This is a genomic window from Palleronia sp. LCG004 (genome assembly GCF_032931615.1).
Lineage (GTDB): Bacteria > Pseudomonadota > Alphaproteobacteria > Rhodobacterales > Rhodobacteraceae > Palleronia.
Window position 1 is genome coordinate 1,016,049 of sequence record NZ_CP136759.1, and the last position, 228,735, is coordinate 1,244,783.

General features: G+C 62.4%; 209 protein-coding genes, 5 tRNA genes and 2 pseudogenes (2 of these 216 running past the window's edge). 122 read left to right on the forward strand and 94 right to left on the reverse strand.

Features of this window, described 5'->3' with window-relative positions:
* A protein-coding gene (locus RVY76_RS04905; RefSeq protein WP_317376270.1) for a Bug family tripartite tricarboxylate transporter substrate binding protein crosses the window boundary here: on the reverse strand, positions 1–190 show its beginning. It extends 782 nt beyond the left edge of the window; only the first 190 of its 972 coding nucleotides appear in the window; it begins with the start codon at positions 188–190; its stop codon lies off the left edge, out of view.
* 131 nt (positions 191–321) lie between these two features.
* On the opposite strand from RVY76_RS04905, the gene RVY76_RS04910 reads away from it, so the two are divergent.
* Positions 322–1,281: a hydroxymethylglutaryl-CoA lyase gene (locus RVY76_RS04910; RefSeq protein ID WP_317376272.1), complete on the forward strand. Its 960-nt coding sequence runs from the start codon at positions 322–324 to the stop codon at positions 1,279–1,281.
* The gene (locus RVY76_RS04915; RefSeq protein WP_317376273.1) at positions 1,278–2,468 is read left to right on the forward strand and encodes a CoA transferase; all 1,191 of its coding nucleotides are present in this window, start codon (positions 1,278–1,280) and stop codon (positions 2,466–2,468) included. Before RVY76_RS04910 ends, RVY76_RS04915 begins: the two co-directional genes overlap by 4 nt.
* A gap of 60 nt (positions 2,469–2,528) precedes the next feature.
* Here RVY76_RS04915 and RVY76_RS04920 read toward each other — a convergent pair whose 3' ends face one another.
* Genes RVY76_RS04920 through RVY76_RS04930 form a run of 3 tightly spaced genes read right to left on the reverse strand, consistent with a single transcriptional unit; the run spans position 2,529 to position 4,691 of the window.
* A complete protein-coding gene (locus RVY76_RS04920) occupies positions 2,529–3,614 on the reverse strand; it encodes a hypothetical protein (RefSeq protein WP_317376274.1) in 1,086 nt (361 codons plus the stop codon).
* Position 3,615: 1 nt separating this feature from the next.
* Positions 3,616–4,035, reverse strand: coding sequence for a phage holin family protein (locus tag RVY76_RS04925; protein WP_317376275.1), 420 nt, complete (start codon positions 4,033–4,035; stop codon positions 3,616–3,618).
* Positions 4,035–4,691, reverse strand: a complete 657-nt coding sequence (locus tag RVY76_RS04930) for a hypothetical protein (RefSeq protein WP_317376276.1) — start codon at positions 4,689–4,691, stop codon at positions 4,035–4,037. Before RVY76_RS04930 ends, RVY76_RS04925 begins: the two co-directional genes overlap by 1 nt.
* 1,028 nt (positions 4,692–5,719) lie before the next feature.
* Here RVY76_RS04930 and RVY76_RS04935 point away from each other — a divergent pair.
* Both RVY76_RS04935 and RVY76_RS04940 read left to right on the forward strand, forming a co-directional pair.
* Positions 5,720–7,363, forward strand: coding sequence for an RNA-directed DNA polymerase (locus RVY76_RS04935; RefSeq protein WP_317376277.1), 1,644 nt, complete (start codon positions 5,720–5,722; stop codon positions 7,361–7,363).
* Positions 7,360–8,055, forward strand: a complete 696-nt coding sequence (locus RVY76_RS04940) for a hypothetical protein (protein ID WP_317376278.1) — start codon at positions 7,360–7,362, stop codon at positions 8,053–8,055. The genes RVY76_RS04935 and RVY76_RS04940 overlap by 4 nt, the downstream gene beginning before the upstream one ends.
* Before the next feature lie 434 nt (positions 8,056–8,489).
* Here RVY76_RS04940 and RVY76_RS04945 read toward each other — a convergent pair whose 3' ends face one another.
* A complete protein-coding gene (locus RVY76_RS04945; protein ID WP_317376279.1) occupies positions 8,490–9,935 on the reverse strand; it encodes a hypothetical protein in 1,446 nt (481 codons plus the stop codon).
* Between the two features lie 514 nt (positions 9,936–10,449).
* On the opposite strand from RVY76_RS04945, the gene RVY76_RS04950 reads away from it, so the two are divergent.
* The gene (locus RVY76_RS04950) at positions 10,450–11,085 is read left to right on the forward strand and encodes a recombinase family protein (RefSeq protein WP_317376280.1); all 636 of its coding nucleotides are present in this window, start codon (positions 10,450–10,452) and stop codon (positions 11,083–11,085) included.
* A 25-nt stretch (positions 11,086–11,110) separates the two neighbouring features.
* Here the strand turns inward: RVY76_RS04950 and RVY76_RS04955 are convergent, their stop codons facing one another.
* The 3 genes from RVY76_RS04955 to RVY76_RS04965 all read right to left on the reverse strand — a co-directional run bounded on the left by RVY76_RS04955 (position 11,111) and on the right by RVY76_RS04965 (position 13,910).
* Positions 11,111–12,034, reverse strand: a complete 924-nt coding sequence (locus RVY76_RS04955; RefSeq protein WP_317376281.1) for a hypothetical protein — start codon at positions 12,032–12,034, stop codon at positions 11,111–11,113.
* A gap of 217 nt (positions 12,035–12,251) precedes the next feature.
* The gene (locus tag RVY76_RS04960; RefSeq protein WP_317376282.1) at positions 12,252–13,733 is read right to left on the reverse strand and encodes a tyrosine-type recombinase/integrase; all 1,482 of its coding nucleotides are present in this window, start codon (positions 13,731–13,733) and stop codon (positions 12,252–12,254) included.
* Between the two features lie 103 nt (positions 13,734–13,836).
* Positions 13,837–13,910, reverse strand: a tRNA-Cys gene (locus RVY76_RS04965).
* 237 nt (positions 13,911–14,147) lie between these two features.
* On the opposite strand from RVY76_RS04965, the gene RVY76_RS04970 reads away from it, so the two are divergent.
* The 4 genes from RVY76_RS04970 (at position 14,148) to uvrA (ending at position 20,144) form a co-directional block, all read left to right on the forward strand.
* Positions 14,148–15,422: an MFS transporter gene (locus tag RVY76_RS04970; protein ID WP_317376283.1), complete on the forward strand. Its 1,275-nt coding sequence runs from the start codon at positions 14,148–14,150 to the stop codon at positions 15,420–15,422.
* A gap of 43 nt (positions 15,423–15,465) precedes the next feature.
* A complete protein-coding gene (locus tag RVY76_RS04975; protein ID WP_317376284.1) occupies positions 15,466–16,041 on the forward strand; it encodes a DUF924 family protein in 576 nt (191 codons plus the stop codon).
* A 27-nt stretch (positions 16,042–16,068) separates the two neighbouring features.
* On the forward strand, positions 16,069–17,211 hold the full coding sequence (locus RVY76_RS04980) for an MFS transporter (protein WP_317376285.1): 1,143 nt from the start codon (positions 16,069–16,071) through the stop codon (positions 17,209–17,211).
* Positions 17,212–17,285: 74 nt separating this feature from the next.
* Positions 17,286–20,144 carry an excinuclease ABC subunit UvrA gene (uvrA, locus tag RVY76_RS04985; RefSeq protein WP_317376286.1) on the forward strand — a complete coding sequence of 953 codons (2,859 nt, stop codon included), beginning with the start codon at positions 17,286–17,288 and terminating at the stop codon, positions 20,142–20,144.
* A gap of 3 nt (positions 20,145–20,147) precedes the next feature.
* On the opposite strand, the gene xth is transcribed toward uvrA, so the two are convergent.
* Positions 20,148–20,927, reverse strand: coding sequence for an exodeoxyribonuclease III (gene xth / locus RVY76_RS04990; protein ID WP_317376287.1), 780 nt, complete (start codon positions 20,925–20,927; stop codon positions 20,148–20,150).
* A gap of 43 nt (positions 20,928–20,970) precedes the next feature.
* On the reverse strand, positions 20,971–21,294 hold the full coding sequence (locus RVY76_RS04995; protein ID WP_317376288.1) for an iron-sulfur cluster assembly accessory protein: 324 nt from the start codon (positions 21,292–21,294) through the stop codon (positions 20,971–20,973).
* A gap of 75 nt (positions 21,295–21,369) precedes the next feature.
* On the opposite strand from RVY76_RS04995, the gene RVY76_RS05000 reads away from it, so the two are divergent.
* On the forward strand, positions 21,370–22,515 hold the full coding sequence (locus RVY76_RS05000) for a deoxyguanosinetriphosphate triphosphohydrolase (protein WP_317376714.1): 1,146 nt from the start codon (positions 21,370–21,372) through the stop codon (positions 22,513–22,515).
* 64 nt (positions 22,516–22,579) lie between these two features.
* Here RVY76_RS05000 and RVY76_RS05005 read toward each other — a convergent pair whose 3' ends face one another.
* Positions 22,580–24,145, reverse strand: coding sequence for an alpha-amylase family glycosyl hydrolase (locus RVY76_RS05005; protein WP_317376289.1), 1,566 nt, complete (start codon positions 24,143–24,145; stop codon positions 22,580–22,582).
* A gap of 134 nt (positions 24,146–24,279) precedes the next feature.
* Here RVY76_RS05005 and RVY76_RS05010 point away from each other — a divergent pair, with 134 nt between their 5' ends.
* The 6 genes from RVY76_RS05010 to scpB all read left to right on the forward strand — a co-directional run bounded on the left by RVY76_RS05010 (position 24,280) and on the right by scpB (position 31,598).
* Complete coding sequence (locus RVY76_RS05010; protein ID WP_317376290.1) at positions 24,280–26,133, forward strand: sodium:proton antiporter; 1,854 nt, start codon at positions 24,280–24,282, stop codon at positions 26,131–26,133.
* Positions 26,134–26,192: 59 nt separating this feature from the next.
* A complete protein-coding gene (gene argS, locus RVY76_RS05015) occupies positions 26,193–27,911 on the forward strand; it encodes an arginine--tRNA ligase (RefSeq protein ID WP_317376291.1) in 1,719 nt (572 codons plus the stop codon).
* Between the two features lie 215 nt (positions 27,912–28,126).
* The gene (locus tag RVY76_RS05020; RefSeq protein WP_317376292.1) at positions 28,127–29,203 is read left to right on the forward strand and encodes an SPOR domain-containing protein; all 1,077 of its coding nucleotides are present in this window, start codon (positions 28,127–28,129) and stop codon (positions 29,201–29,203) included.
* The gene (locus tag RVY76_RS05025; protein ID WP_317376293.1) at positions 29,200–30,192 is read left to right on the forward strand and encodes a glycoside hydrolase family 3 N-terminal domain-containing protein; all 993 of its coding nucleotides are present in this window, start codon (positions 29,200–29,202) and stop codon (positions 30,190–30,192) included. The genes RVY76_RS05020 and RVY76_RS05025 overlap by 4 nt, the downstream gene beginning before the upstream one ends.
* Positions 30,185–30,964 carry a ScpA family protein gene (locus tag RVY76_RS05030; RefSeq protein WP_317376294.1) on the forward strand — a complete coding sequence of 260 codons (780 nt, stop codon included), beginning with the start codon at positions 30,185–30,187 and terminating at the stop codon, positions 30,962–30,964. Before RVY76_RS05025 ends, RVY76_RS05030 begins: the two co-directional genes overlap by 8 nt.
* Positions 30,957–31,598, forward strand: coding sequence for an SMC-Scp complex subunit ScpB (scpB, locus tag RVY76_RS05035; protein WP_317376295.1), 642 nt, complete (start codon positions 30,957–30,959; stop codon positions 31,596–31,598). Before RVY76_RS05030 ends, scpB begins: the two co-directional genes overlap by 8 nt.
* A 4-nt stretch (positions 31,599–31,602) precedes the next feature.
* Here scpB and RVY76_RS05040 read toward each other — a convergent pair whose 3' ends face one another.
* The 7 genes from RVY76_RS05040 to rpmF form a co-directional block, all read right to left on the reverse strand.
* The gene (locus tag RVY76_RS05040; protein WP_317376296.1) at positions 31,603–32,673 is read right to left on the reverse strand and encodes a 2'-deoxycytidine 5'-triphosphate deaminase; all 1,071 of its coding nucleotides are present in this window, start codon (positions 32,671–32,673) and stop codon (positions 31,603–31,605) included.
* 43 nt (positions 32,674–32,716) lie between these two features.
* Positions 32,717–32,793 (reverse strand) — tRNA-Pro (locus RVY76_RS05045).
* Between the two features lie 67 nt (positions 32,794–32,860).
* Entirely contained in the window at positions 32,861–33,520 is a 660-nt protein-coding gene (locus tag RVY76_RS05050) for a MerR family transcriptional regulator (protein ID WP_317376297.1), read from the reverse strand.
* A 4-nt stretch (positions 33,521–33,524) separates the two neighbouring features.
* Positions 33,525–33,827 carry an integration host factor subunit alpha gene (gene ihfA / locus RVY76_RS05055; RefSeq protein ID WP_317376298.1) on the reverse strand — a complete coding sequence of 101 codons (303 nt, stop codon included), beginning with the start codon at positions 33,825–33,827 and terminating at the stop codon, positions 33,525–33,527.
* Between the two features lie 112 nt (positions 33,828–33,939).
* A complete protein-coding gene (locus tag RVY76_RS05060; protein WP_317376715.1) occupies positions 33,940–34,908 on the reverse strand; it encodes a beta-ketoacyl-ACP synthase III in 969 nt (322 codons plus the stop codon).
* 2 nt (positions 34,909–34,910) lie between these two features.
* Positions 34,911–36,005 (reverse strand): phosphate acyltransferase PlsX, encoded by a 1,095-nt coding sequence (gene plsX, locus RVY76_RS05065; RefSeq protein ID WP_317376299.1) that lies wholly within the window; start codon positions 36,003–36,005, stop codon positions 34,911–34,913.
* Between the two features lie 19 nt (positions 36,006–36,024).
* Complete coding sequence (rpmF, locus tag RVY76_RS05070) at positions 36,025–36,231, reverse strand: 50S ribosomal protein L32 (protein WP_317376300.1); 207 nt, start codon at positions 36,229–36,231, stop codon at positions 36,025–36,027.
* A gap of 236 nt (positions 36,232–36,467) precedes the next feature.
* Between rpmF and RVY76_RS05075 the strand changes: the two genes are divergently transcribed.
* From RVY76_RS05075 to pgi, 6 genes are all read left to right on the forward strand, one after another.
* On the forward strand, positions 36,468–37,121 hold the full coding sequence (locus tag RVY76_RS05075; RefSeq protein ID WP_317376301.1) for a fumarylacetoacetate hydrolase family protein: 654 nt from the start codon (positions 36,468–36,470) through the stop codon (positions 37,119–37,121).
* Between the two features lie 13 nt (positions 37,122–37,134).
* Complete coding sequence (locus RVY76_RS05080; RefSeq protein WP_317376302.1) at positions 37,135–38,139, forward strand: TRAP transporter substrate-binding protein; 1,005 nt, start codon at positions 37,135–37,137, stop codon at positions 38,137–38,139.
* Between the two features lie 164 nt (positions 38,140–38,303).
* On the forward strand, positions 38,304–38,888 hold the full coding sequence (locus RVY76_RS05085; RefSeq protein WP_317376303.1) for an HNH endonuclease: 585 nt from the start codon (positions 38,304–38,306) through the stop codon (positions 38,886–38,888).
* 130 nt (positions 38,889–39,018) lie between these two features.
* A complete protein-coding gene (zwf, locus tag RVY76_RS05090) occupies positions 39,019–40,473 on the forward strand; it encodes a glucose-6-phosphate dehydrogenase (RefSeq protein WP_317376304.1) in 1,455 nt (484 codons plus the stop codon).
* 144 nt (positions 40,474–40,617) lie between these two features.
* Positions 40,618–41,286, forward strand: a complete 669-nt coding sequence (pgl, locus tag RVY76_RS05095; RefSeq protein ID WP_317376305.1) for a 6-phosphogluconolactonase — start codon at positions 40,618–40,620, stop codon at positions 41,284–41,286.
* 5 nt (positions 41,287–41,291) lie between these two features.
* Positions 41,292–42,902 (forward strand): glucose-6-phosphate isomerase, encoded by a 1,611-nt coding sequence (gene pgi / locus RVY76_RS05100; protein WP_317376306.1) that lies wholly within the window; start codon positions 41,292–41,294, stop codon positions 42,900–42,902.
* 62 nt (positions 42,903–42,964) lie between these two features.
* On the opposite strand, the gene tkt is transcribed toward pgi, so the two are convergent.
* Positions 42,965–44,980, reverse strand: coding sequence for a transketolase (gene tkt / locus RVY76_RS05105; protein WP_317376307.1), 2,016 nt, complete (start codon positions 44,978–44,980; stop codon positions 42,965–42,967).
* A gap of 166 nt (positions 44,981–45,146) precedes the next feature.
* Between tkt and RVY76_RS05110 the strand changes: the two genes are divergently transcribed.
* Together RVY76_RS05110 and RVY76_RS05115 are read left to right on the forward strand one after the other, a co-directional pair.
* Positions 45,147–45,689, forward strand: coding sequence for a hypothetical protein (locus tag RVY76_RS05110; protein ID WP_317376308.1), 543 nt, complete (start codon positions 45,147–45,149; stop codon positions 45,687–45,689).
* On the forward strand, positions 45,682–46,098 hold the full coding sequence (locus tag RVY76_RS05115) for a cell division protein ZapA (RefSeq protein ID WP_317376309.1): 417 nt from the start codon (positions 45,682–45,684) through the stop codon (positions 46,096–46,098). The genes RVY76_RS05110 and RVY76_RS05115 overlap by 8 nt, the downstream gene beginning before the upstream one ends.
* Before the next feature lie 63 nt (positions 46,099–46,161).
* On the opposite strand, the gene grxD is transcribed toward RVY76_RS05115, so the two are convergent.
* The 4 genes from grxD to RVY76_RS05135 all read right to left on the reverse strand — a co-directional run bounded on the left by grxD (position 46,162) and on the right by RVY76_RS05135 (position 50,405).
* Positions 46,162–46,521 carry a Grx4 family monothiol glutaredoxin gene (gene grxD, locus RVY76_RS05120; RefSeq protein ID WP_317376310.1) on the reverse strand — a complete coding sequence of 120 codons (360 nt, stop codon included), beginning with the start codon at positions 46,519–46,521 and terminating at the stop codon, positions 46,162–46,164.
* A gap of 258 nt (positions 46,522–46,779) precedes the next feature.
* Positions 46,780–47,013, reverse strand: a complete 234-nt coding sequence (locus RVY76_RS05125) for a BolA/IbaG family iron-sulfur metabolism protein (protein ID WP_317376311.1) — start codon at positions 47,011–47,013, stop codon at positions 46,780–46,782.
* Between the two features lie 63 nt (positions 47,014–47,076).
* Complete coding sequence (purL, locus tag RVY76_RS05130) at positions 47,077–49,239, reverse strand: phosphoribosylformylglycinamidine synthase subunit PurL (RefSeq protein ID WP_317376312.1); 2,163 nt, start codon at positions 49,237–49,239, stop codon at positions 47,077–47,079.
* Positions 49,240–49,502: 263 nt separating this feature from the next.
* A complete protein-coding gene (locus RVY76_RS05135) occupies positions 49,503–50,405 on the reverse strand; it encodes a LysR family transcriptional regulator (RefSeq protein ID WP_317376313.1) in 903 nt (300 codons plus the stop codon).
* A 147-nt stretch (positions 50,406–50,552) separates the two neighbouring features.
* Between RVY76_RS05135 and RVY76_RS05140 the strand changes: the two genes are divergently transcribed.
* The 11 genes from RVY76_RS05140 to RVY76_RS05190 all read left to right on the forward strand — a co-directional run bounded on the left by RVY76_RS05140 (position 50,553) and on the right by RVY76_RS05190 (position 61,640).
* On the forward strand, positions 50,553–53,969 hold the full coding sequence (locus tag RVY76_RS05140; protein ID WP_317376314.1) for an indolepyruvate ferredoxin oxidoreductase family protein: 3,417 nt from the start codon (positions 50,553–50,555) through the stop codon (positions 53,967–53,969).
* Positions 53,970–54,050: 81 nt separating this feature from the next.
* Positions 54,051–54,863, forward strand: a complete 813-nt coding sequence (locus RVY76_RS05145; RefSeq protein WP_317376315.1) for a glutamate racemase — start codon at positions 54,051–54,053, stop codon at positions 54,861–54,863.
* A gap of 20 nt (positions 54,864–54,883) precedes the next feature.
* Complete coding sequence (gene argC, locus RVY76_RS05150) at positions 54,884–55,912, forward strand: N-acetyl-gamma-glutamyl-phosphate reductase (protein ID WP_317376316.1); 1,029 nt, start codon at positions 54,884–54,886, stop codon at positions 55,910–55,912.
* 13 nt (positions 55,913–55,925) lie between these two features.
* The gene (ccmE, locus tag RVY76_RS05155) at positions 55,926–56,384 is read left to right on the forward strand and encodes a cytochrome c maturation protein CcmE (RefSeq protein WP_317376317.1); all 459 of its coding nucleotides are present in this window, start codon (positions 55,926–55,928) and stop codon (positions 56,382–56,384) included.
* Positions 56,385–56,428: 44 nt separating this feature from the next.
* The gene (locus RVY76_RS05160) at positions 56,429–57,040 is read left to right on the forward strand and encodes a holin-associated N-acetylmuramidase (RefSeq protein WP_317376318.1); all 612 of its coding nucleotides are present in this window, start codon (positions 56,429–56,431) and stop codon (positions 57,038–57,040) included.
* On the forward strand, positions 57,031–57,567 hold the full coding sequence (locus RVY76_RS05165) for a holin family protein (RefSeq protein ID WP_317376319.1): 537 nt from the start codon (positions 57,031–57,033) through the stop codon (positions 57,565–57,567). Before RVY76_RS05160 ends, RVY76_RS05165 begins: the two co-directional genes overlap by 10 nt.
* On the forward strand, positions 57,557–57,754 hold the full coding sequence (locus tag RVY76_RS05170; protein WP_317376320.1) for a hypothetical protein: 198 nt from the start codon (positions 57,557–57,559) through the stop codon (positions 57,752–57,754). Before RVY76_RS05165 ends, RVY76_RS05170 begins: the two co-directional genes overlap by 11 nt.
* A gap of 112 nt (positions 57,755–57,866) precedes the next feature.
* Positions 57,867–58,289, forward strand: coding sequence for a hypothetical protein (locus RVY76_RS05175; protein ID WP_317376321.1), 423 nt, complete (start codon positions 57,867–57,869; stop codon positions 58,287–58,289).
* A gap of 79 nt (positions 58,290–58,368) precedes the next feature.
* Positions 58,369–60,345 (forward strand): heme lyase CcmF/NrfE family subunit, encoded by a 1,977-nt coding sequence (locus RVY76_RS05180; RefSeq protein ID WP_317376322.1) that lies wholly within the window; start codon positions 58,369–58,371, stop codon positions 60,343–60,345.
* Positions 60,345–60,791, forward strand: a complete 447-nt coding sequence (locus RVY76_RS05185; RefSeq protein WP_317376716.1) for a cytochrome c-type biogenesis protein — start codon at positions 60,345–60,347, stop codon at positions 60,789–60,791. Before RVY76_RS05180 ends, RVY76_RS05185 begins: the two co-directional genes overlap by 1 nt.
* A 72-nt stretch (positions 60,792–60,863) precedes the next feature.
* Positions 60,864–61,640 carry an enoyl-CoA hydratase-related protein gene (locus RVY76_RS05190; protein ID WP_317376323.1) on the forward strand — a complete coding sequence of 259 codons (777 nt, stop codon included), beginning with the start codon at positions 60,864–60,866 and terminating at the stop codon, positions 61,638–61,640.
* 6 nt (positions 61,641–61,646) lie between these two features.
* Here RVY76_RS05190 and RVY76_RS05195 read toward each other — a convergent pair whose 3' ends face one another.
* Positions 61,647–62,423 carry a transglutaminase family protein gene (locus RVY76_RS05195; protein ID WP_317376324.1) on the reverse strand — a complete coding sequence of 259 codons (777 nt, stop codon included), beginning with the start codon at positions 62,421–62,423 and terminating at the stop codon, positions 61,647–61,649.
* 131 nt (positions 62,424–62,554) lie between these two features.
* Between RVY76_RS05195 and RVY76_RS05200 the strand changes: the two genes are divergently transcribed.
* The 7 genes from RVY76_RS05200 (at position 62,555) to RVY76_RS05230 (ending at position 70,053) form a co-directional block, all read left to right on the forward strand.
* Entirely contained in the window at positions 62,555–63,661 is a 1,107-nt protein-coding gene (locus tag RVY76_RS05200; RefSeq protein WP_317376325.1) for an alkene reductase, read from the forward strand.
* Positions 63,662–63,734: 73 nt separating this feature from the next.
* Positions 63,735–64,163 carry an RbsD/FucU family protein gene (locus RVY76_RS05205; RefSeq protein WP_317376326.1) on the forward strand — a complete coding sequence of 143 codons (429 nt, stop codon included), beginning with the start codon at positions 63,735–63,737 and terminating at the stop codon, positions 64,161–64,163.
* A 220-nt stretch (positions 64,164–64,383) separates the two neighbouring features.
* Complete coding sequence (locus RVY76_RS05210; protein ID WP_317376327.1) at positions 64,384–65,886, forward strand: sugar ABC transporter ATP-binding protein; 1,503 nt, start codon at positions 64,384–64,386, stop codon at positions 65,884–65,886.
* Positions 65,886–66,941 carry an ABC transporter permease gene (locus RVY76_RS05215; RefSeq protein WP_317376328.1) on the forward strand — a complete coding sequence of 352 codons (1,056 nt, stop codon included), beginning with the start codon at positions 65,886–65,888 and terminating at the stop codon, positions 66,939–66,941. The genes RVY76_RS05210 and RVY76_RS05215 overlap by 1 nt, the downstream gene beginning before the upstream one ends.
* 54 nt (positions 66,942–66,995) lie before the next feature.
* On the forward strand, positions 66,996–67,946 hold the full coding sequence (locus tag RVY76_RS05220) for an ABC transporter substrate-binding protein (RefSeq protein ID WP_317376329.1): 951 nt from the start codon (positions 66,996–66,998) through the stop codon (positions 67,944–67,946).
* Between the two features lie 68 nt (positions 67,947–68,014).
* Positions 68,015–69,289: an L-fuconate dehydratase gene (locus tag RVY76_RS05225; RefSeq protein WP_317376330.1), complete on the forward strand. Its 1,275-nt coding sequence runs from the start codon at positions 68,015–68,017 to the stop codon at positions 69,287–69,289.
* A complete protein-coding gene (locus RVY76_RS05230) occupies positions 69,289–70,053 on the forward strand; it encodes an SDR family oxidoreductase (RefSeq protein ID WP_317376331.1) in 765 nt (254 codons plus the stop codon). The genes RVY76_RS05225 and RVY76_RS05230 overlap by 1 nt, the downstream gene beginning before the upstream one ends.
* On the opposite strand, the gene RVY76_RS05235 is transcribed toward RVY76_RS05230, so the two are convergent.
* From RVY76_RS05235 to RVY76_RS05245, 3 genes are read right to left on the reverse strand one after another with little or no spacing between them, the layout of a single operon-like run.
* Entirely contained in the window at positions 70,050–70,850 is an 801-nt protein-coding gene (locus RVY76_RS05235) for a metal ABC transporter permease (RefSeq protein ID WP_317376332.1), read from the reverse strand. The two genes, RVY76_RS05230 and RVY76_RS05235, sit on opposite strands and share 4 nt — an antisense overlap.
* Positions 70,850–71,611: a metal ABC transporter ATP-binding protein gene (locus tag RVY76_RS05240; protein ID WP_317376333.1), complete on the reverse strand. Its 762-nt coding sequence runs from the start codon at positions 71,609–71,611 to the stop codon at positions 70,850–70,852. The genes RVY76_RS05235 and RVY76_RS05240 overlap by 1 nt, the downstream gene beginning before the upstream one ends.
* On the reverse strand, positions 71,608–72,087 hold the full coding sequence (locus tag RVY76_RS05245) for a transcriptional repressor (protein ID WP_317376334.1): 480 nt from the start codon (positions 72,085–72,087) through the stop codon (positions 71,608–71,610). The genes RVY76_RS05240 and RVY76_RS05245 overlap by 4 nt, the downstream gene beginning before the upstream one ends.
* Positions 72,088–72,173: 86 nt before the next feature.
* Between RVY76_RS05245 and RVY76_RS05250 the strand changes: the two genes are divergently transcribed.
* The 5 genes from RVY76_RS05250 to RVY76_RS05270 all read left to right on the forward strand — a co-directional run bounded on the left by RVY76_RS05250 (position 72,174) and on the right by RVY76_RS05270 (position 75,745).
* Complete coding sequence (locus RVY76_RS05250) at positions 72,174–73,190, forward strand: zinc ABC transporter substrate-binding protein (RefSeq protein ID WP_317376335.1); 1,017 nt, start codon at positions 72,174–72,176, stop codon at positions 73,188–73,190.
* Between the two features lie 112 nt (positions 73,191–73,302).
* Positions 73,303–73,926 (forward strand): DUF1007 family protein, encoded by a 624-nt coding sequence (locus RVY76_RS05255; protein WP_317376336.1) that lies wholly within the window; start codon positions 73,303–73,305, stop codon positions 73,924–73,926.
* On the forward strand, positions 73,908–74,777 hold the full coding sequence (locus RVY76_RS05260) for a hypothetical protein (protein WP_317376338.1): 870 nt from the start codon (positions 73,908–73,910) through the stop codon (positions 74,775–74,777). The genes RVY76_RS05255 and RVY76_RS05260 overlap by 19 nt, the downstream gene beginning before the upstream one ends.
* A 64-nt stretch (positions 74,778–74,841) precedes the next feature.
* On the forward strand, positions 74,842–75,606 hold the full coding sequence (locus RVY76_RS05265) for an ion channel (protein ID WP_317376340.1): 765 nt from the start codon (positions 74,842–74,844) through the stop codon (positions 75,604–75,606).
* A gap of 63 nt (positions 75,607–75,669) precedes the next feature.
* Positions 75,670–75,745, forward strand: a tRNA-Thr gene (locus tag RVY76_RS05270).
* A gap of 125 nt (positions 75,746–75,870) precedes the next feature.
* Here RVY76_RS05270 and RVY76_RS05275 read toward each other — a convergent pair.
* Entirely contained in the window at positions 75,871–76,803 is a 933-nt protein-coding gene (locus tag RVY76_RS05275; RefSeq protein WP_317373939.1) for an IS5 family transposase, read from the reverse strand.
* A 270-nt stretch (positions 76,804–77,073) separates the two neighbouring features.
* Between RVY76_RS05275 and RVY76_RS05280 the strand changes: the two genes are divergently transcribed.
* Positions 77,074–78,027, forward strand: a complete 954-nt coding sequence (locus RVY76_RS05280) for a LysR family transcriptional regulator (RefSeq protein WP_317376341.1) — start codon at positions 77,074–77,076, stop codon at positions 78,025–78,027.
* 260 nt (positions 78,028–78,287) lie between these two features.
* Positions 78,288–78,383, forward strand: a pseudogene (locus RVY76_RS18675) (nucleoside hydrolase); the annotation flags it as partial.
* Between the two features lie 129 nt (positions 78,384–78,512).
* Here RVY76_RS18675 and RVY76_RS05290 read toward each other — a convergent pair.
* From RVY76_RS05290 to RVY76_RS05305, 4 genes are all read right to left on the reverse strand, one after another.
* Positions 78,513–79,187 carry a DUF1028 domain-containing protein gene (locus RVY76_RS05290; protein WP_317376342.1) on the reverse strand — a complete coding sequence of 225 codons (675 nt, stop codon included), beginning with the start codon at positions 79,185–79,187 and terminating at the stop codon, positions 78,513–78,515.
* Between the two features lie 12 nt (positions 79,188–79,199).
* The gene (locus RVY76_RS05295; RefSeq protein WP_317376343.1) at positions 79,200–79,628 is read right to left on the reverse strand and encodes a RidA family protein; all 429 of its coding nucleotides are present in this window, start codon (positions 79,626–79,628) and stop codon (positions 79,200–79,202) included.
* Between the two features lie 63 nt (positions 79,629–79,691).
* Positions 79,692–80,987 (reverse strand): NAD(P)/FAD-dependent oxidoreductase, encoded by a 1,296-nt coding sequence (locus RVY76_RS05300; protein WP_317376344.1) that lies wholly within the window; start codon positions 80,985–80,987, stop codon positions 79,692–79,694.
* Positions 80,988–81,257: 270 nt separating this feature from the next.
* Complete coding sequence (locus RVY76_RS05305; RefSeq protein ID WP_317376345.1) at positions 81,258–82,220, reverse strand: DMT family transporter; 963 nt, start codon at positions 82,218–82,220, stop codon at positions 81,258–81,260.
* 111 nt (positions 82,221–82,331) lie between these two features.
* On the opposite strand from RVY76_RS05305, the gene RVY76_RS05310 reads away from it, so the two are divergent.
* Positions 82,332–83,243, forward strand: a complete 912-nt coding sequence (locus RVY76_RS05310) for a LysR substrate-binding domain-containing protein (RefSeq protein WP_317376346.1) — start codon at positions 82,332–82,334, stop codon at positions 83,241–83,243.
* A 134-nt stretch (positions 83,244–83,377) separates the two neighbouring features.
* Here RVY76_RS05310 and RVY76_RS05315 read toward each other — a convergent pair whose 3' ends face one another.
* Positions 83,378–83,902: a DUF421 domain-containing protein gene (locus RVY76_RS05315; protein WP_317376347.1), complete on the reverse strand. Its 525-nt coding sequence runs from the start codon at positions 83,900–83,902 to the stop codon at positions 83,378–83,380.
* A 193-nt stretch (positions 83,903–84,095) separates the two neighbouring features.
* Positions 84,096–86,372, reverse strand: a complete 2,277-nt coding sequence (locus RVY76_RS05320; protein WP_317376348.1) for a CehA/McbA family metallohydrolase — start codon at positions 86,370–86,372, stop codon at positions 84,096–84,098.
* Positions 86,373–86,839: 467 nt separating this feature from the next.
* Between RVY76_RS05320 and RVY76_RS05325 the strand changes: the two genes are divergently transcribed.
* Positions 86,840–88,834, forward strand: coding sequence for an MFS transporter (locus tag RVY76_RS05325; RefSeq protein ID WP_317376349.1), 1,995 nt, complete (start codon positions 86,840–86,842; stop codon positions 88,832–88,834).
* Positions 88,835–89,260: 426 nt separating this feature from the next.
* A complete protein-coding gene (locus tag RVY76_RS05330; protein ID WP_317376350.1) occupies positions 89,261–89,692 on the forward strand; it encodes a hypothetical protein in 432 nt (143 codons plus the stop codon).
* On the opposite strand, the gene RVY76_RS05335 is transcribed toward RVY76_RS05330, so the two are convergent.
* The 6 genes from RVY76_RS05335 to RVY76_RS05365 form a co-directional block, all read right to left on the reverse strand.
* Entirely contained in the window at positions 89,689–90,285 is a 597-nt protein-coding gene (locus tag RVY76_RS05335) for a nucleotidyltransferase family protein (RefSeq protein WP_317376351.1), read from the reverse strand. The two genes, RVY76_RS05330 and RVY76_RS05335, sit on opposite strands and share 4 nt — an antisense overlap.
* A 7-nt stretch (positions 90,286–90,292) precedes the next feature.
* On the reverse strand, positions 90,293–91,585 hold the full coding sequence (locus tag RVY76_RS05340) for a branched-chain amino acid ABC transporter permease (protein ID WP_317376352.1): 1,293 nt from the start codon (positions 91,583–91,585) through the stop codon (positions 90,293–90,295).
* Positions 91,582–92,592, reverse strand: coding sequence for a branched-chain amino acid ABC transporter permease (locus RVY76_RS05345; RefSeq protein ID WP_317376717.1), 1,011 nt, complete (start codon positions 92,590–92,592; stop codon positions 91,582–91,584). Before RVY76_RS05345 ends, RVY76_RS05340 begins: the two co-directional genes overlap by 4 nt.
* Positions 92,593–92,668: 76 nt before the next feature.
* Complete coding sequence (locus RVY76_RS05350; RefSeq protein WP_317376718.1) at positions 92,669–93,412, reverse strand: ABC transporter ATP-binding protein; 744 nt, start codon at positions 93,410–93,412, stop codon at positions 92,669–92,671.
* Entirely contained in the window at positions 93,409–94,185 is a 777-nt protein-coding gene (locus RVY76_RS05360) for an ABC transporter ATP-binding protein (protein WP_410796011.1), read from the reverse strand. Before RVY76_RS05360 ends, RVY76_RS05350 begins: the two co-directional genes overlap by 4 nt.
* Positions 94,186–94,292: 107 nt before the next feature.
* Positions 94,293–95,483: an ABC transporter substrate-binding protein gene (locus RVY76_RS05365; protein WP_317376353.1), complete on the reverse strand. Its 1,191-nt coding sequence runs from the start codon at positions 95,481–95,483 to the stop codon at positions 94,293–94,295.
* A 167-nt stretch (positions 95,484–95,650) separates the two neighbouring features.
* Here RVY76_RS05365 and RVY76_RS05370 point away from each other — a divergent pair, with 167 nt between their 5' ends.
* Positions 95,651–97,021, forward strand: a complete 1,371-nt coding sequence (locus tag RVY76_RS05370) for a class II 3-deoxy-7-phosphoheptulonate synthase (protein WP_317376354.1) — start codon at positions 95,651–95,653, stop codon at positions 97,019–97,021.
* Positions 97,022–97,124: 103 nt separating this feature from the next.
* Here RVY76_RS05370 and RVY76_RS05375 read toward each other — a convergent pair whose 3' ends face one another.
* Positions 97,125–97,811, reverse strand: a complete 687-nt coding sequence (locus RVY76_RS05375) for a PAS domain-containing protein (RefSeq protein ID WP_317376355.1) — start codon at positions 97,809–97,811, stop codon at positions 97,125–97,127.
* Positions 97,812–97,949: 138 nt separating this feature from the next.
* On the opposite strand from RVY76_RS05375, the gene RVY76_RS05380 reads away from it, so the two are divergent.
* The 12 genes from RVY76_RS05380 (at position 97,950) to RVY76_RS05435 (ending at position 109,638) form a co-directional block, all read left to right on the forward strand.
* The gene (locus RVY76_RS05380; RefSeq protein ID WP_317376356.1) at positions 97,950–98,843 is read left to right on the forward strand and encodes a YicC/YloC family endoribonuclease; all 894 of its coding nucleotides are present in this window, start codon (positions 97,950–97,952) and stop codon (positions 98,841–98,843) included.
* A 4-nt stretch (positions 98,844–98,847) separates the two neighbouring features.
* The gene (gmk, locus tag RVY76_RS05385) at positions 98,848–99,498 is read left to right on the forward strand and encodes a guanylate kinase (protein ID WP_317376357.1); all 651 of its coding nucleotides are present in this window, start codon (positions 98,848–98,850) and stop codon (positions 99,496–99,498) included.
* The gene (locus tag RVY76_RS05390; protein WP_317376358.1) at positions 99,495–100,031 is read left to right on the forward strand and encodes a gamma carbonic anhydrase family protein; all 537 of its coding nucleotides are present in this window, start codon (positions 99,495–99,497) and stop codon (positions 100,029–100,031) included. The genes gmk and RVY76_RS05390 overlap by 4 nt, the downstream gene beginning before the upstream one ends.
* On the forward strand, positions 100,028–101,206 hold the full coding sequence (locus RVY76_RS05395) for a trans-sulfuration enzyme family protein (RefSeq protein WP_317376359.1): 1,179 nt from the start codon (positions 100,028–100,030) through the stop codon (positions 101,204–101,206). The genes RVY76_RS05390 and RVY76_RS05395 overlap by 4 nt, the downstream gene beginning before the upstream one ends.
* The gene (locus tag RVY76_RS05400) at positions 101,203–102,231 is read left to right on the forward strand and encodes an ATP-binding protein (protein ID WP_317376360.1); all 1,029 of its coding nucleotides are present in this window, start codon (positions 101,203–101,205) and stop codon (positions 102,229–102,231) included. Before RVY76_RS05395 ends, RVY76_RS05400 begins: the two co-directional genes overlap by 4 nt.
* A 119-nt stretch (positions 102,232–102,350) precedes the next feature.
* The gene (locus tag RVY76_RS05405; protein ID WP_317376361.1) at positions 102,351–103,397 is read left to right on the forward strand and encodes a substrate-binding domain-containing protein; all 1,047 of its coding nucleotides are present in this window, start codon (positions 102,351–102,353) and stop codon (positions 103,395–103,397) included.
* A gap of 89 nt (positions 103,398–103,486) precedes the next feature.
* A complete protein-coding gene (gene pstC / locus RVY76_RS05410) occupies positions 103,487–104,950 on the forward strand; it encodes a phosphate ABC transporter permease subunit PstC (protein WP_317376362.1) in 1,464 nt (487 codons plus the stop codon).
* Positions 104,947–106,299 carry a phosphate ABC transporter permease PstA gene (gene pstA / locus RVY76_RS05415; protein WP_317376363.1) on the forward strand — a complete coding sequence of 451 codons (1,353 nt, stop codon included), beginning with the start codon at positions 104,947–104,949 and terminating at the stop codon, positions 106,297–106,299. The genes pstC and pstA overlap by 4 nt, the downstream gene beginning before the upstream one ends.
* Positions 106,300–106,311: 12 nt before the next feature.
* Positions 106,312–107,112 (forward strand): phosphate ABC transporter ATP-binding protein PstB, encoded by an 801-nt coding sequence (gene pstB / locus RVY76_RS05420; RefSeq protein WP_317376364.1) that lies wholly within the window; start codon positions 106,312–106,314, stop codon positions 107,110–107,112.
* 10 nt (positions 107,113–107,122) lie between these two features.
* Positions 107,123–107,836 (forward strand): phosphate signaling complex protein PhoU, encoded by a 714-nt coding sequence (gene phoU / locus RVY76_RS05425; protein ID WP_317376365.1) that lies wholly within the window; start codon positions 107,123–107,125, stop codon positions 107,834–107,836.
* Between the two features lie 4 nt (positions 107,837–107,840).
* The gene (phoB, locus tag RVY76_RS05430) at positions 107,841–108,524 is read left to right on the forward strand and encodes a phosphate regulon transcriptional regulator PhoB (RefSeq protein ID WP_317376366.1); all 684 of its coding nucleotides are present in this window, start codon (positions 107,841–107,843) and stop codon (positions 108,522–108,524) included.
* Between the two features lie 37 nt (positions 108,525–108,561).
* Positions 108,562–109,638: an AI-2E family transporter gene (locus RVY76_RS05435; protein WP_317376367.1), complete on the forward strand. Its 1,077-nt coding sequence runs from the start codon at positions 108,562–108,564 to the stop codon at positions 109,636–109,638.
* 137 nt (positions 109,639–109,775) lie between these two features.
* On the opposite strand, the gene tsf is transcribed toward RVY76_RS05435, so the two are convergent.
* Both tsf and rpsB read right to left on the reverse strand, forming a co-directional pair.
* Positions 109,776–110,651 (reverse strand): translation elongation factor Ts, encoded by an 876-nt coding sequence (gene tsf / locus RVY76_RS05440; RefSeq protein ID WP_317376368.1) that lies wholly within the window; start codon positions 110,649–110,651, stop codon positions 109,776–109,778.
* Positions 110,652–110,751: 100 nt separating this feature from the next.
* Complete coding sequence (gene rpsB / locus RVY76_RS05445) at positions 110,752–111,621, reverse strand: 30S ribosomal protein S2 (protein WP_317376369.1); 870 nt, start codon at positions 111,619–111,621, stop codon at positions 110,752–110,754.
* 229 nt (positions 111,622–111,850) lie between these two features.
* Between rpsB and RVY76_RS05450 the strand changes: the two genes are divergently transcribed.
* Genes RVY76_RS05450 through RVY76_RS05460 form a run of 3 tightly spaced genes read left to right on the forward strand, consistent with a single transcriptional unit; the run spans position 111,851 to position 114,432 of the window.
* Positions 111,851–112,738, forward strand: a complete 888-nt coding sequence (locus RVY76_RS05450) for a PfkB family carbohydrate kinase (RefSeq protein WP_317376370.1) — start codon at positions 111,851–111,853, stop codon at positions 112,736–112,738.
* Positions 112,735–113,682 (forward strand): pseudouridine-5'-phosphate glycosidase, encoded by a 948-nt coding sequence (locus RVY76_RS05455; RefSeq protein WP_317376371.1) that lies wholly within the window; start codon positions 112,735–112,737, stop codon positions 113,680–113,682. The genes RVY76_RS05450 and RVY76_RS05455 overlap by 4 nt, the downstream gene beginning before the upstream one ends.
* 51 nt (positions 113,683–113,733) lie before the next feature.
* Positions 113,734–114,432: a DUF502 domain-containing protein gene (locus RVY76_RS05460; RefSeq protein WP_317376719.1), complete on the forward strand. Its 699-nt coding sequence runs from the start codon at positions 113,734–113,736 to the stop codon at positions 114,430–114,432.
* Here RVY76_RS05460 and RVY76_RS05465 read toward each other — a convergent pair whose 3' ends face one another.
* Positions 114,433–115,467, reverse strand: a complete 1,035-nt coding sequence (locus tag RVY76_RS05465; RefSeq protein WP_317376372.1) for a patatin-like phospholipase family protein — start codon at positions 115,465–115,467, stop codon at positions 114,433–114,435. It abuts the gene before it with no gap.
* Between the two features lie 7 nt (positions 115,468–115,474).
* Positions 115,475–116,248, reverse strand: coding sequence for a 3-hydroxybutyrate dehydrogenase (locus RVY76_RS05470; RefSeq protein ID WP_317376373.1), 774 nt, complete (start codon positions 116,246–116,248; stop codon positions 115,475–115,477).
* Positions 116,249–116,585: 337 nt separating this feature from the next.
* Here RVY76_RS05470 and RVY76_RS05475 point away from each other — a divergent pair, with 337 nt between their 5' ends.
* The 5 genes from RVY76_RS05475 (at position 116,586) to RVY76_RS05495 (ending at position 121,283) form a co-directional block, all read left to right on the forward strand.
* Positions 116,586–118,397 (forward strand): extracellular solute-binding protein, encoded by a 1,812-nt coding sequence (locus RVY76_RS05475; protein WP_317376374.1) that lies wholly within the window; start codon positions 116,586–116,588, stop codon positions 118,395–118,397.
* A 68-nt stretch (positions 118,398–118,465) separates the two neighbouring features.
* On the forward strand, positions 118,466–118,813 hold the full coding sequence (locus RVY76_RS05480) for a hypothetical protein (RefSeq protein ID WP_317376375.1): 348 nt from the start codon (positions 118,466–118,468) through the stop codon (positions 118,811–118,813).
* A gap of 31 nt (positions 118,814–118,844) precedes the next feature.
* A complete protein-coding gene (locus RVY76_RS05485; protein ID WP_317376376.1) occupies positions 118,845–119,492 on the forward strand; it encodes a DsbA family oxidoreductase in 648 nt (215 codons plus the stop codon).
* 22 nt (positions 119,493–119,514) lie between these two features.
* Complete coding sequence (locus RVY76_RS05490) at positions 119,515–120,054, forward strand: methyltransferase family protein (RefSeq protein WP_317376377.1); 540 nt, start codon at positions 119,515–119,517, stop codon at positions 120,052–120,054.
* Positions 120,054–121,283 carry a multidrug effflux MFS transporter gene (locus RVY76_RS05495; RefSeq protein ID WP_317376378.1) on the forward strand — a complete coding sequence of 410 codons (1,230 nt, stop codon included), beginning with the start codon at positions 120,054–120,056 and terminating at the stop codon, positions 121,281–121,283. The genes RVY76_RS05490 and RVY76_RS05495 overlap by 1 nt, the downstream gene beginning before the upstream one ends.
* 10 nt (positions 121,284–121,293) lie before the next feature.
* Here RVY76_RS05495 and mfd read toward each other — a convergent pair whose 3' ends face one another.
* Positions 121,294–124,764, reverse strand: a complete 3,471-nt coding sequence (gene mfd / locus RVY76_RS05500) for a transcription-repair coupling factor (RefSeq protein ID WP_317376379.1) — start codon at positions 124,762–124,764, stop codon at positions 121,294–121,296.
* A gap of 247 nt (positions 124,765–125,011) precedes the next feature.
* Between mfd and RVY76_RS05505 the strand changes: the two genes are divergently transcribed.
* From RVY76_RS05505 to RVY76_RS05525, 5 genes are all read left to right on the forward strand, one after another.
* Positions 125,012–126,181, forward strand: a complete 1,170-nt coding sequence (locus RVY76_RS05505; protein ID WP_317376380.1) for a type III PLP-dependent enzyme — start codon at positions 125,012–125,014, stop codon at positions 126,179–126,181.
* Positions 126,182–126,292: 111 nt separating this feature from the next.
* A tRNA-Leu gene (locus tag RVY76_RS05510) sits at positions 126,293–126,378 on the forward strand.
* 35 nt (positions 126,379–126,413) lie between these two features.
* Positions 126,414–126,854, forward strand: a complete 441-nt coding sequence (locus RVY76_RS05515) for an NUDIX hydrolase (RefSeq protein WP_317376381.1) — start codon at positions 126,414–126,416, stop codon at positions 126,852–126,854.
* Positions 126,855–126,905: 51 nt separating this feature from the next.
* A complete protein-coding gene (locus RVY76_RS05520; RefSeq protein ID WP_317376382.1) occupies positions 126,906–127,484 on the forward strand; it encodes a YqaA family protein in 579 nt (192 codons plus the stop codon).
* Entirely contained in the window at positions 127,484–127,948 is a 465-nt protein-coding gene (locus RVY76_RS05525; protein ID WP_317376383.1) for a disulfide bond formation protein B, read from the forward strand. The genes RVY76_RS05520 and RVY76_RS05525 overlap by 1 nt, the downstream gene beginning before the upstream one ends.
* Here the strand turns inward: RVY76_RS05525 and RVY76_RS05530 are convergent.
* From RVY76_RS05530 to RVY76_RS05585, 12 genes are all read right to left on the reverse strand, one after another.
* On the reverse strand, positions 127,945–128,235 hold the full coding sequence (locus RVY76_RS05530; protein ID WP_317376384.1) for a DUF1330 domain-containing protein: 291 nt from the start codon (positions 128,233–128,235) through the stop codon (positions 127,945–127,947). The genes RVY76_RS05525 and RVY76_RS05530 overlap by 4 nt on opposite strands.
* Position 128,236: 1 nt before the next feature.
* A complete protein-coding gene (gene alaS, locus RVY76_RS05535; RefSeq protein ID WP_317376385.1) occupies positions 128,237–130,894 on the reverse strand; it encodes an alanine--tRNA ligase in 2,658 nt (885 codons plus the stop codon).
* Between the two features lie 102 nt (positions 130,895–130,996).
* Positions 130,997–132,079, reverse strand: coding sequence for a recombinase RecA (gene recA / locus RVY76_RS05540; protein ID WP_317376386.1), 1,083 nt, complete (start codon positions 132,077–132,079; stop codon positions 130,997–130,999).
* Positions 132,080–132,226: 147 nt separating this feature from the next.
* The gene (locus RVY76_RS05545; RefSeq protein ID WP_317376387.1) at positions 132,227–134,506 is read right to left on the reverse strand and encodes an ATP-binding protein; all 2,280 of its coding nucleotides are present in this window, start codon (positions 134,504–134,506) and stop codon (positions 132,227–132,229) included.
* A gap of 104 nt (positions 134,507–134,610) precedes the next feature.
* Positions 134,611–135,801 carry an RsmB/NOP family class I SAM-dependent RNA methyltransferase gene (locus tag RVY76_RS05550; protein ID WP_317376388.1) on the reverse strand — a complete coding sequence of 397 codons (1,191 nt, stop codon included), beginning with the start codon at positions 135,799–135,801 and terminating at the stop codon, positions 134,611–134,613.
* Between the two features lie 12 nt (positions 135,802–135,813).
* The gene (guaB, locus tag RVY76_RS05555; RefSeq protein ID WP_317376389.1) at positions 135,814–137,262 is read right to left on the reverse strand and encodes an IMP dehydrogenase; all 1,449 of its coding nucleotides are present in this window, start codon (positions 137,260–137,262) and stop codon (positions 135,814–135,816) included.
* A 36-nt stretch (positions 137,263–137,298) separates the two neighbouring features.
* A complete protein-coding gene (locus tag RVY76_RS05560; RefSeq protein ID WP_317376390.1) occupies positions 137,299–138,195 on the reverse strand; it encodes a GNAT family N-acetyltransferase in 897 nt (298 codons plus the stop codon).
* A 43-nt stretch (positions 138,196–138,238) separates the two neighbouring features.
* Positions 138,239–139,351, reverse strand: coding sequence for a sn-glycerol-3-phosphate ABC transporter ATP-binding protein UgpC (locus RVY76_RS05565; protein WP_317376391.1), 1,113 nt, complete (start codon positions 139,349–139,351; stop codon positions 138,239–138,241).
* A 13-nt stretch (positions 139,352–139,364) separates the two neighbouring features.
* Positions 139,365–141,023: an alpha-glucosidase family protein gene (locus RVY76_RS05570; protein ID WP_317376392.1), complete on the reverse strand. Its 1,659-nt coding sequence runs from the start codon at positions 141,021–141,023 to the stop codon at positions 139,365–139,367.
* A 3-nt stretch (positions 141,024–141,026) separates the two neighbouring features.
* Positions 141,027–142,178: a carbohydrate ABC transporter permease gene (locus RVY76_RS05575; RefSeq protein ID WP_317376393.1), complete on the reverse strand. Its 1,152-nt coding sequence runs from the start codon at positions 142,176–142,178 to the stop codon at positions 141,027–141,029.
* Position 142,179: 1 nt separating this feature from the next.
* Positions 142,180–143,160, reverse strand: a complete 981-nt coding sequence (locus RVY76_RS05580; protein ID WP_317376394.1) for a sugar ABC transporter permease — start codon at positions 143,158–143,160, stop codon at positions 142,180–142,182.
* 207 nt (positions 143,161–143,367) lie between these two features.
* The gene (locus tag RVY76_RS05585) at positions 143,368–144,714 is read right to left on the reverse strand and encodes an ABC transporter substrate-binding protein (RefSeq protein WP_317376395.1); all 1,347 of its coding nucleotides are present in this window, start codon (positions 144,712–144,714) and stop codon (positions 143,368–143,370) included.
* Positions 144,715–145,053: 339 nt separating this feature from the next.
* On the opposite strand from RVY76_RS05585, the gene RVY76_RS05590 reads away from it, so the two are divergent.
* Together RVY76_RS05590 and RVY76_RS05595 are read left to right on the forward strand one after the other, a co-directional pair.
* Positions 145,054–146,379 carry a GH1 family beta-glucosidase gene (locus RVY76_RS05590; protein WP_317376396.1) on the forward strand — a complete coding sequence of 442 codons (1,326 nt, stop codon included), beginning with the start codon at positions 145,054–145,056 and terminating at the stop codon, positions 146,377–146,379.
* A 15-nt stretch (positions 146,380–146,394) separates the two neighbouring features.
* Positions 146,395–147,369, forward strand: coding sequence for an ROK family protein (locus RVY76_RS05595; RefSeq protein WP_317376397.1), 975 nt, complete (start codon positions 146,395–146,397; stop codon positions 147,367–147,369).
* 4 nt (positions 147,370–147,373) lie between these two features.
* Here RVY76_RS05595 and RVY76_RS05600 read toward each other — a convergent pair whose 3' ends face one another.
* The gene (locus RVY76_RS05600; protein WP_317376398.1) at positions 147,374–148,978 is read right to left on the reverse strand and encodes an AMP-binding protein; all 1,605 of its coding nucleotides are present in this window, start codon (positions 148,976–148,978) and stop codon (positions 147,374–147,376) included.
* Positions 148,979–148,981: 3 nt separating this feature from the next.
* Positions 148,982–149,476, reverse strand: a complete 495-nt coding sequence (locus tag RVY76_RS05605) for a hypothetical protein (RefSeq protein ID WP_317376400.1) — start codon at positions 149,474–149,476, stop codon at positions 148,982–148,984.
* Positions 149,477–149,561: 85 nt separating this feature from the next.
* Between RVY76_RS05605 and moaA the strand changes: the two genes are divergently transcribed.
* The 3 genes and pseudogenes from moaA to RVY76_RS05620 all read left to right on the forward strand — a co-directional run bounded on the left by moaA (position 149,562) and on the right by RVY76_RS05620 (position 152,857).
* On the forward strand, positions 149,562–150,566 hold the full coding sequence (moaA, locus tag RVY76_RS05610) for a GTP 3',8-cyclase MoaA (protein WP_317376401.1): 1,005 nt from the start codon (positions 149,562–149,564) through the stop codon (positions 150,564–150,566).
* Between the two features lie 86 nt (positions 150,567–150,652).
* Positions 150,653–151,192, forward strand: a pseudogene (locus RVY76_RS05615) (3-deoxy-D-manno-octulosonic acid transferase); the annotation flags it as partial.
* 576 nt (positions 151,193–151,768) lie between these two features.
* Positions 151,769–152,857 carry a glycosyltransferase family 4 protein gene (locus RVY76_RS05620; protein ID WP_317376720.1) on the forward strand — a complete coding sequence of 363 codons (1,089 nt, stop codon included), beginning with the start codon at positions 151,769–151,771 and terminating at the stop codon, positions 152,855–152,857.
* A 3-nt stretch (positions 152,858–152,860) separates the two neighbouring features.
* Here RVY76_RS05620 and RVY76_RS05625 read toward each other — a convergent pair whose 3' ends face one another.
* The 6 genes from RVY76_RS05625 to aceE all read right to left on the reverse strand — a co-directional run bounded on the left by RVY76_RS05625 (position 152,861) and on the right by aceE (position 161,975).
* On the reverse strand, positions 152,861–154,021 hold the full coding sequence (locus RVY76_RS05625) for a M20 aminoacylase family protein (RefSeq protein WP_317376402.1): 1,161 nt from the start codon (positions 154,019–154,021) through the stop codon (positions 152,861–152,863).
* A 61-nt stretch (positions 154,022–154,082) separates the two neighbouring features.
* Positions 154,083–155,441: an FAD-binding oxidoreductase gene (locus tag RVY76_RS05630; protein ID WP_317376403.1), complete on the reverse strand. Its 1,359-nt coding sequence runs from the start codon at positions 155,439–155,441 to the stop codon at positions 154,083–154,085.
* A gap of 108 nt (positions 155,442–155,549) precedes the next feature.
* Positions 155,550–156,044 carry a phasin family protein gene (locus RVY76_RS05635; RefSeq protein ID WP_317376404.1) on the reverse strand — a complete coding sequence of 165 codons (495 nt, stop codon included), beginning with the start codon at positions 156,042–156,044 and terminating at the stop codon, positions 155,550–155,552.
* A gap of 115 nt (positions 156,045–156,159) precedes the next feature.
* Positions 156,160–157,941 (reverse strand): dihydrolipoyl dehydrogenase, encoded by a 1,782-nt coding sequence (gene lpdA / locus RVY76_RS05640; RefSeq protein WP_317376405.1) that lies wholly within the window; start codon positions 157,939–157,941, stop codon positions 156,160–156,162.
* 13 nt (positions 157,942–157,954) lie between these two features.
* Positions 157,955–159,289: a 2-oxo acid dehydrogenase subunit E2 gene (locus tag RVY76_RS05645; protein WP_317376406.1), complete on the reverse strand. Its 1,335-nt coding sequence runs from the start codon at positions 159,287–159,289 to the stop codon at positions 157,955–157,957.
* A 31-nt stretch (positions 159,290–159,320) separates the two neighbouring features.
* Entirely contained in the window at positions 159,321–161,975 is a 2,655-nt protein-coding gene (aceE, locus tag RVY76_RS05650; RefSeq protein ID WP_317376721.1) for a pyruvate dehydrogenase (acetyl-transferring), homodimeric type, read from the reverse strand.
* Between the two features lie 338 nt (positions 161,976–162,313).
* On the opposite strand from aceE, the gene hisB reads away from it, so the two are divergent.
* Both hisB and hisH read left to right on the forward strand, forming a co-directional pair.
* A complete protein-coding gene (gene hisB, locus RVY76_RS05655) occupies positions 162,314–162,901 on the forward strand; it encodes an imidazoleglycerol-phosphate dehydratase HisB (RefSeq protein WP_317376407.1) in 588 nt (195 codons plus the stop codon).
* A gap of 4 nt (positions 162,902–162,905) precedes the next feature.
* Entirely contained in the window at positions 162,906–163,550 is a 645-nt protein-coding gene (gene hisH, locus RVY76_RS05660) for an imidazole glycerol phosphate synthase subunit HisH (protein WP_317376408.1), read from the forward strand.
* Positions 163,551–163,554: 4 nt separating this feature from the next.
* Here hisH and RVY76_RS05665 read toward each other — a convergent pair whose 3' ends face one another.
* Both RVY76_RS05665 and RVY76_RS05670 read right to left on the reverse strand, forming a co-directional pair.
* Positions 163,555–163,803, reverse strand: coding sequence for a hypothetical protein (locus tag RVY76_RS05665; RefSeq protein ID WP_317376409.1), 249 nt, complete (start codon positions 163,801–163,803; stop codon positions 163,555–163,557).
* Positions 163,804–163,847: 44 nt separating this feature from the next.
* On the reverse strand, positions 163,848–164,654 hold the full coding sequence (locus RVY76_RS05670) for an alpha/beta hydrolase (RefSeq protein WP_317376410.1): 807 nt from the start codon (positions 164,652–164,654) through the stop codon (positions 163,848–163,850).
* A gap of 162 nt (positions 164,655–164,816) precedes the next feature.
* Here RVY76_RS05670 and hisA point away from each other — a divergent pair, with 162 nt between their 5' ends.
* Positions 164,817–165,536 carry a 1-(5-phosphoribosyl)-5-[(5-phosphoribosylamino)methylideneamino]imidazole-4-carboxamide isomerase gene (gene hisA, locus RVY76_RS05675; protein ID WP_317376411.1) on the forward strand — a complete coding sequence of 240 codons (720 nt, stop codon included), beginning with the start codon at positions 164,817–164,819 and terminating at the stop codon, positions 165,534–165,536.
* Positions 165,537–165,543: 7 nt separating this feature from the next.
* On the opposite strand, the gene RVY76_RS05680 is transcribed toward hisA, so the two are convergent.
* On the reverse strand, positions 165,544–165,987 hold the full coding sequence (locus RVY76_RS05680) for a DUF302 domain-containing protein (protein ID WP_317376412.1): 444 nt from the start codon (positions 165,985–165,987) through the stop codon (positions 165,544–165,546).
* A 93-nt stretch (positions 165,988–166,080) separates the two neighbouring features.
* Between RVY76_RS05680 and hisF the strand changes: the two genes are divergently transcribed.
* The 4 genes from hisF to RVY76_RS05700 all read left to right on the forward strand — a co-directional run bounded on the left by hisF (position 166,081) and on the right by RVY76_RS05700 (position 168,854).
* Entirely contained in the window at positions 166,081–166,842 is a 762-nt protein-coding gene (gene hisF / locus RVY76_RS05685) for an imidazole glycerol phosphate synthase subunit HisF (RefSeq protein ID WP_317376413.1), read from the forward strand.
* Positions 166,839–167,147: a phosphoribosyl-ATP diphosphatase gene (locus RVY76_RS05690; RefSeq protein ID WP_317376414.1), complete on the forward strand. Its 309-nt coding sequence runs from the start codon at positions 166,839–166,841 to the stop codon at positions 167,145–167,147. Before hisF ends, RVY76_RS05690 begins: the two co-directional genes overlap by 4 nt.
* Before the next feature lie 139 nt (positions 167,148–167,286).
* Positions 167,287–168,201 (forward strand): dihydrodipicolinate synthase family protein, encoded by a 915-nt coding sequence (locus tag RVY76_RS05695; protein ID WP_317376415.1) that lies wholly within the window; start codon positions 167,287–167,289, stop codon positions 168,199–168,201.
* A gap of 14 nt (positions 168,202–168,215) precedes the next feature.
* Positions 168,216–168,854, forward strand: a complete 639-nt coding sequence (locus RVY76_RS05700; RefSeq protein WP_317376416.1) for a GntR family transcriptional regulator — start codon at positions 168,216–168,218, stop codon at positions 168,852–168,854.
* Here RVY76_RS05700 and RVY76_RS05705 read toward each other — a convergent pair.
* Both RVY76_RS05705 and rlmB read right to left on the reverse strand, forming a co-directional pair.
* Complete coding sequence (locus RVY76_RS05705; RefSeq protein WP_317376417.1) at positions 168,851–169,264, reverse strand: CoA-binding protein; 414 nt, start codon at positions 169,262–169,264, stop codon at positions 168,851–168,853. The genes RVY76_RS05700 and RVY76_RS05705 overlap by 4 nt on opposite strands.
* Before the next feature lie 160 nt (positions 169,265–169,424).
* Positions 169,425–170,213, reverse strand: coding sequence for a 23S rRNA (guanosine(2251)-2'-O)-methyltransferase RlmB (gene rlmB, locus RVY76_RS05710; RefSeq protein WP_317376418.1), 789 nt, complete (start codon positions 170,211–170,213; stop codon positions 169,425–169,427).
* Between the two features lie 86 nt (positions 170,214–170,299).
* Between rlmB and RVY76_RS05715 the strand changes: the two genes are divergently transcribed.
* Positions 170,300–170,383: transfer RNA gene (locus RVY76_RS05715), tRNA-Tyr, on the forward strand.
* Between the two features lie 13 nt (positions 170,384–170,396).
* On the opposite strand, the gene RVY76_RS05720 is transcribed toward RVY76_RS05715, so the two are convergent.
* Complete coding sequence (locus RVY76_RS05720; protein WP_317376419.1) at positions 170,397–170,810, reverse strand: VOC family protein; 414 nt, start codon at positions 170,808–170,810, stop codon at positions 170,397–170,399.
* Between the two features lie 77 nt (positions 170,811–170,887).
* Here RVY76_RS05720 and RVY76_RS05725 point away from each other — a divergent pair, with 77 nt between their 5' ends.
* The gene (locus tag RVY76_RS05725; protein ID WP_317376420.1) at positions 170,888–172,177 is read left to right on the forward strand and encodes an O-acetylhomoserine aminocarboxypropyltransferase/cysteine synthase family protein; all 1,290 of its coding nucleotides are present in this window, start codon (positions 170,888–170,890) and stop codon (positions 172,175–172,177) included.
* Between the two features lie 39 nt (positions 172,178–172,216).
* On the opposite strand, the gene RVY76_RS05730 is transcribed toward RVY76_RS05725, so the two are convergent.
* Positions 172,217–172,936, reverse strand: a complete 720-nt coding sequence (locus tag RVY76_RS05730) for an SIMPL domain-containing protein (protein ID WP_317376421.1) — start codon at positions 172,934–172,936, stop codon at positions 172,217–172,219.
* A 151-nt stretch (positions 172,937–173,087) separates the two neighbouring features.
* On the opposite strand from RVY76_RS05730, the gene RVY76_RS05735 reads away from it, so the two are divergent.
* Both RVY76_RS05735 and RVY76_RS05740 read left to right on the forward strand, forming a co-directional pair.
* A complete protein-coding gene (locus RVY76_RS05735; RefSeq protein WP_317376422.1) occupies positions 173,088–175,574 on the forward strand; it encodes a hypothetical protein in 2,487 nt (828 codons plus the stop codon).
* A 108-nt stretch (positions 175,575–175,682) separates the two neighbouring features.
* Entirely contained in the window at positions 175,683–177,632 is a 1,950-nt protein-coding gene (locus tag RVY76_RS05740; protein ID WP_317376423.1) for a cation:proton antiporter, read from the forward strand.
* Positions 177,633–177,711: 79 nt separating this feature from the next.
* Here the strand turns inward: RVY76_RS05740 and RVY76_RS05745 are convergent, their stop codons facing one another.
* From RVY76_RS05745 to RVY76_RS05770, 6 genes are all read right to left on the reverse strand, one after another.
* Positions 177,712–178,230, reverse strand: coding sequence for a CarD family transcriptional regulator (locus RVY76_RS05745; RefSeq protein WP_317376424.1), 519 nt, complete (start codon positions 178,228–178,230; stop codon positions 177,712–177,714).
* 196 nt (positions 178,231–178,426) lie between these two features.
* The gene (fdxA, locus tag RVY76_RS05750) at positions 178,427–178,762 is read right to left on the reverse strand and encodes a ferredoxin FdxA (RefSeq protein ID WP_317376425.1); all 336 of its coding nucleotides are present in this window, start codon (positions 178,760–178,762) and stop codon (positions 178,427–178,429) included.
* A gap of 72 nt (positions 178,763–178,834) precedes the next feature.
* Complete coding sequence (locus tag RVY76_RS05755) at positions 178,835–179,194, reverse strand: RNA-binding S4 domain-containing protein (RefSeq protein WP_317376426.1); 360 nt, start codon at positions 179,192–179,194, stop codon at positions 178,835–178,837.
* A 3-nt stretch (positions 179,195–179,197) separates the two neighbouring features.
* Positions 179,198–182,179 (reverse strand): helicase-related protein, encoded by a 2,982-nt coding sequence (locus RVY76_RS05760; protein ID WP_317376722.1) that lies wholly within the window; start codon positions 182,177–182,179, stop codon positions 179,198–179,200.
* 89 nt (positions 182,180–182,268) lie between these two features.
* Positions 182,269–183,012, reverse strand: a complete 744-nt coding sequence (locus RVY76_RS05765) for a putative porin (protein WP_317376427.1) — start codon at positions 183,010–183,012, stop codon at positions 182,269–182,271.
* Between the two features lie 154 nt (positions 183,013–183,166).
* Positions 183,167–183,706, reverse strand: coding sequence for a tetratricopeptide repeat protein (locus tag RVY76_RS05770; protein WP_317376428.1), 540 nt, complete (start codon positions 183,704–183,706; stop codon positions 183,167–183,169).
* An 87-nt stretch (positions 183,707–183,793) separates the two neighbouring features.
* Between RVY76_RS05770 and RVY76_RS05775 the strand changes: the two genes are divergently transcribed.
* Together RVY76_RS05775 and RVY76_RS05780 are read left to right on the forward strand one after the other, a co-directional pair.
* Complete coding sequence (locus RVY76_RS05775; protein ID WP_317376429.1) at positions 183,794–184,078, forward strand: SCP2 sterol-binding domain-containing protein; 285 nt, start codon at positions 183,794–183,796, stop codon at positions 184,076–184,078.
* Positions 184,079–184,082: 4 nt separating this feature from the next.
* Positions 184,083–185,030, forward strand: coding sequence for an alpha/beta hydrolase (locus tag RVY76_RS05780; protein ID WP_317376430.1), 948 nt, complete (start codon positions 184,083–184,085; stop codon positions 185,028–185,030).
* Here the strand turns inward: RVY76_RS05780 and RVY76_RS05785 are convergent.
* On the reverse strand, positions 185,027–185,743 hold the full coding sequence (locus RVY76_RS05785) for a proteasome-type protease (protein ID WP_317376431.1): 717 nt from the start codon (positions 185,741–185,743) through the stop codon (positions 185,027–185,029). The two genes, RVY76_RS05780 and RVY76_RS05785, sit on opposite strands and share 4 nt — an antisense overlap.
* Before the next feature lie 629 nt (positions 185,744–186,372).
* Here RVY76_RS05785 and RVY76_RS05790 point away from each other — a divergent pair.
* Genes RVY76_RS05790 through RVY76_RS05800 form a run of 3 tightly spaced genes read left to right on the forward strand, consistent with a single transcriptional unit; the run spans position 186,373 to position 189,319 of the window.
* A complete protein-coding gene (locus RVY76_RS05790) occupies positions 186,373–186,864 on the forward strand; it encodes a CDP-alcohol phosphatidyltransferase family protein (protein WP_317376432.1) in 492 nt (163 codons plus the stop codon).
* The gene (locus RVY76_RS05795) at positions 186,861–187,772 is read left to right on the forward strand and encodes a lysylphosphatidylglycerol synthase transmembrane domain-containing protein (RefSeq protein ID WP_317376433.1); all 912 of its coding nucleotides are present in this window, start codon (positions 186,861–186,863) and stop codon (positions 187,770–187,772) included. Before RVY76_RS05790 ends, RVY76_RS05795 begins: the two co-directional genes overlap by 4 nt.
* Before the next feature lie 2 nt (positions 187,773–187,774).
* On the forward strand, positions 187,775–189,319 hold the full coding sequence (locus tag RVY76_RS05800; protein ID WP_317376434.1) for a sulfatase: 1,545 nt from the start codon (positions 187,775–187,777) through the stop codon (positions 189,317–189,319).
* A 404-nt stretch (positions 189,320–189,723) separates the two neighbouring features.
* Here the strand turns inward: RVY76_RS05800 and RVY76_RS05805 are convergent, their stop codons facing one another.
* Complete coding sequence (locus RVY76_RS05805; protein ID WP_317376435.1) at positions 189,724–190,308, reverse strand: YceI family protein; 585 nt, start codon at positions 190,306–190,308, stop codon at positions 189,724–189,726.
* A 141-nt stretch (positions 190,309–190,449) separates the two neighbouring features.
* On the opposite strand from RVY76_RS05805, the gene RVY76_RS05810 reads away from it, so the two are divergent.
* Both RVY76_RS05810 and RVY76_RS05815 read left to right on the forward strand, forming a co-directional pair.
* Positions 190,450–191,532 carry an efflux RND transporter periplasmic adaptor subunit gene (locus RVY76_RS05810; RefSeq protein ID WP_317376436.1) on the forward strand — a complete coding sequence of 361 codons (1,083 nt, stop codon included), beginning with the start codon at positions 190,450–190,452 and terminating at the stop codon, positions 191,530–191,532.
* Positions 191,529–194,600, forward strand: a complete 3,072-nt coding sequence (locus RVY76_RS05815; protein WP_317376437.1) for an efflux RND transporter permease subunit — start codon at positions 191,529–191,531, stop codon at positions 194,598–194,600. Before RVY76_RS05810 ends, RVY76_RS05815 begins: the two co-directional genes overlap by 4 nt.
* A 36-nt stretch (positions 194,601–194,636) precedes the next feature.
* Here RVY76_RS05815 and RVY76_RS05820 read toward each other — a convergent pair whose 3' ends face one another.
* From RVY76_RS05820 to RVY76_RS05845, 6 genes are all read right to left on the reverse strand, one after another.
* Positions 194,637–195,587: an ABC transporter substrate-binding protein gene (locus RVY76_RS05820; RefSeq protein ID WP_317376438.1), complete on the reverse strand. Its 951-nt coding sequence runs from the start codon at positions 195,585–195,587 to the stop codon at positions 194,637–194,639.
* Between the two features lie 31 nt (positions 195,588–195,618).
* Positions 195,619–196,614 carry an ABC transporter permease gene (locus RVY76_RS05825; RefSeq protein WP_317376439.1) on the reverse strand — a complete coding sequence of 332 codons (996 nt, stop codon included), beginning with the start codon at positions 196,612–196,614 and terminating at the stop codon, positions 195,619–195,621.
* Complete coding sequence (locus RVY76_RS05830) at positions 196,614–198,122, reverse strand: sugar ABC transporter ATP-binding protein (RefSeq protein ID WP_317376440.1); 1,509 nt, start codon at positions 198,120–198,122, stop codon at positions 196,614–196,616. Before RVY76_RS05830 ends, RVY76_RS05825 begins: the two co-directional genes overlap by 1 nt.
* Complete coding sequence (locus RVY76_RS05835; protein WP_317376441.1) at positions 198,119–199,261, reverse strand: Gfo/Idh/MocA family oxidoreductase; 1,143 nt, start codon at positions 199,259–199,261, stop codon at positions 198,119–198,121. The genes RVY76_RS05830 and RVY76_RS05835 overlap by 4 nt, the downstream gene beginning before the upstream one ends.
* A complete protein-coding gene (locus RVY76_RS05840; RefSeq protein ID WP_317376442.1) occupies positions 199,261–200,316 on the reverse strand; it encodes a sugar phosphate isomerase/epimerase in 1,056 nt (351 codons plus the stop codon). Before RVY76_RS05840 ends, RVY76_RS05835 begins: the two co-directional genes overlap by 1 nt.
* A 205-nt stretch (positions 200,317–200,521) precedes the next feature.
* Entirely contained in the window at positions 200,522–200,983 is a 462-nt protein-coding gene (locus RVY76_RS05845; RefSeq protein WP_317376443.1) for an Lrp/AsnC family transcriptional regulator, read from the reverse strand.
* A gap of 139 nt (positions 200,984–201,122) precedes the next feature.
* On the opposite strand from RVY76_RS05845, the gene cysG reads away from it, so the two are divergent.
* The 6 genes from cysG to RVY76_RS05875 all read left to right on the forward strand — a co-directional run bounded on the left by cysG (position 201,123) and on the right by RVY76_RS05875 (position 206,653).
* Positions 201,123–202,529 (forward strand): siroheme synthase CysG, encoded by a 1,407-nt coding sequence (gene cysG, locus RVY76_RS05850; protein WP_317376444.1) that lies wholly within the window; start codon positions 201,123–201,125, stop codon positions 202,527–202,529.
* On the forward strand, positions 202,526–202,825 hold the full coding sequence (locus RVY76_RS05855; protein WP_317376445.1) for a DUF2849 domain-containing protein: 300 nt from the start codon (positions 202,526–202,528) through the stop codon (positions 202,823–202,825). The genes cysG and RVY76_RS05855 overlap by 4 nt, the downstream gene beginning before the upstream one ends.
* A gap of 68 nt (positions 202,826–202,893) precedes the next feature.
* Positions 202,894–204,561, forward strand: a complete 1,668-nt coding sequence (locus RVY76_RS05860) for a nitrite/sulfite reductase (RefSeq protein WP_317376446.1) — start codon at positions 202,894–202,896, stop codon at positions 204,559–204,561.
* A complete protein-coding gene (locus tag RVY76_RS05865; protein ID WP_317376447.1) occupies positions 204,551–205,288 on the forward strand; it encodes a phosphoadenylyl-sulfate reductase in 738 nt (245 codons plus the stop codon). Before RVY76_RS05860 ends, RVY76_RS05865 begins: the two co-directional genes overlap by 11 nt.
* A 66-nt stretch (positions 205,289–205,354) precedes the next feature.
* The gene (locus RVY76_RS05870) at positions 205,355–205,765 is read left to right on the forward strand and encodes a DUF934 domain-containing protein (RefSeq protein ID WP_317376448.1); all 411 of its coding nucleotides are present in this window, start codon (positions 205,355–205,357) and stop codon (positions 205,763–205,765) included.
* 66 nt (positions 205,766–205,831) lie between these two features.
* The gene (locus RVY76_RS05875; protein ID WP_317376449.1) at positions 205,832–206,653 is read left to right on the forward strand and encodes a ferredoxin--NADP reductase; all 822 of its coding nucleotides are present in this window, start codon (positions 205,832–205,834) and stop codon (positions 206,651–206,653) included.
* Between the two features lie 132 nt (positions 206,654–206,785).
* Here RVY76_RS05875 and RVY76_RS05880 read toward each other — a convergent pair whose 3' ends face one another.
* Positions 206,786–207,085 (reverse strand): hypothetical protein, encoded by a 300-nt coding sequence (locus RVY76_RS05880; RefSeq protein WP_317376450.1) that lies wholly within the window; start codon positions 207,083–207,085, stop codon positions 206,786–206,788.
* 170 nt (positions 207,086–207,255) lie between these two features.
* Between RVY76_RS05880 and infC the strand changes: the two genes are divergently transcribed.
* Together infC and RVY76_RS05890 are read left to right on the forward strand one after the other, a co-directional pair.
* Positions 207,256–207,798: a translation initiation factor IF-3 gene (gene infC, locus RVY76_RS05885; RefSeq protein WP_410796021.1), complete on the forward strand. Its 543-nt coding sequence runs from the start codon at positions 207,256–207,258 to the stop codon at positions 207,796–207,798.
* A 63-nt stretch (positions 207,799–207,861) separates the two neighbouring features.
* Positions 207,862–208,953, forward strand: a complete 1,092-nt coding sequence (locus RVY76_RS05890) for an endonuclease/exonuclease/phosphatase family protein (protein ID WP_317376452.1) — start codon at positions 207,862–207,864, stop codon at positions 208,951–208,953.
* 4 nt (positions 208,954–208,957) lie between these two features.
* Here RVY76_RS05890 and RVY76_RS05895 read toward each other — a convergent pair whose 3' ends face one another.
* The 3 genes from RVY76_RS05895 to RVY76_RS05905 form a co-directional block, all read right to left on the reverse strand.
* Positions 208,958–209,947, reverse strand: coding sequence for a molybdopterin-binding protein (locus RVY76_RS05895; RefSeq protein WP_317376453.1), 990 nt, complete (start codon positions 209,945–209,947; stop codon positions 208,958–208,960).
* On the reverse strand, positions 209,947–210,921 hold the full coding sequence (locus RVY76_RS05900) for an XdhC family protein (RefSeq protein ID WP_317376454.1): 975 nt from the start codon (positions 210,919–210,921) through the stop codon (positions 209,947–209,949). Before RVY76_RS05900 ends, RVY76_RS05895 begins: the two co-directional genes overlap by 1 nt.
* Before the next feature lie 94 nt (positions 210,922–211,015).
* Positions 211,016–213,214, reverse strand: a complete 2,199-nt coding sequence (locus tag RVY76_RS05905; protein ID WP_317376455.1) for an OmpA family protein — start codon at positions 213,212–213,214, stop codon at positions 211,016–211,018.
* A 138-nt stretch (positions 213,215–213,352) separates the two neighbouring features.
* Between RVY76_RS05905 and pyrC the strand changes: the two genes are divergently transcribed.
* The 7 genes from pyrC (at position 213,353) to RVY76_RS05940 (ending at position 220,963) form a co-directional block, all read left to right on the forward strand.
* Positions 213,353–214,390: a dihydroorotase gene (gene pyrC / locus RVY76_RS05910; RefSeq protein ID WP_317376457.1), complete on the forward strand. Its 1,038-nt coding sequence runs from the start codon at positions 213,353–213,355 to the stop codon at positions 214,388–214,390.
* A 189-nt stretch (positions 214,391–214,579) separates the two neighbouring features.
* Positions 214,580–215,260 carry an orotate phosphoribosyltransferase gene (locus RVY76_RS05915; protein ID WP_317376458.1) on the forward strand — a complete coding sequence of 227 codons (681 nt, stop codon included), beginning with the start codon at positions 214,580–214,582 and terminating at the stop codon, positions 215,258–215,260.
* Positions 215,261–215,409: 149 nt separating this feature from the next.
* Positions 215,410–216,906 (forward strand): replicative DNA helicase, encoded by a 1,497-nt coding sequence (locus RVY76_RS05920; protein ID WP_317376459.1) that lies wholly within the window; start codon positions 215,410–215,412, stop codon positions 216,904–216,906.
* A gap of 160 nt (positions 216,907–217,066) precedes the next feature.
* Positions 217,067–218,104: an alanine racemase gene (gene alr / locus RVY76_RS05925; RefSeq protein WP_317376461.1), complete on the forward strand. Its 1,038-nt coding sequence runs from the start codon at positions 217,067–217,069 to the stop codon at positions 218,102–218,104.
* A gap of 129 nt (positions 218,105–218,233) precedes the next feature.
* On the forward strand, positions 218,234–218,992 hold the full coding sequence (locus tag RVY76_RS05930) for a DNA repair protein (RefSeq protein WP_317376462.1): 759 nt from the start codon (positions 218,234–218,236) through the stop codon (positions 218,990–218,992).
* 36 nt (positions 218,993–219,028) lie between these two features.
* On the forward strand, positions 219,029–220,396 hold the full coding sequence (radA, locus tag RVY76_RS05935; protein WP_317376463.1) for a DNA repair protein RadA: 1,368 nt from the start codon (positions 219,029–219,031) through the stop codon (positions 220,394–220,396).
* Between the two features lie 12 nt (positions 220,397–220,408).
* The gene (locus tag RVY76_RS05940; protein WP_317376464.1) at positions 220,409–220,963 is read left to right on the forward strand and encodes a CvpA family protein; all 555 of its coding nucleotides are present in this window, start codon (positions 220,409–220,411) and stop codon (positions 220,961–220,963) included.
* On the opposite strand, the gene RVY76_RS05945 is transcribed toward RVY76_RS05940, so the two are convergent.
* Entirely contained in the window at positions 220,960–221,403 is a 444-nt protein-coding gene (locus tag RVY76_RS05945; RefSeq protein WP_317376465.1) for an Lrp/AsnC family transcriptional regulator, read from the reverse strand. The genes RVY76_RS05940 and RVY76_RS05945 overlap by 4 nt on opposite strands.
* An 81-nt stretch (positions 221,404–221,484) precedes the next feature.
* Between RVY76_RS05945 and RVY76_RS05950 the strand changes: the two genes are divergently transcribed.
* From RVY76_RS05950 to RVY76_RS05975, 6 genes are all read left to right on the forward strand, one after another.
* Positions 221,485–222,084 (forward strand): LysE family translocator, encoded by a 600-nt coding sequence (locus RVY76_RS05950; protein WP_317376466.1) that lies wholly within the window; start codon positions 221,485–221,487, stop codon positions 222,082–222,084.
* Between the two features lie 78 nt (positions 222,085–222,162).
* Positions 222,163–223,629 (forward strand): amidophosphoribosyltransferase, encoded by a 1,467-nt coding sequence (gene purF, locus RVY76_RS05955; RefSeq protein ID WP_317376467.1) that lies wholly within the window; start codon positions 222,163–222,165, stop codon positions 223,627–223,629.
* Between the two features lie 47 nt (positions 223,630–223,676).
* Positions 223,677–224,318, forward strand: coding sequence for an SDR family NAD(P)-dependent oxidoreductase (locus RVY76_RS05960; protein ID WP_317376468.1), 642 nt, complete (start codon positions 223,677–223,679; stop codon positions 224,316–224,318).
* A gap of 60 nt (positions 224,319–224,378) precedes the next feature.
* Positions 224,379–225,152, forward strand: coding sequence for a 5'/3'-nucleotidase SurE (gene surE / locus RVY76_RS05965; RefSeq protein WP_317376469.1), 774 nt, complete (start codon positions 224,379–224,381; stop codon positions 225,150–225,152).
* Positions 225,149–225,790: a protein-L-isoaspartate(D-aspartate) O-methyltransferase gene (locus RVY76_RS05970; protein WP_317376470.1), complete on the forward strand. Its 642-nt coding sequence runs from the start codon at positions 225,149–225,151 to the stop codon at positions 225,788–225,790. Before surE ends, RVY76_RS05970 begins: the two co-directional genes overlap by 4 nt.
* 100 nt (positions 225,791–225,890) lie before the next feature.
* On the forward strand, positions 225,891–227,048 hold the full coding sequence (locus RVY76_RS05975; protein WP_317376471.1) for a peptidoglycan DD-metalloendopeptidase family protein: 1,158 nt from the start codon (positions 225,891–225,893) through the stop codon (positions 227,046–227,048).
* On the opposite strand, the gene RVY76_RS05980 is transcribed toward RVY76_RS05975, so the two are convergent.
* Positions 227,049–227,882, reverse strand: coding sequence for an ATP-binding protein (locus tag RVY76_RS05980; protein WP_317376472.1), 834 nt, complete (start codon positions 227,880–227,882; stop codon positions 227,049–227,051).
* A protein-coding gene (tatC, locus tag RVY76_RS05985) for a twin-arginine translocase subunit TatC (protein ID WP_317376473.1) crosses the window boundary here: on the reverse strand, positions 227,879–228,735 show its 3' portion. Its footprint extends 46 nt past the window's final position; only the last 857 of its 903 coding nucleotides appear in the window; the start codon falls outside the window, past its right edge; the stop codon is at positions 227,879–227,881. The genes RVY76_RS05980 and tatC overlap by 4 nt, the downstream gene beginning before the upstream one ends.

A 228,735-nucleotide genomic window follows, 5' to 3' on the forward strand; every position in this document is an offset into this window, starting at 1 on the left:
TGACCTGGACGTTGCCGTCCACCAGGTCGAGATCGGTCAGGATCCGTCCGATCGTGCGGCAGGTAAAGTCCCAGCCGCCGCCCGGTGCGGACGGGGCGATGCATTCCGTCGTCTGTGCCTGCGCCGGGGCAAACGATGCGAGCGCGGATAGCGTCGCACCGGCCAGCACGGCCGTGAACTTCAATTTCATCTGATCCTCCCTTTGATCGTGAAAGCTACCACACAGGAGGTCCACGCGCTTTTCAAGCACGGATACGGATCGTCGGCTTGTAAATCGCCGCGCCCCGCTGGCAGAGTGCGCGCGTTGGAGGAGGAGAAATCATGAACGACGATCACGGCCCGGCCGCGCGCGGGCGACATATTACCATCTGCGAGGTAGGGCCCCGCGACGGTTTCCAGTCCGAGGAACGCTTTATCCCCACCGACGAGAAGATCGCGATCGTCGATGCGATGTTCGCGGCGGGCCTGAGACAGATACAGGTGACATCTTTCGTAAGCCCCCGTGCGGTGCCGCAGCTCGCCGATGCCGAAGAGGTGCTCGCGCGCATTTCACGCCCCGAAGGCGCCTCGGTCTCGGGCCTCGTCGCGAACCGCAAGGGCGCGGAACGTGCCGTCGGGGCAGGCGTCGATTTCGTCCACGGCGTCCTGTCGGCCTCCGAGACGCACAACCGCAAGAACGTGAACCGACCGATCGACGCGTCGCTATCCGAGATGGAGGAAGTTGCGGCCATCCTCGCACAAGGCGGCGTGGCGCTCGAAGGGGGGATCGCCACCGCCTTCGGCTGTCCGTTCGAGGGCGAAGTACCGGCAGAGCAGGTCGGCCGTATCGCCCGCCGGTATCAGGAGATGGGCGCGATGCGCGTCTCGCTCGGCGACACGACCGGAATGGCCACGCCCGTCACGGTCGCCGCCGCGATCTCTGCCATCCGCGATGCCGCACCGGGGCTCGAGATCGGGCTGCACTTCCACAATACCCGCGGCGTGGGGCTCGCCTGCGTGATGACGGGGCTGTCGCTCGGCGTCACGCATTACGATGCCTCGATCGGGGGACTCGGCGGTTGCCCCTTCGCCGCCGGTGCGACCGGCAACATCTGTACCGAGGATCTCGTCTATCTGCTCGAGGAGAGCGGCTATGCGACGGGTGTCGATCTGCAGGCGATCATCGCCGTGGCGGAACGCACGCAGGAGACCTTGGGCCGACCGCTTCCGGGCCAGGTGATGAAGGCCGGACCGCGGCTCAGACGTTACGACCCGGACGCGACCCGGACCGCCGCGGGATGAGCGATCTGCCGCTGTCCGGCGTACGCGTCGTCGATCTCACACGGATTCTTTCGGGTCCGTTCTGTTCCATGCTCCTGGGCGATCTCGGGGCCGATGTCGTCAAGGTCGAACCGCCGGGGCAGGGCGACCCCGTCCGCAAGCAGGGCGAGATCGTCGACGGAATGTCGTGGTATTTCGCGGGCTTCAACCGCAACAAGCGGTCCCTCGCGCTCGACCTGAGGTCCGACGACGGGCGCGAGGTGCTGGCCAAACTGCTCGCCCGGGCCGACATCCTGACCGAGAATTTCCGCCCCGGCGTCCTGTCGGAAATGGGCTTCACGCCCGAACGGCTGTCCGAGATCAATTCCGATCTGATCGTGGTCAGCGTGAACGGCTACGGATCGAGCGGCCCCTACGCCACGCGTCCGGCCTTCGACTTCATCACGCAGGCCATGTCGGGCTTCATGGCGACGAACGGCACGCCCGAGACCGGACCGATCCGTACAGCTCCGCCGATCACGGATCTGGTGGCGGGTCTCTATGCCGCGCTCGGAGCTGTCGCGGCCCTGAGGGGGCGCGAGGCTGGCGGCCCCGCGCAGGCTGTCGAGGCCTCGATGATGATGTCGATGATGTCGATGCTTGCCTATCTGTCGTCGAACGCGCTCGCCAACGGGCGCGACCCGGTGCCGACGGGCAACGATCATCCGATCGCGTCGCCCTACGGGCTGTTCCGCGCGTCCGACGGTCATATCGCCGTCGCCCCCTCGACCGAGGTGATCGTGCGCCGGTTCCTGGGGGCGCTCGACCTGTCGCATCTGCTCGACGATCCGCGATTTTCCGACAATGCCGCCCGGCTCGAGAACCGCGCCGCGCTCAACCGGATGATCGACGAGGTGGTCTCGACCGACGCGCAATCCGTCTGGATCGAGCGTCTGAACGCCGCAGGCGTCCCATGCGGCAGGGTCCAGACCCTGACGGAGGCGTTGTCGGATCCGCAGACCGAGGCTCAGGAAATGGTCCTGCGGGTCGAGCATCCGGGCCACGGAAAGGTCGGGATGACCGGCTTTCCGATCAAGTTCTCGAAGACGCCGCTCAGGCCGCGCCATCCGGCCCCCGATCTCGGGGCGCAGGGGGCCGACGTGCTTCGGGAGGCAGGGATCGACGATGCCACGATCGTCACGCTGCGCGAGGCGGGGATCCTGGGCTAGGCCGGAACGAAAAACGCCCGCTCCGGAGAGCGGGCGTTTCGCGGCGAAACCTGACGAATGTCAGCTATTCGACGGATGGCCGAGATTCTGCTTCTCGGCCTCGTCGCGCGCCGCATCGGCGACGCGCTTTGCCGCGCCTTCTGCCCGATCGACGGCCGCGTCGGCGGCGCTGCCCTCACCATGGCTTTCGCGATCCGCTCGATCCTTGGCGTCGCGCGCGGCCGCGTCGGCGTCTTCGCGGACTTCCTCGCCGACCTCGCGCGCCTCGTCGAGAGCGGCACCCGCGACGCGTTCGAGCTTTTCGCGTTCCTCGGCAAAGACGCGCTCGGCCTCGTCATAGAGGTGGTCGCTCTCTTCTCCGAAATACTCGTCTTCGTAGCGCGTGCGGGGCAGACTGCCCGCGATCGCGGCACCGACGGCGAAGGCCAGAGCCCCCGCGACGAGTGGATGCTCGTCGAAGAAATCGACCGCTCGGTCGGCTCCGCGGCCGATCCCGGCGCTCGCCCGTTCACTGGCGACGATCGCCCGTTCGCGTGCCGCGATGATGCGCTCGCGTGCCTCTTCGCTCATCCTTTCGGTGCCTTCGGAAAGACGGCGTTGCATGTCGGACGACCGGTCGCGAATACGTCCGGCGGCAGATTCCGCACCGTGACGCGCCGACCTCGCGTTGTCCGACACCGACCGCCTGCCGGAACGAACGCCGGCACGAAGGCGCTGACCCGCGCTCGGGCCCCGGTCCGCATCGGTGATCCAGTTCGGACCGCTGCCCTCGGGGACGGGTCCGCGCGGACCGATGGACGCATCGGCATCCGCGCCGTAGGCCGTCTTGCGACCGCCACCGATCGTAGTGTCGTCATCGGCCGCGCGACGGATCGTCTGGTCGATGTGGCTGGCGCTCGGCCCGCGACCGAAGATGAGCCAGCCAAGCCCGATCCCGGCCACGGCGAGCGCGAGCGGATTCTGCTGTGCGGAATGGGAGATCGACCGTCCCCATTCGCCGCCATGTTCGCGGGCATTGTCGGAGATGCTCCGGAAGATCGTTTCGGGCGAGAACGTGTTCTGGAGCGCGACGAGCGTGTTCTGCAGACCTTCGCGGTTTTCGCGCAGTTCCGCCTCGATCTCGTCGGGTGTTCGATGGTCACTCATTTTACAGTGCCTTCTTAACGGCTTCGCCGTCGCGTTCCACGTTCTTCGCGGTGCGCGTCGGAGCGAGCGATGTCAGTTTGAGGTCGTTGACCCCCTTGCGTGCGAGGATCGCCGCGATTGCCGCGAAGACCACGCCGACGAGAAGCGCGGACCAGCCGGCATCGAGGCCGAGTTCGGTGATCCCGACGACGAGCGCGCTTGCCAGCACGTTCAGCGCCACGAGCAGGATCACGACGCCCGCGACGATCATGCCGATCGCGGCCCCCGCCTGCTTGGCATTCTGATCCATTTCGGCACGCAGGAGATTGAGCTCACCGCGCAGCAGCGCGATGACCTGCTGGAGCGCGTCGCCGAGAAGCGTGCCGGTCTGCCGCAACTGGTGACGCGTTCCGTTGGTCTTGGTCGTGTCGGTATCGGACATCACACGTCTCCCGGTGTTCTGGTGGCGTTGGGGGAGGGCATTCCCGTCGAGGGGGTTCCTGTCCCTGGGGTGGTCGTCACCGGCGTCGTCGCGGGGCCAGGCACGGCGCTGCGATCGACCGGCGCGCTCGGGGGCGTGGGGGTCGTCGGCGTTGGGGTCGTTCCGCGGGGACCGCGGTCGTACGATCCGAAATCGTCATGGCTGCCGGACGACCCGTAACCGCCGCGCGGTGCCGAGGCCGACGCCTTCGCGAAGCGCGATACGGCGAAGCCCGCGAGAGCCGCCCCGCCGAGGAAGGCGAGAGGATTGCGGCGTGCGAAATCGCTCGCATCGCCGGCAAGCTGACCGAGATCGCGATCGCGCACGGCATCGGATGCATCGGCAAGCGCGCCTGCGATCTGACCAAAGGATTTTTCCTGCGGCGAGCCGCTGCGCATGTCATCGGCCGCACGCCTGAGCGCATCGGCAAAACCAGAGATTTCCGAGGCAATACCGCTCTTCGCGCGGTCGGCCCGGGAATAAGCCTCTTCCTGAGCGCGTGCGCCCAGGGATTCGGCGGTTGTCTGGGCATCATCGCGAAGTCGTTCGGCGGCGTGCTTCATGTCCTCGCCGGCCTCCCGATCCACGCGACGATTGTCGGGATCATTGTCGTTCATGAGGCTTTTCCTTCGTCAGACGATGAATGTGATGACTGCGAGAACGATGGCCACAAGGCCAACGAGATAGATGAGACTGTTCATGGTTCGGAGCTTCCCGCTGTCGTTTCGATGTACGACCAAAGCTCAAGAGCTTGTGAGGTTCCGTAGAGGTCAACCTTGCACGGCATACGCACGGCACCGATGGCGGTTTCGCGCCCGGTCCGGTCCTTGTGACGAACGACCAGCGGCATCCGGCGCATGGGGTGATGCGCCCGACGGTTGGTTCACGAAATCGAGAGGATTGGAGGCAAGTACCGGAATGCCGTTCCTAAGTCAAAAAATACCGTAAGTATCGGATTCGAACTGTTAATTTTAAGTCGCGAACATACCCATACTGTCCCATGTACTGCCAATAGTAGTGTCGCTGAACGATAAAGGGCGTATCTGGGCTAAGACTTAAGTCCCGTAGGATCAATGCTCATACGTCCGTAAAGCAAAGTAAGCCCAGAGTTCATGATCCATCGAAGACACAGATGTGTATCAGTCTATCCACCGTCACGTCATTCGGCTTCAGTGGAGCAGGCATAATGTTCGTTAGAAGACAGGTAAATCTTAGCGTCATACCGAAGCCGGGTATGCAACCTGAAAAATTTTACCTTCAGAGGCCCAAAGATGCACGCAGCGAAAGTTGACTGCTAATCGACCCTCAGCGGATTTTGTTCACAACTTATACAAACCGTTGTGTTGCCTGCGGTCCTTAGGGTCGCAGGATGGGCCGCTTTTCGCAAACGACCCGAACCAACTACGGCAGTCAGCCTCCTCTGATGTTTGGAGCAAGGGGCAGGAAACAAATGAAGCAGTTGCATCAGGATCCGTGGTCCTTGAATGCAAGCCTGCGTGGCCAAACTAGTTCAGAAGAAGGTTGTTCTGTGTCAAACTTAAAAGCTTAGCTTGCAGGATTTCAACATCTTGACCAATGTATCCAAAGTTGCCCGCGTTCCAGGGCCGGGTTTAACTAGCTTTCATAAGCGACTTTGGGGAAGCAGATGGTGACGAAAGACGAATTCCGTGCAGCAGCAAACCTAGCTGTTCTAAACTTAATAAAGCACGGGGATACAGACATTTTCCCATTAACTTTTGAAGGGCATGCTATATTTGATAACACAGAAAAATTCGTTGATCTCATTTGTGAGTATGACGCGAATTTCGACGAATATTTAGCTCAGTATCCACCGTCAAACACCAATGCATTGATACCGGTGTCGTATTACGGTTTTCGATGGGGTACGCAGATGGATCCAATCTGGAATGCCCATTTCCTGAGCTGCGTAATTGCTTTAGCCGAGAAGTTAGAGGCAGCTAGAGTAAAAACAGATGCAAAAATTGTCTTTTCTTATCGTTTTCAGCCGCAGAAAGACTGCGGCGATCTTTTTGACAGGAGTTTAAGTTGGCATGCATTTATGATGAGGTCACTTGAGAAATGTGATTCTTACGAGTTCGTCACAACTTGCGATATAAGTGAATTTTACCCTAGACTGAATCACCACAGACTAGAGAACGCACTGCTTCAAGTCGCTGGTGACACGCCTTATCCAAAAAGAATTATGGCGTTCTTGAGCAATTTCTCGAACACTAGATCATTCGGCTTGCCAATTGGCGGCCCTGCTGCACGTATTTTATCTGAAATTACAATAAATCAGATCGATTGGCTATTGCAGAGTAAAAGAATTGATTTCGTGCGCTTTGCAGATGATTTCCATTTGTTTGCGAAAAGCCGCGAAGAAGCGTACCGGAATACTATTATCATTTCTGAGAAGCTTTTTGAAAATCAAGGGCTCTCCCTCCAGAAGTCTAAAACTCGAATAATGACCACGTCGGAGTTTAAGGCGACTAGTCCTGTTCAACTGCCTTTGGATGATGCTAAAGCGGAAGAAAAGGGAGAGAGAGATGTAGTACTCCCTGATCGCTCAAGAAGGCTCCTCAGCTTTTCTTTGAGGTTTGACCCATATTCACCAACCGCTGAAGAGGATTACGAGCGACTTAAAGAGGAAGTAAGAAACTTTGATATTCTTGGTCTTCTTAAGGAAGAACTGGCCAAGTCACGTGTTCACATTGCGCTGTCCAGAAAAATTGTTTCAGCTATTCACTACTTAGATGGTCAGACTAAAGACGATGCTGTCCTATCTGTGGTCGACAACAGTGATGTGCTTTACCCTATATTCTCCTCCGCACTGATAATGATGGACAAAGTTTTTAACGACCTGGGAGACGCTGCTAAGGATCGGTTAGTCGAAAAACTGATTGAACTAATAAGATCCGATTCTCACGTTCTAAGAGTCGATGTGCATCTTTGTTTTGCTTTGAGGGTTATTCAGCATTCAAATACTGAAAAGACCCAGCAGCTTCTTAAGGAGATATATGATACCCGAAGGTCAGACATAGTTTGCCGCGATATTATCCTTGTGATGGCGCTTTGGCGTGACTGGTATTGGCTTTCTGATTTGCGAAATAAGTATAGGCAACTGAGCGATCCTGAAAAGAGAGCTCTTTTAGTTGCGTCGTATACGCTCAAAGATGAAGGAAGACATTGGAGGGATCATATTAAGAAAGAATTGAACCCCTTTGAAAAATTTGTCTTGGCCTGGGCCGGTGAGCGGGTCGGGCATGGAAAAAGTGAATTTTATCTATGATTGATGCATCGAGCTTCGCAAATCTTCATAATGCCTTTTGGGCGGAGAATGCTCCTACATCAGAGCATTTCGTACGACGACTGAATCTTGAGTATACTGATCGATGGTCACCGCCGATTAAGAAACCTGGTGGTCCGATTAGGGCTGCACTCGTTGCAGAGATTGCCTTCGCGAAATTTTGCACGCCGGTAGGTTTAATGTCTAAGGCTAACTTGGAAGCGATTGCAATTGGCGAAGCACGCAGACGATTGAGGCCATTAACAGACAGCCCGGATGAGTTGGATGTAGCAGTATCTCCGGATGAAAAGGTTCAGATTGACAATCTCGAGAACAACCTTCGAGGGTTTTTTAAAAAGAACGCGGCAACAGTAGTATTAAGGCCTACGTTTAGTGGCTGTGGCTATGTGGATGCATGTGAGGGAGATGTTGTTTATGGTGCTACATTGTATGAAATTAAGGCAGTAGATCGCTCGTTCAGGAGTGCTGATATACGTCAATTGATTACCTATTGTGCGCTTAACCACGCCTCTCAGGATTTTGATTTGCGCTATATTGGAATTTTTAATCCTCGGCGCGGAGTATCATTTGATATGTCAATAGACCGGGTATGCAGGGAAATATCTGGACGTTCGCAACAGGAATTATTGAGTGAAATTGTTTCGTGCGTTTCTAGTGGGGATATTTCGCGTTAATCTTATCTAAATTAACTAATTAAAGATTTTTAAAACTGTTTAAAATGCTTTAAGTTTTAACTTTACGTCTGTTTACACAACTTAGCTCATCTTTACTGCGGAATAGATTTGTTTTGCTTATGGCCTTTATACGTGCAGGAATCTGTAAGAAACTGAACAAGTCTTCGTTGTGACAGATTAATCCTCGCAATGTAATTAGCTACTTCTGCCAATTGAGTGCGGTTCGGATCAAATCGCACGACAAGTGAAGAATGACAATATGGTAAGGGTAATGATTCAATGCTTCGGTACACCATAGAGAAGTATCAAGAGCTTGCTAGGTACCGGCTTTTACTGAGATACAGGCGAATTTTTCAGGAGTATCACAACGAAAGAAATAAGAGATTTTAGAGCAATATTTTGAGGAGGATTTCCGGAGTCACGGAATGGGTGATTTATACTGATTCAAAGCGAACCCTGCCGCCTGGACACACCTCCCCGAACGCGTCCAACATAGCCGTCCGTAGCTGATCCTCGTACCGCGATTGAACGAGGAAGCTGTCATGGATCGGAATACCAACGATCCCGACGTTTAGAAGCTTCGCCAGAACACGCAGCGCGATCTCGCTATCCTTGTGCTGTAGCTCTCCCCAGGCCGCTTTCTTAGCGGTCCCGTCATGCGGACAGACGCCAGGATGAGCATTCCAAAACTGATCGTAGAGCGTCTCAGCGTCATCCATGTTCCGACGCTGTAGGCGCAGCTTGTTCCTGAGTGCGCTGACAGCCTCCTGCTTCGAGCTGGTCCCAACCGAGACAATCAGAACAAGCTTCATGTCGTCGCGGTGGGGGGACATGCCTGGTAGGGCGTAGAGATCGGGTTCTTCCGGCAGGGGGACGGCTCGAAGCGCGTAGAGCAAGGCGAGTTGCATCGACGTGTAGTCCAGCTCGATGACCGGATCTCCGTCGAAGGTGTGATTCTTCCGCCCTCGGCTCGGGATCTCTTGAACGAAGTGGCCGTACAGGCGCCCTCCCGTGCCGTCTTTTCCTGAAAACTGCCGATAGAGAGTGCATTGACCGCCATAGACGAGGTGCGACCTGCCATCCCGGTAGTTGTACAGGTCGTCATACTCTCGGTACGTCGTGAGTGCGTACTCGATTTGCAGCTTTGCCAACGCGTCGTTCAGGGCCGGTATAACCATCTCGTACCCTTGTAGGGGACGGATCAACTTAAGGGCTTTCGCCTTGGCCTTCTTCCCTGCTTTGGGCTTTGAGCACCAAAGGACGGACTCGCAGCCTTTTCCGGTATCGGGGTCGCTTTGCCTGAGATACGGATGCCCTCCGAATATAAGCTTTTGCTGAACCATCCAGTCTAGAAATGGTCCCGCCGCGCTGATCCGAGTCCGCATTCCCTTCCGGGCGGATCGGTTGTAGAATCCCTTCTCGTAATCCAGCCATATTTCCCCCGTTTCGAGGCAATGCAGTTCTCGGAGATGGTTCAGGACTGTCTTGAATGCGCGGTAGCTTAGATCCCGGTATACTGATCGGGGTGAATAGTCTTCGCTCCGCAGCGGAACAGCGACATAGCGATTACGTATTCCGCATTTGTCGAGAGGGATCGAGGCGATATGGGCGAGGCTATGCAGGATGAAACGGAGGGCGGTAAGGTGTTTACCCCTTGATCGTAGGGGGAGGTTGGAGCGTTCTAGATCCTGTAGCATTCCGTATAGGGAGTGAGAGGCATCGACTAGCCTTTCAAGGTACGGATTTGGACCCTCAATTCTGTGTAGGAGGGGTATTGAATTCTCCAGGTTATCGCGGGGATTTTTAAGGTTGGTTTGAAAGCCGGGGTTTACATTCGGGCTTACACTTTCGCTGTCATCAAAGAGATCAGAATCATCCATACTGGATCGCGCTACCTTAAAGGGGGAGGAGGAGGGGCATTCCCTATTACTGGAATCACTCACTCACCCTGGGTTACCCGTAGCGTGACCAATTCAACGTTGAGACTGCGTTCGCATAAGATCCTCCTGCCCGCCTTTCTCGAGCCAGCTTGACAGTAATTGAATCTAAGATGGTGGCGGGATCATGCACGTAATCGTATACCCCGGCATGGTGCCCGCCCCTGTCCGTCAATAGTGCCTGGGAGCCTATGAGAAGCTCTGTGAGCGCTGAATTCATCGTAAGGCTACCCACACAGCCAAATACACTTATCGCCTTGAGATCGCTTCTGAGGGCCTCTCTCGCGCTATCATCCTAAGCTGGACCGTGAGGAAATCATGCAAACGGAATTGTTCGATAGGGTATAGTCTAGCGGACACGTAAAATCCGTCTCAAACAGGTGTCCGTAAGGCTTGCTTTCGATCTACGGACATGCTTCTTACCGGACAACACCCTTTCGGACAGTTCGAGGATGGCATGACCACGATTTTCTATGCCCGTGTGAGCACGGCAGACCAAACGCTCGACCATCAGGTTACCCAGGCACGGAAAGCCGGATTCGAGATAGACGAGATTCTCTCAGATCATGGCGTGTCTGGCGTCAGTACAGCTCTCCGAGATCGCCCCGAGGGGAAACGGCTCTTCGACAAGCTCCGGAAGGGCGACACGCTGGTTGTTCGGTGGGTGGACCGCCTAGGACGCAACTACCAGGACGTGACCGACACGATCCGGGAGTTCATGCGTCGTGGCGTGACCATCCGCACGGTCATCAACGGCATGATCTTCGACGGCACCCCGCAAGATCCCATGCAAGAGGCCGTGAGAGACGCTCTTATTGCATTCATGGCCGCAACGGCACAGGCACAGGCGGAAGCGACAAAAGAGGCTCAGAGGGCCGGTATAGAGGCTGCACGGGGAGATGACCGGAAGTACCGGGGCAGGAAACCTTCGTATGACCGGGAGACGTTAGAGATCGTCCTGTCCATGCTGTCGAACGGGGACGGGGCAAGCGCGATCTCGAAGGCGACAGGACTCAGCCGCCAAACAATTTTAAGGATTAAAAATAGCCCGCACGATAGTCAAAAAAACCTCAACAATTGGCTAAAAATTTGAGCCGAATGTACTGAACATATTATTCCTACATTGACCTGTACGATTCAAAATTATTCAAGTCGGAAGAGTCCGTAAATCCGAAGCTATTTAATGCAGGTAAGACCACTTCATACCCTCCATCTGGAATTTTCCGTGAACAAACTTCCAACGACCAGCCACCTCGAAAATAATAATTCGCACCGAACGAATCTTCGTAATCTATAATCAATCCAATTGTGGCGTACTTGCTACCTATATCTAGATCCTCAAGAATTTCGAGGTTCCCAAAGTTAGTTACTAAATTTACAGGTGTAACGCCAGGATATACCGTATGAATATCCCCTTTTTGGAAAACATTATTCTCGTGATCTGAGTGTAGCGGTTCGAATACATTTCCTGCAGGTTGACCCTTGCTCCACTCATTGTAAACGATCCTTAAACTTTTAACACAAGCCGGAGTTTTGCCAAAGTTAGATATTTTAAAAGTTAATTTCCAGCCATCTTCTTTCCGCGTGAAATTATCGGCGAAAGTAAAATCCTGCTCTACGTCAGCGTATATATAAGGTCTCATTTCCCAATGAGAGTAAAATCTTGACGAAATAAGTGCTTTCGATGCTAAAACGTTACTTCTTCGCGCAATCTGAAGCGACCATAAGACAAAAAGTGTTCCTATGGGAACAAAGATTGTTGATAAAAGAGTGTATCTTGCGGTGCTTTGAGCAGCATCCTTCATCAGCTGTGTCGCAGCACTAATCTCTTTTTGCGTTGCAAGCGCATCACGATCGAGTTCAAATGCTTGTTGCTCTTGATGCTGACGATCTAAAAAGTTTTGGTATGTATCAAGTATAAAGCCAGGAGAATTTAACTGTACAGAATTTTCAAGAACATTGTCATCAATTGAATTACGGCTTTGCGCGTGAGCTATGCCAAAAAAGAATTTTAGAGTACAGAAAATTAAAATATACTTCATAAACTTCTATATCTGATCACTGCAAAGGCTTCAAATTATGAATAAGGTTTTTGACTTAACTTAAAATTTAATCATCACGTAAAAAATAATTACCTGCTTAATTGTTATACAGCAAAGCTCCGACAGATGTACTAGATTGATTTAAATAGCATGTTCTTTTCATCCACACTGTTTCAGTATTTACCGGTCGAGAGCTAAATCACAAATCTTTATTAAGCTAAAGCTTGTTAAGCTCAATCAAGCCGATATACGGATGTTCCGCCCTGTCTACTGCATCCTTCATCACTTTAAGGCTCGGTCCTCGTCCATAGGCTGCGCTTACAGCGCTTAGATCATGCCCTAGAATGGCGCTGTGAATCTCGCGTGAGACCCCTGCGTCGCGCATCTTGTCCTTGAAAGATCCACGCAGCGAATGCGTTGTGTATCGTTCGTTCGAGTGAGTACCATCGCAAGCAAACTGGGCTTTTTTCATCCAATAGTTGCAACGTTCGGATGCTCGGGTCTTGCCGTCAATTTTGTCAGGAAAATCAAACAGGCGATCATGAGAATCGCGCCGTGAAACCATCTGTTCCACGAGAGGGCGGATTGCTTCGCAGACGGGTACTCTTCTTTGTGATTGACGGTTTTTCACCTTCGATGCTTGCAGGTCAAAGTGCAAGATTTCGTCTACAATCTTTACCTGTCCGGCGCGAAGTGTGGCGACCTCATCAAGCCGCATACCAGTCGCTGCGAGGATCGCCCAGATGTTCCTTACGTCTTCAGGTAGGTTAGGTATCGCAAACAACTGACTGATCATGTCGTCGGTAAGGGGCGCGTAGTGCTCCAACTTCTTGCCATATGTACGCAGGTCGATGCGACGGAACGGATTGCTTTCAATTACATCCGACTGAACAGCGTGATCGAAGAGCGTAGAGACATGGCTCAGTCTTGCTTTAATCGTCTTATTCGCCTTCTCTGTTGAGAGAGATCTTGCATACTTGTAAGCATGTGCTGCCTTGAAATCTACCATTGGTTGATTGCCTACGACTTCGGCAAAATCTTCGATTGTTACGACCCGTGATCGGGCAGTCTTCTCTCGGAGATGACCGTTCTGGACTTGTTCCTGCAGATCGGTTCTGAATATCTCCAGATGATCAAGGATGGTAGGCGGACCGTCTTCTGACAATCCAAGCGCAGCATTCAGATCCGCCGTGGCTTCACTTTGGAGGATTCGCAACTCAGCAGCGTTGAATTCGTCTGGTCCGACGCGATCCCACCAGCTTACCATAAATTCAGGATCACCGTCTCGATCTAGCGTTACGAACTCGTGTAATCGATCATCTATTCCATTCAGGGCAGAAGCTAGTTCGCCCTTCGTTTGCGGCGGCTCCATGTATGTTACCGTATACACTTCCGATTCTAAAGAACATCTGGCAGCATACTCCGTACTCGCCAAATCGAGTTGATGTATGAGACGCATGTACGCGCTCTGCGGACGGGTCATTTGGTGTGACGTATACTTCGCGGCGATCTTAACCCTTAACTGTGCCTCTAGGTCGTGGAGTCTCTTCTGCGCTAATTTGAAGTCGCTAGTACCCGTCGTCAGGCGCATTTGGCGTGGTCCGCCACGCGTCCGTGCGGCGAGGGGAATCGTCAAATATGCGTAGTAGATCCCGTTACGCAGGCTCAGCGTTGCGGCCGTCCATTCAAGGTCATCCATCGCCAATGATTTCCTCTCATACTGCCAGTCGTACTGCCAGTTAGAGGTGCCAGACCGGCCCGAATCGGACAAGTGCTTGGACATTTTAGGTACAATTTAGGATTGGAGGCGAGTACCGGAATCGAACCGGTGTACACGGATTTGCAATCCGCTGCGTCACCACTCCGCCAACTCGCCGCAGGTGGTCGTGGCGGTGTCATATCGCCCCGCCCGAGGCTTCGCAAGGGAATTGGCTGAACGCGCGACGGCGCGAAATTAGGCAAGTTGGGGCTGGGAAGGTCGGTCGCACCCTGTTATCCGCGCGCCAGGCGATTCCCGCAGGATCGGCGTCGGTCGCTTGCCGTGACCGAGCACGTATTTGCAGGCAATCGGTGCGCGGTGTCCGCGCGGTTGGTATGAAAGAGGCCCGAGGCGATGTTGAAGGTTCTGGTCGGCGGATGGGCTCTCTTCCTGGGCATGGCGTTGCTCATGGTCGGCAACGGGATGCAAGGTACGCTGCTGGGCGTGCGGGGCCCGCTCGAAGGGTTCTCGACCTTCCAGATGTCGCTGGTCATGTCCGCCTATTTCCTGGGATTCCTCGGTGGTTCGCGTCTCGCGCCAGAGATGATCCGGCGGGTGGGGCATATCCGCGTCTTCGCGGCGCTGGCCTCGTTCATCTCGGCGGTGCTGATCCTCTATCCCTCGATCACGGAACCCTGGGCGTGGGTTCTGTTGCGGGTGCTGATCGGCTTCTGCTTCTCGGGCGTCTACGTCACGGCCGAATCGTGGCTCAACAACTCGGTCACGAACGACCAGCGGGGGCAGGCGCTGTCGGTCTACATGATCGTGCAGATGACGGGGATCCTCACCGCCCAGGGGCTGCTGGCACTGGGGGATCCGACGGGTTTCATCCTGTTCATCGTGCCCTCGGTCCTCGTCTCGATGTCCTTTGCGCCGATCCTGCTGTCGGTGACGCCCACGCCGGCCTTTGCCACGACCAAACCGATGAGCCTCGCCCGGCTCTACCATTCCTCGCCGCTCGGATGCGTGGGGATGTTCCTGATGGGCGGCGTCTATTCGGCGCAGTTCGGCATGGCGTCGGTCTATGCGACGCAGCTGGGCTTTTCGGTGAGCGAAGTCGCGACATTCGTCGCCGCGATCTATGCGGGCGGTCTGCTGCTGCAATATCCGATCGGCTGGCTGTCGGACCGGTTCGACCGGCGACGCGTCATCATGGGTGCAGCGCTTGTCGGCGGGCTCGTCAGCTTCCTCGGGTTCACGTCCGAGCCGACGCTGGTCATGCTCTGCGTCGCGGGGTTCGTCATGGGCGGGATGGCCAATCCGCTTTACGCGCTGCTCATCGCCCATACGAACGATTACCTCGCGCACGAGGACATGTCGGCCGCGTCGGGTGGCCTTCTCTTCATCAACGGTCTCGGTGCCGTGGCGGGCCCCATCATCACGGGTGCCATGATCGCTGAATTCGGACCGATGGGGTTCTGGGTCTTCCTGGCCGTCCTGATGCTGCTTCTCGCGGCCTATGCCGGCTACCGGATGACACGCCGCGCGGCACCCGACGAATACGGGCAATACGTCGCCATTACGCCGTCCGCCACGGTCGTCGCGATGGATGCGGCGCAGGACTGGCTGCAGGAGCAGGCCGAAGAAGACGAAGAAATCGACGAGGATGACGACGAGGCCGCCGCCTGAGGCATCTGCGGGGCCCGTCGCAAGGGAAGAGAAGGCGAGGAAAATGTCGCAGGCAGAAGAGATCATCCGGTTCTGGGTCGAGGAGGTCGGACCGAAGGGCTGGTACGCGGTCGACGACGATCTCGACCGGACCATCCGCGAGCGGTTCGGCGACCTCTGGGCGGCCGAACGCGACGGCGTCCGGAGGGCCTGGTGCGCCTCGCCCGAAGGCGCGCTGGCCTATCTGACCCTGACCGATCAATTCCCGCGCAACATGTTCCGCGGCGATGGCCGGGCCTTCGCGCTCGATCGGCGCGCGCTTGCCGCGGCCAAGCAGGCGATCGCCCGCGACTGGGACCTGCAGATCGACGGCCCTGCGCGACAGTTCTTCTATCTGCCGCTCATGCATTCCGAGATCCTCGCCGATCAGGATCGCTGCGTCAGGCTGTTCGTGGCACGCATGCCCGAGGCGGAGGACAACCTCTTCCACGCCCGTGCCCATCGAGAGGTCATCCGAAATTACGGGCGCTTTCCCTATCGCAACGCGGCGCTCGGCCGGCGCAACAACGCGGCGGAGGACGCCTATCTCGATGCTGGCGGCTATGCCGAGACGATTCGGATGCTGAAGACCGACGCGTGACCCGCATATGAGCGGACGCGAACGACCATGAGCGGCGAGGTGGAGCGCCGCTCGACCGATTGGCCGCTCGTCGTCGCAATCTTCGTCGGAGGGCTGCTTGCCGCCGGGCAATTCGCCAAGGTTTCGCTCGGGCTGCCTCAGATCGGGGTGGCGTTCGACGCTCCGGCCACGCGGCTCGCCTATCTGGTTTCGATTCTGGGCGTGGTGGGGATCATTGGCGGTGCCATGGCCGGCGGGGTGGTGGCCGCATGGGGGGCGGCGCGCGTCCTCGTCTGGTCGATGGTGCTGGGCGGGGGGCTGTCGCTTCTGCAGGCGTTCCTCCCGCCGCTGCCGGTCTTCGCTGGGTTGCGCGTCGTCGAGGGGCTCTCTCATCTGGGGGTCGTCGTCTCGGCCCCGCCGTTGATGGCCGGGCTCGCCTCGGATCGCGACCGGCCGATGGTCATGTCGATCTGGGCCTCGTTCTTCGGAGTGGCCTTTGCGATTGGCGCGGTGATCTTTCCGTGGGTCCTGAACCAGGGGGGAATCGCGCTCGTCCTCGCACTGCACGGCATCGCGATGCTCGTCGTGGCGGGGCTTCTGGTATCGCGGCTGCAGCGACAGATCCGCGCGCCCCTGCGGCTCGATCCGTGGCGGGTCCATGCGCGGATCTATTCGCGGCCGGACCTCTTCGCGCCGGGTCTCGGCTTTGTCTTCTACACGCTGACCTATGTCGCGTTGCTCACGCTGCTGCCGATGCGGCTTGGGCAACCCTGGCTCGCGACGGGCCTGCCGCTTCTGGGGCTTGCGGGTACCTTCGCGGCCGGTCCGGCGATGCGGCGCATCGCGCCGCCACGCGTCGCTGCCTGCGGTTTCGCCGCGATGGCGGTGCTAGGCGTGCCGCTCCTGCTGGGCTGGACGCTCGCACTGCTGCCTCTCTTTCTCATCATGGGAATCGTCCCCGCTGCGAGCTTCGCGATGATCCCGTATCTCAACCGCGGGCTTCCCGACCGGGCGCAGGCCACGGGGTGCATTGCGCAGCTCGGCAACGTGGGCACCACCCTCGGCACGCCGTTCTTCGCGATCTGCCTCGGGGTGGGCGGGCTCGGGTTGCTCTATCTCGCGCTGATTGCGGTGGCACTTGCCGGGCTCGTCACGGTGTTGATGCTTGCCCGTCTCACCACTCCCGCCTGACCGGATCGCCCGAGTTTCCGTTTGCGAATTTCGCACACGCGCCTATCTGAGGAGGCGGGTTGACGAGGTATGACATGGCCGAGCTGAAGAACATCGAAGTCCGTGGCGCGCGGGAACACAACCTCAAGAGCATCGATGTCGATATTCCCCGCGACAAGCTTGTCGTGATCACGGGTCTGTCGGGATCGGGCAAGTCGTCGCTGGCCTTCGACACGATCTATGCCGAAGGGCAGCGCCGCTATGTCGAATCCCTTTCGGCCTATGCGCGGCAATTCCTCGACATGATGCAGAAGCCCGATGTCGATCATATCAGCGGCCTCAGCCCTGCCATCAGCATCGAGCAGAAGACGACCTCCAAGAACCCGCGCTCGACCGTCGGCACCGTGACCGAGATCTACGACTACATGCGGTTGCTCTTCGCCCGGGTCGGGACGCCTTATTCCCCGGCCACCGGCAAGCCCATCGAGGCGCAGCAGGTGCAGGACATGGTCGACCGGACGATGGCGATGGAGGAGGGCACGCGAGGCTATCTCCTCGCGCCGATCATCCGTGACCGGAAGGGCGAATATCGGAAGGAGTTCCTCGAGCTTCGTAAGCAGGGCTTCCAGAGGGTGAAGGTCGACGGCACCTTCTATGAGTTGGACGAGCCGCCCACGCTCGACAAGAAATTCCGCCACGACATCGACGTCGTGGTCGATCGGATCGTGGTACGCGAAGGGCTCGAGACGCGACTTGCCGACAGTTTCCGCACGGCGCTCGACCTTGCCGACGGGATCGCGATCCTCGAGACAGCCCCGAGCGAGGGCGATCCGGAGCGCATCACGTTTTCGGAGAAGTTCGCCTGTCCAGTCTCGGGCTTCACCATCCCCGAGATCGAGCCGCGCCTCTTTTCGTTCAACGCTCCGTTCGGGGCCTGCCCGGAATGCGATGGTCTGGGTGTCGAGCTGTTCTTCGACGAACGCCTGGTCGTGCCCGATCAGAACCTCAAGATCACGGACGGTGCGATCGCACCCTGGCGCAAGGGCAAGAGTCCGTATTTCACCCAGACGATCGAAGCCATCGCCAAGCATTACGGGTTCAAGCAATCGACTAAATGGGCCGATCTGCCCGACGAGGCGAAGACCGTCTTTCTCTTCGGGTCGGGCGAGACCGAGATCAAGTTCCGTTATGACGAAGGGGGGCGGGTCTATGAGGTGTCGCGCGCCTTCGAGGGCGTCATTCCGAACATGGAACGCCGGTATCGCGAGACGGATTCGAGCTGGATCCGCGAGGAATTCGAGCGCTATCAGAACAACCGGCCCTGCGGTGCCTGTGATGGGTATCGCCTGCGCCCCGAGGCTCTGGCCGTCAAGATCGACGGGATGCATGTGGGCCAGGTCGTCCAGATGTCGATCCGCGAGGCCTGGGAATGGTGCGAGCGGGTGCCCGCGGCGCTGACCGCGCAGAAGAACGAGATCGCGCGCGCAATCCTCAAGGAAATCCGCGAACGGCTGGGATTCCTGAACAATGTCGGCCTCGAATATCTGACGTTGTCGCGCAATGCCGGGACCCTTTCGGGGGGCGAGTCGCAGCGGATCAGGTTGGCGAGCCAGATCGGATCGGGTCTGACGGGCGTTCTCTATGTGCTCGACGAGCCGTCGATCGGCCTGCATCAGCGCGACAACGACCGGTTGCTCACAACGCTGAAGAACCTGAGGGATCAGGGCAATACCGTCATTGTGGTAGAACATGACGAAGAGGCGATCCGGGAGGCGGATTACGTCTTCGATATCGGCCCCGGAGCCGGCGTCCATGGCGGAGAGGTCGTCGCGCACGGAACGCCGCAGGAGATCGAGAGCGATCCGAAGAGCGTTACCGGCGATTACCTTGCCGGCCGGCGCGCGATCAATGTGCAACCGGACCGTCGGAAGGGCAACAAGAAGGCGATCCGCGTCGTGGAAGCGTCGGGCAACAATCTCAAGGATCTGAGCGTCGATTTCCCTTTGGGCAAGTTCGTCTGCGTAACGGGCGTTTCGGGCGGCGGCAAGTCGACCCTCACGATCGAGACCTTGTTCAAGACCGCCTCCATGCGGTTGAACGGTGCGCGTCAGACACCCGCGCCCTGCAAGACGATCAAGGGGTTGGAGCATCTCGACAAGGTGATCGACATCGACCAACGCCCGATTGGGCGTACGCCACGCTCGAATCCCGCCACGTATACCGGGGCGTTCTCGCCGATCCGCGACTGGTTCGCCGGGTTGCCGGAGGCGAAGGCCCGCGGCTACAAGCCCGGGCGGTTCAGCTTCAACGTCAAGGGCGGTCGTTGCGAGGCCTGCCAGGGCGACGGTGTCATCAAGATCGAGATGCACTTCTTGCCCGACGTCTATGTCGAATGCGAGACCTGCAAGGGCGCACGCTACAATCGTGAGACGCTGGAAATCAGGTTCAAGGGCAAGAGCATAGCAGATGTTCTTGATATGACGGTTGAAGAAGCGCAGGGCTTTTTCCAAGCCGTGCCTTCGATCCGCGAGAAGATGGACGCGCTGGTGCGCGTGGGCCTTGGCTATATCCGCGTGGGTCAGCAGGCGACGACCCTTTCGGGCGGCGAAGCGCAGCGCGTGAAGCTGTCGAAGGAACTCGCGAAGCGATCGACGGGCCGCACGCTCTATATCCTCGACGAGCCGACGACGGGTCTGCATTTCGAGGACGTGAAGAAGCTCCTGGAAGTGCTTCATGAGCTTGTCGATCAGGGAAACACGGTCGTGGTCATCGAGCACAATCTCGACGTGATCAAGACGGCCGACTGGCTGATCGATATCGGTCCCGAGGGCGGCGACGGCGGTGGAGAGCTGGTCGCAACCGGAACGCCAGAGGAGGTCTCGGAGAACGAGGCCTCGCATACGGGACGTTATCTGAAGCCGATGCTGACGCCACGAAAGGTCGCGGCCGAGTAGGGATCAGGCGTCGAGTTCGATCCAGACGGGAACATGATCGGAGGGCTTTTCGCGTGCGCGAAGGTCCTTCTCGATCCAGACGTCGGTCACGAGATCGGCGGCCTGCGGGCTCAGCAGGTGATGGTCGATCCGGATGCCGTCGTTCCGGTCGAACGCACCGGCCTGATAATCCCAGAAGGAATAATGGCCGCCGGCCATGGTCCGCGCGCGAAACATCTCGGTCATTCCGAGCGCCAGAAGACGACGGAAGGCCGCGCGTGTCTGGGGCAGGCCAAGGGCATCCTCGCGCCAAGCGTCGGGGCGGGCCGCGTCCTCGTCCTGCGGGATGACGTTGTAGTCACCGCAGAAGATCGCGGGTTCCTCCGTCGCGAGCACGTCACGCATCCGAGCCTCGAGCCGTTCCATCCAGGCGAGCTTGTAATCGTATTTCGGCCCCGGAGCCGGATTGCCGTTCGGAAGGTAAAGTCCGGCCACCCGCACGGGGCGTGTGCCCATGACGGTCGCCTCGATGTAACGGGCCTGTTCGTCGCTGTCGTCGCCGGGAAGGCCGCGCGTCACATCCTCGATCGGCAACTTCGACAGGATCGCAACCCCGTTGAAGCCCTTCTGTCCGTGCGTTTCGACGATATACCCCAGATCCTCGATCGCTTCGCGCGGGAAGTTGGCGTCGATCGACTTGATTTCCTGAAGGCAGGCGACGTCCGGCGCGCTGTCGCGCAGCCAGTCGAGAAGCCCGTCGAGCCGGGCCTTCACGCCATTGATGTTGAATGTCGCGATCTTCATGCCGCCCTTCTGACGCGGGCGGGCGCGAAGCGCAATGCGCCTCTTACATCGCGAAGGAGACGCCGCAGCCGCAGCTCGAACTGGCGTTCGGATTCTCGATCACGAACCGCGCGCCGATCAGTTCCTCGCTGAAATCTATGGTCGCTCCGGCAAGGAAGGGAAGCGAGACACTGTCGACGAGCACCCGCTCGCCGTCCTTTTCGAGGACGAGGTCGTCGTCGGCCTGCGCGTCGAGCTTGATTTCATACTGGAAGCCCGAGCATCCGCCGCCCTCGACCGCGACGCGCAGGGCCTGTCCCTGTTCGGCCGCGCCGATTTCGGAAAGGCGCGCAAATGCGCGATCGGTCACTTTCGGGGGAAGGTTCATGGTGCGTTCGCCCTGCATTGGTTGGCTGCACCCAATATAAAGACCGTGACCGAGGACAACAAGATTGGCACGCCCATGCAGGCCCGCTATGCCGCCCGGCCCGAAGAGACCCGCGGACGCCTCTATCCCGAGGAGGAAAGTGCGCATCGCAGCTGCTTTCAGCGCGACCGCGACCGGATCATCCATTCGAGCGCCTTCCGAAGGCTTAAGCACAAGACCCAGGTCTTCATCGAACACGAGGGCGATTACTTTCGCACGCGGCTGACCCATTCGATCGAAGTGGCGCAGGTGGCGCGGACGATCTCGGGCGTGCTTGGGCTGAACTCCGAGCTGACCGAGGCGGTGGCGCTCGCCCACGATCTGGGACATCCGCCATTCGGCCATACCGGGGAGGACGCCCTGTCGGACCTGATGGCCCCTTATGGCGGGTTCGACCACAACGCACAGGCGATCCGGATCGTGACATCGCTCGAACGGCATTATGCGGAATTCGACGGGCTGAACCTGACTTGGGAAACGCTGGAGGGTATCGCCAAGCACAACGGTCCGGTGGGCGCGCCGATCCCCTATGCGCTGGCCGATTACAATGCGCGCCACGACCTGGAGCTCGGGACCCATGCCAGTGCCGAGGCGCAGGTCGCGGCGCTGGCCGACGATATCGCCTATAACAGCCACGACCTTCATGACGGATTGCGCGCCGAGCTGTTCTCGACCGACGAGCTGGCCGAGCTTCCGATCCTCGATCGGTGCTTTGCAAAGGTCGACGCGATCTATCCGGGGCTGAATTACTACCGGCGGCGTCATGAGGCGCTGAGACGTTTCTTCGGCGTGCTGGTCGAGGATGCGATCACCGAAGCGCGCGAGACACTTGCGGCGCTAGATCCGCTCGACGCAACGGAGGTGCGTCATCTGGCCATGCCGATTATCAGGTTCTCGGATCCGGTCTGGTCGGACCTTCAGGTCATCCGCAACTTCCTGTTCCATCGGATGTATCGCGCGCCCGACGTCGTCGTGACGCGCGAGCGCGTGACGCAGGTGGTCCGCGAGCTCTTCCCGCTTTTCATGGACCGCACGGATCTTCTGCCGAAGCAATGGCGCAAGGATGTCGAGGAGGCAGATGGCGAAACGATGCTCGCGAGGATCGTGCTCGATTACATTGCGGGGATGACGGACCGCTTTGCGATTCAGGAACACGCGCGCCTTCTGGGAGGCGACGTCTGAGCAGGGGTGGGGTGCCGCGCGGGTGAAGCGGCCCCGGACCTTTTCCGGGGCGCGCAAACCCAGCTCATGCTTCGAGGATCAGACCTTCGTGCGGCAGAAGGAAGTCGACGCGCGACAGATCGCGGTCGGAGATCGTCGAGAAAATCGGCGTGCCGGAGCAGGGCAGGGGCCGTTCCTCTTTCGAAAAGTTGAGCGCGACATTCAGCGTTTCGCCATCACAGGCGCGTGCATAAGCGAGTGTCGCCTCGTCGGCATGGAGCCTTGTGTAGCCGCCGCGCCTGAGCGCCGCGTGGATGCGGCGCAAATCCGTCAGATCACGATAGAGCGCCAGCATCGAGGTCGGATCCGCCACCTGTGCCTCGGCTGAGGGCACGGAGGAGAGCGGCAGCCACGGCTCGCCGGTGGTAAAACCGCGGCCCGGCCCGTCATCCCAGGGGATCGGAATGCGGACCGGATCGCGACCGAGCCCCGTTCCAGGATTGTTGATGGCCCACGGATCCTGGACCATGTGGTCGGGGACATGCTCGTTCACCATGCCGAGCTCATCGCCCTGCCAGATCGTGGGCGTTCCCTTGAGCGTAAGGAGCAACATTGCCGCCACGCGGGCCGCATCCGGCCCCCAGCGCGTGGCGACCCTGTCGCGGTCGTGGTTGCCGAGCACCCAGTTCGGCCATCCGCCGGGCGGGAGTGCTGCCTCGTAGCGGTCGATATAGTCGGCGAGCGCCAAAGGCTCCCATTTCGCTTCAATCAGGTGGAAATTGAACGGGAGCTGGAAGCCGTCGAGGTCCTCGCCGTAATAGAGCATGACCTGATCGAGTGCGCCGTAGGCCTCGCCGACCAGAACGCGATCGGGATATTCGTCGGCCACCTTCCGCATCTCGCGAACGGCGGAAAAGCCATCCGGCTGGTGCGAGGAGTGCTTGCGATGGAGCGAGCGCGCCGGTCCCATTTCGAAAGTCCAGTCGGACGCCGGTGGATTGTCGCGCAACAGATGGTCCGGCGCGAGATGTTCGACCGCATCGACCCGGAACCCGTCGACGCCGCGGCCGAACCATGCGCGCATGGCATCATGGATCGCCGCGCGGACGTCGGGATTGCGCCAGTTCAGCGCGGGTTGTTCGATCATGTAGATATGGAGGTAATACTGGCCCGTCGCCTCGTCCCATTCCCAGGCCGACCCGCCGAATTCGGCGATCCAGTTCGAGGGCGGGCCGCCATCCTCGGCCGGATCGCGCCAGATATACCAGTCACGCTTGGGATTGTCGCGGCTCGACCGGCTTTCCATGAACCATGGATGCCGATCGGAGCTGTGCGATGGCACGAGGTCGAGGAGGAGCTTCAGTCCGTGATCGTGGACGGCATCGGCCAGTCGCTCGAAATCCTCGACCGATCCGAAGATCGGCTCGATGCCGGTGTAATCCGTGATGTCGTAACCGGCATCCTTCATGGGAGACGGATAGATCGGTGAGATCCAGATCGCGTCGACGCCGAGATCCGCGACATGGCCGAGCCTGCGGCGAATCCCGTCGAGATCGCCGATCCCGCTGCCGGTCGTATCCTGGAAGGACCGCGGGTAGATCTGGTAGATGATGCCGTCTTTCCACCAGGGGGTGGCGGTCGCTGCACACATGCCGGGCCCTTTCGTTTTCGGTGGCTTAAGATCGGTTTTTTACGGATGCAATGGTCTCGCTCTCTTCGAGCGATGTGCTAGGTGGGCTGCGACGCGTCGAGGCGCGACAAGGTCCCTCTGAAGGAATTGTGACGATGGAGAATGGCGGTTTGGATCCGGTTGCCGCGATTGCGCTGGTGGGCGTGCTGGGGGTCGGGTCCCAATGGCTGGCCTGGCGGCTCAAGATGCCGGCGATCGTGCTGATGCTGCTTGCGGGCGTGATCGCGGGGCCGGTCCTCGGGATCTTCGACCCCGCGCGCGATATCGGCCCGATCTATTATCCGATGATCTCGATCGCGGTGGCGATCATCCTCTTCGAGGGGGGGCTGACGCTGAACTTCCATACCCTGCGCGACGCCGCCGAGGGGGTGAAACGTCTGGTCTTTATCGGTGCGCCGGTGGGCTGGCTGCTCTGCACGCTCGCGCTTCGCTACGGGGCGGGCACGTCGTGGGAAACAGCCGCGGTCTTCGGCGGCATCATGATCGTCACGGGGCCCACCGTGATCGCACCGCTGCTGCGCTCGGCGCGGCTTGCGCGGCGGCCGGCGGCCCTGTTGCAGTGGGAGGCGATCCTGAACGATCCGGTCGGCGCGCTTGCCGCGGTGCTGGCCTTCGAGGTGGTTCTCGTGCTCAGGACGGCCGAGCAGATTGGAAGCGCGGTCTGGACGCTGGTCTTCGGGATCGCCTTCGCGACGGCGCTCGGCTTTGCCGGGGGATATGGCATGGCCTGGGCCTATCGCCGGGCCAAAGTGCCCGAATACATGAAGGTTCCGGTCCTCTTCGTCGTGATCCTTGCGGTTTTCGCGCTGTCGAACATCGTTCTGCACGAGGCCGGGCTGCTTGCGGTCACGATCATGGGTGTCGTGATCGCCAACGCCAACCTCGCCTCTTACGAGGAACTGCGCCGCTTCAAAGAACATGCGACGATCCTGCTCGTCTCGGGCGTGTTCATCCTGCTGGCGGCATCGCTCGATTTCGCGGCGCTCGATCAGCTGACCTGGCGCGCGGCGCTGTTCGTGATCGTGGTGCTGTCGGTCGCGCGGCCGGTCGCCGTGCTCGTCTCGCTCGCCACGACGAAACTGCCGTGGCGGGAGCGGATCTTTGTCGCGACGACCGGGCCCCGGGGCGTGGTCCTGATCGCCGTCGCGGGCCTTTTCGGCGAACGGCTGACCGAACTCGGGGTTTCCGACGGTGCGATCATCGGGCCGCTGGCCTTCATCCTCGTGGCCTCGTCGGTCGTGCTGCACGGGTTCACGCTGGCCCCGATCGCGCGTCTTCTGGGGCTGACCGCGGCCGAGACGCCGGGCGTGATCCTCGTCGGCGGATCCTACTGGACGACCGCCTTGGCCGAGACGTTGAAGAAGGCCAAGATCCCGGTCCTCATCACCGATCCGAACCGCGGGCATCTGCGCCGCGCGCGCGAAGCGGGGATCGAGACCTTCTTCGGGGATATCCTGAGCGAGGGTGCCGAGATGCGGATCGAGCTCAACGGCTACAAGATCGTCCTCGCCGCGACGGATAACGACGCCTACAACACGCTCGTCGCGACCGATCTGGCACCGCATTTCGGTCGGGAGAACGTCTATCAGATCGCGCGCGAGAAGAACGGCCATGTGCGTCACGCCCTGCCGTCGACCCTCGGCGGCCGGTCGTTCGTGGACGAGGCGACCTACAACGAACTCAATCGTTTGATGTGGAACGATTGGGGGTTCCGCACCACCCGCCTGACCGAAGAGTATACGTTCGACGACTGGCGCGAACGGCGTCCGAATGCCCGTCTTCTTGCGTGGATCGACACGTCGGGTGAGCCGCATTTCGTCACGGAAGAGGATGAGATCGATGCGGCACCCGGCGTCAGGCTCGTCTCGATGCTGCCGCCCGACGAGATGGAGAAGATCGCGAGCGAACGCCGCGAGACGGACGACGATACCAAATCGAAAGAGGGCTGATCGTTGACGGCGAGCGGCGGAATGGTATGACGCCAGCCGGCAGATCCGAGGATGACAAGATGAACCTGTTTGCGCAGATGCGGGACGATGTGGTCGAGGCGCTTGACGGACTGGTGGCCGACGGTACGCTGCCGGGAGGGCTCGACTTCGCCAACGTGACCGTGGAGCCGCCGCGCGATTCCGCGCATGGCGACATGGCGACGAACGCGGCGATGGTGCTGGCCAAGCCTGCGGGGATGAAGCCCCGCGACATCGCGACCGCGCTGGCCGAGAAGCTCGAGGCGATCGACCGGGTCGAGAGCGCCGAGGTTGCAGGGCCGGGCTTCCTGAACCTCCGTCTCGCCGATGGGGTCTGGGGCGAGATCGTCGCGCGGATCAACGAGGATGCCAATTTCGGACGCTCCGACATGGGTGGAAGTTCACGGGTCAACGTCGAATACGTGAGCGCGAACCCGACGGGGCCGCTGCATGTCGGCCATACCCGCGGCGCGGTCTTCGGAGACGCACTGGCGAACCTGCTGGCTTACACCGGCTGGGATGTGACGCGGGAATACTACATCAACGATGGCGGCGCGCAGGTCGACGTGCTCGCGCGGTCGGTCTATCTGCGGTATCTCGAGGCGCACGGGCAGGAAGTCGCCTTCGCCGACGGGACATACCCGGGCGACTACCTCAAGGAGGTGGGCGCGGCCCTGAAGGACAAGGTTGGCGACGCCTATCTCGACCAGGGCGAGGATGTCTGGCTGACGGAGGTGCGCGACTTCGCGACCGACGCGATGATGGCCCTCATCCGCGAGGATCTCGCCGCGCTCGGCGTGGAGATGGACAATTTCTACAGCGAGAAGTCGCTTTACGGCACCGGGCGGATCGAGGCTGCGCTCAAGACGCTCGACGAGAAGGGCCTGATCTATGTCGGTACGCTCGAGCCGCCCAAGGGCAAGCTGCCCGACGATTGGGAGGCGCGTGAGCAGACGCTGTTCAGATCTACCGAGCATGGCGACGATGTGGACCGGCCGGTCAAGAAATCGGACGGATCCTGGACCTATTTCGCGCCCGATATCGCCTACCATTACGACAAGATCGATCGTGGCTTCGACGCATTGATCGATGTCTTCGGCGCGGATCACGGCGGTTACGTCAAGCGGATGAAGGCCGCGGTCAGCGCTTTGTCGGACGGAAAGGTGCCGCTCGACATCAAGCTCTGCCAGCTCGTGAAGCTGTGGAAGAGCGGCGAGCCCTTCACGATGTCGAAGCGGGCAGGCAATTTCGTGACGCTCCGCGACGTCGTGGATGAGGTCGGGCCCGATGTGACGCGGTTCACCATGCTCACACGCAAGAACGATGCCCCGCTCGACTTCGACTTTGCCCGTGCGGTGGAGCAATCGAAAGAGAATCCGGTCTTTTACGTGCAATATGCCCATGCACGTATTCGTTCGGTCGAACGGAAGGCCGAAGCGCAGGGACTCCGGGCGACGGAACCCGTGCTGCGCGATCCGGCAGAATTCGCTGTGGCTCGCAAGCTTGCCGAATGGCCGCGTCTGGTCGAGATCGCGGCCAGAAATCACGAGCCACATCGCATCGCGTTCTATCTCTATGACCTTTCAAGTGATTTCCATTCGCTCTGGAACAGGGGGAACGACGATCCTGGCCTGCGTTTCCTGCAGGAAGGCAATGCGCAAGCCAGCGCAGGAAAGCTTGCCCTGCCGCGGGCGGTCGCCTCGGTCATTGCATCCGGTCTTGGGATTCTTGGAGTTACGCCGCTCGAAGAAATGCGTTGAGCCGAGCGGCTGCGTTGCCCATTGGGAACGGGCTGGCGAAAACCGGCTTTGCGGCGATCTTTGGTCTGGGATCACGCGTGGACTTTCGATAGGCTGCGCCGAAGCGAGCGATATGAGCTCTCCGTCAAGAGAGGGTCGCGCTTGCCGGTGACAGGCACATGAAAGACGGAGGCGGTGGGTGTGTAACCGCGCGTGACCTCCGCGACGAGGCAGGCATGGCAGAGTTCGAGTATATGGATGACCACGACGGCCGGCAGGGCGATGGCCACGGATCCCGGTTCGGCAAATGGGTGAACCTGTCTGGCGCGGTTGTGTCACTGGCGCTGATCGGGGGCCTGTCGGTCTGGGGCTACCAGCTTCTCATGCGTGACGTGAACGGCGTGCCGGTTGTGCAAGCCATGGAAGGCGCGTTCCGCGTCGCCCCTGAGGATCCGGGCGGCATGCAGGCCCCGCATCAGGGGCTCGCCGTCAACGAGATCGCCGCCGAGGGCGAGGCGGGTGGTCCGGCCGAGGAGGTCACCCTTGCTCCGGCACCGACGGGTCTTGCCGATGAAGATGTTCCGGCGGACGACCTGCAACAGCTCGCCGCCGAGGAAGAAGAAGCGCGTATCGCCGAGATCGCCGCCGCCGAACGCGAAGCGGAACAGAGAGCCGAAGCCGAGGCCGCACGTCAGGCCGCCGAGGCCGAAGTCGCGAACCTGATGGACGGAGAGGATACGTCGACGGCCTTGGTTGAGGATGCGGAGCCGGAAGCCGGGATCGACCTATCCGATACCGAAGTGGCTGACGAAGACGCGGCACCGGAGGCGGATCTGCCTGATGGTGCACTTGCGACCGACATGGCCGTGGCCCAGGCCCTGTCTTCGAGGGCGGAGAGCGATTTCGAAGAAGACCTTCCGGTGCCGGGCACGGGCATCACCTCGCCGCGGCCCGAGCCGCGCCCAGCCCGCGCGAGCGTCGCCACTGGCGGTGACGCGGCACCGCAGGAACCTCAGGTCGCAAGCGGCACCGCAAGCGAGGTCGCCGTGGACGAACTTGCCACCGGCACGCGTCTGGTCCAGCTCGGGGCATTTGCGAGCGACGAAGGTGCGCGAGAGGAATGGGCCCGGATCGCGAGCCGGTTCCCGGATTACTTCGATGGCAAGCGTCGTGTAGTTCAAGCCGCCCAATCGGGCGGCAAGACATTCTATCGCCTGCGTGCCGAGGGATTTACGGATCTTGCCGACACGCGCCGGTTCTGCACCGAACTTCTGGCGCGCCAGACCGATTGCATCCCCGTCGAGCTCCAGTGACTACCGCCTGCATCCTCGGCGTCGCCGGACCGCAGCTCGACCCCGAGGCGCGACGGTTCTACCGCGAGGCAGATCCCTGGGGCTTCATACTCTTTGCCCGCAATATCGAAGACCCGGATCAGGTTCGATCCCTGACGTCGGCGCTGCGCGAATGCGTGGGACGTGACGCTCCGATCCTCGTCGATCAGGAGGGCGGACGCGTGCAGCGCCTCGGGCCGCCGCACTGGCGGCGCTGGGTGCCGCCGCTCGAAGAAGTTGCAGGCACACCGAATTCCGAGCGTGTGCTCTGGATCCGGGCGCGGCTCATGGCCGACGAACTGCGCGCTGTGGGGATCGACGTGAATTGCGCGCCGACCTGCGACGTGGCGCGCGACGAGACGCATCCGTTTCTGCGGAACCGGTGTCACGGTCTTTCGCCCGACGAGGTGATCCGCAATGCGCGCGCAGTCGCCGACGGATTGCTGGCGGGCGGGGTATTGCCGGTCATGAAACACATGCCGGGTCACGGTCGGGGACAGGCCGACAGTCATCGGGACTTGCCGGTGATCACCGCGACGGAGGCCGCGCTCGAGGATGATTTTGCGCCGTTCCATGCGCTGAGGGATCTGCCGATGGGCATGACGGCGCATGTCGTCTTGAGCGCGCTTTCGGATCGACCCGCGACGCAGGATCCTGAGATCGTCGCGTTGATCCGGGAGAGGATCGGATTCGACGGGCTTCTGATGACCGATGACATTTCGATGGAGGCGCTGTCAGGCGATATCGCCGAGCGCGGTGCCCGGTCGATCAAGGCCGGCTGCGACATTGTCCTCCATTGCAACGGCGTCCGCTCCGAAATGGAGGATTGTCTGTCGAGTTGCGGTCGCCTCGAGGGCCAGTCGGAAGAGCGGGCGGCGGCGGCGCTTGCCATGCGACCTACCCCCGATCCCGCCACGATCGCGGAACTCGAAGCGGAATTTGTCGCACTGACGGCCCGTGGAGATGGTTGAGACCGAGGCCCCCCACGATCCAGTGGGCGAGCGACGCGCGGCCGAGGCGCTGATCGTCGATGTCGACGGGTTCGAAGGGCCGCTCGACCTTCTCTTAAGCCTCAGCCGAACCCAGAAGGTGGACCTGCGCCATATCTCGGTTCTCGCCCTCGCGCGCCAGTATTTGGCCTTCGTCGAGGAAGCGCGCAGTCTCCGGATCGAGCTTGCCGCCGATTACCTTGTCATGGCGGCCTGGCTCGCCTTTCTCAAATCGCGTCTGCTGCTGCCGCCGGATCCCGAAGACGAAGGTCCCTCGGGCGAAGACCTTGCCGCGCATCTTGCGTTCCAGCTCGAACGGCTCGAAGCGATGCGCGAGGCCGCTGCCAAGCTGATGGCGCGAGACCAGCTGGGTCGCGACGTTTTTGCGCGTGGATTGCCCGAGGCGATGGAGCGGGTGCGCCGCGTGCGCTATACCGCGACGCTGATAGACCTGATGCAGGCCTATGCCCGGATCCGCACCCGTGACGATTTCCGACCGTTCGTGCTCGACCGGGACTCGGTCATGACAATGGAGGAAGCGCTGGAAAGAATGCGCGATCTGATCGGGTTCGCCGGAACCTGGACCGATCTAGCAAGCTACATGCCCGAAGGCTGGGAACGTGACCCGGTGCGCCGCCGCTCGGCCACCGCATCGCATTTCGCGGCATCCCTCGAACTGGTGAAAGCCGGTCGCATCCAGATCCGCCAAGGTTCCACATTCGCACCGATCGAGATCCGTCGTCGCGATGGATGACGCCGAGACCAACCCGCCGCTTTTCGAAGCTCCGCCGATGGCCGAACAGGAACGCATGGTCGAGGCGCTCCTCTTCGCGAGTGCCGCCCCGCTGAGCGTCGGCGAACTGAACGCCCGGATGCCGCATGGCTGCGATGCCGCAGCGGCAGTCGAGCTGCTGCGTGGACGGTATGAGGGGCGCGGGGTCGAGCTCAGGCGGGTCGGTGAAGCCTGGGCCATGCGGACGGCCGGGGATCTGGGCCATCTCATGACACGCGAAACGGTAGAGACGCGAAAGCTCAGCCGTGCCGCGATCGAGACGCTTGCTATCGTCGCCTATCACCAGCCCTGCACCCGCGCCGAGATCGAGGAGATCCGTGGTGTTGCCGTCAGCCGCGGAACGCTCGACCAGCTTCTCGAACTCGAATGGATCCGTTTCGGACGGCGTCGGGATACACCCGGTCGCCCCGTGACCTTCGTGGTCACGCAAGGGTTTCTCGATCACTTCTCGCTGGAATCCGCGCGGGATCTTCCGGGCCTGAGGGATCTTCGTGCGGCAGGGCTGCTCGAGTCACGCCCCGTTCCGGGAACCGCCCCAGAAAAGCCTGCGCCTGAAGATCAGAGCGAGATGTTCGACGGCGATGCCGAGGACTGAAGTCTCAGGCGAATTGCTTTGCGAGCTTGAGGCCTTGTCCCTGATAATTCGACGCGATCTCGCGGCCGTAGAGCTGTTCGGGGATCTCAGCCATCTTTTCGTAGACCAGCCGCCCGACGATCTGGCCGTGTTCGAGCGCGAACGGAGCCTCGTGGCAGCGGACCTCCAGCACCCCTCGGGCACCCTTGCCGCCGGCGCTCGCATGGCCAAAACCTGGGTCGAAGAAGCCTGCGTAATGCACGCGGAATTCCCCGACGAGAGCGAGATAGGGGGCCATTTCGGCTGCATAACGGGGCGGTATCGTCACCGCCTCGCGGCTGACGAGGATATAGAACGCGCCGGGATCGAGAATGAGGCGACCATGATCCGTCCGCAGTTCGTCCCAGAAATCCGCGATCGCGTAATGTCCGATCCGGTCGAGATCGATAACGCCCGTATGGGGTTTGGCGCGATAGCCGGCGAGGTGTCCGTCGCGCGGTTCGAGATCGACGGAGAAGCCCAAACCGTCGTCGATATGCGGATCGCCGTTCACCAAGCCCTCGGACTGGTGGAGTGCGGCCAGTGCGTCGTCATCTAGAACGGACTGGCCGTCCCGAAACCGGATCTGATTGAGTGTCATGCCGGGCCGCACCAGAACCGAGAAGGATCGCGGGCATATTTCGGCATAGAGCGGCCCGTCATATCCGTCAGGCACGCGGTCGAATTCCGTTCCGCAGTCGGTGATCGTTCGGGTCAGCAGATCGAGCCGGCCGGTCGAGCTTTTCGCGTTGGCGACTGCCCTCAGACCCTTGGGCAGGCTCAACCGCTCCATCAGGGGGACGAGGTAAACGCATCCCTTCTCAAGGACCGCCCCTTGGGTCAGGTCGATCTCATGCATCGAAAAATCGGGGAGGCGATCGGAGACACGAGCGTCGCGCCCGGCAAGGAACGAGGCCCGAACGCGATAGGCGCGCGTACCGAGACGCAGGTCAAGCGACGCGGGCTGGATCTGTCCGGGCGAGATAGGCTGGTCAGACCCGATCGAACCGGATCCGATCATCTGCCTGAGCATCTGAGAGGGAAGAATTCCGGTCAACAGACTTTCCGGACGAGTTGCCGTGGGGACGGCAGGATTATGTTGGTCGGGCTAGCAGGACTCGAACCTGCGACCTTCCGTCCCCCAGACGGACGCGCTACCAGGCTGCGCCATAGCCCGACTGACGCGCCTTTTACCGGAGAGAGCGGCAGAGGCAAGGGGCGATCTTGGATAAAAACCGGGCTGTTCATCCATCCGCCCGATCCATTGCCTGTCTAAGCACCCGCGCACGATCGAGCGCGTGCTCGAAGAGCTCACGGTCGGCTTCAATGGCGACTGCCTTCAGGCGCATGAGGCGGGCAAGTGGGCCGGGTGTCGGGACATAGATCGACGATTCGTCGAGCAGGGATGGTTGCGAGAGTGGTGCGCGCGCCGGTTCTTCCTCGGCCAGCGAAAGGCTGTGCGCTTCACTCAAGGACGACGTTTGAGATGACGTATCTTCGATGGAAGCTTCACCCGGAGTTTCGTCTGCGGCACCCGCGATGGGCTCCGATGAAGAGACGTCCGGTTCGGGTTGGTCACGCTTTCGAAGAGACACGACATTTGTCGGCTGGCCCTCCGTGCCGTCCGGATCGCGGGGAGGCGAGAGGGCGGCCACGTGACGGACGCCTTCTTCCCGAAGAAGTTTCTGCACGCCGCGGATGGTCAGGCCATCATCGTGCAGCAGGCGTTTGATGCCGCCCAGAAGCTCCATGTCCGAAGGCCGGTAATAGCGTCGACCGCCAGCCCGCTTGACGGGCTTTACCTGCGTGAAGCGCGATTCCCAGAAACGCAGGACGTGCGTCGGAACGTCGAGCCATTCGGCGACTTCGCTGATCGTGCGGAATGCGTCCGGCGACTTCGCCATGCGCTCAGCCCTTGTTGCCGGCGGCGACGCGATCCTTCATCAGATGCGAGGGACGAAAGGTCAGAACCCGACGCGGGCTGATCGGGACCTCTTCGCCGGTCTTCGGATTGCGGCCGACCCGTGCAGCCTTGGAGCGAACCGAGAACGTGCCGAAAGAAGAAATCTTCACCGTTTCGCCGGAGGCAAGCGCATCGGACATATGACCCAGGATTGACTCGACGAGTTGTGCGGATTCGTTCCTGCTCAGTCCGACCTCGGCAAAGACCGCCTCGCTCAGATCCATGCGGGTCAGTGTCTTGTTCGCCATTGCCCGATCCTTCGAAAATGCGTTGGCGCAGAGCATGCCGGTGCCGCGATTCAAAGTCAATAACAGGGGGTTGCGGGTTTTCGCTTATATCGTGGATAAAGCAGAGCACAGCTTACCAGCGCAGAACCACCGACCCCCAGGCGAGACCACCGCCGATCGCTTCGGTCACGACGATCTGACCCGGCTGGATCTGGCCCCGAGCCTTGCCCACCGACAGCGCAAGCGGGATCGACGCGGCAGACGTGTTGCCGTGATCCTGAACGGTGAGGATGACCCGATCCATTCCGACGCCCATCCGCTGGGCTGTGCCGCGAATGATCCTGAGATTGGCCTGATGGGGCACGATCCAGTCGACATCGGACGGTGCGAGGCCAGCCCGATCCAACGATACGTGGGCGGTCTCGGCGAGCTTCTCAATCGCGTGGCGAAAGACTTCCTTGCCCTGCATCCGGAGATGACCGGTCGATTGGGTCGACACGCCCCCATCGACGTAAAGGATATCGCGGTACTGACCATCGGAATGAAGATCGGACGACAGGATACCCCGATCATCCGGGGTACCGGTGCCTTCCGCCGCTTCGAGAATGAGCGCCCCGGCACCGTCACCGAAGAGCACACAGGTCGTCCGATCGGTCCAGTCCATGATCCGGCTGAAGGTTTCGGCACCGATCACGAGGACGCGCCGGGCCTGTCCCGAAACGATCATCGCATTGGCGGTCGACAGGGCGAAGACGAAGCCGGCGCAGACCGCCTGCATGTCGAATGCGAAACCGTGGCGCATCCCGAGCTGGTTCTGAACCATGGTTGCAGCGGATGGAAAGGTCAGATCCGCGGTCGATGTCGCGACGATGATCGCATCGATATCGCTCGTGTCGAGCCCGGCATCGGCAAGGGCGGCCTTGGCCGCGCGCGTCGCAAGATCCGACGTCGTCTCTCCATCGGCCACGAAATGCCGCCGTTCGATCCCGGACCGAGACCGGATCCATTCGTCGCTCGTATCGACGATGGATTCGAATTCGGCATTCTCCACGACCCGTTCGGGGAGGTAATGGCCGACGCCGCGGATCTGTGCTCGGGTCACGCTCACGTCCCTGCCTCCTCGGGAGAAGCGCGTCGGTCGGCGGAGGCGACGCGGGCTGCGAGACGTTCGTGGAAATTGCTCTGGGCAAGGGTGTAGGCGAGCTTGACCGCCGCCGAGACACCTGTCGCATCGGCAGATCCGTGGCTTTTCACCACCGTACCGTTCAAACCCAGGAAGATGCCACCGTTGACCCGTCGAGGATCGATTCGCTTCTGCAGGCGTTTCAGCGAGGTAAGCGCGAGAAGGGCGGCAAGCTTCGAAAGCGGCGTATGGTTGAACGCCTCCCGGAGTAGATCGCGGATCAGCGCGGCGGTGCCTTCGCCGGTCTTCAACGCGACATTGCCGGTGAAACCGTCCGTCACGATCACATCGACGCGGTCGGACGGAATATCGCCGCCCTCGACGAACCCGACGAAATCGAAATCGGCGGATTCGGCATTCTTTTCGATGAGTTCGTAGGCGACCTTGAGCTCCGCGCGACCCTTGTGCTCTTCGGTGCCGACATTGAGCAGGCCGATCCGAGGGCGTTCGAGCCCGAGGCCGCTGCGCGCATAGGAGGCACCCATCAGCGCAAATTGCATGAGGTCGTCCTGATCGGCGCGAATGTCAGCACCCACGTCCAGCATCACGTTGAATCCTGCCGGATTTCGCGAAGGCCAGAGGCACGCGATCGCCGGCCGGTTCACGCCTTCGAGCTTCTTCAGCCGCATCATGCTGATCGCCATGAGCGCGCCGGTATTGCCGCAGCTGACTGCAACATGTGCTTCGCCCGCGCGCACGGAATCGATGCAGGACCACATCGATGTGTCCTTGCCGTGCCGCATGACATGGCTTGGCTTGGCGTCCATCGTGACCACGTCGGACGCATCCCGGATCGTCACACGATCACCGAGCTTCTGCTTTTCCACGAGCGGTGCGAGCTCGGACTGCCTGCCATGCAGGATGAACGCGATCTCGCCGTTCTTCTCGGCCGATTTCGCGAGTCCCGCCACGACAGTCGCCGGCCCGCTGTCGCCACCCATCGCATCTACCGATACGACGTATCTGGCCTTGGCGTCAGCGGTGTGTTTGACGGGTTTGGCGGTATCGCTCGGCATCAGCCGGGTGTCGCGAACTTCAGGCCGCGTCGTCGTCGAGATCGATCTCGTCAGACTGGGCGACGACCTCGCGCTCGGCATAATGGCCGCAGGCTCCGCAAACGTGATGCGGGCGCTTGAGCTCGCCGCAATTGGGGCACTCGGCGGGATTGGCACCGGTCAGGCCGTCATGGGCCCGGCGCATGTTGCGGCGCGACTTGGTGACTTTGTTCTGAGGGACAGCCATGTTGTGACCTTCGCGTTGGCGGGGCCGGATGGCCCAAGATGAGTAGAGGCCGATTGGCCCCGGAATTTCGATTGAAGCCGCGCAATACGCCTATCGCTCTCAGGGATCAAGCCCCGCGCCGATGGAATGCGCGGTTTTATGGCAGTTCGGCCAGCGCATTTCGTCGCTCGCTTCTTGGAGAATCGCGGACTAGAACAACCCCATTAGGCTGTCTGGCAGGAATAGGGAAACCGACCATGGCGCATATCTTCGATCTCGGTCCGCAGCCGGTCGTGCCAATCGAGGGAATGGGGGAGTTTCCCGTCCGCAGGATCTTCTGCGTGGGGAGAAACTATGCCGCGCATGCCGCGGAGATGGGCAACGAGGTCGACAGGGAGGCTCCGTTCTACTTCACGAAGTCCGCCCATTCGATCGTCCTTTCTGGCGGAGATGTCGCCTATCCCGGGCGGACGCAGGATCTTCACCACGAAGTCGAACTTGTCGTTGCGCTGGGGCAGGACGCACAAGTCATCGCCTATGGGTGCGGGATCGACATGACGCGTCGTGATCTTCAGGCGCAGGCCAAGGAAAAGCGTCGGCCCTGGGATGTCGGGAAAGATTTCGATCAGTCAGCCGTGCTTGCCCCCATGAAGCCTGCGGAAGCTCTCGGTTCGATCGAGGATAAGCGGATCGTCCTGTCTGTGAACGACGAGCTGCGCCAGGAGGGCGTGGTGTCCGACATGATCTGGTCGGTGCAGGAACTCGTCTCGGATCTCGGAACTCTTTACGCGCTCGAACCGGGGGACCTCATCATGACGGGGACGCCTGCCGGTGTCGGTGCCCTCCAACGCGGCGACCGGGTCACGGCGCAGATCGACGATCTGCCGCCGCTCGATATCCGGATCATATGAACTGAGGACCGCGATGCTACGCTTGACCGCTCTGATCTGCTGTCTGGCCGGACCCGGTCTCGCGCAGGACGTGACGCTTCGTATGCATCAGTTCCAGACCGGCGACGCCAACGTTCCGCGCCACGTGCTTTCGGCCTGGGAAGATCGGGTCGAGACCGCGTCCGGCGGGCGGATCGAGATACAGCGGTTCGATGCCATGGCTCTCGGCGGTTCACCCGCAGATCTCTACGATCAGGTTGTCGACGGTGTTGTCGACGTGGTCTGGACATTGCCGGGATACAGCGCCGGGCGCTTTCCGCGTGCCGAGGTCTTCGAACTGCCTTTCATCATGACCGATCCCGTCGCGACGAGCCGGGCCTATTGGCGGCTCGGTGACGAGGTCCTGAACGAGACGGATTTCAAGGATGTCAAGGTTTTGGGCCTCTGGGTTCACGGACCCGGAGTGCTGCATTCGCAGGTTTCGATACGGAATGTCGAGGATCTTAGAGGGGTTACCCTTCGTGCGCCCAGCCGGATCACCAATCGCCTCTTCTCGGATCTGGGGGCGACGACCGTCGGGATGCCGGTACCGGCAGTGCCAGAGGCGCTGTCGCGTCACGTGATCGAGGCGACGGCGTTGCCTTGGGAAGTCACGGGATCGCTCAGGATCGCGGAACTCGTCGACACGCATACCGAGTTTGCAGAACCAATCTATACCGCGACTTATATTCTCGCCATGAATCGACAGAGTTGGGAGGCTTTGCCGGATGATCTAAAGGCGGTGATCGATGCGGAATCGGGGGAGGACTTTTCGGTCTTTGCCGCGCGGAATACGTTCGTTCATGATGCCCCGGCGCGCGCGATTGCCGAGGATCTCGGGAACGAGATCATAACACTCGACCTGACGGAAACCGACGAGTGGAGGCAGGCCAGTCAGCCGACGATAGATTCCTGGATCAAGGAAATGACCGATCGCGGGATCGACGGGTCCGAGATCCTGGATCGAGCAAGGACCCTGATCGCCGAAAGCGCCGAATAGGTCATAAGGCCGTTACACAGAGCATCTAGATCCGGGGATAGGCCGCGCACCAAAATGTGGGGCTTGTCAGGCGTCAAGCGCCAGATATAGTCGAGTGAGCGACGGGATGCGAAGGCGCTCCGACCGCTCGGAAGGGACCTATCACCCCGGGGACCACTAAGATCATGGATGGCGATTTCAGGACGGCATTCGTCCGCGAACCGAACTCTCTGAGGCACCACCCCGCATTGGTGCTGAACGCGGATTACCGGCCGCTTAGCTACTATCCACTTTCGCTTTGGCCATGGCAGGAGGCCGTGAAGGCGGCATTTCTGGAACGGGTCACGATCGTTGCGGAATACGACGCCTACGTCAGGTCGCCCACTACCGAAATTCGGATACCGTCGGTGGTGGTGCTCAAGGATTACGTGAAACCCCAGAAGCGCGTGGCATTCACGCGCTTCAATCTTTTCCTGAGGGACGAATTTCTCTGTCAATATTGCGGATCGACAGGTGATCTGACCTTCGATCACGTCGTGCCGAGGGCTCGCGGCGGGCGGACGAGCTGGGAAAACGTCGTTGCGGCCTGCTCGAGGTGCAATCTTTCGAAGGGATCGCGCACGCTGTCGCAGACGGGGATGACGCTCAGGAAGCCGCCCCGCCAGCCGGGCGCGGAAGAACTCAAGAACATGGGGCGCAGGTTTCCGCCGAACCATCTTCACGAGACCTGGCGCGATTTTCTGTATTGGGACGCCGAACTCGAACCCTGAACGCTCGCGCGGCTGGTCCTTCGGGGCCACAGGCACGGGCTTCCCGTCGCCTGTAGTTTCCCTTGCCTTGACGACCCGCCATCTTGCGCCGATGTGCTTGTTCCAAGGCGAATATCGGGAAGGAGAACTCATGGTCTCTCGCGTCATTCCGGTCGATACGTTCGATCTCGTGATTTTCGGCGGCACCGGGGATCTTGCCCATCGCAAGATTCTGCCCGGGCTCTATCGCCGCTTCGTCGCGGGCCAGATGCCGGAAGATGCGCGCGTGATCGGGGCGGCGCGGGCCGAGCTGGACGATTCAAAGTACCGCGAAGAGGTTCGCGGCGCGCTCAGGGAATATGTCGATGCTCAACGGTTTAACGAAGATCATGTCGCGGCCTTCCTGTCGCAGTTGCATTACGTCCAGATCGACGCGCAGGGCGAGACGGGCTGGAAGGATCTCCATGCCCTGATGCGTGACGGGGTCGTCAAGGCGTTCTATTTCTCCGTTGCCCCGTCGCTTTTCGGGGATCTAGCGGAGCGGCTCCACAGCCATTCCATCGCCGACAGCGCCTCGCGGATCGTGGTCGAAAAGCCATTCGGCCGTGATCTGGCTTCGGCACGTGCGTTGAACCAGACGCTGGCGGAACATTTCGACGAAACGCAGATCTACAGGATCGATCATTACCTCGGTAAGGAAACCGTTCAGAATCTCATGGCCGTGCGGTTCGGTAACGTTCTCTTCGAGCCGCTCTGGAACGCGCAGTACGTCGACCATATCCAGATCACGGTTGCCGAGACCGTCGGCGTTGCAGGGCGGGGCAGCTACTACGACAAATCGGGGGCAATGCGCGACATGGTGCAGAACCACCTGATGCAGTTGCTTTGCCTCATCGCGATGGAGCCACCCTCACGCTTCGATCCGGATGCCGTGCGCGACGAAAAGCTCAAAGTGATCCGGGCGCTCGAACCGGTCGATCCGACCGATATCGTCCGCGGCCAGTACGAGGGGAAGGGCAAGTCCGATTCCTACCACGAGGATGTCGAGGACGACGAAAGCCGCACGGAATCCTTCATTGCGATGAAGCTCCACGTGTCGAACTGGCGATGGGCCGGAACACCCTTCTACATCCGGACAGGCAAGCGGCTGAAGGCACGCCAGTCCGAGATCGCCGTAGTGTTCAAGGACGCGCCGCATTCGATCTTCGGCGCATCGGCCGGGCGGCACCGGAACATTCTGACGATCCGGCTCCAACCGAACGAGGGCATGACGCTCGGCGTCACGATCAAGGAGCCGGGTCCGGGGGGCATGCGGCTTATCGACGTGCCGCTCGACATGACGTTCGCAGACGCGCTTGGCCCGGATAACGACGCGGTGCCCGAAGCCTATGAACGGTTGGTGATGGATGTTGTACGTGGCAACCAGACCCTCTTCATGCGCGGGGATGAGGTCGAGGCGGCGTGGGCCTGGACGGATCCGATCATCGAGGGATGGCAAGGCAACGACGACCGGCCGCTGCCCTACGAGCCCGGAACGTCCGGACCCGAGGAATCCGCGATGTTGCTTCACCGGGCGAACCGCCGGTGGCGCGAAATTCGGGAATGACACCCGACCCTGCGCATCACTGCCGGGGATCGATGCCTCCCTTCCGATGATGCGGGGAGGGCCACGTGAGGTGGTGCCTGAGCCCTTTTCGGATGGACAGCCGCACCGCCCTTGATAGGGTCCGGCCCAACGAAGGGAGGCAAAATGGAACTGATCGAATATCCCGATGCCGAAATGATGATGATGCAGCTTGCCGACAAACTGGCAGGTGAAATCTCGAGAAGCCTTTCGTCTCATGATCGGGTCTCGTTCGTCGTACCGGGCGGCAGCACACCGGGTCCCATCTTCGACTCGCTCTCCGGGGCGAGTCTCGATTGGGATCGTGTGCGGGTCATGCTGACCGACGAGCGGCTGGTTCCCGCCGATCACGAGCGTTCGAATGAACGGCTCGTGAGGGAACGGCTCCTGACCGACAAGGCCTCGGCAGCCCAGTTCGTCAGGCTGGTTCCCGACGGAGAGATCGACATCGACACACTTTTAGAAGAGCGTCTCCGGCCTGAATTGCCGATTTCGATTCTCTTGCTGGGGATGGGGGCCGACATGCATTGTGCATCGCTCTTTCCCGGCTCGCCGGAACTCGAGGCGGCGCTTTCTGCGGATGCGCCGGCGCTGATGCAGATCGAGGCCCCCGGTGGGCTCGAGCCACGGGTGACGTTGACGATGCCGGTGTTACGCGACGCCGTGTCGGTGCATGTCGTGATCACGGGAACGGAGAAGCGCGAAGCGCTGGATCGCGCGCGAAAGCTCGACCCGAAAGAGGCACCGATCGCCGCGATCCTTTCCGATGCGACGGTCCACTGGGCAAAGGAATGACGAGGATGGACAAGTCGATATGGGATGATCTGGCCGCGATGGGCCGGAAGGCCGATGGTCGATCGATCCGGTCGCTCATGTCAGCCGAGCGGGCCGAGGATTTTGCTGTCGAAGCCTGTGACATGCGGTTCGACTACTCGAAGACGAGCATGGATACGGCCGCTCGGGATCACCTGATCGGAATGTGCGAGGCGGCCGGACTTGACGACAAGCGTCGGGCCATGTTTGCCGGAGATCCGATCAACGAGACCGAGGGCCGCGCGGTGTTGCATACCGCGCTCAGGAATCTCGATGGCGGCAGCATCATGATCGAGGAGCGCGATGTAATGCCCAAGGTCCTGGGCACGCTCGCGCGCATGGAGGGTTTCGCCCGGTCCGTGCGCGAAGGCAGGTTCCAGGGGCAGGGCGGCACGATCACCGATGTGGTCAATATCGGGATCGGGGGGTCGGATCTCGGGCCGGCCATGGCCGTACAGGCGCTTTCGACCTATCACGACGGGCCGCGTTGCCATTTCGTGAGCAATGTCGACGGCGCACATATTGCCGACATTCTCGGACCGCTCGATCCGAAGCGAACGCTGGTCATCGTAGCGTCGAAGACCTTCACGACGATCGAGACGATGACGAACGCCGCGACTGCCAAGGCCTGGATGGGCCAGGATGTACGCGACCCCGCCTCGCAATTCGTCGCGCTCAGCACGGCACAGGACAAGACATCCGAATTCGGCATCGCAGAAACGCGGGTCTTCGGATTCGCCGATTGGGTCGGCGGTCGGTACTCGATGTGGGGACCGATCGGCCTGTCGCTTCTGATCGCCATTGGGCCTACGGCATTCCGTGCCTTCCTTCGCGGTGCGGAAGCGATGGATCGCCATTTTCAGAATGCGGCCCCGCAAGAGAACATGCCCGTCATGCTGGCGCTCACGGGGATCTGGCACAATCAGGGATGCGGATACGCGACCCGTGCCGTCCTGCCGTACGAACAACGTCTCGCACGGCTTCCGGCCTATCTCCAGCAGCTCGAAATGGAGAGCAACGGCAAGCGCGTCTCGATGGACGGCGCGGATCTCCCGGTCGAGAGCGGTCCGATCGTGTGGGGCGAGCCTGGAACGAACGGCCAGCATGCATTCTACCAGTTGATTCACCAAGGGACGCGCATCGTTCCGTGCGAGTTCATGGTCGCAGCCGAAGGGTTCGAGGAGGAGTTGCAGCATCAGCATCGCCTGCTGATCGCGAACTGTCTCGCTCAGGCAGAGGCACTGATGAATGGTCGGAGCCTCGACGAAGCGAAAGCGCTTCTGCAAGGAAAGTTCTCGGGTGAAGAGCTTGAGCGGCAAGCTCGTCATCGGGTTTTCCCGGGCAATCGCCCTTCGACCATCCTTCTTTACCCGAAGCTTACTCCCGAGGTCATGGGACAGATCGTTGCGCTCTACGAACATCGGGTCTTTGTCGAAGGTGTGATCCTGGGGATCAATTCGTTCGATCAATGGGGCGTCGAACTTGGCAAGGAGCTCGCGAAGGCGCTTGAGCCGATTGTAGCCGGTGAAGCATCTGCCGGGGACAAGGATGCTTCGACGGCCAGTTCAATTGGCTGGTTGCAAGCGCGAGGAGCGTGAGCGCAGCAGGCTTCGCGGAACGAGCAGGGGCCCCGGATGCAATCCGGGGCCCCTTTAGATTCTCAGAGCAGGGATTTGACCTTTTCCACGACTGCATCTGACGTAATGCCGAATTTTTCGAACAGGGTTTCGGCAGGGGCCGATGCGCCGAAGCCTTCCATGCCAACGAACCCGGCTTTGGCTTCGCGGCCGCGCTCGCCCAGAAGCCAACGGTCCCAGCCCTGCCGAACGCCGGCTTCGATGCCGACGCGAACCGCCGAGGCCGGAAGGACGCGCTTGCGATAGGCTTCGTCCTGTTCGGCGAATATTTCCCAGCACGGCATCGAGACGACACGTGTGCCGATCCCTTCGGCCTGCAAAGCCTGCCGCGCTGCCATGGCAACCGACACTTCGGAACCGGTCGCGAGGAGAATGGCCTGACGCTTTCCCACCGCCTCCGCGAGGACGTATGCCCCTTGCGCGGTCAGGTTCTTGGTCTTGTGTTCCGTCCGCACGGTCGGCAAGCCCTGCCGCGTAAGCGCGAGGATCGAGGGTCGGTCGGTCGTGGTAAGCGCAAGCTCCCATGCCTCTGCCGTTTCAACCGTGTCTGCCGGGCGGAACACGCGCGTATTCGGTGTTGCGCGTGCGATTGCCAGATGCTCGACCGGCTGGTGGGTCGGACCGTCCTCGCCCAGGCCGATGCTGTCATGCGTCATGACGTAGACGACCGGCGCACCCATCAGAGCCGAAAGACGGATTGCCGGTCGGGCGTAATCGGTGAAGACGAAGAATGTGCCTCCATAGGGCCGTACGCCGCCATGGAGTGCGAGGCCGTTCATCGCCGCGGCCATCCCGTGCTCTCGGATGCCGTAATAGACATACCGACCCTTGCGGTTCTCGGCGGAGAAGATCCCGAGATCCGCGGTGAGCGTGTTGTTCGAACCCGTCAGGTCAGCAGAGCCGCCGAACGTTTCCGGCATGATCGGATTGACGACTTCGAGCACCATCTCCGAGGATTTCCGGGTTGCGACCTTCGGTGCGCTCTCGCTGATCTGCTTCTTGAGTGCCCGGATCGTCGATTGAAGCTTTTTCGGAGGCGTCCCATCGATCATACGGTCGAACAGGTCGCGCTTAGACTTGGAGAGCTGATCCACGCGGCCGGTCCATTCCTCACGAACCGCAGCGCCACGACGGCCGGCTTCCTCCCACCAGGACTTTACATCGTCGGGAATGTCGAACGGCGCGTGGTTCCAGCCATAGGTCTCGCGCGTCGCGGCGATAAGTTCAGGATCGGTCAAGGCACCGTGGCCCTTCGACGTATCCTGCGCCGACGTGCCCAGAGCGATATTCGTCTTGCACGCGATCATCGAAGGTCGGGTATCCTTGCGCGCCGCCGTGATCGCAGCATCGATCTCGTCAGGATCATGGCCGTCGATCGACTGGACATGCCAACCGGCTGCCTCGAAACGGGCGACCTGATCGGTGCTGTCGGCAAGGCTCACCTCACCGTCGATCGTGATGTTGTTGTTGTCCCAGAAAACAATGAGATTGCCGAGCTGGAGGTGTCCGGCCATCGCGATGGCCTCGTGACTGACACCTTCCATGAGGCAACCGTCGCCTGCGAGCACATAGGTGTGGTGGTCGACGATCTTCTTGCTGAACCGGGCGCGCAGTGCCTCTTCGGCGATGGCGAAGCCGACGGAATTGGCAAGACCCTGACCCAGCGGACCGGTCGTCGTCTCGACGCCCTCGGCGTGACCGTATTCCGGATGTCCCGCGGTCTTGGCCCCCCATTGACGGAAATCCTTGAGGTCGTCGATCGTCATGCCCGCATGACCGGTCAGATGGAGAAGGCCGTAAAGCAGCATCGAGCCGTGCCCGGTCGACAGGATGAAACGATCCCGATCCGGCCAGTTCGGTGCACTCGCGTCGAACTTCAGGTGCTTGCCATAAAGGACGGTGGCGACATCGGCCATTCCGAGCGGCATGCCCGTATGACCTGAATTCGCCGCGGCGACGGCATCGAGGGCGAGCATGCGAAGCGCCGCGGCGCGGACCCAATGGTCCGGATGACGGTCGCGCAGGGTGGCAATATCCAAGGGAGCATCCTCATTGGCGGGAACAAACGATCGGCTTCCGTGATACCAGCCCTACCCCCGAGATCAAGCGCGCGACCCTCTGCCGGTTCGCCGATTGGGGGCTGAAATCGATCGGTAATTGCGATTTAGTCAGGCGAACGCGCGCGAATCACGCGACGTCGCCAGCGTGGACGGAACGGAGGCGTATATGCAGGACATCACTGAATTGCAGCGGCGGATTACCGCCGCACTCGATCGGATCGGAACGGGACTGGACGGCATCACCCTGATGGAGCCGACCGAGATCGCTCCCGAGGAAAACGATGCAGGCGATCCTCACGAGCTTGCAGAAGCGCTCGAAGCCGAACGTACCCTGAGCTCTCAATTGCAGGAACGCCTGCAGGCGAACCTTAAGAAAACGCATAGGTTGGAGAGTGATGCTGCGGGTGAGATAGACCGCCTCAAGGCCCAGCTGAGCGCAATCGAGGAGGATCGCGCACGCCTCAAGGCGGTGAATGACGCACTTCGCAACAGCAACGAGGCGCTGCGTGCGGCAAACGAGGCCGGCCTTGCAGACGAAGCACTTGTCGGAGAATCCGTCAGGACGGAGCTTGATGCGTTGAGGCAGGTCCGTGCCAGCGATCGCGCGGAACTCGATGCGATCCTCGCAATCCTCGAGCCTGCGATAGACCGGGCAGATGGCCAACAGGAGGAGACCCAGGATGCCTGAGATCACCGTGAAGATCGGCGGACGGGCCTATGAAGTCGCCTGTCAATCGGGAGAGGAGCCGTTTCTAGAAGGGGCGGCGGCAATGCTTGATGCGGAGGCAGAGACGCTTGCGGGGCAGGCGGGTCGTCTGCCCGAGTCGCGAATGCTGCTGATGGCGGGATTGATGCTTGCCGACAAGACCGCGGGTGTCGATGAAAGACTGCGCGCTCAGGAAGCTGAACTTGCGGACTTGCGGGCAAAGATCGCCGCCCTTGAATCTGCTGAGCCGCCGGAACCCGAACGGGTAGAGGTGCCGGTCATTCCGAATGTCGTCCTGAATTCGATGGCGGAGTTTGCCGCACGTGCCGAAGCCCTCGCGCAGATGACCGAAGACAAGGCGCGCGAAAGCGAAGCCGTCAATCAGCGCTAGAATGGAAAGGAAGCCCGCAGCCATCGATTGGCGCGGGCATCCTTTAATTCCTGCGAACGGCGGTCAGGCGTTTGCTTCGCGGATCTTCTCGGCAGCAGCCTTGTCGTAGGTCACGCCCTCCTTTTCGAAAAGCGCGTCGAGTTCTCCGGACAGCGTCATCTCGGTGATAATATCGCAGCCACCCACGAACTCTCCCTTGACGTAGAGTTGCGGAATGGTGGGCCAGTCGGAATAATCCTTGATCCCCTGGCGAATACCCTCGTCGGCAAGAACGTTCACGTCGGCATATTCGACGCCCATGAAGTTCAGAACACTGGCCACGCGGCTCGAGAAGCCGCATTGAGGCATGGTTTTCGTACCCTTCATGAAGAGCACGACATCGTTGTTGGTGACGGTTTCCTTGATTGCTGTCTCGGAGCTCATGTCATTTGTCCTTATGTTCGGATGTCTTCGGGACGAAAAGCCGTCCATATGCCTGCGGATCCCTGGGGACCGTGTATTCACGGGCCTCTCCGCCGCCGCCACCGCCGGAAAAGTACTCGGCGCGCAGAATGTGATGCCCTTTGCCGGGTGGCGATCCCGGCCTCCTGCCGCGCTCGCGGCGCATGATATAAGACGCTCGCAGCGCGAGAATGACGAGGATTATCCCGCCCAACGCGCCGGAAAGCGCGAACGCCTCGATCACGGGGCGCGGGTGGTCAGCGCGAGCGCATGCAATTCTCCGGCGGACCCGTCCATCTTGCCTTTCAGCGCTGCATACACGGCGCGCTGTTGCTGCACGCGGTTCATTCCGGCGAAGGAGGCATCGACAACCTCGGCCGCGAAATGTGCGCCATCGTTCCCTTGCACGGTGATCTGGGCGTCCGGGAAACTCTCACGGATCATCGTCTCTATCTGATGCGCGTCGATGGCCATTCGTGTCTCCTTGTCCTCTCTGGGTGATCTAGGCGGCGCGGTCTGGCTCTGCAAGCCGATGGATCATCCGAAGGCGGTTGCAAAAGCGCCGCGATAAATCTCCGACAGTTCGCTGAGGGGGGCGGTGCCTCGCGCGAGGGTGACGTCGTCTCCGCCGAACCTTCCGATCACGGTGAGCCAGACGCGCGCCTGGCCGGCGGCGACCATGAGAGCATCGGCTTGATCGAAGTTGCAGGCCAGCAGGTAACGCCCCTGATCCTCACCGAAGAGGCTTGCCGTCTTGCGCTTCTTGTCGATTGTCACGCCGATGCCTGCCGCCTCGGCCATCTCGAAGGCGGCGAGGGCAATTCCTCCGTCCGAGACATCCTGTGCAGCCGTCACAAGCGCACGGTTTTCGAGCAGGAATTCGCCATTCTGTCGTTCGAGATCGAGATCCACGGGCGGCGGAGGTCCGTCATGCCGATCCCAGAGAGCGGCCAGAAGGGCGGATCTGCCGAGATGCCCACTAGTCGGTCCGAGAACGAGAAGAAGATTTCCTTCCTGCGCGATGCCGGAAATGATGTCTTCGCTACGATCGATAAGGCCCACGGCACCGATGGTCGGCGTAGGAAGAATTCCGGTTCCGTCTGTTTCGTTGTAGAGTGAGACGTTGCCGGAAACGATTGGCATGTCGAGCGCTTCACAGGCCGCACCGATCCCTTTGATCGCTCCGACAAACTGCCCCATAATCCTGGGCTTCTCGGGGTTGCCGAAATTCATGTTGTCGGTCGCGGCGAGAGGCCGTGCACCTACGGATACGAGATTGCGATAGGCTTCGGCCACGGCCTGCTTGCCGCCTTCCTCGGGATCGGCGAACACGTAGCGCGGTGTCACGTCCGAGGTGAAGGCGAGGAGCTTGTCGGTGTCGTGAACGCGCACGATCCCGGCGCCGAGGCCGGGGGTGCGAACCGTATCGGCCATGACCTGAGTGTCGTACTGCTGATAGACCCATTGCTTTGCGGCATGGTTCGGGTTCGAGATCAACGCCTTCAGGCCCTCGATCGGATTGATCTTGGGCGCATCTGCGAGCGGTTCGGCCTTCGGGGTTTCTTCCCAGGGGCGGTCGTATTCCGGAGCGCTGCCCGAAAGGGTCGCAAGGGGCAGGTCCGCCTTCACCTCGCCGCCATGCTCCACGATGAAGCGATCCTCGGCGATCGTCTCGCCAACGATGGCGAAATCGAGATCCCATTTGTCGAAGACGGCCTTTGCTTCAACTTCTTTCTCGGGCCGCAAGACCATGAGCATCCGCTCCTGGCTTTCCGAGAGCATCATCTCGTAGGCCGTCATGCCTTCTTCGCGCACGGGTACCGCATCGAGGTTCAGACGCACGCCAAGCCCGCCCTTGTCGCCCATCTCGACGGCCGAGCAGGTGAGGCCCGCGGCCCCCATATCCTGAATGGAGATGACCGCGCCCGTAGCCATGAGCTCGAGACAGGCTTCCATCAGTGATTTCTCGGTGAAGGGATCGCCCACCTGAACGGTCGGCCGCTTGTCCTCGATCGTATCGTCGAACTCTGCAGAGGCCATCGTGGCGCCGCCGACGCCGTCACGACCGGTTCGCGCTCCGAGGTAGACAACGGGCATGCCCACGCCCGACGCTGCAGAATAGAAGATCGCATCGGATTGCGCGAGGCCGGCGGCGAACGCGTTGACGAGGCAATTGCCGTTGTAGGACGGATCGAAGCGGACCTCGCCTCCGACGCAGGGCACGCCGAAGCAGTTGCCGTAGCCGCCGATCCCCTCGACCACCCCATGGACGAGTTGTCGGGTCTTGGGATGATCGGGCATGCCAAAACTGAGAGCGTTCATCGACGCGATGGGACGCGCGCCCATCGTGAAAACATCGCGCAGAATGCCGCCCATACCAGTTGCAGCGCCCTGATGCGGCTCGATATAGCTGGGGTGGTTGTGGCTCTCCATCTTAAAGACCACGGCCTGACCGTCGCCGATATCCACGACACCCGCATTCTCGCCCGGCCCGCAGATGACCTGTGGGCCACTGGTGGGAAGTGTGCGCAGCCACTTCTTTGACGACTTGTAGGAACAATGCTCGTTCCACATCGCCGAGAAGATACCGAGTTCGGTGAATGACGGATCGCGCCCGAGAATGTCGAGGATGCGATCGTATTCGTCTGAGCTGAGCCCGTGGGCGGCAATCAGATCGGGTGTGATGACGGGATCGGTCATGAGACTCCGTGACGAAGGTTCGGAAATCTCTTAACGCCGGGCCTCGCGATTTGCCAGCATCGCGATCGATTGGTCAGCTTCCAAGATCACGGATCTCAAAAAAAAGAGGCCGGGCACATGGCCCGGCCAGTCCAACAGGGAGGTAAAGACGACGAAACATCAGTATCGCCGGCTTCAAGAGGCGAGATAGCCCTAACGTCCGGTGCGTTCAACCAATGCCGCGAATTTCAGCAAGCAGGGCAGGTATGCACCCGCTGCATGACTTACTTGTTGACCGCCTCGAGTATCTTTGCGCTCAGCGCCAACTCTTCGAGCACGAAATCACGAAAGGCCACGATCCGTTTGGAATTACGCAATTCTTCCGGATAGGCAAGGTAGACGGGAATGCTCGCGGATTCGACTTCGGGCAGAACCCGGACCATCGAGGGGAAGTCGGCAATGACGTAATCGGGCAACACCCCGATTCCGAGGCCGTGAAGCACCCCCTGTAGAACTCCGAAATAGTTGTTGACCGTCAAGGTGGTGGGGCTGCCAAGGGTCGTAAGGCTCTGCGTCAGCATCTCACCTGCGGAAACTTGCGTCGAATGCACGTTTTGCGAGATCAATCGATGGTCGATCAGGTCCTCGACCTTCTCGGGCGTCCCCCTCTCCTGTAGGTAAGACGGCATGGCATAAAGTCGCATCCAGACCGTGTTGAGGCGCTTGCGGACGAGATCGGCCTGGCTCGGTTCCTTCATCCGAATAGCGAGGTCCGCCTCGCGCATCGGCAGATCGAGCACCCGCTCTTCGAGCATGAGGTCGATTCTGAGATCCGGATAACGGTCGTACAGCTTCTGAAGCCGCGGAACGAGCCAGAGCGTGCCGAAGCCGGTCGTCGTGGTCACACGGAGCTCGCCGAAGACTTCCTCGCGACTGTCACGGATCCTGGCAGCAGCCGTGTCAAGCCGGCGGCGCATTGCGGATGTGGCATCGAAGAGCAGTTCGCCCTGCTCAGTCAGGATCAGGCCCCGCGCGTGGCGGTGGAACAGCGTGGTGTCGAGAGATTCCTCAAGCGCCCGAATTTGCCGCGAAACGGCCGATTGGCTAAGGTGGAGCGCGTCTCCCGCATGGGTGAGACTGCCCGCATCCGCAACCGCATGAAAGACGCGCAACTTGTCCCAGTCCATCGAAATTTGTCCTTTACTCGAGCGTATATTGGGAGGTTTCGTTCAATATCGGGCGGCGGGGCAAGAATGCAAATGTTTCAGGCTCAATTCGTGATTTGGTGGGTCAGAATTGTTGCCATAGATTGACCTGGTCAGGGGAGGACAAGCATGCGCCACGACGTCAGTCTCAACGATCGTTTCGACCTTTCCAGGCATGAGGTCCTGTTGAACGGCACGCAGGCTCTGGTCAGGCTGATGCTGATGCAGAAGAAACGCGATCTGAAAGCGGGGCTCAACACTGCGGGCTACGTTACGGGATATCGCGGATCGCCGCTCGGGGCCGTCGATATGCAGATGACGCGCGCATCTAAGTTACTGGCCGAGAACGATGTTCGGTTCGAGCCGGGACTGAACGAAGATCTCGCCGCGACCGCTCTCTGGGGGTCTCAGCAGGCGGGTCTCAGGGGCGACGGCAAATTCGATGGCGTGTTCGGCCTCTGGTACGGTAAGGGGCCAGGTGTCGATCGGTCCGGCGACGTCATGCGCCATGCAAACATGGCCGGATCTGCTGCGAATGGCGGCGTTCTGATGGCAATGGGCGACGACCACACGGGTGAATCTTCGACGGTATGCCATCAATCCGACTGGGCAATGGTCGACGCATACATGCCGGTACTCAGTCCCGCCGGTGTTCAGGAGATCCTTGATTACGGTGTGTACGGCTTTGCCATGTCGCGCTTTGCCGGTGTCTGGGCAGGCCTCAAGCTCATGAAGGACACGGTCGAGGTTACTTCGGTGGTCGATGGCAATCCCGACCGGATGTCGTTCATCACGCCGGATTTCGCGTTGCCGGACGGCGGGCTCAATATCCGGCTCGGCGATCATTGGGTCGCGCAGGAAGCGCGCATGATCGACTACAAACGTTTTGCGGCCGAAGCTTTCTCTCGCGCCAACGGCATGGACAAACGGGTATGGGGGCGAGCAGGCGCTAAGATCGGCATGGTCGCGGCTGGCAAGAACTGGCTCGACCTGACGCATGCCCTTGGCCTTCTAGGGATCGACGAGGCCGAGGCCGAGCAGCTCGGTATTACGACGTACAAGGTTGGACAGACATTTCCGCTCGACATGGAGGGCTTCCACGATTGGGCCGAAGGTCTGAGCCTTGTCATCGTTGTCGAGGAGAAGCGAAAGCTACTGGAGGTCCAGATCAAGGAGGCGCTGTTCGATGATCGGAAGGGTCGCCGCGTCTATGGTTGGCACAAGGGCGACACTTGGGAGAACGGCCGGAAGATCGAACTCTTCCCGACTCGGATGGCGCTCGATCCGGTTATGATTGCCGAGAAGCTTGGCGAGATCCTGATCGAGGAGGGCAGAGATACCGACCGCATTCGCGCAGGCCTTTCTCGTCTTTCGGATGCGCGGCGGGCCGACGACCAGCAGGAACTCGCGGTCAGGACGCCGTACTTCTGTTCGGGTTGTCCACACAACACGTCGACCAAGTTGCCCGAGGGATCTCGTGCTTATGCGGGGATCGGGTGCCACATCATGGCGATGTGGATGGATCGAGAAACGTCCAATTACACCCATATGGGGGCAGAGGGGGCCAACTGGATCGGAGAGGCACCGTTCTCCAGAACCGAACATGTTTTCCAGAACCTCGGTGACGGAACGTACAATCATTCCGGTATCCTCGCGATCCGCGCTGCGATCGCGGCAGGTACGAGGATCACCTACAAGATCCTCTACAATGATGCAGTCGCGATGACCGGCGGGCAAAGCAACGAAGGTGCCCTCAGTCCCGACCGCATCGCGAGGGAACTTCAGGCGATGGGCGTCCGGACCGTCGCGGTAGTCTACGACCCCAAGGAGGAGCCGCTGCGGGATCGGTTTCCAAATGGACTGATCTGGCACGAGCGCGACGATCTGCCGGACGTGATGGAACGGATGAAGAAGGTCGGGGGCGTCAGTGCGATCCTCTACATCCAGACTTGTGCGGCCGAAAAAAGGCGCAGACGCAAGAAGGGTCAGTTTCCGGACCCCGACCGGCGTATCTTCATCAACACCGATGTCTGCGAAGGCTGTGGCGATTGCGGTGTGCAGTCGAACTGTGTCAGCCTTGTCCCCGTGGAGACCGAGCTCGGGCGCAAGCGGGCGGTCGATCAATCCTCCTGCAATAAGGATTACTCCTGTTTAAAAGGATTCTGCCCTTCCTTCGTCACCGTCGAGGGTGGAGAAATCCGCAAGGAGGCCACGGCTGAAATCGAGATCGGTGATCTGCCGATACCGGATCTTCCGGAAATCGACGGCACACATAACATCGTGATTACCGGCGTGGGCGGAACCGGAGTCGTCACGATCGGCGCGATTCTTGCCATGGCTGCCCATCTTGACCGGAAGGGGGCGGGGATGATGGAGATGGCAGGCCTCGCGCAGAAGGGCGGGGCTGTCCATATCCATTGCCGCATAGCAAAGACGCCTGGCGAGATCAGTGCGATCCGGGTCGCTACGGGTGAATGCGATGCCCTCATCGGTGGCGATCTCGTGGTGAGCGCTGGTGCGAAAACCTTGGGTCTGATGGCGACCGGGCGAACCGGAGGGGTGGTCAACAGCCATGAAATTGTCACGGGCGCGTTCACGCGAGACCCGGATTTCAATATTCCTGCAAAGGATCTAGGCCTTGCGATCGAGCGCCGGCTTGGCCAACAGGTTCAGATGTTCGACGCATCGAACCTGGCTCAGGCTTCGATGGGGGACACGATCTATTCGAACATGATAGTATTCGGCGCAGCATGGCAGAGAGGCTTGGTTCCGCTCCCGCTCGAAGCGGTGCGGGGCGCGATCGAGATGAACGGCGCGGCGGTCGCGAGAAACCTGCGCGCTTTCGAGATCGGTCGGTGGGCTGCGGTGAACCCGCTCGAGGCATCCCGGTTCGGGCGGGCTGACGTGGCCGCAAAGCCGAGATCGATCGAGGAGAAGATCGCCTATCGCGCCGACCATCTGCGGGTTTATCAAAGTGAACGTCTTGCGCGTCGCTATCTCAAGCGCCTCGACGAAATCGAAGATGGCGAGCTTCGTCTGGCCGTCGCCGAAGGCTATCACAAATTGTTGGCTTACAAGGACGAATACGAAGTCGCGCGGCTCTTGCGGCAGACCCGGGAGAGGGTTGCCGAAACCTTCGATGGCAATCCCCATCTGACATATCATCTGGCGGCACCCGTGATCGCCAAGAAAGGTGCACAGGGTCGGCCGGGAAAACGGGCTTTCGGGCAATGGATCGAGCGGGTCTATCCCCTACTTGCCGGGTTCAAAGTACTGCGGGGAACTTCGTTTGATCCATTCGGCTACACTGGCGAGCGAAAGATGGAACGCGCGCTTATAGCCGAGTACGAAAGGGATCTGGATACCTTTCTCCCGAAGGTTGCGGAGAACCGCGCTGCGATCCTTGCCCTTGCGCGGCTTCCTCTTGAGATCCGCGGCTTCGGGCCTGTGAAAAAGGCGAACGCCGACCGGGCCGCTGCACGACGCACCGAGATCCTGCGCGCCATAAAGGAAGGATACGGAGGACTGCGTCAGGCGGCGGAATGATGCAAGGCGCATGGACTTCCCGGTATTGCAAGCTTATGGCGATCCTCAATTTCGTGAGGCGGCCGGAGGAGCCGGAGAGCCATGGCAGTTGGAATATTCGATAGCGGACTTGGCGGCCTGACCGTGCTCGATGCGGTGCAGAAGCGGCTGCCTGATTTGCCAATTGTCTACTATGCGGATTCCGCCCACGCTCCATATGGAGTGCGGAAGGCCGATGACATCTACGAACTCACGATACGCGCGACGCAGGACCTGTTCGATCGGGACTGCGATCTTGTCATTCTTGCCTGCAATACGGCTTCTGCTGCCGCGCTCAGGCGAATGCAGGAAAGCTGGCTGCCCGCGGGCAAGCGGGTCCTCGGTGTCTTTGTCCCCCTGATCGAAGCATTGACCGAACGGCAATGGGGCGACAACTCTCCCCCACGCGAAGTTGCCGTTCAGCATGTCGCGCTGTTCGCCACACCCGCCACGGTATCCAGCCGTGCATTCCAGCGAGAGCTCGCATTCCGGGCGATCGGCGTCGATGTCGAGGCACAATCCTGTGGCGGGCTCGTCGATGCGATCGAGGATGGCGACATGATCCTTGCCGAGGCGCTTGTCCGAAGCCATGTGGACGCACTGAAACGAAAGATGCCACATCCACAGGCAGCGATCCTGGGCTGTACGCATTATCCGCTTTTGGAAGAAATATTTCAGGATGCGCTTGGATCCGACGTCGAGGTCTATTCGCAAGCCGATCTGGTTGCAGCGAGCTTGGCAGATTATCTGCGCCGTCATCCCGGGATCGCGGGTGACGGAAGCGGGACGCGGTTCCTCACGACGGGGGATCCTCGTCGCGTTTCAGGCCGCGCGGTTCCATTCATGAAACGCGATATCCAGTTCGAGCAAGCGTGAAACAGAGCAGGTTGGACGACATGAGCCACAAGATCGCAATCCTCGGTGCGTCGGGCTATACGGGTGCCGAACTTGTCCGACTGATCGCGACCCATCCGGACATGGAGATCGCAGCGCTCAGTGCCGATCGGAAGGCGGGGCAGCCGATGGGCGCAGTATTCCCGCATTTGCGTCATCTGGGCCTGCCCGATCTGGTGACAATCGACGAAATCGACTTCGGCAAGATCGACCTCGTCTTCTGCGCGCTGCCGCATGCCACCTCGCAAGCAGTAATTGCCGGGCTTCCAAAAGATACGCGGGTCGTTGACCTTTCCGCCGATTTTCGGCTGCGCGATGCAGAAGTCTACGAAAAATGGTATGGCAAACCCCACGATGCGCCCGATCTCCAAGCGGAGGCTGTCTACGGTCTGACTGAATTCTACCGTGACGAAATCCGCAATGCCCGCCTTGTCGCCGGAACTGGATGCAACGCCGCCACGGGCCAATATGCGCTACGTCCACTGATCGAGCGAGGGGTCATCGACCTCGACGACATCGTTATCGATCTGAAGGCCGGAGTGAGCGGGGCAGGTCGCGCGCTCAAGGAAAATCTGCTCCATGCCGAGCTGAGTGAAGGCACCCATGCCTATTCGGCGGGCGGTACGCATCGGCATCTCGGTGAGTTCGATCAGGAGTTCAGTCGGATCGCAGGTCGCAAGGTGGAAGTGCAGTTCACCCCGCATCTCATCCCGGCGAACCGTGGAATCCTCGCGACGATCTACGTCTCCGGCGATCCCGATCGCGTCCATGAGGCATTGTCCGAAGCCTATCACGACGAGCCGTTCCTGATCGTCCTGCCGAAGGGCGAGCTTCCGTCGACACGACATGTGCGAGGATCGAACTTTGCCCATCTAGGCGTCGTCGCAGACAGGCGACCGGGCCGTGCGATCGTGGTGGCGGCGCTCGACAATCTCACGAAAGGCTCATCGGGGCAGGCGTTGCAGAATGCCAACCTGATGCTAGGCTTAAATGAGACGACGGGCCTCATGATGGCCCCCGTCTTTCCTTAGATCCGGGGGGCGCGTGAAGAGCCTTAAGAAGCAGCGCAGGATACAGGTTATCGCATTGGCAAGCGTAGCGCTGGTTCTGTCGACCGCGCTCGTCGGATATGCGATGCGTGACGGTATAAACTTTTTCCGCTCGCCCACCCAAGTGATGCAGGAACCGCCGGGTCCCCACGAAACCTTCCGTATCGGAGGTCTCGTCGAAGATGGCAGCCTGCGGCGAGGGCAGGGTGAAACGATCACTTTTGCCGTGACAGATGGCGCGGCTGCGATTCCGGTCACTTATCGCGGTGTATTGCCGGATCTCTTCGGTGAGGGAGAGGGCATGGTCGGGACTGGTCGCTTTGTCGACGGCGTGTTCGAAGCGAACGAGATACTGGCCAAGCACGATGAATCCTACATGCCATCCGAAGTGATCGATGCGCTGAAGGAACAGGGCGTTTACCAAGAACCGGACGCAGGCTTGCCCCTCAATTAACGCGTTTCACAGAGTTTCCCTTGGTAAGCCGAGGGGAGCCGGACATGCGTACCATAAAGGACATCGCCGAAGAGATCGTCGCCCGTGAGGGTGGCTTTGTGAACGATCCCGCCGACCCGGGGGGGGCGACAAAGTATGGCGTAACGATCGGAACGCTCAGACGGCTCGGTATGGACCTCGATGGCGACAACGATATCGACATCGACGATGTGAAGAAGCTTAGTCGCGAACAGGCGAGGGACATCTTCATCGAGCACTACTTCCGGCGCCCGCGGATCGCTTTGCTGCCGGAATGTGTCCAGGCAAGCGTCTTCGACATGTATGTGAATGCCGGCGGGAATGCCATCAAACTCCTCCAGCAGCTATTGTGCGATATGGGGCAGGTCGTGACCGTCGACGGCGTCATCGGTCCGCAGACCGCCAACGCGTGCGCATTGGCGCAATCACAGGCTCCGAACCATTTACGCGATGCGTATGGGATCGCCAGGCGGAACTATTATTACCGCATTGCCGATGCGCGAAGCCCGCTGCGTAAATTCGCGCGCAGACGTGACGGCGGCAAGGGCGGGTGGATCGTGCGCGCCGAAGAGTTCATTTCCGCCCGTTACCACCTGACGGATGACGAGCACCGAGCCCGGACCGTCGCATGGGGTTGATCGGCAAAGCATTGGGATCCGTTCTAGGCAACGGAGGCAGCGTCGTGCGCGACACGATTGAGGTGTTTCGCGAGAATGCCGAGGCCGAGGCCGCCCGTGATGCCGACAGGGCGCAGGCTGCCCTCGCACAGTTTGCATCGGAATTCGCGGCACCGCGTCCCGGTCCGTTCGACCGCTTCATGGACGGCCTGAACCGGCTTCCGCGTCCTGCCATGGCCATCGGAACCATAGGTCTCTTCGCGGCTGCGATGATCGATCCGGTCTGGTTCGGGGCGCGAATGGAGGGCCTCGCACTCGTCCCCGAGCCGCTCTGGTGGCTTCTAGGGGTGATCGTTTCGTTCTATTTCGGAGCGCGCTATCAGGCGAAAGGCCAGGAATTTAAAAAGTCCCTAGTCGTTGCATCGGCCGCACAGGCGGTCGCAACCACGCAGCGGATCGCCACGACGACTGCAACTGGCGGAGCGGTGACGACGCCAGATCACAACGCAGCCCTATCGGAATGGAAGATCTCTTCCCATGACAGGTGATCTCATCCTCAAGCTCGTTTCCGAACACGGGCCATGGGCGATGCTCGTCTTTTATCTCCTTTATCGCGAAAGCCAGAAGGATGCGGCTACGCGGGAAGTGCTCAACAAGAACACCGCGATCCTGATCGAGATGACGACAATGCTGCGTGATCGCATTCCGGCGAGCAATTTCGGGTCGTTCCGGTGATGTTCTGCAGGTTCTGGCGAATGCTGGTCGGCCGCGGGATCGAAGGCAGTATCAAACGTAATCGCGTCGCGGCCGACCTGCTGGACGAGATGTTGAGAGGGGTTGCTCGCAAATGACACAAGCCATCGGATTGACGGTTTTCTTGCTGGCGACACTAGGCCTCGCGCAGGCGCAGATCGGGCACCCATTGACCTATCGCGTCGCATCCGGGGCGATTATCGGCATGTCGATCGTCATCGCGACTACATTCCTGTGGCTTTGGCGCGTACGCCTGACACCCCTTGCACTCGGAATGGCATTCAGCTGGGCGGGCGGTGCGCTCGTCATGGTTTGGTGGTGGAAAATCGCCGATAAGACAGGGACACCGACGGCCCTCGACGCTGCCGCGTTGCTCCTCGCGGTCGCGACCTACACGACCGGCGCAATCCTGCATTTCGCAGTAATTACTCGATCCTTCGATCTGCCACGGGCAACGCCGATAGTGCTGCCGGTGGTGGCCTACATTCTCTCGGCTACGGTCGCTTGCATCGGTTGACCGCGACACGATGATTCTGCCGCCTTTCGTGAACCGCCGATCATTGGCAGTGGGCTTGGCTCGGTATAGGGATTAAGACATGATTATCGAGCTCGGTCATTTTGCGCTGATCCTGGCGCTGCTTCTTGCCATCGTTCAGACAATCGTACCGCTTGTCGGTGCGTCGCGCAGTTGGCCCGGTGCCATGGCAGCGGGAGGGCCAGCGGCCAATGGCCAGTTCTTCTGCCTGCTTTTCGCTTTCTGCGCTCTTACTTACGGGTTCGTCACCTCGGATTTCTCGCTGAGGCTCGTGGTTGCGAATTCACATACCGATAAGCCGATGATCTACAAGGTTTCCGGTGTCTGGGGGAACCACGAAGGATCGATGCTGCTCTGGTGCGTGATCCTTGCGCTCTATGCCTCCCTTGCCGCGATCTTCGGAACAAACCTTCGGGAGAGTCTGAAGGCGAGGGTGCTTGGGGTCCAAGGTGCCATCAGCGTTGCCTTCCTCAGTTTTCTCATCTTCACTTCGAACCCGTTCGAGCGGCTCGCCGCTCCGCCCTTGAACGGAAGGGATCTCAACCCCCTACTTCAGGATCCTGGTCTCGCATTCCATCCGCCGTTTCTCTATCTTGGCTATGTCGGTCTCAGCATGGCATTCAGCTTTGCGGTAGCCGCTTTGATTGAGGGTCGCGTCGATGCAGCGTGGGGGCGCTGGGTACGTCCTTGGACGCTTGCGGCTTGGCTTTTTCTTACAGTCGGAATCGCGCTGGGGTCATGGTGGGCTTATTACGAATTGGGTTGGGGCGGGTTCTGGTTCTGGGATCCGGTTGAGAATGCCAGCTTCATGCCGTGGCTCATCGCGGCGGCGCTTCTCCATTCCGCGATCGTCGTCGAGAAGCGGGAGGCGCTGAAGAGCTGGACTATCTTGCTCGCCATCCTTGCATTCGGGTTTTCGCTCATCGGGGCGTTCATCGTGCGTTCGGGTGTGCTGACCTCAGTGCACGCCTTTGCCAACGACCCCGAACGCGGCGTCTATCTTCTGGCCATTACGGGTGTATTCATGGGCGGCGCGCTTACCCTCTATGCCTTGAGGGCCGGTGCGATGGAGGCGAAGGGCGTCTTCGGGCTTCTCAGTCGAGAGAGCGCGCTTGTAGCCAATAACGTGCTCTTGGCCGTGGCAACTTTTGTCGTTTTCGTCGGTACAATCTGGCCTTTGGTGGCGGAGTTGGCCTTCGATCGAAAGCTGAGTGTCGGGCCACCATTTTTCGACGCGGCCTTTACGCCCTTCATGGTTGCCATTGCCGCGCTTCTGCCTCTGGGCTCGCTCATGCCTTGGAAACGCGCACGTTTGGATCGGGTGTTCGCACCTCTCCGCGGTGCGCTTGCCTTGTCGATCGCGACAGGCGCGTTGGTCTGGGCGATGCAGACCGGCGGGTCGATGCTCGCACCAATCGGTGCAGTTCTTGCGAGTTGGATCGTTCTTGGAGGCTTGGTGGACCTTTCGGTACGCGCCGGGCGAGGCAAGGGTCTTTCCAAACAATTCCAGCGCCTGCGGAATTTGCCGCGCGCCGACTGGGGCAAATCGATCTCTCATGCCGGTTTCGGCGTCACGCTTTTCGGGATCTGCGCGCTGACCGCATGGCAGGTCGAGGATATTCGCGTCGCCCAAGAAGGCGAGACGTTCGACGTGTCAGGGTACGAGATCACGCTCGGTGACGTTTATCAGATCCAGGGTCCTAATTACGAAGCAACGCGCGCTGTAATGCGTATCACCCGCGACGGCCGCGATGTCGCGACCCTTGTGCCGGAAAAGCGATACTATCCTGTTGCCCGCATGCCTACGACCGAGGCAGCGATAGATAACGGGTTCCTGCGCGATCTCTATGTCGTCATCGGCGATCCGCAGGAGAGCGGCGGCTGGGCCGTCCGGACATACGTCAAACCTTTCGCGAACTGGATCTGGGCTGGTTGCATCGTAATGGCGTTGGGCGGATGTCTGAGCCTGTCGGACAGACGCCACCGTGTCGCGGCAGGCGCAAGTCGCGCCCCGAGAGCTGCGACACCAGCCGAATGATCCGACTTGCCTTCCTCATCGGCATGCTGGCTCTCCCGGCCTTTGCAGTGCAGCCAGACGAAATGCTCGACGATCCCGTTCTTGAGGAACGCGCGCGGGGTTTATCCCAAGGGCTTAGATGTCTCGTTTGCCGTAACGAGAATATCGACGAATCCAATGCGGATCTTGCTCGTGATCTTCGTCTTGCCGTTCGGGAGCGCCTCCTCGCGGGCGACAGCAATGACGAAGTCATCGATTATCTGGTCGAGCGTTACGGGGAGTACGTTCTATTACGACCAGATACACGGGGAGCCAATCTAATTTTATGGCTCGCGGGACCAACAATGCTTCTTGCCGCGATTGCGATCGCGGTCGTCTATCTCCGCCGACGCGGTCGGGCCCCGGACGATCCGACGGCGCTGAGCGATGAGGAACGGGCGCGCCTTGAAAAATTGCTTGGTAGCTGACTCGGCGACAGGCTTTTGCGGTACTAAGCGACATGTCATCGTTCAGGCGAACCGGGGGAGCGGCGTGACGCAATGAACTACGAGACCATTCGCTTGTCGTTCGACAATGGTATTATGTCCGTCGTGCTTGCCCGGCCCGAACGGATGAACGCGCTGAATTCCCAGATGCGTGCCGAGCTCCTTCACGCATTTCGGAATCTTCAGGAAACTATGCGCGTTGTCGTCGTGACGGGCGAGGGGACGGCTTTCTGCTCGGGTCAGGATCTGGGCGACGGAGACTCGATCGACCGCCCTGATCTGGAACGCGTGTTGCGCGATGAGTATGAGCCGATGCTTCGGGCGATCTATGATTGTCCGGTCCCCACGATCGCAGCGGTCAATGGTGCTGCTGCCGGCGCGGGGGCCAATCTCGCCCTTGCGGCTGACGTGGTCATCGCCGCCGAAAGCGCAGTCTTCCTGCAGGCATTCACGCGGATTGGTCTGATGCCGGATGCGGGCGGCACTTTCTGGCTCCCACGACAGGTAGGGTTCGCGAAGGCAATGGGTGCTGCGCTCTTTGCCGAGCCGGTAACAGCCCGCCAAGCTTCCGATTGGGGAATGATATGGGAGGCAGTTCCTGACGAGGGTTTCGCCGATCAATGGCGGCATCGTGCCGCACAATTGGCATCGGGTCCGTCCATCGCCTATCGGAATGCTAAGCGCGCCCTGCGTGAGAGTTTCAGCAACGACCTTGCCACTCAACTCGATCTCGAGGCGGGACTGCAGGCAGAATGCGGTAACACGCGCGACTTTAGGGAAGGCGTGCTGGCCTTTCTCGAAAAGCGCCCCCCACGGTTCGAGGGGCGCTGAAGATCATTAGACGGTCGTGACCTCGACTTTCTGGTCAATAAGGTTCACCCACCCGTAGCTTGTCAGGAACGCGATATCGGCCGCATCCCGCCCAACGCCGATGATCGCAATCTCGTCCGGCGTCGCCATTCCGGTCGGATCGACCAAATGCCACTCACCTTCGAGCCAGACCTGCGCGACCGCATGAAAGTCAGGCGGTTCGACCCGCGGCCCGTAGCAGCTAACCATTCGAGCGGGGATCGCCGCAGCTCGCGCAAGCGAAATCATTACATGGGCAAAGTCGCGACAGATGCCGCGACGGGTGACGAACGTGTCAACGGCGGTCGTTCCGGGACCCGAACTGCCGGGGGTATAAATGAAGTTCGCCTTGATCCAGTCCGACATGGCCACAACGGCTTTGCCACCGCTTAGATGTCCGAACTCTGCTCCTGCAAAGGAGTGGAATTCGTCCGCCGGACAATATCTCGAGGACATCAGGTAGCGAACGGCCTCGTGCGGCAATTGGTGCACTTTGTCCTGCTTCAAAGATGAAATCTCGGGAACGGGCCGATCGATATCAACCACTGCGTCGAAGTTGCAGACGAGCTTCTCGGTACAATGCAGCCAGACCCGCGTGCCGACGCCGTCTTCGGCGGCGATGCGATGGATGTGGGAGGTCTCGCCCGGATCAAAGCGCGCTTTGCTGACCGTCTGGCCCGGCAAGCTCGCCGTTTCGATCTGGACCAGCACATCTGCCGCGTCATCGATGCCGTATTCGAGCTTGGCTGAAACCTGCAAGCGCATGTTCGTTTTTTCCCTTCGCCGGATTGGTCTGCGCACAAGGGGTGCGCGGACATATCGTTGGTTAACACGGAACGCGTGCGAACGATCCCCGTTATCCGGCGCAAACGATATCACAGTCGAAAGGAATTCAGATGGCCGACAGAGCCAAGCTGTTCGCACCCGCCACGATGGGCGCGATCGAACTCCCGAACCGAGTACTCATGGCACCGCTTACCCGCAATCGTGCGCAGTCCGATGGAACGCCCTCGGATCTGGCGCAGACCTATTACGGCCAGCGCGCCGGCGCTGGCCTCATCATTTCCGAAGCGACACAGGTCGACGCCATGGGCAAGGGCTATCTCGACACGCCCGGGATCCATTCCGACGCCCATGTTGCTGCGTGGCACCTGATTACCGATGCAGTCCATGCCAAAGGTGGACGTATCTTCCTTCAGCTCTGGCATGTCGGGCGGATCAGTCACGTTTCGCTTTTGCCTGACGGTCGCTCGCCGCTCGCACCCTCTGCGATCCAGGCCGATACACAGACATTCACGGCCAACGGATTCGAAAACTGTTCGCCGCCCGAGGCGATGAGCCTCGATCAGATCCACGAGACCATCGAACAGTTCCGGAATGGTGCCGAACTCGCACGCAAAGCCGGCTTCGACGGTGTCGAGATTCATTCGGCGAACGGCTACCTGCTTGACCAATTCATTCAGGACAAGACCAACCAGCGCGATGATGAGTACGGCGGCCCTGTCGAGAACCGCATCCGGATCGTTTCCGAAATCGTCGACGCCGTGGCGACGCAATGGTCCCGCGACCGGATCGGCATTCGTGTCTCGCCGCTTGGACATGCCAACGACATCGGCGACAGCGATGTCGAGGGGACGTTCGGTGCACTCTACGAAATGCTTTCCGACAAGCGCCTTGCCTACCTTCACGTCATGGAGCAGTTTCCCGGCCACGACAACGAGGGTGAGGCCGCGGCACTCGTTCGCCGGCTGCGTGGTCGCTACGACGGCTTCGTCATCTCGAACGGGGGCTACACGGCGGACACGGCGGTCGATGCGATCGCATCAGGGCATGCCGATGCGGTCGCTTTCGGACGCGATTTCATCGCCACTCCCGACCTTCCGGAGCGGTTTCGCGTAGACGCGGACCTGAATGAGCAGGATCAGGACACGTTCTACGGCGGCGGTGCCGAAGGTTACACGGATTATCCGTTCATGGCCGAAGACAAAACACTCGCCAGCTGAAGCGATTTACACCCTTTGCCGCATGTCCGTCCTTCTCTATCCAGACGAAGATCTGAAAAGCAGGAGGACGGACATGCTCAAGGGGATCGACCCTCTCATCGGGCCGGAATTGCTCCGGGCGCTCGCGCTCATGGGGCATGGCGACAGGATCGTCGTGACAGACGCAAACTTCCCTGCCGCATCGGTCGGGAATGCCACTGTTCTAGGTACAGCTCTCAGGATGGAGTGCGATGCGCCACGTGCCCTCGAGGCCATCCTGTCGCTCATGCCCCTCGACACCTATATCGACGACCCGGTTCTCACGATGCAGGTCGTGGGTGATCCGAATGCTATGCCCGAAGTCGTGACCGATGCGCTACCGGTCTTTACGCGCGAAGGTGCCAAACCGAAGGGCGTGGAGAGGTTCGAGTTCTACGATATGGCCCGCAGAACCTTTGCGGTCCTGCGCACTACCGAAACGAGACCCTACGGTAATTTCATCCTCAGCAAGGGGGTGCTGTAAGCTTGGCCCCGACCGAAATGTTTGGAACGCGAAACATTCGGTTTCCAAAGCTCAGGGATGATTTTCATGCTTGCGCCAGCTTGTTCTCGCCGTGATGATGACAGCCTGTCGAGGATCAGCCGGGAGGAGATCCGTGCGGCCGGGCCGGTAAAACGACCCGTCTTGGTTCAGGGCAAAAATGCCTGTGGTCGCATCGGAGCCGGAGACGTTTGGGGGGAAGATGACGGAACTCGTCCGGATGGAGGGGATCGACAAACGGTTCCCCGGTGTTCATGCGCTCAAATCCGTGGATTTCGACCTGAGGCCCGGCGAGGTCCATACCCTGATGGGCGAGAACGGCGCCGGCAAGTCGACGTTGATGAAATGCCTCTCTGGCGTCTATCAGCCCGATGGTGGTCGGATACTGATCGACGGCGAGGCCCGGAACCTGCCGAACCCCAAGGCGGCGCAGGATCTCGGGATAGGTATCATACATCAGGAACTCGCCCTGATGCCGGATCTGAACGTCGCGCAGAATATTTTCATCGGCCGCGAACCGCGGAAATCCTTCGGACGGCTGAACGAGTCGAAGCTCAACTCCGACGCGGGCGAAATCTTTCGCGGCATGAACGTCAAGATGGATCCGCGCACGCCGGTCAGCGCACTTACCATTGCCCGGCAACAGATGGTCGAGATCGCAAAGGCTCTGAGCTTCCAGTCCCGCGTTCTCATCATGGACGAGCCGACAGCCGCCCTCAACGATGCCGAGATCGCCGAGCTCTTCACGATCATCCGCCGTCTCAAGGCCGAAGGCGTCGGAATCATCTATATCAGCCACAAGATGGATGAGATCCGCCGCATCTCCGATCGTGTTACGGTGATGCGTGACGGTGCCTATGTGGGGACGGTCGAAGCAGCCGACACGCCGATCAGCCAGATCATCTCGATGATGGTCGGTCGTGAGATCGAAGACGCAAGCGCAGAAATTCCGGACCATGCGGGTGCCGAGACCGCTCTCGAAATTCGAGGGCTCGGGCGTGGGCGGGAACTCCACGACATCAGTTTCGATCTGAAGCGGGGCGAGATCCTGGGATTCGCAGGGCTCATGGGGGCCGGCCGGACGGAGCTTGCACGCGCAATCTTCGGGGCTGAACCGCCTGATCGAGGCGAAATACTGGTGGGAGGAAAAGAGCGCCGCATCCGCACACCGTCGGATGCCGTACGGGCGGGCATCGGTTACCTTTCGGAGGATCGCAAGCAGTTCGGCCTGGCGCTCGGACTCGACGTGCGCGCCAATATCGGTTTGGCCAGCATGGGCTCGAACTCCGACCGCCTTGGCCGGATCGACGAGGGGCGTCTGGGAAATCACGCACGCGACTACATCGACCGCCTGAGGATCCGTACACCGCATGATCGGCAAGAGGTCCGGCTGCTGTCGGGCGGCAACCAGCAGAAGGTAGTCATCGCGAAATGGCTGCTTCGCGATTGCGACATCCTCATCTTCGACGAGCCGACACGCGGCATCGACGTGGGGGCCAAGGCCGAGATCTACAGGTTGATGGCCGATCTCGCGAAGCGTGGAAAAGCGATCATCGTTATCTCGAGCGAACTGCCCGAGGTGCTGCGCGTAAGCCACCGCATCGCGGTCATGTGCGAAGGCCGGCTCACCGGGATCCTGCCCGGCGGCGCGAAACAGGAAGAAATCATGGCGCTGGCCACCCAGCGCGAGGGAGTGACGGTCTGATGACGGCAAGCGAGACGAACGCGAACGACACCAGTACGAAGAACGACAGCAACGGCGCGCGAAGCGCCGAAGCGAAGGCGGGCGCGCAATCGCAGCGCCGCGGTGCCGCGCAACAGAAGGTCCTGGCCTTCGCAAGCCTCATCGTGCTCGTCGTCGGTTTTTCGCTGGCGAGCCCCAACTTCTTCCAGATATCCAACATCATGGCGATCCTGCAGGCGACATCGGTCAACGGTGTGCTCGCCATCGGGGTCACGCTGATCATCATCACCGGGGGCATCGACCTGTCGGTCGGTACGCTCATGACCTTCTGCGCCGTGATGACGGGTGTCGTCCTCACCTGGGCCGGAATGCCCTTAATCTTCGGCGTGGTGACGGCAATCGCGACGGGTGCGCTCGCGGGATTCGTGTCAGGGTCACTCGTCGCGAAGGCGAGGATCCCGCCCTTCATCGCGACGCTTGGCATGATGCTGATATTCCGCGGGATGTCGTTGATCGTGACCGGAACGCGGCCGATCTACTTCAACGATACGCCGGGCTTTAACCAGATTTCGCTCGGTTCCGTGATCGGATCGGTCTTTCCGGCCTTTCCCCTTCCCAACGGGGTCCTCATCCTCTTTTGCATCGCGATCCTCGCGGCGTGGATCCTGAGCCGTACCGTGCTGGGTCGTTATACCTTCGCGCTCGGCTCGAACGAGGAGGCGGTAAGGCTTTCAGGCGTCAACACGGACCGTTGGAAGATTGCGATCTACGCACTTTCCGGCGCGATCGTAGGTGTTGCGGGCCTTCTGATCGCAAGCCGCCTCAACTCGGCGCAGCCGGCGCTCGGCCTCGGATACGAACTGGAGGCGATCGCGGCCGTCGTCATCGGCGGAACCAGCCTATCGGGCGGTCGCGGAACGATCCTCGGCACCTTGATCGGCGCGCTTATCATGGCCGTGCTGACGAACGGGCTGCGCGTGCTTTCGGTCGCACCGGAATGGCAGACGGTCGTCACCGGAGCCATCATCATCTTCGCCGTCTATGCGGATCAATTGCGTCGGCGCAAGACGAGCTGAAACGCGCGACATGCGTCCAGCTTTCACGTGAACACCTAGGGAGGATAAGACCAAATGTTCAATAGACGAACCCTTATCGGCTCTGCGGCGTCGATTGCGCTGCTGGCCACCGCTTCGGCTTCGGTCGCGCAGGACGAAGAGCTTTACATTCCGCTGATTTCCAAGGGCTTCCAGCATCAATTCTGGCAGGCGGTCAACACGGGTGCCGAACAGGCGGCAGAAGAGCTCGGTGTCCGTGTGACGTTCGAGGGGCCCGACAACGAAACGCAGGTCGATCGCCAGATGGACATGCTGTCGGCCGCACTCGCCAACAATCCCGACGCAATCGGTTTTGCCGCGCTCGACAGTCAGGCGGCGATCCCGCTTCTGCGTCAGGCCGACGAAGCCGGAATTCCGATCGTGGCCTTCGACTCGGGTGTCGAAAGCGACATTCCCGTGGCGCTCGCCGCGACCGACAACGTCGCCGCCGCGAGCCTCGCAGCCGACAAGATGGCCGAGATCCTCGGCGGTGAGGGTCAGGTCGCGGTCGTCGCACATGACCAGACCTCGCGTACCGGCGTCGACCGCCGCGATGGCTTCGTCAACCAGATGGAGGCGGAGTATCCCGATATCGAGATCGTCGCGATCGAGTATGGCGGCGGCGACCACCTTCGCTCAACCGAGATCACACGGGCATTGCTGGCCGCCTATCCCGATCTCGACGGCATCTTCGGCACCAACGAAGGCTCGGCCATCGGCGTCGTCAATGGCGTGCGCGAGGCAGGAGCAGAGAACATCACGATCGTCGGATACGATTCGGGCAAGGCCCAGACCGACGCGATCCGCGATGGTCTGATGGCGGGCGCGATTACCCAGAACCCCGTCGGCATCGGCCGCGAGACTGTCCGGGCCGCCGTCGCGGCTGCGCGTGGCGAAGAAGTCGAAAGCAATATCGACACGGGCTTCTACTGGTACGATCAATCGAATATCGACGACCCAGAGATCCAGGAAGTCCTTTACGACTGATCCCTGGTATCGGGACCCACACATAGGCGGAGGCCGGCATCGGCCTCCGCAAACGATCAGGATACCCCATGAAGATCACCGGCTTGCGCAGCCTCGACGTGCGCTTCCCGACCTCCAAATCGCTCGACGGGTCGGACGCGATGAACCCCGACCCGGATTACTCCGCCGCCTATGTCGTGCTCGAGACCGACGGGGATTTCGAAGGACACGGTCTTACCTTTACGATCGGCCGCGGAAACGAAATCTGCGTTGCCGCGATCGAAGCGCTCAAGCCTCTCGTGGTCGGGCTCGAACTCGACTGGGTCGCGGCCGATATGGGCCGCTTTTGGCGGCGCGTCACCGGCGACAGCCAGCTGCGCTGGATCGGCCCCGACAAGGGGGCCATTCACCTGGCTGCGGGTGCGGTCGTGAACGCAGCATGGGATCTTTGGGCCAAGTCCGCGGGCAAACCCGTCTGGCAGCTTGTAGCCGATATGGGCCCCGAAGATCTCGTCCGCTGTATCGATTTCCGGTACCTGACCGATTGCATCACGCCCGAATGGGCCGTGGATTTTCTGACCAGGCAGGCGGAAGGCAAGGCAGACCGGATCTCCACCCTCAAGGCCGAAGGCTATCCTTGCTATACGACATCGGCCGGGTGGTTGGGATACGACGATGAGAAACTCCGTCGTCTCTGCCGCGAAGTGGTCGATGCGGGCTTCACCCATGTGAAGTTGAAGGTGGGACGCGATCTCGACGATGACATTCGGCGCTTGCGGATCGCACGCGAGGCCGTCGGCGATGGCGTGCGCCTTATGATCGATGCGAACCAGGTCTGGGAGGTCGATCAGGCGATTGACTGGGTCGGCAAGCTGGCCTTCGCGGATCCCTGGTTCATCGAGGAGCCGACGAGTCCCGACGACGTCGCGGGCCACCGGCGCATTCGCGAAGGCGTAGCCCCGGTGCAGGTCGCGACCGGCGAGATGTGCCAGAACCGGATCTTGTTCAAGCAGTTCATCATGGAAGGTGCCATCGACGTCGTCCAGATCGATGCATGCCGCCTCGGCGGACTCAACGAGGTCCTCGCTGTGATGCTGATGGCCGCAAAGTACGACCTGAAGGTCTGCCCGCATGCGGGCGGTGTGGGTCTTTGCGAGTACGTACAGCACATGTCGATGATTGACTATCTCTGCATTGCTGGCACGCGTGAGGGGCGGGTGATCGAGTATGTCGACCATCTGCACGAGCATTTCGTCGATCCCTGCGTGATCCGTAACGCGGCCTATATGCCGCCGGAACGCCCGGGCTTCTCGATCGAGATGAAGCCCGAAAGTCTTGAAACCTTTCGCTTCGGAGGTGCGTGATGGATCTGGGTCTCCGCAACAAGGTCATCGTTGTCACCGGCGGTGCTTCGGGTATCGGCGAAGGCATCACCGAACTCTTGGCTGAGGAGGGTGCGCATCCCGTCGTCATCGCCCGACGCGATCCAGACCCCGACTGGCTCGACCGGATGGGAGCTACGTTCCAGAAAGCCGAGCTTTCCGACGATGACGCCTGCGCTTCGGCGGTAAAGGCGGTTCGTGAAAGGCACGGGGCAATTCACGGGCTCGTCAACAATGCGGGCGCGAATGACGGCGTGGGTCTGGATGCCGGGCCGGACGCGTTCCGGCGTAGCCTCGACCAGAACCTCGTGCATTACTACACGATGGTGCATCATCTGGCCGACGATCTGAGGGCCAGCCGCGGGGCCATAGTCAACATCAGTTCCAAGACTGCGCTGACGGGGCAGGGCGGTACATCGGCCTATGTTGCCGCCAAGGCGGCACAGCTTGGCCTGACGCGCGAATGGGCGACCGAGTTCCTCGACGACGGCGTTCGCGTCAACGCGATCGTGGTGGCCGAGGTGATGACGCCTCTCTATCGCCGGTGGATCGACACCCTCGACGATCCCGATGCGGCGCTCGAGGAGATCACACGACGCATCCCTCTCGGAAAGCGCATGACAACCGCGCGCGAGATCGCCAACACCTGCGCATTTTTGCTGTCCGAACGGTCGAGCCATATGACGGGACAATGGCTGTTTCCGGATGGAGGCTACACACATCTGGACCGGGCCATCGGGATTTAGCGCGCGGAAGCCCGCCCAATGGTCGAAACAAGGCTCGACACGCAGAAGGCGGCGGCGATGACGCAGACGATCGTCGGCCCCGTGGGCGTATCGGCTGTGTATGAGACGCGCAGTCCGATCCATCCCGCTGCCATGGCGATGGCAGCGGCAATAGCCGCCATCGCCTCGGGTGTGCGCGCGAAGGGACGCGCGGCCGCGGCCGGAATGATGAGCATCGCGGTGATCAGCAATACGCCCACCACCTTGATCGCGACCGCGACGACGAGTGCGAGCGCGAGCGTCAGGAACAGCTGCTCGCGTCGCGGGTCAATGCCGCCGGCACGTGCGAGATCGGGATTGAGTGTCGCGGTCAGAAGTGCGGACCACCGCCATCCGACGAGTGCCAGGATTGCCGCGGCTCCGCCCCAGATCACGAGAATGTCGGTACGCGAGACGGCAAGGATATCGCCGAAGAGGTATGCCATAAGGTCGATGCGCACATTCGTCAGGAACGACACTGCGACAAGCCCGATGGCGAGTGCGGAATGGGCCATCACCCCCAAGAGGGTGTCCATCGCAAACCCTCGCCCCGAAAGTGTGGTCACGATCGCGGCCATGACCAGCGCCACGACAAGCGCGCCGAGAAAGACGGGCAGCGTCGTGGCGAGCGACAGGGCCACGCCCAGGATTGCCGCATGGGCGACGGCATCTCCGAAATAGGCCATGCGCCGCCAGACGACGAAGCACCCGAGAGGGGCCGCGGCGAGGCCGGTCCCGATCGCGGCGAGCGCCGCACGCGTCATGAAATCGTCGAGCATCACTCAGCCGCCGTATCCGCCGTTTCGTCATGTGCGTGACGATGGGCATGATCGTGCGCGTGATCGTGGTCATGGCGATAGAGCGCAAAGGCACCTTGCGTTCCCGCACCGAAGAGGGCGCGATAGACCGGTGCCTCGGCCACGACGCGGGGCGTCCCCTCGCAGCAGACATGTCCGTTTAGGCAGACGACGCGGTCCGAGGCGCTCATCACGACATGGAGATCGTGGCTCACCATCAGGACAGCGCAACCGGTTCGGGCGCGGACTTCCTCGATCCGCCGATAGAAGGATGCGGCCCCCGGTTGGTCGAGCCCTGCGGTCGCCTCGTCCAGGATCAAAAGGTCCGGATCCCCCAGAATAGCCCGGGCGAGCAGGACACGTTGGAACTGCCCGCCTGAAAGGTCTGCCATCTGCCGATCAGCGATATCGGCCATGCCCGCGAGATCGAGCGCGTCGAGAATCGCTGCGCGACCTGCGCGCCGTGGCAATCCCATGAAGCGCGCGACCGTCATCGGAAGCGTGGGATCGAGGGAAAGACGTTGTGGCACATAGCCGATCCGCAATCCATCCGCGCGGACGATCCGACCGTCCGAGGGCATGACGCCACCCAGAAGCGCTCGCAGGAGTGTCGACTTGCCCGAACCGTTGGGCCCCACGATGGTCACGATCTCGCCACGTGCGACGTGGAAGTCGACCGCGTCGAGCACGGTCTCCCGTCCGTATCGGACGGTGAGGCCGCGCGTCTCTATAAGCGCGTTCATGCTTCGGCCCCGGCGCATCGCGGGCAGAGACCCACGGCCTCGCGCATGGTGCGCTCAATGACGAATCCCGCTGCTTCGGCCGCCCGGCCGAGCTCTCCGGCCATCGGATCCGTCTCCGCCTCGACGATGTGGTCGCAGGACCGACAGATGAGGAAGGCTGGTGCGTGACGATCATCGCTATGTGTGCAGGCTATGAACGCGTTCAACCGCTCGACACGATGCGCGAACCCATGCGCGACAAGGAAGTCGAGTGCGCGGTAGGCGACGGGCGGTTGCGATCCAAGCCCCTCGGCCCGGATCCGATCGAGGATCTCATACGCACCCATGGCCTTGTGCTCTCCGAGCAGTATCTCGAGCACGCGACGACGCACCTTGGTGAACTGAAGGCGGTTCTCGGCGCAGTGACGCTCGGCCGAGGCAACGCAATCGGCAATACAGCTCTGATGGTCGTGCGATTCAAAGGCGGGGCTTGCCATGGAAAACCTCCAAGACGACTATTGATCTGTTATACTATCACGTATACCGGTTCGGGTGAATTGTTACTTAATCACATGGAGCCGTCATGTCCATCCGCCAGGCAGCCCTTCCCGGCATCGCAATCCTCCTGACTTCGAGTGTCGGTTTCGCGGACGTCCCGAACGTCGCTGCGGACATTCCGCCGATCCATTCGCTCGTGGCGACGGTGATGGGTGATCTGGGTGAACCCGATCTCATCGTGAGCCGTGGATCCTCGCCCCACGATTATGCTATGCGTCCTTCCGAAGCGGAGGCACTGCAGGATGCGGATGCGATCTTCTGGGTTGGCGAACCGCTCGAACCATGGCTCGCCGGAGCGATCCGGAACCTTGCGGCGGGAACCGATAGCATCTCGTTGCTCGATGTGCAGGGCACGACCACGCACGAGTTCCGGCAGAACGCCGTTTTCGCATCCGATGAAGATCACGCGCATGGCCATGATCACAATGATGAAGTGAACGGCCATTCACACGGCGCGGATCACGATCATTCCCACGAGAACCACGGTCATGAGGGCCACGACCACGGCGGACATGGTCACTCGCATGACGGACTGGATCCCCATGCCTGGCTCGACCCTTCGAACGGCAAGATCTGGCTTGATACAATCGCGGCGACGCTTTCCGATCTCGATCCGGAAAACGCGGAAACCTATTCCGCAAATTCAGAGGTTGGGAAATCCGCAATCGATGTCGCAGTCGATGCGGCCCGCGAGACACTCGCTCCGGTCGGGGATCTCCGCTTCGTCGTGTTCCATGATGCCTACCAGTACTACGAGACGTTCTTCGACCTGAGGACGGTCGGTGCGATCGAACTGAGCGACGCCTCCGGCGCATCCGCCGCGCGCCTCCAGCAGATCCGCGATGCGATCAAGGAACGGGACGTGTCCTGCGTTTTCGCGGAACCTCAGTTCAACCCTGGCCTCGTCGAGACGGTGATATCGGAAACAGAAACCAGACAGGGCGTAATCGACCCACTGGGCAGCGATATCTCACTCGGGTCGGATTTCTACCCAGGTCTCATCCGCGGCATCGCCGAAGACATCGCGGAATGTGGCGCGTGATCAGTTCTGGGCGACGCGTCGCGCATGGTGGTGCGGCAGCGTTGCGAAGAAGCGGGATTGCGCCTACCCCGCGGGTATGCGCTATCTCATCCAGTTAATGACGACATGCGCCTTGGCGACGTCCGCCGGGGCACATCCGCACATTTTCATCGACACCGATTTCGACCTCGTCTTCGACGACCGGGGAAGGCTCGAAGCGGTGAGGATCGAATGGACCTACGATGATTTCTACTCGCTTCTCTTGGTCGAGGAACAGGATCTCGACGCGGATGGCGACGGCATCCCCGAACAGGGGCTGCTCGATGACTTTGCCGGCAAGGATGTCGATTGGGAGGCCGGGTTTCCGGGCGATTTCACCGTGACACGCAACGGCCAATTGATAGATCTCGGGCCGCCAAAGGCGCATGAGGCACATTGGCGCGACAATCGCGTCGTTACCACGCATCTGCGCCCAGTCGTCGAGCCCCTCGCTGTCGGAGACAGCAGCATTGTGGCACGCGCCTACGATCCGACTTATTTCGTGGCCTACGACGTTCCAGATGCCCCGGGGATCGAGGGACGAGAGGATTGTGGACTGGCGCGGAAGGCCGCGGACCATGGCGCGGCGATGCGCGCGGTGGGCGAGGATCTCGCAGCACTCGACCAGAGTGCGGACCCGTTCGAAGTTGTCGAACTGGACGATATCGGCATACTTTTCTCGGATGCATTCGTGCTGTCATGCGACGCGCCGCGCTGATCCTCTTCGCCATCGTTGCCGGGACACTCGTCTGGGCCATGATCTCGGGGACCGATGCCCGCTTGGCGCATTGGGCGGCGGGGCATCAACGCGAATTTCAGAACGCGCTCGCCAGAACCCTGCGCGCATTGAGGGCAGGGGAACCAGGGGCGCTTTTCGCGATGGCCGGCATCTGTTTTTCATACGGGGTCGTGCATGCGATCGGACCGGGTCACGGGAAGGTCCTGGTCGGTGGCTACGGCATCGGGCGCCGTGTTCCGCTTCTGCGTCTCTCGATCGTCGCGATGATCTCGGCTCTCGGCCAGGCTGTGACAGCGATCGTGCTGACGGGTGCAGGCCTGCTTGCTCTCGGTTGGTCGCGGGAGCGCATGACTGCCCTGGCCGAGGACGTGATGGTTCCGATCAGCGCCGCGGCCATCGGAGCGATCGGCCTCTGGCTTGTCTGGCGCGGCACCCGGCGCATCGCGTCGCGGGATCAGGCCCATTCGGAGTGCTGCGGTCATGCCCATGGGCCCACGCCCGAAGCGGTCACCGAAGCCGGTAATGGCCGCGAGGTCGCGGCACTTATCGCGGGAATCGCCATCCGGCCCTGCAGCGGCGCGCTCCTGTTGCTGGTGCTGAGTTGGCACATGGACATCTGGGTCGCTGGAATGGCCGGGACGATCGCCATGGCGTTCGGGACCGGCCTCGTTACCGTAGCGGTTGCTATCGTCGCCGTGACGGCGAGGGAAGGCGCGCTTGCCACTCTCACCGGCGGCGGCGCGCGGCTCTTCCGCATCCTGCCCGCGATCGAACTTGCCGCCGGGTGCGCCATCGCCCTTGTTGCGATCCGCATGTTTCAGTCCGGCTGATCCGACGTGCATCCGGCGGCGGGACCGTGTTAGGCCGCGCGAAACGGAGCCGGGAGAGCGGGCGTTGAAGGACATCATTCACGAGCTCTATCGCGGAGACGGCGATCGCGCCCATATCTTCCGGACGTTGCTTTTTCTCTTCGATATCTCGACGATCGGCTATTTCATCTACACCGCGACGGCGGAAGCGACCACTCGGTTGCTGCTGCTCGACCTTGCGATTGCAATCGTCGTGCTGACCGATCTATCGCTGCGCCTCTGGATCGCCGAACGCCGGGTGCGGTACCTGCTGAGTGTCCCGACCCTTGCAGATATCATAGTCGTCGTGTCGCTTCTCGCTCCCGTCCTGACGGGAGCGAATCTCGGTTTCTTCAAGGTATTGCGCGTGCTGCGCCTGATGCGTGTTTCGGAATTCGCCGAGAAGCTCAACCGTCGAACGCCTTGGGTAGACATCAATCCCCGTGTCGTCACGGCGGCTACGAACCTTCTGGCATTCATCTTCGTGGTGACCTCACTCGTCTGGGTGTGGGAACACGGGCGCAACGAGAATATGCAAACCTATATCGACGCGCTCTACTTCACGATCACCACGCTGACGACGACGGGATACGGTGACATCACACTGACCGATCCACTTGGGCGGGTCATGACGATCGGCATCATGATCTTCGGCGTCGGGTTCTTCCTCAAGCTGCTTCAGGCGCTCTACCGGCCCAACAAGGTCGAGCAATGTTGTGGTACGTGCGGGCTAAGTCTCCACGAACGGGACGCGAGCCACTGCAAGCATTGCGGATCGACGATCTACATCGAAACCGAAGGCGCGGATTGATCGCACATACAACGCAGGAGGAGATGGACAAGCGACTTTCGTCATTCTAGGAAGGCGCTGACTGCCCGTATAGCTCAGCTGGTAGAGCAACTGATTTGTAATCAGTAGGTCCCGGGTTCGACTCCTGGTGCGGGCACCAATCAGTCAACAGCTTGAACACTTAGAGGGACCTGCCCGATCTGCGTTTTACTGGTCGGGTTGCCGCTTAAGGGCATTGTTGCAGAACTCACGCTTGAGGCATGACTTCCCCTTCCCCCGCTGAGGTTATGCGACGCGAACGATCTCGGCAGTGCCGAGGGCATTGAAGCGGTTCATGAGTGCGACGCGAATGTGGATCTCGGCGGTTTGGCGGTCAGGGTCTCTTGCGGCTATGCGTTCGCCGAATGCTTTGAGGCATCGCATTTTCGCCTCCACGCGGCTGCGTGCGTGGTATCCGGTCCAGTACTTCCAGAATGCTCTGCCGTAATGCTTCGTGGCGCGCAGCGTCTCGTTCCGCGCCTTCGCTGCCGGGCCGTCTTCCTTCCAGGCGCGCCCGTTTCTCCGGATCGGGATGATCGGTGTGGCTTGCCGGTCGGCGATAGCAGCATGGCAGCGACGTGTGTCGTAGGCACCGTCGGCGGTCACCGTGCCGATCTGCTCGTCCTCGGGGATCTGGCCGAGTAGCTCGGGTAGGATCGGGCTGTCGCCATCGCGGCTTGGAGTGAACTCGACGGCCCGGATGTCGGAAGTGGCCGTATCCATGGCGAGATGCACCTTGCGCCACTGACGACGGCCTTGGGCGCCATGCTTGCGCGCCTGCCACTCACCGTCGCCGAGGAACTTGATGCCCGTGCTATCCACGAGCAAGTTGAGCGGGCCATCGGAGCAGCGATACGGGATCTGGACCGCCAAGGTCTTTTGCCTGCGGCACAGGGTGCTGAAGTCGGGGACGGACCAGTTCAGCCCCGCCAACCGGAGCAGGCTGGCCACCATACCGGCGGTCTGTCGCAAGGGCAGCTTGAAGAGAACTTTGACCGACAGACAAAACTGGATAGCGGCATCTGAGAAGACGGGTGGACGTCCGAGCCGACCTTTATGCGGCGCCAGCCAAGCCATCTCCCGGTCTATCCAGATCAGCATTGAGCCGCGCTTGCGCAAGGCAGCGTTGTAGCTGGACCAGTTCGTCGTGCGGTAGCGGGCGGGGGAAGGCTTGCTCATGCAGCCCGTCTAACCAACTGGATTCACGCTGTGAATCGCCCGCAGACAGAGTTCTGCAACAACGCCCCGCTTAAGTAGAATTCGTTTGCATTGATCAATTCCTCCGCTGATCAACCGGTTCAACTTCTTCCTACATTGCAGTGGGAGGTAATTCTTCGAAGTTAATTACGGTAAGGTTCAACTCTGGATGTTACGCCTGTCGTGCATGTGTTTTTGCCACGCCATTTTCCGACATGACCCCGGGCAGGAAATGTCCTACTGAATTTCGCCATGCGTTTCACTTTGCGGCAAATCGAATACTTCATCGCAACCGCGGAATGCGGTTCGATTACGCTTGCCTCCGAGCGGATAAACATCTCGCAACCCTCGATCTCGACGGCCATCTCGCAGCTTGAGGCGGAACTGGGTGCCCAATTATTCCTTCGCCGCCATGCCCAAGGCCTGTCGCTGACCCCGGTGGGACGCGAGACGCTCGCCGAGGCGAAGAAGCTTCTGGATCAGGCGCAGGGACTTTATCTGAAGGTTTCGGAAGCGACCGGAATGGTGCAGGGAAATCTGTCGCTCGGTTGCCTCGTGACGTTTGCGCCAATGGTGCTGCCGCAGGTTATTCATGGTTTTCGCGCCGCTTTTCCGAGTGCCCGGGTACTCCCCGAGGTGACGGACCACGAGATCCTTCTTTCGAAGCTGGAGAGAGCACAGCTGGATGTCGCTCTGACTTACGATCTGCATGTACCAGACGGCTTCGTATTCACGCCGCTCGCACAGCTTGCCCCTTACGCGATGGTTGCCCTGACCAATCCCATCGCCGAGCAGTCGGCCGTGACGCTGGAAGAACTGGCGGAACGCGACCTGATCCTTCTCGATCTGCCATTGTCGCGCGATTATTTCATGGGTCTTTTCGCGCGCGCCGGTTTGACGCCGAAGGTCTCTGCTCGATTGAAACAGCAAGATGTCATTCGCGCGATGGTTGCCAACAATTTCGGATACACGATCGCGAATATCCGGCCGCGCTCCTCGGACGCGCTGGATGGCCAGAGAGTGCACAAGTTGAGGATCGCCGGAGACCAGATGCCAATGCGGCTCGGGTTGCTCCGCGTGGCGCGGCAGGTACCGACGCGGATGGTGAGCACCTTCATGGACTTTTGCGCAAGCATAATTTCCAACGAATATATCCCTGGTATGGAGCTCCCGGTCATGGAGCCAAAGCGGATCAGTCGGACCTAGAAAGTAGCTGGCTCCCATCTCGCCTAGCCTTGCGACAACAAAGAAATATCGCAATCCCGTCCGGTTTTTCGGCTGCCTGCCCAGGAGAACCCTTCCGCCTTTCGGTAGATATCCGCCAAACCCAACAGTCTTTTTGTCGCGGACTTTATCGGGCAGTCCACGACCAGGAAGGGAAAGGTGGCGGGTGACATGCTCCCCCGCTGGGGCTGGTTGCCCATGGTTTAGGCGGGGCGGCCTTCGGTCCTGGCAACACGACGCCCGTGGCCGAGTTCAATTTCCACGTCGACCCCGAGGCCGCGCGCGTCGTGTTCGACAGTGGCATTCCGATCGTCATGGCGGGGCTGGATGTCACTCGGCAAGCGGTGCTCTCGCCAGACGCGATGGCGCGGCTGACCGGGCCGGAGGCACCGCTTCGGGGAGCCTGCGGAAAGCTTCATGCGGGATATTACGACCCCAGTCTGTACGGACACCTTCCTGTAAGCGTCTCAGTCGTCGCCGGGCACACCGTAGGAAGGTGCTTCTCGCGGATCCAACGCTCGGGTGACGTAGGCATCAAGCTGGGGCTTGTAGACCTCCCACGCGGTGGCAATGGCCTCGATCGGGCAGTCGTCGGTCCAATCGCAACGAAGGTCGGCGACCGGCCAGGCAACCTTGTCTACGAGCATCATGCCGGCAGAATGGACGGGTCCGGCCTCGCCTCCCGCCGCAAGGCCGGCGCGCAAGGCCGCAATCAGTCTGTCACCGAGATGGCCATCGTCGGCGAGGAAACCATCGACCACAGCCTGCGGCACGCTGTCATTTGCCAACAAGTTGCCAGCCGAAACGACATCCGGCCCCTCGGCCTGCGTCCAGATCCCCAGGGAACGCGGCCCTGAATGAATCGCGGTGCGTCCCCGGGCATCGACGGCCAGAAGCTGCCGGTACTCCAGGAATTCCGCTCGGGCCCTTACTTCCGCTATAGCCTGAGCTGACGACATGCCGCCCTCCATCAGATCCAGGGTCAGCGGGCCGAGGGTCGGATCGGTCACGTTCTGCGAGGCGACCGATCCCACGCCTGCCCTTGCATAGGAACATCGCGCCGCAACGGCGGGCGAGGAAGACGAGACCGCGACTCCGAACATACCGGTCTTCGCGCAACGTGCGACGAGGGAGAATGTCACTTCGCGTCTCCTTCAGGTAGCGCCGTGTTCGGCGGGGATGACCGCGGTGGCCTCGATCTCGACCAGCCAGTCGGGTCGGGCGAGGGCCGTCACCACCAGTCCGGTCGATACCGGATGGATCCCCTTTATGTACTCTCCCATCGTCCGGTAAACGGCCTCGCGGTTGCGGACGTCGGTCAGGAAGACCTGCACTCGGCAGACATGTTCCATCGCGCCGCCGCATTCTTCCATCAACTGCCTGATGTTCTGCATGACCTTGTGGGTCTGTTCGACCGGATCGTGGCTTTCGATTGTTTTCGCGTCCTCGAGGTTCTGCGGGCACTGGCCTCGAAGGAAGACCATCCTGCCCTCGGCGACGACGGCCTGGCAGAGGTCGTTGTCGAGGTTCTGTTCGGGGTAGGTTTCCCTCGTGTTGAACTTGCGGATACGGGTATGAGCCATGCTGGTCTCCGGGAAAAGCCGGAAGGGCAGCCCTTTGTCGCCCTTGTCCGGAATGGGTCGTGTTCAGACGGATTCCGTCGCGGGCGCTTTGGATTGCTGTGCCTCCGAGCGGGCCTCGCGATCGTACTGGATGTATCTGGCGCTGGTCGTGATCTGATCCGCCACATGCTTGGCGTCGTGCCAGACCCCCCATATGAAACTGGAGCCTCGCCGCGATTGCCACGGCAGACCGAGAAAGAAGATGCCAGGAACCTTGCCGACACCGCGCTGGTGAATGGGACGTCCATTCTCGTCGAAGCAGTCGACTTTCATCCACGAATAATCGAAGCCGAAGCCGGTCGCCCAGATGATCGTCGTGATTCCGGCTTCCTTTAGGTCGAGCGAGAGAACCGGGTCGGTGGCATGGTCGGGCAGGGGGCCCAGTTCATGGGCCTCGGGCTCCTCAGGCAGGTCGAGGCCGTTCTCAGCTGCATAAGCGTCGGCCGCACGCAGCAGGTCGAGGTAGGTCTGGTCCCCGCCTTCGATGTTGCGCCGAAGGTCCGGCGCAAAGCTCAGCTTGCCCCCGACATAGGTTTCCGTTCGACCGAGCAGCGTGATGCCCTGGTTCGCAAGGTTGCGGAAATCGATCGTTTCACCGCCACGAGCCCCGCTGACGGCAATGGTGACATGTTCCGTTCCCGGAGCGGGAGTTTCCATGTTCCACAGGCCCAGCACACCCAGCCACCAGACGAAATCTCGGTCGCGGTAGGCGCGCGGCGGCCGGTCATGGGGACCGACCGAAAGGAAAACCCTGCGACCAGACCGGTTCAGCTCATCGGCGATCTGCACGCCGGAGGATCCCGCCCCGACCACGAGGACGGCACCTTCGGAAAGGCTCGAGGGATTGCGGTATTGACTGGAATGAATCTGCGTCAGTCCGGCGCCGTCGGGTACGACCGGGGGAATGACCGCGGTTTGGAACGGCCCCGTCGCTGCTACCACGTTCAACGCTTCAACGACCCCTTCCGACGTCTCGACATGGAATCCCTGCCGCCCGTCGAGCCGTTCGACCGATACGACTTCGACCCCCGTGCGGATCGGGGCATTCAACATGGACGCATAATCGTCGAGATACTCGGCCACGCCATCCTTGCCCACGAAAGCCCCGGGGGCGGCCTTGAATTCCATTCCGGGGAAGCGATCATGCCAGGCAGGGCCATTGGCAACCAGCGAATCCCAGCGTTTGCTGCGCCAACCTTCGGCGATCCGCGAGCGTTCGAGTACGACGTGATCGACGCCTGCGCGGCCAAGGTGCTCACTCATTGCGATGCCGGCCTGACCAGCTCCAACCACGAGAGTATCTACGCGTTCGATCGACATTCGCGGATCCTTTTCCTGGCCGGCCTCAAACGCGCCGGCTGCATCGATGCAAAGCCTAACCGCCCCCTCGTCCAGGTAAGAGTACAGAGTTTCTAGCCATTGGTTCGTCTCTCCCTATGGACACCCATCGTAGGCGGTCCGAAATCGCACTAAAGCGCGGCATTCATCATCGGATGCGATTGAAGGACCGAGTGTGATTTACCTCCCAGTCATGTTGCTTCTGGGATGACGCGGTTCTTGCTTGGACCGTCTGTCCGGCAATAGCTTTGATCAGCGAGTGAAATGCGATGTCGGGCGTCCGGCCGGAAGTCGCGGCGCGGCTTCACGAGTGTACCTAAAGCTCATGCTGAACTTCGATCTTTGCCTGACGCTCATGAGCGCCGCACCTCCCGCAATCAGCACCATTCCCAAGCCTTCTGTAACGGAAGGAACTTCCCCGAAGAAAAGGACGCCCCAAATCGCAGCAGCGCCGAGATAAGCGGTGTCGAAGACACCCACGACCGGTGTGGGAGCAAGCCGGTATGCCATCGCGACCGCAGTGGCGATGACGGCCAGCAGCGCTCCAAGGAGAATTACGAGACTCCAGTCTCCACGTGTGAGGCGTGGCCAAGTCGACAGGACGAAGCTTTCCGTGTCGGTGGGCTGGTGGAATGAAAGAACAAGCAAGCCCAGTCCGGAAACGACGCAAAGACAAATGTTGAGCGTGAACGCCATCGCCGACGGGCTGTCGGCTTGGCATTTGCTCCACGTGATGATGCCGGCCAAGGCATAGAATGCGGCGGCGGTCAGTGGAAGCAGCAGCACCGGGGTAACGCTGTCGGGCGACGGCGAAACCACAAGGAGCACCCCGGCAAGGGATAGCGCGATGGCGGACCATCCCCGCCCACCGATCTTCATCCCTAGCAGCACGCGGCTCAGCAACGCCATCCATGCCGGTGCGGTATAATAACATGCGGCGGCGAGCGCGAAGGACATGTAGGGCAGCGCGGAATAATAACTCAGCCACATCGCGCTTAGGCAAAGACTACGCGCCCAAACCCATCCGGGTCTAACCAGCCGAAGGCCGGACAGGCCGAACAAGGGCAGCAGCCATATTGCGAGCAATATCGCTGCCACGGCCGACCGCAGCAGGATCAACTGCGCCAGCCCGAAGCTGTCACCACTCAGCTTCACCAGCGCGTCCGAGAAAGACAAAAGCGAAACAGCCACGAGAACCGCGACGATCCCGGACATGGTTCCGCCGAGAGTTCGGCCTTGTTCTATCTTAGATGCCATGCGGGATGGAAAGCATGCGCGGACTGCCTCATAAAATGAGAATGGATCGTCCAAGCATGAAGGATTGGAATGCATCGCCGCCATCTGCCGCCGCTGTCGCGCCTTCCTGCTTTCGAGGCAGCCGCCCGGTACGAAAGTTTCACGGATGCTGCCGAAGAGCTGGGCCTGACGCAGACTGCCGTGACCAAGCAGATCGCCGCCCTGGAAGCCGATCTCGGGGTTCGGCTCTTCGAACGTCGTAACCGGGCGGTTTTCCTGACCGAGGCCGGGCGTGCCTTTGGACGGGTCATTGGTGGGGCGCTCGCCGACATCGCGACCGAGACGACGCGCTTGCGCGGTGGGCAGTCCGCCAAGGGACTGGTGCTGCATTGTCAGCTTTGCGAGGCCTTTTACTGGCTCATGCCGCGCCTCGCGGGCTTCCACGAACGCCATCCAGGCTTGGAAGTTCGTGTCGTCAGCGCCTTGGCACCGTTGACTGCGGCACCAGAGCCATTCGACGTGGCGATCCAAACGACCGGACGGGCTTCCGGTTCGGCACGTCTGATCTTCACCGCTTCGGACGAGGTTTTCCCTGTGGCCGCTCCCGGACTGATCCCGTCCGGTTCGCTTCCACTATCGCCCGGAAATTTGTCGAAGCACCCGCTACTTTCGCATGAGGTCCTGCCCCAGGACTGGATGGATTGGCCGGACTGGTTCGCAGCCATCGGGCACGCGATGCCCAAAGGTACCAAGACGACAGGATTCGACAGCTTCCCACTTGTGCTTCAGGCAGCGGTGGCGGGGCAGGGGATCGCGCTCGGGTGGCGCAACACGGTGAGCGGACTTGTCGCCGACGGCAAGCTCGTGCGGGTCTGCGACGAAGCGGTGTTCCGCCCGACGGAAATATCGGTTTTTCGCGGTGCCCGGCGAGGGAACCATGCGGCAACGGATGCCCTGATTTCATGGCTACGCGATGAACTGGCCGAGCGATTGCCGGAATGACACGGTCTTCGAACAGAATATGGGTCCCGCTTCGCCTTAATCTCTTCGTCGAGAAGAATGGTCGATCTCTCAAACGCTATCTGGCAAGGCGCGCCATATGTCGAAGATCCGGGATAAACCTCACCACGCTTGTCCTACGTCGAAAGGTTGCCCACCGCGACGCGGTCACTTGCCTTGTCGCCAATGCCAACCACCGAGAACGAACCATCCGCCTCGAGGATGATCGCGGAAATCGTGGATTGGTCCGTATAGCCCGAGGTCCGCATCACTGTGTCAAGCTCGTCACGGGTCACGCGGGCTGCATGCATCGCTTGCAACAGCGGCTCGCCATCCCGCAGCAAGAGCTGCGGTTCCGAACGTACCATCCTGGCGAAGCGTTGGCTCTTCACCGATAGCACCGCGACGAGGTATTGCAATCCGATCAATAGCAGCAAGGCCGTGATGCCTTCCGCAAGTGCGACGCCCTTGGACATCAGGATCGACGCAAGAACCGAACCGAGCGCGACGGTCACGATCAGATCGAACGCGTTCAGTTTCGACAAGGTGCGGTTGCCGGTAATTCTGAGGAATATCATGAGGGAGGCATAGGCGAGCGTACCTACGACTACTGTCCGTATGATCCCTTCCCAGCCTTGATAGAACATCTCCAGGAAATCCATCACGTGTCCTTGGGTGGGTGGTCCGGCTATCAACTGCTTTGGGGAGTTTCATCTCCGGCTCCGAACGGCGAGGCCGCCCATTACGATAGAACCAGTCATTGTGTATTGCCGCGACGATGATGCCTGAAGTCTGTTCTAAATAACATGCAGGGCCGCCTCTGGCGTTGCCGGTCGCAACGCCAGAGGCATGTTCTCAATCCGCGGGCAGGACGTCTGTTTCCGCGATCGGGCTCACCCAGATCGGATCCGAGAAGGCCATCTTTCCCTCGGCGTCCTCGACCGTGATCGCCACCCAATCATTGCCCTCGCTACGAGGCTCGGGCGTGATCGTGAACTCCGCGACACCTTCGATTGGGCTCCCGTCGAAGGACTGACTTGCAATCTCTCCGTCCGGTCCGACGAGTGTCGCGTTGGTCAAACCATTCACGGCTGTCAGGTCGAAGGACAGCGCCTTCTCTTCGCCCGGTGCGACACGTAGCGCGGTGCCGAACATCACCGAAGGTTCGATCAGAGGTCCGCGTGTTACGTACGCATTTCCGTTCTTGAGGCGCGCGACAAAGCCATCGGTGCTCAGTCCACCGGGCACATGGGCATAGGCACGGGCCGAACCGGTATCGTCATTCCAGACGTCATGCGCATCGGATCCGGCGGAGAGGAAGATCCTCTGGCCTTCAGTCCAAAGCTGACCCGCGCGTTCGAATACCCTAGCGTCGTCGTCCGGACCGTTCATCTCCAGAAGGTCGAAATCGGCAGCAAAGCCGCCCGGGACTGTTCCGGCCTCGAGGCTCGCAAGGTAGCCGTAGGGGATGAACGGGTGGTTGGACTGAATCGCCTCCGCCCCCATGCGGCGCGCCTCGGCGAGCACTTCGGCCGCGGTCGCGGTAGATGTATCGATCTCAAGCGGTATGCCAAGGTCGAGCGGGTAGGCATTGAAATGCCCCCAGGACGAGGAGAACTCGATCGAGGGGACGAACGGAACGTCGCGGCTTTCCGCGATCCCGGCCAGTTCCTCGTGATTGATGGTGGAGTCGTGGTCACTCACGAAGATCAGATCGAGCCCTGCGGCAAGCTCGCTGCGTGCAAGGTATTCCGGCGGGGTCGTCCCTTCGAGCTGATCGGCATGGTGATGCATGTCCGAGGCGAACCACTCATCATCGAACGGACGCGCCAGAAGCTCGATCAAAACGTCGACGTTCTGCGTCTCGTCTGACGTCATCGTCACATCGACTTCCTTGCCCTTGCTGAGGAAACCTGCGCCGTGCCCGACAGTGAAGACATAATCGCCGGGTGCCAGCGCGACGGTGGCGTCGCCCGTCTCGTCGAGTTCGGTGAAGAAGGTCCGACGACCAAGGAACTCGACGATCGGTGCCTGACCTTCGGTGATGGAGATGCGGGCATCGAGAGGCGCACCCTCTTCGTCCGTCACGGCGAAGTTCAGCGTGCCGGGGGCTTCGAGACTGTCGAAGTCGAGCGATTTGCTGTCACCGGCCACCACCGTCACGGACTGCGGCTCCGATTGCGAGTATCCCTCGGCGGTGGCGTAGACGCTATACTCTCCTGCCGGCAGGTCGATCTCGTAACTTCCATCCGGCGTCAACGTCCACGCATAGGGGGTATCTTCTCGCTCGACCACCAGCACAGAATCTTCGACAGGGCTGCCGTCGCTCGAGATGTCACCCGACAGCGAGCCTCCTGCGCCGTCGCCGCGCTCGATCTCTGCGCCAACCACGGGGGCGAGATCGCCGCTGCCACCCACCTGGAGCCATCCCTCGAAGCTGCGGCTCTCGCCTGGGGCTAGGTCATGTTCGAGGTAGAGGTCCTTTGTGTCGTAATCCACGCGGTCGAAATAAGGCGCGTGAAGCGCGATCGACCAGTCCGCATCATAGGCGACGACCCGGTCCGAAAGTGCTCCATCAGCCGAATTATCTTCCGCGTCCTGAAGTCCCGGAACCGCGAACAAATATCCGCTGTCCGGCCAGAGCGTGAAGCCCGAGAGCAGCCCCTCAAGCGGTGCATCGCCGGTATTCACCATTTCGGTCACAAGGTGGATGCGGTCCGACCCGTCTTCCAGCGTATAGGTCGTGACAAGGTCGGCTTCCCCGAAATCCCGGGTGATGCGGATGACCGCCTTTTCGGGCGTATCGGTTACGATCTCGACCTCGCGGCCGGTGTTGGGCCAGGCGGACCAGTTGTTCGGGATGAAGTCCGCGAACGCGATCCTGTCGAGATCGATCTCGCTGTCCTTGACCGCGGCGAGGTCGACGATGGCACCACGCGGGACACCCCACGGGGCTTGTGACTCGACCGCGAGGGTGAAGGCCAACTGATCGTTGCGGACCGTGATGTCGCCCTCGGCCACGGCCTCTCCGTCCGGGATGGGCGTAGGACCGGTCTCGATCGACACCTCGGCGAGTGCCGGCGACACTGCTCCGAGGGCACTTCCGAGCAAGAGGAGAGAGCGAAGGGTCATTCGGTTTCCTTTTCATCGTTTCGAGTCGGTGCCTGCGCGCCACTTGCGACGCATCCATCCACGGCCCGGAGAAGGGGCCATGGCTGATCGACTGGGAATGGACGTATTGCGAGGTGCGTGCAGAAGTCAAACCTGAGGCATCATCTCTTCCGGCCGAAGCCAAGTATATCTCAGCTTCGCCGATTGGGATATTCCCTCAAATCCAACCGCATACGTCCTGACTGATGGCGGCAGAACGACTTGAGAATGCAACCGGGTCGATGTGACGATCTGAGAGAGCCGAGCCGGATCACAGGGTCAAGATATTCTGCTCTCCGGTCAACCTGTCGCAACTCCGGTCGACTGCATGGGATCGGATCTCTCGCCGAACTGGTGACATCCATGAATGTGCGGCAGGGAGAACACCATTGCCATGCCGACCAGCGTATTAGATTCGAGCGAACCAGACCTTGCATCCGAGTCGACCCATGAGTGACGCGTCCACAGATCTTGCCCCGGAACAAGAGGTGCGCGTCGTCATCGGAGCGCTCATGTTGGTGATGCTCCTCTCGTCACTCTCTCAGACGATCGTCTCGACCGCATTGCCGACGATCGTCGGAGAGTTGGGCGGGCTTGAGTACCTTGCCTGGATCGTCACTGCCTACATGCTGGCGATGACCGTGGTAACGCCGATCTACGGAAAGCTGGGCGACATGCTCGGGCGCAAGCGCGTACTGCAGGCAGCCATCATCTTGTTCCTTGCCGGATCGGCGCTCTGCGGCTTCGCCCAATCCACCACGCACCTCATCATCTTCCGCGCCATCCAAGGCTTGGGTGGGGGTGGGCTGATCGTCAGCGCGATGGCGGCGGTCGGCGATGTCGTCAGCCCTCGCGAGAGGGGGCGCTACCAGGGTTATTTCGGCGCGGTATTCGGCGTCTCCACTGTCACCGGTCCGCTGATCGGCGGCTACATAGTCGAACATCTGAGCTGGCGATGGATCTTCTACGTCAATCTTCCCGTCGGCCTTGTCGGCCTAGCAGTCATCGCATGGGCTTTCGCGCCACCCCCCAAGCGGGAGCCACGACCGATGGACTGGACCGGAGCGGCATTGCTGGCCATTGGGCTGACGGCACTGGTGCTGTCGACCAGCCTTGGGGGCAACACGCTGCCATGGACCTCGCCGGTCATCCTCGGGCTCGCGGCCCTGACGATCCTGTCCCTCGGCGCGCTCGTCTGGGCCGAGAGACGCGCCGCCGAGCCGATCCTGCCGCCAGCGCTTTTCAGAAACCAGACGTTCCTCGTCTCATCGGCGGTCGGGTTCATCGTCGGTCTCGCGATGTTCGCTGCGGTAACCTACATGCCCGTCTATCTGCAGATCGTTCAGGGGATCAGCCCGTCGCGCGCCGGACTTGCGCTGACCCCGTTGATGGGCGGTTTGTTCCTGACCTCGATCGTGTCGGGCCGGATCATCAGCCGGATCGGACGGTATCGCACTTTTCCGATCGTCGGCACGGCGCTCATGGCCGTAGGACTGGGACTGATGTCGTTTCTCGGCCCGCAGACCAGCCTGCTTCTGGCACTCGGTGCGATGTCGGTGTTGGGACTCGGGCTTGGCCTCGTGATGCAGGTGCTCGTTCTTGCCGTCCAGAATGCGGTGGACTACCGCAATCTCGGCGTTGCCACCTCCGGCGCGACGTTGTTCCGGTCGATCGGCGGTGCCCTGGGTGTTTCGGGTGCCGGGGCGATATTCTCCGCCGGCCTGGCGACACGCCTGTCGGCCACATTACCCTCGGGAACTTCGGTCGCCACGACCCCGGGGGCCATCAACGCGCTGCCCGGTCCCACGCGCGATCTTTATCACGCCGCTTATGCCGGGGCGCTCCATCCCGTCTTCGTGACGGCAGCCGCGCTTGCCGTGCTTGCCTTTGCTTTGACCTGGGCAATGCGGGACATACCGCTGCGCGAGACGGTGGGATCGGCTCCGGTCAGTCCCGATATAGCCGACAGTTTCGCCATGCCACGCAATGCCAGCTCGCTTGAAGAGCTTCGGCGCATCGTTGCAATCGCTTCGAGCGAACCCAACAGAAGCGAAGCGCTCAATCGCATCCTGACGAGCCTCGAAGTGGATCTGTCGCCCGAAGAGGCCTGGCTTTTGCTGCAGATCGCCCGCGCGGAGGGAACTCTGCCCCTCGATCGTCTGGGCGGGGCTTCCGCCTCGCAGGCCAGCCCCGTCGCAGAGCGTTTGCTGGCACGTGATCTGTTGCAGCGTGACCCCGGAGGATCGTTCTGTACCACGGCGGCGGGGCGCACCTTGTTCGAGCGCATGGCGCAACGCTATCGTACGCGGCTCGCTGAGTTGGTTGCCCGCTGGAACCCTGAAAACCACGCCGAAGTACGGCAGATGCTGACGGATTTTTCTCGCGAATTGATAGCGACAATGCCGAATGACCAGAACGCACAAACCCCGCCGGCCCGGTCGTGAAGGCGACAAACAGGGGCGTTTCTGAACCGTTCCGCCACCGAAATCTTGAACCGAGCGGTGGATTGACGCGCCAAGCCGTAGGTTAGTTTCCATACGTACCTCCGCTAATCGAAGGTACGTATGGAAACTGCTACTAGTGCCCCGACTTTGGACAGACTTGCGCCTTGGCAGCTCGTGGAGGCAACGTCGCGTTGAAGCCGACGGTCCGCGCCCTCGTGTCAGGCAAACGTCTTTTCTCGATAACGCCACGGCTCGAAACTAAAATTCTAGCACGAGGCACCGGGATCAGCACTTGGCGCAAACGCTCCGTTATCTGAAAATTCCTGTGGCAGATCCGCACGTCCGGTTAGGCACCATGCGCGTGGTCACTGGACGCGAGCCGTGCCGCGAGGCAGATTGCTTTTAACCTTTTTCCGGAGCGCGCGAATGTTTCACCCGACCCCCTGGCATTTCTGGCCCGTCGTGACCGTCGCCTTCGTCTGGCACCTCATCGGGGTCATCGATTATACAGCCACGCAGCTCAGTTTCGACTTCTGGATGGCGATGGTAACCGACAGGCAGGAAACCTTCATCGAAACGATGCCCGACTGGATCGACGGGGCCTGGGCGTTCGGGGTCTGGTTCGGATTGCTCGGCGTACTTCTGATGGCTTTTCGTGTAGCCTTTGCACCGCTCATCTTGGGTCTAAGCTTCATTTCGATCCTGGTTCTCGTGATCTGGCTCTTGTTCTTCGCGACGCCCTCACTGGTAAGCGTGTCGGGACCGGTCGGAATTTCCGTGATCGTGCTCTCGGCCCTGATCTCGCTACTTATCTGGCTTTATGCCCGTGCGATGCACAAGGAACGCGTTATCAACTAATCGAGCCCGTCCCGCGATTCTCGTGCTGTGCGCCACGCCGTCCAGTCCTCCGGCGTGTCGAGGTCGGTGATGGCTCGTTCGCCGGGCAGGGGGACGGGAATGACGTCCTCGCGTCGCAGCAGGCTGCGCGCACCCTTGTCGCCCGTCAGGGTCGCGAACCGGGCAACGAGGCGTGCAGGAAACAGGACCGGCTGACCCCAACGGCCATCGTCACTGGTGGCGCGGTGAACTCGATCGGGATCGCCCAAGAAGCTGCGGTGAATGTGTTTCAGATCGGTGTTCTCGATATCAGGCATGTCACCCAGCATGCAAAGTACCGGTCGATTGAGAACAGATCGGCCGATTGCCCGAAAGGATGCCGACATACCCGTCGCTGCATCGGGAACGGGAACCCTTTTCACCTGCAGACCTGAGAGGGCCGAATGACGCGGGCCGGCCTCGGGCAGCGTCACCATCACCGGTAGCCCGACCTCAAGCGCGCGGATCGCGAGAGATCTCAGCAGGGGGATCCCGTTGACCTGTTCGAGCAGTTTGTCGCCACCCCGCATACGTGACGAACTGCCCGCAGCGAGAATCGCGATCGTCGGATCCATGGCCTCCCTACCGTTCAGGTATCAGCCCACGCGGGGAGAAGCGAAGGACCAGCAAGAGCAGGATTCCCATTGTGAAGAGCCTCATATGCGCCGCGGAGGCCAGAAGATGCGCCCGCAGCGGGCTGGCCGGATCAAGCCCGTCGCTTATCGTCTGCATGAACCAGAGGCCGAGCGGTTCGACCTGCACCCAGAGGAACCAGATCAGGAACCCGCCGAGGATTGCGCCGTAATTGTTGCCCGATCCGCCAACAATGACCATTACCCAGACCAAGAAGGTGAAACGCAACGGCTGATAGCTCGATGGAGTAAGCTGCCCGTCGAGTGTCGTCATCATCGCCCCGGCAAGGCCGCAAATGGCTGAGCCAAGAACGAAAACCTGAAGGTGACGTGCCTTGACGTTCTTGCCCATCGCCTCCGCCGCAACCTCGTTGTCGCGAATGGCACGCATCATCCGGCCCCAGGGCGAGGCCAGTGCGGATTGCGACAACCATAGGATCAGCAGCAGGATCACTGCAAACAGACCGGTATAGGCGAGCTTCACGGCGAGGGTCGAAGCCACGACAGGATCGAGGCCTACTCCCGCGGCTCGTTCGACGAATGCGGGGCTCTGTTGAAGATCGACCTCATAGGGAACTGGGCGCGGCAAGCCGATGACGTTCTTGACGCCGCGAGCGAGCCAATCCTCGTTCCGCAGGACCGAGATGATGATCTCGGCAATCCCCAGTGTCGCGATGGCAAGATAGTCGGATCTGAGCCCAAGCGCGGTCTTGCCGATGGCCCAGGCGGCTACGGCAGCAAGGACCGCGCCAACCGGCCAGGCGATCAGGATGGGCAGGCCCAGGCCACCGAGATAGCCTTGCGTCGCCGCGTTGACCGCCTCAATTGCCTGAACCGCAGGATCGAAAACGCCTCGATAGATGAAGAATCCTGCAATAAGGACGCCGAGGAGGACGAGCGCACGCAGACGACCGGCAGGGAGCCGACGCCAGAGGATCACCGCAGCCGCGATCACGCCAAGACCGATGGCCAGCCCGCCGAGGACTCGCGGGCCGCCTGCTTCCCAAGCCGCGCCGACCGGCGGCTGGCCGATCAGGACTGCGGCAAGACCCCCGAGTGCCACGAAACCCATGATGCCCACATTGAAGAGGCCGGCAAACCCCCACTGCAGGTTCACCCCGAGCGCCATGATGGCACTCACCAGCCCCATGTTGACGATGCCCAGCGCGACGTTCCAACTCTGCGTGAACCCTGTCAGCACGATCAACGCGATGACGAGAGCAAAAAGGCCCGCGGCTCTCATACGGATTTCCCCCTGAAGAGCCCGGTCGGGCGGAACAGCAGAACGATGACCAGGATCGCGAAGCTGACTGCGAACTTGTAATCTGTGCTCAGGAGCTGGACGAGGCCTTGCGGTTCGAGTGTGGCGGGCAGCCAGTATTCCAGAACCTTCTTCCATGCATATGTGATCGTCACCTCGGAAAAGGCTACGACGAAGCCTCCGACGATGGCACCCAACGGGCTTCCCAGACCGCCGACGATCGCTGAGGCAAAGATCGGCAGCAATAGCTGAAAATAGGTGAAGGGTTTGAAAGACTTGTCCAGACCATAAAGGACTCCGGCCACGGTCGCGAGCGCGGCGACGATGATCCATGTAATGGCGACCACTCGCTCGGGATTGATACCGGAGAGCAGCGCCAGATCCTCGTTGTCGGAAAAGGCCCGCATTGATTTTCCGGTTCGCGTGCGGTTCAGGAACCAGAAAAGGACCATCACTACGATCACCGCCGTCACGATCGTCATCGCCTGGGACGACCGGATCGCGAGCCCTTCGTCGAGGCCGGTGAGGTCCCGGAAATCGCGTGCGGAGATGAGGAAGCGCGCCCCGTCGGCGAAGTTCTGATCGTCCGGCCCGATGACGAAACGGACGATCCCGTTATAGACGAACATCACGCCCATCGACACGATAACAAGGATCACCGGGGAAACCTTCTGTCGCCGATAGAAGCGATAAATCGTTCTGTCTGTCGCGATCACGAGAGCTGCCGCGATGGCAATGCCGAAGGGCAGGGCGAGCAGCGCCGTCGGCAATCCCCATAGATGCAACCCGAGCGCCTGAAACCCCCATGTCACGAGAATCGTCGCCATCGCTCCGAACGCCATGGTGTCACCGTGGGCAAAATTCGAGAACCGAAGAATCCCGTATATCAGCGTCACGCCCAGCGCGCCGAGCGCGAGTTGCGCACCATAGGCCGTCGCGGGGATCACGACGAAGTTCAGAAGGGTCACCAGACCGTTCAGGAAATCCAGCATCTCACCTCTCGCGCCCCGTCCGCGCCTCTTTGCTTTTCCAAACACGCAGCCCACATCTTGTCCGGCATTGCGATCACCCCCCGAGGAACGACCGACGCACGTCGTCGTTCTCCAGAAGTTCACGCCCCGTGCCGGTAAAGGCGTTTGCTCCTTGGACGAGGACGTATCCGCGATGGGCGATCGCAAGCGCCTGCCGCGCGTTCTGTTCGACCATCAGGATCGAGATGCCGGTCCGCGCCACCTCGATGATCCGGTCGAAAAGTTCATCCATCACGATAGGACTGACGCCGGCCGTCGGTTCGTCGAGCATGAGAAGTCGCGGCTCCGTCATCAGAGCTCTGCCAACGGCGACCTGCTGCCTCTGTCCCCCCGACAACTCGCCCGCGGGCTGCCGCCGCTTGTCTTTCAGGATCGGAAAAAGTTCATAAACCTGTTCGATGGTCGGGCGGATGTCGTCGCGCCTGAGAAACGCCCCCATCTCGAGGTTTTCTTCCACGCTCATCGAGGTGAAGACGTTTGAGGTCTGCGGAACGAAGGCCATGCCCTTTGCCACGCGCTCCTGCGGTTTGAGCTGCGTGATATCCTCCCCGCCAAGCCTGACGGACCCTTTTCGCAGGTTCAACATTCCGAAGACCGCCTTCATCGCGGTCGACTTGCCTGCGCCGTTCGGCCCGACGATCACCGAAATCTCACCATCGCGCGCGGAGATCGTGCAATCGTTCAGGATGTCCGCACCGCCATAGCCGCCCGTCATTCCCTCTCCTATGAGGAAAGGTTCGCCTGCGGTATCATCCGTCGATGTTGCGGCGGTACTCATGCAGGCACCGCGTTCTTCAGGCCGGTTCCGAGATAGGCTTCGATCACGGCTTCGTTACTCTTGATCTCGTCGACCGTACCCTGGGCAAGCACGCGGCCCTCGGCCATGACGATTACGGGGTCGCAAAGACGGCCGATGAAATCCATGTCATGTTCGATCATGCAGAAGGTATATCCCCGCTCGCGGTTGAGCCTTAGGATTGCATCACCCACGGTATTCAGGAGGGTTCGGTTCACGCCCGCGCCGACCTCGTCCAAAAAGACGATCTTCGCATCAACCATCATGGTCCGCCCGAGTTCGAGCAGCTTTTTCTGGCCACCGGACAGGTTGCCGGCTTTCTCGTGCTTGAGGTGATCGATCGTCAGAAACTCCAGGACCTCGTCCGCCTTGCGGGCAAGCGCCTGCTCTTCCTCGCGGATGCGACCCCGGCGGAACCATGTCGAGGCAAGGGTTTCTCCGGTCTGGCGGGGCGGGACCATCATCAGGTTCTCCCGCACGCTCATCGATCCGAATTCGTGTGCGATCTGGAAGGTCCTCAGAAGTCCCTTGTGAAAGAGCGCATGCGGCGGAAGCCCGGTGATATCTTCACCTGCCATCGTGACGCTTCCCGAAGTCGGGGGCAGGACACCTGCGATCACGTTGAATAGCGTAGTCTTTCCCGCGCCGTTCGGGCCGACCAGCCCTGTCACGGAACCCTCCCGAATTTCGAGAGTTGCGCCATCGACAGCATGGAAACCGCCGAAATGCTTATGGACGTCGCGTACGACGATCATAATCCCATCTCCCTCGTGGGGCCGATTTGTCCCGATCGGTATTTCGGCCCATCACGTCCGGGCCCGGCGCGATCACGCGCCGGGCCTCGTCGTTTCGGGCCTTCGGATCAGCGAATGGCAACCTGCGAGAAGGTGCCGTCCTCGATATCGTATTCAAGATAGGTACCGGCCGCCTCGCCCGATCCGATCAGTTCGACATTCGTCGCGCCGACGTAATCGATCTCACCGCCTTCCTGCAGGATCTCGATTGCGCGACCGAGTTCACCGGGCAGGATCTGCTCGCCGGGCTCGTTGGCAACGTCCATCACCGACATCTTGTATTCGTTCGGATCGGTCGATCCCGCTGCCTGCATCGCAAGCGCGATGAGCGCTGCGGCATCATAGCTTTCGCGGGTATAGGAGGTTGCGGCGTCGAAGCCGGCGGCTTCGGTCAGTCCCGCGAACGCTTCGGAACCTTCCCCTTCGGACCAGGGCACGGCGCCGAACGAGCCGTTCATGTCATCGCCGATCGTGTCGATGAGGGCCTGCGCATACATGCCGTCACCCATCGCGAACGTGTCGAACGCTCCGGAATCGAGCGCACCGCGGATGATCCCGAGACCACCCTGGTCTGCGTAACCCAGAACGACCAGAGCGTCGCCACCGGCCGATGCAAGCGCGCCGACTTCGGCGGAGTAATCTCCGCGTCCGTCCTCGTGCGACGCGTTGAGCGTCACGGTGCCGCCCGTTTCCTCGAAGGATGAGATGAAACTGTCGCTCAGGCCCTGACCGTAATCGTTGTTGGTATAGGTGACGGCGACCTCTTCGATGCCGCGATCCATGAGGATGTTGGCGAGCACCTCACCCTGACGCGCGTCGGAGGGGGCCGTACGGAAGAAGAAGTCGTTGTCTTCGGCTTCGGACAGGCCCGGGGAGGTCGCTGAGGGAGAGATCATGACCATGCCATTGGGAACCGCGACATTCGCGAGGATCGCAGCGGTGACGCCAGAGCAATCCGCACCCATGATGCCCGAGATGCCTTCCGAGGTAATGAGGCGTTCGGCCGCGGCGGTCGCGGCGGAGGCGTCGATGCAGGTGCTGTCGGCGGTCACCGCTTCGAGCATGCGGCCGTCGAGAATGCCGCCAGCCTCGTTGATCTCGGAGATGGCGAGCTGTGCCGAGGAAGACATGTTCGGCGTGATCGACTCGATCGGGCCGGTGAAGCCCAGGATGATCCCGATCCCGATCGGATCCTCTTGCGCGGTGGCTCCACCTGCCACGAGCGCGGTCGCGGCGGAGGCCATGAGAAGCTTCTTCATCTGCGGAACTCCCTGACGTTTACGTTTGTGAACCGCTCTCTGGCAGGACGCGTCCCGTTTTGCAATCTCGCCGTAGGGGCAGGTTAGAGAGCCAGCCAATCGTTTTCGCGGTTTGCAAGGGGCCTGTGATCGCTATAAACCGCCTGTCGATATGAATGGAGGACCGCATGGCCGACTGGCAGAAATCGTCCTGGCGCGCGCGCCCGCGCATCCAGATGCCGGATTATACCGACGCCGCCGCGCTCGGCGCAGTCGAGAGCCGTCTCTCGCGGTTTCCCCCGCTCGTCTTCGCGGGCGAGGCGCGGACGCTGAAATCGGAACTCGCCGCCGTGTCGCGCGGAGAGGCGTTCCTCTTGCAGGGTGGCGATTGCGCTGAGAGCTTCGCGGAATTCTCGGCCGATACGATCCGCGACACCTTCAAGGTGATGCTGCAAATGGCGATGGTCCTGACCTATGGGGCCAAAGTTCCGACCGTGAAGGTCGGGCGCATGGCCGGTCAATTCGCCAAGCCCCGAAGCAGCGCGACCGAGACAATCGGCGATCGCGAGCTTCCGTCCTATCGTGGCGACATCATCAACGGGTTCGAGTTCACGCCCGAAGCGCGGATCCCGGATCCGAACCGCATGCTCGAAGCCTACACCCAGGCGGCCGCGACCCTGAACCTTCTAAGGGCGTTTTCCAAGGGGGGCTTCGCCGACGTGCACCGGGTGCACGCATGGACGCTCGGCTTCACGGACGCGGATGAGGCCGGAAAGTATCGCGACATCGCCAACCGCATTCAGGATACGCTCGACTTTATCACGGCGGCCGGCATCACGGCCGATCGCAATGCCGAGCTTTCGACCGTCGACTTCTATACCTCGCACGAGGCTCTGCTGCTCGAATACGAAGAGGCTCTGTCGCGGGTCGACTCTCTCACCGGGCAGAACATCGCGGGGTCGGGCCACCTGATCTGGATCGGCGATCGCACGCGACAGCCCGATGGCGCGCATGTCGAATTCTGCCGTGGCGTGGCCAATCCGATCGGTGTCAAATGCGGTCCCTCGATGACCCCGTCGGAACTGAAGCAACTCATCGAGATCCTGAACCCCGGCAATGAGGCGGGGCGCCTCACGCTCATCGCGCGGTTCGGTGCAGGAACCGTGGGGGACCACCTTCCCGCACTTGTTCAGGCGGTGCGCGAGGAAGGCGCGAACGTCGTGTGGTCTTGTGATCCGATGCACGGCAACACGATCAAGTCCGCTTCCGGCTACAAGACGAGGCCGTTCGAGTCGGTTTTGCGTGAAGTCCAGGAGTTCTTTGCGGTCCACAATTCGGAAGGTACGATTCCGGGCGGCGTCCATTTCGAGATGACCGGCAAGGACGTGACCGAATGCACCGGCGGTGTCCGCGCGGTCAGCGACGAGGATCTCTCCGATCGGTATCACACCGCTTGCGATCCGCGGCTGAATGCCAGCCAGGCGCTGGAGTTGGCTTTCCTGGTGGCCGAGGAACTGAGAAATCGCGGCATGGCGTCCACGCGCGCCGCGGTCGTCTGATCCGACGAAGGTAAAAGGGCGCGGTCGATGCCGCGCCCTTTCCACTCTTTAAACTGACACTCGTCGAAGCGACCGGCCGTGACGACACTCGTCCTGTCGATCGTTACTCTCGTTCGATCGACGAAACGATCCGCAGAGACGCGCGACGTTCATCGATCGAACGAAGATTCGCGCGTGCCCTGTCGGCGGTTGCAAATGCATCATCGTCCGAGATTGCGGCACTTTGATGGCCATCCGATGTCGTTCCGAAAAGTTTGCGAAGGTCCTCGCTCACGATATCGAACCGCTGCGGCGCACGGGCAGGGCGCGCAGACGATGCGATCGCGCCGACGGCGCGGCTGACCTGTCCGAACCGGTCGCGCAGCGGCAGGAAGAGCATTTGCGCAGTGGGTTTGGCCCGGAGACCCTGTCGCTGACCTTCCAGGCCGAGGACGAGGCGCACTGGATCGTCGAAGACGGCGCGCAGAGCCGCGTTCAGCGGGTCACGCGCCTCGGGAGTGAAAGCTGACGACAGCGGCATACCCCGCATTTCGATTCCCATGATATCGGTTACGGCCTGTCCCGCGATGCGAAACCGTGCCAGGCCCGGAGCGATACGTTCCAGAAGAAAGATACGGTCGAGCACCCCGTCGAGCCCTCGTGGATCCACCTCGTCACGGAACGGCATGTCCCGCGTTCCGGCAAGCGCGCTCCAGTAGGTTTCGAGCTGCGCGAAGGCAGGGTCGTATGCCTGGGCAGCCCGGCGGGCACCCAGCGACACGATCCTGTCGTCGTCATTCGATCCGAACATCGTCACCTTTCCCCGTCCCCGCGTTGTGGCGGGATCTCACGTCTGATAATGCGTTCAGACCATCTGCTTTCCCGCCATCGGTCATACAATGGCCGTGCAAGAAAATCCGTCTCAATTTTAGACAAAGGTTAATGGTCCATGGTCCAATCTATGACGGCCTATGCATCCGGCACGGGTGGTGCGGACGCCTGGGCCTGGTCGTGGGAGCTTCGAAGCGTCAATTCCCGTGGTCTTGATCTCAGGCTGCGCGTTCCGGAGTGGATTGACGGCCTCGAGCCGGGCTTGCGCACGCGTTTGCGCGACGCCGCAGCGCGCGGAGCGATCACGGTGTCGCTTCGCCTTGGCCGTGCTGACGAAGGACGTGGGGAGGCGGATTCCGATGCTGTCGAGATCGCCCTGCGCCGGATCGCGACCGTTCATGCCCGGGCGGCCCAGCAGGGAATGACGCTTGCGCCGAGCACCGCGACTGATGTCCTGACGCTCGCAGCGGGAGAGAGCAGGGGGCATGCCGGCCCCGAGGAAATCGCGACACTCCGCAACACGCTTCTGGCGCAGTTCGAGGCCGAGATCCTCGCGCCGTTCCTCGAAATGAGACAGGCGGAAGGCCGCGCGCTTGGCTCGATACTCTTGCAGCATGTCGATGATATCTCGCGGCTCGTCGATACCGCTGCCGAACTGGCCGAGGCGCGGCTTCCCAAGATGCAGGCGGGTCTCGAGGCTGCACTTTCGCGCGTGGCCGGAAACGCAGAGGGAGCGGACCCGACGCGCGTCGCTCAGGAGCTTGCCATGGTGGCCGTCCGCGCCGATGTCACGGAAGAAATCGACCGCCTGCGTACCCATGTTGTGGCGGCACGCGACCACCTTGCCGACCATGGTCCGATCGGACGAAAACTCGACTTCCTCGCGCAGGAATTCAATCGCGAGGCAAACACGCTCTGCGCCAAGGCTCAGGACACCGATCTCGGGGCGACCGGCCTCGCCCTCAAGGCGGTGATCGACCAGATGCGCGAGCAGATCCAGAACGTGGAATGACCCTATGACAGACGGACAGGACCGCCGCGGTCTTCTCATCATCCTGAGTTCCCCCTCGGGTGCAGGCAAGTCGACGCTCGCCCGCAGGCTGAACGCATGGGATCCCTCGATCCTCTTCTCGGTTTCTGCGACGACGCGCTCTCCGCGTGAGAACGAAGTCGAGGGGCGTGACTATTACTTCGTTGGCGAGGAAGAGTTCCGTCGGCATGTAACGGATGGCGACATGCTGGAACATGCGCATGTCTTCGGCAACTTCTACGGATCGCCCCGCAAACCGGTCGAGCGCGCTATCGCCGCCGGAAAGGACGTGCTCTTCGACATCGACTGGCAGGGCGCGCAACAGATCCGCAACTCACCGCTGACGACGCATACCTTGTCGATCTTTCTGCTGCCGCCCTCGATGATCGAGCTGCGGCGCAGGCTCGAGGCGCGTGGCCAGGATGATTCCACCACCATCGCCCGCCGCATGGACAAGAGCTGGGACGAGATCAGCCATTGGGACGGCTATGACTTCGTCCTCGTCAACGACGATCTCGACGAGACCGAACGGCGTCTCAAGACGATCATCACCGCGGCGCGCCTGCGCCGCGCGCAGCAGCCAAACCTGTTGCAGCACGTCAGAGAGCTGCAATCCGAATTCGAGGACCGCACATGATCTATGCTCTCGACGACCACACGCCTCTTCTCGACCCGGACGGTACCGTCTGGGTCGCTCCCGATGCCAACGTCATCGGGAAAGTCGTTCTGGAGGCGCGATCCTCGGTCTGGTTCGGTGCGACCCTGCGCGGCGACAACGAAGAGATCCGGTTGGGCGAAGGATCGAACATTCAGGAGAATTCGGTCCTTCACACGGATATGGGATTCCCGCTGACGATCGGCCGGAACTGCACGATCGGTCACCGGGCGATGCTGCATGGCTGCACCATCGGCGACAATTCCCTGGTCGGGATGGGTGCCACGATCCTCAACGGCGCGAAGATCGGCCGCAATTGCCTGATCGGGGCATGCGCGCTCGTCACGGAGGGTAAGGAGATCCCCGATGGATCGCTCGTCGTGGGCGCACCCGGAAAAGTCGTTCGCGAGCTCGATGACGAAGCGATCGCCGGGCTCGAAGCATCGGCGCGCCATTACCAGGAAAACGCAGCACGGTTCATGGCCGGGCTCACCGCACTCGGAGGTCCGCGATGAGCGCCCGGACCCCGGTTCGCCGGACGCCCTGGCCGGAAGGGACGAGCCGCCCGCTCGGCACGCCGCTGCAACCGTCGGTCGTCTACGCAGCGAAATCTCCCGATGCTCTCGACGACATCTACGAAGGACGCGCCGAGGGGTATTCCTACGCGCGCGAGGCCCATCCCAACGCCGATGTGCTCGCACGCAAGATCGACGCTCTCGAAAATGCTTCCGGCGGAATCGTCGTCGGCTCTGGCATGGCGGCGGTTACTGCGGCGGTACTCGGTAACCTCGAGGCCGGCGAACATCTCCTCGGTGCGTCGCAGCTCTACGGCCGGTCTCTCAGGATGATGAAGACCGAACTTCCGCGCATGGGCATTGCAACATCCGTCGCCGATCCGACCGATCTCGCGCAAATCGAAGCCGCTCTGCGCCCGGAGACGCGGATGATCCTGATCGAGATCGTCTCGAACCCGACCTTGCGGATCGCCGATCTCGACGGCATTGCGGCGCTCGCCAGGGATCGCGGGATCCTTCTCGCGGTCGATAACACTTTCACAACGCCGAGGGCCGTCCAACCGCTCGATCATGGGGCCGACATCGTCATCCATTCCGTGACGAAGCTGCTGGCTGGCCATTCCGATGCAACGCTCGGCTACGTCGTCGCTCGCGATCCCGAACGCAATGCTGCGATGCTGGGCTTCGCCTCGACGCTCGGTCTGACGGCAAGCCCGTTCGACTGCTGGCTGGCCGAGCGGGGACTTCATTCTTTCGAGCTGCGCTACGACCGGGCCGAGGACAACGCACGCGCGCTCGCAGAGCATCTCGACGGCCTGCCGGGTGTCGTTCGCGTGATCTATCCGGGACGCGCCGATCACCCCGATCACGACCGGGCCCGTGCATTGCTCGGCGATCGGACCGGCAACATGGTGACGTTCGAGATCGAAGGCGGACGGCAAGCGGCCAACCGACTGGTCGAGGCCGCCCGCGACATTGCCTTCGCCCCGACGCTCGGCGACATCGGAACGACGCTGAGCCATCCCGCCACCTCGTCCCATCGTGCGCTGAGTGCGGAGGAGCGCGCAGCGCTCGGCCTTTCCGAGGGGTCCTTTCGCGTTTCGGTCGGTGTAGAGCCCGCCGATCTGCTCTGTGAGGAATTCGAGACCGCGATCCGCGCGGCAGCGAACGGATGACCGAGAGCGAGCTCGGCGAGCTTCTCGAAGCACTGCCGCTGCCCGCCCTGCTGATCGGCCCGCGCGAGCGGATCCTCGCGATGAACGCGAACGCCTCGGGGCTGCTCGGGCAGGGACTGGTCGGGCGGCACTACGTCGCGGCACTGCGTCAGCCGGCCCTCATCGACACGATCGAGGGGGTCGGCCGGGACCGGTTGACGCGAAACGTCGACTACACGAGCCATGACGGCGATCGCGACATGATTTGGGCCGCGAACGTCGCCGTGGCGGGGGCTGGCATCCTCGTCAGCTTCGAGGACCGCACCCTCGCGGCAGAGGCGGGACAGATGCGGCGTGATTTCGTGGCGAATGTCAGCCATGAATTGCGCACACCTTTGACAGCTCTGATGGGATATATCGAGACGCTGCAAGGGCCTGCACGGAATGACCAGGTGGCGCGGGATCGGTTCCTGGCGACAATGGCGGGCGAGGCCAACCGGATGAACCGTCTGGTCCAGGACCTCCTGTCGCTCAGCCGTGTCGAGGCCGCAGCACGCGTGAAGCCCACCGAAGAGGTCGATCTGCCATCGCTCATCCAGCAGGTAAAAGCCTTGCTGGGAACGATCTCGGCCGAGCGCGAGACCCGGATCGAGTTCGTCCCGCCTCCGGATCCGGTGGTCGTGCCCGGCGATAACGATCAGCTTCGTCAGGTCTTCGTCAATCTGCTGGAGAACGCGATCAAGTATGGCGGCGGGACGGTTACGGTCGATCTCACGGTCGATCCCCATATCCGCGAACTGCGCGGCCCCGGTGTCAGGATCGACATCACCGACAACGGTGCCGGCATCGACCCGCTTCACTTGCCCAGACTGACGCAGCGGTTCTACCGCGTGGATACGCATCGATCGCGCGAAGTGGGGGGCACCGGGCTCGGGCTCGCAATCGTCAAGCATATCCTGTCGCGCCATCGCGGGCGTCTGCGGATCTCGTCCGAGATCGGGCAGGGGAGCTGCTTCTCGGTCCTCCTTCCGACGAAGACCGCGTGACCACGACGATTGTCACAAAACCATTACAAACGTGTTACAAAAGAGATGCGCGGCTGGCGTAACCCGGCGGCGAAGGTCGCGGATCCGACGCGGCCCGGCAAGATAACAGGAGACGCTCCATGTCCATCTACAAGCTTACCGCCGCAACGGCCGCGATGGCCGTCGCAGCCGTCGGCCCCGCATTTTCGCAGAGCCGCGACAACGTCCAGGTCGCGGGATCCTCGACCGTTCTTCCCTATGCCTCGATTGTGGCTGAAGCCTTCGGAGAGAATTTCGACTACCCGACACCCGTCGTCGAATCCGGCGGATCCTCGGCAGGGCTGAGCCGCTTCTGCGAAGGCGTTGGCGAGAACACGATCGACATCGCCAATGCCAGTCGTCCGATGCGCGAGGGCGAAATCGAGACCTGCGCCGCGAACGGCGTCGAGGAGATTATCGAGGTTCGCATTGGCTATGACGGCATCGTCTTCGCAAGCCAGATCGACGGCCCCGATTTCACCGCCTTCGAACCCGCCGACTGGTATCAGGCTCTCGCTTCGGAACTGCCGCAGGACGGCGCGATGGCGGCCAATCCGAACGCGAACTGGTCGGACGTGAACGGCGATCTTCCCGAGGTCGAGATCACGACCTTCATCCCCGGCACGCGTCACGGCACCCGCGAGGTGTTCGAGGAGCAGGTCATGCTCCAGGGCTGCGAGGATACCGGCGCGATGGACGCGATGATCGAGATCGGCATGTCCGAAGACGAGGCCGAAAGCGCCTGCATGCAGGTCCGCGCCGACGGTGCCGCGGTCGATATCGACGGCGACTACACCGAGACGCTCGCGCGCATCAATTCCAACCCCGACGGTGTCGGCGTGTTCGGTCTGGCGTTCTACGAGAACAATACCGATTCTCTTAAGGTCGCCACGATGGGCGGCGTCGAGCCGACCGTCGAGACCATCTCGAGCGGCGAATATCCCGTCTCGCGTCCGCTCTACTTCTACATCAAGAAGGCGCATATCGGCGTCATCCCGGGTCTGAAGGAATTCGCGCAGTTCTTCGTCGCCGACGAGATCGCGGGTTCCGGCGGTCCGCTCGCCGATTACGGCCTGGTCCCCGATCCGGAACTGGAAGCGACGCAGGAGAAGATCGCCAACGAGACGACGATGAGCGAAGAATCCTGATCTGCTAGACTCCTCGCGGCGGGTGGTGCCAGGCGCATCGCCCGCCGCAATCCCTTTCTTTCGACGTTCAATCCGAGGATTTCCGCACGATGCCCATTCTCTGGCTCATCGGCATCATCGTCGTGCTGGCGCTGGCCGGCTATGCGCTCGGGCGACGGCGAGCGCTCTCGAGCGTCGACGGAGATGGTCGTCTGCTTCATTCCCTGCCGAATTACTACGGTCTCAACGTCGCACTGAAAACCGCGGTGCCTGCCCTGGTGCTTATTGCGATCTGGCTCGTCTTCCAGCCGCTGGTGGTCGAGATGCGGATCGGCTCACTCGTCGAGGAGGCAGCAGTCAGCGACTCGCGCAACGCCAGCCTCGTCATGTCGGACGTGCGCAGGCTTGCCTACGGGCTTGAAAGCGCGATCGAGCAGGGGGTGCTGTCTGCGCAGGAAGTCTCCGAACTGCAAGTCGATCCCGGTGCCATCCGGTCAGTGCTCGGCCAGGCGGGGGTCGCGCTCGGTTCGGAAGTTAGCGAACCGGTGCTGCGCGCAGCGCAAGGATACCGCACGATGTCGAGCCGCGGTAGGCTGCTCATGTCGATCCTGGGCCTGGCACTGGCCGTTGGAGGCTTTGCCTATGGTATGCGGCAAAGCAACGGGATGTTCCGCGCGCGAAACATCGTCGAGCAGGGCGTTCACCTGATCCTCGTCTCGGCCGCCTGTATCGCAATCCTCACGACGCTCGGCATCGTTCTGTCGCTGATCTTTAACACGGTCGAATTCTTCCGGATCTATCCGGCATCCGACTTTTTCTTTTCGACCACGTGGCGCCCGTCATTCGGGGGCGACTCGCAGCTCGGGATCCTGCCGCTGCTCTGGGGCACGCTCTACATCTCATTCATCGCACTGCTTGTCTCGGTGCCGATCGGGCTCTTCGCGGCGGTCTATCTCGCCGAATATGCGAGTAGGCGTGTCCGTGGCATCGCGAAACCCGCGCTCGAGATCCTCGCCGGCATTCCGACGATCGTCTACGGACTATTCGCTCTCTTGACAGTGGGGCCCATGCTGCTCGGCGTGTTCGGCAGCGACGGGCTTGGCTGGATGCGTGCGGGAACGGCGGTGATGACCGCGGGACTTGTGATGGGCATCATGCTTATTCCCTTCGTGAGTTCGCTCAGCGATGACGTCATCAATGCCGTTCCGCAAAGCATGCGCGACGGGTCATACGGGCTCGGCGCCACGAAATCCGAGACGATCAAGCAGGTCGTCCTGCCCGCCGCGCTTCCCGGGATCGTCGGTGCCGTACTGCTCGCCGCAAGCCGGGCCATCGGCGAGACGATGATCGTCGTGCTCGGGGCAGGGGCCGCGGCACGGATCAGCGGTAATCCCTTCGAGGCGATGACGACCGTCACCGCCAAGATCGTGAGCCAGCTGACCGGGGACGCCGACTTTTCCTCGCCCGAGGCGCTGGTCGCCTTCGCCCTCGGCATGACGCTCTTCGTCGTGACGCTCGGGCTCAACGTCTTCGCGCTCTACATCGTGCGCAGATACCGGGAGCAATATGAATGACCGACGCGACCCACGGCAGCGGCCGGGCGGCACCGCGCAGGAAATCGATCATCGCGGTCGACGACCGAACCGGCAAGCGCAACGCCGCCGAAAAGCGGTTCCGCATCTACGGCATCTCCGCAATCGGGATCGGCGTCTTCTTCCTGATCTTTCTGTTGGGATCGATCCTCTGGAACGGCGTGACGGCGTTTCAGCAAACCTTTATCCAGGTGCCCGTCTATCTGAATGCCGAAACGCTCGACCCCGAGGGCAATCGCGATCCAGCGGAGATGAGCAGCGTTTCGACCTTCGGCTATGCGCCGATCCTCGAGACCGCGATGGCCGATCTGGTCGACGCACGAGGGATCGAGACCGACCTCGACGCCGGGGATCTCGACGCGCTCTTTTCGAAATCGGCGGCCGCTCAGATTAGGAACCAGGTTCTCGCGGATCCGGAACTCATTGGACAAACGGTCGAGTTCAACATCCTCGCGACAAGCCGGGTGGACGGCTATTTCAAGGGGCGAGTAAGCCGCGACAGCATCGCGCGCGATCGCAACATCGACGCTGCGCATCTCGATATCGTCGATGCGCTGCGCGATAGCGGCGACGTGGTCAAACGGTTCAACTGGGACTTCGTCTTCGGCAGTGACGCGTCTGAATCACGGCCCGAACAGGCCGGGATCGGTGTCGCGATGATGGGGTCGTTTTTCATGATGCTGGTGGTTCTCGCCCTCGCCTTGCCGATCGGCGTGGCGGCCTCGATCTATCTCGAGGAATTTGCCCCCAAGAACCGCCTGACCGACATCATCGAGGTCAACATCTCGAACCTCGCGGCCGTACCGTCGATCGTGTTCGGTATCCTCGGCCTTGCCATGTTCATCCAATTCATGGAGCTTCCGCAATCGGCTCCGCTCGTGGGTGGGTTGGTGCTGACGCTGATGACACTTCCCACGATCATCATCGCGACGCGCGCATCGCTGCAATCGGTCCCGCCCAGCATCCGGGATGCAGCTCTCGGCGTTGGCGCGAGCAAGATGCAGGCCGTCTTTCACCATGTCCTGCCGCTGGCCATGCCGGGCATTCTGACGGGCACGATCATCGGTCTGGCCCAGGCCTTGGGCGAGACGGCACCGCTGCTGCTGATCGGAATGGTGGGTTATGTCGCGACGAACTATCCCGACGGGATCGCCTCGGGGTTCCTCGATCCGAACTCGGCCATGCCCGCACAGATCTACGAATGGGCCAAGCGCGCCGATCCGGCCTATTACGAACGTGCCTGGGGCGGGATCATCATCCTGCTGATCTTCCTCTTCGCGATGAACGCGATCGCGATCCTCCTGCGTCGCCGATTTGAGCGCCGCTGGTAGAAAGGTTAAAAGATGTACGACACCCAACTTTCGGAGAAGACCGTGACCAGCGCCGAGGATATCAAGATCGCGGCAAAGGCCGTGAACGTCTACTACGGGCCGAACCATGCCATCAAGGACGTGACCGTCGGCATCCTCGACAAGACGGTCACAGCCTTCATCGGACCTTCGGGCTGCGGCAAGTCGACCTTCCTTCGCTGTCTCAATCGCATGAACGATACGATCGATGTCTGCCGTGTCACCGGCGACATTCGCATCGATGACGAGGACATCTACGACAAGCGCGTCGATCCGGTTCAGCTCCGCGCCAAGGTTGGCATGGTTTTTCAGAAGCCCAACCCGTTTCCGAAATCGATCTACGACAACGTGGCCTACGGACCCAAAATTCATGGGCTGGCTCGGAACAAGGCGGATCTCGACGATATCGTCGAGCGTGCCCTCCGGCGTGGGGCAATCTGGAACGAGGTGAAGGACCGGCTGCACGCACCGGGCACCGGCCTTTCTGGCGGTCAGCAACAGCGGCTCTGCATTGCGCGGGCGGTCGCGACCGAACCCGAAGTCCTCCTGATGGACGAACCGTGCTCTGCGCTCGATCCCATCGCGACGGGCCAGGTCGAGGAACTTATCGACGAGCTGCGCCAGGAATATTCGGTGGTGATCGTCACACACTCGATGCAGCAGGCCGCGCGTGTCAGCCAGAAGACCGCGTTCTTCCACCTCGGCGATCTCGTCGAATACAACGACACCGACGAGATCTTCACCAACCCCAAGGACAGCCGGACCGAAAGCTACATCACCGGACGGATCGGGTAGGAGAAAAACAGTGAATCAGTCATCCCACATCTCCTCGGCCTTCGACCGCGATCTTGAGGCTATCCAGGCGCTTCTGCTCAAGATGGGCGGCCTCGTCGAAGAGGCGATCATGGACGCCGCGACCTCGCTCGAGACGCGCGACGAAGAGCTCGCGATGAAGGTCCGCGAGCGTGACCAGGCCGTTGACGATCTCGAGGAACGCATCAACGAGGAAGCCGCAAAGCTTGTCGCGCTGCGCGCACCGATCGCGTCCGACATGCGCCTTGTTCTGAGCGTCATCAAGATCTCCGCCAATCTCGAACGCGTCGGCGACTACTCCAAGAACTTGGCCAAGCGGACATTCGTTCTCAACAAGTTACCGCCACAGGAAGGTGCCTCCCAATCGATCCGCCGCATGGCGCGCGAGGTACAGAGAATGCTGCACGACGTGCTCGACGCCTATATCCAGCGCGACGCGGAACTGGCGCTCGAAGTGCGCGACCGGGATGCGGATATCGACCAGATGTACAACGCGCTCTTCCGCGAATTTCTTACATTCATGATGGAGGATCCGCGCAACATCACGGCGTGCATGCATCTCCACTTCATCGCGAAGAACATCGAGCGCATGGGGGATCACGTCACGTCGATCGCCGATCAGATCGTCTATTCGGTCACCGGTAGTTCGCCCGAGAAGGAGCGGACCAAGCGCGACACGACTTCCGTCCAGCCGTTCGAGGACTGATGCGATGGCACCTCCACAAGTCCTGATCGTCGAGGACGAAGTTTCGCAACGCGAAATCCTCGCTTACAACCTCGAGGCCGAGGGATATGCCGTTACACGCGCCGAGACCGGCGACGAGGCGCTCCAGCTCTTCCGCGAATGCGAACCCGATCTCGTGGTGCTCGACTGGATGCTACCGGGCGTCTCCGGCATCGAGATCTGCCGCCAGCTGAAACGAACGGGCGAGGGGCAGGGTGTTCCGGTCATCATGCTGTCGGCCCGCACCGAAGAGCATGACCGCGTTCGCGGGCTCGAGACCGGTGCCGATGATTACGTTACGAAACCCTATTCGGTCGCCGAGCTCATGGCCCGCATCCGCGCGCATCTCCGTCGCTCGCGGCCGGCGTCCGTGGGACAGACGTTGACCCATGAGGAAATCTCGCTCGATCCCGAAAGTCACCGCGTGCGGCGTGCGGATCAGGAGATCAAGCTCGGACCGACGGAGTTCAGGCTTCTCGCGACCTTCATGGAAAAGCCCGGCCGCGTCTACAGCCGAGAGCAGCTTCTCGATCGGGTTTGGGGGCGCGACATCTATGTCGACAGCCGGACGGTCGATGTCCATGTCGGACGGCTGCGCAAGGCGCTCGGCGTGCATGGCGGAGCCGATCCGATCCGGACGGTCAGGGGCGCGGGCTACGCGCTCGGTTAAAGCGGGAACCGGCGGGCACCTTCCGCGTTTGAGGGCCATGCAGACGAGACAGGCCGAGCGGATCCGCACGGCAGCCCATATCGCGATGATCGGCGCGGGCCTCGTCGCCGCGGCAATCGGCATGAGTCTTGCCAAGTCGATCCTCGCGCCGACCTTGCTTGCAGTCGTCGTCGGAATCGTCCTCTCACCAATTTCCGACTTCTGGGAACGGATCGGCGCACCGCGAATGATCGGTGCGCTGGCATCCCTGTTTCTGGCGATCGGCGTCATCGTCCTCATCGCATCGCTGGCGCTTCCTGTCGCGGGACAGATCGTCGAAGCCTGGCCGCAGATCCAGAACGAAGTGCGTGGGACGCTCGTGGAATTCCAGAATGCGATCCGCGGCATCGAGAATGCTGGCGAGGAAGTCCAGCGCGCCATGGGGGGTGCCGGCACGGATGGCGACGGCGAAGGTGGCTCGGTGATCCCGTCGACGACCGATGCGCTGTTTCTCGCACCGTCCGTGGCAGGCCAGACCATCACGTTTGTCGGCGTGCTCTTCTTCTTCGTGCTTACGCGACAGGAGATCTACGGATGGGTGGCCCGGCGCCTGACCCCGCGCGGCGTCGAGGAAACGATCGCGCTGCGACTTCTTCTGGCCGAGAGACACGTGGCCCGGTACTTCTTGACGATCACCGTGGTAAACGTACTCTTCGGCTGTGCTGTGACACTGGCATTCTACTTCATCGGTATGCCGAGCTTCTATCTTTGGGGTGTTGCGACGACCTTGCTGAACTTCGTTCTCTATCTCGGACCTGCGATCCTGTTCGTCGCGCTGGCGCTTGCGGGCGTCGTGGTTTTCGATGGGGCCTACGCCATGCTTCCGGCCATGACCTTCCTGGGGCTCAACCTGATCGAGGCGCAATTCGTCACACCATCCGCCATCGGCGCTTCGCTTGCGCTCAATCCGCTGTTGGTGTTCGTCGCACTTGTCTTCTTCCTGTGGCTCTGGGGGCCGATCGGCGGTTTTATCGCGATCCCGTTCGTTCTCTGGATCATGGTGATCGCGAATATGAGCGGCGAAACGAATACCTCCGACATCGATGACGATCTGACCGACGCAGAAATTACATAATTCTGGTTATACGATTTCGCGACTAACTTCGTGTTGCAGATGCGTTCTGTTCGTACCCCCCTTTCAACTTACCAAATGCACAACGAAAAAAGGCGCTCCGGAGAGCGCCTTTCCATTTGACGTATCTGCAATCGCAATCAGGTCGCGGCGGCCTTCTTCACCTCGGCAGCAAAGTCTTCCTTCTCCACCGTGATGCCTTCGCCGACTTCGACGCGGGCGAAGCCAGTGATCTCGATGCCCGCATCCTTCGCAGCTTCGGCGACAGTCTTGTCGGGATCGACGACGAACGCCTGATTGACGAGCGTCACTTCCGACAGGAACTTCTTCATCCGGCCCTCGATCATCTTCTCGATGACCTGCTCGGGCTTGCCGCTTTCGCGGGCGATCTCCATCTGGACGTGCTTTTCCTTTTCGACGATCGAACTGTCGAGTTCGGCCTCGTTCAGGGCCGCAGGTTTCACGGCAGCGATGTGCATCGCGATCTGGCGCGCGACCGTCTCGTCCGAGCCGGTATAGGCCACGAGAACCCCGATCTTGCCCATTCCTTCGGCGGCGGCGTTGTGGACATAGGCCGCGACGTTCTCGCCCGTGAGCGTCTCCATCCGGCGCAGCGTCATGTTCTCGCCGATCTTGGCGATTGCATCGGTCAGGCGTTCCTTGACATGCTTGCCGCCGAGATCCGTCTCGTTCAGGGCAGCAACGTCATCGACGCCGATCGCGACATTCGCGATGTCGGAGACGAGCTTCTGGAACTCCTCGTTCTTGGCGACGAAGTCGGTCTCGGAATTGACCTCGACCGCAACGCCGCGGCCGCCTTCGACCTTGACGGCGACGAGGCCCTCGGCCGCGGTGCGGTCAGCCTTCTTCGCGGCCTTTGCAAGGCCCTTCGTGCGCAGCCAGTCGATGGCCGCATCCATGTCGCCATCGGTCTCGGTCAGCGCCTTCTTGGCGTCCATCATGCCCGCGCCGGTGGCTTCGCGGAGCTTCTTCACGTCTGCAGCGGTGATCGCCATCTTGGCTCTCCTCGTAGGTCTTTCGAATGGGTCGGGGCGGGCCTGCGGATCGCCGCCCTGCCCGCCCCGATATCACATCGTCATGTCGGAAGGATGAGGCTCAGGCCTCGCCCTTCTCCTTGTTGTCGAGATCGTAGGGCGCGTCCTTGGCGACCGCGTCGTTCGCGACGGTCTCGTCGCTCACGGCCAGCGTGTCCTCGACATTTGCGGGCGTCTCGTGGACTTCCTCGACCTCTTCGCTCATGTCTTCCATCGCGCCCATGTCGACACCAGCGGCGCCAAGCTGCGCCGACATGCCGTCGAGCGCGGCGCGGCTCACCAGATCGCAATAGAGCGCGATCGCACGCGCGGCGTCGTCATTGCCGGGAATGACGTAATCCACGCCTTCGGGCGAGCAGTTCGTGTCGACGATGGCCACGACCGGGATGCCGAGCTTCTTGGCTTCGGCGATGGCCAGATCTTCCTTGTTCACGTCGATCACGAAGAGAAGGTCCGGAACACCGCCCATCTCGCGAATCCCGCCGAGCGAGGCTTCGAGCTTGGCCTGATCGCGTTCCAGCGACAGGCGCTCGCGCTTGGTCAGGCCTTCGGCACCTTCGCTCATCCGCGCGTCGATTTCCTTCAGGCGGTTGATCGACTGCGAAACTGTCTTCCAGTTGGTGAGCGTACCGCCGAGCCAGCGGTGGTTCATGTAGTACTGCGCGCAGCGCTCGGCCGCGTCGGCGATGGGCTTCTGTGCCTGGCGCTTGGTGCCGACGAAGAGGATGCGGCCGTTCTTGGCCACGGTGTCGCGGATCACCTGCAGCGCCTGGTCGAGCAGCGGCACGGTCTGCGTCAGGTCGAGAATGTGGATGCCGTTGCGATCACCGTAGATGTACTCGCCCATGCGGGGATTCCACCGCTGGGTCTGGTGACCGAAGTGTACGCCAGCCTCGAGCAGCTGACGCAAAGAGAACTCGGGAAGAGCCATTTGTCTGTCCTTTTTCCGGTTTCGAACCTCGGCGAAGCTGTTTGAGGGGTTTGCCCCAACCGGTGGATCCTTCGGGGATGTCTCCCCCGGGGACCCGAGCCCCGCCTGTGAAGTGCCGTCGCGTTACAGCCTTCGGTCGCCGATTGCAAGTCGCAGGGATGGTTTCCGCGCCACATCGCCGATCAGGGGGACTTGCGCGCGGATCGCGGGTGGCGCAATCACCGGCAGGATGGAAACGCGCGTTATCTGTATCGGATCGGTCCTGTGGGACACGATCGGGCGCACCCCGAGGACCATGGCATTGGGCCACGACGTCGCGGGACGGATCACCCGCGATCCGGGCGGCGTCGCCCTCAACATCGCGCTGGGGCTCGTCCGGCTCGGACTGTCACCAGATCTGCTGAGCGCGGTGGGCCGCGATGCGGAGGGCGAGGCAATCGCCGCCCTCGCCCGTGCGCGCGGTATCGGCACCGAGATGCTCTACCTGTCCGAGGACCTCCCGACGGACCGCTACATGGCGATCGAGGGTGCCAACGGCCTCGTTGCCGCGATCGCGGATGCGCATTCGCTCGAAGAGGCCGGCGACAAGATCCTTCGTCCGTTGATCGACGGACGGCTCGGATCCGACGAGCGGCCCTTCACGGGCGTTGCGGCGCTGGACGGCAACCTCTCGGAAGATCTTCTGGCACGGATCGCGACGGGCCCCTGGCTAGGTGCCGCGGATCTGCGCGTCGCTCCGGCCTCGACCGGCAAGGCGCTACGCCTCCTGCCGCTCCTGCGCCATCCCCGCGCGGTGATCTACGTCAATCTCGAAGAGGCCGGCCTGCTGCTCGGTGCCAAGGTCGACACCGCCCCCGAGGCCGCCCGTGCCCTTGTCGCGCGCGGGGCGTCGCGCGTCCTCGTGACGAACGGTCCTGCGCCCTGCGCCATGGCGGATGCGTCGGGCACGATCGAGGCCCGCCCGCCGCAGGTCACCGTGACCCGCGTCACCGGTGCAGGCGACAGTTTCATGGCCGCCCATATCGCCGCCGAGCTGCGCGGCGAAACCGGCGAGGACGCGCTTCGCGCAGCTCTCGTCGCTGCGGCCGCACATGTTTCCGGAGAGACCCCGACATGACACTTCCCCTTTCGCTTTCCCCCGAAGTCGCCTCCGCCAAGGAGGATGGTCGACCGATCGTCGCGCTCGAATCGACGATCATCACCCATGGCATGCCCTGGCCCCGCAACGTCGAGACCGCGCGTCAGGTCGAGGCGGAGATCCGCGCCGCCGATGCCGTCCCCGCGACGATTGCCGTGCTCGACGGGACGCTCCACGTGGGGCTCACCGACGATCAGCTCGACGCGCTCGCGCAATCGGGCGGCGTCGCAAAGCTTTCGCGCGCGGACCTTGCCGTGGCGATCGCCACCGGCGGGACCGGGGCCACCACGGTCGCAGGCACGATGATCGGCGCGCGCCTCGCGGGTATCGAGGTCTTTGCTACCGGCGGGATCGGCGGTGTCCATCGCGGTGCCGGTGTGACCTTTGACGTCTCGGCTGATCTTCGGGAGCTCTCCGAAACGCCCGTCACGGTGGTCGCCGCGGGTGCCAAGGCCATCCTCGACCTTCGCAAGACCTGGGAGATGCTCGAAACCCTTGGTGTGCCGGTCATCGCCTACGGACAGGACACGATCCCGGCCTTCTGGTCGGCGAGTTCGCCCTATCCCGCACCGCTCCGGCTCGACCGGGCTGCCGACATTGCAGCATCGCACCTGATGCGCGGCGCGATGGGGTTGCCGGGTGGCCAGCTGATCGCCAACCCGATCCCGGCCGAGCACGAGATCCCCGCCGAGGAGCTCGCCCCCGTGATCGACGCCGCGCTGGCAGAGGCCCGCAAAGAGGGAATCTCGGCCAAATCCGTGACGCCCTTCCTTCTTGCCAGGGTCTTCGAGATGACGGAAGGCCGCTCGCTCGAAGCGAATATCGCACTGGTGCTGAACAATGCGCGTCTCGCAGCCTCCATCGCCCACGAGATCGGCGCATTGAGACGAGAGGCGATCGACGGGGCCGCCCCGTCATTGTAGGCGGACGCGCCCTGCCCTAGATTGATCCGGTAATCAAACCCCGGGATCGCGATCATCTTGCCCAAGGACGACAACCAGAAACGCCGGCCCCCGTTCGGGGGGCTGAGAGCGAATTTCCTGACCGGCCTGGTGGTGATCGCACCGATCGGCCTGACGATATGGCTCATCTGGGCGGTGATCGGATGGGTCGACGGCTTCGTGCTGCCTTTCGTCCCGAACCGCTTCAAGCCCGAGCAATATATCGGGATAAACCTGCGCGGCGTCGGGGTGATCTTCTTCCTGATCTTCACTGTGATCGTGGGCTGGCTCGCCAAGGGGCTGATCGGCCGATCGCTTCTGCGTTGGGGAGAGGGGCTGGTCGACCGGATGCCGATCGTGCGTTCGGTCTATAACGGACTGAAGCAGATCGCCGAGACTGTCTTCGCCCAGTCCGATACGTCCTTCGACAAGGCTGTGCTGGTCGAATATCCGCGCAAGGGCCTCTGGGCGATCGGCTTCGTCTCGACCGAAGCCAAGGGCGAGATCGTGGACAAGATCCCATCGCCGGACGACAAGATGGCGGTGTTCCTGCCAACCACCCCGAACCCTACGTCGGGGTTCCTGCTCTTCGTGTTGAAAAGCGACGTGATCGATCTGGACATGAGCGTCGAGGATGCGGCGAAGCTCGTCATCTCGGCGGGGCTCGTCTATCCCAATCCCAAGAACCCTGCGAAACCCGCGATCGACAATCCCGCCCACGCGGCGGAATGATCAGTCGAACATTTCACGCAGATCCACCGACGGCCGGGTCCCGAGCGCGTCGTACTGCGTCTCGATAAATCGATCTGCCTGTTTCCGTCCGGCCTCTTTCAGACGCTGGATGATCAGCGCGGACGGTACAGTCTTGGTTGCGACGGACAGGTCTGCCATCAGGTCGTCATCGGAAATCATGTGGATATGCAGGCGCTTCATGGCCCCTTCTGCAATCGTTCCGTCATCCAGAAGCCGCTGCACGAAGTGGATCGACCGAAGTTCACGCAGCAATGAAGAATTGAAGCTTATCTCATTGACCCTGTTCATGATTTCATGTGGCGCGTAGGGTAGGTCATCGCGATAGAGCGGATTGATGTTGACGATGACGATATCCGACGGAAGCTCAGGCCGGAACAGCGGGAAAAGCGCCGGATTGCCGGAATATCCGCCGTCCCAATAGGCCTCCAGCGTGCCGTCCTCTCCCGGGATCTCGACGGCCTGGAAAAGCGTCGGAAGGCAGGCCGACGCCATGATTGCGTCAGGCGTGATCTCTTCCCCGGAAAAGATCCGGATCTTGCCCGACCGAACGTTCGTCGCGCAGATGAAAAGTGCGGGTCCGTCTCCCGCACAGATCCGACCGAAATGCATGTCGCGCACGATCGGCTCGAGAGGGTTTCGGTAGAACGGCCCATAGGAATACGGGCTTGTCGTGCGCGCGATGAAATCGCCCAAGGCGTAGGGAGGTGACATCTCGATTGCGTGGCTGAGTTGGGGCGTCGTCGGAAGAAAAGGCTGCAACCAGTCGGGCATGGCCAGATCGGCCAATTGCCCGACACGGGACCACACCCAGTCGAGCGCCGCGCGCGCACCTTCCGGCCCGGACTCGATCAGTCCCGCCTTGACCGCCGCACCGTTGAGTGCACCGGCCGAGGTTCCCGTGATCGCGGCGATCTCGACCTCGTTGCCTTCGAGCAGCCTGTCGAGCACGCCCCAGGTGAACGCGCCATGCGCACCGCCGCCCTGAAGCGCCAGATTGATCTTCGGACGGGTCATCGAATGATCAAAGCGCGGTCCAGCCGCCATCGACGCTGATGGCGGTGCCGGTGATCTGCGCGGCGGCATCGGTGCAGAGGAACACGCACGTTCCGCCAAGCTGTTCGACAGTGACGAAATCTTTCGACGGCTGGCGGGCAAGAAGCACCTTCTCGATCACCTCGTCACGGTCCATATCGTATTCCTTCATCGTATCGGGGATCTGCGATTCGACGAGCGGCGTCAGCACGTAGCCCGGGCAGACAGCGTTGCAGGTGATGGGCTCGCGCGCGGTCTCCAGCGCGACGGTCTTCGACAGGCCCACGATGCCGTGCTTGGCCGCAACATAGGCCGACTTGTAAGGCGAGGCCGTCAGCCCGTGTGCCGAGGCGACGTTGACGATGCGCCCCCATCCTGCCTCGCGCATCATCGGAAGCGCCGCTGCCGTCGTATGGAAGGCGGAGGTGAGATTGATCGCGATGATCGCATCCCATTTCTCGGTCGGAAATTTCTCGATCGCGGCGACATGCTGGATGCCCGCATTGTTGACCAGGATGTCGCACCGCCCGGCCTTCTCGATCAACGCGCGTGCCTCGTCACCCTTCGAAAGATCCGCCTTGATATAACGCGCCTCGACGCCGTGTTCTGCCGCGATCTCACGGGCGAGCGCATGATCCTCGTCGTTGTCGGTGAATGAGTTCAATACCACGTCCGCGCCCGCCTTGGCGAGTTCGCGAGCGATCCCAAGCCCGATTCCGGAATTCGATCCGGTGACGATCGCGGTCTTCCCCTTGAGTTCCATGACGGTCGCTCCTCTGCGCTGAATGGCGGCGTTTCTGCGGGTGCAAGATACGGTGGAGGGAGTCGGAATCAATGACGGCAGATCCGTCGATCGCCGCCAATCGGGAATCACCTGCATGAACTGCATTGCGCATCCCGGGACTCGCCAATAAAAAAACGCCCGCACAAGGCGGGCGTTAAGTTATTGAGGCAGGTTTCATACAGGCAAGAAACCTATCGAGCAGTGCATCTGTTATAAGCGATTCCGCGCCGGGATCAAATCCTAAATGTTTGCTGTCACTCACAACCCCCCGTAATCTGGGCCAAACACAGAACGGGCAAAGCAGACAGGATCCGATATGGAAACGAACCTTTTCCGTTGCGCCCTCGGGGCCGCGACGCTTGCCGGAATCGTGCTCGGAGGTCCCGCAACCGCTCAGCCGGAACACGGAATCGCCATGTACGGCGAGCCTGCCCTGCCCGAGGATTTCACCTCCCTGCCCTATGCCAATGCCGACGCACCCAAGGGCGGCCGCATCGTTCAGGGCGAGGTCGGCACGTTCGACTCCCTCAATCCCCACATCCTCAAGGGCAAGGTCCCTTGGCAGCTGAGATCGCTGGCCTACGAATCGCTTATGGGACGCTCCTACGACGAGCCCTTCACTCTCTACGGACTGCTCGCGGAAACGGTCGAGACCGCGCCCGACCGCTCATGGGTCGAGTTCACGCTCCGCCCCGAGGCGCGTTTCTCCGACGGCACACCCGTCACGGTCGAGGATGTCATCTGGTCCTACGAGACCCTCGGGACCGAGGGGCATCCGCGCTACGCAAACAGCTGGGCCGCCGTAGAAAGCGTCGAACAGACGGGAGAGCGCAAGGTCCGGTTCACGTTCTCCGAGGACAACCCCGAACTCGCCCTCATCATGGGGATGCGGCCGATCCTGAAGAAGGCGCAATGGGACGGCCTCGACTTCACTCAATCGGGGCTCGATACGATTCCGATCTCCACGGCCCCCTACGTGATCGAGGACTTCGAACCGGGACGATCCGTGACACTGCGCCGCAACCCGGATTACTGGGGCCGGGATCTGCCGTTCATGCAGGGGCAAGCCAATCTCGACGAAATCCGGATGGAGTTCTTCGGTGACGAATCCGCGATGTTCGAGGCATTGAAGGGCGGCCTCCTGAACATTCATCGCGAGGTCAACGCCGAGAAATGGCAGAGCCAATACGACTTCCCCGCCATACGTTCGGGCGACATCGTCAAATCCGCCATTCCGCATGAACGCCCTTCCGGCATCTGGGGATTCGTCATGAACACGCGACGCGCCCCGTTCGACGATTGGCGGGTCCGGCAGGCATTGATCGAAGTCTTCAATTTCGAGTTCATCAACCAGACGCTCAATGGCGGCCGCCTGCCGCGGGTCAGCTCGTACTTTTCGAACTCGGTTCTCGGGATGGATCACGGGCCGGCGGAAGGTCGCGTGCTCGAGCTTCTCGAACCTTACGCGGACGAACTTCCCCCCGGCACGATCGAGGGCTATTCGCTGCCCGAGGGCGACGGGACGGAGCGCAACCGACAGGCGCTCCGTCGCGCGATGGCACTGCTCGACGAGGCGGGCTACGTGATCGAGAACGGTGTCTTGATGAACCCCGAGGGCGACCGCGTCACTTTCGAGATCCTTCTGCGGCAGGGCGACACGATCGACCAGCAGGTCATCGACATCTATCTCTCCGCGCTCCAGCGGATCGGAATCTCACCGCGCGTCAATCAGGTCGACGAGGCGCAGTACAATTCCCGCACGCAGGTCTTCGATTTCGACATGACGGATTACGAACGTGGCCTGTCGCTCAGCCCCGGTACCGAACAGCGCTATTACTGGGGGTCCGAGGCCGCGACGCAGGACGGATCGCTCAACTGGATGGGAATGCAGAGCCCCGCGGCCGACACGATGATCGACGCGATGCTGACCTCCGAAAGCAACGAGGATTTCGTGGCCGCGACCAAGGCGCTCGACCGGGTTCTGACCGCGGGGCGCTATGTCATTCCGATCTGGTATCGCCCCGAAAGCTACATCGCCCATGCCGCCGATCTGAAATATCCCGACACCCTCCCGGCCTACGGCGACTTTCTCGGCTTCCTCCCCGAGGTCTGGTGGCAGGAGGAGTAGATGCTTCGCGCGGAACCCGCGGCCCGCGCGGGCATTGGCACGGCGAACCATCGAAAGGAAAGACCGTCATGCAATGGGATGCCGTGAGACAGAACTGGCCCGCCTTCGTCGAGCCCATCATGCAGCGCTGGGAAAACACCGAGGAGAACGACCTCCTGACCCTCGACGGCGAGCGCGAGCGGTTCGAGGCCTACCTTGCCGAGCGTGAAGGCCTGAGCGCGGCCGACACGCGCGACCAGATCAACGAATGGCTGCAGGGCGCAGCTCCGTCCGACGTCGTCATGGACGAAACCCGTGACAACGCCAATATCCGCGCCTCCGCCGCGCATATCCCCGAGGGCGAGGACGTCTATTCCGAAGACGCCGATTTCGGCGATGACGGCACTGCCGAACGTCCCATCGGGCGCGACACCTGATCCCGGCGCGGCGACAAGGAAAGGCCACAGAATGATCAAGCTCGACATATTGTCGGATCCGATCTGTCCGTGGTGCCTCATCGGAAAGGCGAATCTCGATGCCGCGCTTCAGGCGCGGCCAGACCATCCCTTCGACATCGAATGGCATCCGTTCCAGCTCAATCCCGACATGCCGGCCGAAGGGATGGATCGCAAAACCTATCTCGAGGCCAAGTTCGGCGGTCGGGATGGCGCGGTCAAGGCCTACGCTCCGGTCGTCGAGGCAGCCGAGAAGGCCGGGGTCGAGATCGCCTTCGACAAGATCGCGCGGACACCCAATACGCTCGACGCGCATCGGATGATCCATTGGGCAGGGCTCGAAGGGCGGCAACCGGCGATGGTGGCCGCCCTCTTCAATGCCTATTTCCGGGCCGGGCGTGACATCGGCAACCATGCGGTTCTTGCGGATCTCGCGGCCGATTGCGGCATGGACCGGAACATGACGGCTCGCCTCCTCGAAACCGATGCCGACCGCGACGAGATCGCCGCGCGCGACGCTCATGCCCGCACGCGCGGCGTGACCGGGGTGCCCACATTCGTCGTCGCCAACCAGCACGTCGTGCCCGGCGCGCAACCGACGTCGCTTTGGCACGACGTGCTCGACGATCTTGAGCGTCAGGCCGGGGTCGCCTCTGCGTGAGTGATGCGGCCTCGTCAGCTCGGTGATCCTCTGGCTCGGGATCTCGCTGGGCGCATCCTCCCTCTGGCTTGTAATCCTGTTCGTCTCGGACCGGCTTATCCTGCAGCTCTGGCCGCCTCGACGCGGAAACTATGCCACCGGGATCGCCGCGTGGCTCCTGACGATCGCGATCTATGTCGGGCTCATCAGGACGGCCACGGCCGACTGGAACGCGCTCGACTTGCCCGCATGGCTCCGGTGGGGCGTCGGAGGTCTGGCGCTCAGCGTCGCGGCCACTTGGGTTCAGGGTCGCGGTATCCTCGATCTCGGGATCAGGGGAACCAGCGGCTGGGACGTCGGGCTTGTCACGACCGGAGCCTATGCGCGGCGGCGCCATCCCCAATATGCGGGTCAGATCCTGTCGCTGCTTGGCCTCGCGCTTCTCGGCGGGTCGCTCCCGGCGGGCCTTGCCGCGGTTGCGGGGTCGGCCGCGCTCGTCTATGCGGCGCGGGTGGAGGATCGATTTCTGGCGCGTCGGCAGCCGGGCCATGAGGCCTACCGGACGCGCGTGAGGTTCTTCTGATGTCACGTCACCCCGGCCGCTTCGAGTTCATCGCTCTCATGGCGATGCTGCTTGCGACCGTCGCCTTCACCATCGATGCGATGCTGCCTGCCCTGCCCGAGATCGCAGCGACGCTCAGCCCCGACAATCCTAACCGCGCCCAGCTCATCGTCACCGCTTTCGTCTTCGGAATGGGCCTCGGCACGTTCCTTGCTGGCCCGATCTCCGACGCGACGGGCCGGAAGCCCGCCATCGTTGGTGGCCTCGCGCTCTATATCGTGGGGGCCATCCTCGCGAGTCAGGCCCAGACGCTCGAGACGCTGCTTGCCGCGCGGCTCGTCCAGGGGCTCGGTGCGGCCGCGCCGCGGATCGTGGCGCAGGCGATGATCCGCGACAGGTTCGAGGGTCGCCAGATGGCGCAGGTCATGTCCTTCGTGATGATGGTCTTTCTGCTTGTCCCGGCGGTCAGCCCGGCCGTGGGAAGCATCATCATCGACGCGTTCGGCTGGCGTGCGATCTTCGGGGCCTTCGCGCTTTTCACACTGACGGGGGGTCTCTGGCTGACGATCCGACAGCCCGAGACGCTCGTCCCCGCCGATCGCCATCCGATGCGTGCGGGCCTCATGCGGCTCGCCGTGGCCGAGGTCCTGAGACGGGCCGACGTCCGTATCTACATCGCGGTCCTGACGCTCGGCACGGCCCAGATGTTCGCGCTGGTAAGCTCCGTGCAGCAGATCTACGACATCTATCTCGGGTTCGGCGACACGTTCGAATGGTGGTTCATGGCCACCGCGATCCTGTCGGGGACCGGCACGATCGTGAACGCGGCGCTCGTGATGCGTCTGGGAATGCGCCGGATCGCGATCTGGGCCTATGGCGTGCAATCGCTGATCTCGCTCGCGCTCATCGCGGCGGACCTGCTCGGGTGGGTTTCACCGGGGATCGCCTTGCCCGTCTTCTTCTGCTGGTCCGTCTCGGTCTATTTCATGATCGGACTGACCTTCGGCAACCTCAACTCCCTCGCGTTGCAGCCGCTCGGTCATATCGCGGGAATGGCAGCGTCGGTGATAGGCTCGATCTCGACGATCTTCGGGACGATCCTCGCGGTGCCGATCGGCCTCGCATTCGACGGCACGCCGCTGCCGCTCTATGCCGGGACGCTCGTCTGTTCGGCGCTTGCGTACCTGCTGATGCGCCGCACGATGGAGGCGGAAGGCGCACCCGCAGATCAGGTCGCGCCCGGCCATTGAGCCGGGCGGCTCAGGCGTCCTCGCCTTCCTTGAGCGCGCGCCGCAGATCCTGGGCGATGGCGAAGGATCCCTTGATCTTGTCGGCATCCTTCGACCAGTCGCGCCGAACCACGATCTTGTTGTCCTTGACCTTGGCCTGACCCTTCTGGTTCTCGATGAACTTCACGAGGCCCTCCGGGTTACCGAACTTGTCGCCCCAGAACTGGATCGTCGCGCCCTTCGGCCCCGCATCGAGCTTGGCGATACCCGCCCGCTTGCACTCGGCCTTGATCCGGACGACGAGGAGCAGCGTGTTGACCTCCTTCGGCAGCTTGCCGAACCGGTCGATGAGCTCCGCCGCGAACCCCTCGAGCTCGACCTTGGTCGTCAGCTCCGACAGCCTCCGGTACAGACCCAGCCGCACGTCGAGGTCCGGCACGTACTCCTCGGGGATGAGAACGGCCACGCCCAGATTGATCTGGGGACTCCATTCGCCGAGCTCCTCGAGCCCGTCGATCCCTTCGAGCTCGCCCGATTTCAGCTTGGCAATCGTCTCCTCGAGCATCGATTGATAGAGTTCGTACCCGACCTCGCGGATCTGGCCCGACTGCTCTTCGCCGACCAGGTTGCCCGCCCCCCGAATATCGAGGTCCTGACTGGCGAGCGTAAAGCCCGCCCCGAGACTGTCGAGCGACCCGAGCACGCGCAGACGCTTCTGCGCCGTATCGGTCAGCTTCGCACGCGGTTTCGTGGTGAGATACGCATAGGCGCGCGTCTTGGCGCGACCAACGCGTCCGCGGATCTGGTAGAGCTGCGACAGGCCGAACATGTCGGCGCGGTGGATCACCATCGTATTGGCCGTTGGAATGTCGAGGCCGGATTCCACGATCGTCGTCGCCAGCAGGACGTCGTAGGCCCCGTCGTAGAATGCGTTCATCCTGTCGTCGAGTTCGCCCGCCGCCATCTGTCCGTTGGCGGTGACATAGGTGATCTCGGGCACTTCGTTCTTGAGGAACTCCTCCATCTCGGGAAGGTCCTTGATGCGCGGAACGACGATGAAGCTCTGCCCGCCGCGATAATGCTCGCGCAAAAGCGCCTCACGGATCGTCAGCGCGTCGAACTCGCTCACATAGGTGCGGATCGCCAGGCGATCGACCGGCGGCGTGCCGATGATGCTCAGGTCCCGCACGCCGGTAAGGCTCAGTTGCAAGGTACGCGGAATGGGTGTCGCGGTCAGGGTCAGGACGTGGACATCGGTCCTGAGCTGCTTCAGCCGTTCCTTGTGGTTGACGCCGAAATGCTGCTCCTCGTCGATGACGAGAAGCCCGAGATTCTTGAACTTCACGGTCTTGGCGAGAAGCGCATGCGTGCCGATCACGATGTCGCATTTGCCGTCGGCCATCCGTTCGCGTGCCAGATCGGAGTCCTTCTTTGACACGAACCGCGACAGCTGGCGCACCTCGACCGGAAAGCCGCGAAAGCGTTCGGCAAAGGATTTGTAATGCTGCCGCGCGAGCAGCGTGGTGGGCGCGATCACCGCGACCTGCGTTCCAGACATCGCCGCGATGAAGGCCGCGCGCATCGCGACCTCGGTCTTGCCGAAGCCCACATCGCCCACGACCAGCCGGTCCATGGGCGTCCCCGACCCCATGTCGGTCATGACGTCCTCGATGGCCTTCATCTGGTCGTCGGTCTCGTCATAGGGAAAGCGCGCCGAGAAATCCTCCCATGCGTGATCCGGCGGATCGAGCGCAGGTGCCTTCCTCAGAAGCCGTTCCGCGGCCACCCGGATGAGCCTGTCGGCGATCTCCCGCAGCCGCTCCTTCAGCCTGGCCTTCTTCGCCTGCCATGCCCCGCCGCCGAGCTTGTCGAGCGTGCCCTCCTCGTGACCGAAGCGGCTCAGAAGCTCGATATTCTCGACGGGGAGATAGAGCCTGTCGCCCCCGGCATATTCGAGCAGGATACATTCATGCGCGGCACCCGCCGCTGTCACGACCTCCAGCCCGGTATACCGTCCGACGCCGTGATCGACATGGACGATCAGGTCGCCCGGGCTCAGCGATTGCGCCTCGGTCAGGAAGTTCTCGGCACGGCGCGTCTTGGGCGTCTTGCGCACCAGCCTGTCGCCCAGGACGTCCTGCTCGGAGATGACGGTGACATGCGCGTCGCCCGAACCGCCCTCGAACCCGTGATCAAGCCCCCAGACCGCGAGGAACAGGCCGCCCTTGCCGTCCGGCACGTCGCGGAAATCGCGGATCTCGGTCATGCCCGAGACGTCCTCGTCCTCCAGAAGCCCCGAAAGCCGTTCGCGCGCCCCTTCGGAGTAGGAGGCGACGATCACCTGCCCCTCCTTGCGCTTCGCGGCGATGTGCTCGGCCAGCGCCCCGAAAAGGCTCACGTTCTCCTGCTGCCGCTCCGGCGAGAAGTTGCGGCCGATCCGACCGCCCGCATCTACGACATTCGGTCCCGACGCCTGCGCGAGCGGGTGGAACCGGATCGTCCGGTGAGCCTTCGTCGCCGCGACCCAGGCATCGTCGTCGAGATAGAGCAGCTCGGGCGGTGCGGGCTTGTAGACCGAATCCACGCGACCCTTCTTCGTCATCGCATCGTGACGGTTGTCGTACTGGTCGCTCACCCCTTCCCACCGGGCAAGCCGGGCCGGCGTCACTTGATCGTCGAGACAGATCGTGGCCTTGGGCAGGTAGTCGAAGATCGTCTCGAGCTTGTCGTGGAAAAAGCCCAGCCAGTGCTCGATCCCCGCATGTTTCTTGCCCGCGCTTACCGCTTCATAAAGCGGATCGTCCGTACCGGCCGCGCCGAACTCGATGCGATAGGCCTGGCGGAAGCGCGTGATCGCCGCCTCGTCGAGGATCACCTCGCTCACCGGGGCCAGTTCGACGAGGTCGAGCTTTTCCGTCGTGCGCTGCGAGCCCGGATCGAAGCGGCGCGCCCCGTCGAGCGTGTCGCCGAAGAAGTCCATCCGGACTGGCCCGCCATCGCCCGGCGGCCAGACGTCGATGATGCCCCCGCGGATGGCGTAGTCGCCCGGCTCGAGGACCGTCGGCGATTGCGTGAACCCCATCCGCACGAAGAAGTCGCGCAAGGCCGCCTCGTCCACGCGCTTGCCGACCTCGGCCACGAAGGCCGCATCCTTCAGCACGTCGCGCGCGGGAATGCGCTGAGTGGCGGCGTTGACAGTTGTCAACAACACGAACCGCTTGGGCATTCCGTGAACCAGCGCGGCCAGCGCCGCCATCCGCTGCGCCGAAATGTCGGCATTGGGCGACACGCGGTCGTAGGGCAGACAATCCCAGGCCGGAAACACGAAGACCGGCAGGCCGGGATCGTAGAATCCGAGCGCCATCTGCATCGCGGCGAGGCGCTTGTCGTCGCGGGCGACGTGGACGACCGCCCCTTCGGATTTCGCGAGTTCGGAAAGAACGAGGCTCGCGTCGAATCCCTCCGGCGCGCCGCCCATGGTGATGTGGTTCGGCGTGGACATGGAGGTGTCAGGTAAGGAGATGGAGGGCGGTGTCAATCGCTTCCGCGACCCCTGCGACGCTGGGTCCGAAAATCGTCGAATTATCGACAAAATTTCCTTGCGTCGCGCGGCATCGCATTCCATATGCGCCTCAGACGCCAACGCACGCGCCTCTGTCGGGGGAGACCCTCACGCAGCGACGGTAACGTCTCCGTTGTCACTTTCGGGGGGTCAGATCGCCTCCCCCGGGTCCACTGGAGATGATCCCATGACCGCCCATGCCACCGACCGCGCGCTGCGCGGAACCAATTCCCGCACCTCGAGGCTCGACGCTGCGATCGCAGCGACGACTTTCGATCGGCCGACGCTCGTTCTCGATCTCGACATCGTGGAGGAGAACTTTCGCGCGCTCGAGCGCGGGCTCGACGGCGCGATGATCCATTATGCGGTCAAGGCGAACCCCGCCCCGCAGGTGATCGAACGTCTGGCCTCCATCGGCTGTCGCTTCGACGCCGCCTCGCGCGGTGAGATCGAGCTGTGCCTTTCGATGGGCGCGCGCCCCGAGCATGTGAGCTTCGGCAACACCATCAAGCGGCCCGCCGACATCGCGTTCGCATACCGTGCGGGCCTTCAGCTCTTTGCCGCGGATGCCGAGGAAGAGTTGGAGAAGATTGCCGAGAATGCGCCCGGCGCGTCGGTCTATCTGCGCGTCATCGTGGAGCCGAGCGGTGCCGACTGGCCGCTGACCCGCAAGTTCGGCTGCGCCCCCGCCCGCGTGTCCGAGCTGCTTTCCTGCGCCAGGGCGCTCGGGCTCGATCCGCGCGGCCTGTCGTTCCATGTCGGCTCGCAGACCCGCAAGGCCGCCATGTGGACCCACACGCTCGACCAGGTGGCCGCGATCTGGGACACAGCGCGCGCCGACGGCCACGATCTCGACCTGCTCAACATCGGCGGCGGCTTTCCGGCCTTCCATGGCGAAGAGGTCGATCCGCTCGAGACCTATTCGCGCGACGTGATGGCGCAGGTCCGCGCGCGCTTCGGCGACGTCGCGGTCATGGCCGAGCCCGGACGCGGCATGGTCGCCGATTCGGGTGCGATCGCCGCCGAGATCCTGCTCGTCAGCCGCAAGGGTGCCGACGACCTGCACCGCTGGGTCTATCTCGATGTCGGTCGCTTCTCCGGCCTGGCCGAGACCGAAGGCGAAGCCATCCGTTACCAGTTCGAGACCGCCCATGACGGCGAGGAATCCGGCCCCTGCATCCTTGCCGGCCCCTCCTGCGATTCGGTCGACGTGCTTTACGAGAAGCGCCCCGTTTCCCTGCCGCTTTCGCTGCGCGCCGGCGACCGGGTCGTGATCCGCAATTGCGGCGCCTACACGTCCAGCTATGCCAGCGTCGGTTTCAACGGCTTCCCGCCGCTCGACGTGATGGTCATCTGATCCGCCGATCCGCGGCGCGCGAAAACCGCGCCGCGGATTGCACGTCACGCATCATTCGCCCTTTTCTCGGCCTCTTCATGCGGCTAAACCCTGCCGCGGTGGATACCCGCTGCCCGCGTGGCGGAATGGTAGACGCAGAGGATTCAAAATCCTCCGCTGGAGACAGCGTGCCGGTTCGAGTCCGGCCGCGGGTACCACCGCCAAATCTCTTTCTTCCGGAATGGGATCGCAGATGACCGACCGCCCAAAGATCGGCGCGCTCGCCGTTCTCGTCCGTGACGATTCCGTCCTGCTGGTCAGGCGGTCGAACCCGCCCGATGCGGGGCTCTGGGGATTTCCGGGCGGCCATGTCGAATGGGGCGAGACGGCGATCGAGGCCGCGATCCGCGAACTGGCCGAAGAGACGGGCATCGTCGCCTCACCCTGCGGGTATCTCACGAATATCGACGCGATCCGGTACGGCCCCGAAGGCGCGATCACGCATCACTATCTTCTTGCGGCCGTGCTCTGCACGCATGTGTCGGGCGAACCGATGGCGGCCGACGATGTCGATGCCGCCGCGTGGATCACGCTCGACGAGATCGCCTCGGATCGTCTCTCGACCTCGCCCCGCGTGCTCGACCTCGCGCGGCTTGCGCTCGATGGGCGGGCCAGTGATCTGGGCCCCGGCTGAGCGGTTTGGTTGCCACTTGACCGCCTATCACGATACGTGTCTAGAGCCCTCATGATCAGACGCCTTTACGACTGGACCCTGTCCCTGGCCGCGCATCCGCATGCCATGTGGGCCCTCGCCATCGTCGCCTTCGTCGAAAGCAGCGTCTTTCCGATCCCGCCCGACATCCTGATGATCCCGATGATCCTGGCCCGGCCGAGCCGCGCCTTCGCCATCGCCGCGCTCTGCACGCTCGCATCGGTGGCGGGTGGCCTGGCCGGATACTGGATCGGCTACGGCCTGTTCGAGCAGGTCGGGCGGCCGGTCCTCGAATTCTACGGCAAGGACGCGCGGTTCGACGAGTTCGCTGCCGCCTATAATGCATACGGACCGTGGGCCGTGCTTATAGCGGGCGTCACGCCATTCCCGTTCAAGGTCGTCACGATCCTCTCGGGGGCCACGGCATTGTCGCTGCCGGTCTTCATCGTGGCTTCGATCGTCGCGCGGGGGTTCCGCTTCTTCGTCGTCGCGGCGTTGCTCTGGAAATTCGGCGAGCCGATCCGCGACTTCATCGAACGGCGGCTCGGCCTTGTCTTTACCGCGATGATCGTGCTCCTCATCGGCGGGTTCGCGATGCTGAGGTTCGTCTGATGGCCCGCAAGCTGATGCTCCTCGCTGCGGCGGGGTCACTTGCGCTGCTCTTCGGCGCCTATCTCTTTCAGGCTCTGGGTTACGCGCCCTGCAAGATGTGCCTGTGGCAACGATGGCCGCATTTCGTGGCCATTGCAGCGGGAATCGTGGCGATCTTCGCGGCAAACCGTGTCGTCGCGCTTGCAGGTGGGCTCGCGACCCTCGTCACGGCGGGGATCGGACTCTACCATACCGGCGTCGAACGGAAATGGTGGGAGGGGCCGTCGTCCTGCACGGGGACAAGCGACCTCAGCGGCCTGTCGGGCGCGGATCTGCTCTCCACCGACATGGCGGGACGTGTCGTGATGTGTGACCAGGTGTCATGGGCCTTCGCGGGCCTTTCGATGGCATCCTGGAACGCCATCCTGTCGCTTGCGCTCGCCCTTCTCTGGGCGAACGCCTTCGTTCGTCTGTCGCGGAACTAGTCCTTGGTAATCTCGACGATGACGAGCTCGCGTTCGGCCGCGCCTTTCGCGTGGCTCATCGCCGCCTGGTAGGCATCCGAGCGATAGCAGGTCTCGGCCGCCTCGACGCTCGGAAACCGGGCGACGACGTTGCGCGGCCGATCCGGTCCCTCGAGCTGCACGTACCGGCCGCCGCGCGCGACGAAGGTTCCGCCATGCGCGGCGATTGCCTCGGTCGCGAGTGCGGCGTAGCGGCCGTAGGCTTCGTCGTCGGTGACGCGAACATGCGCGATCCAGAGTGCGGGCATCTCAGATACCTCCCAAAAGGGTTTCGACTGCGGCGATGGCTTCTTCCGCACGCGTCGTGTCGGGGCCGCCACCGCGCGCCATATCGGCACGGCCGCCGCCGCCCTTGCCACCCAGTTCCTCGACCGCGGCGCGCACCATGTCGACCGCGGAAAGCCGTCCGGTCAGATCCTCGCTGACGCCGGCGGCGACCGCCGCCTTGCCGTTGTCATCCGCAATGAGAAGCACGGCACCGCTTTTGAGCCGTGCCTTCTGCGCGTCGATGAGGCCCGGAAGGTCCTTGCCGCCGACGCCGCTCAGCACCTGGGCCACGAAGGCGATGTCGCCGATCGTGCGGGCTTCGACGGCTGGGCCGCTTCCCCCGCCCATGGCGATGTCGCGGCGAAGCTGCGCGACCTCGTTCGACAACGCCTTGCGCTCGTCCATCAGCGCCTTCATCCGGTCGGGCACGTCGGCGGCTTGCGTCTTGAGCCCGGCCGCGACCTGGGCCAGACGCCGGTCCTGCCCGCGAAGATGATCGAACGCCGCCTGCCCGGTCAGCGCCTCGATCCGGCGCACACCAGACGACGACGCGGCATCGCCCAGGATCACCATCAGGCCGATCTCGCCGGTACGGGTGACGTGCGTGCCACCGCAGAGCTCGATCGACCAGGTCTGGCCGTCCACACCCTTGCCGGTCTCACCGCGCCCCATGCTGACCACGCGAACCTCGTCGCCGTACTTTTCGCCGAACAACGCCTGGGCCCCGATCGCACGTGCCTCGTCCGGCGTCATGATCCGGGTCTCGACGGCCGAATTCTGGCGGATGAACGCGTTCACGTCGCGCTCGACATCCGCGATCTCCTCGGCGCTCAAGGCGGCCTCGTGGCTATAATCGAAACGCAGACGCTCCGGCGCGTTGAGAGAGCCGCGCTGCGCCACGTGATCGCCGAGCCGCTGCCTCAGGGCTTCGTGCAGAAGGTGCGTCGCCGAGTGGTTCGCACGGATGCGCTGGCGCCGGTCCGCATCGACGACGAGCTGCGCGGCCGACCCCGGGGCGATCTCGCCATTCTCGACATCCGCGAAATGGATGAAGACGCCCGCCACCTTGCGCGTGTCGGTCACGCGAAGTCGCGCGTCGCCCACGGCGATCGTGCCGGTATCGCCCACCTGTCCGCCGGCTTCGGCATAGAATGGTGTCTGGTTCAGCACCAGCTGAACGCGGTCACCGGCTTTCGCGCCCTCGGCGAGAGCGTTGTCGCGGACGATGGCAAGGATCTGGGCCTCGGCATCGAGTGTGTCGTAACCGAGGAATTCGGTGATGCCATGACGCTCGGCCACGTCGAACCAGATCCCCGCATCGGCCGTCTCTCCCGATCCCGACCAAGCGGCGCGCGCCTGCGCCTTCTGCGCCGCCATGGCGCTGTCGAACCCTTCGGTATTCACGCCGCGGCCGCTTTCGCGAAGCGCGTCCTGCGTGAGGTCGAGCGGAAAGCCGAACGTGTCATAGAGCTTGAAGGCCGTCTCGCCGGGGAGATCCGCCCCGTCCGGGAGGGCCGCCAACTCGTCGTCGAGCAGTTTCAACCCGCGATCGAGCGTATTGCGGAAGCGCGTCTCCTCTCCCAGCAGGGTCTGCTCGATCATCGACTGGGTCTGCGGCAATTCGGGAAAGGCCTGCCCCATCTGGCGGACGAGCGCGGGGACGAGGCGATGCATCACCGGATCCTGCGCCCCCAGCAGATGTGCATGGCGCATGGCGCGGCGCATGATCCGACGCAGGACGTAGCCGCGCCCCTCGCTCGACGGCAGAACGCCGTCCGCGATGAGGAACGAAGTCGACCGCAGATGGTCGGCGATCACGCGATGATGGACGTTGCCGGGGCCGTCGGGGTCGGTACTCGTCGCGTGGGCCGAGGCTTCGATCAGCGCGCGCATGAGGTCGGTGTCGTAATTGTCGTGCTTGCCCTGCAGCAGGGCACCGATCCGCTCGAGCCCCATGCCGGTATCGATGCTCTGGTTCGGCAGGTCGCGCTGGGTGCCGTCCTCGAACCGCTCGTACTGCATGAAGACGAGGTTCCAGATCTCGATGAACCGGTCGCCATCCTCGTCGGGGCTGCCCGGAGGGCCGCCGGGGATATGGTCGCCGTGGTCGTAGAAGATCTCGGAGCACGGGCCGCAGGGGCCGGTCTCGCCCATCATCCAGAAGTTGTCGTTCGTGGGAATGCGGATGATGCGGTCGTCCGACAAACCCGCATGCTTCTTCCAGATCTCGGCCGCGTAATCGTCGGTATGGTAGACAGTGACGAGAAGCCGACTCGGATCGATGCCGAATTCCTTGGTGATCAGGTCCCAGGCAAAGACGATCGCCTCGTCCTTGAAATAGTCGCCGAAGCTGAAATTGCCGAGCATCTCGAAGAAGGTGTGGTGCCGCGCGGTATAACCCACATTGTCGAGGTCATTGTGCTTGCCACCGGCGCGCACGCATTTCTGGCTGGTGGTCGCGCGGGAATAGTCGCGTGTCTCGACCCCAGTGAAGAGGTTCTTGAACTGCACCATGCCCGAATTGGTGAACATGAGCGTTGGGTCGTTGCGCGGCACAAGAGACGAGCTGTGGACACGCTCATGGCCATTCCTCGCGAAGAAATCGAGAAAGGTCGACCGGATATCATTCAGGCTTTGCATGGCGCGACGCGGTTCCTTCGGCATGGGCTTCGGGAACCGGGTCTATCGCTCCAGCGGCGGGGCGGCAAGCGGGCGTTCCCGCGACCGCCCCCGCCCCGGGGGTCAGTCCTCGATCAGGCTCGCGTCGCTGCCGGCATCGCTGTCGTCCGAGCCGTTGAACTCGAGCCCGTGGGCCGCACGGATCTTGTCCTCGATCTGCAGGGCCGTTGCCGGATTCTCCTTGAGGAAATTCTTGGCGTTCTCGCGGCCCTGACCGATCCGTTCGTCGCCGTAGGAGAACCACGAGCCGGACTTGTCGACGATGCCCGCCTTGACCCCCATATCGACCAGTTCGCCGGTCTTGGAGATCCCCTCGCCGTACATGATATCGAATTCCACGACCTTGAACGGCGGCGCGACCTTGTTCTTGACGACCTTTACCTTGGTCTGGTTGCCAACAACCTCGTCGCGATCCTTGATGGCACCGATGCGACGGATATCGAGACGGACGGAGGAATAGAACTTGAGCGCGTTGCCGCCCGTCGTCGTTTCCGGGCTGCCGAACATGACGCCGATCTTCATGCGGATCTGGTTGATGAAGATGACGGTGCAGCCCGTCCGGCTGATCGACCCGGTGAGCTTGCGCATCGCCTGGCTCATCAGGCGGGCATGAACGCCGACCGAGCTGTCGCCCATGTCGCCTTCGAGTTCGGATTTCGGCGTGAGCGCGGCGACCGAGTCCACGACCACCATGTTCACGGCCCCCGAACGGACGAGCGTATCTGTGATCTCGAGGGCCTGTTCGCCCGTATCGGGTTGCGAGATCAGCAGCTCGTCGAGGTTCACGCCCAGCTTGCGTGCATATTGCGGGTCGAGCGCGTGTTCGGCGTCGACGAAGGCGCAGACGCCGCCCTTCTTCTGTTCCTCGGCCACGCAATGCAGCGTCAGCGTTGTCTTCCCCGAGCTTTCGGGGCCGTATATCTCGACGATGCGGCCTTTCGGAAGGCCGCCGATCCCGAGCGCGATGTCGAGCCCGAGCGATCCGGTCGATGTCGATTCGATATCGGGCAGCGCGTTGTCGCCCCCGAGCTTCATGATTGATCCCTTGCCGAACTGCCGCTCGATCTGGGACAATGCGGACTCGAGCGCCTTCTGCTTGTCGGTATTCTGCTTTTCAGCCATGTCGAGAAGTCCAGCCTTGCCCATATTTCGAGATCCTTATTTCACGTCGAAAGCGCAGCGGCAATCGCGCCTTTGTTCACGCCCCGTTCTCATTCCATCTGAGGGAGAAGCGAGAACAAATCAAGATCTTTCGAGAAATTCGGTTAAAATCGGTTCGTTTCCCCAGACGGATCACTCCCGCTGGAATTGCGCATCGACCGTCGCCGTCAAATCGGCGAGCGAAAAAGGCTTCGGAAGGAAGGTGGAGTTCGGAATCTGCCGCTGGGCATCCGCGAAACTTTCTTCGGCATAGCCTGACATGAAGATCACCCGCGTATCGGGACGTGTTTCGAGTGCCTCGCGCACCCAGGACGGACCGTCGCGTCCGGGCATGATGACGTCGGTCACGAATGCGTCGATGCGGGCCGTCTTGTCGCGACAGATTTCGAGCGCGGATTCGGCATCCGACGCCTCGAGCACCTCGTAGCCCCGCATGGCGAGCGCCCGGGACGCGAATGCGCGTACCGGTGCCTCGTCCTCGACAAGCAGGACGCACCCCTCGGCCTGGGGTTTCTGCGTCTCGACCCGCTTGTCGGGCACGGCTCGCCGCACGGCAGGCTGATCGCTTGCAGGAAGGTAGATCGAGAAGGTCGTTCCCTGCCCGAGCACCGATTTGGCGAAGATGTACCCCCCGGTCTGCTTGACGATGCCATAGGCCGTCGAAAGGCCCAGACCGGTTCCCTCGCCCGCCTTCTTCGTGGTGAAGAACGGCTCGAAGATCTTGGTGATCCGATCCTCGGGAATCCCGGTGCCTTCGTCGATCACCTCGATGAGGGCGTAGCGGCCTGCAGGGACCTCGACCCGGTCGTGCGGCTCGGGCACCGCGAGCGTCGTGGTCCGCGTGACGACGCGGACATCGCCGCCGTCGGGCATCGCGTCCCGGGCGTTGACCACGAGGTTGACGATCACCTGTTCGAGTTGCCGCCGGTCGGCGCGCACCATCTTCAGATCGGCATCGTGGTCGAACGACAGACGCACCCGTTCACCCACGAGGCGGTTGAGAAGATGGGTAAGGTCCGCGAGGATATCGCGCAGATCGAGCATCTCGGGACGCAAATTCTGTTTGCGCGAAAAGGCGAGAAGCTGCCCGACCAGTGCCGCGGCCCGGTTCGCGTTCTGGTTTATCTGTTCCAGATCGGCGAAATCCTGATCGCCCGGGTCGTGACGCAACAAAAGAAGATCGCAATGCCCGCTGATCGCGGTCAGCAGATTGTTGAAATCATGCGCGACGCCACCGGCAAGCTGCCCGATCGCCTGCATCTTCTGGCTCTGCACGAATTGAGCCTCGAGGCGCTTCATCTCGGTCGCATCGTGGAGAACGGCCATCATGCGGCTTTCGACACCGTCGCGAACGCGTTCGAGCGTCACCTGGATGTAGAGGTCGGTCTCGGCCCGGGAGGCTCGCATGACCTCGGGGCGCCCCTGGGCACGGCCCTCGAACCCGTCGGCAAGCCAGTCGCCAACTTCACGGCCGAGCCCTTCGAAGAGATGGTGGAGCGCGACGCTCTCTCCGGGATCTAGCGACAGCAACTGGCGCGCCAGCCGATTGGCCTTCGAGACCATCCCGTCCTCGTCGATCTCGAGCAGCGGCACGGGGATCCAGTCGAACTGCATGTCCTCCCGTTCCTGCGGGACGCGGCACAGGCAAATTTCGCGCAGACCTTCGCCGGCGGGTCGCACGGCGATCCAGTAGAGCGCGGAATGATCATGGAATTCGAGCATCTGCGGCGCGTTCGGCTTGAGTGGCGGTCGCTCCAGCAGGCCGTCGATGTGACGGGGAGGATGATCGACAAGCTCGAGCAAAGCGGGCGACATCCAGACGATCGCCCCCTCGGCGTCGATCCGGAGTTGCAGGGCCTCCGGTCCGGTTTCGCCTCCGGCGCTCGGCATGCGGCGAACGAAGCGCCACAGCAGGCGGGCTGATCCAGCAAGGTGAAGCCGAAGATCGTAGGGATGCGCATCGATCTCGAGCGATTCCGAAGCATGACCTTGTTCGATCGTTTCACGCGTGAGGCGCTGGAGCAGTGAGTTGGGCAATGCCGCGGAACCGCGCAGAGCCTCGGCGATCGATACGGCTTCGGCCTGTCCGAAGAGCGCTTCGGCCGCAGGATTGCGCCAGACGAGTTGTCCATACGCATCGGTCGTGAAGGTCGCCGCGGCATCTTCGGAGTGAACCGAAGCGAGATGATCATCGATGCGCGCGTCGCCCATTCCATGCCAGATCGTCATACCGGCCAGAGGCACAGAGACGAGAAGGAGCACGACGGCCGCGGAAATGAGGACGAGGCTGACGAGCGGCATGGGCACGAAGAACGCCACACCGCCAAGCGCAACGGCGAGGGCAACGAGCATCAGAGGTTTCGCGGCGAAACCTGCCGGAGAAGATGGAATGGACATACGGATGTCGGTCACTTTCTGCTCTCCGGACGTATCGGCCACGGCAATGGCATGCGCATGGTTAACCGTTGCTTAACCAAAGACCGCAGAAGCGCTACGCGCAACCTGCAATTGTGTGGTTATGCGGTTTTGTCGCGGAAGAGAACAGATACGAAGAAGCCGTCTGCCCCGTCGAGGGGCGTCCAGCGCCGCTCGCAATGGCGGGAGAAGCCGGTGTTTTTGCAAATGAAATCCTCGACCTGTGCCCCGTTCTCGGCATCCATGAGAGAGCATGTCGCGTAACAGAGCACCCCACCCGGCGCGACATGTGCCGCCGCACGGGTCAGGATGTCCGATTGCAGGTTGCGCAACTCGTCGAAGCGCGCGCGGTCGAGCCGCACCTTGCCCTCGGGGCTCCGTCTCCAGGCGCCCGAGCCCGAACAGGGCGCATCGACGAGGACGAGATCGTAGGGTTTCTCCGCCTCGAGATCGGCCGCATCCCGCAATCCGATCGAAGTTTCCGCGCGTTTTGCTCGCGGGACCAGCGCCTCGAGCCGCCTGCGATCAATGTCGTGGGCATGATAGAGCGCGTCGTGACGCGCCGCCATGGCGAGCGTCTTGCCACCGCCGCCAGCGCAATAATCGAGAATCCTTCGGGCGCCATCGAGCGGCAGGAAATCAACTACGGCCTGCGACGCGGCATCCTGAAGCTCGACCGTGCCGTCGAGATAAGGCGCGGATCGCGCGACGGCGCGAGGCCGTTCGGTCACCTCGATCGCCGTCGGCGACAGTCCGGAGGGCCTTGTCGTGATCCCTTCGCCCGCGAGGCGGTCCATCGTGTCCTGAACGCTTGCCTTGCGCAGATTGACGCGCAGGAAAACCGGCGCCCGGTGGCGAAGGTTGGAAAGCACTCCGTTGAAATCCGAACCGAGGCTGGTCCTGAGATCGGTCTCGAACTCCGCCGGGCAATCGAGCGCGGCGAGACCGTGCGGTTCGGCGGTCTCGCGTTCGGCCGGTTGAAGGGCCGCGGGCCCGTAGCCCGCACCGGAGAAGATCGACGGGAGATCCGCCCCCTCCTCCGCAAGATAGCCGATCATGCGCGCCCGGCCCGACTCTCCCTGACCGCGTGCGGCACTCGACCACCAGCGACGCAGCACGTCGAAGACTAGATCGCGGATCGCGGCGCGGTCCTTGGAGCCCGCATGCCGTGCGCCCCTTGCCCACCGGGTCAGGACCTGTTCGGCGGCCTGCCCCGCGATAATCGCATCGAGACATTCGATTGCCGTCTGAACCCGCGCAGCAGGCGTCATGACGTGAAGATCGACGCGCAAGTCATTGTATGATCAGGCTCCGCGATAGTTCGGGGATTCCCTGACGATCTGCACGTCGTGGACGTGGCTCTCGCGCAGACCGGCACCGGTGATGCGGACGAACTCGCAACCACGGCGCATCTCGTCGATCGTGGCGCAGCCGGTATAACCCATAGCGGCACGCAGACCGCCGACGAGCTGATGGACGACGGCGCCGGCGGATCCCTTGTAGGGGACCTGGCCCTCGACCCCCTCGGGGACGAGCTTGTCGCTGGCGGCATCCTTCTGAAAATACCGATCGGCGGAGCCCCTCGCCATCGCGCCAAGACTTCCCATGCCGCGATAAGTCTTGAAGCTACGCCCTTGATAAAGAATGACTTCTCCGGGGGACTCGTCCGTGCCGGCAAGCATGCTGCCGACCATCGCGCAGGTGGCACCGGCCGCGATCGCCTTGGCGAAGTCGCCCGAGAACTTGATCCCCCCATCGGCGATCACCGGCACGTCGCCGGTGCCACCGCAGGCATCCATGATCGCGGTCAATTGCGGCACGCCGACGCCCGCCACCATCCGCGTGGTGCAGATGGAGCCCGGACCGATCCCGACTTTGATCGCATCGGCCCCCGCATCGACGAGCGCCTTGGCACCACTGGCGGTCGCGACGTTGCCCGCGATCACCTGCACCTCGTTCGAGAGCGCCTTCACGCGGGATACGGCCTCGGCCACGCTTGCCGAATGGCCATGCGCGGTATCGATCACGACTATGTCGACGCCCGCATCGATCAGCGCCTCGGAGCGTTCGAAGCCCGCATCGCCCACGGTCGTCGCCGCCGCCACGCGCAACCGCCCGAGCTGGTCCTTGCAAGCGGTCGGGTTCAGGACTGCCTGTTCGGTATCCTTGAGCGTGAGCAGGCCGGTGAGCTTGCCCTGACCGTCGGTCACGAGAAGCTTTTCGATCCGCCGGGCGCGCATGAGCTGCTTGGCCTCTTCCAGATCGGCAGGTTCTGTCAGGATGGCGAGGTTGTCGGCGGTCATCATCGTGTGGACCGGCGTGCGTTCGTCGCTGGCGAAGCGCATGTCGCGATTGGTGACAATGCCGAGGACGCGCCCGGTTTCGTCGACGACGGGAAAGCCGGTGACGCTGTATCGCGACTGAAGCGCCTGCGCGTCGGCCAGGGTCTGGTCGGGCCGAAGCGTGATCGGGTTGTAGACCACACCGCTTTCGAAGCGTTTCACCCGGCGGACCTCGTCCGATTGCTCGGCAATGTCGAGATTGCGGTGGATCACCCCGATGCCGCCCGATTGCGCCATCGCGATGGCCATCCGTGATTCGGTCACGGTATCCATGGCCGAACTCAGGATCGGGATGTTCATTGCGATCTCGCGCGTCACCCAGGTCCGGGTGTCTGCGGTCGACGGCAGCACGTTCGACGCGGCGGGAAGAAGGAGGACGTCATCGAAGGTCAGGGCCTCGCGAATCTCCATGGATGATCTCCTTGGGAGGCTTCGTTTGACGCGTCCCTATTTCACGGAAGGTCCGCGATGGAAAGCCCCTGCGGTCGAGGCGAGCCGATCGGCAATATGCCGAGCGCCCGCGCGAAGCCTGATCCTTGGCCCCGGGATCTCCACCGCGCCGGTTCCGAGCTTGAACCGGGTGAGCCCCGGAAGCCGCTTCGCATCGACGAAGCCGAGATCGAGCCGGGTCGCCCCGCGCGCATGGCCCGCGCGCATCGCCTCCCAGATGAGCAGGTTGTGGGCGGAGCAGGCGCGGCCCGACGGTGAGCTGTAGCCGATATGATATCGCATTCCCCGCCCCCAGAAGATGCAAGTGATCCCCGCGACACGGGCGCCGTCCTTCCAGGCGGTCCAGCTTTCGACGGCGCGGGCATCGAGTTCCGCGAGCCTGCGGAGCCATGCCGGAGGAAGTGCGCGATAGCCGCGGTCCTTCCTCTGTCGTGTCTCCTCGGCGATAAGCCATTCCGAACACCCCCCGTGATGCCGGATTACAAGGCCCGCGCGTTCGGCGGCGGTCAGGCGGTTGCGCCATTTCTTGGACAGGTCCGCGCGCATGTTGTTGTGAAGCGTGATCTCGGCCCGGGCGGGCATGGAACCCAGAGCGATCCCTGCTTCGGGTGACATGACGAACGTTCCGCGCGGAAGGACCGGATCGAACCGGATCGCTGCGCCTGACAGCGGATGCGTCCCGTGGGGGAGCCAGAGGCATCGCAGCGGTCCGAGCCCGCGTTCGATCCCCTGTGCTATGGCGACGGACCTACCCCCTTCGACGAAATGGTAGCGGCGCGCGCGCGCGCCGAAGCCCGCGGCGATCTCACCATAGGCCCAGCTTTGCTCGAACGGTGCGTCGCATGCCAGCGCGGACCATTCGTCCCGGTCGAGATCGTCGCATGTCCATCCCATCGATGCGAGATTGCGGCAGGATGGTTACCGCGCCGTTAAGACCTCAGCGATAGAGCAACGATTGCCCGTCCTTGAAGATGTGCACGCGGTCGGGTTTCGCCCCGAGCTTGACCGTGCGCCCGCGCAGATCGTTGTGGATGCCCTGCAGCTTGGCGATCACTGCGGCATCGCCCTTTTCGAGATCCTCGATCGAGGCGTTGCCGGTCTCGAAATAGAGGAGCGTCACCTCGCCCAGGGCCTCGGTGATGTCGACGCTGCCCTCGAAGATGTAGTCCTCGCCCTCGGCGGCGACGAAATCCTCGGGGCGCACCCCGATCTTGACCTTCGCGCCCATGTCGCCCTCATGCGAGGGGTAATCCGATTGCGCCGTTCCCCCGCCCGCGAGCTTGACCGTCGTGCGCTCTCCGGTGCCGGTGATCTCGCCTTCGAGGAGGTTCATCGCGGGGCTGCCGATGAACTGCGCCACGAATTCGTTCTCCGGCTTCTGGTAAAGTTCGAGCGGCGTGCCCACCTGGCTGATCCCGCCGCCGGCGAGAACGACGATCCTGGTCGCCAATGTCATGGCCTCGACCTGGTCATGCGTGACGTAGATCATCGTGCTGTCGGGCATGTTCTCCTTCAGCTGCGCGATCTCGATCCGGGTGGCGACCCGCAGCGCGGCGTCGAGATTCGAGAGCGGCTCGTCGAAAAGATAGACCTTGGGGTCGCGCACGATCGAACGACCGATCGCCACGCGCTGTCGCTGACCGCCCGAAAGCGCCTTGGGCAACCGGTCCAGATAAGGTTCGAGTTGCAGGATCCGCGCGGCCTTCTTGATGGCGGCGTCGATCTCGTCCTTGGACTTCTTCGCGATCTTGAGCGCGAACGCCATGTTGTCGCGCACCGTCATGTGCGGATAGAGGGCGTAGGACTGGAACACCATCGCGATGCCGCGTTGCGCGGGCGGCACGTTGTTCACGACGCGCCCGTCGATCTTGAGCTCGCCCCCGGTGATCCGCTCGAGCCCCGCGATCATCCGCAGGAGCGTCGATTTCCCGCAGCCCGAAGGCCCGACGAAGACGATCAGCTCGCCCTGCTTGATGTCCAGGTTGATGTCGCTCAGAACCTTTACGCTGCCATAGGACTTGGCAACGTCGGTCATCTTCAGATCGGCCATGAAACTCCCTCCCTCAAATCCCGTTCGCGGTCGCGAAGGCCGCTTCCCACGGCGGCACCGTGACCGTCGCGCCATCGGCAGCAGATGCGAAAGGTGCCGTTTCGTCCAGTGTCCATTCACCCTCTGGCAATGCCACCTCCAGCGGGTGTTCCGTCAGGTTGAACGCGCAGAAGAGCCGCTCGCCCTCGCCATCGCGAAGGATCGTCAGAAGATCGTCGTCGGCATGGAGGATCTCCAGATCCCCCTTGGCGAGCGCCGGGTGACGTTTGCGGAACCTCAGCATCGCCCTGTAGAAGAGCAGCGTCGAGTCGGGATCGCGTTCCTGTACGCTCACCGCCCGCTCGACATGTTCGACCGCGACGGGAAGCCAGGGTTTTGCGTCGGTGAAGCCACCCGAATGGTCGGTATTCCAGGGCATCGGCGTGCGCGCGCCGTCGCGCCCCTTGAACCGTGGCCAGAACCGCTTGCCGTAGGGATCGCGCAGATCCTCGAACGGGACATAGGCCTCGGTCAGGCCGAGCTCTTCCCCCTGGTAGAGACAAACGGACCCCTTCAACGACATGAGGATCGCAGCGTAGAGCTTCTTCTGTCCTTCCTCGAGATCCCAGCGCGAGGCGGAGCGCACCGTATCGTGGTTCGAGAAGGCCCAGCAGGCCCAGCCGTCCTTTACCACGCGCTCGAATTTCTCGAGGACGTGACGGATCCGGCTGCCGGTCGGAAAGGCGTTTGCCAGAAAGTCGAAATCATAGGCCATATGCAGCCGACCGTCCGACGTATAGGCGGCCTGCGTCTCCATTCCGCGCTGGCTCTCGCCGATTTCGCCCACGCTGGTGATGGCGGGGTATTCGTCGAGAAGCTGCCGGAAACGCTTGAGGAAATGAAGGTTCTCGGGCTGGGTCTTGCTGAACAGGTGATCCTGGAAATTGTAGGGATTGACCGCCGGGGCCGTATTGTCGTTGCGATCCTCGGGCCGGAGGGGCGGGTTGTCGCGCAGTTCGGCATCGTGAAAGTAGAAGTTCACGACGTCGAGCCTGAAGCCGTCGACGCCACGGTCTAGCCAGTAGCGCGCGAGGTCCAGAAGCTCGTCCTGGACGGCCTCGTTGTGAAAGTTCAGATCCGGCTGCTCGATCAGGAAGTTGTGCAGGTAATACTGCATTCGTTCCGAATCCCATTCCCAGGCCGACCCGCCGAAGATCGAGAGCCAGTTGTTGGGCGGCGATCCGTCAGGTTTCGGATCGGCCCAGACGTACCAGTCCGACTTTGAATTGTCGCGCGACGCACGGCTTTCGCGGAACCAGCGATGGTCGGACGATGTGTGGTTCAGGACCAGATCGATCAGCACCCGGATCCCGAGCGTATGGGCGCGCTGGATCAGCGCATCGAAATCCCCGTTTGAGCCGAAGATCGGATCGACCTCGCGAAAGGCCGATATGTCGTATCCGAAATCGCGCATGGGCGAGCGGAAGAAGGGCGATACCCAGATTGCATCGACACCGAGCTTCTTGAGGTAATCCATCCGATGGATGATTCCCGAGAGGTCGCCGATCCCGTCGTCGTTCGAATCCTGGAACGAGCGCGGATAGATCTGGTAGATTACCGCGCCGCGCCACCAATCGGGGTCGGGTGCCGCGGCCTCGATGGGGCGGGCGGTCGAATGGTCGTGAAAGGCCATGTTTTACTTGACTGATCCTGCAAGGAGACCGCGCACGAGAAAGCGTTGCATCGAGAAAAACACGATCAACGGCACGGCAATGGAAACGAAGGCGGCAGTGGCGAGGATCCCCCAATCCCCGCCGCGCGAGCCCAGAAGGTCGTCGGCGATCTTGACGGTCATCACCTTGGACGCGTCGTCGGACGGCAGAAACACCTTGGCGACGAGCAGATCGTTCCAGGTCCAGAGGAACTGGAAGATCGAGAAAGCCGCGAGGGCCGGCAGGCTGAGAGGCAGGATGATCCGCACGAAGAGCTCGAAATCGGTCGCACCGTCGACCTTGGCGCTTTCGATGATGTCTCGCGGCAGTCCCGCCATGTAGTTTCGCAACAGGTAAACGGCGAGCGGCATACCGAATGCCGTATGCGCGAACCATATCCCCATGAAGCTCTGACCGATCCCGATGCGGTTGTGCAGGTCGAGCATCGGCACCAGCGCCAGTTGCAGCGGCACGACGAGGAGCCCCACCACGGCCGCGATGAGAACGCCGCGGCCCGGAAAGTCCATCCAAGCCAGCGCATAGGCGGCGAAGGCCGCGATCAGGATGGGGATGATCGTGGCGGGCACCGTGACGGTCAGCGTGTTGATGAAGGCGCGGTCCATGTTGTCCGCGCTCAGCACCTGCCGGTAATTGGCGAGCGTGAATTCCGGCGGCGAGGCGGCGGCGAAATAGATCCGCTGCCCGCGATCGCCCGGATCCTCGGGCGTTGTCCAGCGGTAGCTGCCGTCGGCATCGACGGTCAGCGTTTCGCCATCGCCGAGATCGGCCGTCGTTCCGGCCTCGAACTCGGTCGGGTTGACGCCGCGCGTGCCGAAGGCGGTGATGTCGCTGCCCCCATCGGGGAAATAGCTCGCCGCCTCCGGGTCGTCGTAGATGTTGCCGGTGACGACGAACCCGTCGCCGTCCGGCGTCGCGTCGGATGCCGTGCGGCCACGTGCGGTGAGTTCGACCGCGAAGGGGGCCTCCCACCAGCCGGAAGCCGAGATCTGGTCCCGTTCGCGGAAGGACGAGACGAAGAGGCCGAGAGTGGGGACGAGCCAGATCACGACGAGGAACACGACCGAAATATGCGTGGCCCATGTGAGCGAGGATTTCTGTCCGGCAATGTTGTCCATGTCAGCGCATCTCCTTGCGGGACTGCATGATGTTCCAAATCATCACGGGCAGCACGGTAATCATGATCACGACCGCGATCGCCGAGGCGTATCCCTTGCTGGTCACGAAATAGTCCATCATGTAGCTGGGCAGGATCTCGGTCCCGAAATTGCCGCCGGTCATCGTGTAGACGATGTCGAAGACCTTGAGCACGAGAATCGTGATCGTGGTCCAGACGACGACGATCGTCGACATGATCTGCGGCACTTTGATCTTGAAGAAGAGCTGCCAAGGATTGGCACCGTCGAGGATCGCGGCCTCGATCGTCTCTTCGGGGATACCGCGCAGAGCCGCCGACAGGATCACCATCGCGAAGCCCGTCTGGATCCAGACCAAGATGATCATGAGGAAGAAGTTGTTCCAGAACGGGATCTGCAGGACATCGACGGGATTCTCGAACCCGAAGGCCGCGCGGATCGCGTTGATGAGGCCGATCCCCGCATCGTTTGCATAGACGAATTTCCAGATCAGCGATGCACCGACGAAGCTGATCGCCATCGGCATGAAGATCAGCGACTTGGCGAAATTCCCCCAGGACAGCTTGTCGGTGAGCTGAGCTGCAAGAAGGCCGATGAAGGTCGAGGCCGCCGGTACGAAGAGCACCCACAGCAGGTTGTTGAGAAAGGCGGTCGTGAAATCGCCCCCCTGAAACAGTTCGGCATAATAACTGAGCCCGACGAATTGCTGGCCGTCGCGCCCGTAGAAGGACCGGATGACCGAACCCACGACCGGGTAGACCAGATAGAGGCCGAGCACGAAGATCGCCGGAAAGAGAAAGAGCCAGGGACGAACCTGATTGGCGCGGTTGATATTGTGGCCAGCCTTTTCCCCACGCGCCGGATAGATGAATTTGTCGAGAACCAAATTCGAGAAATAGAAATAGGCCACGCAACCGGCGACCCCGATGACGATGGTCAGCAGTCCCTGCAAGACGACTGGCATTTGCGATCCCTCCCGGAATTATCGGCGCGCCGCGCCCTTCCCGTTAAGGAAATCCTGCGCCGAGACCTTCGTGCAGCGCAACAGCAAATACCGGAAGTCATTCCGGCAGAGGGAATATTTTTCCAAGCGTTTCCGATGGGATACGGTCCAACCACGAAAAAGGGCGCGACTTTGCGCGCCCTTTCCGAACCGGTCCGGATCAGTCGATCAGTTGATCGAGTCCCACCGGTTCTGGATCGCATCGGCTGCCGCCTGCGCGTCCTTGGAGCCGGTCGTGAATTCGACCATCTCGCTCCAGAAGGCCCCGGCGCCGATCTCGCCCGGCATCAGGTCCGACCCGTCGAAGCGGAAGATGTCGGCATTCAAGAGGATGTCGTTCAGCGCCCGCTGGCTGTCCGTCGGGAAGACGTCGGGACTGATGCCGGTATGCGGCGTCAGAAGACCGCCCTGCGCGGCCCAGATCTCGTGGGCGAGCGGCGTCTGCAGGAAATCGATGAAGCCCCGGGTCGTCTCGCTGTCATTCGTAATGGCAAACATCGTTCCGCCGCCAAGGACCGGACGGTCGGCACCTTCGGGTGCGGGGAAGTAGAAGAAATCGACATCCTCGCCCACGACCGTTCCTTCGGGAAAGAAGGTCGGAATGAAGGTGGCGGCCTTGTGCATGTAGCACTCCGGCGGGAACCCGAAGAGCCCGTTCGGCGCGTCGCGGAAATCGGTCGTTGCCGCAGCGTCACGGCCACCGTTGACGTATCCGTCCTGCAGGAACCAGCCGTATTCGTCGATGGCCTCGACCACCACGGGATCGTTGAACGGCAGTTCGTTCGTGACCCACTGGTCGTATTGCTCGGGCGTCGCGACGCGCAGCATCATGTCCTCGACCCAGTCTGTCGCGGGCCAGCCCGTCGCGGCACCCGACCCGAGCCCGATGCACCACGGCGTCACGCCGTCATCCGCCATCTGCTGAGTGAGTTCCTTGAGCGCCTCGTAGCTCTCCGGGATCTCGTATCCGGCTTCCTCGAACTGCTCGGGCACGTACCAGACGAGCGACTTTACGTCGATCTTGTAGGGGAACGCATAGAGCTGCGGGTTCCCGTCGGGGCCGTCGAATGTCGCGAGGTCGACCCAGGATTGTCCGGCCGCGTAGTTCTCTCCGATCCACTCGCCCACCGAAGGGTCGAGCGCCTCGACCGCGCCGCGGCGGACGAGATCGGACAGCAGTCCCGGCTGAGGGAAGACCGCGATGTTCGGTGCCGAATTCGCCTCGGTCGAGATGACGATATCCTGCTCGAAACTGTCGGAACCGGAATAGTTGACCGTCGCGCCGGTCGCATCTTCGAAATAGGCAATCACGGATTCCACCAGCTCGGCATCCCGACCCGTCCAGGGGCCTGTGATCGAAATGCTCTCGCCGTCGTATTGGTGATCTGCCGCGAAGTTTTCGAGGCTGTCCCAGGAAAACGCGCCCTCGCCCTTTTCAAAGGCGAGGTCCTGCGCGGCGGCGGAACCGGCCGCGAGGGCAAGGGTCGCGGTACCTGCGTAGAGAATACGTTTCATATCGGCTTATTCCTCCCGTGAATTGGTTTCGGTCCGTTAAATCCCGGACCGATCGGCTGACGTCGGATCGCAGTACGCGGGCCATGCGAAAGACGGCGGTCATTGAGAGGAACAAGAGCAAAGGGTGTGGTCCAAGTCAACCGTGGCGCTCAAGACGATGGTCTCCAAAGAAAAACGCGGGCGATCCCTTGGAATTGTCGCGGCCGTGGCCCCTTGGCGAAAGGGTGCCCGCGATGGGCGGCCATCCGCGCGGCGCTTGCTCGATTCCGGTTTCCGTCTAGGTCATGACGCCCGGAGGCCTCGGCCCCCGATCCGGCAGCAAAGAGACGAGATCATACAATGCTTGAGTTGAAACGCGGCGATTTCCCCCGAGACTTCCTGTTCGGGGCTTCGACCTCGTCCTACCAGATCGAGGGGCATTCCTTCGGCGGGGCGGGCCCGACGCATTGGGATACGTTCGCCGCGACACCTGGCAACGTCGTCGGAGGCCAGAACGGGGCGATCGCCTGCGATCACTACAATCGGATGGACGAGGATCTCGACCTGCTGAAGGACGGAGGTTTCGACGTCTACCGCTTTTCGACCTCGTGGGCACGTGTGATGCCCGAGGGGCGCGGGCGAGTGAACGCCGAGGGGCTGGATTTCTACGACAGGCTCGTCGACGGCCTTCTGGAGCGCGGGATCAAGCCCGCAGCGACGCTCTATCATTGGGAGCTTCCTGCCGCGCTTGCCGATCTCGGGGGGTGGTCCAATCGCGATATTGCATCGTGGTTCGCAGAATTCACTCAAGTCGTGATGGAGCGGATCGGCGATCGGGTCTGGTCGGCGGCCCCCATCAACGAATTCTTCTGCGTGGCGTGGATGGGGCATTTCCTCGGCCATCATGCTCCGGGGCTGCGCGATGTCCGCGCAACCGCGCGCGCCATGCACCATGTCCTGCTCGCGCATGGCCGATCGATCGAGGTGATGCGAGGGCTCGGCATGGAAAATCTCGGTGCGGTCTGCAATCTCGAATACACCGTCCCGGTCGACGGATCGGACGCGGCGGCGCGTGCCGCGCGGACCTATGACGGCTTCTACAACCGCTTCTATCTTGGCGGACTCTTCAACCGCGCCTACCCTGCCGACCTCATGGAGGATCTCGATCCGCACATGCCCGAAGGGTATCGCGACGACATGGATCTGATCGGCCAGAAGCTCGACTGGTGCGGGATCAACTACTACACCCGCAAAATCGTGGCCCCGGCCGGCGGACCCTGGCCGCATCTCGAGACGGTGGACGGGCCGCTCGGCAAGACACAGCTCGGGTGGGAGATCTATCCCGACGGGCTCTATCATCTGCTCAAGCGCGTCCACGACGGATATACCCGCGACATCCCGCTCTACGTGACAGAGAACGGCATGGCCAACGACGACCGGGTCTCGAACGGCGCGGTCGACGACAAGGCGCGGATCGACTATCTCAACGCGCATCTCGCGAGGGTGAAGCGCGCCTGCGACGAGAAGATTCCGGTGAAGGGATATTTCACCTGGTCGCTGCTCGACAATTACGAATGGAACGAAGGGTACGATCCCCGGTTCGGCATCGTCCACGTCGACTTCAAGAGCTTGAAGCGGACGCCGAAAGCGTCCTATCACGCCCTCGCGAAAGTTCTCCGGACCTGAGGTATACAAAGCGCGATGACCCCCGAACTCTCTCTCACCGTGGTGGCCGATGTCGGCGGCACGAACACCCGAACGGCGCTTGCCCACGGGGGGGAGGTTGACGCCGCCTCGATCCGACGGTTCCGCAATGCGGAACATTCAGGTCTCGATGAGGTATTGAAGCGGTTCCTCGGCGATGCGGGCGTGGCGCGCTGCGACGGGGCCTGCGTCGCGATGGCGGGGCCGGTGATGGACGGGGTTGGCCGCCTCACCAATCTGGAATGGGAGATGACCCGCGAGGATCTCGCCGCCTGTACGGGTGCAGAGGTCGTCTCGATCCTCAACGACCTGCAGGCGCAGGGCCATGCGATGGACCACATCGCGGGCGAGAAGCAGCGCGTCATCATCGCGGGGCCCGAGGCAAAACCTCATGACGCCAAGCTGGTGGTCGGCTGCGGGACCGGGTTCAACGCCGTGCCCGTCTTCAGAACCGATACGGGCCGCTACGTGCCACCTTGCGAATCCGGCCATGTCACGCTGCCGGTCCTCTCGGACGATGACGTTTCGCTGGCACGGCACGTGACCCGCGCGCACGGCTTTCCGGGGGTCGAGGATGTTCTGTCGGGTCGCGGGTTCGAGCGATGCTACACATGGGCGAGCGGTACGGACACGCATCTTCCCTCGTCCGAGATCATGGCAGCGCTCGAAGCCGGCGATCCGGTCGCGACGAAAGCCGCGCGCGCCTTCGTCACGGCGCTCGGGCGGGTGATGGGCGATCTGGCCCTGACGCATCTGCCTTTCGGGGGAATCTACGTGATCGGTGGCATGGCCCGCGCGCTCACCCCCTATTTCCCCGAACTCGGCTTCGACGAGGCGTTCCGCAGCAAGGGGCGGTTCTCGGATTTCATGGACAGGTTCGCGGTCTGGGGGGTCGAGGACGATTACGCCGCGCTGGTCGGTTGCGCACAGCATATCCGCGGCCTCATGGTTTCGCCCGCCGAGAGAGGCTGAGCAATCAGCCTTTCTCCTCGCGGAGCGCGCGGCGCATGATCTTTCCCGTCGTCGTCATCGGCAGGCTGTCGCGGAAATGCACGACGCGCGGGGCCACGTAAGGCCCGAGCGCATCGCGGACGTGGGTGATCAGCCTGTCAGCGAGATCCTCATCTTCCGCCCCCTCACTCCGCACAACGAATGCGGTGATCGCCTGACCGCGTTGCGGATCGGGCAGGCCGACGACCGCAGCAGAGGCGACAGCCTCGTGTCGCAGGAGGCAATCCTCTATCTCGGTAGGCCCCACGCGATAGCCGGACGAATTGATCACGTCGTCGTCGCGCGACACGAAGGTCAGATAGCCGTCCCCATCCATCCGCCCGAGATCGCCGGTTCGCATCCAGTCGCCGGTGAACTTGGCCTCGGTCTTTTCGGGCTGGTTCCAGTACCGCAGGAACATGCCCGGATCCGGGCGGCGTACCGCGATCTCGCCAAGCGTGTTCCATACCGGCTGAGCCTCGTCGTCGAGAACGGCCACCCGATGGCCCGGCACGGCGCGCCCGACCGAACCCGGACGCTGCACCCCGTGGGCCGCGTCCGATGCCGCGACCAGGTTGCATTCGGTCTGACCGTAAAGCTCGTTGATCGCGGCCCCGAGCGTCTCACGCCCCCAGTCGAGCAGATCTGCACCGAGCGCTTCGCCTCCGGACGAGATGGACCGTACACGCACTCCCTCCGGCACGGGAACGCGGCGCATCATCCGCAGCGCAGCGGGCGGCAGGAACAGCCGCGTGACGTCCTGATACGCAACAAGCGACCACGCGCCTTCGGCCTCGAACTTGCGCATGCGGTGGCTGACGAGCCGAATGCCATAGTAAAGGCACGGCATGGCGAGATCCATGAGCCCGCCGATCCACGCCCAGTCGGCAGGAGTCCAGCCTACATCGCCATCCCGGAGCGCATCGTGGTTGACCTCGAAACACGGAAGATGACCAAGAAGGAAGCGGTGCGCGTGGAGTACGCCCTTGGGCGATCCGGTCGTGCCGGACGTATAGATCATCATCGCCGGGTCGTCCGGGCTGGTCTCGATCCGCTCCGGAAGGGGTGCTGCCCGCTCGATCAACTCGTCGAGTTGCGTGACCTTGTCCTGTACCTCGGTGCAGATCACATGCCGCAGACCCGGCAGATCGTTCGAGACCGAGATCAGCTTGTCGAGATTTTCGCCATCCGTAATGGCGACCTTCGCCCCGCTGTCGCCAAGCCGGTACCGCAAAGCATCCGGTCCGAAGAGCGTGAAGAGCGGGAGGGCGATCGCACCGATCTTCATCGTGGCGAAGTGCCCGATCAGCGCCTCTGGTCCCTGGCTCAGAAGAAGCGCCACCCGGTCGCCGCGCTCGACGCCCAGACCGCGGAGCGCGGTTGCAAGCCTGTCCGAACGGTCCCGCAGCATGGCGAAAGTTACGTCATGCGCCGTGCCAGCAGCATTGATGTCCGTCATCGCGACGCGGTCAGGATCGATCTCGGCCCATGAATCGCAACACCGCTCGGCAATGTTGAACCTGTCGGGAATGTTCCAGGCAAAGCGGTCGCGATCTTCGGGGACGAGCTTGCGATTGCTCCCCCGCTCCAAGGGTCAGTTTCCGTAGACGATCAGTGTTGGAAGATCGGTCAGCGGTGCCTCGAGAAGGCGCATCGCGGCGAGCGAGACCTGCGCGCCACCGCCGCCCGGAAGCGGTCGAAGCTCGACCACCGCGCTCTGCCCCGATCCGGGATATTCGAGCCGTCCGGACCGCTGTGCGTCGACCAGCGCGGTCTTGACCCAGAGCCCGGGCTCCGTCGGATCGCCGAGGCTCGCCACCACTTCGCCCAGTCGCTGCTCGCCACCGGTCGGAGCGGCGCGCGCGGCCTGCCGCTGTGCGTCGGTTGTGGTGTCGAACTGGTCCGCGGTCCGCGCCCCGGCACGTGGGGGCGGTGCCGCGACGATCTCGGCGATTTCCTCGGGCGGCGGGCTGGCTTGGCCGTCGCGATCTGTCGGGACAGTGCCCGACCCCGAGGGGCCGTTCATCTGAGCACAACCGGTCAGCAGGAGCGCCGCCAGCGTTACGGAAAAGAGAGTTCGGATGGTCATGAGGAAAAGCCTAATCGAGCCGCATCGTCCACACAACGGCCATTGGCGGGTTGCGGGTCCCCTGCCCCCGCCCTACCTTCCGGCCATGACAGATCCACTCATCGATCCATTCCAGAGAGCGATCTCGTACCTGCGGGTCTCCGTGACCGACAGATGCGATTTCCGCTGCGTCTATTGCATGTCCGAAAAGATGCAGTTCCTACCCAAGAAGGAGCTTCTGACGCTGGAGGAACTCGACCGCATGTGTTCGACATTCGTGCGGCTCGGGGTGCGCAAGCTCAGGATCACCGGGGGCGAGCCGCTGGTCAGGCGCGACATCATGGAATTCTTTCGCGGCATGTCACGCCATCTCGAAAGCGGCGATCTGCACGAGATCACGCTTACGACGAACGGCTCGCAACTCCATCGCTTCGCCAAGGATCTTTATGCCGCAGGCGTCAGACGTGTGAACATCTCGCTCGACACGCTCGATGAGGCGAAGTTCGCGCGCGTCACCCGGTGGGGACGTCTTCCGCAAGTGCTCAAGGGGATCGATGCGGCGCTGGAGGCCGGGCTGAAGGTCAAGATCAACACCGTCGCGTTGAAGGGCTTCAACGAGGACGAGCTTTTCACCCTGACCGAGTGGTGCGCCTCGCGGGGCATGGACCTGACCTTCATCGAGGTCATGCCGATGGGAGACCTCGGCAACGAGGATCGCGTAGGGCAATACTGGTCGCTGCACGATCTGCGCTCCGACCTCGCAAAGCGCTACACCCTGCACGACATTCCACTCAGGACAGGCGGGCCCGCGCGTTACGTTCGCGTGGGCGAGACGCGCCAGACGGTCGGCTTCATCACGCCGCTGACCCACAATTTCTGCGAAAGCTGCAATCGGGTGCGCCTGACCTGCACGGGCGAGCTCTACATGTGCCTTGGTCAGGAAGACATGGCCGATCTGCGTGCGCCACTCAGGGACTCGGACGACGACGCGTTGCTCGAGAATGCGATCCGCAAGGCGATCTCGCTGAAACCGAAGGGTCACGATTTCGACTATTCACGCGCCCGGCCGGATGGTCAGATGACCCGACACATGAGCCATACCGGCGGATGAGCCTCGGCTCGGCCACGGCATATGCCGCCTACCGGGCGGGCGTGGCACTTGTCGGACCTCTTGTGACACGGCGCGATGCGACCAAGATGCAATCGCAGGGCGTGGCCTCGGAACGTCTGGCGGAGCGTCGGGGCAAGGCAAGCCTCCCCCGACCCGACGGACCACTCATCTGGATCCATGCGGTCTCGGTCGGCGAGGCGATGTCGATTCTGCCGCTCTGCCGCGCGCTGACGCCTCATGGCCGGATCCTTCTGACGACCACCTCCGTCACTTCGGCCGAGATGGTCGAGCGTCGTGCGCCAGAAGGCGTGATCCATCAGTTCGCACCGCTTGATACCGGCTCTGCCGTTCACGCCTTTCTCGATCACTGGCGGCCCGACCTTTTCGTGCTGACCGAGAGCGAGCTCTGGCCAAGGCAGATCGCCGAGGCGTCGGCGCGCGGGATTCCCGTGGCCCTCGTCGGCGCGCGTTTGTCCGATCGCTCGCTCGCCCGGTGGCAGCGGTTCGGGGCACTCGCGCGGCACATGCTCGACCGGCTTTCGCTGGTCTTCGCGCAGGATGCGCGGACCGGTGACGGGCTTGTGGCGCTGGGCCTCGACCCCGAACGGCTGAAGGTGATCGGCAACCTCAAATGCGCGGCCGAGCCGCTACCGGCGGAGGAAGAAGCTCTAACCAGATTGCGTGAGGCAATGGGTGACCGCCCGAGATGGGTCGCCGCCTCGACGCATTCCGAAGAGGAGCGTATCGCCGCCACCGCCCACCGGAGCCTTCGGAAAGAGCATTCCGACCTTCTTCTCATCCTGGTGCCGCGCCATCCCGACCGCGCCGAAGCGATCGCGGCCGATCTCGCGCAGGATGGTTGGAACGTCGCCCGGCGCAGTGAAGGAAAACTGCCCGACCCCGGAACGGAGATCTATCTCGCCGATACGCTGGGCGAGCTCGGGCTCTGGTTTCGCCTGTCGAATGTCGCCTTCATCGGTGGATCCTTTGCGCCGATGGGGGGGCACAACCCGTTCGAGGCCGTCCAACTCGGCTGTCATCCCGTCACCGGCCCTTCGGTCACGAACTTCTCCGACCTCTACGACGACCTCATCGCAGCCGGTGTCGCATGCAAGGTCGAAACTGCAGGAGAGCTGGCCCCCGCAATCCACGAGCGGCTTGATGCCCCGAGGGCCGAACCCGCCCGCATACGTGTCCCCGACATGGATGCACTCGCCCATGAGCTGATCGCAATTGCCGGGTCGCCGTCTGCCTTGGCCGATCCGCGCGTCATAGCACCGAACTTCAAGCGTCGATTGTCGGGCGTCACCTCGACCATCGTGCGGCTCGTCCCGCTCCAGGCACGCGAGATCGCGATACGGGCGACAGGGCCCGGCCTGCCCGATCATGTTCCGCATTTGTCGCTCGGTCAGGTCGCCGCCCTGCCCCGTCGCGTGTCGCGGGTCTGGCACGCGCGTCGCAATGTCGAGATGCTGGGCGGTCTCGCTCTGAAGAACCTGCTTTTCCATCGGCGTCTCAGGCTAGTCTTCACCTCGGCGTCGCAGCGGCAACATACAGGCCTGACCAAGTGGCTCATCGCGCGGATGGACGCCGTCGTCGCCACGTCCGGGCGCAGCGCCGCCTATCTCGACCGGCCCGCGACGGTCATCCGTCACGGAATTGATACCGAGGCCTTCGCGCCCGCCACCGACCGTGCTGAGTTGCGCGCGCGTCTCGACCTTCCTACGGACGCAACACTCGTCGGGTGTTTCGGACGGATCCGCCGATCCAAGGGCACGGACGTGTTTGTCACGGCCATGACCGAGCTGCTCCCCCGCCACGAGGGTGTCGTCGCCCTTGTCATGGGACGCGCCACCGAGAAGGATCGCGCCTACGCCGAAGGGCTGCGCCGGGAGGTGCGCGATGCCGGCCTTGAGGATCGCATCCGCTTTCTCCCCGAGGTGCCGACCCACGCGGTCGCGCAGTTTCACGCGGCCCTGGACCTTCACGTCGCGCCCCAACGATGGGAGGGGTTCGGGCTTACCCCGCTAGAGGCTATGGGATCCGGCGTACCGGTCGTCGCGACCCGCGTCGGAGCCTTCGAGGAGATCGTGGTCCCCGGCGAAACGGGAGAGTTGGTCTCACCCGATGATGTCTTTGCTCTCGGACGGGCCATCGAGGACTGCCTCTCCGACCCGGGCCGCCTTGCAGCGATGGGCCGCGCCGCCCGCAAGCATGTAGCACGGAACTTCACCCTTCTGGGTGAGGCGCAGGCCTTGAACCGTCTCTACCTCGACCTGCTCGAACGCTGAGGATCAGCCAACGGCCAGACGCTGTTCGGCAATGCCGACCCACCACGAACACCCGGCGACGATGCTTTCGTCGTTGAAATCGTATTCCGAGTGATGAAGCGCGGCACTGTCGCCGTTGCCCACGAGGATGTAGGCTCCGGGCCGCGCCTCCAGCATGAAGGCGAAATCCTCGCCACCCATGATCAATGGTCCTTCGGCGCAGCGACCCGTGACCGAAGCCGCGACGCCAGCCGCGAATTCCGTCTGTTCGGGATGGTTCGCCATCACGGGGTAATTCCGGAAATACTCGACCCTGGCAACCGCACCGAAGGTCTCGGCGATGCCGGTCGCGATCGCGGCGATCCGGGCCTCAGCCAGGTCGCGCACTGGCTCGGCCAGCGTGCGGACCGTTCCCTTCATCGCGACGCTCTGCGGCAGGACATTGAAAGCTTTGGACGAGGATTCGATCGACGTGACCGACACCACGAGCTGATCGACGGGATCGGCGTTGCGCGCGGCGATGGATTGCAGGGCGGTCACGATGTGGCTCGCGACGAGGGTGCTGTCGATCGCCTCGTTCGGTTTGGCCGCGTGCCCGCCCCGGCCTTCGACCACGATGTCGAAAACGTCGGTCGCGGCAAAGAACGGGCCCGGTCGGATCGCGAACTCGCCCAGCGGAATGCCGGGCCAGTTATGCATGCCGTAGACTTCCTCGATGCCCCAGCGCTCCATCAGGCCCTCTTCGCACATCACGCGCGCGCCGCCTCCACCTTCCTCGGCGGGCTGGAAGATGACGATGACACGGCCAGCGAAATTGCGGGTCTCGGCAAGATATTTCGCGGCACCGAGCAGCATGGCCGTGTGTCCGTCATGGCCGCAGGCATGCATTACACCGGGGTTGGTCGAGGCGTGCGGCAGATCGGTCGCCTCGAGGATAGGCAGGGCATCCATGTCGGCCCTGAGCCCGATCGTGCGGCCGGGCCCTCCAGCTCCGACGATGACACCCACCACGCCTGTCTGGGCGATCCCCTCCACCACTTCGTCGCAACCGAAGGCGCGCAGCTTCTCGGCCACACTCGCCGCAGTCCGGTGCGTGTCGAAAAGAAGCTCGGGATGGCGATGGAAGTCCTGCCTCCATTCGGTAATCTCCGGCAGCATTTCGGCGAAGCGGTTCCTGACAGGCATGTGCGGACTCCTTGGTGGCGCGCACGAAGGATGACCGAGCGCCGGGCCGCCCGCAAGCCCGTCAGAGGGATGGACCCGGTGCGATCGCGCTGCCGTCCCAAAAGCGGGAGATCCGGAAGCGATTGAGATCGGTGCGTGGATCTCGCCCCATGGCAAGATCCGCGGCCACCCGACCCACTCCCGGCCCGATCCCGAAGCCGTGCCCGGACAACCCCGTGAGCACGATCAGTCCCGGCAGGTCAGGAACTTCGTCGATTACGGGAACGACATCCGGCATCGTGTCGATCATTCCGGCCCATGCGGACGCAACCTCCACATTGCCCAGTCCGGGAAAGGCCGCGGAGAAGCGCCTCGAAGCATCGATCGAGTGACGGCGGTTGGGATGTGGATTCAGGATCCGCATCCGCTCGAACGGGGATTCCTCGTCTGCCGACCAGTTGCGGCGCGTGGCCCAGCTATCGGGATAGCCCCGGGGCGATGAGGGCCTGAGCCCTGTCGAAAGGATGTCCTTCTTCACCACGGGCCAGAATTTCGACATATGACGCAACGCGTCGGGGCCGATCAGGAAATCGTGGCGGGCGGAGGCCGCAAGGGAATAGCCACCATCTGCGCGACGTCTGAATGCAAGGTGATCGTCCACGGCCTGACCGGCAAAAACGTCAGGCAGGGGCGTCGTGCGCGTCACCGTCGCACGGACGGAGAGCTGTGGAATGACGATTCCATGCGCACGCAGGAAAAGGGACGACCACGCACCGCCCGCCAGTACGACGCGATCGCAGCGGATCCGGCCTGCTTCGGTCACGACGCCCGTCACTTGGCCCGCTTCCCGGTCGAGGCGGCGGACCGCGCAATTCTCCCGGATCGCAACGCCATTCCGTGCGGCTGCGCGAGCGAGCGCTGGAACCGCGAGCCATGGCTCCGCACACATGTCGGATTCGGTCCAGAGCGCGGCGCGCCAGTCACACTCTCGCGCGCCTGGCATCATACGACCGAGCTCGGATGCGCCCAACATCCGGGTATCAAGTCCGTGCGCCTCGGCATGCGGCAGCCAGCCCGCAAACCGCGCCTCGTCTGCTTCGTTCCGCGCGAGGTAGGCCGTACCGTTGGGGCGCAGACCGATATCTTCTGACGTCTCGGCAGCGAGTTCGCGCCAGAGATGCTGTGCTTCGATAGCCATGGGAAGTTCGGCCGGATCGCGGCCCTGCGTGCGGATCCAGCCCCAGTTGCGGGAGGATTGCTCGCCGGCGATACGCCCCTTCTCCAGCAGCACCACCCGCTTCCCGGCTCTTGCGGCGAACCAGGCACAGGTAACGCCGGCGATGCCGCCGCCGATCACAACAAGATCGGCCGCATCGGGAAGGGGTGTGAAATGTTCGATCAGCTGATCGATCGAAACGGGACCTATGGGTGTGACGCTCATCGGCTGAACGTCACCCGATCTTGCCGGGATGGCAAGCGCAAGACCCCCGCTCTTGCGGGGGCATGCGATGGTCTATGGAGTACGAAGCCCGAGCCGGCTTCCAGCGCGTCAGCCCTTCTTGGCAGCCGACGCGGCTTTCTTCGCACTTTCCTCGATCCGACCTGTGGCTTCGGCGAGGCGCGTCTGCATGAGACCGTAGGCCTCCTCGTTCGCGTTGCGCGCCTCTTCGGCCATGCGGCGCATCATCTTGAGCGCTTCCTCCACGGCCTCGTTCATCGCGGCGGTCTTTGCCTTCATCTGACCGGCACCGGCATTTTGTTCGATCCAGTCATACTGCTCGCGCGCCTTGTCGGTCAGTTGGTTAAAGATCTCCATCTGCTTGTCGATCAGGCTCTTGTAAGCTTCTGCAGCGGATTTGTTGGCTTCCGCCATCGCATCGAAATTGCGCTGGTTGGCGCGAATGACTTCCTCCATGTCGAACATCTGTTGTTGCGGCTGCTGGAAGGCACGCATCATGTTCTGTGGGTCCCACATCCGGCGCATCTGCTCCGGATCGAAGGCTTTCATCCACTGGCTCATGTCGTAGGGGTTATTCTGCGCCATCTTGGCAGTCTCCTCCGCTGGTTGCGCCTTTCTCCGGCTGCAGACAGGGACCTAGCGCGGGGCCCGCTCGCCGCCACATCGGAGACCCGGCCCCTGATGAGGCCGGGTCCGCCGGTCATTTCTTTTTCGGCGGCATGAGATCCGTGATCGTGCCCTCGAACATCTCAGCGGCAAAGTTCACCGTCTCCGAAAGGGTCGGATGGGGATGGATCGTATGGCCAAGGTCGACCGCATCGGCCCCCATCTCGATGGCGAGCGCGACCTCGGAAATAAGGTCGCCGGCATTGGTGCCCACGATCGCCCCTCCGATGACGCGGTCATCCTCGGGATCGAAGATCAACTTCGTCAGACCCTCGCTGCGGCTGTTGGCGAGCGCACGGCCTGACGCCGCCCACGGAAAGACTCCTTTCTGGATCTTCATTCCCTTTTCCTTGGCCTGCGCTTCGGTCACGCCGACCCACGCGACCTCAGGATCGGTATAGGCAACCGATGGAATCACGCGTGCATCGAAGGCCCGCTTCTCGCCCGAGGCGACCTCTGCCGCGACCTTGCCTTCGTGAACCGCCTTGTGAGCAAGCATGGGCTGCCCCACCACGTCGCCGATGGCGAAGATATGGTCGACATTGGTACGTTGCTGGTGGTCCACTTCGATGAAGCCTCGATCGCTGACCTTCACGCCGGCCTTCTCGGCGGCGCATTCAGCGCCGAGCGGACGCCGCCCGACCGCGACCAGCATCTTGTCGAAGACTTCCGAACTGGTCTCGCCGTTCTCGTCCTCGAACGTAACCTCGAGGCCCTGCTTCTTCGCTTCGACCGCCGTCACACGCGTTTTCAGCTTGATCGCCTTCAGACGCTTTTCCATCCGCTTGGAAAGCGGCTTGACGACGTCCTTGTCGGCACCCGGCAGGATCTGATCCATCATCTCGACGACCGTGACCTCGGAGCCAAGCGCCTCGTAGACGGTCGCCATCTCGAAGCCGATGATCCCGCCGCCAAGCACGCACATGCGTTTCGGGATCTTGTCGAGTTCCAGCGCGCCGGTGCTGTCGACGACGCGGTCGTCGTCATGCGGCACGAAGGGCAGCTTCACCGGCGTCGACCCCACCGCGATGATCGCCTGGTCGAACGTGACGCTTTTCTTGCCGCTGTCGGTCTCGACCTCGATCGAGTTCGCACCGCTGAATGTGCCGAAACCGGTGACGATCTCGACCTTCCGCTGCTTGGCGAGGCCTGCCAGACCGCCGGTCAACTGCTTGACCACGCCGTCCTTCCAGCTGCGCAACTCGCTCTCGTCGACCTTGGGCTTTCCGAAACTGATCCCGTGACTGCCCATCTCCTCGGTATCGGTGATGACCTTCGCCGCATGGAGGAGAGCCTTGGACGGAATGCATCCCACGTTCAGGCAGACGCCGCCGATCGTGGAATAGCGTTCAATCAGGATGACCTTCTTGCCGAGATCGGCTGCGCGGAACGCGGCGGAATATCCGCCGGGACCAGAGCCCAGAACGACGAGATCCGCGTGCATGTCACCTGACCCAGACTTGGTGCCTTCCGCGGCCTTGGGCGCGGGACTGTCGTCCTTCTTCTCGGCCGAACCTGACGATTTCGTCTCGCCCGCATCGTCGGATCCGCCTTCGTCGTCCTCCGTGTCGCCATTCCCCTCGTCAGCAGCCTCGAAGACCATGATCACGGTCCCCTTGCTGACTTTGTCGCCCTCGGAGACCTTGATCTCCTTCACCTTTCCGGCCTGCGGGCTGGGGACTTCCATCGTCGCCTTGTCGGATTCCAGCTCGATCAGCGGATCCTCGGCCTCGACCATGTCTCCGACGCTGACGAGGACCGCCACCACGGGCACGTCGTCGAAATCGCCGATATCGGGAACCTTGATGTCTGCCATGTCAGGGCCCCTTTTACAGCATCAGCCGGCGGACGTCGCCGAGCAGGTATTTCAGATGCGCCGCGAAGCGCGCGGCCAGCGCACCGTCGATCGCGCGGTGGTCGTAGCTCAGCGACATGGGGAGCATGTTGCGTGGCTGGAACTCGGACCCGTCCCAGACCGGCTTCATCGACGATCGGGTCAAGCCCAGGATAGCAACCTCCGGTGCATTGACGATCGGCGTGAAACTCGTTCCGCCGATACCTCCCAGAGACGAGATCGTGAAGGTCGCGCCCTTCATGTCATCGCCCTTGAGCTTGCCGTCGCGCGCGGCACTCGACAATTCCAGCAGATCGCGGCTGATCTGTTCGATCCCCTTCCGGTCGGCATCCTTGATCACCGGCACCATCAGACCGTTCGGCGTGTCCGCCGCGAACCCGATGTTGTAAAAGTCTTTCTTGATCAGCTTATCGCCGGACGGCGCGATCGAGGAATTGAACTGCCAGTGCTTCCTGAGAGCGCTGACGCTCGCCTTGATGACGAAGCTGAGGAGGGTCACGCGATAGCCCTCCTCCTTGGCCATCGTGTCGAGCTCCTTGCGATACTTGTCGAGCTCGGTGATGTCCGCTTCCTCGTTATGAGTGACATGCGGAATGTTGAGCCAAGAGCGATGCAGAGCGGGACCCGAGATCTTCTGGATCCGGGACATCTCGACTTCCTCCACGGGTCCGAACTTCGAGAAGTCGACTTCCGGAATCGGTGGAATGCCCATGCCGCCCTGCGCGGCCTGCTGCTGGCCCGCAGGGGCACCGGCCGGGGCGGCGGATTGCAGAGCCTTCTCGACATCCTCGCGCAGAATACGACCCTTACGGCCCGACCCGTTGATCGTCCTCAGGTCGATCTCGACCCGACGCGCAAAAGCACGGACGCTGGGCGATGCATGGAACTTGGACGAGCCGGTGTCGACCACCGACGCCGTATCGGCGGGCGCAGGCGCGGCGGACTGGCTGTCCTGACCACCATCACCGTAACCCTCGCGGCTGCCACCTTTGGTCTCGGGGGTTTCTGCCTTGTCAGTCTTCGGCTGTTCCTCGGGCTCATCATTCCCATCGTCCGAGTCGTCGTCGCCGCTATCGGCCTCTTCGAGGATCAGGATCACCGAGCCCTCGGACGCGTTGTCGCCCTCAGACAGCTTGATCTCCTTCACCTTGCCGGCATGGCTCGACGGTACTTCCATCGTCGCCTTGTCGGATTCGAGTTCGATCAGGGGATCTTCCTTCTCGACCATGTCGCCAACCGAGACGAGAACCGCCACGACGGGAACTTCGTCGAAATCACCGATATCCGGAACTTTAACTTCAGTCGCCATTGTCTTTTAATTCCTTGCTTTCTCGGTAATCTCAGCTCAGCCGCGGATTGGGTTTACCGCCGTCAATCTCGTATTTCTGCATCGCCTTCTCGAGATCCTTCTTGGTGACGTCTCCCTGGCGATAGAGTTCATGCATGGCAGCCGCAGCGATGTGGTTGGCATCCACCTCGAAGAACCGCCTCAGGTTCTCGCGGCTGTCGGAACGCCCATACCCGTCCGTCCCAAGCGTGACGTATGGCTGCTCCACGAAGGCGCGGATCTGCTCCGCGTAATTCTTCATGTAGTCGGTCGCCACGATGACCGGCCCCTTCGCATCCTGGAGCGTGCGCGTGACGTAAGGCACTTTCGGCTCGTCGAACGGATTGAGACGGTTCTGGCGCAGGCAATCCTGCCCGTCGCGAGCAAGTTCGTTGAACGACGTCGCGGAGTACAGATCGCTCGTCACGCCGAAATCTGCCTTCAGCATTTCGGCAGCCCTCATCACCTGGATGAGAATCGTACCGGAACCCATTAGGTTTACATGTTTCTTGCTGGGCTTCTCGGCCTTCGACATTCGGTAGAGCCCTTTCAGGATCCCTTCCTCGGCACCTTCGGGCATCGCCGGATGATGGTAATTCTCGTTCATCAGGGTGATGTAAAAGTAGACGTCTTCCTGATCGGCAAACATGCGTTGCATGCCGTTCTGAACGATCACCGCCACCTCGTAGCTGAATGTCGGATCGTAGCTGACGCAATTCGGAACCGTCGCGGCCAGGATATGACTATGGCCGTCCTCATGCTGCAATCCCTCACCATTCAGCGTCGTGCGACCTGCGGTCCCGCCAAGGAGGAAACCACGCGCACGGCTGTCGCCCGCGGCCCAGCAGAGATCGCCGATGCGCTGGAACCCGAACATCGAATAGAAGATGTAAAACGGGATCATCGGGACGCCGTGGACCGAATAGGACGTGGCGGCGGCAATCCAGTCGGCCATCGCGCCGGCCTCGTTGATGCCCTCCTGCAAGACCTGCCCGTCCTGACTTTCCTTGTAATAGGACATCTGCTCGCGGTCCTGGGGCGTGTATTGCTGCCCCAGCGGGTTGTAGATCCCCACCGACCGGAAAAGCCCCTCCATTCCGAAGGTCCGGCTCTCGTCGGGGACGATCGGCACGATACGCTCGCCGATCTTCTTGTCACGAAGCAGCGTTGTCAGGATCCGGACGAAGGCCATGGTCGAGCTGAACTCTCGATCGCCGGAATCCTTGATCTCGCGTTCGAACTTGTCGAGGGACGGAATCTCGAGGCTGGGTGCACCGGTGAAGCGTGCCGGGAACGGCCCGCCCAGATCCTTTCGCCGGTCGGCGAGATAGGCCTTCTGGGCGTTGTTCAGCGTGACGAACGGCGCTTTCTCGATATCCGCATCGTCGACCGGGATCTTGAACCGATCGCGCATCGCCTTGAGCTGGTCGCTATCCATCTTCTTCGACTGGTGCGCAGTGTTCGCGCCCTCGCCGGCCTTGCCCATCCCGTAGCCCTTGACGGTCTTGATGAGCAAGCAGACGGGTTTGCCTTGGGTTTCGGTCGCGCGTTTATAGGCGGTATAGACCTTCTGGGCATCATGGCCGCCGCGGCGCAACGCGAAGATTTCCTCGTCGCTCCAGCCCTCTACGAGGGCTGCAGTCTCCGGGTATTTTCCGAAGAAATGCTCGCGGATATAGGCCCCGTCATTGGCCTTGAACGTCTGGTAATCGCCGTCGAGCGTTTCGTCCATCAGCTGGCGCAGCTTGCCAGAGACATCGCGCTCGAGAAGATCGTCCCAGCCTTTGCCCCAAAGGACCTTGAAGACTTCCCAGCCGGCACCGCGGAACGATCCTTCGAGCTCCTGGATGATCTTGTGGTTGCCCCGTACCGGCCCGTCGAGCCGCTGGAGGTTGCAGTTCACGACGAAGATGAGGTTATCGAGCTTCTCGCGCGCTGCGAGGTTGATCGCGCCAAGGCTCTCGGGCTCGTCCATTTCGCCGTCACCGAGGAAGCACCAGACCTTTCTGTCGGACTTCTCGATCAGGCCACGGTTCTCCATGTATTTCATGAAGCGTGCCTGATAGATCGCCATGAGCGGCCCAAGCCCCATCGAGACGGTCGGGAACTGCCAGTAATCAGGCATGAGCCAAGGATGCGGGTAGGAGCTGAGGCCGGCACCCTTCGTCTCCATCCGGAAATTCGCAAGGTCTTCCTCGCTCAACCGCCCTTCCATGAAGGATCGCGCGTAGATGCCGGGAATGACGTGGCCCTGGAAGAACACCAGATCGCCGCCGTGATCCTCTGATTTCGCGCGCCAGAAATGGTTCAGCCCGAGATCGTACATCACCGCCGACGACGCGAAGGAGGCGATATGCCCGCCGATGCCGTCCTCGGCCTTGTTGGCGCGCACGATCGTCGCCATCGCGTTCCAGCGGTTGATGCTGCGGATACGCTTTTCCATCTCAGCGTCACCCGGGATCTCGAGCAGATCATCCGCGGGGATCGTGTTCTGATAGGGCGTCGTCGAGGAGAACGGCAATTGTGCGCCTGCCGCCCGCGCCTGCGAAACCGCCTTGTCAAGAAGAAAATGCGCGCGGTCTGCCCCGTCGCGGGCGATCACGTCCTCGATGGCTTCCTGCCATTCCTGCGACTCGACGGGATCGATGTCCGAGGGGGTATCTTTCATGTCTCTTCCCTTCTTTGGCCACGGGCCTTGCGGGAAGTCTAGACAGGTTGTCCCGGACACGCACCACTGCGCAGTACGGGTAAACCTGTCCGGGTCGCCTCCCGCCCCGGAGTTTTCGTCAACGTGACGTAGACCTTAGCCCCGTCGCGTCCAATTCACGAGATGTCGTCGCCGCAAACCCGCCATGCGCATGGCGAATTCGTGGCAACTCCCACTTTCCTCCCTCACGACATACCTTTTCGCGACGAATTACCAGCCACTTCGTGCGGGGATCTTTCCTTGTGCGCAAGCCCTGCATATAGAAGCGGTCGAATTTGCCAGACGGGATGCTATCGTCCATGCGCTCAGCTTCGATCACCAGAAAGACCTCGGAAACCGAGATCACCGTTATGATCGACCTCGACGGGACCGGCATCTACGACATGTCGACCGGCGTGGGATTCTTCGATCACATGCTCGACCAGCTCGCGCGCCATTCGCTGATCGACATGCGCGTGAAATGCGCGGGCGATCTGCACATCGACGACCATCACAGCGTCGAGGACGTAGGGATCGCGTTGGGTCAGGCCCTGTCGCAAGCGCTTGGCGAAAAACGCGGTATAGAGCGCTACGGTCAATGTGCCCTGCCGATGGACGACACGCTGGTCACCGCGGCGCTCGATCTATCGGGTCGGCCCTGGCTTGCCTGGAACGTACCTTTCCCGACAGAGAAGATCGGCACCTTCGACACTGAACTGGTGCGGGAGTTCTTCCAGGCGTTCTCGACGCATGGCGGGATCACGTTGCATGTCGACCTCATGCGGGGGCTCAACAGTCATCACATTGCCGAGGCCGCGTTCAAGTCCGTCGCTCGCGCCCTTCGGCAAGCTGTGACGGCCGACCCACGCAAGGGACACAATATTCCCTCGACGAAGGGGGCGCTCTGAACCGATGCTGACCGTCCTTATCGACACCGACAGCGGCAACCTGCATTCGGCCGAGAAGGCCTTCCAGCGCATGGCACGCGAGGTGGACGGGGGCAGCATCCTCGTCTCCGCCAATCCCGAGGACGTGGCGCGTGCCGACCGGGTCGTTTTGCCCGGCGACGGTGCCTTCCCTGCCTGTCGCCGCGCGCTTGTCGCCGACAGGCAGGCGCTCCATCAGGCGCTCCTAGAAACGGTAGAGACGCGCGGCCGGCCTTTTCTCGGGATCTGCGTCGGAATGCAACTGATGGCCCGACGTGGTTTCGAGTACGAGGAAACCCGGGGCTTCGGTTGGATTGATGCCGATGTCGTTCCGATCGAGCCCCAGGACCGGACGCTCAAGGTGCCGCATATGGGGTGGAACGACCTTTTGATCGACAACCCACACCCCGTGCTGGATGGGCTCATCACGGGCGATCACGCCTATTTCGTTCATTCATATCACATGCGAATGGCCGAGACCGATCAGCGCATTGCGCACTGCGAGTACGGCGCAGATGAAATCACGGCGATCGTAGCGAACGGGACCTGCGTCGGGACGCAATTCCACCCGGAAAAAAGCCAGTCTGCAGGTCTCCGCCTGATCGCGAATTTTCTAGGCTGGAAACCCTAACGGTTCAAGCGCGCTTGCATTCGAAGACATGCCGGAAGCCGCCGCGGCCATTGCCACGCGTCTCGACATACTGCCACCCTTTCCCACGCGCGAGACATCTCTGCGCTGCGGCGTCGTATGTGGCCTGTCCTGGATAAGGCGTTGCCAGATAGGTATCGATGACGAAGCGGTGCGGGACAAGCACATCTTCGCTTGCCCCGCCGCATCCCGCTAGAATGAGCGGGATCATCGAGATGAAGGGAAACCGTTTCATGCAGGCGATCGTCTACGATCCCCGTTAACGGCAGCCTAAAATCCTCAACCTTTCAGGAACGCCAGAAGATCTGTGTTGAGCCGATCGCCATGCGTTGCCGTCAATCCATGCGGTGCACCGTCGTATTCCTCAACGGTCGCGTTCGGCACGAGTTTGGCTGCTGCCCGACCCGCAGTGTCGATCGGAACGATTTCGTCGCCCGTTCCGTGCACGATCAGCGTCGGCAAATCGAATTTTTTTACATCCTCGCGGAAATCGGTACGACCGAACGCATCCACGCAATCGAGCGTGGCCTTGGGGCTTGCCAGCATCGCCATGCCCCAAGCCCAGTGGCGCGTCGCGTCGCTCACATCACCTCCAAAGAAATCCTTGAAGAAGGTTTCGAAGAACGCCGGTCGATCCTTGCGTATGCCGTCCTTCATGCCGACAAAGACGTCCTCGGGCACCCCGCCCTCGTTGTCGTCAGTCTTCAGCATGAAGGGTGCCACGCTCGAAATCAGGGCGGCGGAGCGCAGCCGTTGTGTGCCGTGCCGACCGATATACCGAGCGACTTCCCCGCCGCCCATGGAAAAGCCGACGATCGTGGCGTCGCGCAGGTCCAGCGCATTCATGATCGACGCCAGATCGTCTGCCATCGTATCATAATCGTAACCGCCGGTAGGCTGCCCCGACCGTCCGAAGCCGCGGCGATCATAGCTCACCACACGGTAACCCGCTTCGAGCAGGGCGAGGGCCTGATGTTCCCAGCTATCGGCGTTGAGGGGCCAACCGTGGATCAGAACCACGGGGCGACCATTGCCCCAATCCTTGACGTAGAGGTCTGTCTTGTCGGACGTCTGAACGATGGGCATGAGGGTATCCTCCTGAATTTATGGCTTGACGATCCAACGACCTCGCGGCCCGCGGCGTTCCCGCTGTTGCACCTGCCCGCGTACGGGGGCAAAAGGTCGCCGCATGGGTGGGGATGCGCCCTCTCCAGCCCTGCCAGATCCAGCCATCCGGAGTGCCACCACATGATCCTCTACCCCGCCATCGATCTGAAGGACGGCAGATGCGTGCGTCTTCTGCGTGGTGACATGAACAAAGCGACGGTCTTTGGCGAGGATCCGGCTGCGCAGGCCGAAAGCTTCGAGAAGGCCGGTTGCGGGTGGATCCATCTCGTGGACCTCAATGGTGCATTCGAAGGGCGTCCCGTGAACGCGGGTGCCGTCGAGGCGATCCTCGACCGGATATCGGTGCCGGCGCAACTCGGCGGCGGAATCCGTGACATGGCCACGATCGAGACCTGGCTCGACAGGGGGTTGGCCCGCGTGATCCTCGGCACCGTCGCTGTGGAAGACCCCGACCTTGTCCGCGAAGCAGCGCGGGCTTTCCCGGGCAAGATCGCCGTCGGACTGGATGCACGGAACGGACGCGTGGCAACACGGGGATGGGCGAACGAAACCGATCTCGACGTGACCGATCTGGCCCGTTCGTTCGAGGATGCCGGTGTGGCTGCCATAATCTATACTGACATCGATCGTGACGGCGCGATGGGCGGTCCGAACATAGCGGCGACCGAAACGCTCGCCCGCGCCATCGAAATTCCCGTCATAGCATCAGGTGGCGTATCCTCGATGGAGGATTTGCTTGCCCTCAGGGATACCGGGGTGATCGCCGGTGCAATTTCAGGCCGTGCCCTTTATGATGGAGCGATAGATCTGAAGGCGGCGGCACAGGCTTTGGGAGCCTGAAACAAGATCAATTCGCTGCTGCGGCAGACGCGAAGTTTTCCAAAGCCTCGTCCATCCGTGTCAGAACTTCCTGATCTGCCGACAGATCCAGCCCGTCGAACATGTCTTCGACCGGCTCGTACGCGACCCATGTCTGGCCATCTGCATCCGCATAGACCAGCATCTTCAGCGGCAGTTCCAGACCGGCAAGCATGTTCTGCTGCATCACGGGAGTCCCGAGTTCGGGGCTGCCGAAAATGAGGAGCTGGCTGTCGGGCAGTTCCATATCCACACGCGAGGCACCCGCCGCATGATCGACGGTCGCGAAGATCCTCGCCCCGGCATCCTCGACGGCGTTCGTCAGTCGCTGCATCGCCTGGTTCACGGTACCGGGAGCCTGCAACCGTTGGTAATCTGCCAGCGCCGGTGCCGTCGCCAATGCGGCAATGGTAGCGAGTGTGATCGTCCTCATGGTATGTCCTCCGTCATTTCGTCCGCCAACCCCATCGCACACGTTGCGGTTCCGCCACTGGCGCAAGGTCGGCACGCGCGCTAGAAGCAGCCCATGCTCAAGACACGCGTCATACCCTGTCTGGACGTCGCCGATGGACGCGTCGTGAAGGGCGTCAATTTCGTCGATCTGCGTGATGCAGGCGATCCGGTTGACGCAGCCATCGCGTACGATGCCGCCGGCGCGGACGAACTCTGTTTTCTCGACATCAACGCAACGCACGAGAATCGCGGTACGCTCTACGATCTCGCGACCCGCACGGCCGAGCATTGCTTCATGCCGCTGACCATCGGCGGTGGTGTTCGGTCGCATCACGACGTGCGCGCGCTGCTCCTTGCAGGTGCCGACAAGGTGAGCTTCAATTCCGCAGCCGTTGCCAATCCCGACGTGGTGGCCGAGGCCGCGGACCGGTTCGGGTCGCAATGCATCGTCGTCGCGATCGACGCGAAGTCCGTCGCGCCCGACAGGTGGGAAATATTCACTCATGGCGGCAGGCGTGCGACGGGAATCGACGCGGTCGAGTTCGCTCGGACGGTCGCAGCCAAGGGCGCGGGCGAAATCCTGCTGACCTCCATGGATCGCGATGGGACACGTTCGGGGTTCAACCTGCCGCTGACCCGCGCGATCAGCGACGCAGTTTCAGTACCGGTCATCGCTTCGGGTGGTGTCGGCACGCTCGACCACCTGGTCGAAGGGGTGACAATGGGCGGGGCCTCCGCCGTGCTTGCCGCGTCGATCTTCCATTTCGGCGAATTCACGATTGCCGAGGCGAAGGCCCATATGGAAACCGCTGGCATCCCCATGAGAATGACATGAGCGCGATTGACCGTCTTGCCCAGACGATCGAAGCACGTCGCGATGCCGATCCCGACGGAAGCTGGACTGCGAAGCTCCTCGCCAAAGGGCCCGAGAAGTGCGCGGAAAAATTCGGAGAGGAAGCGATCGAGGCCGTCATCGAGGCCGTCAAGGGCGACCGCGAGCGCCTGATCTCCGAAGCGGCGGATGTCCTTTATCATTTGCTCGTCATGTGCGCCGCGCGCGGCGTAAGCCTTCCCGAGATCGAAGCCGAACTTGATGCGCGGGCGGGAAGATCGGGCATCGAGGAAAAAGCCTCTCGCTGACATGTGAAGCGAAATGTTTTGCGCGCGAACCACCGCTTGGGTCGGTCCGTGGCGCGAAAGTCAACAATTGACGACTTGAAAGATCAGCGGCAACACGCCAACATGTCAGTCGAAAGATCCCCCTGATCCGGAGAGTGTCATGTCTTCCGCTTCCGCCGCTACGTCTATGGCCAAGACGGCCCCTCGTGCCCATCTCTTCGGCATTTCCACTGCGATGGTGACGCCCTTTGGGGAAGACGGAAATGTCGATCTCGTACGCTTTGCGGGTCAGGCCGACCGGGTCGTCACCGGGGGCGCGGATGGCGTTACGCTCTTTGGAACGACCGGAGAAGGCGCATCGCTCGGCCCCACCGAGCGTGAGGCGATGTTGTCAGCGGTTCTCGATGCGGGGATTTCACCCGATGCCGTGACGGTGGCGATCGTCGCAAGCGACCTGGAAACCGCCGAGACACAAGCAAGAGCTGCGCTGACGCGCGGGGTGACGAGCCTGCTTCTGACCCCGCCTTTCTACTTCAAGGGCGTGGATGATGACGGCGTCTTCGACTGGATGACTGATTTCATCGGACGCGTTGCGGACAGATCCCCGCGCATCATCCTCTATCATATTCCGCAGATGACGGGCGTGTCGCTTGATGGACCTCTCATTCGCCGCTTGAAGGAAAGCTGTGGCGAGGCGATCTTCGGCGTAAAGGACAGCGCCGGAGATTGGGCACATACCGAAGCGCTTCTGCCGATGGACGACCTTGCCATCATGATCGGAGACGAACGGCTCTTGGCCCGCGCGGCTCCGCTCGGAGGCGCGGGAGCGATCAGCGGAATGGCGAACCTTATGCCCGAAGCGCTTGGAAAGGTGATCCGCGAAGGTCGACAGAACACTGCGCTCGACCGGCTCGTCGAGGGCGTCGTCGCGCATCCCGTGACGCCGATGGTCAAGGCCTTGGTCGGTGCGCAGATAGGCGACGCCGCGTGGACGCGGACCCGCGCGCCGCTCCGCCCGGCTGATCCAGCAGTGGTCGAGAACTTGGCACAGCAGGTCGCGGACCTTACAAGCTGAGGGGGTGCGATCCGATGTCGTTGCGCGAACAGGCCTACGAAAGCTTTACGGAGCAGCTGCTGACCCGGCGTATTTCGCTGGGGCAGTTCGTCTCGCAACGGGAACTGGTGAAGCTGACGGGTATGCCGCTCGGAGCCATCCGAGAAATGATCCCGAGGCTGGAGGTCGACGGCTTGATCCGCACGGTTCCGAACCGTGGACTGCAGATTATCCAAGTTGATATCGAACTCATCCGCAACGCATTCCAGCTTCGGCTGGTGCTTGAGCGTGAGGCTGTACACAATTTCGTCGGCATTGCGAGCGAGGAGATGGTCGAGGACCTCCGACGCCGCCATCTCGAAACGCGGGAAGAAGCTCAGGCAGGTGTGACGGCCGAATTGCTCGCCCGTGCGCAGCAGATGGACTGGGATATGCACGACCTCATGATCGACGCGCTCGGCAACGAGCTCATTTCATCGATCTACCGAACCAACTCGATCAAGATCCGGCTGATCCGGAACGAAGATACGCGAATGCTGCCGGAACTCGTCGTTTCGGTCATGGACGAGCACCTTCGCTTCATCGATGCACTGGCAAGTCGTGACGTCGAAGCGGCCGAGGCCGCTCTTGCCGCGCATCTTGAGAGTGCAAAGCGCCGTGCGGTGCGGATCTAGGACAGCAGTCTCGCGTAGTCGATCTTGGGGCAGCGATCCATGACGACGCTCAGCCCCGAGGCACGCGCCGTTTCAGCGGCACCCTCGTGGACGACGCCAAGCTGCATCCAGACGACCCGCAGATCTGGAAGTGTCTCGATCGCTTCTTCCACGATCCGCAGTACGTGTTCGGGTCGACGAAAGATGTCGATCATTTCGATCCCTGCTGGAAGATTGGCGATCGAGGCGACGATCTTTCGGCCGAACAGGATCTCGCCGGCATGGCCGGGATTCACCGGATGGACCTCGTAACCCTTCTCGATGAGGAACCGCCCCACACCGTTGCTCGGTCGCCCGAGATTGGTCGATGCACCGATCATGGCGATGCTACGGCACGTCTTAAGGATCTCGCGGATCTCTCGATCGGTCATCCGCGCAACTCGTCATAAAAATGCGCCCACGGCGCGAGGGCCGGGGCGCAGGTACGGAACGAGGGACAGTGTTTGACCACCGGCGGTTCCACGACCGGCAGCATGGGCGATAGGTGGGCTACCGGAGTTGGTGGCGCCACTGAATCTCGCCAAAGCGTGATCACCGTGATGCGCCTTGCCGGGTAGCATAAAGCGCCACAGCCGCCGCATTCGACACATTGAGCGACCCGAAACCCCCCGCAGCCTCGATCCGAACCAAACGGTCGCAGAGGGTTCTCGTCCTTTCCCGGAGGCCGGGTCCCTCGGCCCCGAGGACGAGCGCGAGCGCGTGACCGGGGAGCGCCCCGGCGGCTTCGGCGACGCTCTCCTCGGCTTCACCGTCGAGACCGAGCAGTGTGACGCCCATATCGCGCAGGTTTTCCATCGTATTGCCGAGATTGCCGACCCGCAGATACGGCTGCCGTTCGAGCGCACCGGATGCCGTCTTGGCGAGTGCACCGGTCTCGGGCGCGGAATGACGTTGCGGGGCAATGACCGCGCGCGCCCCGAAGACCTCGGCCGAGCGCAGGATCGCACCGACGTTATGCGGATCGGTCACGCGGTCGAGCAGGACGAAGAGCGCCGTGCCCTGCCCCTCCGTCACGATCCGCTCGAGGGGACCCCAATCGAGAGCCGATACCTCGAGCGCCGCGCCCTGATGGACTGAGCCGGGATCCAGCGGCACGTCGAACTTTCGAGGATCGGCGATCTCTGGCTCGAGGCCGGACCCGGCGATCGCGGAGGCGAGCTTGTCGGCCGCGTTCTTCGTGACGACGAGGCGATGTCTCGCCCGGCGGGGATTTTCCAGCGCATCGCGCACTGCATGCAGACCGAAGAGCCAGAACGTCGCGCGATCTGCATCGCGTTGCGACTGTTCCTTTTCGATCACCCATTTTGGTTTCTGTGCCATGCCCCGCCCTTGCGTCCCGGCGGATCGAAATTCAAGCGAATTTCGTCTTGACCCCCGAAGTCACCCCGGATACCTCAGCCGCCAGTGGGCGACAGGCCGCAAGGTGTGGCAGGGGACTGTAACTCCCTCGCGGAGACGCACGCCTGGTTCGATTCCAGGGTCGCCCACCACTCACACCATGCGCTAGACGGCGAAGACGGCGTCCATGTTGGCGAACCCTTTCACCTCGATCGGATTTCCCGACGGATCGCGGAAGAACATCGTCCACTGCTCTCCGGGCTCGCCCTGGAACCGCACCGAGGGCTCCAGCACCCAATCGGTATCCGCACCCTCCAGACGCTCGCGCAGAACCTGCCAATCCTCGAGCGGCAGAACCATGCCGAGATGCGGCATCGGCACCATGTGATCGCCGACCTTGCCGGTATTCGATGTGGCGAATGGCGTGCCGAGATGCAGGCTGATCTGGTGACCGAAGAAGTCGAAATCAACCCATGTTTCCGTGCTGCGCCCTTCGGTGCAATTGAGCACCCCCCCGTAGAAGCGGCGCGCCTCGTCGAGATCGGTCACGTGATAGGCAAGATGGAAGGGATGCGGCATCGGTGGCCTCCGGCGTTGTGCGAGATTTCAGCATAGAATAGAGCTCGGTCGATGAAGTGAAGAGGAGACCACCAGCCATGTCCGATGCAAAGCGCGGCTTCAACACGTTGCAGATCCATGCGGGTGCCCATCCGGACCCCGCCACCGGCGCGCGCCAGACGCCGATCTACCAATCGACCGCGTTCGTGTTCCGCGACGCGGATCATGCCGCCAAGCTCTTCAACCTGCAGGAGGTGGGCTTCATCTATTCGCGGCTGACGAACCCCACCGTCGCGGTATTGCAAGAGCGTGTCGCGACGCTCGAAGGCGGCGCGGGTGCGGTCGGATGCTCTTCGGGGCATGCCGCGCAGATCATGGCGCTGTTTCCGCTGATGGGCCCCGGCAAGAACGTGGTCGTATCGACCCGTCTTTACGGCGGGACGGTCACCCAGATGACGCAGACGATCAAACGGTTCGGATGGTCCGCAAAGTTTGTCGATTTCGATGATCTCGATGCGATCGCAGCCGCAATCGACGACGACACGCGCGCGGTGTTCTGCGAGAGCATCGCCAATCCGGGCGGCTACATTACCGATCTTCGTGCAGTGGCCGATGTCGCCGATCGCGCGGGGCTGCCGCTCATCGTCGACAACACTTCGGCCACGCCGTATCTATGTCGTCCGATTGAGCACGGCGCGACGATCGTCGTTCATTCGACGACAAAATACCTGACCGGCAACGGCACGGTCACTGGTGGTGTCGTCGTCGATTCGGGCAAGTTCGACTGGTCGGCTTCGGGCAAATTTCCGTCCCTCAGCGATCCCGAGCCCGCCTATCACGGGCTGAAGTTCCACGAAACCTTCGGGCCGCTCGCCTTCACCTTCCACGGAATCGCGATCGGGCTGCGCGATCTCGGCATGACGATGAATCCGCAGGCCGCGCATTACACCCTTATGGGCATCGAGACACTGAGCCTGAGAATGGAGCGGCACGTCCAGAATGCCGTGAAGATCGCGAAATGGCTCGAAGCCGATGAGCGGGTCGATTACGTGACCTATGCCGGCCTGGAAAGCTCGCCCTATTACGGTCGGATCGAAACGGTGTGTCCAAAGGGCGCGGGCGCGCTCTTCACCTTTGCGGTAAAGGGCGGATACGAGGCCTGCGTGAAGCTGATCGATGCCGTCGAGATCTTCAGCCACGTCGCCAATCTCGGCGATACGCGCTCGCTCATCATCCATTCGGCCTCGACCACGCATCGCCAGCTCGAGGAGAACCAGCAGCGTGCGGCCGGTGCCGATCCGGAGGTCGTTCGGGTGTCGATCGGGATCGAGGATGCCGACGATCTGATCGCAGATCTCGATCAGGCATTGTCAAGAGCTGTTGCCTGATCTCAGCGGGAGGGCGATTTTGCCGCCCTCCCGTCCGCTTCACTCGGCAAGTTCGTAGCGGACCGCGACGCGTTTCACCGTTTCAAGCGATCCGGGCGCAACCGGAACCGCGCCCTCCATCGCCGCCCGCATCATGACGGGTCCGGGATCGCCGGCACCCTCCATTTCGCGCATGTGGACGATGGGCCCGAGTGTCCGACCCGCCGCTTCGGCGAGGATACGCGCCTTGCGCATGGCATCCTCGACAGCAGATCCGAGGGCGGCATCCGCGACCGGAGCGGGATCGGCGATGCCGAAGCTCAAACCATTGAACCGGTTCGATCCGGCATCAATTGCGGCACCCAGAACGACACCCAACCGTTCGAGATCGCGCACAAGCACCTCAACATCGCTCGCCGCTTCATAGCCGGTGATGCGGGGGGCCGCGCCGGGTTCGGGCCCTTCGTTGGCGTAGATCGGGTTCAGTCGCAATTCGCCCGTCTGCACGTCGCCCGGGTCGATCTCCAGCCCGTCGAGCTCAGCGAGCAGGGCCGAAAGGGGCTCTTCCATTGCCGTCACCGCTGCCTGCGGCTCCGGTGCCTCGGCCACCACGCCCATGCGTATCGTTGCAAGATCGGGGGTGACGGTTTCACGTCCTTCGCCCATCACCTCCAGGATCGCAGGCATGTTGCTTTCCTGATCCTGCGCGACGGCGGGTGCAGCCAGATAACCGCTCAGCAGCGTGATTGCGATGAGCTTCGGCAAGCCAGTCTTCGTCATCTTCATCTCCGGGTAAAAAGGTTGTCACTCGGCTCTAGGCCGGGTTCAATAGGGCTCCGGTCCCTGTTTGCCTCGGCGAAAAGCTGCTATAGAGGAATGTGAGGCATCAGAAGGGTGTCGGCAATCCCGCTTCGCGTGGTAAATGACTGACATGAAGAAGACATTCTTTCTCGACCTCGACCATAACGGTGTACGTTTGCGGTACGGGACGGGCACCGAATTCCCCGTCATCGGAGAGGTCGCGCTTGATGATCCACATTTCGAGACGCGGCTCGAGGATCTCCGTAGCGAGGCAGAGGCACTAAGCGACGGGCCACTCGAAACGGTTCTGACGATCCCTCAGTCCGAGATTCTCTTTACCAGCATCGAGATGACCGAAGATGCCGGTGACGATGCGGCACGCAAGACCCGGATCGAGAGTGAGCTCGAGGGAATGACACCCTACGAGCTGGGCGATCTGGTCTACGACTGGAAAAAACTGTCCAAATCCAAGATCGCCGTTGCCGCGGCGGCGCGCGAGACACTCGATCAGGCCGAAGGCTTCGCCGTATCGCACGGTTTCAACCCGCAAGGTTTCACGACCGAACCGAAGAAGGGCCTCTTTTCGGAACGCCCCGACTTTGGCAAGACCGCCCACGCCATCTCGCCTCCCGCAGAGACCACACCGGCAGCCGTGGCACCCGTGACACGCATCGCGGATCTCTTTCACGGCGAAGATGCCGAAGCCACGATGCACGACGAGGACGAGAGTACGTCGCCTTCGATCCTCGACATTTCCCCCGAAGAAGAACCCGTTCCTGCAATCGACGAGAGTCGCGCTCAGTTCACTGCGCCGATGCCCGATCGCGACGAAGCGAAGGCCGGAATCGAACCGGTATCAGACACGAATGTCGCGGAGGCGATCTCGCCGGATGCGGAACCGCAGCGACGTGTCGTAGAGCCTGCCGCCCATCCCGTGGCCGAGCCTGAGGAAGCGCCCCTAGCCTTTACCAGCAGTCGAGTAGGTCAGACTACCTCGAACGCGGATCCGTCTCGGTTCGATGATGTCGCATCCCGCATCGCGGTCCTGCCGGATGGAGGCGCGGGACCACAAAGAACGTCGCCGAAGGTTCACCAGCCCGCAGGTCGTCCGCAATCGCGCCCACCCGGGCCGAAATCAGCGCCTGTGCCTTCGGTTCGCAAGGTCGCGCCACCGGCCGGTGCCAGCGCTGCGAGCCTCGCCCCGGAATCGCCGTCCGAAAACCGTGGCGGATCCGGGGCGACCGAGACAGGACGTCCAAAGACCGAAGCGGAGCAGATGACCGTCTTCGGCGCGCGCAAGTCACAGCAGCGCGGTGGCATGTCGACATTGCCGGTGGTGATCGGTCTGCTCATCGCGCTCGCCATAGCAGTCGGGATCTGGGCGTCGTTCTTCATGCTGACCCCGACCGACGAAGCGCTTCTGCTGCCTGACGAACGGTCGGCGAGCGCCGGCATGACCGTGCCAAGTCCGGTGGATCCGCCCGTCGCCACGATTGAAAGCGACATTGCGGCGGGACCGGGCGATGAAACCGCACCGGGGCCCGATGACCCCCTTCGCCGCCCGCAGGGTGCTGACGAGGCCGGTCGCTATGCGGCGATCGGCATCGACGCATCCGCACCTGTCGTGCCGGACGTGCCCTTGGCGGACCGCGTTGAAGAATTGCGGATTACGGCTCTCGACGCCGACCTCCGGGCACAGGACCGGGTCGCGCGGCTGGCCGAGATCGACGATATAGACACTCCGCCGAACTTGGCCACATCGGAGGAGACATCGCCGGAAAATTCGGGCGGCGAAGAGACCGACACACGGCAGGACACCGCCCCGGCTGTGCCGACGATCCGTCCAGCCGCAGTGCCCGAGCGGCCCGAGCTGGATCAACCACAATCTGATGAAGCGGAGGCCATTGAGCCCGCCGCTATCCCTGAGCCCGAAGCTCGTCCGCGTGCACGACCTTCTGACCCTGCCTCGGCAGAGCTTGAGGCCCAAGACCCACTTAGCGGCTCGGTCGCCGTGCAGTCGGCCGACGCTGAGACGCCGCGGCCGAACGCCCGCCCGCCAGGCGAGACGGCGACCGAGATAGCTGTGACGCTCGTACCGCAGGCCGCGGAGCGTCCCGAGACGATGCCCCGCGCACGTCCGGCCACGCAAGTCGCAGCTGTCGATCCGAACCGGACCGATACGGCCCGGCGGGACGGATCGGCCGCCGCATCTGCGGCCGCCGCCGCTCTTGCCGGACTTGTTCCGTCTGCCGCCTCCGCTGCCGCGCCTGTCGCACGCTCGGTCACACCGCAGAACCGACCGGCAGCGCCCGAGCGCGCAGCCCCCGTCGAAGTCGCGCAGGCAAGCGCCATCGCCCGACCTTCCGGTCCGACGAGCGGAAGCGTCGCTTCGCGCGCGACTATCGCCAGCGCAATGAACCTGCGGCAAGTGAACCTGATGGGCGTCTATGGAAGTGAATCGAACAGGCGAGCTCTGATCCGCCTGCCGAACGGTCGCTTTGAAAAGGTTCAGGTCGGTGACCGCGTCGATGGGGGCCGGGTGCAGGCCATCGGCGACAACCGTTTGAGCTACGTCAAGAGTGGCCGCCAGATCGTCCTGGAAATGCCTGGCGGCTGATCATTCGTCCGCCGAAGAGAAAATTGGTTGGACTCATTCACTTCGAATAGGTGATTTCTCGCCGAGGCCGGTCTAGGATCAGACCCTTCGCGGCCGGAGGATGAGTTTTTGGAATCGTTTCTATTTCAGGCGACAATCTACCTGGCGGCGGCGGTGATCGCCGTTCCGATCGCGTCCCGACTGGGGTTTGGATCTGTGCTGGGATATCTCGCGGCGGGGATTTTTATCGGACCGGTCCTTGGGCTGGTAGGCTCCGAAACGCGCGAGTTACAGCATTTCGCCGAATTCGGCGTGGTCATGATGCTGTTCCTCATCGGGCTCGAACTCGAACCGAAAGCGCTCTGGAACATGCGCCACCGCCTTATCGGGCTCGGCGGCAGCCAGGTAATCCTGACCGGTGCGCTGATTGTGGGTGCCGCAATTCTTCTCGGCCTTCCGCTCGGGACGGCCACGGCGATCGGTATGATCTTCGCGCTCAGTTCGACTGCAATCGTGCTGCAGACCTTGAACGAAAAGCGCCTGATGCAGACTGCAGGAGGGCGGTCCTCGTTTTCCGTCCTCTTGACGCAGGATATCGCTGTCATTCCGATGCTTGCAGCGATTCCGTTGCTTGCTTCCGGTCACCTCGGAGGTGCGAGCGCTCCCGGCGGATCGGGAAGCGAACAGATGGCGGAGACGACCGCCGGCGCGAATGCGCAGGCGGCCATTTCGCTTATTGACTCCTTGCCGGCCTGGGGCGTCACGCTTGCCACGCTCGGCGCGATCGCCATCATCATAGTCGGTGGCGTCTTCGGTATGAGACCGATCTTCCGGTTCATCCATCGTGCAAAGCTGCGGGAACTCTATACTGCACTCGCCCTCCTCATCGTCATCTCGATCGCGTTCATGATGACACTCGTAGGCCTGTCGCCTGCGCTTGGGACATTCATGGCGGGTGTGGTGCTCGCCAACTCTGAATTCCGTCATGAACTCGAATCCGATATCGAACCGTTCAAGGGCCTACTTTTAGGGCTGTTCTTTATCACCGTCGGTGCCGGGATCTCGTTTACGACGTTCTTCGCCGCTCCGTTCGAGATTCTCGGACTGACAATGATGATGATGCTCGTGAAGGGCGCGGTCCTTTACGGTCTCGCGCTGATCTTCGGATTACGCCAACGCGATCGCTGGCTTTTCACGCTCGGGCTTGCCGGTGCGGGCGAATTCGGTTTCGTTCTCGTCTCGTTTTCCCTGCAAACGGGCGCAATCGGGTCCGACCTTGGCGAGAGGATCCTGCTGATCGTGGCATTGTCGATGCTGCTCACGCCGCTCTTCTTCATCCTCTGGGAATTTCTTTCGAACAAGATGCGAGACGATGAAAAATCGGAACCATTGCTGCCTGACGAGATCGATGAGCAGAAGCCGATCATCATCGCCGGCATTGGTCGGTTCGGTCAGGTCGTGAACCGGATGTTGCAGCTTGCCGGGTACGAGACAACCGTGCTCGACCACGATCTCGATACGATACAATTGATGCGGAAGTTCGGCTTCAACGGGTTCTTCGGCGACCCGACGCGACCGGAACTGCTTCATGCTGCAGGACTCGATACCGCGAAAGTGCTCGTCGTGACGATGGACGAGCCCGCGAATGTGACCAATCTCGTCGAGTATGCCAGGAAGGCGCGACCGGACCTTCACATCGTTGCGCGTGCTTACGACCGCAACCACGTCTATCAGCTTTATCGCGCAGGTGCGGACGATATCGTCCGGGAGGTTTTCGACAGCTCCCTCAGGGCGGGTCGATATGTGCTCGAGAATATCGGATTGTCGGAATTCGAAGCCTCGGAACTCGAGAAGGCTTTCTTCAAGATCGACCGTTCCGCTCTTCGCGAGCTTGCCGAGCTGTGGCAACCCGGCGTCCCAATTTCCCGGAACGAAGCCTACATGGAACGGGCGCGAGCGCTGAACAAGGATCTCGAGTCGGCGCTGTCAGCCAAATACGACGAATTGCGCGGCAGCGACGACGAGGCGGACGACAACGAAGAGATCTCGGATGAGGAGCGCGCCGAACGCGTCGCGTGATCCCTTTCCGCCGAAATGGAAAAGGCCCCGGTTCCATTTAGAAACCGGAGCCTTCCTCGGCCGCAATCCGCTGAATAGTTCAGGCGGCCGCCGCCTTGCGCTCGACCAGGACCGAATCAATCTGCTTCTGTGCTGCAATCTCATCATCGCCGGATACGGCCGCAATTTCCCGAACCAGACGCTCGAGCGCTGCTTCGTAAAGCTGACGCTCGGAATAGCTCTGCTCGCGCTGATCGTCGGTGCGATGCAGATCGCGCACGACTTCGGCGATGGCGATCAGGTCACCGGAATTGATCTTCTGCTCGTATTCCTGCGCGCGACGCGACCACATCGCCTTCTTCACCTTGGCTTTCCCCTTGAGGGTTGTCATCGCCTTGGTAACGACATCCGGGCTGGAAAGCTGGCGCATTCCGACTTCGGAGGCCTTGTGGGTCGGAACGCGGAGCGTCATTTTGTCCTTCTCGAAGGAAATGACGAACAATTCCAGTTCGAGCCCGGCTATCTCCTGCTTCTCGATGCTGACGATCTGGCCGACGCCGTGGGCAGGATAAACGACATAATCGTTCGGGCTGAATTCGGGCTTCTTGGATTTGCTCATGGTGTGCCTTCCTTTAACGTTCCCGCTTACGCGGCGACGGGGCGAAGGGCTCACGGCAGAACGACCCACGGCCCAATGAGGCCGGGAGATACTTCCCCGCAATCGCAATGCCTTTCCCCGTCACCTTCCGGCAACGTCATAGCACAAATTTACCACCTATGGAAGCCGCAGTGCAGAAAGACGCTTGCGTGCGCCGTTAGCCACCCTCTCCGGGATTGGGAGAGAAGAGTTCCATCTTCCCATCCTTGCCGTCCATCTCCTCCGCATCCGGCAGTGGGTCTTTCTTCGTCACGATCACGGGCCACATCTCGGAATACTTCCGGTTGAACTCGACCCACTTCTCGGCTTCCGGCTCGGTATCGGGCAGGATTGCTTCGGCCGGGCATTCCGGTTCGCAAACGCCGCAATCGATGCATTCGTCCGGATGGATCACCAGCATGTTCTCGCCCTCGTAGAAGCAATCGACGGGACAGACTTCGACGCAGTCCGTGTATTTGCAGGCGATGCAATTGTCGTTGACGATATAGGTCATTGGATCCTCGAACGGCCGTTTGTGGCGTGACTAGACCTTGGGGGCGGATCAATCAAGCACGGCTGGAACCGTTCAGAATTCGACGTCGCGATCCATCTCTCGACGATCCTTCTTGGTCGGACGGCCACCTTTGTCGAAACGCGGATTGTCGGGCGACCGTTTTGCTTGAGGTGAATGATCCTCGTAGAGGGTCTGAGCCTCTGGGGCCGGGCCGCGACGCTCTCCGAGCGAAACGACCTTAATTACCCTGATAGCGCGCCCTTGGGCGAAGGTAAGGGTGTCCCCCTCGCCCACATTGGCCGAAGGCTTGCTCACGCGTGTCCCATTGATACGCACACCGCCCGCGGTAACGATCCGCGCAGCAAGTGTGCGTGTCTTGAAGAAACGAGCGAAGAAAAGCCATTTGTCGAGCCTCATCGACATCTGGCCCATCTATCAGCTTCCGCCCTTGAGCCCCATGAGTGCGGCAGCAAAGGGATTGTCGGGATCGATCGCCTTCTCCTTCCGGGGCTGGCGTTTCGGCTCGGATCGCGGCGAAGTATCCTGCGATTTCGCACCGCCCTTACGGCGGTTCTGTGCCTTGCCTTGGGGCTTGCCACTTTTCGGGCCAGCACCTTGCTGCCGCGCTTTTCCTTGCCGGTTCGGTCGGTTGCCGCCCCATGTAAACGTATAAAATACTTCCTGCTCCGCGGTCGTCAGATCTGTGTCGTCTACCGCGGCCATTCCATCATCATCACCGGGCTTGACCGCATCGCCCGGTACATCAGTGCTTCCTGGCGCAGTCACGCCATCGGTTCCCGCTTCCATGACGGGAGGACTGCCCGGAGTGGGTGTCGGCACCTCGGTTGGCGTCGTTGTCGGACCCTCATCCGGGGCGTCGCCCGGTCGTTCATCGGGCGGACTTGGCGGGGTTTCGTCCGGATCCGGCATCGGGACGTCAGCCGGTTCAGGATCCGGGGTCTCCTGCGGAACATCCGCCGGGGGTGTGGCCGGAGGAGTATCAGGCAGATCGGGTTGCGGATCCGGCTTGACGGTCACCGACTTGACCTTCGGACGCTCTCCACGTTCGGCCCGATATCCTAAGCCTCCCATCAAGAGTGCAAATTGCTCAAGCGTCATGCCCGTAATCGACAGCATGTCCGCCTTGGCCTCGAAGCCCTTGCGGCTGTCTTCACCACGCAGGAGATCGGCGAGTCGTTCCAGCATATCGATGCGTATCGCGCGATCGCCTGCCGGGCGATAACCCGACATCAGGTGGGTGTTCTCCACTGCGTCTTTCTCGGTCGGGATCGTCACGAGGCCCGCCGGAGGGCTTTCAGGGAACGTCTCAAGTCCCTGACGTAGCGACCAGAGCACCAGTCGCAGTCGCGTCGGTGCAGGTTTCAGCAAGAGCGGCAGGAAAATCGTGAACTGACCGAACCGTACGCCGTGCTTCCTCAGCGCGCCTCGTGCCTCCTGGTCCAGTTCCTTGACCTCGCCCGCGACTGCATCACGCGGCAGGATGCCCAAACCTTCGATCAGACGGAAACCGAACCCACGGGCCAGACCCGTAAGTGTCTCGTCGCGCTGAATTGCCAGAAGCGGTTCGAACAAGGCCACGATCTTGCGGTCTATGAAGTGCTGAAGACGACGCTTTACCTTTTCGGCAACCTCGGGGCCCGCGTCTTCGTCGACGAAGGCCTGCACACTCGGCTTCAGGGGATCATCGCCCGCGACGAGCTTTCCGACAGCCTGATCGCCCCACATGAGGCCGCCTTGCTCGGTAAAGTCGATCTCCGTATCGGGCGCGTTATAGAACCGGTCGGATCTCAAGTGGAATTGCGGGACGAGCGCCGCGGATGCCGTCTGGCGCAGCGTCTTAGCCTCGTCCGGCGACGCGCTCTTGTCCTGGCGAAAGCGAAAGCCTTCGAGACGGCCAAGTTTCTGGCCTTCGACGGTCACTTCGCCCTTGTCGTTCACTTCGGCCAAAAGGCTCTCCTTCTGCTTCAGCCGGCGGAGCAGAACGGATGTCCGCCGGTCCACGAATCGCTGCGTCAGCGCCTCGTGCAGCGCGTCCGACAGCCGGTCTTCTACAGCGCGGGTCGCACCGCGCCAATGGCTTTCGTCGTCCACCCAACCCTTGCGCTGTGCCACGTAGGTCCAAGTCCGGATATAGGCGAGACGTTTGGACAACGTATCGATGTCGCCATCGGTTCGATCGATCCGCTTGACCTGTCGCGAAAGCCAATCGTCGGGCACCCTGCCCCATTCGTGCAGGAAGCCGAAAATGCGCTCGAGCATGTCCGCGTGTTCGCCGCCGCTGATACCACGGAAATCGGGGATCCGGCAGACGTCCCAGAGAAGGCGCACGGCCCTCCCGTCCGAACAGGCATTCCTGATTTCGGGTATCGCCGAAAGACGTTTGAGCGCCGCCAGATCGTCCGCCTCGCGCGCACGGTTCAGCCGTTCGTGATCCGCCTTCACTTCCAGCGACGCGATGAGCGCGTCGGTCGTTCCGTACTGCAGCGATGAGTTGCGCCATTGCAGCGTCTTCAGCGGCGCGAACCGATGATTGGTGATAGCATCGACCACCCCCTCGTCGAGCGGCGAGGCCTCGCCTGTCACGCCGAAGGTCCCGTCGGCCATGTAACGCCCCGCCCGACCCGCGATCTGGGCGAGTTCGTTCGGCATGAGATCGCGCATGCGCCGTCCGTCGAACTTCCGTGTCGAAGAAAACGCGACGTGATCGATATCGAGGTTCAACCCCATGCCGATCGCGTCCGTCGCGACGAGGAAATCGACATCGCCGTTCTGATAGAGTTCGACCTGCGCGTTGCGCGTTCTGGGGCTGAGCGCGCCCATCACCACGGCCGCCCCACCCTTCTGACGGCGGATGAGTTCGGCGATGGCATAGACATTGTCGACCGAGAACCCGACGATGGCGCTGCGCGGGCGCATTCGACTGATCTTGCGACTGCCGGAATAGACCAGTGTCGAAAAGCGTTCGCGTTTCATGAAATGGGCCTGCGGTACGAGCGCCGTGATCGCGCCGCGCATCGTCTCGGCCCCCATGAAGAGAGTTTCGTGCGTTCCGCGCGACCGCAGCAATCGATCGGTAAAGACGTGCCCACGCTCCGGATCGCCACATAGCTGGATCTCGTCGACAGCGAGGAAGTCGGTGCCCATACCCTCCGGCATCGCTTCGACCGTGCAGACCCAGTACTGGGTCCGCTCGGGCACGATCCGCTCTTCCCCGGTAACGAGGGCGACGACCGAGGGGCCGCGGATCGCGACGATCCGGTCATAGACCTCCCGCGCCAGGAGCCGGAGCGGAAGACCGATGATTCCCGTGCGGTAGCCCAGCATCCGCTCGATCGCGTAATGGGTCTTGCCGGTATTGGTAGGGCCGAGAACGGCCGTGACGCGGCCGGTCGTCATGCTCATGGCGTGTGCCTCGGGTATGATCGCCCTCTAAATGACGTGCCGGGGGCAGCCGCACAACCCCCGGGAACGATATGCAGGCAGGCTCAGCCGCCGGGCAGAAGATTGGCGAGGCCGCGCATTCCAAAGGTCGCGCCGTGCTCGCGCCCGAACGTGTACTTTGCGCCGATCTCGATGAAGGTTTCTTCGGAACTTGCCCCGTCGAACTCGATCTCGGCCCAACCGACCTCGGCGAAGACGCTGGTCGCGGGGCGGAAGAGATAATCGGCCTGGACGGCAATCCTGTGGCCGTCAATTCCATTGTCGGCGTTGGCGAGATCGTAGCTCGCGCCGATATTGAGGTCGGGCAGCAGCCAGTACTCTCCGGACACGCCAAGCATGACCCCCGACCCGAGATCGTCGATATCGCCATCCGAAAGATATGCTTCGACCGAGAAATCGATGTAGTCGCGCGCGATCTCGATCCCGTAATATCCAAGATCGTAATCGTCACCCTTGTCGCGCCCGATAAACGCGCCGAAGGCGAAGGACGGATCGTAATGATAGATGCCATGTAGGGTCAGCGTATTGGCATCGTCGCGCGGCCCGCCGAAATCGTGATATGCGATGTCGCCTTGCAGTGCGAAGGTCGAGCCGAAACCGACCTCTACCTGACCGCCCAGCTTCAACCGATCCAGGCTGTCGGTCTCGTCCGTCCGGTCGACTGCGACGTCATCGAGAAAGCTCGAATAGGACAGAGAGACGTCACCGCCTGCGATCTCGACCGCGAAGGCCGCACCGGCGCTGAACGACAGGACGCAGGCCGCGCCTGCGAAATTCCGCAAAATCATTAATTGGCTCCTTAAGTACCGCTCGTACCCGTATTTGCTCGGGCTCGCCCACAGGATCGCGCAAAGGGACGTCGGCGTAAATCGAAACCGGCCAGGAGCCGCCAGAAAAATGTCCGTTCTCGCATGCCGATGTGTGGCAGCACGGCTTAGATCGTCAGATCCGGCTTCCCTCGACCACGATCTCGAGCCGTTGAATTGCAGCCTGGGCTTCGGGATGTGCGGGATAGAGCGCTTCGACCTCGCGCCAGGCGCGCAGGGCGAGATCCTCCCGACCGAGATCGGCGAGGATAACGCCTACCCCCGACAGCGCCCCGAAATGGCGGGGGTTGAGAGCGAGCGTCGTTCGCAGATCGTCGAGCGCAAGTCCCATGCGCCGATCGCGAAAAAAGGCCGTGGCCCGGGCATGATAGCCTTCGGCGAAATCGGGGGCATGGTCGATCAGCGCACTGAGATGCTCGATCGCGCGCTGGGTATCGCCTGCGTCCAACGCTTCCTGCCCGCGTGCCAGAAGAACATCCATCGCGGGAGATCCCGATCGCATCCATTCGCTCGCGATCTTTTCGGCGATGCGACGGGCATCGGGCTCCTGGGCCGAGGCAAGCGCAGTATAAAGATCGTCGAGACGGTCCTGTGCGAGCGCGGGATGGACCGCGCAAAGCGCCAGTGCCGTGACGAGAGGTTTGAGAATTCCCATGCCAGGCTCCATATTGCCGGAATGAGCGTAACGCGCCGGATCCGGTTTGCACACCGGCCCGGCCTCACGAATGAGGGAAGACCTAACATGAGCGCAGTGATCGACGAGGCGGTGAAGCAGCTCAACGAGAAGACAGGCGGCTCCTATGACGGGTCGGCGAAATTCGTCATTCAGGACGAAGGCACGATCATGCTCGACCATGACGGCGCGCGCGCTGCCGACGAAACGTCCGACGTGACCCTGACTGCCGACGCCGACACCTTTCGGTCGATCCTGAACGGCGAGACCAATCCCACCACCGCTTTCATGACCGGCAAGCTCAAGGTCGACGGCGATATGGGTCAGGCGATGAAGCTGGCCTCCGTCCTCTGACGGAATGCTCCCGGCACCACTCCACGACGATATCGCCGACGGCCCCGAAGGCGGTCAGGCGCACTGGGTCGAGGCGCAGGACGGACTGCGCCTGCGCGTAGGGCACTGGCGCAATCCAGAAGGCCGCGGCACTGTCCTGCTGCTGCCGGGGCGGACTGAATACATCGAGAAATACGGTCCGGCGGCAGTGGAGTTGGGCCGGATCGGTCTGTCGGTCATCTCGATCGACTGGCGGGGACAGGGACTGACCGAGCGCATGCTGGGGGACCCCATGGGTGGTCACATTCGTCGATTCCGGGATTTTCAAATGGATCTCGAGGCGCTTGCAAAAGCTGCCGAAGATCTCGACCTGCCGCGGCCGTGGCACTTGCTTGGTCATTCCATGGGCGGGGCGATCGGGCTGCGCGGATTGAGCGAGGGCTTCGACGTGGCGTCGGCCGCATTCTCCTCGCCCATGTGGGGCATCGGGCTGTCCTCGGCATTGAGACCGATGGCCTGGGCACTCAGTTGGGCGGCACGCGGGCTGTCCCTCGACCACCTCTACGCGCCCGGCACCTCGGCCTCTTCCTATCCGAATGCGGCCGGATTCGAAGGCAATTTTCTGACGTGCGACGACGTGCAATATGCCTGGATGGCACATCAGGTCGAACGCCATCCCGAACTCGGGCTCGGGGGGCCATCGCTGCGCTGGTTGCACGAGGCGCTGCGGGAGTGCCGCCTGCTGTCGCGGAAACCCGCGCCCGAGATCCCTTGCGCGGTCGTACTGGGCACGGCCGAAAGGCTCGTCGATCCGGTCGTCATCCGCGATCGTATGAAAGAGTGGCGTGAGGGCACACTTCACATGATAGACGGAGGCCGCCACGAGACGATGATGGAGACCCCCGAAAGGCGCACGCGGGTCTTCAACATCCTGCGCGCGCATTTCGAGGCACACAGCGCTCCAACGCGTTAGATCTCGATCGTCGCGAACGAATCCCTCAGGGCCGCCGACCATGCCGCCGACATCGCCTGGAAGGTCTCGTCCTCGGCTTCGATGCGGCGGGTGCGGGCGATGCTGCAGGTATTCGACTCGATCACGGTCAGATCCAGCGGCATGCCGACGCTTAGGTTGGATCGGAGCGTCGAATCCATCGACAAAAGTGCCGCCTTCTGCGCGTCGGCAAGGCTTGTCGATGGACGGACCACCCTGTCGAGAATGGGCTTGCCGTATTTGTGCTCGCCGATCTGCAGGAATGGCGTGTCGCCGGTCGCCTCGATGAAATTGCCTTCGGAATACACGAGGAACATCCGCGGGTCCCCGCCACGACGCTGCCCCGCGACGATCATCGACGCGCGCGCGGACTGAGCCCGATCGCCGAGCTTGTCGGCAACCTTGCCACTGACTTCGGTCAAGGTATCCCCGACGATCTCGGCGACGCCCAACATCGTGGGCGCTGACATGATGGATCTGGGGCCACCCTCCTCGATCGCTTCTTCGAGACGGGCGATTGTAGTCTGTGTCGTGCTCAGCGATCCGGCGGTCATGATCGCGACGACACGTTCGCCCGGATCCTCGAAGGTGAACATCTTGCGATAGGTCGAGATATTGTCGATCCCCGCATTCGTCCGTGTATCGGACAGGAGGACCATTCCGGCATCGAGAAGAAGGCCAACGCAGTAAGTCATGGGAACCGATCTTGATTTGGACGCAGGATGCACAACGGCATCGCTGTGATCTGGTTTCTATATCAGAAGGGTTCCGAAAACGTGTAGCCCCCATCGCCTGTTCCCGGAAAATCATCTGGGTCCTTGCGGATCGCACATCATGCCAGCGGTACGCTCAAGTAACTCCATCCAGAAAGGACGGACGTCCGGGGATCAATCCGTCATACTCCACATGTTTTCGTGATCGCTTTGCCCCTCCAGCGGCTCTCCACTCCATTGCCCGAATATTCAACCGGTTCTATGATCATCCGAATGTCCGGTTTTGCTCATTCCTCCCAGCACGTGGTGCCAGAGATCGTCCTGATACGCGCATCCTGCCGGACCAAACGAAGCTCCGTACATTCCCTGCTCGCTACCTACGTTTTATGAGTGAGCTAGGCGCGACAGGACCGCTTGTTCGAAACAGTCGACCGGCGCGGGCTTTGGCCATGACCGGGATCGTCTTTGTCCCGCTCACACTTCTCGTTGGTTGGCAGATCGAACCCTCTGGCCTTGCCATCAGTGTAGCGACTCTCGGCATCGGGATCGCCCTCGCCGTCAGAGCCATGGGGGCGCGATACCCGCATAACCGATTGGGAAGCTGCAACGTTGTGACCACCCTCCGGCTCGCGCTGATGGCCGGGCTCGCGGCCGGGCTATTGGGTGATCGTGGTGCCGATTGGTCGATCTTCGCAGTAGCGATGCTGGTCCTTCTGCTCGACGGAGTGGACGGTTGGCTCGCCCGACGCGAAGGCGTCGCGTCGGAGTTCGGCGCGCGGTTCGACATGGAAGTCGATGCGGCCCTTGCAGCGATCCTGTCTCTCGTCTTGCTTGTAGATGGCAGGGGCGGTGTCGACCTCCTCGTTCTCGGAGGCGCGCGGTATGCCTTCGTGGCAGCGTCCTTCGTGCTACCGTGGCTGTCGCATCCGCTTGCGCCGAGTTTGCGGCGCAAAACCATCTGCGTCCTGCAGATCGGCGCGCTTGCCGTGTTGAGCGCTCCCATACTGCCCGACTGGTCTGCCCGCCCGCTCGCTGTCGTCGCGGCGGCATTCGTCTTCTGGTCCTTCGCCCGTGACATTCGCAGACTGGCCGCCACTCGATGAAGCGCGCGCTGCGTTTTGCGGTGACAGGACTTCTTCTGGCGCTCCTTCTGCGTGCATTCGACGGGGCCGATATCGCGAACCGTCTCACCGCGATGGATCCCGTCTGGATGGCGGTGGCGGTTCTCTGCTTGTGGATCCAGACATTTCTCATGGCAATGAGGTGGCGATTGGTGGCGCGCGCCCTCGGCATCGCGTTTCCCCCTCTCTTCGCCCTCCAGGAGTATTTCGTCTCGCAATTGGCCAACGCGACGCTCCCCGGAGGTGTCGTGGGCGACGGAGCACGCGCGGTCCGCTCGCGCATCGGCGAGACCGGTCTTCGCCGTGCCGCGCTGGCTGTGATGTTCGAGAGGGCCTTCGGTCAGGCAGGCCTTCTCGTCGTTGCTGTCGCGGGTCTCATGTCGCTTGCATTGGTACCCGGCGCGCTCGACTGGCCGGACCGTCTCGCCCGCGGCCTCGCGATAGCGGGGCTTGTGGCGATATGCCTTTGCCTGATTGTCGCGATCTGGCTTAGAGGCGGGCGGATCGCATCGCTTCTTTCCCTCTGCCTCCCGGATGGACGCCGACGCGTGATGCACCTTGCACTGGCCGTCGGGGCAGCCCTGCTCAATGTTGCAGCGTTCGCCGCGGCCGCGCGCGCGACAGGTGTTACGCTTTCGGTTCAGGCGGCTCTGGTCCTCGTGCCACTGATCCTCCTGGCAATGCTCGTCCCGCTTACGATCGGGGGTTGGGGCTGGCGCGAGGGTGCGGCGGCAGCGCTCTTTCCCGTGGCTGGCGCTTCGGCTGCTGCTGGCGTTGCCGCCGGGATCGCGTTCGGTATCGCAATGCTCATTTCGGTTCTGCCCGGCCTCGCGATCCTCTCGCTCGGCCCTCCGGCGACGCGCGACGTCACCGCGGCCGACAGGAACTGAAAATGGGACGTATCTTTACCGGTTTCGCAGTCGCATTGTCGCTCTTCCTCCTGCATCTGGCGATCGTCATGCCATCGCATCCAGCGGGACTGACGATCGGACGATTTCTCCGCCCGACTTGGGAATTGCCCGTTGTGATCATCGCGCTTGCATCGTTTCGGGGATCGGTGCTGCGCGGGATCGTGGTCTTCGCTGCTGCATCGCTGATCGTTCTCCGCGCGGCGGATCTCGGGACGTACATGGCGTTCAGCAGACCATTCAATCCGCTTCTCGATCTGCATCTTCTGGTTTCGGGGTGGGACCTGCTTGCCGCCAGCATCGGGCGTCTGGCTGCGATCGCGACCTTGGGGGGTGCGGGCCTGACGATTATGGCGCTCGCGGTAGTTCTTTGGCTTTCGCTTGCGCGTGCGGCTCGGTCGGCCCGGGCATGCCGTATCGCGGCCGCCCTCCCCGTCTTGGCGCTCGCGGCATCTTTCGCCTTACCCGGATCCACGCCGTTCTTCGCGACACCCGTCGTCGCGGGTCAGATCGCGCGCATTTCGCGGGGCGTGGCCGACCTAACGGAATTTACCGCAGCGCTCGATTCACGGCCCAGCCGGCAACCTGAATTTGCGGCACTTGAGGGTCACGACGTGGTTCTGGCCTTCGTGGAATCCTACGGCCGGACCTTCCTCGACGACCCGGAGTTCCGGGCGTTGTCCCGTCCCCGCCTTCAGGCCATTGAGGCGCGCCTTGCTGATGCCGGCTGGTCGGTTGCGAGCGGTTGGGTCGCCGCCCCGACACGCGGCGGTCAGAGTTGGCTCAGCCACGCAACGTTCCTGTCGGGCCTGCGGGTCGACAGCCAGATCCGCCATGACCGGTTGATGACATCGAGCTATCCGTCGTTGAACGGCGATTTCGGTGCCGCCGGCTGGCGTACCGGTGCCGCGATGCCGGCCATCACGCTCGATTGGCCCGAGGCCGGATGGTACGGCTACGACATGACCCTCGATGCCCACACACTTGGATATCGTGGAAAGCCTTTCGAATGGGTCACAATGCCGGATCAATATACTTGGAGCGCCATGGATCGCCTGTTGCGCGGACCCGGTGCGGACATGATCGAGATGGCGCTGGTCACATCGCACGCACCCTGGACACCGCTGCCCGAGATTGTCGAATGGGATGCGATAGGCGACGGGTCGATCTTCGACGGAACGCGTCGCACGGGCGGCACCCCGAGAGAGGTCTGGTCCGATCCTGCGCGCATCCGTTCGCAATACGCACTGTCGCTTAATTACGCTCTCGAAGTGACGGGGCAATATATCGCCCGGCAAGGTGCCGATGCGGTCTTCTTCGTTCTCGGGGATCACCAGCCCGCGCCTCTGCTCACGGGGCAGGACGCGCCGCCAGATGTGCCGATCCATGTCATCGCCGAAGATCCGACGCTCCTCGACCGCCTGCCCGCACAGATATTCTCGGCCGGAATGTTCCCCGACCCCGGTGCCTCCGTCATTCCAATGGAGGATATGCGGGCGTTGATCGTCGATGCGTTCGACGCCAACTGACGACCCCGCAGCGGAAAGGTGCTCGAATTTCGCCTATCTCCATGCAACTCTTGCAATCTTTCGAACTTCCGGCGGAGGCATAGAAGCGCATATCCGACTGCCGCGCCAATAGGCAAACGTCACGGGTCGCTGGTTCTTCGTCCGACATCCGAACGTCATCAGCCCAACACCGGGCAAAGCGTATGAGGGCTTTCAGGAGTTCGTTCAGGCCCAATCAGCCTTGGACGATCGATCCGCAACGGAAACTCCGCCAACCGAGAGACTCCCTTGGGGCCACGTCACCCGGGATCGCGCCAGCGGTCGAGTCAGGAAGCTTACCTCTGCCGCCCGCATCTTTGCTGCGATTTTGTACATTCCAATCCTCGTTGGACTGAGCTGATAATTCTCACGATTATGGTCGAAAGTCAGTCCGAAACGCGCATTGCCTCGGTCTCGATCAACAGGCGGACTTCGTCGCCGACGAGCCCATCCGCCACCCCGTAATCCATGCCCCATTCGCTGCGCGAGAGCGCACCCCTGAGGCTGAGCCCGAGGGTGTAGCGCCCGTGACCGAACGGATATTCTTCAGCCTTGTTCAGTGTCACCTCGAGGGTCAGAGGCCGGGTTTCGCCCCGGAGTTCGAGACTCCCCTCCACCTTGCCCGTCATCTCGTCATCGGGAACGCCTTCGTCCGCGGTGAAGACCATTTCGGAAAATTCCGATACGTCGAGAAAGTCATCGGATCGGACATGCTCGTCGCGGGCATCGTTCTTCGTGTCGATGCTTACGGTCTGCACGACGACGCGTACGGCGCTCAGTTCCTGCGTTTCCTCGTCGTAGACGAACCCGCCCTCGACCTCGGCAAAAAGCCCAAGCGTCGCAGCGTACCCCATATGATCGACCAGGAATACGACCGTCGTATGGGCAGGGTCGAGCTCGAAACGAGCAGGTTCCGCCTTCAGGACAAGGGGCGCGGTTGCGAGTAACAGCGACAGGCTTGCAATGCGCATGGTGGCACCTTCGTTCGTGATAGGTCCATCACGAGCCTAGCGCCGCTTTGATGACCTGTCGTGCGCGAAAGGTCGCATGCCGCGCAACACACCCGCGCTAGATCAATCGGGAATTGAAGCAGCGTATGCGAAAGGGTTCGTTTGAAGACGTTTTCCAGGATTGCATTCGGCGTGATCGTCGTCGCTCTCTTTGCCGCCGGAGGGGTCTACGGGTCACGTGCCCTGCTCTCACAGGAAAGTGACGCTTCTGATACCCCAGAGGACAAACCTGTCCGCGTCGGCCTCGCCACGCCCGAAAAGCGGGTGATCGAGGATATCGTACGGGGTGTCGGAACGCTCATGCCGATCCGCTCGGTAGCGCTCGTCCCGACATCGCCCGGGCGCGTTGTCGACGTTCCCGTCGCATCGGGGGATCGAGTTACCGACGGCGATCTCATCATCCGGCTCGATCAGCGCGAGGCGGAAGCCACACTCGCCGAAGCCGAAGCAACCCTTTCGGAAACCGAGAACGAGTTCAGGCGCATCGGTGAGCTTGCCGACCGCAACACCGCAGCGGATGCGCAGCTCGAAACCGCGCGCGCCGCCTATCGACGGGCGGAGGCGGCTGCCATGTCCGCGCGTGCGGCTCTCGACGATCGCGAATTGCGCGCGCCGTTTGCCGGGACGATCGGCATCTTCGATATAGAACCCGGTGCCTATCTCACGGACGGGACCGAGATCGTGACACTGACGGATCTCGCCTCGATGGAAGTCGATCTTTCCCTGCCGGAGCGATATTTCGACCGCATCATGATCGGGCAGAGCATTTCGATCCAGGTTCCAGCCTATCCCGGCGAGACCTTCGACGGAACGATCACGATACGCGCACCCCAGATCGAGCTCGACACGCGCAGCTTCGATCTGCGTGCCCAGATCGCCAATCCGGACGGACGGCTCGCAGGCGGCATGTTCGCCCACGTCCGTGTCGTACTCGACACCTATTCCGGGCTTGCCGTCCCCGACGACGCAATCATCAGCGAGGGGATGGAGAGCTATGTCTATACGGTCACGGACTCCACAGCCTCCCGTCAGCGGATCGAACCGGGCCGCTCGCTCGGTTCGGCGACAGAGGTGGTCGAGGGACTGGATGAAAACGACCGGGTCGTGATCGCGGGCTGGAACGACCTTTCGGATGGGGCGTCGGTCGAAATCGACGAAGATATCTCACGCGCGGGGCTCGAATGACTCTCCCCGATCTGTGTCTTCGCAGGCCGGTCCTCGCGGCGGTCATGTCCATCCTGATCGTCGTGATGGGCATCGCAGGTCTCAGCCGCGTTCCCATCCGCGAGCTTCCCGATACCACAAGCCCCGAAGTCACGGTCAGCGTGCCCTATATCGGCGCAGGCCCAGGGGTCGTCGACAGCGAACTCGCCACCGTGATCGAAGGCGCGATTTCGACCGTGGCGGGGATCGACAGTATCTCGACCGAATCCGAGCTCGGTGGCCTCCGGACGGTCATCACCTTCCAGCAGAACCGCGACATAGATCAGGCAGCGTCCGATGTGCGCGCTGCCGTTCAGTCGGTTGCCGGCGACCTGCCCGAAGAGGCCGAGGAACCGGAGGTCGAGAAGAACGACAGCGAGGGCGACCCGATCATCTGGATGACGATGACGTCGGAGACGATGTCCGCCGCCGAGCTGACGGACTACGCCGACCGGTTCGTCACCGACAGGCTGGAGACGCTGTCTGGCGTCGCGGCCGTTCAGATCTACGGCGACCGGCCCTATGCGATGCGGGTCTGGCTGGACCCCGATGCAATGGCCGCGCAGGGGGTCACCGCGACCGAGATCGAGGAAGCACTACGGGCGGGAAATCTGGAGCTGCCGGCGGGGCAGCTCGAAAGCGCGTCGCGCACATACCTCTTGCGAACCGAGACGCGGCTTTCCAGCGTCGAGGAGTTCGAGGGGCTCATCGTCCGCGCGACGGAGGGAGGTCGCGTGCTTCTTGGCGACGTGACCCGGGTCGGGATCGGGACGGAGGACGACGACAGTCTCTTTCGGTCCAACGGCGAGACGGCGATCGGACTCGGAGTGCTGCGCCAATCTTCCGCTAACACCCTGTCGATCTCCGAGGCCGTCAACGCGGAGGTCGATGAGATCGCCTCGGAGCTGCCGGGCGGGACCGAGATCAGCGTGACGTCCGACGACGCCGAATTCATCGCGGCCTCAATCCGGCAGGTCCTGATGACGCTCGCGATCTCGGTCGCGATCGTGGTGGCCGTGATCTACGTGTTTCTTACCTCGATCCGGGCAACCATCGTGCCGGCCGTCACGATTCCTGTTGCCCTGATGGGGGCCTGCGCCGGAATAGCGATCGCCGGCTTTTCGATCAACATCCTGACGCTCTTCGCGCTGATCCTCGCGATCGGCCTCGTCGTGGATGATGCGATCGTCGTGCTCGAGAACATCGAGCGCCGGGTCGACGAAGGCGACGACCCGAAAGAAGCAGCGCGCACCGGCGCGAACCAGGTCTTCTTCGCCGTGGTCTCGACCTCGGCGGTGCTCATTTCGGTCTTCGTGCCGCTGTCGTTCCTGCAGGGCGAGATAGGCAAGCTCTTCCGCGAATTTGGAGTGACACTTGCCATTGCCGTGGCGCTTTCGACCTTCGTCGCGCTCACTCTTTGCCCGGTCATCGCGAGCCTCGTTCTCAAGAAAGGCATGAACGAAGGCCGCTTCGCCAGGATCGTGAGCTCGATCACACGTCGGGCCACCACGGGCTACCGAAACCTTCTTGAACGCGCGATCCGCGCGCCTCTGGTCGTGCTCGGGATCGCCGCGGCCTTGTCCGGGATCTCATGGACACTCTACCAGGAACTTCCCTCGCAACTGGTCCCGGAATCGGATCGCGGCACATTCTTCGTATCGATCGATTCACCGCCGGGATCGGCACTGGGCCTGACCGACGAAGCCGTGCGCCAGGTCGAGGCACTGATCGAGCCCTATCGCCAGGACGGCATCGTGGAGAACACGATCGCCATCGTCGGGCAGTACGGAGAAACGGGCCGTGCCTTTCTCGTCTCCAACATGGTTCCATGGGGCGAGCGCGACATGACCCCGAACGACATCCTTTCGGAGCTCCGGCCGCAATTGGATCGGATCACCCTCGCAGATGTGCGGAGCTTCGCGCCGTCAGGTTTGGATGCCGGCAGCGGATCGGGCCTGGATATCATCGTCACAGCCCCGAGCTTCGAAGAGGCCGCCGAATATTCCCGGCAGATGGAGGACGCACTGACGGCCGATTCCGATATCGTCGGCGTCAGGCGCGACTATGAGATCAACACTCCCGGCTTCGATATCCAGGTGAATCGCGAGATGGCACGCGAGATCGGTATCGATGCCCGCGCCATCTCCGATGCCGTCCGCTCCTTCTTCGCCTCGGCCGAGGTGACCGAGTTCATTTCGCGTGACCGCCAATATCCGGTGATCCTGCAAGCCCCGGAAGATCGTCGCGCCGCGCCCGAAGATCTCAGCGGGGTCAACGTCCGCACATCGAGCGGCGCACTTATCCCGCTCGACGGTCTCGTGACGCTCGAACGCCGCGCGTCGGTTGCGGCCTTCAATCGGTACGATCGCCAACCGTCGGTCGAGATCTCCGCGTCACTCGCCGAAGGGGTCGATCTCGGCACCGCTATCGCCAAGGTCGAGGCAATCGCGGCAGACATGCCGCCGCAGATGCAAATTGCCTATTCGGGGCAAGCCGAAAGTTTCCAGGAAACGTCCGGAGGCCTCGCACTCAGCTTCGGTCTTGCGCTTCTCATCGTGTTTCTCGTCCTTGCCGCCCAGTTCGAGAGCTTCATCCAGCCGGTCGTTATCCTGCTGTCGGTGCCGCTGGCCGTGGCGGGCTCGCTCCTGACGCTCTTGGCGCTCGGAGAGGCGATCAACATCTACACCCAGGTCGGCATGGTGATGCTGATCGGATTGATGGCAAAGAACGGGATTCTGATCGTCGAATTCGCCAATCAGCTTCGGGAGCGCGGGATGTCTGTCCGCGAAGCCGCGATCGAGGCCTCGGCGGTGCGACTTCGCCCGATCCTGATGACGGTCCTGTCGACCGTTCTGGGCGCGGTGCCGCTGGTGATGTCGTCAGGTGCGGGCGCATCGAGCCGTTTCTCCATCGGAATCGTCATCATCGGCGGCTTCATGGCGGCGTCCATCCTCACGCTGTTCCTGACGCCTGTGCTCTACGATCTCATGCAGCGGGACGAAAAGGCCCGCTCCGCATCCGGCAGAGGTGCGGAAACCCCGGCCGAATAAAAGGGGCCGGCGCGCATTGCACCGGCCCCGAACCCCTTAGAACGGGCTGTCGGGATAGTAGTACTGCTCCGCGTTCTCTGGCGTAATCAGCACCGAACCGATGGTGAAGACGCCTGAGACCGGTGCGTCCGAGACGAGGCCCAGCGCCGTCATCTCGATCGCCGTGGCAATCATCGCGGGCGGATAGGTGACGTCTGCGGGGATCATTTCGTCCCCCTCCATCACGCGCTGGACCATCTCCTTCATACCGGCACCGCCGAGAACGAACTGGACGTCATCTCGGCCCGAAGCCTCGATCGCGGCCAGCACGCCCACGGCCATGTCGTCGTCCGACGCCCAGACCGCGTCGATCTGATCGTGGCGCTGAAGGAAATCCTGCATCACGCTGAAGCTGTCGTCGCGGTTCCAGTTGCCGTGCTCCATCCCGACGATCTCGATGCCCGATCCCTCGATCGCCTGCTCGAACCCCTCGACACGCATGTTGTCGATCGTCGTCGGAATGCCGCGCAGCACGACGATATTGCCGCCGTCGGGCATCTGCTCGACCATGTATTCCCCGGCGACGCGACCGAAGCCCTCGTTGTCGCCCGCGACGTAGAGATCCTCGACCCCCTCGACCGACAACCCGCGATCGACGACCGTCACCCAGACGCCGCTATCGGCCACCGATTGTACGGGCGGCGTCAGCGGATCCGATTCGAAGGGCAGAACGACCAGCGCGTCGATGTTGCGCGTCGCCACCATGTCCTCGATATCGTTGACCTGCGTTCCGGGATCGGAGGCAGTCGACAGTACGAAGTCGAGTTCCGGATAGGCCTCTTCTAGTCGCTCGACGCTCTGTTGCGCATGGAAGTTCATGCCGCCTGCCCAGCCATGAGTCGCCGCCGGGATCGAGACCCCGATGACCTTCGTTTCGCTCTCCTGCGCCATGACCGGCGCGGCAAGCGCGATGGCAGTCGTGGCCGCCAGAACCATTCTTGTCTTCATGTTGTTCCTCCCTTGGATTTTCGGACGTCCGTCAGCCGCCCTTCGCCTTCGCTTCCCGCTGCAAGATCACGGCGAGAATGATGATGACTCCCTGGATCGCCCCGTTGAGATAGGGTGAAACGAGGTCGGTCAGATTGAGAATGTTGTCGATCAGCGACAGGATCAGGACACCGATAACGGTGCCCCAGACGCGACCGAACCCGCCCTTGAGCACCGTCCCCCCGATGATGACCGCCGCGATTGCCTCGAGCTCCCACAAGAGCCCCGTCGACGCCGAAGCAGATCCAAGCCGCGGCACGTACATGATCGTCGCCACACCCACGAGCAGCCCAAGCATGACATAGGTCAGCAGCCGCGTGCGGTTCACATCGACATTCGAGTAATGCGCGACATGCTCGTTCGAGCCGGTGGCGGCGCAATGCCTGCCGAAGCGCGTCCGGCTCATCAGCATCTCGCCGACGATCACCACCAGGGCGAAAACGATGATCGGCCAAGAAATACCAAGGATCCCCTCGAAGTAGACCGGCCGGTAGAAAGTCCGCAGCCCGAAATCGAGGCTGAGCGTTCCGCCATCGGCAAGCCAAGTGACGAGGCTGCGATAGATCCCCATCGTTCCGAGCGTCACGATGAAGGCCTCGATCCCGAGGGCGGTCACCAGAAGCCCGTTGATCATTCCGGCGACGATCCCTGCGACGACCGCGACCGCCATGCCGAGCAGGACGATCGGGATCCCCACCCCCAAAGTGGGAAGCGCCGCGTTCATCACGAGGATCATCAGCCCCGCGATGAAGGCCGCCATAGAACCGACCGACAGGTCGAGCCCGCCTGCCGTGATGACGAAGGTCATGCCGACCGCGATGATACCGATGAAGGCCGACCGCGCGAGAACGTTGGTGATGTTCGCTGTCCCGAGGAAGTTCGAATTGAGCATTGCCCCCACGAAGACGAGCACGACCAGCGCGATGATCGGCCCAAGGACGCTCATCGACGGCAGGCCTCTCCGCGCTCTGATTGCGATGTCGCTCATCAGGCGGCCCTTTCCGGTTTGTCGTCGACGCCGACCGCGCGACGCAGGATCGCGTCTTCACTGATCTCGTCGCCTTCCAGAATTCCCGCAAGGCGACCCTCGCGCATTACCAGTACGCGATCCGACAACCCGATGACCTCCTGCATTTCCGACGAGATCATGATGATTGCATGGCCCTCTCCCGCGAGACGACGCAGGAAGGCATAGATCTGCTGCTTGGTGCCGATATCGATCCCGCGCGTGGGCTCGTCGACGATGAGGATCCTTGGCTCTGATTGCATGACCTTCGCGAGCAGCAGTTTCTGCTGATTTCCACCCGAAAGGTTCCCGACCGCCATCTCCCTCCGGCCTGCACGGATGTCGAACTCCTCGATCGCACGGTCGAGCGCCCGCTCTTCCGCCTGCCGATCGACGAGGAAGCCACCGAACCGCTCAAGCGCCTGCAGCGTCAGGTTCTCTCGCAGACCCTTGTCGAGCAGCAAGCCGCGCAGCTTGCGATCCTCGGTGAGATAGCAGATCCCATGTGCCAGGGCATCGGCCGGCCGATTGATGCGGACCTCTCTTCCCTCAATCTCGATGCGCCGCGCGGTGGCCATCCGAAGCCCGCAGAACCCCTCCATCGTCTCTGTTCGCCCCGCGCCGATAAGACCCGCGACCCCGAGGATCTCGCCCCGCCGCAGATCGAACGAGACGTCCCGCGCGTGGCCCGGCACGTCGAGGCCCTCGACCCGCAACATGACCTCGCCCGGACTGTCACCCGCCGGCGGATAGAGGTCCGACACGTCGCGCCCGACCATGGCCGTCGCCATCCCGTCGGCATCGATCTCGGTGACCGGACCGCTATGAACGACCGAACCGTCCCGCAGGATCGTCACGCGATCCGCGATCTCCTTCACCTCGCCCAACTTGTGGGAGGTGAAGAGGATCGCGGCCCCTGCCTCGCGCAGCGCACCCACACGCTCGAAAAGCGTCTTGACCTCGGTCCCGGTCAGCACGGCCGTCGGCTCGTCCATGATCAGCACGCGTGCATGACGGCTGAGCGCCTTCGCGATCTCGACCATCTGCTTGTCGGAATTGGACAATCCGGAAACCCGCATTCCCGGATCGACGTCGCATTTTACCCGCGAGAGGTAATCCGCCGTGCGCCTGCGCATCTCTGCACGGTCAAGCAGGAACCGGCCCGAAATCTCGCGCCCGAGGAAGATGTTCTGCTCGACGGTCAGCTGCTCGGCCAGGTTGAACTCCTGGTGGATCATCACGATCCCGGCCGTCTCGCCGTCATGGAGAGACGAGAACCGCACCTCCTCACTATCGAGCAGGATGCGTCCCGAACTTGCCGGCTGGTAGCCCGCGAGGATCTTCATCGTCGTCGACTTGCCCGCCCCGTTCTCTCCGATGAGGGCCAGGACCTCACCCGATCTGAGCTCGAGGTCCACGCCGTGCAGCACCTCGATCGGACCGAAGCGCTTGCTGACCCGCTCGAGCGACAGGACGGGCGCGTCGCTCATATGCGAGTCCAGGCCGAATTCTTGCCGGACGAACTGACGCAGGCGCGGATGAAGGCCATTCCCTCCATCCCGGCCGCGATGCCCGGCAGACGGCCCATCACGCTCTCGCGCGGCTCGCCGCCCTGCACGGCCCTGATCGCCTCGGCCGCCTCGCCGTAGAGATTGGCGAACGCCTCGAGATACCCTTCGGGGTGTCCCGGCGGGATACGGCTCATGGCATTCGCGGCTTCGCTCGCCCCCGGGCCCATCCGGGTCAGGCGATGCGTCGGCTCGCCATGCAGGGTGAACCACATCTCGTTCGGAATCTCCTGGCACCAATCGATCGCGCCCCGCTCGCCGATGACGCGCAGGCGCAGGCCGTTCTCGTGCCCGGGGGCCACCTGACTGCACCAGAGCATGCCGCGCGCACCTCCCTCGTAGCGGAGCAGGATATGCGCATTGTCGTCGAGCTTGCGACCCGCACCGAAACTTTGCAGATCGGCGGCGAGCTCCTCTCCCCTCAACCCCGTGACGAAGGAGCCGAGGTTGTAGGCATGGGTGCCGATATCGCCGATCGCACCGCCCGCGCCCGAGCGTTCGGGATCGGTGCGCCATTCGGCCTGCTTGACGCCCGCGGTCTCGACCGCATCGGTCATCCAGTCCTGCGGGTATTCAAGCTGCACGATGCGCACTTTGCCGATGCGGCCGTTCTCGATCATCTCCCGCGCCTGCCGGACCATCGGATAGCCCGTGTAGTTGTGCGTCAGCACGAACAGTGCGTCACTGGCACCGACGGCCCGCTCCATCGCTTCGGCATCTTCGAAGGTGGCGGTCAGCGGCTTGTCGCAGATTACGTGGATTCCACGGTCGAGAAACGCCTTCGCGGCCGCGAAATGCATGTGGTTCGGCGTCACGATGCTGACCGCCTCGATCCCGTCGTCGCGGTTGGCCTCGGCCTCGGCCATCTCCGCGAAACTGCCATAGGCCCGCTCTGGGTCGAGCCCGAGTTCCTCGGCGCTCGCCCGCGACTTTTCGGGCGTGGAGCTGAGAGCACCCGCCACGAGATCGAACCGACCGTCGATCCGGCTTGCGATCCGGTGAACCTCGCCGATGAAGGCCCCCGACCCGCCCCCGACCATGCCCAGCCTGATACGTGCCATCAGCCGATCCCCAGAAGCTTGCGGTTCATGGCGTCGTCATCGCCGCCGCCCGCGAAATCGTCGAAGGCATGAGGCGTCACGCGGATGATGTGGTCCTTGACGAATTGCGCACCCTCGCGTGCGCCGTCCTCGGGATGCTTGAGTGCGCATTCCCATTCGACCACGGCCCAGCCGTCGAAATCATGCGCCGCAAGCTTCGAGAAGATCGCGCCGAAATCGACTTGTCCGTCACCTGGGCTGCGGAAGCGGCCGGCGCGGTTCACCCAGGGCTGGAAGCCGCCGTAAACGCCTTGGCGACCCGTCGGCCGGAACTCGGCATCCTTGACGTGGAACATGCGGATTCGTTCGGCATAGATGTCTATGTTTTCCAGATAATCGAGACATTGCAGCACGTAATGGCTCGGATCGTAGAGCATGTTGCAGCGCGGATGCCCGTTCAGCCGCTCCAGGAACATCTCGAAGGTCACGCCGTCATGCAGATCCTCCATCGGGTGGATTTCGTAGCAGACATCGACGCCGTTCTCCTCGGCATGGTCGAGGATCGGCCGCCAGCGGCGCGCTAGCTCATCGAAAGCCGTATCGACCAGACCCTGCGGGCGCTGCGGGAACGGATAGATGAAGGGCCAGGCGAGCCCCCCGGAAAACGTCGCATGCTGCCCGATCCCGAGATGCCGCGACGCGGTGATCGCCGCCTTCACCTGCTTGACCGCCCAGTCCTGCCGCGCCTGCGGCCTGCCGGCGAATTCTGAGGGCGCGAAACCCGCGACCCAGTCGTCATAGGCCGGGTGGACAGCCACGAGCTGTCCGAGCACATGGGTCGAAAGCTCGGTGACCTCTACGCCGTTCTGCCGGGCCGTGCCGGTCCACTCGTCGCGATAGCTCTCGGAGGTTGCGAGTTTCTCGAGGTCCACGAGCCGTGCGTCCCAGACTGGAACCTGCACGCCCGCATACCCGCATTCGGCCGCCCAGCGGGTGATCGCGTCCCAGCTGTCGAACGGCGCTTCGTCGCCCGCGAATTGCGCGAGGAATAGGCCAGGGCCCTTCATCGTCTTCATGGTGTCCTCCCTTGGCCGGCATCCTACCAGATGGTCGTTGCACCGGCTCTACGGTTGGAAGGACAGCAGACGGCGGTGCGTCTGACAAGGTAAAAGACCGTTTGTCAGCAGATCGCAACGGCAGGGATCCCGCGCTTCGTCACCCATTGAGCGGTAAAGTCGAGGCCGAGCGCCAGCGTGATCGATGCCGGTACGGCCCCCTCGCTCAGAGCGGCAGTTCGGTCGTGTATTTCAGTTCCTCCATCGAGAGGAGTGCCGTCACGTTGTGGATCTTCACCTCGGAGATCAGCGCCTGATAAAAGTTGTCATAGGCGCGGGCATTGGCGACGCGAACCTTGAGGATGTAGTCGATATCGCCTGCGAGCCTGTGTGCCTCCAGCACCTCGGGCCGGGCGCGCAGCGTGTGCAGGAACCTCGTTTGCCAATCCGCGTCGTGTTCGGACGTACGGATCAGCACGAAGAAGCAGGCCTCCAGACCCAGCGCCTCGGGGTCGAGCAGCACGGTCTGCTGGCCGATCACCCCCGCCTCGCGCAGCTTGCGCATCCGGTTCCAGACGGGCGTCTTGGACGAGCCGACCTCCCGCGCGATCTCGTCGAGCGACCTGCTCGCATCGCGCTGCACGGCAACGAGGATCTTCCGATCGAGCGCATCCAGCCGGACTTCCATTCGCGTTCTCCTGTCTCGTGGAAAACGAAATTCCACTTAGGCCTACAGATGGGACATACGTTCCTTATATCCGCGACCCCCTGCATGGAAGAGGAATTTTGTTCTACTTTGAGCCTCAGGAAACCGAGGGCCGCATTCGATGAAGCATTTTCCGATCTTCCTTGCCGTCGAGGGACGACGCATCGTTCTCGCAGGTGGTGGCGACGCCGCGCTGTCGAAGCTGAGGCTGCTGCTCAAGACCGAAGCCCGGCTTACAGTCTTTGCCGCGGATCCCGCCCCCGAGATCGTCGACTGGGCCGCCGATGGCCGCCTGACACTTCTGCGCCGCAAGATGGAGCCCGGAGATACCCTCTGCGCCAAGATGTTCTACGCCGCGAGCGAGGATGCCGAAGAGGACGCCCGCACGGCCGCGATCGCGCATGCCGACGGGGCTCTCGTCAATATCGTCGACAATCTCGAGGACAGCGCCTTCATCACTCCCGCCATCGTCGACCGCGATCCGGTCACGGTCGCCATCGGCACGGAAGGCGCGGCCCCAGTTCTCGCCCGCAGCATCAAACGCGATCTCGAAGAGCGACTGCCGCCCGCGCTCGGCACACTTGCGCGGATCGGCAAGACGTTCCGCAAGGCCGCCGATGCCCTGCCCTTCGGCCGTGCGCGGCGCGACTTCTGGTCCGATTACTACGGCGGTGCCGGAGCCGCTGCACTGTCCCGTGGCGGAGAGGCGGCGGTACGCCCCGCACTCAGCAACCTTCTCGCGGCGCATCTGTCGACCAGCCCGCGCGAGGGTCATGTCCATTTCGTGGGTGCCGGGCCGGGCGATCCCGAGCTTCTGACGCTGAAGGCCCGGAATGCGCTGCACGAGGCCGACGTGGTGATCCATGACCGCCTGATCTCGCCCGAGATCCTCGAGCTGGCACGGCGCGAGGCGATCCTTGTCGAAGCGGGCAAGGAAGGCTTCGGCCCCTCGATGCCTCAGGAGCGGATCAACGAGCTGATCGTCGAACATGCTCAGAACGGCGCGCAGGTCGTCCGACTCAAGTCCGGGGACCCGACCGTCTTCGGCCGGCTGGACGAGGAGATCGAGGCGATGGACAGCGCCGGTATCGGCTACACGATCGTGCCGGGAATCACGGCGGCCTCGGCGGCCGTGGCCGGCATCGGCCAGAGCTTCACCCGGCGCGGGCGCAACGGATCGGTGCGGTTCCTGACCGGCCACGACATGAAAGGCTTTGCCGAGCAGGACTGGGCGCAACTTGCCCGGCCGGGCGAAGTCGCTGCGATCTACATGGGCAAGCGCGCGGCGCGGTTCATACAAGGCCGGCTGATGATGCATGGCGCGGACCCCGCGACGCCCGTCACGATCGTCGAGAATGCGGGACGTCCCGATGCGCGCGTTCTCGCGACGACGATCTCGCAGCTTGAACCCGCTCTGAGCGAGGCCGGGCTGACCGGTCCCGCAATCCTTATGCTGGGCCTCGCCCCGCGCGCCGCCGAGAACGCGGCCAAGACCATCGACATTCCCGTTCAGGAGGCCGCGCTATGAGCCGCGCATTCACCCCAAAGGTCGTCACGGCCAATGACCTTCTTCTCGGCGATGCCATCTGGCTCACCGATGAGGACGAATGGACCCGCGATCTCGCACGGGCCGAACTCATCGAGGACGAGGCGCATGCGCAGCTCCGACTGCTCCATGCCCAAGGCCAGCCCGATATCGCGGTGGGCCCCTATCTGGCGGATGCGAAGGCAGGAGCGAAAGGGGCCGAACCCGTGCATTTCCGCGAGGCGTTCCGCACACGCGGCCCGTCGAACTACGCCCACGGCAAGCAGGAAGAGGTCTGAGCGGAGGCAGGAAATCGCCCCGCCCCTTTGACCAGAAGATTGTGCAAGGCCCGACAGGAGCACCCAGCATGTACAAGTACAACGACTTCGACGAGGCCTTCGTGCGCGAGCGGGTCGAACAATTCCGCGGCCAGGTCGAACGTCGCATAGACGGCTCGCTTACCGAGGACGAGTTCAAGCCGCTGCGCTTGATGAACGGCCTCTACCTGCAGCTTCACGCCTACATGCTGCGCATCGCGATTCCCTACGGCACGCTTTCAGGCCGCCAGATGCGTCAGCTCGGGATGATCGCCGACAGATGGGATCGCGGCTACGGTCACTTCACGACGCGACAGAACATCCAGTTCAACTGGCCCAGGCTCCGCGACGTCCCCGAGATCCTGTCGGCCCTCGCCGATGTCGAGATGCACGCGATCCAGACGAGCGGCAACACGATCCGCAACGTGACCGCCGATCATTTCGCAGGCGCCTCGGCCGACGAGATCGCGGATCCCCGCCCCTATGCCGAGCTTCTGCGTCAATGGTCCACCGATCACCCCGAATTCCAGTTCCTGCCGCGCAAGTTCAAGATCGCCGTGACGGGTGCTGCGCATGACCGGGCCGTCATCCGCGCGCACGATATCGGCCTGCAGATTGTCGAACGCGACGGGGCGACGGGCTTCCGCGTCCTCGTGGGCGGCGGACTTGGCCGGACACCGATGATCGGCAAGGTGATCCGGGAATTCCTCCCTGCCGAGGACCTCCTGCCCTATACCGAGGCGATCGTCTCCGTCTGGAACCTGCTCGGACGGCGCGACAACAAATTCAAGGCGCGCATCAAGATCACCGTCCACGAGACCGGCATCGACGAGATAGCCCGGATGGTCGAAGACCGCTTCGCCGAGATCCGCCCTCAATTCGGCGGTGTCGACCAGCAAGTGCTGGGCGAGATCCAGGCTCAGTTCGCACCGCCGGGTTTCGCCGCGAAACCTCTCGACGCGTATGAGACCGCTTATGCCGAGGATCCCGTCTTCCGTGCCTGGATCGACACGAACGTCGCGCCGCACAGGCGCGACGATCATGCAATCGTCTCGATCTCGCTGAAAAAGCACGGGGCCACCCCTGGCGACGCGACAAGCGCGCAGATGGCGACGATGGCCGATCTCGCCGAACGGCACGCCTATGACGAGCTTCGGATCAGCCACGAGCAGAACGTTATCCTGCCGCATGTCGCCCGCGCCGACCTTCCGGCGGTACATGCGGCGCTGAAGGAGGCGGGCCTCGCAACCGCCAATATCGGTCTCGTCTCGGACATCATCGCCTGCCCCGGCATGGATTACTGCGCACTCGCCACCGCAAGGTCGATCCCCGTCGCGCAGCAGATCGCGACGCGCTTCGAGGAACTGAAGCTCGAACGCGATATCGGACCGCTCAAGATCAAGATCTCCGGCTGCATCAATGCCTGCGGGCATCACCATGTCGGCCATATCGGGATTCTGGGTCTCGACCGGGCGGGCGTCGAGAACTATCAGATCACGCTCGGCGGCGACGGGACGGAGGATGCGGTGATCGGCACGCGCACCGGTCCGGGCTTCGCCTATGACGAGATCGTTCCAGCGATCGAACGGATCGTCGATGCCTATCTCTCCGCGCGCGAGGACCCGTCGGAGACCTTCCTCGAAACCTACAGGCGGATCGGTATGGAGCCGTTCAAGGCCGCGCTCTATCCGGAGAAAGCCAGAGCCCATGCCGCTTGAAGCCCCGCTCGATCCCGTGGCGCTGCGCGTGGCAGAACTCAACACGCGCCTCGCCAATCACGGTGCGATGGCCGTGCTGCGTCATGCGATGTCCGATGCCCAGGTCGGACGCATCGCGCTCGTCTCGTCCTTCGGGGCCGAGTCGGTGGTCCTGCTGCACATGGCCGCGACGATCGATCGGCATGTACCGGTGATCTTTCTAGATACGGAAATGCTCTTTCACGAAACGATCCAGTATCAGGAAATGCTGGCCGAGCAACTGGGCCTGAGCGATCTGCGCAGGATCCGGCCCGACAGGGCAGAAACGGCACGGCGCGATCTGCAAGGTACGCTTCACCGGTCGGAACCCGATGCCTGCTGCACGCTGCGCAAAAGCGAACCGCTGGATCGTGCGCTCGGGACGTTCGACGCCTGGATCACTGGGCGCAAGCGGTTCCAGGGCGGCGCGCGTACCGGTCTCGACTTCTTCGAGGCTGGCGACGACGGACGGATCAAGGTCAACCCGCTCGCACACTGGACCCGCGACGACATCGCCGACTACATGCTCAACAACCGCCTTCCGCGACACCCGCTCGTCCGGCACGGCTATCGCTCGATCGGGTGCGCGCCCTGCACCTCTCGCGTGAGGGATGGCGAGGACGAGCGCGCGGGCCGTTGGCGCGGGCAGGACAAGGTCGAATGCGGCATTCATTTCAAGGATGGCAAGATGGTGCGCACGACTGGCTGAGCGCGTGCGTTTCGAGTATTTCTGCACAGGCGAAGACCTCACATGTCTTCGTGAAAGGAGAAAGTGATGAGCGTGATCGTAACCGATGACGGCTTTCGCACGGACGATTGGGCAACGGGATACGCCGTTGCCGCAGACTGGCCTTCCGAGGGCGGCACGCTTGCCCTCGACCTTCCGTCGGATGCAGATCCGACAACGCTTGGCGACAAGCTGGCCGCACCGATGATCCGGGTGGACTTTCCGGCCTTCTCGGACGGACGCGGTTTCACCATCGCGGCCGAACTGCGGCGCATGGGGTATGGCGGGCGGCTGCGGGCGAAAGGTCACGTCATCGCGGATCAATACGCAATGGCGCGCCGGTCGGGTTTCGACGAGGTAGAAATCGACGACGCGCTCGCTCTGCGGCAGACCGAGGATCAATGGCTTGCCCGCGCGGATTGGCGTGCCCATTCCTATCAGGACCGCCTGCGCGGCTGAGGGTGCGCTCAAGCCTCTGGATCGAGACAACAGACCGGACCCATCCGAGGCCCGGAAAGGACGAAAATGAATGAGATGACGAGCCCCAAGACCGGCACCGTAAAGGCCCTTCCCGATGCGCAACGCGTGACGGAGGTCCGGCACTGGACCGACCGGCTCTTTTCCTTCCGCGTCACGCGTCCGGCAAGCCTCAGGTTCCGGTCGGGTGAATTCGTGATGATCGGATTGCTGAAGGAAGACGGAAAGCCGCTTTTGAGAGCTTATTCCATCGCCTCACCCGCATGGGACGATTCGCTCGAATTCTATTCGATCAAGGTTCCGGATGGCCCCCTGACGAGCCGACTCCAGCATATCGAGGTTGGCGACGAGATCATCCTGCGGCCCAAGCCTGTCGGCACCTTGGTCCATGACGCCTTGCTGCCGGGCAAACGGCTCTGGTTCTTCTCGACCGGAACGGGCATCGCGCCATTTGCGAGCCTTCTGCGCGAACCGCAGACCTATGAGGATTACGACGAGATAATCCTCACGCATACCTGCCGCGATGTGGCCGAACTCGAATACGGGCGGCAACTGATCGAGGATCTCCGAGCGGACGAGATGATGCGCGAACTACTCGGCGATGCTCTCGACAAGCTGCGGTACTATCCGACGACGACGCGCGAAGAGAGCCCAAAGATGGGTCGAGTGACTGATCTTCTGCGATCCGGTGCGATCTTCGACGATCTCGGGATTGATCGGGGAATGAATCCGGAAGCCGATCGCGCCATGGTCTGCGGGTCGATCGGGCTCAATACAGATCTCAAGGAGATCCTTGAAGGCTACGGCCTCCGCGAGGGGGCGAACAGCAATCCGGCGGAATACGTTGTCGAGAAAGCCTTTGTCGGTTGATTTCTTTTCCGAACGACAAAGCGGGAAGGTACTTGTCCGGTATCATCATACGTAATCACTAGCTGCCCGGCCGGTTCAGCCCACTGACCTTGCCGAGCGGCTGGGCCGGGAATGAATGTTGCTTAGGAAGACCTAGTCGCGGGAATCGCCGGTTTCGGCTCCGACCGCACCTTCGTCCTCCGCGGCGTCGGTCGCATCATCCTGTGCTGCGGCGCTTGGAGATTCGCCATCCTCCGCAGCTTCCTGTGCGGCGTCCGTCGCGTCCTGCGACGCGGCCCCGACGCTGGTCGTACCATCCTCCAAAACCTCGGACGAAGTCGCTGCCGCGCCGGTTTCGGTGTCAACGGCCGGCTCGGCCTCTTCCTCCTGACAGGCCGACAAGAACGTCACCCCCGCAAGGCTCGCGATCATCGCGTAATGGGAAAGCCTCATATCGGTTCCTCCTCCGGTCCGACCATCAGCCTGCAAACGTCCTCGCACGATACCGGGTTCCGGGCATGAAAGCCCGCATGACAAGGCCTGATCCGTGACAAGAGCGCTTGATCAGGAGGCATCGGGGCACTAGATCGGGATGTTGTAATCATCACCGAGAGGATACCCCCATCGCCCGTAGACCCCACAACGCCCCACCGGCACGCGACACCGGTCCCCGCGTCAACGGACGCATCCGCGCGAGCGAGATTCGCCTGATCGGCGCGGACGGAGAGAATGTCGGCGTCGTCACGCCCGATCGCGGCATGGAGCTTGCCGAGGAGGCCGGTCTCGATCTGGTCGAGATTTCGCCCAACGCGACGCCCCCCGTCTGCAAGATCATGGATTTCGGCAAGTTCAAGTACGAACAGCAGAAGCGTGAATCCGAAGCGCGCAAGAAGCAGAAGACGATCGAGATCAAGGAGGTCAAGTTCCGCCCGAACACCGACACCCATGATTACGACGTGAAAATGCGCAATGTCGTCAAGTTTCTCGAGGCCGGCGACAAGGTCAAGGTCACGCTCCGCTTCCGAGGTCGCGAGATGGCGCACCAAGATCTCGGGCGCGATCTGCTCGAGCGGGTGGCAGACGACACCAAGGAACTTGGCAAGGTCGAGAACTTTCCAAAGATGGAAGGCCGACAGATGGTGATGCTGATCGGGCCGACCAAGTAAGGTCCCGGGCGCTCCCAGGCAAGGCGGACGAAAGTCCGCCTTTTTCATTTCAAGGACATTCTTTTGATCAGCATCGCTTACCTTTCGCTCGTCTGCATCGCCGCCGCGCTCTTCGTCGTGGCCACGGCCCTACCGCTCGCACCGTCGCATGCATGGTGGGTCCGCGCCTGGGATTTCCCCAGGGTGCAACTTCTCATCCTCGGCGTGATCGTTCTGTTCTCGGCCATCTTCCTCGCGCCCGTCTGGAAATGGGCGATCGTGGTGCCCGTGCTTGCAGGTTGCATCTATCAGGCGATCCGCATCCTGCCCTACACGCCGCTGATGCCCACCGAGATGACGCTGCTGGATCGAGACGACAGCGGCAGTCAGGTCGTCATCCTCGCATCGAATGTCGAGGAGCCGAACGACCGGTACGATGACGTGGCCCAGCAGATCCGGGAGGTCGATCCCGACATCCTCTTCCTCATGGAAACGGATCAGACCTGGTACGACCAGCTCGAGAAGGGCGTAACCGCCTATCCGAACGTAGTGACCGAGTTGCGCAACAACTACTATGGCTTGATCTTCGCGACCCGGCTCAAGGTGCATGCAGCGCATGTGACCTACCTGACGCCCGACGACACTCCCACACTCTTCGCCGAGCTGGAGACGGATGCCGGTAACCGGTTCCGGTTCATCGGGCTGCATCCGCGCCCGCCCGTGCCCGGAAATTCGACCGATGACCGCGATGCGCAGATCATCTTCTCGGCGCGCTTCGCCCGCGAGCAGGATATGCCGGTGATTGCCGTCGGAGATTTCAATGATGCCGCCTGGTCGGATACGTCGCGGCGGTTCAAGCATGTCGGCGGTTATGTCGATCCACGCGTGGGCCGCGGCATGATTGCGAGCTTCGACGCCAAGTCACGCCTTCTTCGCGCCCCGATCGATCAGTTCTACGCGACACCCGATATCGGCGTGGTCGAGTTTCGCCGCGGCCCGGCCGTGGGATCTGACCATTTTCCGATGATCTCGAGGATCGAACTCGATCCGGAAAAGGTGCGCGGTGCGAACAAGGCCCCATCCGAGATGCCGCAGGACGAGCTCGACGAGCTCGATCGGATCGTGGGTGAATATCGCAAGACGCTCGATCCAGACCACCTACCCGATTTCAAGTAAGGGTTTAGCGGCGGTCGCGGGGATGGGGGCGGCTCGGCGGTTCCTTGAGTAGGCCCCCCACGCCCATCGCCGCGAATTCGGCCGCGTCGGGGATGTGACCGCAAGCCACCCGTTCCAGCACCCAATCCGCACCGTTGAGCGCTGGAGAGCGCGCACAGCCGGGCAATCCGATGACCGCGCGCCCGCCGAGATCACCGAGGAAAAGCAGGTTGCCCGGGTCGACCGGCATCCCGAACCGCGACAATGTTCCACCCGCATCGACGAGCCCGCTCGGCCCGACATCCGCGATATCCGAAGTGGCGGACGCGGTCAGGATCAGTAGCAGATCCCCCTCCGCCGCGGACAGCGCTTGCGCGATCGAGCCCGTGTCGTGAGCGACGACGATTGCGGGGTCGAGCGCGATGCCGAGCCGGTCGAGCCGTCTTGCGATCGCGGCCTCCCCCTTGCCCGGGCCGGTTCCCAGATCGGTGATGATGAGCGTTGCGCGCCGCGCCCGGACTGGACGGATGCCAAGCGCACCTGCGACCTCGCGCTCCCCTAGATTAAGGATCCGCTTGGGCACGGCGTAGGAGATGATCTTGACCGTCGCGACCATCTGTCCCTCGCTCACACGCGCCAGGGGGGGCAGCGTGGCGACCGTTACGTTCGGGTCAAGCGCATTGAGCGCCCCCACCGCATCCGAATCGAGGTCGAGGATTCCGGCTTTCGTCGCGTGCAGGTTGACACGCCCCGTCGCGGCCCGCCCGAGCCGAAGATGGACGGCAGCCGGGTTGGGGACGAGCGCATGTGCAAGCCTTTCGGCTGCCGCGTCTTCGCCCACGTCATCAGGGTCGAGCTGCGCCACGACGACCTCCAAAAGGCCCTCGGCGCGCAGCGCATCGATGTCAGGCGCATCGAGAGGATGACCCTTGCGGATACGCCCGCCCGACACGGGCTGCGAATGAGCGAGGATCGCGCCGAGCGCGTCGTCGAGCGGGACCGGACCGAATCGCATCAGCCCTGCCTGAGGCTCTGCACGATTTCCGCCATGATCGAGATCGCGATCTCTGCGGGAGACCGGGAACCGATATCGAGGCCGACCGGCGCATGGATCCGGTCAAGATCGGCCTTGGCAAAGCCGCGCTCCGCTAGCCGTGCAAGACGCTTGGCATGGGTTCGGTTGGATCCGAGACATCCGAGATAGAACACGTCGGAACGCAACGCGGCCTCGATCGCCGGATCGTCGAGCTTTGGATCATGCGTCAGCGTCACGACGCAGCATCTGGCATCGAGACCCTCTGCCCCCAGCGCCTCGTCCGGCCAGTCATGGCCGAGGCTGACGCTCGGAAAGCGGGTCTGGGATGCAAAGCTTTCGCGCGGATCGATGAGAAGCGGGTCGAAACCCGTAAGTTCCGCCATCCTGATAAGCGGCTGTGCGATATGTACGCCACCGACGACCATCATCCGCAAGGGAGGATTATGGATCGCAACGAAGCGGGTTTCCCCCTCCTCGAATCCGGAACGGTCGAGGCGAAACCGTTCGCTATGGTCCGGCGGGTGGCGGAGTCTGCGCTGCCAGCTTTCCGTGTCGACCTCGTATGCGACCTGACGCCGGGCCGCCCGCGTCTGGACCAGTTCCGACAGGAGGTCGGGGTCAAGATCGCCCGTCCGGATCGGCTCGACCAGCACCCGAATCCGTCCGCCGCAGGCCAGACCGACTGCGAAGGCCTCGTCGTCCGAAACTCCGAAATCGAGGATCCGTGAACCGCCCCCGTCCACCGCTTCGAGTGCCTCGACGACCACCGCTCCTTCGACACAACCACCCGAGACCGATCCCGCGATTTCCCCCTCGGACGAGATGGCAAGCTGGCTCCCCACGGGGCGCGGGGCCGATCCCCAGGTTTCCACCACGGTGGCGAGCGCCGCGCCTTTTCCCGCGCGGATCCAGTCAAGCGCGATAGCAGGGATGTCGTCGTGCCGGGCGGTCATGCTGTCTGTTCTGCCTTCTTCAAATAGATCGACCCGGCCTCTCTCGCGGAGGCCGGGTCGTGTTATCGCCTTATTGCCGTGTCACCAGTCCTTACTAGTTCGCGGCCGCCATCTGCAGGAGCGGCGTGATCCGGCGCAGCGTCGCACGACGATTGGCACGCTCGGCAGCCTCGGTCTCGACCCTGAGGAACCGCTCGCCATACCCTTGGACGACAAGATTTTCGGGCGGCACGTCGAAATATTCCGTCAGGGCCAGCGCCACCGATTCCGCGCGCCTGTCGGAGAGGGCGAGATTGTAGGCCGCGTTGCCCACCGCATCGGTATGCCCCTCGACGAGGAAAATCTCGCGCGGGTTCTCGGCAATCGCATCGCGGATATAGCGGCCCAGCGCCGTCAACTCCTCGGCCTGTTCGGGGGGAATCGCCGCGGAACCGGTCGCGAAGGTGATGTTATCGAGTTCGACCGCCGGGACCTGCTCTCGAACCTCTGCGATGTTGCGGATCTGGGCCAGCGAGAAGGTACGGTCGAACGCACCTTGGGTCGCCAGCGCCTGACGCAACGCGTCACTGTCCATCCCGCCCTCGGCCGAGGGACGATCCGCAGGCCTGAGGCTCGCAACATCGACGGGCTGCGTCTCGCCAGTATCATCGATCAGAACGATCCGTTCGCCGTCCGGCGTGACGCGGACGCGCTGCAACACACGCAGATCGGCGTCGCGGATCGTGACGATCTGGCTGCCGTCGGGCCGCGTGACGATCGTCCGGGTCGAGCCGTCGTCGAAGCTTTGCGTCGCGACCTCGGTACCTGGGCGCTGCAGAAGCGCCGTATCGTCCTTCAAAAGCTCGTAGCCCCCGTCGCTGCCGCTGACCACGACGCGATCGTCAGACGATGCGACGACTTGACGGTTGTTGTTCAGCAGCGTCCCAACGGCCAGTGCTCCTGCCCCGACCAGGAGTGCCTTCTGCAAGTTGCTGAGACCGCTGTCGTCGTCGCTTTCGGCAGAAGTCTCCTCGCTCGTCTGCGCATCGGCCCCCGATGCAGGCTCGCGCGAGATCGCCGTGTCGAAATCCTCGCCGCTCGACCGAGCCGATTCTTCCGTAACGGTCTCGCGTGCGACCTCGGACGAAGGGGTCCCGTCTTCTGCGGTTGCCGCCACGGCAGTATCCGTTCCGCCCTCAATCGCCGCGCGTTCGGACTCGGTCATCTGCGTTTCGGGCGCAGCGTCTGTCTCGGCCTGCGATCCCCCCTCCCCGTTCATCATGGGTTCGGCCGTGGTGGAACCCTGGTCCGTGGCTCCGTCGGTGGCGGCCTCCGCAGGCGGGTTATCAGCCGCCGTTGCATCGGTGTCAGTTTCCGTGCTGTCGGATCCATCCGTCGTCGCAGTATCACCCGACGTACCGCTGGCACCGGTCTCGGTCGCACTGTTCTCCGGGGAGGTCGCGCTTTCGGTGGAAGCATTGTCTTCAGCCGGAACAGCAGCTTCAGCCCCGGCATCCTCTGTCGTCTCGCCGGACTGCGCCTCGCTGCCAGCCTCGAGCTCGCGCTGGACCTCTTCGGCCGTCATGCCAGACGAAGGGCTGTCTTCCCCCATCTCGGTGCCGCCCTGCAAACCCGCACCATCTGGCTGGCCATCAGCCATCGGTTCGGTTGTCGCCTCATCCGTGCCTGCCGCATCGCCAGCCGCACTAGCTCGGGGCTGCGTCTCGGTCGATCCGGCACGTTCCTCGGCGGTCGGCTCCATTCCATCCGATGGGGCGGCATCGGATTGGTCGCCTTGGGCGGCATCCGATTGCTGGGGATCACCGGTTTCTGTTTGCGTGAGACTATCTTCGAGCTCCTCGCCCGCCGCCTCCATCGTCTCTTCGCCTCCTTCGCTAACTTCGGCAGGCGGCGGAGTGGCTTCCTCGGTGGCGCGCTCGATCGCTTCCTCACCACTCTCGGACGGCTCGCTCACTGCATCGGCGACCGGCTCATCCGCCTCGCTAACGGATTCCGTAGCGGTCTCGGCTTCGGCCTCAAGATTCTCCGGCGTCTCGGCAAGCGGTTCCTCGGTCGTCGCCTCACCGCTCGCCCCGCCTCCGTTCAGGGCATCGGCCACGAGTTGCTCGGGAAGACCCGTCGCCTCTACGCAGGACGCCACGTCGAGATCCGCGCAGACCTCCATGATCTGCTGTCCCACCCCCTGATCGAGTGCCGGATTGTCGCCCTGAGCCGTCTGCGCCGCGATCGGCGTCGGCAAGACGAGGTTCAGCGACGCAACGATCGCGGTGGTGGCCTTGAGGGATCTACGCATGGGGTCTCCTCCCGAACGGAACTACAATTCGGCGGTAAACTGTTCGAAGCGGCCTGACGTTCCATCACGAAACGGCGCGGAGGGCCAAACGCGTTTTCGACATGGATCACCCGCGTCGTTGCGGATAGGCATACGGACATGGATAGATTGACCCTGCGCCGCCCCGACGACTGGCATCTTCACCTGCGCGACGACGCGATGATGCGCGCCGTCCTGCCCGAAACGACGCGCAACTTCGCCCGTGCCATCGTGATGCCGAATCTCGTGCCGCCCGTCGTGACGGCTCGTGACGCCGCCGAATACCGAGACCGCATTCTCGCCGCAAAGCCGACGGGGTCGAAGTTCCGCCCGCTGATGACCCTTTATCTGACCGAAGAGACTGACGTGCGCGATCTGCGCGCCGCTGCCGATATCGGACTGATCACGGCGGTGAAGCTCTATCCCGCGGGGGCGACCACGAATTCCGCCTCCGGCGTGCGGGATTTTTCGAAGGTGAGGCGCGTGCTCGAGAACATGGCGCAGATCGGGCTGCCGCTTCTCGTTCATGGCGAAGTGACCGACCCCGAAATCGATATTTTCGACCGCGAGGCTACCTTCATCACCCGCGTTCTCGACCCGATCCGGCGCGACATTCCCGGCCTGCGCGTGGTGATGGAGCATGTGACGACACGCGACGCGGTCGATTACGTGCGCGAGGGCGGTGCCGACATCGCCGCGACGATCACGACCCATCACCTCGTCATCAACCGCAACCATATCCTCGCGGGCGGCATCCGGCCGCATTACTACTGTCTGCCCGTCGCCAAGCGCGAGGAGCATCGCCACGCCCTTGTCAAGGCGGCGACCTCGGGGGACGCGTCATTCTTCCTCGGGACCGACAGCGCACCGCATCTCGATACGGCCAAGCTGCAACCTTGCGGATGCGCGGGATGCTTTACTGCGACGAACACGCTTTCGATCCTTGCGGAAGTCTTCGAAGCCGCGGGTGCGCTCGACCGGCTCGAGGCGTTCGCATCGCTGAACGGCCCCGCATTCTACCGCCTTCCTCCGAACGAGGATCGGATCGTTATGGAGAAGGGCGCGCCTGTCGCCTATCCCTCCTCGATCGCGACCGAGGAGGGTCCCGTCACGGTTTTCGACCCCGGGATGCCGCTTCACTGGCGCGTGGCCGAGTAAGCCCACCGGCCTTTGGTTTCATTCTCTGGCCACAAGCATATCGGTTTACTCAAGCCTGGCGATGGCCTGCGGCCTCGTCGCTCATCGGGGAGCGGTTCGCGGAATGCCGACCCGGGGTTCCCAAGATCCGCTCGCGCATCTCGGCGCGGTCCCCTAAGGAAAAGGCGGATTGCAAGAGGAGCCCAAAGCATGATTCCCAGCTCTTTCCCGCCCAAGGACGAGATCGCCCGGCTGACCGCCGGCATGCTGCTCGAGATCGGCGCGGTCCATTTCCGCCCCGACGAGCCCTACACGCTCGCGAGCGGATTGCCGTCGCCCACCTATATCGATTGCCGCAAGCTCATCTCCCATCCGCGGATCAGATCGACGCTGATGGATTTCCTGACGTTGACCGTTCATCGCGAAGCGGGGTTTGAGGCCTTCGACAACATCGCCGGAGGCGAGACTGCGGGCATTCCCTTTGCCGCGCTCGTGGCCGAACGGATGGCCCTTCCGATGAGCTATGTCCGCAAGAAGCCCAAGGGCTACGGTCGCAATGCCCGGATCGAGGGCGAGATGCGCGAAGGCGATCGTGTCCTGCTGGTCGAGGATCTGACCACCGACGGCGGATCGAAGCTGAGCTTCGTCGATGCAATTCGCGAGACGGGTGCAACTTGCGCGCATACGGCCGTGATTTTCAGCTACGGCATTTTCCCCGAAACCAATGACACGCTTGGACAGCACGGCGTGCAGCTCCATGCTCTGTGCACTTGGTGGGACGTTCTGGACGTCGCCCGGGCGCGTGAGGCATTCGATGCGACGACGATCGACGCGGTCGAGGCATTCCTGAAGGATCCGCGCGACTGGCAGGCGGCGCGCGCGACGGCCTGACGGTCCCCCGCCCTGGGCCAACGTGCCAGGGCGGAGCCATCGCTGCCCGGTGACGTCGGAGGAGAACCGCCGTCACGCACTTATCCCTCCTTGTCCCGTCCCCCGTCACGGCGCTATGCCGGATGGATCGACGGAAGGAAGGGATCGGCATGAACGAGATCGCGCGCGTTACGGGACAAGGCGGCGAAAGCGGGGATCAGGCCGAGCTGCTGCCGCACAACATCGATGCGGAGCAGCAGCTCCTCGGGGCCATCCTGACCAACAACGACATCTACGACCGCGTCGCCGCCGTTATCTCCGAGGCGCATTTCTACGACCCGGTCCATGCGCGCATCTTCGAGGTCGCCTCGGCCCGGATCGCGCGCAACCAGGTGGCGTCTCCGGTATCGCTGAAAGCGTTCCTCGAGGATGAGCCCGGCCTCGCGGATCTGGGCGGGCCAGCCTATCTGGTACGCCTCGCGGGGGCCGCGATCGCAAGCTATGCCGCCAAGGATTATGCGCAGCTCATCTACGACCTCGCCATTCGCCGCAAGCTGATCCAGCTCGGGCGGGACATTGCCGCCAAGGCCGCCAAGGTGGACGTCTCATCCGAGCCGCGCGACCAGATCGTCGACGCGGAACAGGCGCTCTATCAGCTCGGCGAGGCCGGACAGGCAACTCAGGGCTTCCAGTCGTTCCTGCGTGCCGTGACCGACGCGGTCAACGTCGCCAACGCCGCCTATCAGCGTGAGGGTGGCCTCGCGGGCGTCAGCACGGGTCTCGTCGATCTCGACCGCAAGCTCGGTGGTCTGCACAAGTCGGACCTTCTCATCCTTGCCGGACGACCTTCGATGGGCAAGACGTCGCTCGCCACGAACATCGCCTTCAACATTGCCAAGGCCTATCGCAAGGGGACGCGCCCCGACGGCAGCGAAGGGACGGTCGATGGCGGAGTAGTCGGGTTCTACAGCCTCGAAATGTCGGCCGAGCAGCTTGCCGCGCGAATCCTGTCGGAAGCCTCGGAGGTTCCGTCCGAGCAGATCCGGCGCGGCGACATGAACGAGGGCGAGTTCCGCCGCTTCGTCGAAGCCGCGAAAAGTCTCGAGGCCTGCCCGCTTTATATCGACGACACGCCCGCCCTGCCGATCAGTCAGCTCGCCGCGCGGGCAAGACGCCTCAAGCGCGAACACGGGCTCGACGCACTCTTCGTCGACTACCTGCAGCTCATCAAGGGGACCGGTCGCGACGCCAACCGCGTCAACGAAATTTCCGAGATCTCGCAGGGTCTCAAGGCCATCGCCAAGGAACTCGACATCCCGGTTGTCGCGCTCTCGCAGCTTTCCCGGCAGGTCGAAAGCCGCGAGGACAAGCGTCCTCAGCTCAGCGACCTGCGCGAATCGGGCTCGATCGAACAGGACGCAGATGTGGTGATGTTCGTCTTCCGCGAGGAATACTACAAGGAACGCGAGAAACCGAGCGACCACGAGCTCGAGAAGATGGCGACCTGGCAGGACGAGATGGAGCGCCTGCACGGTCGCGCCGAGGTCATCATCGGCAAACAGCGCCACGGCCCCATCGGCAGCGTCGATCTGAGTTTCGAGGGTCGCTTCACGCGGTTCGGCAATCTCGTGCAGCCTTGGCAGCAGGGGGCGAACCGGGACTTCTGAGCGGCGGAAATCCGCGACTGTTTCGCGCGCGGAACAGTCTTCGCCTGGCCTGCCCCGTCTGCACATCGTCGCATTTACCACGCGCTTCTATAGGGCTATCACCCCCGACTTGAGAGGGCGCACCTCGCGCCTAGCGACAGATCCAAACCGAAGGTCGATCATGGGAACGGCACGACTTAAGATCGATCTCGGCGCGCTTGCGGCGAACTGGCGGGCGCTCGACGCGCTGTCGGGACCGGGGACCGAAACCGGCGCGGTGGTGAAGGCCGATGGATACGGTCTGGGGATCGATCGCGTCGCAAAGGCCCTCGCCCGGGCAGGCGCGCGCAGCTTCTTCGTCGCCCAGGCCGAGGAAGCCGCGGAGCTTCGTCACGCCGTCGGCCGCGGTCCCACGATCCACGTGTTCTCAGGCCACATGGCGGGCGATACCGAGATGATCCGCGAGCTGAACCTCGTGCCGCTTCTCAACTCCATCGAACAGCTCACCCGGCATTTCGAGGCGCTTCCGGTCCATCCCTTCGGCGTTCAGCTAGACACGGGCATGAACCGTCTCGGGCTCGAACCCAGCGAATGGCGCGCCGCGCGCGAGATCGTCCTCAGCCAGAAGCCCAAGCTCGTCATGAGCCACCTTGCCTGCGCCGACGATCCCGACGACGCCATGAACGAACGGCAGCTCGCGCAATTCCTCGAAATGACCGAGGGATTGTCCGTCCCGCGATCGCTCTCCGCGACTGGCGGAACCCTGCTCGGGTCGGATTATCATTTCGACATGACGCGGCCCGGCATCGGTCTCTATGGCGGGCTGCCCTTCGCCGATGCACGTCCCGTCGTGCAACTGAGCGCGCCGGTCATCCAGCTTCGTGATGTCGATCCGGGCGAGAGTATCGGCTACGGCGCGGCCTTCGTCGCCGAGGTGTCGATGCGGATCGCGACCGTGCAGGCGGGATATGCCGACGGGTTGATCCGCGCTATGGGTGAGGATGCGATCCTCTTCGCGGGCGACGTGCCCTGCCCGCTCGCAGGCCGCGTGTCGATGGACATGCTGACGGTCGACGTGACCCATCTCGACGAGGTTCCACCCCATCTCGACATCCTGTCGCATGAACAGGGCGTCGACGATCTTGCCAATGCCGCCGGCACGATCGGCTACGAGATACTGACAAGTCTGGGCCGGAGATACCGCCGAACCTACGTTTGACGGCCATTTCCGGCATGTGGCGCGCATACCACGATTAACCATGCGCGCCGCTAATCCGGAACTGCTCACGAAAAATATACTTCCCCCAGATAGGCGGATCACCGCTTATGTATGTAATGGGGGATTGAAATGTCGTATATCACTCCGAACACCAGTCACCGCGCCGTCGCGACTCTGCACTGGATCGCAACGATCACCGTCGCTACCCTCGCAGTTTCACTCGCTGCTCTGACTCTTGCGGGCTTCCTCGGCTGGCTGCCCCTGCTGCGGATGCCCCTGCAGTTCGGCGACACGACCCACGAGGCTGGCGGCTTCGTACAGACGGGCCTTTCGATCCTGCTGCTTCTGATTGCGGCTTGCCTGCCATCGGGCTGGCGGGTGCTCGCGCTGGAGCGGACGCATCGTGACTTCTCGATCTCCATGTCCGACGTGGCCGAGGCCTATCGCATCTGCCATGCCGCCGATCGCGGCGATGCCTTCACGTTGCGCGAGCAGTTCGACGCCGTGAAGGAGCGGATCCTGTACCTTCGCCGTCATCCCGATCTCGGCCATCTGGAACCCGATGTGCTCGAGACCGCGGCCGAGATGTCCTATGCCTCGCGAGAACTTGCGGATACCTACGGAGACGAGAACCTGGCCCGTGCGCGCAGTTTCCTCGCCCAGCGGCGCGAAGAGATCGCGCAATTCGAGGAGCGGATCGACAGCGCGCTTGCCGCCTGCAAGGACCTCCGTCGCGAGCGGGACACAGTGACGATCGAGGAGGAAATGCAGCAGAGCCGCCTGTCACGGATGGCCGAGGAATACGGCGATCTGCTGGCCGAACTCGGCTTCACCCGGCCCCGCGCCCGCGTCGTGGCCCTTCCGTCAAAGCCCGTCGCCGCCGAGTGAGCTTGCTCCCCGATGGGGGCTTTGGCACAAGGGCGCATGGCACGAACTCCCAGTTTTCACTGCACCGCCTGCGGCGCGTCCTACACCAAGTGGTCGGGCCGCTGCGACGCCTGCGGCGCATGGAACACGATCGTCGAGGATGCAGGACTTTCGAGCGGTGGTCCGGCCTCAAAATCGCTCGGAACGAAGCGCGGTCGCGGCATGGTCCTCAGCGATCTCGCGACCGAGGAAGCCCCCCCGCCCCGCACGCAATCCGGTCTCGGCGAACTCGACCGGGTCCTGGGCGGAGGCCTCGTTCCCGGCTCGGCCATCCTCGTGGGCGGGGATCCGGGGATCGGCAAATCGACGCTGCTCCTGCAGGGGGCGGCGGCCTTCGCGGGATCGGGGCTCAAGGTCATCTACGTCTCGGGCGAGGAAGCGAACGCGCAGGTGCGCATGCGGGCGCAGCGCCTCGGCCTCGGACAGGCTGAGGTCAGCCTCGCCGCAGAGACGAACCTGCGCGAGATCATGACAACCCTTGAGGCCGAGCAACCGCAGCTCGTCATCATCGATTCGATCCAGACGATGTGGGCCGACAACGTCGAGAGCGCGCCCGGATCGGTCAGCCAGGTCCGTGCCGCCGCGCACGAGCTCACCACATTCGCCAAGCGCCACGGGATCAGCGTGGTTCTCGTCGGCCATGTCACCAAGGAAGGACAGATCGCGGGCCCCCGCGTGGTCGAGCACATGGTGGACACGGTTCTCTATTTCGAGGGGGAGCGCGGCCACCAGTTCCGTATCCTGCGCGCGGTCAAGAACCGCTTCGGTCCCGCAGACGAGATCGGCGTCTTCGAGATGACGGGCGGCGGCCTGCGGGAGGTGGCGAACCCCTCGGCGCTGTTCCTTGGCGACAGGGAGCGTCCGTCGCCTGGATCTGCGGTCTTTGCAGGGATCGAAGGCTCGCGCCCCGTCCTTTGCGAGATCCAGGCCCTCGTGGCCCCCACGCCGCACGCGCAGCCGCGCCGCTCGGCCGTCGGGTGGGATACCGGGCGGCTCGCCATGATCCTGGCCGTGCTCGAGGCGCGCTGCGCGATCCCGTTCGCGGGGCTCGATGTCTATCTCAACATCGCGGGCGGTCTGCGCGTGCGCGAGCCCGCGGCCGATCTGGCTGTGGCACTCGCACTTCTAAGTGCGCGTGAGGACGTGGCCCTGCCCCCGCAATCGGTCACTTTCGGGGAAATCAGCCTTTCGGGTGCGCTCCGTCCCGCCCCCCAGACCGAAAACAGGTTGAAAGAGGCGGCGAAACTTGGTTTTTCCAGCGCCATCGCTCCCGTCGCCGCAAAGAAGACGGAGAGATCGGGGATGAGCCTCAAGAGCTATCCCGACCTAGCCACGCTCGTGGGCGACATGTTCGGGGCCGGATAAGGACAGACTTCCATGCAAGGCTTTACCCTCGTCGACGGCATCGTGGCCGGTGTCATCGTCATATCGGCCATTCTCGCCTACAGTCGCGGTTTCGTACGCGAGGTCATGGCGATCGTCGGCTGGATCGTTGCGGCGATTGCGGCCTTCGTCTTTGCGCCGGTCACGCGGCCTCTGATCGTGGAACTGCCGGTCGTGGGGGACTTCCTGGGCGATTCGTGCGAGTTGTCGGTCATCGCGTCCTTTGCGGTCGTCTTTGCCGTCGCGCTCGTCCTCGTATCGATCTTCACGCCGCTCCTGTCCGGGGCGGTGCGCGATTCGGCGGTCGGCGGCATCGACCAGGGACTGGGATTTCTCTTCGGGGCGGCGCGCGGGGTCCTGCTCGTCGCGGTGGCCCTCGTCGTCTACGACCGCATCGCGGGGTCCGAATCGATCCCTATGGTCGATAACAGCCGGACCGCCAACATCTTCGCGCGATCGCAGGACGGTCTGAACGCGGCGATGCCCACGGACGCGCCCGGCTGGATCGTCGCGCAATACGAACAGCTTGTGGGTGTCTGCGAGTTCTAGTCGCGCAGATCCTTGGGGCTGCCCATCACCACATAGGATGTGAGCGCCGTGACCTGCGGCAACGTTCCGAGCACCTCGGTATGGAAGTGCTTGTATGCGGCGAGGTCCTGCGCCTCGATTCTCAGCAGGTATTCGAACGGACCCGTCGTGTTGTGACATTCCACAACTTCCGGTGCATGCGCGACGGCCGCTTCGAAGGTCTGCTGCGCCGCCTTCGTATGCAAGCCCAACCCGACGGTGACATAGGCGACGAACCCGTTTCCGACCTTCATGGGATCGATCCGCGCGCGATAGCCGCGGATGACGCCCCGTGATTCCAGAGCAGAGACACGGCGTAACGTCGCCGAAGGCGAAAGCCCCACGCGTTCGGCAAGCGCGAGATTGCTGAGCCGCCCATCTGCGCGAAGAGTACGCAATATCCTGTCGTCAAAATCGTCCATCGCACCGATCCACGTCGTTTAGACGGTGATCGTGCCTCATTTCGGCTGATAATGCCATCATCGCGCGGCGATAGTCCCACCATGACACATGACCAGATACTTGCACTCGGGCTCTATGCCGTCGTCACGACGATCACGCCGGGCCCGAACAACCTGATGCTGATGGCATCGGGCGCGAATTTCGGCTTTGCCCGGACCCTGCCGCACATGTTCGGGGTCACCGGAGGTTTCGCCCTGATGATCGCGCTCGTCGGGATGGGCGTGACGCGGGTGTTCGACGCCTGGCCGCCGAGCTACACGCTTCTGACGGTCCTGAGCCTTGCATATCTGCTATATCTTGCCTGGCGGATCGCTCGTGCGGCCCCGCCGGACCAGGCCGAAGCTGTCGGCCGGCCCTTGAGTTTCCTGCAGGCCGCGCTCTTCCAATGGGTCAACCCCAAGGCGTGGGCGATGGGACTGAGCGCGGTGACGATCTATGCCGCCGACCGTTCGGTTCCGGCGGTCCTCATCGTCGCGGCAACGTTCGGGGTGGTGTCTATGCCGTGCATCTCGCTCTGGACGCTGCTTGGTGGACAGGTCCGAAGGGTTCTGTCGTCACCCTTCGTGCTGCGTCTCTTCAACTGGATCATGGCGGCGCTTCTGATCCTCTCGCTGCTGCCGACGCTTATAAATGCGGCTTGAGGTCCGAGCGAGGGTGACAGTCGGCGCAACACGATCTAGACAGCGCAAATCTGCCGCCCCAGATTCGGGAGAGTGCATATGCGTTCCCTACCCCCGTCCCATCCGTTCGACGACGACAAGCTGCGCGAGGAATGCGGCGTGTTCGGCGTCTCGGGCGTGGGCGATGCCGCGAACTTCGTGGCGCTCGGCCTTCACGCACTTCAGCATCGCGGTCAGGAAGCGGGCGGCATCGTCTCGTACCATCCCGATCACGGTTTCAATTCGGCGCGCCGCTTCGGCTACGTCCGCGACAACTTCACCAAGCAATCGCTTATGGACACCCTGCCCGGCACCCTCGCAATCGGGCATGTGCGTTATTCGACGAGCGGCGCAAAGGGCAACACGCAGATCCGCGACGTGCAGCCCTTCTTCGGGGAGTTCTCGATGGGCGGTGCCGCGATCGCGCATAACGGCAACATCGTGAACGCAGACGCGCTCCGCCGCGAGCTGATCGAACGCGGTTCGATCTTCCAAAGCAATTCCGACAGCGAATGCATCATCCACCTCATGGCACGCTCCTTGCAGCGCAAGGTGCCCGAGCGGATGCAGGATGCACTGCGCCGCGTCGAAGGTGCGTTCTCCATCGTCGCGATGACCCGCACCAAGCTCATCGGCGTGCGCGATCCGCTCGGTGTGCGACCCCTCGTTCTCGGACGCCTCGGTGACGGCTACGTTCTGTCATCCGAGACCTGCGCGCTCGACATCTGCGGTGCGGAGTTCCTGCGCGAGGTCGAGCCCGGCGAGATGGTGGTCATCGAGAACGGCGAGCTCGCCTCTCACCGCCCCTTCGCGCCGCAGCGCCCGCGATTCTGCATCTTCGAGCATGTGTATTTTTCCCGTCCCGACTCGATGCTTGGCGGGCGTTCGGTCTACGAGACACGCCGTCAGATCGGTGTCGAGCTTGCGCGCGAGGCTCCCGCCGAAGCGGATCTCGTCTGCCCGGTGCCCGACAGTGGAACGCCCGCCGCAATCGGCTTTAGCCAGGAATCTGGTATTCCCTATGCGATGGGGATCGTGCGCAACCAGTATATGGGCCGCACATTCATCGAGCCGACCGAGCAGATCCGCAACATGGGCGTCCGGCTGAAGCTCAACGTCAATCGTGCACTGATCCGGGACAAGCGCGTCGTGCTGGTCGACGATTCCGTCGTACGTGGCACCACATCGGTCAAGATTCGAGAAATGCTGCTCGATGCGGGCGCGGCCGAAGTCCATTTCCGCGTGGCGAGTCCGCCTACCGCCTGGCCTTGCTTCTACGGCGTCGATACCCCCGAACGTGAAAAGCTGCTGGCAGCCTCGATGTCCGAGGACGAGATGTGCGCGCATCTGGGTGTCGATAGTCTTCGCTTCATCTCGCTCGACGGAATGTATCGGGCCGTGGGCGAGGCCGGTGGCCGTAACGCGGACGCGCCGCAATATTGCGATGCGTGCTTTTCGGGCGACTACCCCGTGACGCCATCCGACCGGATCGAGAAGGGTTTCCGGATGAAGACGGCCGCGGAATAGACGCAGAGCGCTTGACCAATCCGGCAGAGCGCCCCAAAGGCGGCACCATGACCAAGATCGCACTCATCACCGGCGCATCGCGCGGGCTCGGCGCAGCGCTAGCTCTGGCGCTTTGCGACACGCATCACATCGTGGCCGTCGGGCGCACCACGGGCGCGCTCGAGGATCTCGACGACCGCATCCAGGCAAAGGGCGGTCAGGCGACCCTCGCACCCATGGACATCACGAATGCGGACGCGATGGCGCATCTCTGCCGCGGGATCTACGACCGCTGGGGCCATGTGGATCTGTGGCTCCATACGGCGGTCCATGCCGCACCGCTCGCCCCGGCGGGACATCTCGCGGCCAAGGATTGGGCCTCGAGTATCGGTACGAACGCGACAGCAACCGCGACACTGATCCCGATGGTCGAGCCGCTCTTGAACGCGGCCCCCGCGGGCTCTGCTGTGTTCTTCGACGATGCGCGGGCAGGTCAGAAATTCTTCGGCCATTACGCGGCGTCGAAATCCGCGCAGATCGCACTCGCCAGCTGCTGGCAGGCCGAAACGGAGCGGACCGGCCCGCGGGTCCGGATCCTTTCCCCCGCACCGATGCCGACCGCCACACGCGCGCGTTTTTTCCCGGGCGAGGATCGCAGCGCCCTTGCGACCTGCGAAGGCGAGGCGGCGCGGCTTCTCGCCCTGCTCTGAGCTTGCCGGGGCGGCCCGCCTGACCTAAGAAAGCGCGATCCCACGGAAACAGGTGTAGATTTGCGTATCCTCATCACCAATGACGACGGCATCGACGCGCCCGGTCTCGTGGCGCTCGGAGAGATCGCGCGCGCCATGGGCGACGAGGTCTGGACCGTCGCGCCCGCCTTCGAGCAATCGGGGGTCGGCCATTGCGTGAACTACGTCCACCCCACTCTGGTCCGTCAGGTCGGCGAGCATTCTTGGGCCGTCGAAGGCTCCCCCGCCGATTGCGTGCTGGCCGCCCTTCACGACATCCTGCCCTGGCGGCCCGACCTGATCCTGTCAGGGGTCAATCGCGGCAACAATTCGGCCGAGAACGTGCTCTATTCCGGCACGATCGGAGCGGCGATGGAAGGGGCGCTCCAGGGCGTGAGGTCCATCGCCCTCAGCCAGTTCTACGGCCCCGGCAACCGGCATCTCGACGACGGCTTCGATGCGGCGCGGGTCTGGGGCGAACGGACCATCCGCGCGATCCTCGACGCGGATCTCTGGGGCACGGGTGACTACGGTACGTTTTACAACGTGAATTTTCCGCCCTGTCCGGGCACCGACGTTCGCGGCCTCCGTGCTGCGGCGCAGGGCTTTCGAAGCGGCGACGGCTTCAGCGTTGAGCCGCACCTTTCGCCCTCGGGCCGGCGGTTTCTGTGGGTCAAGGGAGCGGATCAAAGCCGCGCGACGGAACCCGGCAGCGACGCGGCCGTCAATCTCGACGGTTACGTTTCGATCACACCGCTTACGGCCGACCTGACCCGCCACGACACGCTCGGGGCCCTCGCGGACGCGCTTTCATGAGCTTCGATGCCGGCGCACGGATGCAGTTCCTCTTCACGCTGCGCTCGAACGGCGTGACCGACAAGCGTGTCCTCGACGCGATGGAAAAGGTCGATCGGGGACGCTTCGTACGCGGCACTTTCACCGACCGCGCCTATGACGACATGCCGCTGCCGATCGCCTGCGGACAGACGATCAGCCAGCCGTCGATCGTGGGCCTGATGACACAGGCCCTCGCAGTCACACCCCGCGACAAGGTGCTCGAGATCGGGACGGGATCGGGGTATCAGGCAGCGGTGCTTTCGTACCTTGCGCGGCGCGTCTACACGGTCGAACGGCATCGTCGCCTCGTCAGCGAGGCGCGCAAGGTCTTCGACGAGCTGGGTCTCTCGAACGTCACGGCCTTTACCGCCGACGGAAGTCGCGGTCTCGCCGATCAGGCTCCCTTCGACCGCATTCTCGTAACTGCTGCCGCAGAAGATCCGCCCGGGCCCCTTCTGGCCGAGCTGCGGGTCGGCGGCATCATGGTCGTACCGGTGGGTCAGAGCGATTCGGTCCAGACCCTCATCAAGGTCACGCGGACGGAAAGGGGATTCGATTACGACGATCTCCGATCCGTGCGCTTCGTGCCCTTGCTCGAGGGGATCGGACGCGACTAATCTGCGGGCGCATGGCACGGGACCGATTGCCCCGATCGAGGCAAAACACGCGATGCGAACCGGCCCGGCAGAGGTCGCGCATCCCGACAAGGACAGAGCGATGACATATTCCCCCCTCCTCCTGCGGCGCGCGCCGATCGCGATGATCGCCATTCTCGCGGTCGCGGCCTGCGATCGGAACGGAGAGGGGTTCGATCTCGATCTGCGCGGCAATGTAGACGGGTTCAGCACCGCGCCGGCCGTGCGTCAGGGCGTGGCCGCGCCGCCTCAGCCCGATGCGCGCGGCGTGATTTCCTATCCCAACTACCAGGTGGCGATCGCGCGTCGGGGCGACACGATGGCGGATGTGGCAACCCGCGTGGGCCTTCCCGCCGAAGAACTAGCCCGTTACAACGGTGCGCCTGTCGGAGTGGAGCTGCGGCAAGGTGAGGTCATCGCATTGCCACGGCGCGTCAGCGAGCCGTCGCCCGCGACCGGGGCGGTCGCACCCACCAATCCCGGCGCGCTCGGCACCGGAACCGTCACCACCCAACCGCTCGAGGATCGGGCCGGCGCGGCCATCGACCGCGCGCAGGTAAGCGGCGGCGGCGGCGAACCCGTTCGCCATCAGGTCGCCCGTGGCGAAACAGCATTTTCCATCGCGCGGCGATACGGCGTTCCGGTGCAGTCGCTGGGCCAGTGGAACAGTCTCGACGAGAACTACACGGTGCGCGAAGGGCAATACCTGCTGATCCCCGTTGCAGACGCGCCGTCTGCACCGCCCGAAAGCGCACCGGGCGCGGGATCGGTCGCACCGATTCCCCCGTCGGCCGCGGCCCCCCTTCCCGAGGAGGCAGCCAACCAGGAACCGCCCGAACGCCCCGACTCTCCCGATCTGGGCTCCGAGATGACCGAAGAAAGCACGAGCGATGCACGCTTCGCCTTTCCGGTACAGGGCCCGATCATTCGGCCGTTCTCGCGTGGGCAGAATGACGGGATCGACATTTCCGCAACGCCCGGGACGCCGGTGCGCGCGGCGGGCGATGGCGTCGTCGCGGCGATCACCCGCGATACCGATCAGATCCCAATCCTCGTCATCCGGCATCCCGGCGATATCCTGACCGTCTATGCAGGCGTCGAGGGAATCAGCGTCGGCAACGGCGACAGCGTCACCCGTGGGCAGCCCGTCGCACGGATCCGCGACAGCGATCCCGCCTTCCTGCATTTCGAGGTGCGCGAGGGCTTCGACAGTGTCGATCCCGTAAACTACCTCGAATGATCAGAGTGCGACGCCGCGCCGTCCGGCGAGATCGGTGAAATACTGCCACGCGACGCGACCCGACCGGCTGCCGCGCGTGGCCTGCCATTCGATCGCCTCGGATCTCAGAGTCGCGTCGTCGATCTCGACGCCATGCGCGTCGCAATATCCACGGATCATCGCAAGATACTCGTCCTGCGTGCAGGGATGGAAGCCAAGCCAGAGACCGAACCGATCCGAGAGCGAGACCTTCTCTTCGGTGGCTTCGGTCGGAGAGATCGCACTGGCCCGCTCGTTCTCGATCATGTCGCGCGGCATCAGGTGACGCCGGTTCGAGGTGGCGTAGAAGACGACATTGTCGGGCCGTCCCTCTATCCCGCCATCGAGCACGGCCTTCAGCGACTTGTAATGCTGGTCGTCATGCCCGAACGACAGGTCGTCGCAGAAAAGCACGAAACGATGTGCCGCAGCCCTGAGATGCCGCAGAAGCCTGCCGATCGAGGGCAGATCCTCACGCTGGACCTCGACGATCTTGAGCGGCGCGTCCTTCGCAACTTCGGCATGGATAGCCTTGACCAGGCTTGATTTTCCCATGCCGCGTGCGCCCCAGAGAAGCGCGTTGTTCGCAGGCAGGCCCCGCGCGAATTGCCGCGTGTTCTCAAGCAATGTGTCGCGCGACCGGTCGATCCCCACGAGAAGGTTCATCTCTACCCGGTTGACCGTGGGCACCGGTTGCAAACGGTCAGGCGAGACGTGCCAGACGAAGGCGTCCGCGCCGCCGAAATCGGGCGCGTCGAGCGGCGGAGGCGACATCCGCTCCAGCGCGTCGGCAATCCGGGCCATCGGATCGGTCATGGTCGTTTGCTTTCGTCTTCAGGCTCGGGTTCGTCTTCCGCTTCGGCCGCGTCGAAATCGTAGAGGTCCTCGTTTTCGCCCAGCACACCTTCTTCACGCAGCTGCGCGACCCGTTTGCGCTCGACCCGCGCGACGAGGAAGATGGAAATCTCGTAGAGGCCGTAGACCACGACGAACAGGATGACCTGCGTGATCACGTCGGGCGGCGTCACGAGCGCTGCGAGCACGAGAATGCCCACGACTGCATATTTGCGCATGGCGGCCAGCCCACGTGCGGAAACGATGCCCGCCTTGCCCATGAGAGTCAGAAGGACGGGCAGCTGGAAACAGAGCCCGAAAGACACGATGAACTTGATTGTGAGGTTCAGGTATTCCTGCGCGGAGCCCTGGAAGACCACGGAAAGCGGCGCACCAACCTCGGGCGTCAGCGCCTCTCCCTCCGCTCCGAATTGCTGGAATCCCAGGAAGAAGTCGTAGGCGAGCGGCGTTACGACGTAGAAGGCGAATGCCGCGCCAAGGATGAACATGAAGGGCGAGGCAATCAGGAACGGCAGGAACGCGCCACGCTCGGACTTGTAGAGCCCCGGAGCCACGAAGCGCCACATCTGCCCAGCGATGACCGGAAAGGCGAGGAAGAGCCCGCCGAGAAGCGAGACCTTGATCGCGACGAAGAACCCTTCCTGAGGCGATATGAAGATAAGGTCGCAGTCCTGACCCCGCTCGGCCAGAACCTTGCAGAGGGGTTCGGTCAGGAAGTTGAAGATGGGGGTCGCGACCGTGAAGCAGATGATCATGCCGATCGTGAAGGCGATCACGGACTTGATCAACCGGGTTCTGAGCTCGGCCAGATGCT

Excerpts from the sequence above, each read along its gene's own strand:
- argC (WP_317376316.1), top strand. The coding sequence starts at position 54,884 with ATGAGCCACAAGATCGCAATCCTCGGTGCGTCGGGCTATACGGGTGCC.
- RVY76_RS05775 (WP_317376429.1), top strand. The coding sequence starts at position 183,794 with ATGAGCGCAGTGATCGACGAGGCGGTGAAGCAGCTCAACGAGAAGACA.
- zwf (WP_317376304.1), top strand. The coding sequence starts at position 39,019 with ATGGTCTCTCGCGTCATTCCGGTCGATACGTTCGATCTCGTGATTTTC.
- recA (WP_317376386.1), bottom strand. The coding sequence starts at position 132,079 with ATGGGCAAGGCTGGACTTCTCGACATGGCTGAAAAGCAGAATACCGAC.
- RVY76_RS05340 (WP_317376352.1), bottom strand. The coding sequence starts at position 91,585 with ATGAGAGCCGCGGGCCTTTTTGCTCTCGTCATCGCGTTGATCGTGCTG.
- plsX (WP_317376299.1), bottom strand. The coding sequence starts at position 36,005 with ATGCCGAGCGATACCGCCAAACCCGTCAAACACACCGCTGACGCCAAG.
- RVY76_RS05690 (WP_317376414.1), top strand. The coding sequence starts at position 166,839 with ATGAGCGCGATTGACCGTCTTGCCCAGACGATCGAAGCACGTCGCGAT.
- RVY76_RS04970 (WP_317376283.1), top strand. The coding sequence starts at position 14,148 with ATGTTGAAGGTTCTGGTCGGCGGATGGGCTCTCTTCCTGGGCATGGCG.
- RVY76_RS05530 (WP_317376384.1), bottom strand. The coding sequence starts at position 128,235 with ATGCCCGCACTCTGGATCGCGCATGTTCGCGTCACCGACGACGAAGCC.
- RVY76_RS05755 (WP_317376426.1), bottom strand. The coding sequence starts at position 179,194 with ATGGGCCAGATGTCGATGAGGCTCGACAAATGGCTTTTCTTCGCTCGT.
- RVY76_RS05570 (WP_317376392.1), bottom strand. The coding sequence starts at position 141,023 with ATGGCCTTTCACGACCATTCGACCGCCCGCCCCATCGAGGCCGCGGCA.
- alr (WP_317376461.1), top strand. The coding sequence starts at position 217,067 with ATGGGAACGGCACGACTTAAGATCGATCTCGGCGCGCTTGCGGCGAAC.
- RVY76_RS05505 (WP_317376380.1), top strand. The coding sequence starts at position 125,012 with ATGACCGCCCATGCCACCGACCGCGCGCTGCGCGGAACCAATTCCCGC.
- fdxA (WP_317376425.1), bottom strand. The coding sequence starts at position 178,762 with ATGACCTATATCGTCAACGACAATTGCATCGCCTGCAAATACACGGAC.
- RVY76_RS05020 (WP_317376292.1), top strand. The coding sequence starts at position 28,127 with ATGGCAGAGTTCGAGTATATGGATGACCACGACGGCCGGCAGGGCGAT.
- RVY76_RS05760 (WP_317376722.1), bottom strand. The coding sequence starts at position 182,179 with ATGACGACCGGCCGCGTCACGGCCGTTCTCGGCCCTACCAATACCGGC.
- RVY76_RS05780 (WP_317376430.1), top strand. The coding sequence starts at position 184,083 with ATGCTCCCGGCACCACTCCACGACGATATCGCCGACGGCCCCGAAGGC.
- RVY76_RS04925 (WP_317376275.1), bottom strand. The coding sequence starts at position 4,035 with ATGTCCGATACCGACACGACCAAGACCAACGGAACGCGTCACCAGTTG.
- RVY76_RS05470 (WP_317376373.1), bottom strand. The coding sequence starts at position 116,248 with ATGGAACTCAAGGGGAAGACCGCGATCGTCACCGGATCGAATTCCGGA.
- RVY76_RS05260 (WP_317376338.1), top strand. The coding sequence starts at position 73,908 with ATGCGACGCGCCGCGCTGATCCTCTTCGCCATCGTTGCCGGGACACTC.
- RVY76_RS04960 (WP_317376282.1), bottom strand. The coding sequence starts at position 13,733 with ATGGATGACCTTGAATGGACGGCCGCAACGCTGAGCCTGCGTAACGGG.
- RVY76_RS05765 (WP_317376427.1), bottom strand. The coding sequence starts at position 183,012 with ATGATTTTGCGGAATTTCGCAGGCGCGGCCTGCGTCCTGTCGTTCAGC.
- RVY76_RS05950 (WP_317376466.1), top strand. The coding sequence starts at position 221,485 with ATGACACATGACCAGATACTTGCACTCGGGCTCTATGCCGTCGTCACG.
- guaB (WP_317376389.1), bottom strand. The coding sequence starts at position 137,262 with ATGGAGATTCGCGAGGCCCTGACCTTCGATGACGTCCTCCTTCTTCCC.
- RVY76_RS05170 (WP_317376320.1), top strand. The coding sequence starts at position 57,557 with ATGACAGGTGATCTCATCCTCAAGCTCGTTTCCGAACACGGGCCATGG.
- RVY76_RS05195 (WP_317376324.1), bottom strand. The coding sequence starts at position 62,423 with ATGCGCTTGCAGGTTTCAGCCAAGCTCGAATACGGCATCGATGACGCG.
- RVY76_RS05085 (WP_317376303.1), top strand. The coding sequence starts at position 38,304 with ATGGATGGCGATTTCAGGACGGCATTCGTCCGCGAACCGAACTCTCTG.
- RVY76_RS05820 (WP_317376438.1), bottom strand. The coding sequence starts at position 195,587 with ATGAAGACAAGAATGGTTCTGGCGGCCACGACTGCCATCGCGCTTGCC.
- RVY76_RS05360 (WP_410796011.1), bottom strand. The coding sequence starts at position 94,185 with ATGATCGTCGTACGCGACGTCCATAAGCATTTCGGCGGTTTCCATGCT.
- RVY76_RS04910 (WP_317376272.1), top strand. The coding sequence starts at position 322 with ATGAACGACGATCACGGCCCGGCCGCGCGCGGGCGACATATTACCATC.
- mfd (WP_317376379.1), bottom strand. The coding sequence starts at position 124,764 with ATGTCCACGCCGAACCACATCACCATGGGCGGCGCGCCGGAGGGATTC.
- RVY76_RS05625 (WP_317376402.1), bottom strand. The coding sequence starts at position 154,021 with ATGCCTGTCAGGAACCGCTTCGCCGAAATGCTGCCGGAGATTACCGAA.
- RVY76_RS05695 (WP_317376415.1), top strand. The coding sequence starts at position 167,287 with ATGTCTTCCGCTTCCGCCGCTACGTCTATGGCCAAGACGGCCCCTCGT.
- RVY76_RS04980 (WP_317376285.1), top strand. The coding sequence starts at position 16,069 with ATGAGCGGCGAGGTGGAGCGCCGCTCGACCGATTGGCCGCTCGTCGTC.
- RVY76_RS05275 (WP_317373939.1), bottom strand. The coding sequence starts at position 76,803 with ATGAGCAAGCCTTCCCCCGCCCGCTACCGCACGACGAACTGGTCCAGC.
- RVY76_RS05905 (WP_317376455.1), bottom strand. The coding sequence starts at position 213,214 with ATGCGTAGATCCCTCAAGGCCACCACCGCGATCGTTGCGTCGCTGAAC.
- xth (WP_317376287.1), bottom strand. The coding sequence starts at position 20,927 with ATGAAGATCGCGACATTCAACATCAATGGCGTGAAGGCCCGGCTCGAC.
- RVY76_RS05485 (WP_317376376.1), top strand. The coding sequence starts at position 118,845 with ATGATCAAGCTCGACATATTGTCGGATCCGATCTGTCCGTGGTGCCTC.
- RVY76_RS04955 (WP_317376281.1), bottom strand. The coding sequence starts at position 12,034 with ATGAAGTATATTTTAATTTTCTGTACTCTAAAATTCTTTTTTGGCATA.
- aceE (WP_317376721.1), bottom strand. The coding sequence starts at position 161,975 with ATGAAAGATACCCCCTCGGACATCGATCCCGTCGAGTCGCAGGAATGG.
- RVY76_RS05475 (WP_317376374.1), top strand. The coding sequence starts at position 116,586 with ATGGAAACGAACCTTTTCCGTTGCGCCCTCGGGGCCGCGACGCTTGCC.
- RVY76_RS05235 (WP_317376332.1), bottom strand. The coding sequence starts at position 70,850 with ATGCTCGACGATTTCATGACGCGTGCGGCGCTCGCCGCGATCGGGACC.
- RVY76_RS05795 (WP_317376433.1), top strand. The coding sequence starts at position 186,861 with ATGAAGCGCGCGCTGCGTTTTGCGGTGACAGGACTTCTTCTGGCGCTC.
- scpB (WP_317376295.1), top strand. The coding sequence starts at position 30,957 with ATGGATGACGCCGAGACCAACCCGCCGCTTTTCGAAGCTCCGCCGATG.
- RVY76_RS05835 (WP_317376441.1), bottom strand. The coding sequence starts at position 199,261 with ATGGCACGTATCAGGCTGGGCATGGTCGGGGGCGGGTCGGGGGCCTTC.
- RVY76_RS05075 (WP_317376301.1), top strand. The coding sequence starts at position 36,468 with ATGGCGCATATCTTCGATCTCGGTCCGCAGCCGGTCGTGCCAATCGAG.
- alaS (WP_317376385.1), bottom strand. The coding sequence starts at position 130,894 with ATGCAAAGCCTGAATGATATCCGGTCGACCTTTCTCGATTTCTTCGCG.
- RVY76_RS05520 (WP_317376382.1), top strand. The coding sequence starts at position 126,906 with ATGATCAGACGCCTTTACGACTGGACCCTGTCCCTGGCCGCGCATCCG.
- RVY76_RS05800 (WP_317376434.1), top strand. The coding sequence starts at position 187,775 with ATGGGACGTATCTTTACCGGTTTCGCAGTCGCATTGTCGCTCTTCCTC.
- RVY76_RS05495 (WP_317376378.1), top strand. The coding sequence starts at position 120,054 with ATGTCACGTCACCCCGGCCGCTTCGAGTTCATCGCTCTCATGGCGATG.
- RVY76_RS05080 (WP_317376302.1), top strand. The coding sequence starts at position 37,135 with ATGCTACGCTTGACCGCTCTGATCTGCTGTCTGGCCGGACCCGGTCTC.
- uvrA (WP_317376286.1), top strand. The coding sequence starts at position 17,286 with ATGGCCGAGCTGAAGAACATCGAAGTCCGTGGCGCGCGGGAACACAAC.
- cysG (WP_317376444.1), top strand. The coding sequence starts at position 201,123 with ATGAAGCATTTTCCGATCTTCCTTGCCGTCGAGGGACGACGCATCGTT.
- RVY76_RS05175 (WP_317376321.1), top strand. The coding sequence starts at position 57,867 with ATGACACAAGCCATCGGATTGACGGTTTTCTTGCTGGCGACACTAGGC.
- RVY76_RS05980 (WP_317376472.1), bottom strand. The coding sequence starts at position 227,882 with ATGACCGATCCGATGGCCCGGATTGCCGACGCGCTGGAGCGGATGTCG.
- RVY76_RS04995 (WP_317376288.1), bottom strand. The coding sequence starts at position 21,294 with ATGAACCTTCCCCCGAAAGTGACCGATCGCGCATTTGCGCGCCTTTCC.
- RVY76_RS05825 (WP_317376439.1), bottom strand. The coding sequence starts at position 196,614 with ATGAGCGACATCGCAATCAGAGCGCGGAGAGGCCTGCCGTCGATGAGC.
- purF (WP_317376467.1), top strand. The coding sequence starts at position 222,163 with ATGCGTTCCCTACCCCCGTCCCATCCGTTCGACGACGACAAGCTGCGC.
- RVY76_RS05720 (WP_317376419.1), bottom strand. The coding sequence starts at position 170,810 with ATGCCGCATCCCTTCCATCTTGCCTATCACGTGACCGATCTCGACGAG.
- RVY76_RS05000 (WP_317376714.1), top strand. The coding sequence starts at position 21,370 with ATGCAGGCCCGCTATGCCGCCCGGCCCGAAGAGACCCGCGGACGCCTC.
- RVY76_RS05875 (WP_317376449.1), top strand. The coding sequence starts at position 205,832 with ATGAATGAGATGACGAGCCCCAAGACCGGCACCGTAAAGGCCCTTCCC.
- phoB (WP_317376366.1), top strand. The coding sequence starts at position 107,841 with ATGGCACCTCCACAAGTCCTGATCGTCGAGGACGAAGTTTCGCAACGC.
- RVY76_RS05210 (WP_317376327.1), top strand. The coding sequence starts at position 64,384 with ATGACGGAACTCGTCCGGATGGAGGGGATCGACAAACGGTTCCCCGGT.
- RVY76_RS05350 (WP_317376718.1), bottom strand. The coding sequence starts at position 93,412 with ATGAGTACCGCCGCAACATCGACGGATGATACCGCAGGCGAACCTTTC.
- pgl (WP_317376305.1), top strand. The coding sequence starts at position 40,618 with ATGGAACTGATCGAATATCCCGATGCCGAAATGATGATGATGCAGCTT.
- RVY76_RS05240 (WP_317376333.1), bottom strand. The coding sequence starts at position 71,611 with ATGAACGCGCTTATAGAGACGCGCGGCCTCACCGTCCGATACGGACGG.
- hisA (WP_317376411.1), top strand. The coding sequence starts at position 164,817 with ATGATCCTCTACCCCGCCATCGATCTGAAGGACGGCAGATGCGTGCGT.
- RVY76_RS05970 (WP_317376470.1), top strand. The coding sequence starts at position 225,149 with ATGAGCTTCGATGCCGGCGCACGGATGCAGTTCCTCTTCACGCTGCGC.
- RVY76_RS05380 (WP_317376356.1), top strand. The coding sequence starts at position 97,950 with ATGGTCCAATCTATGACGGCCTATGCATCCGGCACGGGTGGTGCGGAC.
- RVY76_RS05915 (WP_317376458.1), top strand. The coding sequence starts at position 214,580 with ATGATTCCCAGCTCTTTCCCGCCCAAGGACGAGATCGCCCGGCTGACC.
- RVY76_RS05860 (WP_317376446.1), top strand. The coding sequence starts at position 202,894 with ATGTACAAGTACAACGACTTCGACGAGGCCTTCGTGCGCGAGCGGGTC.
- RVY76_RS05390 (WP_317376358.1), top strand. The coding sequence starts at position 99,495 with ATGATCTATGCTCTCGACGACCACACGCCTCTTCTCGACCCGGACGGT.
- RVY76_RS05295 (WP_317376343.1), bottom strand. The coding sequence starts at position 79,628 with ATGGCTCATACCCGTATCCGCAAGTTCAACACGAGGGAAACCTACCCC.
- RVY76_RS05190 (WP_317376323.1), top strand. The coding sequence starts at position 60,864 with ATGAACTACGAGACCATTCGCTTGTCGTTCGACAATGGTATTATGTCC.
- RVY76_RS05585 (WP_317376395.1), bottom strand. The coding sequence starts at position 144,714 with ATGAAACGTATTCTCTACGCAGGTACCGCGACCCTTGCCCTCGCGGCC.
- gmk (WP_317376357.1), top strand. The coding sequence starts at position 98,848 with ATGACAGACGGACAGGACCGCCGCGGTCTTCTCATCATCCTGAGTTCC.
- RVY76_RS04920 (WP_317376274.1), bottom strand. The coding sequence starts at position 3,614 with ATGAGTGACCATCGAACACCCGACGAGATCGAGGCGGAACTGCGCGAA.
- RVY76_RS05335 (WP_317376351.1), bottom strand. The coding sequence starts at position 90,285 with ATGGATCCGACGATCGCGATTCTCGCTGCGGGCAGTTCGTCACGTATG.
- RVY76_RS05160 (WP_317376318.1), top strand. The coding sequence starts at position 56,429 with ATGCGTACCATAAAGGACATCGCCGAAGAGATCGTCGCCCGTGAGGGT.
- argS (WP_317376291.1), top strand. The coding sequence starts at position 26,193 with ATGAACCTGTTTGCGCAGATGCGGGACGATGTGGTCGAGGCGCTTGAC.
- pstA (WP_317376363.1), top strand. The coding sequence starts at position 104,947 with ATGACCGACGCGACCCACGGCAGCGGCCGGGCGGCACCGCGCAGGAAA.
- RVY76_RS05975 (WP_317376471.1), top strand. The coding sequence starts at position 225,891 with ATGACATATTCCCCCCTCCTCCTGCGGCGCGCGCCGATCGCGATGATC.
- RVY76_RS05330 (WP_317376350.1), top strand. The coding sequence starts at position 89,261 with ATGTTTCACCCGACCCCCTGGCATTTCTGGCCCGTCGTGACCGTCGCC.
- RVY76_RS05930 (WP_317376462.1), top strand. The coding sequence starts at position 218,234 with ATGTCGTATATCACTCCGAACACCAGTCACCGCGCCGTCGCGACTCTG.
- RVY76_RS05940 (WP_317376464.1), top strand. The coding sequence starts at position 220,409 with ATGCAAGGCTTTACCCTCGTCGACGGCATCGTGGCCGGTGTCATCGTC.
- RVY76_RS05220 (WP_317376329.1), top strand. The coding sequence starts at position 66,996 with ATGTTCAATAGACGAACCCTTATCGGCTCTGCGGCGTCGATTGCGCTG.
- RVY76_RS05630 (WP_317376403.1), bottom strand. The coding sequence starts at position 155,441 with ATGAGCGTCACACCCATAGGTCCCGTTTCGATCGATCAGCTGATCGAA.
- RVY76_RS05635 (WP_317376404.1), bottom strand. The coding sequence starts at position 156,044 with ATGGCGCAGAATAACCCCTACGACATGAGCCAGTGGATGAAAGCCTTC.
- RVY76_RS05605 (WP_317376400.1), bottom strand. The coding sequence starts at position 149,476 with ATGACCATCCGAACTCTCTTTTCCGTAACGCTGGCGGCGCTCCTGCTG.
- RVY76_RS05745 (WP_317376424.1), bottom strand. The coding sequence starts at position 178,230 with ATGAGCAAATCCAAGAAGCCCGAATTCAGCCCGAACGATTATGTCGTT.
- RVY76_RS05580 (WP_317376394.1), bottom strand. The coding sequence starts at position 143,160 with ATGCCAGTCGTCTTGCAGGGACTGCTGACCATCGTCATCGGGGTCGCC.
- RVY76_RS05140 (WP_317376314.1), top strand. The coding sequence starts at position 50,553 with ATGCGCCACGACGTCAGTCTCAACGATCGTTTCGACCTTTCCAGGCAT.
- RVY76_RS05855 (WP_317376445.1), top strand. The coding sequence starts at position 202,526 with ATGAGCCGCGCATTCACCCCAAAGGTCGTCACGGCCAATGACCTTCTT.
- moaA (WP_317376401.1), top strand. The coding sequence starts at position 149,562 with ATGACAGATCCACTCATCGATCCATTCCAGAGAGCGATCTCGTACCTG.
- RVY76_RS05515 (WP_317376381.1), top strand. The coding sequence starts at position 126,414 with ATGACCGACCGCCCAAAGATCGGCGCGCTCGCCGTTCTCGTCCGTGAC.
- pyrC (WP_317376457.1), top strand. The coding sequence starts at position 213,353 with ATGGATAGATTGACCCTGCGCCGCCCCGACGACTGGCATCTTCACCTG.
- RVY76_RS05165 (WP_317376319.1), top strand. The coding sequence starts at position 57,031 with ATGGGGTTGATCGGCAAAGCATTGGGATCCGTTCTAGGCAACGGAGGC.
- RVY76_RS05670 (WP_317376410.1), bottom strand. The coding sequence starts at position 164,654 with ATGCCCATCGTTCAGACGTCCGACAAGACAGACCTCTACGTCAAGGAT.
- radA (WP_317376463.1), top strand. The coding sequence starts at position 219,029 with ATGGCACGAACTCCCAGTTTTCACTGCACCGCCTGCGGCGCGTCCTAC.
- RVY76_RS05595 (WP_317376397.1), top strand. The coding sequence starts at position 146,395 with ATGACCCCCGAACTCTCTCTCACCGTGGTGGCCGATGTCGGCGGCACG.
- RVY76_RS05135 (WP_317376313.1), bottom strand. The coding sequence starts at position 50,405 with ATGGACTGGGACAAGTTGCGCGTCTTTCATGCGGTTGCGGATGCGGGC.
- RVY76_RS04935 (WP_317376277.1), top strand. The coding sequence starts at position 5,720 with ATGGTGACGAAAGACGAATTCCGTGCAGCAGCAAACCTAGCTGTTCTA.
- RVY76_RS05435 (WP_317376367.1), top strand. The coding sequence starts at position 108,562 with ATGCAGACGAGACAGGCCGAGCGGATCCGCACGGCAGCCCATATCGCG.
- RVY76_RS05300 (WP_317376344.1), bottom strand. The coding sequence starts at position 80,987 with ATGTCGATCGAACGCGTAGATACTCTCGTGGTTGGAGCTGGTCAGGCC.
- hisF (WP_317376413.1), top strand. The coding sequence starts at position 166,081 with ATGCTCAAGACACGCGTCATACCCTGTCTGGACGTCGCCGATGGACGC.
- RVY76_RS05870 (WP_317376448.1), top strand. The coding sequence starts at position 205,355 with ATGAGCGTGATCGTAACCGATGACGGCTTTCGCACGGACGATTGGGCA.
- RVY76_RS05560 (WP_317376390.1), bottom strand. The coding sequence starts at position 138,195 with ATGGGATGGACATGCGACGATCTCGACCGGGACGAATGGTCCGCGCTG.
- RVY76_RS05525 (WP_317376383.1), top strand. The coding sequence starts at position 127,484 with ATGGCCCGCAAGCTGATGCTCCTCGCTGCGGCGGGGTCACTTGCGCTG.
- RVY76_RS05730 (WP_317376421.1), bottom strand. The coding sequence starts at position 172,936 with ATGACGAAGACTGGCTTGCCGAAGCTCATCGCAATCACGCTGCTGAGC.
- RVY76_RS05880 (WP_317376450.1), bottom strand. The coding sequence starts at position 207,085 with ATGAGGCTTTCCCATTACGCGATGATCGCGAGCCTTGCGGGGGTGACG.
- RVY76_RS05030 (WP_317376294.1), top strand. The coding sequence starts at position 30,185 with ATGGTTGAGACCGAGGCCCCCCACGATCCAGTGGGCGAGCGACGCGCG.
- RVY76_RS05590 (WP_317376396.1), top strand. The coding sequence starts at position 145,054 with ATGCTTGAGTTGAAACGCGGCGATTTCCCCCGAGACTTCCTGTTCGGG.
- RVY76_RS04940 (WP_317376278.1), top strand. The coding sequence starts at position 7,360 with ATGATTGATGCATCGAGCTTCGCAAATCTTCATAATGCCTTTTGGGCG.
- RVY76_RS05700 (WP_317376416.1), top strand. The coding sequence starts at position 168,216 with ATGTCGTTGCGCGAACAGGCCTACGAAAGCTTTACGGAGCAGCTGCTG.
- tsf (WP_317376368.1), bottom strand. The coding sequence starts at position 110,651 with ATGGCGATCACCGCTGCAGACGTGAAGAAGCTCCGCGAAGCCACCGGC.
- purL (WP_317376312.1), bottom strand. The coding sequence starts at position 49,239 with ATGACCGATCCCGTCATCACACCCGATCTGATTGCCGCCCACGGGCTC.
- RVY76_RS05945 (WP_317376465.1), bottom strand. The coding sequence starts at position 221,403 with ATGGACGATTTTGACGACAGGATATTGCGTACTCTTCGCGCAGATGGG.
- RVY76_RS05735 (WP_317376422.1), top strand. The coding sequence starts at position 173,088 with ATGAAGAAGACATTCTTTCTCGACCTCGACCATAACGGTGTACGTTTG.
- RVY76_RS05960 (WP_317376468.1), top strand. The coding sequence starts at position 223,677 with ATGACCAAGATCGCACTCATCACCGGCGCATCGCGCGGGCTCGGCGCA.
- RVY76_RS05215 (WP_317376328.1), top strand. The coding sequence starts at position 65,886 with ATGACGGCAAGCGAGACGAACGCGAACGACACCAGTACGAAGAACGAC.
- RVY76_RS04945 (WP_317376279.1), bottom strand. The coding sequence starts at position 9,935 with ATGGATGATTCTGATCTCTTTGATGACAGCGAAAGTGTAAGCCCGAAT.
- rpsB (WP_317376369.1), bottom strand. The coding sequence starts at position 111,621 with ATGGCTCTTCCCGAGTTCTCTTTGCGTCAGCTGCTCGAGGCTGGCGTA.
- RVY76_RS05645 (WP_317376406.1), bottom strand. The coding sequence starts at position 159,289 with ATGGCGACTGAAGTTAAAGTTCCGGATATCGGTGATTTCGACGAAGTT.
- RVY76_RS05180 (WP_317376322.1), top strand. The coding sequence starts at position 58,369 with ATGATTATCGAGCTCGGTCATTTTGCGCTGATCCTGGCGCTGCTTCTT.
- RVY76_RS05845 (WP_317376443.1), bottom strand. The coding sequence starts at position 200,983 with ATGGAAGTCCGGCTGGATGCGCTCGATCGGAAGATCCTCGTTGCCGTG.
- RVY76_RS05785 (WP_317376431.1), bottom strand. The coding sequence starts at position 185,743 with ATGACTTACTGCGTTGGCCTTCTTCTCGATGCCGGAATGGTCCTCCTG.
- grxD (WP_317376310.1), bottom strand. The coding sequence starts at position 46,521 with ATGAGCTCCGAGACAGCAATCAAGGAAACCGTCACCAACAACGATGTC.
- RVY76_RS05725 (WP_317376420.1), top strand. The coding sequence starts at position 170,888 with ATGTCCGATGCAAAGCGCGGCTTCAACACGTTGCAGATCCATGCGGGT.
- hisH (WP_317376408.1), top strand. The coding sequence starts at position 162,906 with ATGCTGACCGTCCTTATCGACACCGACAGCGGCAACCTGCATTCGGCC.
- RVY76_RS05010 (WP_317376290.1), top strand. The coding sequence starts at position 24,280 with ATGGAGAATGGCGGTTTGGATCCGGTTGCCGCGATTGCGCTGGTGGGC.
- RVY76_RS05920 (WP_317376459.1), top strand. The coding sequence starts at position 215,410 with ATGAACGAGATCGCGCGCGTTACGGGACAAGGCGGCGAAAGCGGGGAT.
- RVY76_RS05205 (WP_317376326.1), top strand. The coding sequence starts at position 63,735 with ATGCTCAAGGGGATCGACCCTCTCATCGGGCCGGAATTGCTCCGGGCG.
- RVY76_RS05680 (WP_317376412.1), bottom strand. The coding sequence starts at position 165,987 with ATGAGGACGATCACACTCGCTACCATTGCCGCATTGGCGACGGCACCG.
- pstB (WP_317376364.1), top strand. The coding sequence starts at position 106,312 with ATGTACGACACCCAACTTTCGGAGAAGACCGTGACCAGCGCCGAGGAT.
- RVY76_RS05145 (WP_317376315.1), top strand. The coding sequence starts at position 54,051 with ATGGCAGTTGGAATATTCGATAGCGGACTTGGCGGCCTGACCGTGCTC.
- RVY76_RS05565 (WP_317376391.1), bottom strand. The coding sequence starts at position 139,351 with ATGGCCGATCTGAAGATGACCGACGTTGCCAAGTCCTATGGCAGCGTA.
- RVY76_RS05770 (WP_317376428.1), bottom strand. The coding sequence starts at position 183,706 with ATGGGAATTCTCAAACCTCTCGTCACGGCACTGGCGCTTTGCGCGGTC.
- RVY76_RS05400 (WP_317376360.1), top strand. The coding sequence starts at position 101,203 with ATGACCGAGAGCGAGCTCGGCGAGCTTCTCGAAGCACTGCCGCTGCCC.
- RVY76_RS05450 (WP_317376370.1), top strand. The coding sequence starts at position 111,851 with ATGGAAACGCGCGTTATCTGTATCGGATCGGTCCTGTGGGACACGATC.
- ihfA (WP_317376298.1), bottom strand. The coding sequence starts at position 33,827 with ATGGCGAACAAGACACTGACCCGCATGGATCTGAGCGAGGCGGTCTTT.
- RVY76_RS05830 (WP_317376440.1), bottom strand. The coding sequence starts at position 198,122 with ATGAGCGACGCGCCCGTCCTGTCGCTCGAGCGGGTCAGCAAGCGCTTC.
- pgi (WP_317376306.1), top strand. The coding sequence starts at position 41,292 with ATGGACAAGTCGATATGGGATGATCTGGCCGCGATGGGCCGGAAGGCC.
- RVY76_RS05665 (WP_317376409.1), bottom strand. The coding sequence starts at position 163,803 with ATGAAACGGTTTCCCTTCATCTCGATGATCCCGCTCATTCTAGCGGGA.
- RVY76_RS05815 (WP_317376437.1), top strand. The coding sequence starts at position 191,529 with ATGACTCTCCCCGATCTGTGTCTTCGCAGGCCGGTCCTCGCGGCGGTC.
- RVY76_RS05250 (WP_317376335.1), top strand. The coding sequence starts at position 72,174 with ATGTCCATCCGCCAGGCAGCCCTTCCCGGCATCGCAATCCTCCTGACT.
- rlmB (WP_317376418.1), bottom strand. The coding sequence starts at position 170,213 with ATGGCACAGAAACCAAAATGGGTGATCGAAAAGGAACAGTCGCAACGC.
- RVY76_RS05325 (WP_317376349.1), top strand. The coding sequence starts at position 86,840 with ATGAGTGACGCGTCCACAGATCTTGCCCCGGAACAAGAGGTGCGCGTC.
- RVY76_RS05900 (WP_317376454.1), bottom strand. The coding sequence starts at position 210,921 with ATGACCGCCCGGCACGACGACATCCCTGCTATCGCGCTTGACTGGATC.
- RVY76_RS05315 (WP_317376347.1), bottom strand. The coding sequence starts at position 83,902 with ATGGATTTCCTGGAGATGTTCTATCAAGGCTGGGAAGGGATCATACGG.
- RVY76_RS04975 (WP_317376284.1), top strand. The coding sequence starts at position 15,466 with ATGTCGCAGGCAGAAGAGATCATCCGGTTCTGGGTCGAGGAGGTCGGA.
- RVY76_RS05805 (WP_317376435.1), bottom strand. The coding sequence starts at position 190,308 with ATGCGCATTGCAAGCCTGTCGCTGTTACTCGCAACCGCGCCCCTTGTC.
- RVY76_RS05225 (WP_317376330.1), top strand. The coding sequence starts at position 68,015 with ATGAAGATCACCGGCTTGCGCAGCCTCGACGTGCGCTTCCCGACCTCC.
- RVY76_RS05245 (WP_317376334.1), bottom strand. The coding sequence starts at position 72,087 with ATGGCAAGCCCCGCCTTTGAATCGCACGACCATCAGAGCTGTATTGCC.
- RVY76_RS05395 (WP_317376359.1), top strand. The coding sequence starts at position 100,028 with ATGAGCGCCCGGACCCCGGTTCGCCGGACGCCCTGGCCGGAAGGGACG.
- RVY76_RS04950 (WP_317376280.1), top strand. The coding sequence starts at position 10,450 with ATGACCACGATTTTCTATGCCCGTGTGAGCACGGCAGACCAAACGCTC.
- RVY76_RS05310 (WP_317376346.1), top strand. The coding sequence starts at position 82,332 with ATGCATCGCCGCCATCTGCCGCCGCTGTCGCGCCTTCCTGCTTTCGAG.
- RVY76_RS05200 (WP_317376325.1), top strand. The coding sequence starts at position 62,555 with ATGGCCGACAGAGCCAAGCTGTTCGCACCCGCCACGATGGGCGCGATC.
- RVY76_RS05305 (WP_317376345.1), bottom strand. The coding sequence starts at position 82,220 with ATGTCCGGGATCGTCGCGGTTCTCGTGGCTGTTTCGCTTTTGTCTTTC.
- RVY76_RS05375 (WP_317376355.1), bottom strand. The coding sequence starts at position 97,811 with ATGTTCGGATCGAATGACGACGACAGGATCGTGTCGCTGGGTGCCCGC.
- RVY76_RS05370 (WP_317376354.1), top strand. The coding sequence starts at position 95,651 with ATGGCCGACTGGCAGAAATCGTCCTGGCGCGCGCGCCCGCGCATCCAG.
- RVY76_RS05465 (WP_317376372.1), bottom strand. The coding sequence starts at position 115,467 with ATGACCCGTCCGAAGATCAATCTGGCGCTTCAGGGCGGCGGTGCGCAT.
- RVY76_RS05895 (WP_317376453.1), bottom strand. The coding sequence starts at position 209,947 with ATGCGATTCGGTCCGGTCCCGCTCGACGACGCGCTCGGCGCGATCCTC.
- rpmF (WP_317376300.1), bottom strand. The coding sequence starts at position 36,231 with ATGGCTGTCCCTCAGAACAAAGTCACCAAGTCGCGCCGCAACATGCGC.
- RVY76_RS05280 (WP_317376341.1), top strand. The coding sequence starts at position 77,074 with ATGCGTTTCACTTTGCGGCAAATCGAATACTTCATCGCAACCGCGGAA.
- hisB (WP_317376407.1), top strand. The coding sequence starts at position 162,314 with ATGCGCTCAGCTTCGATCACCAGAAAGACCTCGGAAACCGAGATCACC.
- RVY76_RS05005 (WP_317376289.1), bottom strand. The coding sequence starts at position 24,145 with ATGTGTGCAGCGACCGCCACCCCCTGGTGGAAAGACGGCATCATCTAC.
- RVY76_RS05365 (WP_317376353.1), bottom strand. The coding sequence starts at position 95,483 with ATGAAGAAGCTTCTCATGGCCTCCGCCGCGACCGCGCTCGTGGCAGGT.
- RVY76_RS05705 (WP_317376417.1), bottom strand. The coding sequence starts at position 169,264 with ATGACCGATCGAGAGATCCGCGAGATCCTTAAGACGTGCCGTAGCATC.
- RVY76_RS04930 (WP_317376276.1), bottom strand. The coding sequence starts at position 4,691 with ATGAACGACAATGATCCCGACAATCGTCGCGTGGATCGGGAGGCCGGC.
- RVY76_RS05230 (WP_317376331.1), top strand. The coding sequence starts at position 69,289 with ATGGATCTGGGTCTCCGCAACAAGGTCATCGTTGTCACCGGCGGTGCT.
- RVY76_RS05480 (WP_317376375.1), top strand. The coding sequence starts at position 118,466 with ATGCAATGGGATGCCGTGAGACAGAACTGGCCCGCCTTCGTCGAGCCC.
- RVY76_RS05575 (WP_317376393.1), bottom strand. The coding sequence starts at position 142,178 with ATGGACAACATTGCCGGACAGAAATCCTCGCTCACATGGGCCACGCAT.
- RVY76_RS05050 (WP_317376297.1), bottom strand. The coding sequence starts at position 33,520 with ATGGCGAAGTCGCCGGACGCATTCCGCACGATCAGCGAAGTCGCCGAA.
- RVY76_RS05455 (WP_317376371.1), top strand. The coding sequence starts at position 112,735 with ATGACACTTCCCCTTTCGCTTTCCCCCGAAGTCGCCTCCGCCAAGGAG.
- RVY76_RS05320 (WP_317376348.1), bottom strand. The coding sequence starts at position 86,372 with ATGACCCTTCGCTCTCTCCTCTTGCTCGGAAGTGCCCTCGGAGCAGTG.
- RVY76_RS05840 (WP_317376442.1), bottom strand. The coding sequence starts at position 200,316 with ATGAAGACGATGAAGGGCCCTGGCCTATTCCTCGCGCAATTCGCGGGC.
- RVY76_RS04915 (WP_317376273.1), top strand. The coding sequence starts at position 1,278 with ATGAGCGATCTGCCGCTGTCCGGCGTACGCGTCGTCGATCTCACACGG.
- lpdA (WP_317376405.1), bottom strand. The coding sequence starts at position 157,941 with ATGGCAGACATCAAGGTTCCCGATATCGGCGATTTCGACGACGTGCCC.
- RVY76_RS05620 (WP_317376720.1), top strand. The coding sequence starts at position 151,769 with ATGGATGCACTCGCCCATGAGCTGATCGCAATTGCCGGGTCGCCGTCT.
- RVY76_RS05405 (WP_317376361.1), top strand. The coding sequence starts at position 102,351 with ATGTCCATCTACAAGCTTACCGCCGCAACGGCCGCGATGGCCGTCGCA.
- RVY76_RS05115 (WP_317376309.1), top strand. The coding sequence starts at position 45,682 with ATGCCTGAGATCACCGTGAAGATCGGCGGACGGGCCTATGAAGTCGCC.
- RVY76_RS05125 (WP_317376311.1), bottom strand. The coding sequence starts at position 47,013 with ATGGCCATCGACGCGCATCAGATAGAGACGATGATCCGTGAGAGTTTC.
- pstC (WP_317376362.1), top strand. The coding sequence starts at position 103,487 with ATGCCCATTCTCTGGCTCATCGGCATCATCGTCGTGCTGGCGCTGGCC.
- RVY76_RS05865 (WP_317376447.1), top strand. The coding sequence starts at position 204,551 with ATGCCGCTTGAAGCCCCGCTCGATCCCGTGGCGCTGCGCGTGGCAGAA.